This window comes from Polynucleobacter sp. MWH-S4W17, assembly GCF_018687535.1.
Lineage (GTDB): Bacteria > Pseudomonadota > Gammaproteobacteria > Burkholderiales > Burkholderiaceae > Polynucleobacter.
In genome coordinates, this window is record NZ_CP061295.1 from 1028114 (window position 1) to 1258799 (window position 230686).

At 45.4% G+C, this 230686-nt stretch carries 171 protein-coding genes and 8 tRNA genes (2 of these 179 cut by a window edge); 50 read left to right on the plus strand and 129 right to left on the minus strand.

Annotated features, from left to right (window positions below):
• Window positions 1-347, minus strand: partial view of an autotransporter outer membrane beta-barrel domain-containing protein gene (locus tag C2755_RS05355; RefSeq protein ID WP_215322228.1) — the 5' end (the start) only. It extends 2656 nt beyond the left edge of the window; 347 of the gene's 3003 nt are visible here — the first part of the coding sequence; its start codon is at window positions 345-347; its stop codon lies off the left edge, out of view.
• 140 nt (window positions 348-487) lie between these two features.
• Between C2755_RS05355 and C2755_RS05360 the strand changes: the two genes are divergently transcribed.
• On the plus strand, window positions 488-1489 hold the full coding sequence (locus C2755_RS05360; protein WP_215319806.1) for a helix-turn-helix transcriptional regulator: 1002 nt from the start codon (window positions 488-490) through the stop codon (window positions 1487-1489).
• Window positions 1490-1778: 289 nt separating this feature from the next.
• Here the strand turns inward: C2755_RS05360 and C2755_RS05365 are convergent.
• A tRNA-Arg gene (locus tag C2755_RS05365) sits at window positions 1779-1855 on the minus strand.
• A 36-nt stretch (window positions 1856-1891) separates the two neighbouring features.
• Window positions 1892-1968: transfer RNA gene (locus C2755_RS05370), tRNA-Pro, on the minus strand.
• Window positions 1969-2028: 60 nt separating this feature from the next.
• Here C2755_RS05370 and C2755_RS05375 point away from each other — a divergent pair.
• Window positions 2029-2397: a hypothetical protein gene (locus C2755_RS05375; RefSeq protein ID WP_215319808.1), complete on the plus strand. Its 369-nt coding sequence runs from the start codon at window positions 2029-2031 to the stop codon at window positions 2395-2397.
• Window positions 2398-2463: 66 nt separating this feature from the next.
• Window positions 2464-4554, plus strand: coding sequence for a TonB-dependent receptor (locus tag C2755_RS05380; RefSeq protein ID WP_251368438.1), 2091 nt, complete (start codon window positions 2464-2466; stop codon window positions 4552-4554).
• Window positions 4555-4565: 11 nt separating this feature from the next.
• Here C2755_RS05380 and C2755_RS05385 read toward each other — a convergent pair whose 3' ends face one another.
• From C2755_RS05385 to C2755_RS05415, 7 genes are all read right to left on the minus strand, one after another.
• On the minus strand, window positions 4566-5090 hold the full coding sequence (locus C2755_RS05385; RefSeq protein ID WP_215319810.1) for a chromate transporter: 525 nt from the start codon (window positions 5088-5090) through the stop codon (window positions 4566-4568).
• Entirely contained in the window at window positions 5087-5653 is a 567-nt protein-coding gene (locus C2755_RS05390; RefSeq protein ID WP_215319812.1) for a chromate transporter, read from the minus strand. Before C2755_RS05390 ends, C2755_RS05385 begins: the two co-directional genes overlap by 4 nt.
• Window positions 5650-6477, minus strand: a complete 828-nt coding sequence (locus tag C2755_RS05395; protein ID WP_215319814.1) for a hypothetical protein — start codon at window positions 6475-6477, stop codon at window positions 5650-5652. Before C2755_RS05395 ends, C2755_RS05390 begins: the two co-directional genes overlap by 4 nt.
• A gap of 100 nt (window positions 6478-6577) precedes the next feature.
• Window positions 6578-7921, minus strand: coding sequence for a phosphoglucosamine mutase (gene glmM, locus C2755_RS05400; RefSeq protein WP_215319816.1), 1344 nt, complete (start codon window positions 7919-7921; stop codon window positions 6578-6580).
• A 29-nt stretch (window positions 7922-7950) separates the two neighbouring features.
• On the minus strand, window positions 7951-8790 hold the full coding sequence (gene folP, locus C2755_RS05405; protein WP_215319818.1) for a dihydropteroate synthase: 840 nt from the start codon (window positions 8788-8790) through the stop codon (window positions 7951-7953).
• A 48-nt stretch (window positions 8791-8838) separates the two neighbouring features.
• On the minus strand, window positions 8839-10716 hold the full coding sequence (ftsH, locus tag C2755_RS05410; protein WP_215319820.1) for an ATP-dependent zinc metalloprotease FtsH: 1878 nt from the start codon (window positions 10714-10716) through the stop codon (window positions 8839-8841).
• 146 nt (window positions 10717-10862) lie between these two features.
• A complete protein-coding gene (locus tag C2755_RS05415; protein WP_215319822.1) occupies window positions 10863-11537 on the minus strand; it encodes an RlmE family RNA methyltransferase in 675 nt (224 codons plus the stop codon).
• Between the two features lie 126 nt (window positions 11538-11663).
• Here C2755_RS05415 and C2755_RS05420 point away from each other — a divergent pair, with 126 nt between their 5' ends.
• Window positions 11664-12290 (plus strand): YhbY family RNA-binding protein, encoded by a 627-nt coding sequence (locus C2755_RS05420; protein ID WP_072582461.1) that lies wholly within the window; start codon window positions 11664-11666, stop codon window positions 12288-12290.
• Between the two features lie 28 nt (window positions 12291-12318).
• Here C2755_RS05420 and C2755_RS05425 read toward each other — a convergent pair whose 3' ends face one another.
• The 7 genes from C2755_RS05425 to gloB form a co-directional block, all read right to left on the minus strand.
• Entirely contained in the window at window positions 12319-12792 is a 474-nt protein-coding gene (locus C2755_RS05425) for a DUF4149 domain-containing protein (protein ID WP_215319824.1), read from the minus strand.
• Window positions 12792-13268, minus strand: coding sequence for a transcription elongation factor GreA (gene greA, locus C2755_RS05430; RefSeq protein WP_072582463.1), 477 nt, complete (start codon window positions 13266-13268; stop codon window positions 12792-12794). Before greA ends, C2755_RS05425 begins: the two co-directional genes overlap by 1 nt.
• A gap of 58 nt (window positions 13269-13326) precedes the next feature.
• A complete protein-coding gene (gene carB / locus C2755_RS05435) occupies window positions 13327-16590 on the minus strand; it encodes a carbamoyl-phosphate synthase large subunit (RefSeq protein WP_215319826.1) in 3264 nt (1087 codons plus the stop codon).
• Entirely contained in the window at window positions 16590-17774 is a 1185-nt protein-coding gene (gene carA, locus C2755_RS05440; protein WP_215319828.1) for a glutamine-hydrolyzing carbamoyl-phosphate synthase small subunit, read from the minus strand. Before carA ends, carB begins: the two co-directional genes overlap by 1 nt.
• Window positions 17775-18018: 244 nt before the next feature.
• Window positions 18019-19902, minus strand: coding sequence for a propionate--CoA ligase (locus C2755_RS05445; RefSeq protein WP_215319830.1), 1884 nt, complete (start codon window positions 19900-19902; stop codon window positions 18019-18021).
• Between the two features lie 32 nt (window positions 19903-19934).
• The gene (locus C2755_RS05450) at window positions 19935-21368 is read right to left on the minus strand and encodes a transglycosylase SLT domain-containing protein (RefSeq protein WP_215319832.1); all 1434 of its coding nucleotides are present in this window, start codon (window positions 21366-21368) and stop codon (window positions 19935-19937) included.
• Complete coding sequence (gene gloB, locus C2755_RS05455) at window positions 21368-22177, minus strand: hydroxyacylglutathione hydrolase (RefSeq protein ID WP_215319834.1); 810 nt, start codon at window positions 22175-22177, stop codon at window positions 21368-21370. The genes C2755_RS05450 and gloB overlap by 1 nt, the downstream gene beginning before the upstream one ends.
• Window positions 22178-22183: 6 nt before the next feature.
• Here gloB and C2755_RS05460 point away from each other — a divergent pair, with 6 nt between their 5' ends.
• The 5 genes from C2755_RS05460 to dnaQ all read left to right on the plus strand — a co-directional run bounded on the left by C2755_RS05460 (window position 22184) and on the right by dnaQ (window position 28703).
• Window positions 22184-23002 (plus strand): class I SAM-dependent methyltransferase, encoded by an 819-nt coding sequence (locus tag C2755_RS05460; RefSeq protein WP_215319836.1) that lies wholly within the window; start codon window positions 22184-22186, stop codon window positions 23000-23002.
• 9 nt (window positions 23003-23011) lie between these two features.
• Complete coding sequence (gene rnhA / locus C2755_RS05465; protein WP_215319837.1) at window positions 23012-23476, plus strand: ribonuclease HI; 465 nt, start codon at window positions 23012-23014, stop codon at window positions 23474-23476.
• A 111-nt stretch (window positions 23477-23587) separates the two neighbouring features.
• Complete coding sequence (locus C2755_RS05470) at window positions 23588-24898, plus strand: efflux RND transporter periplasmic adaptor subunit (protein WP_215319839.1); 1311 nt, start codon at window positions 23588-23590, stop codon at window positions 24896-24898.
• On the plus strand, window positions 24895-27993 hold the full coding sequence (locus C2755_RS05475; RefSeq protein WP_215319841.1) for an efflux RND transporter permease subunit: 3099 nt from the start codon (window positions 24895-24897) through the stop codon (window positions 27991-27993). Before C2755_RS05470 ends, C2755_RS05475 begins: the two co-directional genes overlap by 4 nt.
• The gene (dnaQ, locus tag C2755_RS05480; protein ID WP_215319843.1) at window positions 27993-28703 is read left to right on the plus strand and encodes a DNA polymerase III subunit epsilon; all 711 of its coding nucleotides are present in this window, start codon (window positions 27993-27995) and stop codon (window positions 28701-28703) included. Before C2755_RS05475 ends, dnaQ begins: the two co-directional genes overlap by 1 nt.
• A 15-nt stretch (window positions 28704-28718) precedes the next feature.
• Here dnaQ and C2755_RS05485 read toward each other — a convergent pair whose 3' ends face one another.
• Window positions 28719-29810: a tartrate dehydrogenase gene (locus tag C2755_RS05485; RefSeq protein WP_216862533.1), complete on the minus strand. Its 1092-nt coding sequence runs from the start codon at window positions 29808-29810 to the stop codon at window positions 28719-28721.
• A 48-nt stretch (window positions 29811-29858) separates the two neighbouring features.
• Window positions 29859-30521 (minus strand): SprT family zinc-dependent metalloprotease, encoded by a 663-nt coding sequence (locus C2755_RS05490; protein ID WP_072582473.1) that lies wholly within the window; start codon window positions 30519-30521, stop codon window positions 29859-29861.
• Window positions 30522-30597: 76 nt separating this feature from the next.
• On the opposite strand from C2755_RS05490, the gene C2755_RS05495 reads away from it, so the two are divergent.
• The gene (locus tag C2755_RS05495) at window positions 30598-31908 is read left to right on the plus strand and encodes an amidase (RefSeq protein ID WP_215319845.1); all 1311 of its coding nucleotides are present in this window, start codon (window positions 30598-30600) and stop codon (window positions 31906-31908) included.
• 8 nt (window positions 31909-31916) lie between these two features.
• On the opposite strand, the gene C2755_RS05500 is transcribed toward C2755_RS05495, so the two are convergent.
• Entirely contained in the window at window positions 31917-32891 is a 975-nt protein-coding gene (locus tag C2755_RS05500) for a tripartite tricarboxylate transporter substrate binding protein (RefSeq protein ID WP_072582475.1), read from the minus strand.
• Window positions 32892-32923: 32 nt separating this feature from the next.
• The gene (locus tag C2755_RS05505; protein WP_215319847.1) at window positions 32924-34045 is read right to left on the minus strand and encodes an NADH:flavin oxidoreductase/NADH oxidase; all 1122 of its coding nucleotides are present in this window, start codon (window positions 34043-34045) and stop codon (window positions 32924-32926) included.
• A gap of 162 nt (window positions 34046-34207) precedes the next feature.
• Here C2755_RS05505 and C2755_RS05510 point away from each other — a divergent pair, with 162 nt between their 5' ends.
• The gene (locus tag C2755_RS05510) at window positions 34208-35728 is read left to right on the plus strand and encodes a CoA-acylating methylmalonate-semialdehyde dehydrogenase (RefSeq protein ID WP_215319849.1); all 1521 of its coding nucleotides are present in this window, start codon (window positions 34208-34210) and stop codon (window positions 35726-35728) included.
• Window positions 35729-35798: 70 nt separating this feature from the next.
• Here the strand turns inward: C2755_RS05510 and C2755_RS05515 are convergent, their stop codons facing one another.
• The 22 genes from C2755_RS05515 to rpsO form a co-directional block, all read right to left on the minus strand.
• The gene (locus C2755_RS05515; RefSeq protein WP_215319851.1) at window positions 35799-36284 is read right to left on the minus strand and encodes a DUF1178 family protein; all 486 of its coding nucleotides are present in this window, start codon (window positions 36282-36284) and stop codon (window positions 35799-35801) included.
• 64 nt (window positions 36285-36348) lie between these two features.
• Window positions 36349-36948 carry an NUDIX domain-containing protein gene (locus tag C2755_RS05520; protein ID WP_215319853.1) on the minus strand — a complete coding sequence of 200 codons (600 nt, stop codon included), beginning with the start codon at window positions 36946-36948 and terminating at the stop codon, window positions 36349-36351.
• A 123-nt stretch (window positions 36949-37071) separates the two neighbouring features.
• Entirely contained in the window at window positions 37072-38571 is a 1500-nt protein-coding gene (gene nuoN / locus C2755_RS05525) for an NADH-quinone oxidoreductase subunit NuoN (RefSeq protein WP_215319854.1), read from the minus strand.
• Window positions 38572-38581: 10 nt separating this feature from the next.
• Window positions 38582-40048: an NADH-quinone oxidoreductase subunit M gene (locus C2755_RS05530; RefSeq protein ID WP_215319856.1), complete on the minus strand. Its 1467-nt coding sequence runs from the start codon at window positions 40046-40048 to the stop codon at window positions 38582-38584.
• Between the two features lie 24 nt (window positions 40049-40072).
• Window positions 40073-42133 carry an NADH-quinone oxidoreductase subunit L gene (nuoL, locus tag C2755_RS05535; protein ID WP_215319858.1) on the minus strand — a complete coding sequence of 687 codons (2061 nt, stop codon included), beginning with the start codon at window positions 42131-42133 and terminating at the stop codon, window positions 40073-40075.
• Between the two features lie 2 nt (window positions 42134-42135).
• Window positions 42136-42444, minus strand: a complete 309-nt coding sequence (nuoK, locus tag C2755_RS05540; RefSeq protein ID WP_072582482.1) for an NADH-quinone oxidoreductase subunit NuoK — start codon at window positions 42442-42444, stop codon at window positions 42136-42138.
• Entirely contained in the window at window positions 42441-43088 is a 648-nt protein-coding gene (locus C2755_RS05545; protein WP_215319860.1) for an NADH-quinone oxidoreductase subunit J, read from the minus strand. Before C2755_RS05545 ends, nuoK begins: the two co-directional genes overlap by 4 nt.
• Window positions 43089-43108: 20 nt before the next feature.
• Window positions 43109-43600 (minus strand): NADH-quinone oxidoreductase subunit NuoI, encoded by a 492-nt coding sequence (gene nuoI, locus C2755_RS05550; protein WP_215319862.1) that lies wholly within the window; start codon window positions 43598-43600, stop codon window positions 43109-43111.
• A gap of 11 nt (window positions 43601-43611) precedes the next feature.
• Window positions 43612-44685 (minus strand): NADH-quinone oxidoreductase subunit NuoH, encoded by a 1074-nt coding sequence (nuoH, locus tag C2755_RS05555; protein ID WP_215319864.1) that lies wholly within the window; start codon window positions 44683-44685, stop codon window positions 43612-43614.
• A gap of 8 nt (window positions 44686-44693) precedes the next feature.
• Complete coding sequence (nuoG, locus tag C2755_RS05560) at window positions 44694-47009, minus strand: NADH-quinone oxidoreductase subunit NuoG (RefSeq protein WP_215322317.1); 2316 nt, start codon at window positions 47007-47009, stop codon at window positions 44694-44696.
• Between the two features lie 32 nt (window positions 47010-47041).
• Window positions 47042-48340, minus strand: a complete 1299-nt coding sequence (nuoF, locus tag C2755_RS05565; RefSeq protein WP_215319866.1) for an NADH-quinone oxidoreductase subunit NuoF — start codon at window positions 48338-48340, stop codon at window positions 47042-47044.
• On the minus strand, window positions 48337-48843 hold the full coding sequence (nuoE, locus tag C2755_RS05570) for an NADH-quinone oxidoreductase subunit NuoE (protein ID WP_215319868.1): 507 nt from the start codon (window positions 48841-48843) through the stop codon (window positions 48337-48339). Before nuoE ends, nuoF begins: the two co-directional genes overlap by 4 nt.
• Before the next feature lie 23 nt (window positions 48844-48866).
• Window positions 48867-50120: an NADH-quinone oxidoreductase subunit D gene (locus C2755_RS05575; protein WP_215319870.1), complete on the minus strand. Its 1254-nt coding sequence runs from the start codon at window positions 50118-50120 to the stop codon at window positions 48867-48869.
• Window positions 50121-50123: 3 nt separating this feature from the next.
• Window positions 50124-50723 (minus strand): NADH-quinone oxidoreductase subunit C, encoded by a 600-nt coding sequence (locus C2755_RS05580; RefSeq protein ID WP_215319872.1) that lies wholly within the window; start codon window positions 50721-50723, stop codon window positions 50124-50126.
• Between the two features lie 3 nt (window positions 50724-50726).
• On the minus strand, window positions 50727-51209 hold the full coding sequence (locus tag C2755_RS05585; RefSeq protein ID WP_011902891.1) for an NADH-quinone oxidoreductase subunit B family protein: 483 nt from the start codon (window positions 51207-51209) through the stop codon (window positions 50727-50729).
• 5 nt (window positions 51210-51214) lie between these two features.
• Window positions 51215-51574: an NADH-quinone oxidoreductase subunit A gene (locus tag C2755_RS05590; RefSeq protein ID WP_012357790.1), complete on the minus strand. Its 360-nt coding sequence runs from the start codon at window positions 51572-51574 to the stop codon at window positions 51215-51217.
• A 109-nt stretch (window positions 51575-51683) separates the two neighbouring features.
• Window positions 51684-51768, minus strand: a tRNA-Leu gene (locus C2755_RS05595).
• 86 nt (window positions 51769-51854) lie between these two features.
• A complete protein-coding gene (gene secG, locus C2755_RS05600) occupies window positions 51855-52199 on the minus strand; it encodes a preprotein translocase subunit SecG (protein ID WP_215319874.1) in 345 nt (114 codons plus the stop codon).
• Window positions 52200-52221: 22 nt separating this feature from the next.
• Window positions 52222-52980 carry a triose-phosphate isomerase gene (gene tpiA / locus C2755_RS05605; RefSeq protein WP_215319876.1) on the minus strand — a complete coding sequence of 253 codons (759 nt, stop codon included), beginning with the start codon at window positions 52978-52980 and terminating at the stop codon, window positions 52222-52224.
• Between the two features lie 17 nt (window positions 52981-52997).
• Window positions 52998-53996 (minus strand): NAD(P)H-quinone oxidoreductase, encoded by a 999-nt coding sequence (locus C2755_RS05610; RefSeq protein ID WP_215319878.1) that lies wholly within the window; start codon window positions 53994-53996, stop codon window positions 52998-53000.
• Window positions 53997-54018: 22 nt separating this feature from the next.
• Window positions 54019-56178 carry a polyribonucleotide nucleotidyltransferase gene (pnp, locus tag C2755_RS05615; protein ID WP_215319880.1) on the minus strand — a complete coding sequence of 720 codons (2160 nt, stop codon included), beginning with the start codon at window positions 56176-56178 and terminating at the stop codon, window positions 54019-54021.
• Window positions 56179-56447: 269 nt separating this feature from the next.
• Window positions 56448-56717, minus strand: a complete 270-nt coding sequence (gene rpsO / locus C2755_RS05620) for a 30S ribosomal protein S15 (RefSeq protein ID WP_011902897.1) — start codon at window positions 56715-56717, stop codon at window positions 56448-56450.
• A 216-nt stretch (window positions 56718-56933) separates the two neighbouring features.
• On the opposite strand from rpsO, the gene C2755_RS05625 reads away from it, so the two are divergent.
• Window positions 56934-57530 (plus strand): YSC84-related protein, encoded by a 597-nt coding sequence (locus C2755_RS05625; protein WP_215319882.1) that lies wholly within the window; start codon window positions 56934-56936, stop codon window positions 57528-57530.
• A gap of 24 nt (window positions 57531-57554) precedes the next feature.
• Here the strand turns inward: C2755_RS05625 and C2755_RS05630 are convergent, their stop codons facing one another.
• From C2755_RS05630 to C2755_RS05655, 6 genes are all read right to left on the minus strand, one after another.
• Entirely contained in the window at window positions 57555-59102 is a 1548-nt protein-coding gene (locus tag C2755_RS05630; RefSeq protein ID WP_215319884.1) for a 2-isopropylmalate synthase, read from the minus strand.
• Window positions 59103-59332: 230 nt separating this feature from the next.
• On the minus strand, window positions 59333-60196 hold the full coding sequence (gene pssA, locus C2755_RS05635; protein WP_215319886.1) for a CDP-diacylglycerol--serine O-phosphatidyltransferase: 864 nt from the start codon (window positions 60194-60196) through the stop codon (window positions 59333-59335).
• A gap of 28 nt (window positions 60197-60224) precedes the next feature.
• Window positions 60225-60872 (minus strand): phosphatidylserine decarboxylase, encoded by a 648-nt coding sequence (locus C2755_RS05640; protein ID WP_215319888.1) that lies wholly within the window; start codon window positions 60870-60872, stop codon window positions 60225-60227.
• Between the two features lie 53 nt (window positions 60873-60925).
• Entirely contained in the window at window positions 60926-61942 is a 1017-nt protein-coding gene (gene ilvC, locus C2755_RS05645) for a ketol-acid reductoisomerase (RefSeq protein ID WP_046329933.1), read from the minus strand.
• A 51-nt stretch (window positions 61943-61993) separates the two neighbouring features.
• On the minus strand, window positions 61994-62485 hold the full coding sequence (gene ilvN, locus C2755_RS05650; protein WP_011902903.1) for an acetolactate synthase small subunit: 492 nt from the start codon (window positions 62483-62485) through the stop codon (window positions 61994-61996).
• Window positions 62485-64272 (minus strand): acetolactate synthase 3 catalytic subunit, encoded by a 1788-nt coding sequence (locus C2755_RS05655; RefSeq protein WP_215319890.1) that lies wholly within the window; start codon window positions 64270-64272, stop codon window positions 62485-62487. Before C2755_RS05655 ends, ilvN begins: the two co-directional genes overlap by 1 nt.
• 193 nt (window positions 64273-64465) lie before the next feature.
• Here C2755_RS05655 and C2755_RS05660 point away from each other — a divergent pair, with 193 nt between their 5' ends.
• From C2755_RS05660 to C2755_RS05675, 4 genes are read left to right on the plus strand one after another with little or no spacing between them, the layout of a single operon-like run.
• Window positions 64466-65035 carry an RNA polymerase sigma factor gene (locus C2755_RS05660; protein ID WP_215319892.1) on the plus strand — a complete coding sequence of 190 codons (570 nt, stop codon included), beginning with the start codon at window positions 64466-64468 and terminating at the stop codon, window positions 65033-65035.
• The gene (locus C2755_RS05665; RefSeq protein ID WP_215319894.1) at window positions 65032-65490 is read left to right on the plus strand and encodes a DUF3619 family protein; all 459 of its coding nucleotides are present in this window, start codon (window positions 65032-65034) and stop codon (window positions 65488-65490) included. Before C2755_RS05660 ends, C2755_RS05665 begins: the two co-directional genes overlap by 4 nt.
• Before the next feature lie 14 nt (window positions 65491-65504).
• The gene (locus C2755_RS05670) at window positions 65505-66119 is read left to right on the plus strand and encodes a DUF3106 domain-containing protein (protein WP_215319896.1); all 615 of its coding nucleotides are present in this window, start codon (window positions 65505-65507) and stop codon (window positions 66117-66119) included.
• An 8-nt stretch (window positions 66120-66127) separates the two neighbouring features.
• Window positions 66128-66664: an RDD family protein gene (locus tag C2755_RS05675; protein WP_215319898.1), complete on the plus strand. Its 537-nt coding sequence runs from the start codon at window positions 66128-66130 to the stop codon at window positions 66662-66664.
• 23 nt (window positions 66665-66687) lie between these two features.
• On the opposite strand, the gene C2755_RS05680 is transcribed toward C2755_RS05675, so the two are convergent.
• From C2755_RS05680 to C2755_RS05715, 8 genes are all read right to left on the minus strand, one after another.
• On the minus strand, window positions 66688-69174 hold the full coding sequence (locus C2755_RS05680; RefSeq protein ID WP_215319899.1) for an ABC transporter permease: 2487 nt from the start codon (window positions 69172-69174) through the stop codon (window positions 66688-66690).
• Window positions 69171-69956 carry an SDR family oxidoreductase gene (locus C2755_RS05685; RefSeq protein ID WP_215319901.1) on the minus strand — a complete coding sequence of 262 codons (786 nt, stop codon included), beginning with the start codon at window positions 69954-69956 and terminating at the stop codon, window positions 69171-69173. Before C2755_RS05685 ends, C2755_RS05680 begins: the two co-directional genes overlap by 4 nt.
• Window positions 69957-69986: 30 nt before the next feature.
• Complete coding sequence (locus tag C2755_RS05690) at window positions 69987-70952, minus strand: tripartite tricarboxylate transporter substrate binding protein BugE (RefSeq protein WP_371816848.1); 966 nt, start codon at window positions 70950-70952, stop codon at window positions 69987-69989.
• Between the two features lie 25 nt (window positions 70953-70977).
• Window positions 70978-71604 (minus strand): membrane integrity-associated transporter subunit PqiC, encoded by a 627-nt coding sequence (locus C2755_RS05695; RefSeq protein ID WP_215319903.1) that lies wholly within the window; start codon window positions 71602-71604, stop codon window positions 70978-70980.
• Complete coding sequence (locus tag C2755_RS05700) at window positions 71601-72527, minus strand: MlaD family protein (RefSeq protein ID WP_215319905.1); 927 nt, start codon at window positions 72525-72527, stop codon at window positions 71601-71603. The genes C2755_RS05695 and C2755_RS05700 overlap by 4 nt, the downstream gene beginning before the upstream one ends.
• The gene (locus C2755_RS05705; protein ID WP_215319907.1) at window positions 72524-73300 is read right to left on the minus strand and encodes an ABC transporter ATP-binding protein; all 777 of its coding nucleotides are present in this window, start codon (window positions 73298-73300) and stop codon (window positions 72524-72526) included. Before C2755_RS05705 ends, C2755_RS05700 begins: the two co-directional genes overlap by 4 nt.
• Window positions 73300-74472, minus strand: a complete 1173-nt coding sequence (locus C2755_RS05710) for an ABC transporter permease (protein WP_215319909.1) — start codon at window positions 74470-74472, stop codon at window positions 73300-73302. Before C2755_RS05710 ends, C2755_RS05705 begins: the two co-directional genes overlap by 1 nt.
• Before the next feature lie 89 nt (window positions 74473-74561).
• Window positions 74562-74638, minus strand: a tRNA-Arg gene (locus C2755_RS05715).
• A gap of 18 nt (window positions 74639-74656) precedes the next feature.
• Here C2755_RS05715 and greB point away from each other — a divergent pair.
• Window positions 74657-75157, plus strand: coding sequence for a transcription elongation factor GreB (gene greB, locus C2755_RS05720; RefSeq protein WP_215319911.1), 501 nt, complete (start codon window positions 74657-74659; stop codon window positions 75155-75157).
• 3 nt (window positions 75158-75160) lie between these two features.
• Here greB and C2755_RS05725 read toward each other — a convergent pair whose 3' ends face one another.
• The 4 genes from C2755_RS05725 to C2755_RS05740 are packed head-to-tail and all read right to left on the minus strand — an operon-like array spanning window position 75161 to window position 79414.
• A complete protein-coding gene (locus tag C2755_RS05725) occupies window positions 75161-77566 on the minus strand; it encodes a bifunctional (p)ppGpp synthetase/guanosine-3',5'-bis(diphosphate) 3'-pyrophosphohydrolase (RefSeq protein WP_215319913.1) in 2406 nt (801 codons plus the stop codon).
• 15 nt (window positions 77567-77581) lie between these two features.
• Entirely contained in the window at window positions 77582-77785 is a 204-nt protein-coding gene (gene rpoZ, locus C2755_RS05730; RefSeq protein WP_011902918.1) for a DNA-directed RNA polymerase subunit omega, read from the minus strand.
• A gap of 44 nt (window positions 77786-77829) precedes the next feature.
• On the minus strand, window positions 77830-78468 hold the full coding sequence (gmk, locus tag C2755_RS05735; protein WP_215319915.1) for a guanylate kinase: 639 nt from the start codon (window positions 78466-78468) through the stop codon (window positions 77830-77832).
• A 16-nt stretch (window positions 78469-78484) separates the two neighbouring features.
• Window positions 78485-79414, minus strand: coding sequence for a YicC/YloC family endoribonuclease (locus C2755_RS05740; protein WP_215319917.1), 930 nt, complete (start codon window positions 79412-79414; stop codon window positions 78485-78487).
• Window positions 79415-79481: 67 nt separating this feature from the next.
• Between C2755_RS05740 and rph the strand changes: the two genes are divergently transcribed.
• The 3 genes from rph to hemW are packed head-to-tail and all read left to right on the plus strand — an operon-like array spanning window position 79482 to window position 82001.
• The gene (gene rph, locus C2755_RS05745; RefSeq protein ID WP_215319919.1) at window positions 79482-80222 is read left to right on the plus strand and encodes a ribonuclease PH; all 741 of its coding nucleotides are present in this window, start codon (window positions 79482-79484) and stop codon (window positions 80220-80222) included.
• Between the two features lie 8 nt (window positions 80223-80230).
• The gene (rdgB, locus tag C2755_RS05750; protein WP_215319921.1) at window positions 80231-80821 is read left to right on the plus strand and encodes an RdgB/HAM1 family non-canonical purine NTP pyrophosphatase; all 591 of its coding nucleotides are present in this window, start codon (window positions 80231-80233) and stop codon (window positions 80819-80821) included.
• Window positions 80814-82001 (plus strand): radical SAM family heme chaperone HemW, encoded by a 1188-nt coding sequence (gene hemW / locus C2755_RS05755; protein WP_215319923.1) that lies wholly within the window; start codon window positions 80814-80816, stop codon window positions 81999-82001. The genes rdgB and hemW overlap by 8 nt, the downstream gene beginning before the upstream one ends.
• A 13-nt stretch (window positions 82002-82014) precedes the next feature.
• Here the strand turns inward: hemW and C2755_RS05760 are convergent, their stop codons facing one another.
• Window positions 82015-82812, minus strand: a complete 798-nt coding sequence (locus C2755_RS05760; RefSeq protein ID WP_215319925.1) for an enoyl-CoA hydratase/isomerase family protein — start codon at window positions 82810-82812, stop codon at window positions 82015-82017.
• A gap of 7 nt (window positions 82813-82819) precedes the next feature.
• A complete protein-coding gene (locus C2755_RS05765; RefSeq protein ID WP_072582522.1) occupies window positions 82820-83809 on the minus strand; it encodes a tripartite tricarboxylate transporter substrate binding protein in 990 nt (329 codons plus the stop codon).
• 76 nt (window positions 83810-83885) lie between these two features.
• Here C2755_RS05765 and C2755_RS05770 point away from each other — a divergent pair, with 76 nt between their 5' ends.
• Window positions 83886-85133, plus strand: a complete 1248-nt coding sequence (locus C2755_RS05770; protein ID WP_215319927.1) for a CaiB/BaiF CoA-transferase family protein — start codon at window positions 83886-83888, stop codon at window positions 85131-85133.
• Between the two features lie 93 nt (window positions 85134-85226).
• Here C2755_RS05770 and C2755_RS05775 read toward each other — a convergent pair whose 3' ends face one another.
• Together C2755_RS05775 and C2755_RS05780 are read right to left on the minus strand one after the other, a co-directional pair.
• On the minus strand, window positions 85227-87332 hold the full coding sequence (locus C2755_RS05775; RefSeq protein WP_251368441.1) for an alkyl/aryl-sulfatase: 2106 nt from the start codon (window positions 87330-87332) through the stop codon (window positions 85227-85229).
• 84 nt (window positions 87333-87416) lie between these two features.
• Window positions 87417-88877, minus strand: a complete 1461-nt coding sequence (locus C2755_RS05780; protein WP_215319929.1) for a sensor histidine kinase — start codon at window positions 88875-88877, stop codon at window positions 87417-87419.
• Between the two features lie 46 nt (window positions 88878-88923).
• On the opposite strand from C2755_RS05780, the gene C2755_RS05785 reads away from it, so the two are divergent.
• Entirely contained in the window at window positions 88924-89877 is a 954-nt protein-coding gene (locus C2755_RS05785) for a hypothetical protein (RefSeq protein ID WP_216860706.1), read from the plus strand.
• A 106-nt stretch (window positions 89878-89983) separates the two neighbouring features.
• Window positions 89984-90565: a hypothetical protein gene (locus tag C2755_RS05790; RefSeq protein WP_215319931.1), complete on the plus strand. Its 582-nt coding sequence runs from the start codon at window positions 89984-89986 to the stop codon at window positions 90563-90565.
• A gap of 72 nt (window positions 90566-90637) precedes the next feature.
• Here C2755_RS05790 and C2755_RS05795 read toward each other — a convergent pair whose 3' ends face one another.
• The 3 genes from C2755_RS05795 to C2755_RS05805 all read right to left on the minus strand — a co-directional run bounded on the left by C2755_RS05795 (window position 90638) and on the right by C2755_RS05805 (window position 93152).
• Window positions 90638-91978 carry a type II toxin-antitoxin system HipA family toxin gene (locus C2755_RS05795; protein ID WP_215319933.1) on the minus strand — a complete coding sequence of 447 codons (1341 nt, stop codon included), beginning with the start codon at window positions 91976-91978 and terminating at the stop codon, window positions 90638-90640.
• 2 nt (window positions 91979-91980) lie between these two features.
• Window positions 91981-92253, minus strand: coding sequence for a helix-turn-helix domain-containing protein (locus tag C2755_RS05800; protein WP_215319935.1), 273 nt, complete (start codon window positions 92251-92253; stop codon window positions 91981-91983).
• Between the two features lie 131 nt (window positions 92254-92384).
• Entirely contained in the window at window positions 92385-93152 is a 768-nt protein-coding gene (locus C2755_RS05805; RefSeq protein ID WP_215319937.1) for a metallophosphoesterase, read from the minus strand.
• 171 nt (window positions 93153-93323) lie between these two features.
• Between C2755_RS05805 and C2755_RS05810 the strand changes: the two genes are divergently transcribed.
• Entirely contained in the window at window positions 93324-93938 is a 615-nt protein-coding gene (locus tag C2755_RS05810) for a 3'-5' exonuclease (RefSeq protein WP_215319939.1), read from the plus strand.
• A 74-nt stretch (window positions 93939-94012) separates the two neighbouring features.
• On the opposite strand, the gene C2755_RS05815 is transcribed toward C2755_RS05810, so the two are convergent.
• Window positions 94013-94102, minus strand: a tRNA-Ser gene (locus tag C2755_RS05815).
• A 168-nt stretch (window positions 94103-94270) separates the two neighbouring features.
• Here C2755_RS05815 and C2755_RS05820 point away from each other — a divergent pair.
• A complete protein-coding gene (locus C2755_RS05820) occupies window positions 94271-94528 on the plus strand; it encodes a type II toxin-antitoxin system Phd/YefM family antitoxin (protein ID WP_071465897.1) in 258 nt (85 codons plus the stop codon).
• A gap of 8 nt (window positions 94529-94536) precedes the next feature.
• Window positions 94537-94956, plus strand: coding sequence for a type II toxin-antitoxin system VapC family toxin (locus C2755_RS05825; protein ID WP_071465898.1), 420 nt, complete (start codon window positions 94537-94539; stop codon window positions 94954-94956).
• On the opposite strand, the gene C2755_RS05830 is transcribed toward C2755_RS05825, so the two are convergent.
• Window positions 94953-96086, minus strand: coding sequence for an NAD(P)/FAD-dependent oxidoreductase (locus C2755_RS05830; RefSeq protein ID WP_215319941.1), 1134 nt, complete (start codon window positions 96084-96086; stop codon window positions 94953-94955). The two genes, C2755_RS05825 and C2755_RS05830, sit on opposite strands and share 4 nt — an antisense overlap.
• Before the next feature lie 100 nt (window positions 96087-96186).
• On the opposite strand from C2755_RS05830, the gene pgi reads away from it, so the two are divergent.
• The 4 genes from pgi (at window position 96187) to C2755_RS05850 (ending at window position 99778) form a co-directional block, all read left to right on the plus strand.
• Window positions 96187-97677 (plus strand): glucose-6-phosphate isomerase, encoded by a 1491-nt coding sequence (gene pgi, locus C2755_RS05835; RefSeq protein ID WP_215319943.1) that lies wholly within the window; start codon window positions 96187-96189, stop codon window positions 97675-97677.
• Window positions 97678-97741: 64 nt separating this feature from the next.
• Window positions 97742-99127 (plus strand): phosphomannomutase/phosphoglucomutase, encoded by a 1386-nt coding sequence (locus C2755_RS05840; protein ID WP_215319945.1) that lies wholly within the window; start codon window positions 97742-97744, stop codon window positions 99125-99127.
• Window positions 99128-99197: 70 nt separating this feature from the next.
• Window positions 99198-99461 (plus strand): type II toxin-antitoxin system CcdA family antitoxin, encoded by a 264-nt coding sequence (locus tag C2755_RS05845; RefSeq protein ID WP_215319947.1) that lies wholly within the window; start codon window positions 99198-99200, stop codon window positions 99459-99461.
• Window positions 99461-99778, plus strand: a complete 318-nt coding sequence (locus tag C2755_RS05850; RefSeq protein ID WP_215319949.1) for a CcdB family protein — start codon at window positions 99461-99463, stop codon at window positions 99776-99778. Before C2755_RS05845 ends, C2755_RS05850 begins: the two co-directional genes overlap by 1 nt.
• Window positions 99779-99782: 4 nt before the next feature.
• On the opposite strand, the gene C2755_RS05855 is transcribed toward C2755_RS05850, so the two are convergent.
• The 9 genes from C2755_RS05855 to C2755_RS05895 form a co-directional block, all read right to left on the minus strand.
• Complete coding sequence (locus C2755_RS05855; protein ID WP_215319951.1) at window positions 99783-100328, minus strand: hypothetical protein; 546 nt, start codon at window positions 100326-100328, stop codon at window positions 99783-99785.
• A gap of 25 nt (window positions 100329-100353) precedes the next feature.
• Window positions 100354-124293: an S-layer family protein gene (locus C2755_RS05860; RefSeq protein WP_215319953.1), complete on the minus strand. Its 23940-nt coding sequence runs from the start codon at window positions 124291-124293 to the stop codon at window positions 100354-100356.
• Window positions 124294-124570: 277 nt separating this feature from the next.
• The gene (locus C2755_RS05865) at window positions 124571-125104 is read right to left on the minus strand and encodes a hypothetical protein (protein ID WP_215319955.1); all 534 of its coding nucleotides are present in this window, start codon (window positions 125102-125104) and stop codon (window positions 124571-124573) included.
• The gene (locus C2755_RS05870; protein WP_215319957.1) at window positions 125101-125976 is read right to left on the minus strand and encodes a peptidylprolyl isomerase; all 876 of its coding nucleotides are present in this window, start codon (window positions 125974-125976) and stop codon (window positions 125101-125103) included. Before C2755_RS05870 ends, C2755_RS05865 begins: the two co-directional genes overlap by 4 nt.
• 26 nt (window positions 125977-126002) lie before the next feature.
• Window positions 126003-127736 (minus strand): ShlB/FhaC/HecB family hemolysin secretion/activation protein, encoded by a 1734-nt coding sequence (locus C2755_RS05875; RefSeq protein ID WP_215319959.1) that lies wholly within the window; start codon window positions 127734-127736, stop codon window positions 126003-126005.
• A gap of 70 nt (window positions 127737-127806) precedes the next feature.
• Complete coding sequence (locus C2755_RS05880) at window positions 127807-128616, minus strand: peptidylprolyl isomerase (protein ID WP_215319961.1); 810 nt, start codon at window positions 128614-128616, stop codon at window positions 127807-127809.
• Window positions 128613-130457: a peptide transporter gene (locus C2755_RS05885; RefSeq protein ID WP_215319963.1), complete on the minus strand. Its 1845-nt coding sequence runs from the start codon at window positions 130455-130457 to the stop codon at window positions 128613-128615. The genes C2755_RS05880 and C2755_RS05885 overlap by 4 nt, the downstream gene beginning before the upstream one ends.
• A gap of 31 nt (window positions 130458-130488) precedes the next feature.
• Window positions 130489-154956, minus strand: coding sequence for a YDG domain-containing protein (locus tag C2755_RS05890; protein ID WP_215319965.1), 24468 nt, complete (start codon window positions 154954-154956; stop codon window positions 130489-130491).
• Between the two features lie 50 nt (window positions 154957-155006).
• The gene (locus C2755_RS05895; protein WP_215319967.1) at window positions 155007-155252 is read right to left on the minus strand and encodes a hypothetical protein; all 246 of its coding nucleotides are present in this window, start codon (window positions 155250-155252) and stop codon (window positions 155007-155009) included.
• Window positions 155253-155286: 34 nt separating this feature from the next.
• On the opposite strand from C2755_RS05895, the gene C2755_RS05900 reads away from it, so the two are divergent.
• Window positions 155287-155625: a hypothetical protein gene (locus C2755_RS05900; protein WP_215319969.1), complete on the plus strand. Its 339-nt coding sequence runs from the start codon at window positions 155287-155289 to the stop codon at window positions 155623-155625.
• Here the strand turns inward: C2755_RS05900 and C2755_RS05905 are convergent.
• Entirely contained in the window at window positions 155603-157321 is a 1719-nt protein-coding gene (locus tag C2755_RS05905) for a ShlB/FhaC/HecB family hemolysin secretion/activation protein (protein ID WP_215319971.1), read from the minus strand. The two genes, C2755_RS05900 and C2755_RS05905, sit on opposite strands and share 23 nt — an antisense overlap.
• Before the next feature lie 289 nt (window positions 157322-157610).
• Here C2755_RS05905 and nadA point away from each other — a divergent pair, with 289 nt between their 5' ends.
• Together nadA and nadC are read left to right on the plus strand one after the other, a co-directional pair.
• Window positions 157611-158726 (plus strand): quinolinate synthase NadA, encoded by a 1116-nt coding sequence (gene nadA / locus C2755_RS05910; protein ID WP_215319973.1) that lies wholly within the window; start codon window positions 157611-157613, stop codon window positions 158724-158726.
• A gap of 15 nt (window positions 158727-158741) precedes the next feature.
• Window positions 158742-159596, plus strand: coding sequence for a carboxylating nicotinate-nucleotide diphosphorylase (nadC, locus tag C2755_RS05915; RefSeq protein ID WP_215319975.1), 855 nt, complete (start codon window positions 158742-158744; stop codon window positions 159594-159596).
• A gap of 8 nt (window positions 159597-159604) precedes the next feature.
• Here nadC and C2755_RS05920 read toward each other — a convergent pair whose 3' ends face one another.
• The 9 genes from C2755_RS05920 to C2755_RS05960 form a co-directional block, all read right to left on the minus strand.
• Window positions 159605-159943, minus strand: coding sequence for a DNA-binding transcriptional regulator (locus tag C2755_RS05920; protein ID WP_076024163.1), 339 nt, complete (start codon window positions 159941-159943; stop codon window positions 159605-159607).
• A complete protein-coding gene (locus C2755_RS05925; RefSeq protein WP_215319977.1) occupies window positions 159936-160313 on the minus strand; it encodes a type II toxin-antitoxin system RelE/ParE family toxin in 378 nt (125 codons plus the stop codon). Before C2755_RS05925 ends, C2755_RS05920 begins: the two co-directional genes overlap by 8 nt.
• Before the next feature lie 400 nt (window positions 160314-160713).
• Complete coding sequence (locus C2755_RS05930; protein ID WP_215319979.1) at window positions 160714-162093, minus strand: TAXI family TRAP transporter solute-binding subunit; 1380 nt, start codon at window positions 162091-162093, stop codon at window positions 160714-160716.
• Window positions 162094-162156: 63 nt separating this feature from the next.
• The gene (gene nadB, locus C2755_RS05935) at window positions 162157-163815 is read right to left on the minus strand and encodes an L-aspartate oxidase (RefSeq protein ID WP_215319981.1); all 1659 of its coding nucleotides are present in this window, start codon (window positions 163813-163815) and stop codon (window positions 162157-162159) included.
• A gap of 119 nt (window positions 163816-163934) precedes the next feature.
• The gene (locus tag C2755_RS05940; RefSeq protein WP_215319983.1) at window positions 163935-164243 is read right to left on the minus strand and encodes a hypothetical protein; all 309 of its coding nucleotides are present in this window, start codon (window positions 164241-164243) and stop codon (window positions 163935-163937) included.
• Between the two features lie 111 nt (window positions 164244-164354).
• Window positions 164355-167249 carry a formate dehydrogenase subunit alpha gene (gene fdhF / locus C2755_RS05945; protein ID WP_215319984.1) on the minus strand — a complete coding sequence of 965 codons (2895 nt, stop codon included), beginning with the start codon at window positions 167247-167249 and terminating at the stop codon, window positions 164355-164357.
• Between the two features lie 41 nt (window positions 167250-167290).
• Window positions 167291-169093: an NAD(P)H-dependent oxidoreductase subunit E gene (locus tag C2755_RS05950; RefSeq protein ID WP_215319986.1), complete on the minus strand. Its 1803-nt coding sequence runs from the start codon at window positions 169091-169093 to the stop codon at window positions 167291-167293.
• Between the two features lie 204 nt (window positions 169094-169297).
• Window positions 169298-169522, minus strand: a complete 225-nt coding sequence (locus tag C2755_RS05955) for a hypothetical protein (RefSeq protein WP_215319989.1) — start codon at window positions 169520-169522, stop codon at window positions 169298-169300.
• Window positions 169523-169532: 10 nt separating this feature from the next.
• Window positions 169533-171953, minus strand: a complete 2421-nt coding sequence (locus C2755_RS05960; RefSeq protein WP_215319991.1) for a DUF748 domain-containing protein — start codon at window positions 171951-171953, stop codon at window positions 169533-169535.
• A gap of 77 nt (window positions 171954-172030) precedes the next feature.
• Between C2755_RS05960 and C2755_RS05965 the strand changes: the two genes are divergently transcribed.
• Window positions 172031-172624, plus strand: coding sequence for a DUF1080 domain-containing protein (locus C2755_RS05965; protein ID WP_215319993.1), 594 nt, complete (start codon window positions 172031-172033; stop codon window positions 172622-172624).
• Between the two features lies 1 nt (window position 172625).
• Here the strand turns inward: C2755_RS05965 and C2755_RS05970 are convergent, their stop codons facing one another.
• The 5 genes from C2755_RS05970 to acs form a co-directional block, all read right to left on the minus strand.
• Window positions 172626-172976: a helix-turn-helix domain-containing protein gene (locus tag C2755_RS05970; protein WP_072583575.1), complete on the minus strand. Its 351-nt coding sequence runs from the start codon at window positions 172974-172976 to the stop codon at window positions 172626-172628.
• On the minus strand, window positions 172973-173329 hold the full coding sequence (locus C2755_RS05975; RefSeq protein ID WP_215319995.1) for a DUF6516 family protein: 357 nt from the start codon (window positions 173327-173329) through the stop codon (window positions 172973-172975). Before C2755_RS05975 ends, C2755_RS05970 begins: the two co-directional genes overlap by 4 nt.
• 60 nt (window positions 173330-173389) lie before the next feature.
• Entirely contained in the window at window positions 173390-173695 is a 306-nt protein-coding gene (locus C2755_RS05980) for a YciI family protein (RefSeq protein WP_215319997.1), read from the minus strand.
• Between the two features lie 103 nt (window positions 173696-173798).
• A tRNA-Ser gene (locus C2755_RS05985) sits at window positions 173799-173889 on the minus strand.
• A 57-nt stretch (window positions 173890-173946) separates the two neighbouring features.
• Window positions 173947-175920, minus strand: a complete 1974-nt coding sequence (acs, locus tag C2755_RS05990) for an acetate--CoA ligase (RefSeq protein WP_215319999.1) — start codon at window positions 175918-175920, stop codon at window positions 173947-173949.
• 187 nt (window positions 175921-176107) lie between these two features.
• Between acs and C2755_RS05995 the strand changes: the two genes are divergently transcribed.
• Genes C2755_RS05995 through C2755_RS06015 form a run of 5 tightly spaced genes read left to right on the plus strand, consistent with a single transcriptional unit; the run spans window position 176108 to window position 180292 of the window.
• Window positions 176108-177631: a fumarate hydratase gene (locus C2755_RS05995; protein WP_215320001.1), complete on the plus strand. Its 1524-nt coding sequence runs from the start codon at window positions 176108-176110 to the stop codon at window positions 177629-177631.
• A gap of 39 nt (window positions 177632-177670) precedes the next feature.
• Complete coding sequence (gene murI / locus C2755_RS06000; protein ID WP_215320003.1) at window positions 177671-178477, plus strand: glutamate racemase; 807 nt, start codon at window positions 177671-177673, stop codon at window positions 178475-178477.
• On the plus strand, window positions 178474-179178 hold the full coding sequence (locus C2755_RS06005) for an energy transducer TonB (protein WP_215320005.1): 705 nt from the start codon (window positions 178474-178476) through the stop codon (window positions 179176-179178). The genes murI and C2755_RS06005 overlap by 4 nt, the downstream gene beginning before the upstream one ends.
• A 5-nt stretch (window positions 179179-179183) precedes the next feature.
• Window positions 179184-179876, plus strand: a complete 693-nt coding sequence (locus C2755_RS06010; protein WP_215320007.1) for a MotA/TolQ/ExbB proton channel family protein — start codon at window positions 179184-179186, stop codon at window positions 179874-179876.
• A gap of 2 nt (window positions 179877-179878) precedes the next feature.
• The gene (locus tag C2755_RS06015; protein ID WP_215320009.1) at window positions 179879-180292 is read left to right on the plus strand and encodes a biopolymer transporter ExbD; all 414 of its coding nucleotides are present in this window, start codon (window positions 179879-179881) and stop codon (window positions 180290-180292) included.
• Window positions 180293-180295: 3 nt separating this feature from the next.
• Here the strand turns inward: C2755_RS06015 and C2755_RS06020 are convergent, their stop codons facing one another.
• Genes C2755_RS06020 through C2755_RS06045 form a run of 6 tightly spaced genes read right to left on the minus strand, consistent with a single transcriptional unit; the run spans window position 180296 to window position 188056 of the window.
• Window positions 180296-180763 carry a hypothetical protein gene (locus C2755_RS06020; RefSeq protein ID WP_251368442.1) on the minus strand — a complete coding sequence of 156 codons (468 nt, stop codon included), beginning with the start codon at window positions 180761-180763 and terminating at the stop codon, window positions 180296-180298.
• 49 nt (window positions 180764-180812) lie between these two features.
• Window positions 180813-181997 carry a TAXI family TRAP transporter solute-binding subunit gene (locus C2755_RS06025; RefSeq protein WP_215320011.1) on the minus strand — a complete coding sequence of 395 codons (1185 nt, stop codon included), beginning with the start codon at window positions 181995-181997 and terminating at the stop codon, window positions 180813-180815.
• A gap of 12 nt (window positions 181998-182009) precedes the next feature.
• Window positions 182010-182846 carry a phosphate ABC transporter substrate-binding protein gene (locus C2755_RS06030; protein ID WP_215320012.1) on the minus strand — a complete coding sequence of 279 codons (837 nt, stop codon included), beginning with the start codon at window positions 182844-182846 and terminating at the stop codon, window positions 182010-182012.
• Window positions 182843-183634, minus strand: coding sequence for a phosphate ABC transporter substrate-binding protein (locus tag C2755_RS06035; protein ID WP_215320014.1), 792 nt, complete (start codon window positions 183632-183634; stop codon window positions 182843-182845). The genes C2755_RS06030 and C2755_RS06035 overlap by 4 nt, the downstream gene beginning before the upstream one ends.
• 2 nt (window positions 183635-183636) lie before the next feature.
• On the minus strand, window positions 183637-184410 hold the full coding sequence (locus C2755_RS06040) for a DUF4239 domain-containing protein (RefSeq protein ID WP_215320016.1): 774 nt from the start codon (window positions 184408-184410) through the stop codon (window positions 183637-183639).
• Between the two features lie 22 nt (window positions 184411-184432).
• Window positions 184433-188056 (minus strand): filamentous hemagglutinin N-terminal domain-containing protein, encoded by a 3624-nt coding sequence (locus C2755_RS06045; protein WP_251368569.1) that lies wholly within the window; start codon window positions 188054-188056, stop codon window positions 184433-184435.
• Here C2755_RS06045 and C2755_RS10390 point away from each other — a divergent pair.
• The gene (locus C2755_RS10390) at window positions 187989-188132 is read left to right on the plus strand and encodes a hypothetical protein (RefSeq protein ID WP_251368578.1); all 144 of its coding nucleotides are present in this window, start codon (window positions 187989-187991) and stop codon (window positions 188130-188132) included. The genes C2755_RS06045 and C2755_RS10390 overlap by 68 nt on opposite strands.
• Window positions 188133-188228: 96 nt before the next feature.
• Here the strand turns inward: C2755_RS10390 and C2755_RS06050 are convergent.
• Window positions 188229-188317: transfer RNA gene (locus C2755_RS06050), tRNA-Leu, on the minus strand.
• A gap of 125 nt (window positions 188318-188442) precedes the next feature.
• Here C2755_RS06050 and C2755_RS06055 point away from each other — a divergent pair.
• The 4 genes from C2755_RS06055 to purU all read left to right on the plus strand — a co-directional run bounded on the left by C2755_RS06055 (window position 188443) and on the right by purU (window position 192686).
• Window positions 188443-190902, plus strand: a complete 2460-nt coding sequence (locus C2755_RS06055; protein ID WP_215320020.1) for a penicillin acylase family protein — start codon at window positions 188443-188445, stop codon at window positions 190900-190902.
• Between the two features lie 89 nt (window positions 190903-190991).
• Window positions 190992-191396 carry a surface-adhesin E family protein gene (locus C2755_RS06060; RefSeq protein ID WP_215320022.1) on the plus strand — a complete coding sequence of 135 codons (405 nt, stop codon included), beginning with the start codon at window positions 190992-190994 and terminating at the stop codon, window positions 191394-191396.
• Window positions 191347-191757: a hypothetical protein gene (locus C2755_RS06065; RefSeq protein ID WP_215320024.1), complete on the plus strand. Its 411-nt coding sequence runs from the start codon at window positions 191347-191349 to the stop codon at window positions 191755-191757. The genes C2755_RS06060 and C2755_RS06065 overlap by 50 nt, the downstream gene beginning before the upstream one ends.
• Before the next feature lie 74 nt (window positions 191758-191831).
• Window positions 191832-192686, plus strand: coding sequence for a formyltetrahydrofolate deformylase (purU, locus tag C2755_RS06070; protein ID WP_215320026.1), 855 nt, complete (start codon window positions 191832-191834; stop codon window positions 192684-192686).
• A 17-nt stretch (window positions 192687-192703) separates the two neighbouring features.
• Here the strand turns inward: purU and soxA are convergent, their stop codons facing one another.
• The 6 genes from soxA to C2755_RS06100 are packed head-to-tail and all read right to left on the minus strand — an operon-like array spanning window position 192704 to window position 197441.
• Window positions 192704-193444, minus strand: coding sequence for a sulfur oxidation c-type cytochrome SoxA (soxA, locus tag C2755_RS06075; protein ID WP_215320027.1), 741 nt, complete (start codon window positions 193442-193444; stop codon window positions 192704-192706).
• 38 nt (window positions 193445-193482) lie between these two features.
• The gene (locus C2755_RS06080) at window positions 193483-193812 is read right to left on the minus strand and encodes a thiosulfate oxidation carrier complex protein SoxZ (RefSeq protein WP_215320029.1); all 330 of its coding nucleotides are present in this window, start codon (window positions 193810-193812) and stop codon (window positions 193483-193485) included.
• Window positions 193809-194285: a SoxY-related AACIE arm protein gene (locus tag C2755_RS06085; RefSeq protein WP_215320030.1), complete on the minus strand. Its 477-nt coding sequence runs from the start codon at window positions 194283-194285 to the stop codon at window positions 193809-193811. The genes C2755_RS06080 and C2755_RS06085 overlap by 4 nt, the downstream gene beginning before the upstream one ends.
• A gap of 11 nt (window positions 194286-194296) precedes the next feature.
• Window positions 194297-194737, minus strand: a complete 441-nt coding sequence (gene soxX / locus C2755_RS06090) for a sulfur oxidation c-type cytochrome SoxX (protein ID WP_215320032.1) — start codon at window positions 194735-194737, stop codon at window positions 194297-194299.
• A gap of 27 nt (window positions 194738-194764) precedes the next feature.
• On the minus strand, window positions 194765-196981 hold the full coding sequence (locus C2755_RS06095; RefSeq protein ID WP_215320034.1) for a xanthine dehydrogenase family protein molybdopterin-binding subunit: 2217 nt from the start codon (window positions 196979-196981) through the stop codon (window positions 194765-194767).
• A gap of 10 nt (window positions 196982-196991) precedes the next feature.
• On the minus strand, window positions 196992-197441 hold the full coding sequence (locus C2755_RS06100; RefSeq protein ID WP_215320036.1) for a (2Fe-2S)-binding protein: 450 nt from the start codon (window positions 197439-197441) through the stop codon (window positions 196992-196994).
• A 130-nt stretch (window positions 197442-197571) separates the two neighbouring features.
• Here C2755_RS06100 and C2755_RS06105 point away from each other — a divergent pair, with 130 nt between their 5' ends.
• Together C2755_RS06105 and C2755_RS06110 are read left to right on the plus strand one after the other, a co-directional pair.
• Entirely contained in the window at window positions 197572-197919 is a 348-nt protein-coding gene (locus C2755_RS06105) for a CidA/LrgA family protein (RefSeq protein WP_215320038.1), read from the plus strand.
• Entirely contained in the window at window positions 197912-198640 is a 729-nt protein-coding gene (locus tag C2755_RS06110) for an LrgB family protein (RefSeq protein WP_215320040.1), read from the plus strand. The genes C2755_RS06105 and C2755_RS06110 overlap by 8 nt, the downstream gene beginning before the upstream one ends.
• A gap of 24 nt (window positions 198641-198664) precedes the next feature.
• Here the strand turns inward: C2755_RS06110 and C2755_RS06115 are convergent, their stop codons facing one another.
• Window positions 198665-200005: an aspartate aminotransferase family protein gene (locus tag C2755_RS06115; RefSeq protein WP_215322321.1), complete on the minus strand. Its 1341-nt coding sequence runs from the start codon at window positions 200003-200005 to the stop codon at window positions 198665-198667.
• 89 nt (window positions 200006-200094) lie between these two features.
• Between C2755_RS06115 and C2755_RS06120 the strand changes: the two genes are divergently transcribed.
• Window positions 200095-201075: a tripartite tricarboxylate transporter substrate binding protein gene (locus C2755_RS06120; protein WP_215320042.1), complete on the plus strand. Its 981-nt coding sequence runs from the start codon at window positions 200095-200097 to the stop codon at window positions 201073-201075.
• Window positions 201076-201097: 22 nt separating this feature from the next.
• Window positions 201098-202684, plus strand: a complete 1587-nt coding sequence (locus C2755_RS06125; protein ID WP_215320043.1) for a gamma-glutamyltransferase family protein — start codon at window positions 201098-201100, stop codon at window positions 202682-202684.
• Window positions 202685-202692: 8 nt separating this feature from the next.
• Here the strand turns inward: C2755_RS06125 and C2755_RS06130 are convergent, their stop codons facing one another.
• The 5 genes from C2755_RS06130 to C2755_RS06150 are packed head-to-tail and all read right to left on the minus strand — an operon-like array spanning window position 202693 to window position 207606.
• Window positions 202693-203013, minus strand: coding sequence for a type II toxin-antitoxin system PemK/MazF family toxin (locus C2755_RS06130; protein ID WP_215322322.1), 321 nt, complete (start codon window positions 203011-203013; stop codon window positions 202693-202695).
• A gap of 5 nt (window positions 203014-203018) precedes the next feature.
• Window positions 203019-203309 carry an AbrB/MazE/SpoVT family DNA-binding domain-containing protein gene (locus tag C2755_RS06135; RefSeq protein WP_215320045.1) on the minus strand — a complete coding sequence of 97 codons (291 nt, stop codon included), beginning with the start codon at window positions 203307-203309 and terminating at the stop codon, window positions 203019-203021.
• Between the two features lie 55 nt (window positions 203310-203364).
• A complete protein-coding gene (locus C2755_RS10430) occupies window positions 203365-204693 on the minus strand; it encodes an ATP-dependent RecD-like DNA helicase (protein WP_215320047.1) in 1329 nt (442 codons plus the stop codon).
• A gap of 52 nt (window positions 204694-204745) precedes the next feature.
• On the minus strand, window positions 204746-206299 hold the full coding sequence (locus C2755_RS06145) for a sensor domain-containing diguanylate cyclase (RefSeq protein WP_215320049.1): 1554 nt from the start codon (window positions 206297-206299) through the stop codon (window positions 204746-204748).
• Window positions 206296-207606, minus strand: coding sequence for an HD-GYP domain-containing protein (locus C2755_RS06150; RefSeq protein ID WP_215320051.1), 1311 nt, complete (start codon window positions 207604-207606; stop codon window positions 206296-206298). The genes C2755_RS06145 and C2755_RS06150 overlap by 4 nt, the downstream gene beginning before the upstream one ends.
• Before the next feature lie 118 nt (window positions 207607-207724).
• Here C2755_RS06150 and C2755_RS06155 point away from each other — a divergent pair, with 118 nt between their 5' ends.
• The gene (locus tag C2755_RS06155) at window positions 207725-208738 is read left to right on the plus strand and encodes a glycosyl hydrolase family 8 (RefSeq protein ID WP_215320053.1); all 1014 of its coding nucleotides are present in this window, start codon (window positions 207725-207727) and stop codon (window positions 208736-208738) included.
• A 1-nt stretch (window position 208739) separates the two neighbouring features.
• Window positions 208740-210284: a cellulose biosynthesis protein BcsG gene (gene bcsG, locus C2755_RS06160; protein WP_215320055.1), complete on the plus strand. Its 1545-nt coding sequence runs from the start codon at window positions 208740-208742 to the stop codon at window positions 210282-210284.
• Here bcsG and C2755_RS06165 read toward each other — a convergent pair.
• From C2755_RS06165 to C2755_RS06240, 16 genes are all read right to left on the minus strand, one after another.
• The gene (locus C2755_RS06165; RefSeq protein ID WP_215320057.1) at window positions 210281-210622 is read right to left on the minus strand and encodes a tetratricopeptide repeat protein; all 342 of its coding nucleotides are present in this window, start codon (window positions 210620-210622) and stop codon (window positions 210281-210283) included. The genes bcsG and C2755_RS06165 overlap by 4 nt on opposite strands.
• A gap of 58 nt (window positions 210623-210680) precedes the next feature.
• On the minus strand, window positions 210681-214421 hold the full coding sequence (locus tag C2755_RS06170) for a cellulose synthase subunit BcsC-related outer membrane protein (RefSeq protein WP_215320059.1): 3741 nt from the start codon (window positions 214419-214421) through the stop codon (window positions 210681-210683).
• Between the two features lie 43 nt (window positions 214422-214464).
• Window positions 214465-217191 carry a UDP-forming cellulose synthase catalytic subunit gene (bcsA, locus tag C2755_RS06175; RefSeq protein WP_215320061.1) on the minus strand — a complete coding sequence of 909 codons (2727 nt, stop codon included), beginning with the start codon at window positions 217189-217191 and terminating at the stop codon, window positions 214465-214467.
• A 5-nt stretch (window positions 217192-217196) separates the two neighbouring features.
• The gene (locus tag C2755_RS06180) at window positions 217197-217889 is read right to left on the minus strand and encodes a hypothetical protein (RefSeq protein WP_215320063.1); all 693 of its coding nucleotides are present in this window, start codon (window positions 217887-217889) and stop codon (window positions 217197-217199) included.
• The gene (locus C2755_RS06185) at window positions 217889-218233 is read right to left on the minus strand and encodes a diacylglycerol kinase (protein WP_215320065.1); all 345 of its coding nucleotides are present in this window, start codon (window positions 218231-218233) and stop codon (window positions 217889-217891) included. Before C2755_RS06185 ends, C2755_RS06180 begins: the two co-directional genes overlap by 1 nt.
• Before the next feature lie 40 nt (window positions 218234-218273).
• On the minus strand, window positions 218274-219107 hold the full coding sequence (locus tag C2755_RS06190) for a GGDEF domain-containing protein (protein ID WP_215320066.1): 834 nt from the start codon (window positions 219105-219107) through the stop codon (window positions 218274-218276).
• Between the two features lie 2 nt (window positions 219108-219109).
• Entirely contained in the window at window positions 219110-220339 is a 1230-nt protein-coding gene (locus tag C2755_RS06195) for an HD domain-containing phosphohydrolase (RefSeq protein WP_215320068.1), read from the minus strand.
• A 197-nt stretch (window positions 220340-220536) separates the two neighbouring features.
• Window positions 220537-220612 (minus strand) — tRNA-His (locus C2755_RS06200).
• Window positions 220613-220679: 67 nt separating this feature from the next.
• Window positions 220680-221762 carry a tRNA dihydrouridine(20/20a) synthase DusA gene (gene dusA / locus C2755_RS06205; protein WP_251368443.1) on the minus strand — a complete coding sequence of 361 codons (1083 nt, stop codon included), beginning with the start codon at window positions 221760-221762 and terminating at the stop codon, window positions 220680-220682.
• Window positions 221763-222022: 260 nt separating this feature from the next.
• Complete coding sequence (locus C2755_RS06210; RefSeq protein WP_215320072.1) at window positions 222023-222715, minus strand: response regulator; 693 nt, start codon at window positions 222713-222715, stop codon at window positions 222023-222025.
• A gap of 19 nt (window positions 222716-222734) precedes the next feature.
• The gene (locus C2755_RS06215) at window positions 222735-225428 is read right to left on the minus strand and encodes a DUF4118 domain-containing protein (RefSeq protein WP_215320074.1); all 2694 of its coding nucleotides are present in this window, start codon (window positions 225426-225428) and stop codon (window positions 222735-222737) included.
• 5 nt (window positions 225429-225433) lie between these two features.
• Window positions 225434-226003, minus strand: coding sequence for a potassium-transporting ATPase subunit KdpC (kdpC, locus tag C2755_RS06220; protein WP_215320076.1), 570 nt, complete (start codon window positions 226001-226003; stop codon window positions 225434-225436).
• Between the two features lie 28 nt (window positions 226004-226031).
• Window positions 226032-228107, minus strand: coding sequence for a potassium-transporting ATPase subunit KdpB (kdpB, locus tag C2755_RS06225; RefSeq protein WP_215320078.1), 2076 nt, complete (start codon window positions 228105-228107; stop codon window positions 226032-226034).
• 18 nt (window positions 228108-228125) lie between these two features.
• Window positions 228126-229916: a potassium-transporting ATPase subunit KdpA gene (gene kdpA, locus C2755_RS06230; RefSeq protein WP_215320080.1), complete on the minus strand. Its 1791-nt coding sequence runs from the start codon at window positions 229914-229916 to the stop codon at window positions 228126-228128.
• A complete protein-coding gene (kdpF, locus tag C2755_RS06235; protein ID WP_215277305.1) occupies window positions 229913-230005 on the minus strand; it encodes a K(+)-transporting ATPase subunit F in 93 nt (30 codons plus the stop codon). The genes kdpA and kdpF overlap by 4 nt, the downstream gene beginning before the upstream one ends.
• 523 nt (window positions 230006-230528) lie before the next feature.
• Window positions 230529-230686 carry the 3' portion of a hypothetical protein gene (locus C2755_RS06240; RefSeq protein WP_215320082.1) on the minus strand. It continues 97 nt past the right edge of the window, so only the last 158 of its 255 coding nucleotides appear in the window; its start codon lies beyond the right edge, outside the window — the gene reads right to left on this strand; the stop codon is at window positions 230529-230531.

The window sequence follows — 230686 nt, forward strand, 5'->3', positions numbered from 1 at the left end:
GCTGTAGCTAGGGAACTTGATCCATTATTTAGGGTAGAAATTTTTGCGTTACTACCAGCATATAGCTCTACACCAATACCGGCACCAAAAATTATTCCTAAATTGGTGAATGACGTTAATTGAGTTGGGTTGCTGAACTTAAAGCCATCACTGGTAGTGACTACAGTACTATTTACATCAAAGGTAGTTGCATTTGTAACTGGAATGCAATCCGTAACCTCTGGAGTATTAATTGCATACTGCGTTCCCCCTGCGACTGTAGGTGTGAGGCAACTTGCGACTGCATGCCCTGATAGATGCAACGAAATAAGCACTAAAAACGAAGTAACAGATAACTTAAATTTCACTCTCTTAACCCTTATAAATATAGGGTTTAACTTTAGAGAAATTCACTCTTCTTCTGTTTTATTTTTTACATGAATTGTGCCCAAAATTACATGTAATCCTGCTATTTACCTTGGGTATTTGTTGTGTGTAATATCTACTCATGCCTACATCTACAGAATTCGTCAATTTCAATTGGTTACTAGAGGACTCCGAGCCAACATCGGAAACCTTGAACAATCAAGATATTCCTTGGACTGAGGCCCCAATACCAAAGCAAATTGGGGTAGGCGGATATGAAGGCTTGTTTCTAACCAATGATATTGTGATTTATCACTCCAACTTTCAATTTAATCCGAAAGTTAGCGGACAGTTGGTGCCTTTGGCTGCTGTAACAACTAAATTCAAAGAGTCAACACTAATGATCCAAACCCTTGCCAAGGGAAGAGTCATTCACAAAGATAAGTTATCTACTAATGATTTGATTTTTGGCGAAGGGGTTGACCTATTTCGCCTCTGCAAAGAGATCTCTGTTACCCCAGTAATGGACACCTCCACTGAAATCGATATGATCTTGGTGATGATTGGCAAGGCATCTCTCACAACACTCATCGGAGAAGATTTAGCAAGCCAGCTCCTTAAGAACCTGAAGTTGCTGCCTTCACCGAAGGTTGTGGTCAAGCAAATCCCCAGCTATGTCAACCACGCTCTTCAGACATGCTTAAAAAATGAATACTCCCCAACCCTCAGGAAGGTGTCTGCTCAGTCCAAAGTGTTAGAGTTTTTATCTGAACTAACAAAATACTTGTGCGAAAACCCCGATAAAAAAGACCTGACAAGTAGGCAAGCTAAAAAGCGTTTAAAAGATATCAAGCAATACCTTATGGAACTAGAGGGCAAGCTGCCCACCCTGAATTCTCTAGCAGCTCAGTTTGATAGATCTCCTCGCTTGCTAAATGATGAGTTTCAACAAGAGTACGGGGAATCCATCTTTAACTTTGTAGTCAATCACAGACTCAACACAGCACATAAAGCAATTGCCCAATCCAATGTTGCACTTAAGCATTTGGCTAAGAGGCTGGGCTATGCCCATGTCAATCATTTCAGTGCTGCATTTAAGAAGAAGTTTGGGTATGCACCTGGAGGCTTGAGAAAGTATAAGTGACGCCTATTGGCCGTTCTTTGCCAGCCAAATACGCCCAATTACCCAGTTTTTGAGTATCAGCAAGCCACCCTATAAGAGCTGCCTGACCGTCACGTAACCGGACACTTCCGAGTCGGGTCAAACCGACACTCGATCGTCAGGGTCAAAAATTGATCAGAGTCGCCCCATAGTCCACTAGGATCTGCCACGCCCTAATACAAGATAGGGTTCTCGATAGCAAAGCTAGATCATGATTAGCCACAATCAGGCCAATAGACCAGCCTAAATATGTATGAAGAAATGTGAAATTTGGCCTGCCCAGCACGATTCGAACGTGCGACCTACGCCTTAGAAGGGCGTTGCTCTATCCAGCTGAGCTATGGGCAGTTATATGCTGGGTATATTTAGAACAATAAGGGAAAGTGGTCGGAGTACAAGGATTCGAACCTTGGACCCCCTGCTCCCAAAGCAGGTGCGCTACCAGGCTGCGCTACACTCCGACGGAACCGATATTCTACACCGAGAGAGCCATTCGAGGCAAATCCTGTAAGATTCGTCCCATGATTGCCTATTTTTCAAGCAAATTTACAAAGCAAATTCATGCCGCGCTTACAGCGGCATTGCTGGTATTTTGCTTGCTAGGCACCCACTGGGTAGGCCTCTCACACGGTATTTCTCATGCAGGCTTCCAAAAGCAATCTATAGAAGCTAACGCATCGAGCAATATTGATAAGAGCTTCAATCACAGCTCTGATACATGTCATTTGTTTGATGCACTTTCACTTGCAGGATTTGTACCGAGCAGTCACACTGATGCTGAAGTCATTTTGATCAGCGCCTCAGATCAACAAAATTCAAGCAATCCTTCGTTACGAAGTTTGACTGGTAACTCTTACCACTCACGCGCTCCTCCTACTTTCATCCTTTAAAACAAAGCGCTCTATTGCGCACCTCCGTTTTAATTGCTCACCATGTATTGGTGAATCTGGATGAATATGAATTATCGTTTTAAACAATTTAGTTTTACCCACCTAATAGCGCTGGCCTGTATCTTGCTAATGAATCCTGCTTGGTCTCAAAACCAGGCAGAGGCTTTGCCTCAACTAGATGTCACGGGTATGCGAGATGGCAGTCAAGGATTCCTCTCGCCGAATAAAGTATTGGCTGGGGATGAACTTCAAAATAAGCTTTCCGGAACACTAGGAGCAACACTTGCCAATGAGCTGGGAATATCTGCGACGGGTTATGGTGCGGGATCATCAAGGCCGGTTATTCGAGGGTTAGATGGTTCCCGTGTTCAGATTCTTCAAAATGGCTTATCTGCCGGGGATGTATCTAGTATTTCCGCGGATCATGCAGTGGCAAGTCCTATGCAGAATACGCATCAGATCGAAATCTTGCGCGGTGCCTCTGCCCTACTTTATGGATCCGGCTCAAGCGGTGGCTTGGTAAACGTTGTGAATGATCGCATTGTTACTACGATGCCCGATATGGTCTCAGGCGCTCTTAATACAAGCTATGAAACAGTGAATCAAGGCAAGACTGCCAATATTGAATTAGATGCGCCTGCTGGACCTTTAGCGCTTCATTTTGATTCGGCGATTAGTAATTCTAATAACTATCGCATCCCAGGATTTGCAGAACAAGGCGGACCAAATGCCAATTGGTCTATCAACCCTGGTCAGCCCGTGAATATTCCTTATAGCGGCAAGCTTCCATTCTCTTTTAGCAATGAAAATAGCATGGGGCTAGGCGCAAGTTATGTTCGCTCCGATGGATATACCGGCGTCTCCTTAGAGCGCATGAATCATAACTACGGAATTCCTACTGCTGAAGGTGGCTTTATTCAGCAGTCTCAGAATCGTTACGATTTTGCTCACCAAAATAATGATCCGTTTGATGGCTTTAGCTCAGTCAAAATTAGTGCTGCCAATACCAATTACCAACATACTGAATTTACCAATAATGGGGTAGCCTCCACACAATGGAACAACACCGCCACTGAGGCGAGATTAGAGATGGCTCATAAAGAGCTATTGGGATCTAAGGGAATTCTGGGGGTGCAGTTAATTGGCTCCAATCTAAATGCAACTGATTTATCTACGAATAATTACGCCATTGTTCCACAGACAAAATCAAATTCAACTGCACTTTTCTTGGTGGAGGAAGGTAGATATGGCCCTATAAAAACAAATCTGGGGGCGCGTTATAACTATGCCACTCAAAACCCCAATTCAGGAACGCAGTTTCCAAGCACAAGTAGTCAAGCATTTGTGCCCACCTCCTATGGGCCCCCATCACTTCAAAGTCGGCAATTTAATTTAATGTCCTATTCTGCTGGAGGAATGTTGGATATTGCCAAAGGTTATGGCATAGGCCTTGCTTATACGGTTTCTCAAAGAGCGCCTTCTGCACAAGAGCTTTACTCCTATGGTCCACATGATTCAACGGCAACATTTGATATCGGAAATGCAAATTTAAGCACTGAAACATCACACAATCTAGAGCTAAGCTTTCAGAAAAGCTTGGGCATAATCCGTAGCAAAGCTAGCATCTATAGGAACCAATTTAGTAACTATATTTATGGCTATTACACGGGGGCTTACAGTCAAGCCAATGCAAACTTTTCCGTGGTTCAGGCCTCTCAAGCGAATGCCTCTATCCAGGGCGCAGAAGCTGAGCTTAGCTATAACTGGAATGAAACTGGTGTTGGGGGTAGATTATTTGGGGATGTTTCGCAAGGAACATTTACCTCTGGGGGCAATCTTCCATTACAGCCAGCTCCTCGACTAGGCACTGAATTGGCTTACCAACGTAACGGCTGGCTAACAAGTGCTACCTATATTTATAGTTATCAACAAAATAAATTAGCTAGTTGGGAAATTGGTCCTACGCCGAGTTACAACTTAGTAAATGCCAACCTCTCCTACACTGAGCGCATTGGAAAGGTAAATTGGACTGGTTATCTGATGTTGAAAAATATTTTGAATGAAGAGATTCGATATGCAACCACACCGATGTCGGTGAGACTATATGCTCCGCAACCTGGAAGAAGTTTGATGGCTGGCGTTAGGGCTGCCTTTTAATAAAGGCTGCACTAAAGATATCTGTGTAGAAAAAAACCAAGCAGCCCTGAACCCAGAATTACAAATACAGGATTGATTTTTGTTCTCAAAATGAAATACAGGGAAATTAAAGCCAATCCCAAAGTGATAGGACTAACGATAGAAGATTTGGCAACAGCATAGACGCCGGATATCATTAGTCCAATCGAAATGGGCTCCAAAGCATTTTGGATGGTTCTGCGCCAAGGGCTTTCACCAAAGCGATTCCAAATACGACCAGCATAAAAGCACAAAATACTCGATGGCAAGAAAAATGAGAGCAGAACAACTCCCGCTCCTACTAGGCCAGCAACCTGAAATCCGATCACCAAGACCATCAACATATTAGGGCCTGGTGCAATTTGTCCGATACTATAAATATGTACAAAACGCAGGTGATCAATGCCAAATTGATGAGCTAGTAAGGATTGCATCTCCGGTAATACAGCGGTCCCGCCACCTACCGCCAGGAGTGACAGTAAGCCAAAGCTGAGTGCTAATGAAACTAAATGGTTCATGAGCTAACTCTTGGGCGATAAATATAAATTGCTATCGGAGCCATTATTAATAGGACGATGGGTAGACTTAGCTTTACCAGACTCATCAAAATAAAGGTTGGCACAATAATGAAAAGTGACTTGAGATGCTTCCAGTGCTCGTCACCGATCCGATAAGTAATTGCCGCCAGTAAACCACATGCAGCTGCTGCAACTCCAGACAAAATGATATTTGCTAGTGGGTGATCTGTATTCGTGGTGTATGCAATACCAATAATTAGTACAAATAGAGATCCAGGAAGTATTAGGCCGATGGTTGACACGAAAGCGCCTAACATGCCGCGCAAATGATCTCCGGCTAACACCGCTAAGTTCACTGAGTTTAAGCCTGGCATAGTTTGGCTAATTGCAAGATAGCCCATGAATTCATCGGCAGTAAGCCAGCGTCTTTTTTCAATTAAAAGAATGCGTTCATAAGCAATGATTCCTCCACCAAAACTTACTGCGCCGATGAGTAAAAACTGGAAAAAGAGGTCATGTAAACTTACTGACAAATCTTCATCAGTTAATTTTGCGGAGCTCATTCAGGCTTTCCATAGATTAATGCCGTTTTTGTACTACCAATTTCTAACCAATCAGCCAATTCAGTTTGAAGCTTTTTAAAAAACTTATCCGCCCTCTTATGAGCCTTGGCTTGTGAGCGATTTTCATCGTTTACGCGATATGAAAAGGCAAGCTCGCCTACAATAGGGTCGCCAGCAGTCCTCATCCAAATGGCAATTTCACAATGCGCTTGCACACCATCTCCAAAAACCAGGTTTCCTAATGGCAAGCAGGCTTCAAGAATCTTATTGGTAGGACCACCAACTATATGTACGGGAGTTTTTTTATCTATCGAAAGATTTGCCATGCCTGGAAAATACTCACAAATCGCACTAATTGATCTGTCAAATAAACTATCAATTGGAACGGCATCCAAAATTGCATTGTTTGAGAAGATTTGACGTTTAGAACCCAAGGCATCGCCACGTAAGATTTCCTCTTTAAAGCGAGCCCTGGATTTTATTTTCTTTTGTGGGGCTGGATTAAATTTGGACGCATGCTCCATGTCATGGGTTCGACACTTGAGGGTGACTTCTGCATAGTCATCAACCCACACGTTTTGTCGTGACTCTCGAACTCGCAAAATAATATTATTTAAACGGAAATCTTCACCGGGAGTATCGTAAAAATAAATATTTCGTAGCCCGGTATTTGCATTATCAAGGTGAAAAAAATCCACCTTACTTTTCTTGCAAAACTTCACAATTTGTTCGCTAAGAAGCAAAATTCTGCCGTGACGATCAAGACCCTTTGGCTTGATGAGTAATTTAAATTCTCTATTGGTAATGGATGGATGCAGCTTCATAAAATAATCCTTTTTTCTTGAGCTTATCACCAACTCGTGAAATTAAATCAGTTCATGAGGTTGTAAGTGGGTAAACCAAGCTCTTAGCGAATTGAGTGGGTTAGGCAGTGCGAACCAAATCAGCAATACTTTTGGCTGCACTCATTGCAATATCAGCATCTTTAGTCTCCACCATAACGCGCAATAAAGGCTCCGTACCGGATGCACGAATCAGAACCCTACCAATGTTTTGGAGATCAGTCTCAACCTTGGTGATTTGGTTTTTTAGTCTTTCGTCGCTCTTCCAGTCGTAACCGGGTTTAAGCTTCACATTCAAAAGCACCTGCGGGAATATTTTGACAGCATCCAATAATTGCGCAAGGCTCTTTTTGTTTTGACTCATTGCCGCTAACACTTGAAGTGCCGCAATTGTGCCGTCACCTGTGGAGTGCTGGTCTAAGCAAAGCAGATGACCTGACCCTTCGCCACCAATGATCCAACCATTTTGTTTGAGTAATTCCAAAACATAGCGATCACCTACATTGGCGCGCTCAAAACCGATGCCTAGATCTTTAATAGCGTTTTCAACTGCAAGATTAGTCATTAAAGTGCCTACAGCACCACCAATCTGCTGTCCACGATCCAAGCGATCTTTTGCAAGTACATACAAAAGCTCATCACCATTAAATAAACGACCAGAAGCATCAACCATTTGGAGGCGATCAGCATCGCCATCTAGAGCGATACCGAGATCTGCATTCACTTCCTTAACTTTAGCAATTAAAGCTGCCGGTGCCGTTGCTCCGCAACCATCATTGATATTGCGACCATCAGGGCTAACGCCAATTGGGATCACTTCAGCACCTAGCTCATGAAAAACATGGGGAGCTGTGTGATATGCGGCTCCATTAGCGCAATCCACTACAAGTTTCAATCCCTTGAGATTTAACTCACCTGGAAATGTTGATTTACAAAACTCAATGTAGCGTCCTGCAGCATCATCTAAGCGAAAGGCTTTACCAAGTTCTTTTGAATTTACACAACCCATAGGTTTTTCTAATTCAGCTTCAATGGCAAGCTCAAACTCATCAGACAACTTATCGCCTTTTGCAGAGAAAAACTTGATGCCATTATCTTGATAGGGGTTATGAGAAGCTGAAATCACTAAGCCAGCAGACAAACGCAATGCCTTAGTGAGATATGCAACGCCAGGGGTTGGAATAGGACCGCAGAGCATCACATCTACACCTGCAGCAGCGAAACCAGCCTCCAATGCTGCCTCTAATAAGTATCCCGAAACGCGCGTATCTTTACCGATGAGAATTTTGCACCGTTCACCCGGTTTGGCATCACTTGTTAACACTTTGCCAGCAGCGTAGCCTAAGCGAGTCATAAATTCTGGAACGATTGGAAATAGCCCTACTTCTCCTCGAATGCCATCAGTACCAAAGTATTGTTTTTTCATGAATTTCATTATAAAACTTAGATGCGTCACTAAGTGTTTATAGCCTCCCAAAGCTTTAGAGCATCAACAGTCTCGGGTACATCATGGACCCGGATAATTTGAGCGCCACGATCTGCGGCCATGATTGCCGCCGCAATACTTGGGGCTACACGGTCATTAGCATCCTTACCAGTGATTTTGCCAATCATCGATTTACGTGAAATTCCCGCTAATACGGGTAGGCCTAAAGCGGAGAAGTCGGCAAAGTTTGCCAGCATATTGAGGTTATGTTCCAAGCTCTTACCGAAGCCAAATCCTGGATCAATAGCAATGCGGTTACCACTAATGCCTTTGGAGATTAAAAGCTTCGCTCTATCATTTAGAAACTGTCTTACCTCTGCAATGATGTCCTGATATTCAGGGTTAAATTGCATTGTTAAGGGGTCGCGTTGCATGTGCATTAATACAATCCCGCAGTCGCTACTTTCCAACACGACCTCTAAAGCCCCTGCTTGCCTGAGGGCCCAAATATCATTAACACAATCAACGCCAGCAAGCAAAGCTTGGCGCATTGTTTCTGCTTTATAAGTATCTATTGATAGGGGGACACCGCAATCCTTTAATGCCTCAATGACCGGAAGCACTCTATCCAACTCTTCTTGCAGCGCTACTGGTTCAGCACCAGGACGAGTTGATTCCCCGCCAATATCAATGAGATCAACCCCGTTTTCGATCATTAACTCCGCTTGTGCAATAGCATCATCAGCATTTCTGAATTTACCGCCATCAGAAAATGAATCCGGAGTTGCATTCAGAATGCCCATCACAATCGGGCGCTTGCGTTTGGAGAAGTCAAAAAGAAAACGCCCACAACGCCAAGTTGTGGGCATCTCTTGAAGGCTTTGATGGTGCATCAAAGACACAGCTAAACAGGGTAATTAAGCGGTGGCTGGAGCGCTGCCAGCAGCAGGGCCAGGGGTACCAGCGGAATTACCAAACTGAGTTGCGGGTGGGGGCTTAGGTACACGCGGCGGGCGACCCTCCATGATGTCGTTGATTTGCTCTGCATCAATGGTTTCCCATTCCAGTAAAGCTGCAACCATCGCCTCAACCTTATCTCGGTTTTGTTCCAAGATCGATCTAGCTAAGGCATATTGGCTATCAATCAACGTACGTATTTCAGCATCTACCTTTTGTTGGGTTAGTTCAGAAACTGTTTTGGTGCTGTTGCGACCAAAAATACTTTCTGATTCGGTATCAACATAGACCATGGTACCCAAGCTATCACTCATGCCATAACGAGTCACCATATCACGAGCCATTTTCGTGGCGCGCTCAAAATCATTGGAAGCGCCAGTACTTGAAGAATGCAAGAACACCTCTTCAGCAGCACGACCACCAAACAATATGGCCAACTCTTCCATCATGCGATCTTTATACAAGTTCACGCGATCAAACTCTGGTAACTGCCAAGTCACACCCAAAGCCATGCCTCGCGGCATGATGGTAACTTTATGAACAGGGTCAGCTTTAGGCAAAACCTTAGCTACAACAGCATGGCCAGACTCGTGATATGCGGTGTTGCGACGCTCTTCCTCGCGCATAACAGCAGACTTACGCTCAGGACCCATATAAATCTTGTCTTTAGCGTCTTCAAAGTCCTTCATATCTACTGCACGCTTATTACGACGTGCTGCAAACAATGCAGATTCATTCACCAGGTTCGCTAAATCTGCGCCTGAGAAGCCTGGAGTGCCCCTTGCCAAAACGGCGGCGTTGACATCAGGATCAATCGGTACTTTGCGCATATGCACTTGCAAAATTTGTTCACGACCGCGAATATCTGGCAAACCTACGTGCACTTGTCGATCGAAACGTCCTGGACGCAATAAAGCTTTATCAAGCACATCAGAGCGGTTAGTGGCGGCCACTACGATCACGCCACTATTACTTTCAAAACCATCCATCTCAACCAGCATTTGGTTTAGCGTTTGTTCGCGTTCATCATTGCCGCCGCCCATGCCGGCACCGCGATGACGACCAACAGCATCAATCTCATCAATAAAGATGATGCAAGGAGAATTTTTCTTGGCGTTTTCAAACATGTCACGAACACGTGATGCACCAACACCAACAAACATCTCCACGAAGTCCGAGCCGGAGATCGAGAAGAATGGCACCTTAGCTTCACCCGCGATGGCGCGAGCTAAAAGGGTCTTACCAGTACCCGGAGGGCCTACGAGCAATACACCATGCGGAATGCGGCCACCAAGCTTTTGAAACTTTTGTGGGTCTTTTAAGAAATCAACAATCTCAAAGACTTCTTCTTTGGCTTCATCGCAACCTGCAACATCGGCAAAGGTAACCGTATTGCTGTTCTCATCAATCAAGCGCGCTTTAGATTTACCAAAGGAGAATGCACCGCCCTTACCGCCACCTTGCATTTGGCGCATCATGAAAAACCAAAAGCCAATAATTAATAAAGTAGGGCCAAGATAGTACAAAGCAGAAACCAACATATTCGGTTCGTCATCAGCTTTGCCGGTAACTTGAACTCCATATTTCATGAGATCACCAACCATCCAGATATCACCTGGAGAGATGATGGAGTATTTAGTGCCGTCAGCAGGCGTTACTTGCAATGTGCGACCTTGCACATCTACACGCTTTACTTTGCCGGCTTTAGCGTCATCCATGAATTGGGAATACGTCACCTGAGTTTGGTCCTTAGGCTTATCAAACTGTTTAAAAACAGTGAAAAGCACCAAGCCCACAATGAGCCACACACCGATTTTTTGGAACATATTGCTGTTCAAAATGAGTCCTTTTCTGGATTGAACCAGGAGTTAAAGCGATTTGCTTCCTAAGTATTTGATTCTACTACCACCTTTTTTCAAGAGCTAATGGCATATATATTTGATAAAACCCTATAAAAACGGGGTTATTAGCCAGTATTTAGAGCCTATTTCCGAGGTTTTAGGTTTCTACCCAAAAGGAAGATCTCAGAAGACTTTGCTCTAGATGCTTTAGGTTTACGGGAGGCAACGGTTTTAAAGACCTTTTTAAAGGATTCCACTATCTGGCTATAGCCACTACCGTTAAAACATTTGATTAAAAGCGCACCCTCAGGTTTCAGATGAGCAGTAGCGAAGTCTAGGGCTATCTCTGCTAAAAAAGCCATTCTGGCAGCATCAGCAACACCAACCCCAGAAAGGTTTGGCGCCATGTCTGATAAAACCAAATCGACTTTGCCTTCAGCACTCATCGGTAAAAGCGCCTCTAAAGCAGCCAGCCCCTCTTCTTCCCTAAAATCACCCTGAATAAAGCTCACATCAGCTATATCCTCCATTGGCAAAATATCAATGGCAATAATCTGACCATCCGGTTTGCCGGAATCAATTTTGGGATTGCTTTTACCAAATTCAGTGAGGCGATTGCGGACGTACTGAGACCAACTCCCAGGAGCGCTCCCTAAGTCCACGATAGTCATGCCTGCCTTGATAAGATGATCTTGCTCGTCAATTTCACTGAGCTTATAAACCGCTCTAGCGCGATAGCCCTCCTTTTGAGCCATCTTCACATAGGGATCGGATAGATGATCCTGCAACCAACTTTTATTAAATTTATTCTTTGCCACAACTTACCCACTTTCGCCCTCCATTTTCCTAGTTTCTGAGCTCTAAAGCAAAAGGAATCGATCAAAATACAGGCAAATTCAAGCTAAAAGGGCAATTTAGACCCTCAATGCTCTATCATCAACCCCATGACTGCACTCACTATTACCCCTGCACAACGTAAATCCCTCAAAGCTGACGCTCACGATCTAAGTCCTGTTGTCATGATTGGTGGCGATGGCTTAACACCTGCTGTCATCAAAGAGGCTAAATTGGCCATTAATCACCACGGATTAATTAAGATTCGTGTTTTTGGTGATGAGCGCGAAGCACGCATTGCTATGTATGAAGAACTTTGCGACAAACTTGACGCTGCTCCAGTTCAACATATCGGCAAGTTACTCGTGTTATGGAAACCAAAAGATATGGTTGATGAAGCTTTTAGCAATCTTGGTAGATCAAGCAAGCAAACCAAGAAATCTTTGCAGGCTCCTCGCACGAAACGTCAGCCAAATCGTGCCCCAGCAAAAGCTGGCGTGCGTACTAGCACTTCCGAAAGATCGGATCGTCGCTCCGCTTCAAATGCAGCACCGTTTGCTCGTGCTGCGGCAGTGAAATCAGCAACACCTAAGAAGCGGGTTTTGCGCTCTGAAGCGGCGGAATCAAAAATTGGCTGGTCTTCTCCCGGCTATAGAAAAGCAGTTGCTGCACCAGCTCCGATTAAGAAGCGTAAAGTCAGAATGAGCAGCACTAAGAAAAAGTCACTTGGCTCTTAATTCTGGCAAGTGAAATAAAAAAACGCCGCTAGTCGGCGTTTTTTGTTGACCGCCAAACTAAGGCTAGGCCGAGTACCGATTGAATCATAAAGATTGCACTAGAAACTCCATGCAGGCGAGCAAATAATGCTGCATTTGTAGACTCGCGAACTGACAGGCCTAAATAGAGCGCTTGATCTCGTAATGAATCCATCCAAGGAATGAAGATGAATGCTGCCCCAACAGTGCATGAGAGTATTCCCAGTAGGATCCAGCGGGTGATACGGTAATAGTTGTAACCATGTCTTACTAGGTGATTTGCCATCAACATTAGAAATACGTTTAAGGCGACACCGATATACGCCGTGGTTTTAAAGAGATTTGCTGCAACCATGCCGGCAACCTGTCTATCTCCCAAACTAGAGAATAAGATAGGCACAACTAAAAATCCAATGGTAATAAAACTACCTACCCAAAGACCTGAAATTAGGCTGAATATTCTCTGGGTGCGGATATGGTGCATTAAACGTATCGGACGGCCAAGATTTCAACTTCGCGATTGCCGCCTGGGGCTTGCACGGCAACAACGTCACCCTCCTCTTTGCCAATTAATGCACGGGCAATAGGTGAGCTGATGGAGATTTTCTTAACGGCGATATCCGCCTCATCATCCCCAACGATTTGATAAGTGAGCTTAGTGCCATCTTCTAAGTCCTCAAGATCGACGGTAGCACCAAAGACTATGCGTCCAGCAACATCTAAAGTAGCGGGGTCAATAATTTGAGCTGCCGATAACTTGCCTTCTAACTCTTGAATGCGGCCTTCAATAAAGCCTTGCTTTTCTTTGGCAGCATCGTATTCAGCATTCTCAGAAAGGTCGCCTTGAGCGCGTGCCTCAGAGATCGCATTGATAACGGAAGGACGTTCAACGTGTTTAAGACGGTGCAGCTCCTCTTTGAGAAGTTCTGCACCGCGCTTGGTGATCGGAATTGTGCTCATGAAACTAACCTAACTTAAATTCTTGCGCAAAATAGCGCGTATAAAAGTCAATTTTAGATTAAATGAGCTCCCGATGTAAGTTTTGCAAGGAATAAACCTCGAGGGAGTCGAGTCGGCCATTTTCTGAGGCTAACAAACCATCCATCACTGCTCGTGCGGCACTAATGGTCGTGTAATACGTAACACCATTAGCCTGAGCGCTGGTTCGAATTGATCTAGAGTCAGCAATCGCTGTCCGGGTCTCATCCACAGTAGTAAAGACAAGTGAAATCTCACCATTCTTGATGAAATCCACGATATGGGGGCGCCCATCCTTTACTTTATTAACTACTTTTACCGGCAAACCAGCCGCTTCAATTGCTGCTGCTGTACCCTTTGTCGCAACCATCGGGAAGCCCAGTTGATGCAACAACTTAGCAACTTCAATTGCTTTTGGCTTGTCACTATCTTTGACGGTCAAAAGAACTGTTCCGCTCTTTGGCAATTTGATGCCGGCACCCAACTGTGACTTAAATAAAGCCTCGCCAAAGGTCTTGCCAACACCCATCACTTCGCCAGTTGAACGCATTTCTGGACCGAGAATTGGATCTATACCTGGAAATTTATTAAATGGAAATACAGCTTCCTTGACTGAGAAGTATGGTGGCTTAATTTCAGTCTTAATACCCTGCTGCTCTAAAGTCTGACCAACCATGCAACGTGCAGCAATCTTCGCCAACTGCAAACCAGTGGCTTTTGACACAAACGGTACGGTGCGTGAAGCGCGTGGATTTACTTCCAAGACATAGATGACATCTTTGCTATCTACATTTTGAATCGCAAATTGGACGTTCATCAGGCCAACAACATTCAGTCCTTTTGCCATCGCTGCAGTTTGGCGTTTAATCTCTTCCACCGTTGCATCGGATAAAGAATATGGAGGCAATGAGCAGGCTGAATCGCCAGAGTGAACACCGGCTTGCTCGATATGCTCCATGACGCCACCAATAAATACGGCTGTACCATCGCTGATGCAATCGACGTCACATTCGATAGCATCATTCAAGAAGCGATCTAGAAGCACAGGAGAGTCATGGGATACCTTAACGGCTTCACGCATGTAACGCTCAAGGTCGCGACCATCATGAACGATTTCCATTGCACGACCACCTAAGACATACGAAGGTCGGACTACTAATGGGTAGCCAATTTCCACAGCAAGCTTGAGAGCCTCTTCTTCAGTACGCGCTGTACGGTTAGGTGGCTGACGCAATCCGAGATCCTGTAGTAGCTTCTGGAAGCGTTCACGATCTTCTGCTGCATCAATCATGTCTGGTGAAGTGCCGATAATTGGCACACCATTGCGTTCAAGATCTAAAGCCAATTTCAAAGGAGTTTGACCGCCGTATTGAACGATAACGCCCTTTGGTTTTTCTTTAGCAACAATCTCCAATACATCCTCAAGAGTCAGCGGCTCAAAGTACAGACGATCCGATGTGTCGTAGTCAGTCGAAACGGTTTCAGGGTTACAGTTGACCATGATAGTTTCGTAACCATCATCGCGCATTGCTAAAGCAGCATGCACACAGCAATAGTCAAACTCAATACCTTGACCAATTCGGTTAGGCCCCCCGCCCAAAACCATAATCTTTTCTTTATTGGTTGGGTGTGATTCGCACTCGCCATGCTCTGCTTCATAGGTTGAATACAAATAAGCAGTGTTGGTAGAGAATTCGGCAGCACATGTATCAACACGCTTGTAGACTGGAACAACTTTCAATCGATGGCGCGCTGCACGAACGGACGCAGCGTCAACTTTGAGTAACTTTGCTAAGCGGCGATCGGAGAAACCTTTTTGCTTTACAAAGCGTAACTCAGGAGCTGTTAGGCTATCGATCTTGCGCTGCTTAAGCTCAGTCTCAATGGTGATCAGTTCTTCAATTTGCTCCAGGAACCAAGGATCAACTTTAGTTTCACTATAGATCTCATCAAGACCCATACCCATGCGGAATGCGTCTGCCAAATACCAAATGCGATCTGGACCCGGCTCATTAATTTCATTAATGATGTCATCAAGGTCTGTGGATACTTCATCCAAGCCGTCAACACCAACCTCAAGACCGCGGAGCGCTTTTTGGAAAGACTCCTGGAAAGTCCGGCCAATGGCCATGACTTCGCCAACTGACTTCATCTGCGTTGTTAGGCGGGAATCAGCCTGCGGGAACTTTTCAAATGCAAAACGTGGAATCTTGGTAACAACGTAATCGATTGAAGGCTCAAATGATGCCGGTGTTGCGCCGCCGGTAATGTCATTCTTGAGTTCATCAAGTGTATAACCTACGGCCAATTTAGCTGCAATCTTTGCAATTGGGAAACCTGTAGCCTTTGATGCTAAAGCCGAGGAACGGGATACCCTTGGATTCATCTCAATGACGATCATGCGACCATCTACTGGATTAATCGAGAACTGAACGTTAGACCCACCGGTATCAACACCAATTTCTCTCAGAACAGCAATCGATGCATTACGCATGATTTGATATTCTTTATCCGTCAACGTTTGCGCAGGCGCCACGGTAATTGAGTCACCGGTATGTACGCCCATTGGGTCTAAGTTTTCAATTGAACAAACGATGATGCAGTTGTCATTGCGATCGCGCACGACTTCCATCTCGAATTCTTTCCACCCCAAGAGAGACTCTTCGATCAAGAGCTCACGTGTTGGTGATAAATCGAGACCACGTTTACAAATTTCTTCAAATTCTTCACGGTTATAGGCAATGCCGCCACCTGATCCCCCCATGGTGAATGATGGACGAATGACTACCGGGAAACCTGAGCTGCCAGTTTGCTTCTGAATTTGCTGCTGAACCTCATGAGCCTCATCCATTGAGTGCGCAATGCCGGACTTTGCAGAGCCTAGGCCAATTTTGGTCATGGCTTCTTTAAACTTTTGACGATCTTCTGCTTTATCAATGGCTTCTGGTGAAGCGCCAATCAATTCGCAACCGTATTTCTCTAAAACGCCATGACGGTGTAGATCTAAAGCGCAATTCAGTGCAGTCTGGCCACCCATGGTTGGCAAAATGGCATCAGGCTTTTCGGTAGCAATAATGCGCTCAACTACTTCCCAAGTAATCGGCTCGATGTACGTTACATCAGCCATCTCTGGGTCAGTCATGATGGTTGCAGGATTACTGTTGACCAAAATAACTTTATAACCCTCATCACGCAATGCCTTACAAGCTTGCGCTCCAGAGTAGTCAAACTCACAGGCCTGTCCAATCACAATCGGACCAGCACCAATAATCAGGATGCTCTTAATGTCGCTACGCTTAGGCATTATTTGCCCTCCTTCTTGGTAGCATTCATTAGCTCCATAAAACGATCAAATAAATAGGCAATGTCATGAGGACCTGGTGAGGCCTCAGGATGCCCTTGGAAACACAGCGCTGGCTTGTCATTCCACGCCAAACCTTGCAAGGATCCATCAAATAAAGAAACATGGGTTACGCGAATATTGCTTGGCAAGGTATTAGCATCAACGGCAAAACCATGATTCTGTGAGGTGATGGCAACACGTCCTGTATCTAAATCTTTCACAGGATGATTAGCGCCATGGTGGCCAAATTTCATCTTTAGTGTTTTTGCGCCTGCTGCAAGACCCATGATTTGATGGCCTAAACAGATGCCAAAGGTTGGCACACCTTTTTCAATAATTTCTTTTGCGGCAGCAATAGCGTAATCGCATGGACCAGGATCGCCAGGGCCATTTGAGAAGAACACGCCATCCGGATTCATGGCTAGCACTTCTGCTGCGCTAGTTTGCGCAGGCACAACTGTTAATTCGCAGCCTCGCTCAGTCAGCATGCGCAAGATATTGCGTTTCACACCAAAGTCATAAGCAACTACCTTTTTAATTGGCTTGCTAGTATCTAATGTTCTGTAAGCAGGCTTGCCATTTGGCCCATGAAGATCCCATTCTGCCTCGCGCCACTGATAGGCTTTCTTGGTAGTCACTACCTTTGCAAGATCTAGGCCTGACATGCCAGGGAAAGCTTTAGCAAGCTCAAGAGCCTTCGCCCCTAAGGATTCATAGTTATCACCTAATTTACCAGCAACAATAGCGCCGGATTGTGCACCCTTATCACGCAGAATTCTGGTGAGCTTGCGTGTATCGATACCAGCAATCCCTAAAACATCTGCTTTGGTAAGGTAGTCATCTAAAGAGCCTTCCGAACGGAAATTGGATACGCGTTTTGGAAGATCCTTCACTACTAAGCCTGCTGCATGAATCTGATCTGATTCCGCATCTTGGGCATTGACACCGACATTACCGATATGTGGGTAGGTTAAGGTAACAATTTGGCGTGAGTAGCTGGGATCAGTAATGATCTCTTGATAGCCAGTCAATGCAGTGTTGAATACGACTTCGCCAGTAGTTTCGCCAGAGGCGCCAATGCTAAAACCGGGAAATAATGTGCCGTCGGCTAAGGCCAACACGGCTGGGGGAAAAGAAGGAAGCAAGGGTGACAAACCATCTCCAGTCCCTGCTCCATCCGACGCTCAAAACCCCAAAAAAGACTAGCCCGGGGATATTTTTGCGGGTGGTGAGTGTCTTTAAGCGCTAGGGTATATATTAAGTTTCGAACCCTGTAATCATAACATTTTTGCTCGTAAACCCTTGGATATCAAGTCAAATGGGGGCTGGAAGGTAAAAAGCTCCCCCGGCCTAATGGCTGGAGGAGCAATTTGTTCAAAGTTGGGCGTTTTAAGCCTTGGCGCTCTGCTCAATAATGGTCTTAATTTGAGCTAGTACAGACTGGTCATCCATCGTGCTGATATCACCAGGATCACGACCTTCGGCTACGGCCTGAAGTGCACGACGAACAATCTTGCCTGAACGTGTCTTTGGCAACGCAGTAACTATATAAACCCGGCCAGGTCGTGCAATCGCCCCTAAGGTGGTATCGACAGTCTTCATGCACTCAGCTTCCAAAGTAGCAGTATTGGATGCATCTTTAGGAATCACAAAGGCAATCGCGGCTTGCCCCTTTAATTTATCTTCAATGCCAACCACGGCAACTTCTGAAACATTCGGATGACTGGAAATACTTTCCTCGATTTCGCGAGTACCAAGGCGATGTCCAGCTACGTTGATCACGTCATCTGTTCGGCCCAAGATGAAGAAATAGCCATCTTTATCTTTAATGCCCCAGTCAAAGGTGGAGTAGACTAATTTGCCCGGAATTGTTTCCCAGTAGGTGCTGACAAAGCGCTTGTCATCGCCCCAAACAGTTTGCATGCAACCTGGAGGTAATGGACCTTCAATAGCAATGACGCCCTTCTGATCTGGGCCCAGCTCTTCGGAAGTAGCATCATCGAGTAACTTCATGTTGTAACCAAACGATGGCACACCTGGTGAGCCAAATTTATGTGGCATGACTTCAACCCCACGCTGAATTGCCAGCATTGGCCAACCCGTTTCTGTCTGCCAGTAGTTATCAACAATAGGCTTATTAATTGCACCATGAATCCAACTGGCAGTCGGTTCATCCAAGGGCTCACCTGCCAAAAAAAGAGCGCGCAATTTAGAAAGGTCATACTTGGTTAAGAAGGCAGGGTCTTGTTTCTTCAGAACGCGAACCGCTGTTGGTGCAGAGAACATGACTGACACTTTGTACTTATCTACCAGCTCCCACCAAATGCCTGCATCAGGACGCAAAGGGGTGCCCTCGTACATGATCGTAGCCATACCAGATAGCAATGGCGCATAAATGATGTAGCTGTGGCCAACAACCCAACCAATATCGGACGTACAGAACATGGTCTCACCAGCATTACCGGTAAAGATATGTTTCATTGAGGCGGCGAGAGCTACTGCATAGCCGCCTGTATCACGCTGAACACCTTTAGGCTTTCCAGTTGTACCGGAGGTGTACAAAATATAAGAAGGATGAGTTGCATCAACCCATTCAATAGGCACTACATCATTTAAATGCTTTTGGCGTTCGCTTGCGTAATCTAAATCACGTCCAGCGACGGTGGTGAATTCAGTTAAGCCGCGATTCACAATCAAAACCTTCTCAGGCTTGTATTCAGCCAGAGTAATTGCTTCATCTAGCAATGGCTTGTAAGGAACTGCTTTGCCGCCACGTGCACCTGCTTCTGCAGTAACAATCAGTTTTGGTTTTGCATCATCAATACGAGATGCCAAGCTGTGGGATGCAAAGCCACCAAACACAACGGAGTGAATAGCACCAATACGGGCGCACGCCAACATAGCAAAACAAGCTTCGGCGATCATCGGCATATAAATAAGTACGCGATCACCCTTTTTAACGCCCGCTGCCTTGTAAATTGCTGCCATACGATTCACTTCTTCGTATAACTCTTTAAAGGTATATGCCCTCTCTTGATTGGTTTCTGTAGAAACTGCAACTAAGGCAATTTGATCTGGACGATCTTTTAAGTGGCGATCTACTGAGTTGTAGCAAAGATTGGTTAAGCCACCCTCAAACCATTTAGCAAATGGTGGGTTGTCGTAATTAAGAACTTTGTTAAAAGGTTTTTCCCAATGTATTAACTGCGCTTGCTCACCCCAAAATCCATCCGGGTCTTTAATTGAGCGTTCGTGGTGTGCTTTGTAGGACATGGTCAACCTGATCTCTTAAAAAGTTACTCAAATTACTGGCTTTTGCTCACCCCTTTACTAGCCTTGCTGCTAGCTGAGGCAGGTGAACTACCATTTTTCGCAGATTTTGCAAGCCCTGTCGATTCGGATTTATGCTGAGATGCAGCATTTTTTTCAGAAGAATTACCCTTAGAGGCGCCCTTATCTCCTTTTTTGGAGTTGCTGGGTGCAGCACATTTACTTGATTTAGCCCCTTTTGTACCCTTTGCTGGTTTGGGGCACTTAGGAGCAGGCGGAGCTGGCTTTTCTAGGTTGAGACTGGCATTTTCTGCCATAGCAGTTGAAACATCACCCGGACGGCGACTGGTTTTGGGAATTAGCACGGTAGAGCCTGCTCGTATACGCATTCCCCTTGGAATGCCGTTGACCTCGCGCAGGGTATCTACATCCACCCCCAACGTTTTAGCTGCCTGATCAACACTTTCTGTTTTGGAAACTTGAACAGCAGTCCACGACGAAAGAGGTTTAGAGTATTGCTTGAGGTTATCTTGAAAGATCTCAGCATGCGCAAACGGCAAAAGAATTTGCTGGTTAGCATTGCTTAAAATTACCGGCTTATTAAATGATGGATTCAGAATTTGAAATTCATCTGCAGGTATCTCGGCCAACTTAATTACAAGAGCAACATCAATATCGTTTCCAACATCAACCGCGACAAAGTATGGGTGATTTTCTAAATCAGGCAGCACAATTCCATATGCCTGTGGATCCAGGACAATTTGTCGATATGCCATCAATTTAGGAACGTAATTTCGAGTTTCACGCGGTAAGGTCAAACTCTCATAATCTATAGGCAATCCTGCGGCGGCATTACGCTTTTGTGCTTTTGTAATATTGCCAGCACCCCAGTTGTAGGCTGCTAAGGCTAGTTCCCAGCTACCGAATTGATTATTCAAACGTTGTAGGTAATCCAAGGCCGCATCCGTTGACTGCACAACATCGCGTCGCTCATCTCTAAATACGTTTTGTGTGAGACGAAAGTCTTTGCCCGTGGCAGGCATAAATTGCCATAGACCCACTGCCTTTGCATTTGACTTTGCATTGGTTACAAACGCACTTTCAACAAATGGTAGTAATGCAATCTCGGTAGGCATATTGCGCGCATTTACCTCTTGAACGATGTAAAACAAATAACGTGAAGAACGCGTCATCGAGCGATTCACATAGTCCGGCCTTGCAGCTAACCAGCGAACCTGTTCGATCTCTAAAGGACTATTCATTGGCTCCATCTCGAAGCCATCACGGATACGTATCCACAGATTGTCAGAAGGTGCATAAACCTTGCTAACAGATTGATTTTTGAGATTTACTCGGGCAGCCTTAGATGTTTTTGGATTTGCCTTTGTTGGTGCGTCAGAAGACCAATCAGTACTTGCGCAACCACTCAGCAAAGCAGTAATTACTAATACTGCATACATCACCCGCATTAGAAGCGATCTTTCCAGCCACGAATGACTGCCAATACATGTGCAGGCGTTGGCAATGATGTCTGACCTGAAACCTCTTTAGCCATTGCAATGACTTCGGCTTGATCACAACGCATGAATGGATTAACTTGCAGCTCTTGTCCAATAGTGGTTGGAAGAGTTGGCAAACCCTGCTCTCGCAAAGATTTAGCCTGCTCTGCCCATGAGAGTAGATTAAGGTTGTTGGGCTCTACTGCTAAAGCAAAACGAATATTCGATAAAGTGTACTCATGGGTGCAATAAACCAAAGTATTTTTTGGCAGTGCGGCAAACTTACCAAGCGACTCCGTCATTTGGGTTGGTGTCCCCTCGAACAATCTTCCACAGCCAGAGGCAAATAAGGTGTCACCACAAAAAAGCATTGGCTCAACAACATTTGCCTGCATGTTTGCAAAATAAGCGATGTGACTTAAGGTATGCCCAGGAACTTCGAGAACCTTCAAGCTAATGCGCGGGGAAGCAATTTCAAATTTATCGTCTTGCATTACGACATTAGTGCGACCTGGAATATTGCCACCAACTGGGCCATAAACAGGCAGATCCGCACCCAAACTTTCCAATAAGTTGAGAATGCCACCCGTATGGTCCGCATGGTGGTGGGTAATAAGAATGCCTTTAAGGGTCAAATGATTTGTGCTCAGGTACTCCAAAACTGGTGCTGAATCACCTGGATCCACCACTAAAGCAGAGCTGCCATCGTGAATACACCAGATATAGTTATCATCAAAAGCCGGAATGGGCCAAACCTGCAATAAAGTATTCTTATCCATAGACCCATGATACCAACCCCACCCATACCCTCTCAGACACCTGCACCTCCCTGGAGCTCATGGGAAAAATGGCTCCAATCTCCTCCTGGACGCTACGTGCTAGCGTGGGAGCAACGGTGTTTTGACCAAATTGTTGCCGATGTCTTTGGCTTTCATGCAGTGCAAATAGGCCTACCTCAGATAAATACGCTTAGTGAAAATCGCATGCCTTTGCATGCCATCCTGATTCACTCTAACGATAGTCGCTCTCATACAACTAATTACAACTGGCATTTAATTGAAGGTGACTCGACAGACCTCCCCTTTGCCAGCGAAAGTATAGATTTAATTGTTCTGCCCCATGTTTTGGAATTTGCCACTGATCCCCATCAAATATTGCGCGAAGTCGATCGAGTACTTCGACCCGAAGGTCGTTTAATTATTTCCGGCTTTAACCCCGCAAGCCTATGGGGCGCCAGACAATACCTCAGCAGATTGGTTGGAACCCCTTACCTTCCTAGAGATGGGCAATTTATTAGTCTCATCCGCATAAAAGATTGGCTGGAGTTACTTAACTTCTCTTTGGACCGAGGTCACTTTGGTTGCTATAAATTTCCCCTGCAGGGTGAATCTGCGATGGGCAAGATGAATTTTCTTGAAAAAATGGGGAATCGTTGGTGGCCTATATTTGGGGCTGTTTTTTTAGTTTCAGCCATTAAGCGCCAACAAGGAATGCGCCTCATTGGCCCAGCATCACTTGTCCGTATACCGGCCATGCAACAACTAACTCCCGCCGCCGAGCGCAGCAATATCCAAAAACGCTTCAAAAGAGGCAATACCAAGTAAATTATCGCCATGCCGCATACCAAATCACACCCCCACCCCCCTCATATCGTGATTTATACCGATGGTGCCTGTAAAGGGAATCCCGGCCCTGGAGGCTGGGGGGCTGTATTGCGATCTGGTGGGCACGAAAAGCATATTCACGGGGGCGAAAAGCTCACCACCAACAACCGCATGGAGATTTCTGCAGTCATTTTCGCCCTAAAAGCCCTCAAACAACGCAGCACCGTTGAGTTGTGGACTGACTCCCAATATGTCCAAAAAGGGGTAACGGAATGGCTAGAGGGCTGGAAAAAAAGGGGGTGGAAGACCGCCAGCAAGGATCCAGTCAAAAACGCAGATCTCTGGCAGGAACTGGACTCCCTGCTCCCAGGGCATGAGATCTCCTGGCACTGGGTTAGAGGGCATAACGGACACCCTGGAAATGAGTTGGCCGACCAGTTAGCCAATAAGGGTGTTGAGGAGTTTTTGCCCTAGGGCGAATGCACGTCTACACCCTCCTTTTTAGCCATCTTATGAGAGAATGATCCTGCTCTAAATGGCTTAGAAACATCATAAAACCCACAAAAAACCAAGAAAAATGAGACTGTGTCAAAAATAGAATCTTCACTCGATAAGGCATTTGCCAAACTCGTTCAATTTAAAGAGATGGGCAAAGTTCGCTTGTGCGCTCTTTGGCAAAAATATTCACCCCAGCTAAGCCAAGCAAAGAGAGTGGATTTTGCTACGGTTAAATCCTTTTTAGTGAGGTTTAAATGGCGCTTGCTATTAATTCTGCTCTTACTCTATGCGGGCTCAAAAGCATATGATTATTTTTTCCCAGCCTCTGCTAAATCTGGCGGCCCTGTTACCGTAACATCATTCGTAGTCCAGAAAAAAGATGTGCCGCTAATCATTGAGGCAACTGGCACCATTGTTTCCAATAGCATTGTTGACATTCGCCCAATGGTCACCAATACCGTCGCCACAATTCAGGTAAAAGATGGTCAAGAAGTTAAAGCTGGCGATCTGCTTTTTACCTTGGATGACCGCAACGATAAAGCCAACTATGAAAAGCTCAAAGCCCTTGCTGATGATGCTCAAAAACAGTACTTACGCGCCAAAGAATTGGTTGCTAAAAACTTTATTTCTAAAGCCGCTCTAGAAACTACATTGGCAAATGCCAAGTCAGCACAAGCAGCAGCCCGCGCGGCAGAAGTGCAGCTTTCTTTTGATTACATTAAGTCCCCTATTGATGGTCGTGCTGGCATCGTCAATGTATTCCCGGGCTCCCTTGTCCAGGCTAGCAACATTGTTTCCACCGCGACCAGCTCAACTGCTACATCCAGCGTTGGATCCATGGTGACCATTACTCAATTAAACCCAATTGATGTTCAATTTGTCATTCCAGAAAAAGATATTCCGATCATCTTAGAGAACCAGTTAGATGGTGATGCGATGAATGTTACGGTGACTGTAGGCGATAGCGGCAAAAGAACTTACGAAGGAAAGGTGCTGGTCGTTGATAACCAAGTCGATCCTTCGATCGCGGCGGTACGCGTAAAAGCGCAAATCCCGAATGACGCCAAAACTCTCTTGCCAGGTGAATTTGCTCGCGTATCCCTAGTGGCCAATACTCTAAAGGATGCCTTAGCTATTCCATCGCAAGCAGTAGTGATCAATCCCCGCGGAAAATTGGTTTACGTGGTCGATAAAGATGCCAAAGTTGCAGCCAAACCCGTGAAAGTAGTTTATGACTACCAAGGATTGTCTGTTGTTACCGGTATAGATGATGGCGATAGAGTAGTGGTTGAAGGTAAGCAGAATTTGCGTCCAGGAAGCAAAGTCCGCGAGGATAAATCAGCTGCACCGCAAGCAACTACTACCTCAACAACTCCAACAGCCCCAGAGAAAAAATGACACTATCCGAATTATGTATTCGGCGCCCGGTAATGACGGTGTTGCTCTCGATAGCAACAGTCATCGCAGGGGCTGTTGCCTACATGAAAATTCCAGTAGCTGCGCTACCTAGTTTTAATACGCCAGTTATTTCTGTAAGCGCATCTTTACCGGGTGCATCACCAGAAAATATGGCTGCCTCGGTAGCCCTTCCCCTTGAAAAAGAATTTTCGACGATTGATGGCATCACCGTAATTAGCTCCACTAATTCTTTGGGCAGTACGAGCATTACTTTGGAATTCAATAACGATCGAGATATTGATAAAGCCGCAGTTGACGTTCAAGCAGCTTTGTTGAGAGCCCAAAAGCGCTTACCGATTGAAATGACGGTGCCACCGTCCTACCGGAAGATAAATCCAGCCGACACTCCTGTTCTAGTGGTGCGCATGAGCTCGCCATCAATCAGTCTCTCAGATCTCAATCAATACGCAGAAAATTTACTTTCACCTAACTTATCAACCATTAGTGGTGTAGCGCAAGTTCTTGTTTATGGTGCAAAGCGTTATGCGGTTCGCGTACGAGTGCATCCCGACGCTCTTGCTAACCGCAATCTCACTATTGACGATATCGCCGTTGCTATCAACAAAGCCAACTCCAATAGTCCTGTAGGGGTTTTAGACGGGCCCCGTCAGGCCATCACTATTTATGCCAACCCACAACTAGTAAGACCTGAAGAGTTTGCCAATTTAATTGTTAGTCAAAAAAATGGTCTTCCGATCTACCTCAAGGACGTTGCCGATGTGATCGAGAGTTACGAGGATGTAAAAACATTGGCGAGTGCTAATGGAGAGCGCTCTATTGCGATTGCAGTATTGCGCCAACCGAGCGCTAATACTGTGGATGTTGTTAACTCCGTTAAGGCATTACTACCTCAATTACAAAAGCAGATGCCGGAATCTGTTCGTATGCAATTGTTGAACGATCGTTCGCTCTCCATTCTAGAAGCGATACATGACGTTAATCTCACATTGGCTTTAACGATCTTGTTGGTTGTTATGGTAATTTTCTTGTTCCTGAAACATGTTTCGGCGACAGTTATTCCCTCTATCAGCCTTCCAATCTCACTGATCGGGGCATTCTTTCTGCTCTATTTTTTGGGATACAGCTTAGACAACATCTCGCTTCTGGGTATTACGCTTGCTGTAGGCTTGGTTGTTGATGATGCAATTGTGGTGCTTGAAAACATCATGCGTTATGTTGAACAAGGTATGGACCCACTCAAAGCATCCCTCAAAGGTAGCAAAGAAGTGGGCTTTACGATTATTTCCATTTCTATTTCTTTGGTGGCTGTATTTATTCCACTCTTCTTTATGGCTGGTCCTATTGGCCTTCTGTTTAGAGAATTTGCGGTAGTGGTTTCCCTTTCAATTTTGGTATCAGCAGTCGTGTCGCTGACGGTTGTGCCGATGCTTTGCAGTCGCTTCCTACCAAAACCAGGTCAGCATGCCAAGGAATATGCCATCAACAAGAAGTTTGATCGCGTCTTTGACTGGATGCTGAAAACCTATATTCACTACCTAGATCTGGCCCTTAATAATCGTAAGAAAGTCTTATGGGGCGCCCTTTCCACCTTTGCCATTACCGTGGTGATGTTTGTCTATAGCCCGAAGGGTTTCTTTCCAGAAGAAGATATTGGGCAAATTCAAGCAACTACTGAGGCATCTGAAGATATCTCCTTTAAAGCGATGTTGGCACTTCAGGATAGAGCTGCAGAACTAGTGAATACAGACCCGAATGTGGATAGCTCTATTTCAGTCATTGGCGGTGGTGCGAGCTCAGGCTACAACACCGGCAGGATTTTTATCATTCTTAAGCCCAAGGGCGATCGCGCTAAGATGGCTCAGGTGATGGAGGGATTAAGAAATAAATTTAAAGAGATCCCCGGCCTTCAGGTCTACATGCGTCCGGTCCAGAATTTACAGCTTGGCGGCAAAAATAGTAAAAGCCGCTACCAATTTACTTTGCAAAGTGTTGGCTTTGAAGGCGTGAATGAATGGGCTGATAAGTTGATGCAAAAGATGCGTACCGACCCACTTTTCCGTGACGTTACCAGTGACTCACAGCTAAAAGGTCTCAACGTCAAGATCAATATTGATCGTGAAAAAGCGGCTAGTGCCGGCGTTACGATTGCTGACATCCGTACAGCCCTCTATTCTGCCTACGGTGAGAGGCAGGTATCTACTATCTACACACCAGTGAATACTTATTACGTGATCCTAGAAGCTGCTGAAGAAGATCGTCAATATGAGACGGATCTGAATAAGATTTTTGTAAGAGGTCGCGCAACCGACAAGCTGATTCCACTATCTAGCGTAGCTAGCTTCACTCGTGAAATCGGCCCAACCGCCGTAAACCATCAAGGGCAAATTCCGGCTGTAACCCTGTCATTCAACCTTGCTCCTGATGTCTTCCTTGGTGACGCCACGAAAAAGATTGAGGAATACACCAAGGAAATTGGCTTACCCGCTTCCATCATTACGAGTTACGGTGGAGATGCGGCAGTATTTAAAAGCAACCAATCAGGTCAGCTGATACTAATTCTATCGGCTCTAGGCGTAATTTATATATTACTTGGCGTGCTTTACGAGAGTTACATTCATCCGCTGACTATTTTGGCTGGTTTGCCATCTGCTGCGATTGGCGCCATCCTTGCTTTGCGCATCTTTGGCTTCGAGCTAACCGTCGTTGCATCGATCGGTATTTTATTATTGATCGGCATTGTTAAGAAAAATGCGATCTTAATGATTGACTTTGCCTTAGATGCTCAACGTAACCAAGGCATGTCTCCTGAAAAAGCCATTCGTGAAGCATGTATCTTGCGTTTCCGGCCTATTATGATGACAACCGTTGCCGCTCTCATGGGTGCACTTCCGATCGCATTTGGGCTGGGTGCTGGAGCAGAGTTACGTCAACCTTTAGGCATCAGCGTTGCTGGTGGCCTGATTTTTTCTCAGTTCGTAACGTTGATCATTACACCCGTGATTTATCTCTATTTGGATAAATATGCAGGCAATGGACCGATGGATATTCCACCAGCTGTTCTAGAGGGAACCTGATGCGTCAAGTGATTCTCGATACCGAAACTACTGGCCTTAATCCAGCCACCGGCGACCGCATTATTGAAATTGGCTGTGTTGAGATGGTTGGTCGTCGACTTACCGATAGAACTTTCCATTACTACATCAATCCTGAGCGTGATATTGATGCTGGCGCATTTGCAGTCCACGGACTTTCTAGAGAGTTTTTATCTGATAAGCCAATCTTTGCAAACATCGTTGAGCAGTTAATTGAGTTTGTAGATGGCGCTGAAATTGTGATTCATAACGCAGCCTTCGATTTGGGGTTCTTAGATAACGAGTTTGCCCTTCTAAAGCGCCCCCCCTTCAGAAATTTAGCCTCCAAGATTACCGACACACTGCTCGACGCGCGTCAAATGTTCCCTGGAAAGCGCAATTCATTAGATGCGCTGTGTGAACGCTTTTCAATTAGTAATAAACACCGTACTTTGCACGGCGCGTTATTAGACGCCCAGTTACTAGCTGAAGTTTACGTATCGATGACAAGGGGTCAAGAAGACCTTTCGATTGATCTGATTGACTACACAGTGGGAGCAGACTCTACTGGTCATACCAAAGCTTTACCAACTAATCTCATGGTGCTGTCTGCATCAGATGATGACCTTGAAAGCCATGAAAAAATCTTGGCGGAAATTGCCAAGGCAAGTAAAAAGGACCCCGTTTGGAGTCCTTTAAATGCTGCTGCCTAATTAGTAGATTACTAGTTAGATTGCTGCGGCAATCGCCTTACCCAAATCATCCGTCTTCGCTGTGCCACCTAGATCTGGTGTCAAAGGCGCATGTCCTGGACCGGATGCCAATACCTTTTCAATGGCACTAAATATTGCTTTGCCAGCTTCTGGATAGCCGAGGTGATCAAGCATCATCGCCCCACTCCATATCTGGCCAATAGGGTTGGCGATCATTTTTCCAAAGATATCAGGTGCCGATCCATGTACTGGCTCAAACAAGGACGGGAATTTACCTTCAGGATTAATGCTGCCGGATGGTGCAACTGCAATTGTGCCGGTACATGCAGGACCCAAGTCCGAGAGAATATCGCCAAATAAATTGCTCGCTACTACAACGTCAAAGCGATCTGGATTCATAACGAAGTGAGCCGCCAAAATATCAATGTGGTATTTGTCGGCTCTTACATCGGCAAATTTCTTAGACATTGCCTCTACACGCTCATCCCAATAAGGCATAGTGATGGCAATACCATTTGATTTAGTTGCAGAAGTTAAATGCTTCTTAGGGCGACTTTGGGCTAAGTCAAAAGCGTATTGCAAAATTCGGTCAACACCCTGTCTAGTGAAGACAGATTCTTGAATCACGATTTCACGATCGGTATCCGGGAACATCTTGCCACCAACGCTGGAGTATTCACCTTCAGTGTTCTCACGTACTACAAAGAAATCGATGTCACCGGGCTTACGGTTGGCAAGTGGGCAAGGCACACCGGGCAATAAACGTACTGGACGCAAATTGACATACTGGTCAAAGCCACGGCGGAATTGAATTAAGCTGCCCCAGAGTGAAACATGGTCAGGCAGAATATCCGGCATACCTACAGCGCCAAAAAAGATCGCATCGTACTTCATGAGGATATCGAACCAATCATCCGGCATCATCTTCCCATGCTTGAGATAGTAATCACAGCTTGCAAAATCAAAATGATCAAACTGCATACCTAGATTAAATTTACGATTGGCTGCCTCTAGCGCACGTACGCCCTCCGGCATGACTTCTTTGCCAATACCATCCCCAGGAATAACGGCAATCTTTGGATTCTTAAATATTTTCTTTGCGTTCATAAATGATGTGTCTCGTTTTATTTTGTTGAAGATGAATTTTACAAATAACTAGCTAATAGCGCGACGGATTTCATCTGGCGCCTTCTTGCTACCCTTTTCAACTGATTCACTATCGTAATCAGTGGTATTTTCAATGGTCTCTGGAACAGCTTCTAGCATCCGAATATTGTCCTTGGGGCAGATTGGCGCTCCATAACTGGCCCACTTCTTGAGCAAAGTTACCTCGTAGCCACATTGCCCACATTTAGCCTTACTTCGACTAGCATTGCTAGGCCTTGGGGGCGGGAAAACAATCGCTTGATGCGGGTAAGGGCCAAGCTCCTGACTAATCATCATCAGTCTTACAGTGAGCTCCTCAGTGGCATGAGCCATTCTGGCAGGGCCTTCCAGACCCACCGTTTGAGCGATTCCCTTGAAATCTTCGCCATGGCCACTAAAACAGTCATCCACTGCATGGCAGAGTTCATGAACTAAGGTATCTAAAAGCTGAACAGGCTCATCCAACTTAGGGGAAATGAATATCTCATTTACGCCACCACCTGAGCGCTCACGTGGCCAGCATTGGCCTAGTGTTGTTCTAGGACTACTAGAGGCCGGGAATCCGCATGAGACCCTGACGGGAGGGATGGCATAACCTGCTTTTGAAAAGACCGGCTCAAGATGCCTTACGGCGTCTTCTAGCCAAGCCTCACGGACTGTATGTTGCTTCATTTAACTTCTCTTCTATCGAAATCTAGGACAAAAACCATCAATTGCGATCATACGCCACCATAAGTAGAATGAGTCCATGAAAGATCTAGAAAGCCTAAGCGCTACCCAAGCCATCAAAGCCCTCTCTAAGAGGGAAATTAAAGCCACTGATTTACTCCTATCCTGCCTAGACCGCATAGGACAAAAAGAGAGCGTTGTTAAGGCCTGGGCAAGCCTAGGAAAGGAAAATGCCTTATCTCGCGCCAAACAGCTTGATAAAGGTGCCTTTCAGGGCCTATTACATGGTCTCCCAATTGGGGTTAAAGATCTTTATGACACCTATGATTTACCGACCTCCTATGGCTCACCCATTTACGCCAACCACTATCCAGTCGCTGACGCTGTGGCGGTTGCCCTAATGCGACAGTCTGGCGCCATTATTTTAGGCAAAACCGTTACAACAGAATTTGCAACATTTAAGAGTGGATTAACAACAAATCCGCATAACCCAAAGCACACTCCCGGTGGTTCCTCTAGTGGCTCTGCTGCTGCAGTAGCCGATTTTATGATCCCACTGGCAACGGGTAGTCAAACTGCTGGGTCAATCATTCGCCCTGCGTCCTTTTGTGGTGTAGTGGGATTTAAACCCAGTCATGGCAAAGTCAGTATTGCGGGAATTAAAAGTCTTTCTGTAACACTCGACACCATGGGTTGCTTTGGTAGAACAGTAGAAGATGTAGGGCTTGGTGTAGCAGCTATGAGTGGCGATCATCGACTAGCAAAAATTGAAGTCTTGCATAACAAACCCCGCATCGCCATTTGCAAAACATCTAGCTGGCCGTTTGCACAAAAAGAAACTGCTACAGCGCTTGCTGTTGCCCGGCATGCTGCCGAGAAGATTGCTAAAGGAACCGTAATTGATCAGAAGTTACCAAAGACATGTGATGGACTCACCCAAGCCCAAACTCGCATCATGATCTCTGAAATGTCACGCAGCCTTACTTTTGAACGTGTGCATTACGCTAAAAAGCTCAGCCCACAACTTCTGAAGCAACTTAGTGAAGGCGCTGAAATTAGCTACGAGCAATATGCAAAAGATTTGAGCCTTGCCGATAAGTCAAGGGCGGCCATGGAAGACTTATTTAATAATGAAGTGGATATCTTGATAGCCCCAAGTGCAAATGGCGAAGCGCCCAACATTAAAGATGGTACTGGAGATCCTCTTTTTTCTAGAGCTTGGACTCTTCTAGGTTTGCCCTGCATCAATATCAATGTAAGCAGTGGCCCCAATGGATTGCCAGTAGGCGTGCAACTCATTGCAGGCCCAGGTAAAGATCATTTCTTGTTGAGCGCTGCCCGGGCATTTACATTAGCATTACCTGACCCCACCCTGCGAGATCAGGCTTAGCCAAGCCCTTAATCAAGAGTAATGTTTGCCGCTTTAATTGCTTTAGCCCAGAAAGGAAGTTCTTTCTTAACTAGCGCATCAGTTTGGTTTGGTCCCAAGTAACGAAGTTCAACACCAGCGGCATCGGCACGCTCTTTAATTTCAGGCAATGCCAAGCTCTGCTTTACAGAATTAGTGAGCTTGGTAACCACTGCTGCAGGTGTTCCTGCAGGCGCATAAAGGGCCACCCATGATTCCAACTGAAATGATGGTAGACCAGCTTCAGCGGTAGTTGGTACGTTTGGCATACCAGGGTGACGATTTTTGCCGGTCACAGCAAGCCCCTTGAGTTTTCCACTTTGGACGTGTTGCATGACTGAGGGTGGCGTACTAATAAATACCTGTACCTGCCCCGCCAAAACGTCCTGAATGGCTGGACCAGATCCCTTGTATGGAACATGCACCATATCCACACCAGTAGTTTGCTTGAAGATCTCAGTACCAATATGCGACACAGAACCATTGCCTTGTGAGGCGTAATTTAATTTACCTGGATTAGCTTTTGCGTACGCAATAAATTCCTTCAAATTATTTACCGGAACTGAAGGGTGCACTGCAATGACATTGGTTGAAACAGTCAGTAAGGCAATTGGAGAAAAATCTTTAATGGGATCCCACGGAAGCTTATCGAATAAAGCGGGATTACCAACGTGATAACCAGAATAGGAAATCAATAAGGTGTAGCCATCGGGTTTTGCTTTGGCAACATACTGATAGGCGGTATTGCCACTTGCTCCCGGCTTGTTGTCAACAATCACCGGTTGACCGATCACACGCGTCAACGGCTCACTTAATAGACGTGCCGAAGTATCAACCAGCCCACCAGGTGGATTGGGGACTACTAAAGTAATTGGACGATCCGGAAAGGATTGGGCCATAACTAGGCATGAAATCCCAAACCCCAAAATTACAAGCGCACTGCGTATCACCGAATATTTTTTCATTAGCGCTCCCCCAACATATGATTTTTTAATGTTTATCGCTGCCCTACTTTTACATCACCAAATACGGCCTGGGCTTCTCGAGGTAAACAACGCCAATAACGCTCATTTGCAGTAACTGTGCCACCTAGAGCTGCTGCAGCTTCCCAACCCCAGCGAGGCTTGTATAGGAATGCTCTAGCCAAAGCGATGAGATCCGCATCACCCGCCTGCAAAATGTCTTCGGCTTGCTGTGGCTCGGTAATGAGTCCAACAGTCATAGTTGGCAAACCAGATTGATCTTTAACTATCTTTGCAAAAGGCACTTGGTAATTTGGACCAATTGCAATCTTTTGTTTTGGCGAAATGCCACCAGAAGAAATGTGTACAAAATCGCAGCCCATTGGTTTAAGTTGCTTGGCAAAGTTTGCCGTCTCTTCAGGAGTCCAACCACCCTCTACCCAGTCACTAGCTGAAATGCGTATGCCAAGAACTCCTTGATATGCGGCTCTTACGGCAGCAAATAACTCTAATGGAAAGCGAATGCGGTTTTCAAATGAGCCGCCGTATTCATCCGTGCGTTGATTGGCGATAGGAGATAAAAATTGATGCAACAAGTATCCATGGGCACCATGGAGTTCAATCCCATCAATTCCAATACGACCTGCACGTTTTGCTGATGCTACAAAATCATCAATCAGCTTTTTTAATTCAGTCTTACTCAATTCATGAGGTAAACGCTCTCCATCTAACTGGGGGATCGCTGAGGGCGCTAGAGTTTCCCATCCACCCTGATCCGTTGGGAGCAATTGTCCGCCGTTCCAGGGGGTTGCACTGGATGCTTTGCGACCTGCATGCGCTAACTGAATAAAAACAGGTACGGCAGGAGCCAACCCGCGCGCTCGACTTAATTTGTCTTTCAAAGCTGCTTCAGTGCGATCATCCCAGAGCCCAAGACAAGCAGGCGTAATTCTGGCCTCCGGACTTACCCCTGTAGCCTCAATAATGAAGAGTGCTGCGCCACTATTCAGCAAATTACCCCAGTGCATGAGGTGCCAGTCAGTTGCCTCGCCGTTATTGGCCGAATACTGGCACATCGGGGCAACCACAATGCGATTTGCCAGCTCTAGAGGTCCCCGCGGGGAATTGAGGGTATAGCTCGAAAATAAAAGACTCATAAAATGCCTTGAAAAATCCAAAAATAGGTCAAAAATACGAAAATTGCTGTTAAGCGCTAGAATACTTAAAAAGCAGAATAAACGAGACAGCGAAGTCGTGCAGGCTAATTGGCCAAACGGCTTTTTTACCCAAAACCTGAAAAATACTCACCACAAGAGATTATGAACGCACCTCAAGCCTTTGAATCAAAAGAAGATATTGGCCACTTTGTTGGCGGCAATGTAGTTAACCCTAAAGATGGTCGCTTTGCCGATGTTTACAACCCAACCAAAGGAACAGTAGCACGCCGTGTTGCACTTGCTAGCCGTAAAGAAGTTGATGAAGTTGTAGCCAATGCCCAAACAGCCTTTGTGTCATGGAGTCAAACCTCCCCATTGCGCCGTGCACGCATCATGTTCAAGTATCTTGAATTGCTAAACGCTCATCGCGATGAGTTGGCTGCCATCATTACAGCAGAACATGGCAAGGTATTTACCGATGCCCAAGGGGAAGTAACACGCGGTATTGAGATTGTGGAATTTGCTACTGGCATTCCTGAGCTACTCAAAGGCGACTACACCGAGCAAGTATCGACTGGTATCGACAACTGGGTTATGCGTCAGCCTTTAGGTGTAGTTGCTGGTATCACCCCATTTAACTTCCCAGTCATGGTGCCAATGTGGATGTTCCCAGTTGCGATTGCTTGCGGCAACACTTTCATTCTCAAACCCAGCCCTACAGATCCTTCCGCTTCACTGTTCATGGCTAAGCTCCTCAAGGAAGCTGGCTTGCCTGACGGCGTATTCAACGTTGTTCAGGGCGACAAAGAAGCGGTTGATGCCCTACTTGAAAATCCAGATGTTAAAGCAGTGAGTTTTGTGGGCTCCACTCCAATTGCCAATTACATCTATGAGCGTTGCGCTCACTTTGGCAAGCGCTCCCAAGCTTTAGGCGGCGCGAAGAACCACATGGTGATCATGCCTGACGCTGATATTGATAAAGCAATTGATGCCCTGGTTGGTGCTGCTTACGGCTCGGCTGGCGAACGCTGTATGGCGATTTCTGTAGCGGTATTAGTTGGTGATGTGGCAGAGAAGATCATGCCAAAGCTGATCGAGCGCACTAAGACACTCAAAGTTAAAAACGGCATGGAGCTCGATGCTGAAATGGGTCCAATCGTTACTAAAGCAGCTCTTGAGCGCATTACTGGCTATATTGATGCTGGCGTAGCTTCTGGTGCAAAACTCCTCGTAGATGGCCGCGGACTTAAAGTTCCCGGCTATGAGGATGGCTTCTTTATTGGTGGCACACTTTTTGACAATGTCACCCCAGACATGAAGATTTACTTAGAAGAAATCTTCGGACCAGTTCTATCCTGCTTGCGTGTTGCTAACTTTACGGATGCTCTGAACTTGGTGAACTCTTGCGAATTTGGTAATGGTGTAGCCTGCTTCACAAGCGATGGCAATATTGCGCGTGAATTTGCTCGTCGCGTACAAGTGGGTATGGTTGGCATTAACGTACCTATTCCAGTGCCAATGGCCTGGCACGGCTTCGGCGGCTGGAAAAAATCCATCTTTGGCGATATGCATGCATATGGCAAAGAAGGTGTACGTTTCTATACCAAGCAAAAGAGCGTAATGCAACGCTGGCCTGAGAGTATTGCTAAGGGGGCGGAGTTTGTAATGCCTACCTCTAAGTAATATCAGGTAGCAGTTAGTAAAAAAAGCGATCTTCGGATCGCTTTTTTATTTGCCAGGATTAAATTAGAAATTACTGGAGTGTATTTTTAAGAGCGGGAATCATTGGCATTGAGAGGACATCAATACCCTCTTCTCTTAAAGCCTCAGCCTCATCTAAAGTAGTTTGACCCCGAATGCTTCTCTCGGGAGATTCTTTATAGTGAATTTTTCTAGCCTCATCGGCAAAAGAATTGCCAACATCCTCTGAGCGACCCATTAACTCACGCATACCTTTCAAAAAGGCTGCCTGTACTTGAGCCTCAAGTTGAGAATGATCGCTACCAGTCAAAGCAACAACGCCCCCACTAAGACTTTCAGATTCAGATTTGGATACAGTTAACTCGGTAGACGATGATTTACCAATATGCGGAGCTGAGGGCATGCGAGTAATCTCTGTGCTGTCGCATACTGGACACGCAAGCATCCCCTTGTCCTGCTGAGCAAGGCAATCCACTTCCGAAGCAAACCACCCTTCAAAGCGATGGTCTAGGGGGCAGGATAAGTTATAAACTTTCATAAAACGTATATAGGGGCAAAAACGATAAATTCAATACCCTATTTTAATCGGGTTTGAATGCACCCTATTCGATTGGATGCGGTTTTAGTAAGCCCCTACGAAAGCGATCAAGCCAGTAGGTGGCTATCGTGGTTTTGACGTCCGTAATCTCGCCATCCTCAACCCAGGATATCAATTGCTCTAATGGAGCAGCAAATACATCCAAAAACTCTTCATCATCTAGATGGCTTTTTCCCGGAACAAGATCTTCAGCTAGGTAGATATCAATGAACTCGGTGGAGTAAGAAATTACCGGATGAATGCGACGAATGAAACTCCATTTTTTTGCCGTATACCCAGTTTCTTCTTTAAGCTCTCGCTGCGCGCATACCAAATGATCTTCTTTAGAGTCTAGTTTTCCTGCAGGAATTTCAATGCAGGCTTTTGCAATTGGATAGCGATACTGTCGCTCGAGAAGCACCCTGCCATCATCTAAGATCGCAACAATTGCTACTGCGCCTGGATGAGTTAAATACTCGCGAATTGCTGTTTCTCCATCCGGCAGTGAGACTTTGTCCTGCTTCATCTTTAAGAAGATACCGTCGTAAATATCCTCGCCAGATAGACGCTCTTCACGTAAATGTTTATCACCTGCAGGTAGATCTTCAAATGATTTTTCCGTCATGGGTCTTAGTACATATTCCGTCTGTTATTGATTAAACCAGCTTAACTAAATTGAATGTCATTTTGATGGCACCTGAAATGATAAAGGCCCCTTACGGAGCCTTTAGATAGATGTTGATTCCTTTTAGGATCCCAGTAAGGTGCGGCGCATTGCATCCAAGCAAAGACTCATTAGTCCCGCAGGAACAATACCGATCACTAAAACCAGAATGCCATTAAGACTCAAGAGCCCTTTGGCAAAGCCAGAACCAGAAATTGCAATCTCATGCTCAGGCTCATCGAAATACATGACCTTAACCACTCTAAGATAGTAGAAAGCACCAATCAAAGAGGCGATCACAGCGATTACAGCTAAGAATGTATGCTCTGCATCCACCAAGGCTTCCAAAACACCTAATTTAGCAGCAAAACCGACCGTAGGCGGAATACCAGCCAAGGAGAACATCATCACCAGACCAATAAAAGCAAACCACGGATGTTTCTTATTGAGGCCTTTTAAGCCATTCAAGGTTTCGCAGTCATAGCCTTTGCGTGACAAGGCCATCAACAAGCCGAAGGTACCAAGCGTTGTTAATACATAAGTAATTGCGTAGAACATCGACGCACTAAATGCATGGTCATCAAAAACAGACAGCATGCCCAAGAGTACAAAGCCCATTTGTGCAATTGCAGAATAAGCCAGCATGCGCTTGATATTGGTTTGCGCAATGGCGGTGACGTTACCAACAACTAATGATAGAACTGCGAGCAAGACCAGCATTGGCTGCCAGTCACCTAGTAAAGGCAACAATGTGTTGACCAATAAACGGAATAACAAAGCAAATGCAGCTAATTTTGGAGCCGCAGCAATCATTAAAGTCACAGCAGTTGGCGCGCCTTGATAAACGTCAGGCACCCACATGTGAAATGGCACTACACCCAACTTAAAGGCCAAGCCAGCAACAATAAATACCAAACCAAAAGCCATCACCAAATGGTTTATACGCGGGTCGGCAACGGTTTTAAAGATTTCAATAAGGTCAAGTGATCCGGTGACGCCGTAGAGCATCGACATGCCATAGAGCAAGAAGCCGGATGCTAATGCTCCCAAGATAAAGTACTTAATACCAGCTTCCACACTCATTTCGTTGCTATGGCGCATTGCAACCAATGCGTAGGTAGGCAAAGCCATCAACTCCAAGCCTAGGTATAAAGTTAATAGGTTTGCACCAGAGATCAATACAAACTGGCCAAGCAAAGCAAGCAGGGCTAAGACAATGAAGTCAGGACGGAACAAGGCGCGATCCATCAGATATTGCTTGGAATAAATCAAGCTCACCAAAACAGCGATGCAAGAACATGCCTTGAGCAAGTTAGAAAATGGATCAGACTGAAAAAGTCCATTCATTGCTACAAGCGCTGGATCGCCCATGCGTCCAATAAAAGCAAAAATGAGATAAGCCAACAAAATGAGTGAGAAAAAATACACAAAACCAACACCTCGCGGAGTATGGAAGATGTCTTGCTCAACACCAGTGGTTGAGGACACTCTTTCGCGAACATAAACGCTAGCAACCAATAACAAACAGGTTGCTACGAGTAAAACAAGTTCCGGCAGGATGGCGTAAAGGTCGAATGCTTGCATTTGTACTTACTCAGAGTTTGCTGACAGCAACATGCTGCAACAGATTAATTACAGCTGGATGAATGATGTCCGTAAATGGTTTTGGATAGACGCCCATACCAATTACACAGATAGATAAAACTGCCATCAAGAAATACTCGCGACCGTTCAAATCCTTTAACGCTTCAACGTGGGAATTGTTAACGGTACCGAAAAATACGCGCTTCACCATCCACAAGGAATAAGCTGCGCCCAAAATTAATGCTGTAGCAGCTAGGATGCCGATAACAAAGTCGTAATCAACCGCAGCTAAGATCACCATGAACTCACCAACAAACCCAGAGGTAGCAGGTAAACCACAGTTGGCCATCGCCATTAATACGGCAAATGCAGTAAATGCAGGCATGCGATGCACTACGCCACCGTAATCAGCGATCTGACGGGTATGCATGCGGTCATAAAGCACGCCAATGGACAAGAACATCGCACCGGCAACAAAGCCATGTGAAATCATCTGCACAATACCGCCCTCAATACCCAGCGGACTAAAGAGGAAGAATCCTAATGTAACAAAGCCCATGTGAGCCACAGACGAATAGGCAACCAGTTTTTTCATGTCTTTTTGAACAAGAGCAACTGCACCTACATAGATGACTGCAACCAAAGATAAGAAGATTACAAATGGGCCTAAGTACTGGCTTGCATCTGGCGCGATTGGCAAAGAGAACCTCAGAAATCCATAGGCACCAAGCTTCAACATAATTGCAGCCAAGACTACTGAGCCACCTGTTGGGGCCTCGACGTGGACGTCTGGTAGCCAAGTATGTAATGGCCACATTGGAACCTTAACAGCAAACGCCATAAAGAATGCTGCAAACAAAAGGATCTGCTCAACAATATCTAGTCGGGCATTTTGCCAAGCCAGGATATCGAATGTATTAGTCACGTTGTACAAATACAGCATGGCAATCAAGGTAAGCAAAGAGCCAAGCAAGGTGTACAAGAAAAACTTAAATGCCGCATAAATACGGTTGTGACCGCCCCATACACCAATGATGATGTACATCGGAATTAATGTCGCCTCAAAGAACACATAGAAAAGCAAAGCGTCAAGAGCACAAAATACGCCGATCATTAATCCTGACAGGATCATGAATGAGGCCATGTATTGCGACACCTTAGTCTGGATCACTTCCCACGCTGCAATCACCACAATGATGTTGATGAACGCAGTTAAAACAATAAACCAAACAGAAATACCATCAATACCTAGGTGGTAATTAATGTCGTAACGCGGAATCCAGCTGATTTTTTCAACGAACTGCATCCCAGAATTAGCGATGTCGAAATTAATCAACAATGGAAGCGTTGCAATGAAGCTTAGCACCGCTCCGATAAGCGTCAACCAGCGCACTCCGGCAGTTGATCTTTCAGACCCATAAAATAGAATAATGAGTCCAAAGACAATCGGGGTCCAAATGGCGTAAGAAAGAATCATAGTGGCTACTTAAGTAACAAAGGCCTAGCGAACAAAAGGCAGGTAAGCATACAAAACCCAAGCTAACAATACTGCTAGGCCCGCAATCATTGCGAAGGCATAGTGGTAGAGATAACCGGATTGCAAATGACGAATTACTCCGGCAAAGCGCCCTACTGTATGCGCACTGCCATTAACAAAGAAACCATCGATGATCTTTTGATCGCCACGATGCCATAAGAAGCCGCCGATCCAAATTAGACCTTTAGCAAACACGGCTTGGTTGATTTCATCAAGGTAATACTTGTTATCAAATAATTTCTTAATTGGCGCAAATGTTTCAGCAACTTTTGCTGGTAGCTTAGGAGCCCAAAGATAACCAATTGCAGCAGTTAGCACGCCAAGCGCTACCAACAACAAGACGGGGGATGTGAATGCATGAATTGCCATAGCAACTGGACCATGGAACTCATCTTCCAATTCTTTCATTACCGGATGGCGCGCTAAGTCAATAAATATGGAGTCGCCAAAGTATGTCCCGAATAACAACGGCGAGATTGTGTAGAAGCCAATGATCACGGATGGAATTGCCAAAAGGATCAATGGCAAAGTCACAACGAATGGTGATTCATGTGGCTTTTGACCTGGAGCTAAACCATGATGCGCATGATCGTCACCCTGCTCCGCATGATCATGATGATGGTCGTGAGTATGTGAATCCTCATGACCCCAGCGTGCTTTGCCGTGGAATACATAGAAATACAAACGGAATGAATATAGTGCCGTTACGAATACGCTAGCCATGACTGCAAAGTAAGCAAAGCCTGAACCGGGGATATGACTTGCAGCTACCGCTTCAATAATGGAGTCTTTTGAATAGAAGCCTGAGAAGAATGGAGTTCCCACTAGTGCCAGATTGCCCAATAACATCATCAAGCAAGTAATTGGCATATATTTCCACAGGCCGCCCATCTTACGCATATCTTGCTCATGATGCATACCAAGAATTACGCTACCTGCAGCAAGGAATAACAATGCTTTAAAGAAAGCATGCGTCATCAAATGAAAGATAGCTACCGGATATGCAGAAACACCCAATGCGACAGTCATGTAACCCAGCTGAGACAAAGTTGAATATGCAACAACGCGCTTGATATCGTTTTGCACAATACCGAGGAAGCCCATAAAGAGCGCTGTAATCGAGCCAATCACCAAGATAAAGCTCAGCGCGACATCTGAAAGTTCAAACAGTGGTGACATGCGTGACACCATGAAAATACCAGCGGTTACCATGGTTGCAGCATGAATCAATGCGGAAATTGGCGTTGGGCCTTCCATTGAATCTGGTAGCCAAACGTGTAAAGGGAATTGGGCTGACTTACCCATTGCACCAATAAACAAGCAGATGCAAGCAACCGTCATCAAGTTCCAGCTAGTACCAGGCAATGTCTGGGCTGCTAAAGCAGAGTTCTGAGAGAAGATCACGTCATATTGCATCGAGCCAGTGCTAGCCAAAAGAATACCTATACCCAAGATGAAACCAAAGTCACCAACCCGGTTAACTAAGAAAGCCTTCATGTTGGCAAACACAGCAGACTGGCGTTCAAAGTAAAAGCCAATCAACAAATAAGAAACGACACCCACAGCTTCCCAGCCAAAGAAGAGTTGCAATAAGTTATTACTCATCACCAACATCAACATCGCAAAGGTGAATAAAGAAATATAGGAGAAGAAGCGGTTGTAACCTTCTTCGCCTTGCATATACCCAATGGTATAGATGTGAACCATCAATGACACAAAGGTCACTACACACATCATAGTTGCTGTTAATGGGTCAATCAGGAAGCCAATATCTAAATTGAGTTCGCCTAATTGCATCCAATGGTAAACAGTTCCATTGAAATAGAAGCCATCCATCACTTGAACTAATACATTGCAGGAAAGCACGAATGCAATGGTTACACCTAAAATAGTTACAAACTGACTGGCCCCATGACCAATGCGATTGCCGCCTAATTTGGTGCCAAAGAAACCGGCAATGACAGAGCCGACTAACGGCGCCAAAGGAATGGCGCAAAGTACAGGTATGTTTAAGGTCAATTGCATGACTAGCCTTTTAGGTGGTCAAGATCATCGGCATTAATTGTGTCAACCTTACGGAAGAGCACAACCAAAATTGCCAAGCCGATAGCCGCCTCAGCAGCTGCCACAGTCAAAATAAAGAATACGAATACTTGACCAGCCATATCACCCAAATAATGGGAGAAAGCCACAAAGTTCATGTTCACCGAGAGAAGCATCAGCTCAATTGCCATTAGCAAAACGATGACGTTCTTGCGGTTTAAGAAAATTCCGATAACGCTAGTTGCAAATAAGATTGCACCCAGCACTAAATAATGAGCGAGAGTGATATTCATTTTTTCTCCCCTCTTGTATCTTGCTTTGCAGCCATGTCTGAACCCATTTTCACAATGCGCATGCGATCTGCCGCAACGACATTGACTTGCTCGTGAATATTCTGCGATTTAGAGTCTTTGCGATTACGCAATGTCAATGCTACAGCAGCAATAATCGCCACCAGCAAGATCACACCAGCAACCTCAAAGGCGTATACATAATCTACAAAGATCAGCATACCCAAAGCTTGGGTATTGTTAGCCATCATTTCTTCTGGCATAGGCTGCACTGGAACATTGGTTCCAATAAAGCTACGAATGATCACAATCGATAATTCTAGAACAATAACGGCACCCATCAAGAAGGCAACTGGCAGAAACTTTTTGAAATCGCGACGTAAATGTTCAATATCTAAGTCCAGCATCATCACTACGAAGAGGAATAAGACCATCACTGCGCCAACATAAACCAGTATCAGAGCCAAGCTTAAGAATTCAGCCTTGAGCAACATCCAAAGGCCTGATGCGCAAAAGAACGCTAATACCAAAAATAGCGCTGCATGCACTGGGTTACGAGCAGTGATCACGCGAAGCGCAGAAATCACCAATAAGCCTGCAAAACCATAGAAGAACATGGCAAATAAAGTAGATGGATCGAATGTCATATTAGTTAAGCTCGATTCGATTAACGGTAAGGTGCATCGGCTGCACGGTTAGCGGCGATATCTTTTTCATATTTATCGCCTACAGCTAAAAGCATATCTTTGGTGAAATACAAGTCACCGCGCTTATCGCCGAAATACTCAAAAATATTTGTTTCAACAATGGCGTCTACTGGACAAGCCTCTTCACAGAAACCACAGAAAATACATTTCGTGAGATCGATGTCATAACGACTGGTGCGACGAGTGCCATCATCACGCTCGGCAGTTTCAATAGTGATGGCATAAGCTGGACAAACTGCTTCACATAGCTTGCAGCCGATACAACGCTCTTCACCATTTTCATAACGACGAAGAGCATGCAAACCGCGGAAGCGACTGGATAAAGGCGTCTTTTCTTCCGGATATTGAACAGTAATTTTAGGCTTGAAGAGATAGCGACCCGTAATAGACATACCGACCAAGATGTCTCTTAGCATCAAGCTATCGAGGAATTGGGAAATTTTCTTAAACATGATTTATCAACTTATTTCCAAATATTCCATGGGGAGACAACCCACGCGCCGATAACAACCACCCAGAAAACTGAGATGGGAATAAAGATTTTCCAACCCAAGCGCATGATTTGGTCATAGCGATAGCGCGGTAATGTGGCGCGTAACCAGATAACGCAGGATAAGAGGAAGAATGTTTTACCAAATAACCAGAAGAAGCCTGGAATATCACGCAAGATTGGCAAGTCAACAATCGGCAACCAACCGCCTAAAAACATGATAGATGCAACAGCTGCAATCAAAATCATGTTGGCATACTCTGCCAAGAAGAACATTGCAAAAGACATACCTGAGTACTCAACCATGTGTCCAGCTACGATCTCAGACTCACCCTCAACTACGTCAAATGGGTGGCGGTTTGTTTCAGCCACGCCAGAGATAAAGTAAATCAAGAACATTGGTAATAAAGGTAACCAATTCCACGAGAGGAAATTAAGGCCCATGCTGGCAAAGTAGCCCTGCTCTTGTGAAGTAACGATGGTACTTAAATTTAATGAACCCGAGGTAAGCAAGACGGTAACCAATGCAAATCCCATTGCAATCTCATAGGAGATCATTTGGGCTGATGCGCGCATTGCACCGAGGAACGGATATTTAGAGTTAGAAGACCAACCAGCCAAGATGACCCCATAAACACCAATAGAAGAAATAGCCATGATGTAAAGCAAGCCTGCGTTTACATCAGCTAAAACCATCTTTGCCTGAAATGGAATCACCGCCCAAGCAGCAAATGCAGGCATGATCACCATAATTGGTGCAATGAAGTACAAAACCTTGCTTGCTTGAGCAGGAGCAATAATCTCTTTCATCAAGAGCTTCAATGCATCAGCAATTGGCTGCAATAAACCCAGGGGACCGACGCGATTTGGACCAAGGCGAATATGCATCCAGCCAATTAACTTTCTTTCCCAGAGGGTTAAGTAAGCTACACAACCAAACATTGGCAATACGATGATCACAATGCGCACTAATACCCAAACTAAGGGCCACAGTGAGCCGAAAATAGCCTCACCTTGAGTGGTAATGAGGTTCAAGAAATTATCCATCTCGTCCCTTATGCCTTACTAACGGTTACTGGACCAAACATCGACCCTAATTTGGCACTAGCCATGGTGCCAGCAGAAATTCTGACAGCACCAGGCGCTAAATTAACTTCTAATGTTGCCGACATATCAACAGAATGAGAATCTTGGGTAACCCGAACTGCATCACCCTCTTTGAGACCCAATTCAGCGAAAGTGGTTTTATTTAAGCCTACCTGATTGCCACGCTTAGCATCGCGTGTTAACTGCAAAGCAGAAGAACGACGCACAATTTGATCGCCAGCATAAATATTGACATCAGCCAAACGCTCGAGACCATTGAAGGGTGCCAGATTTCCATTGGCAATCGATGAGCTCGTGGCTTTGTTATTTAAGCGATTGCAATAACCATCATCCAATGCTTCTCCTAGCACTTCCTCAGGAGCATTAAACAAGAAACCGTCTAAACCTAAGAGACCACCTAATACTCGCAAAACTTTCCATGCTGGACGTGAATCGCCTAAAGGCTTCACTGAAGGTTGAACTGTTTGAACTCTACCTTCTAAATTCACAAAGGTAGAGACTGTCTCTGAGAACACTGAAGTAGGCAGAATGACATCAGCTACCTCCATCAAGTCAGCACTCTTATAGGCGCTCAAAGCAATAACGGTATTAGCCTTTGCCAAAGCTGCACGAGCGGCTGCTGGGTTTGGCAAATCTGAATCTGGCTCGATATTCATCAAGATCACTGCGCGACGTTCGCCAGATAAGACTGACTCAACACCCACGCCGTTAGCATTCACTATAGATGCGCCAACGGCATTGCCGCCAACTGGTAAGAAGCCCAAAGTAGCACCAGTCTGATCAGCAATAAATTGCGCCATGACGTGTAAGTCAGAAGCATGGTGATGCGCAATAGCAGCAGAACCAAGCAATACAGCTTTTGACTCGCCGGAAAGCAAACTATCGGCAATCTTCTGCGCCGCAGGAGAAATGGTTAGATTAAATGTGCCAACTGGCGCTGTTAATGATTTTGCTTTTGCAACAGCAAGTGCAACTTCACTCAATGCATTCAACCATGCGCTTGGAGCAACGGAAATACCGCTACTTGGAATCAACCAGTCATCACCACCTGCATCAATACGTAATACTTGCAAAGCGCGTTTGCTGGCAGTACGAATACGAGCAGCCAATACAGGCTGGTCTTTACGTAAGAAACTACCGACAACCAATACACGATCCAGTTCATTGATCTTGGCGATTGGCATACCCAACCATGGCGCTGCTGCTGCAGCTTTTACATCAGTTTGGCGCAATCGAGTTTCCATTTGTTTGGAACCCAAGCTACGCACCAACTTTTGCAAGAGGTGCAATTCCTCGGTGGAAGATATTGGATGAGCTAAAGCCCCAATGGACTCAGGACCACTTTCCGCTGAAATTGTTTTCAGAGAATGGGCAACATAATCTAAAGCTGACTGCCAATCTGTTTCTAACCACTGGCCACCCTGCTTCACCATAGGTGTGGTTACACGATCAGCGCTATTTAAACCTTCATAAGAGAAGCGATCGCGATCGCTAATCCAGCATTCATTAATGGATTCGTTTTCTAGAGCAACTACACGCATGACTTTATTAGCTTTAGTCTGAACTGTAGTGTTAGCACCTAAGCTATCGTGCGGACTAACTGAACGTTTACGTCCGAGTTCCCATGTACGTGCTGCATAACGGAATGGCTTGCTGGTTAAAGCGCCAACTGGACACAAATCAATCATGTTTCCAGACAACTCTGAATCTACCGTCTGACCAACAAAGGTGGTGATCTCGGAATGCTCGCCACGGTTAACCATACCTAACTCCATAACGCCGGCAACTTCTTGTCCGAAGCGTACACAACGAGTGCAATGGATGCAACGTGTCATCTCTTGCATGGAGATCAATGGGCCAACATTTTTATGGAAGACTACTCGCTTCTCTTCATCGTAGCGTGAGTTTGATTTTCCGTAACCAACTGCTAAGTCTTGTAACTGACACTCGCCACCCTGATCGCAAATTGGGCAATCTAATGGATGGTTAATGAGCAAGAATTCCATGACAGAACGCTGAGCTTCTACCGCCCTGGCAGAATGCGTAAACACCTTCATGCCTTGAGTTACTGGTGTAGCACAAGCGGGTAGAGGTTTGGGAGCCTTCTCTACTTCAACCAAACACATGCGGCAGTTAGCGGCAATCGATAACTTCTTGTGATAACAGAAGTGAGGAACGTAGGTGCCGAGCTTGTTCGCGGCGTGCATCACCATCGAACCTTGCGGAACTTCTACAGTCTTACCATCTAATTCGATTTCTACCATGCTCACTTTTAGATATCCCGTACTCTAAATCTTTATAAAGGTTTTGCAGAATCTAAGCAGCGCTTATGTTCTACGTGATACGCAAATTCATCCATGTAATGTTTCAACATGCCACGTACCGGCATTGCTGCTGCATCACCTAAAGCGCAAATCGTACGACCTTGAATATTGGCAGCTACGTCATTGAGCAAATCCAAATCCTCTGGACGCCCCTCACCATGTTCAATGCGATGAACAATACGCCATAACCAACCAGTACCCTCACGACATGGGGTACATTGACCACAAGATTCTTCGTGATAGAAATAGGACAAACGCTCTAAGGCGCGGACCATACAACGGGTCTCGTTCATCACAATCACAGCGCCAGATCCCAACATAGATCCTGCTTTTGCAATACTGTCGTAATCCATAGTCAGATCCATCATCTGCACACCAGGAACAACTGGCGCAGAAGATCCTCCAGGAATTACAGCCTTCAAAGCTTTGCCATCACGCATACCGCCAGCAAGCTTTAAGAGCTCTGCAAATGGGGTTCCCAACGGAATTTCATAGTTGCCTGGATGAACTACGTCACCCGATACCGAGAATATTTTGGTTCCACCATTATTGGGTTTTCCAAGTTCCAAATAGGCCGGACCGCCGATGGCCAAAATGAATGGCACAGCGGCAAATGTTTCGGTGTTATTAATGGTTGTAGGTTTGCCATACAAGCCAAAACTTGCAGGGAATGGTGGCTTAAAGCGTGGCTGCCCTTTTTTACCTTCTAGAGATTCAAGCAAGGCTGTCTCTTCACCGCAAATATAAGCACCCCAACCTGGCGATGCATGCAACTGGAAGGAGAAATCGCTTCCTAGTATTTTGTCACCAAGGTATCCAGCAGAACGCGCCTCTTCAAGCGCCTCTTCGAAGCGAGAATACACATCCCAGATTTCACCGTGGATGTAGTTGTAACCAACCGTAATACCCATTGTATAGGCGCCGATGATCATGCCTTCGATCAAAGCGTGTGGGTTATAGCGCATGATGTCACGGTCTTTAAAAGTACCGGGCTCACCTTCATCGCTATTGCAAACTAAATATTTTTGTCCCGGGAATTGACGGGGCATAAAGCTCCACTTCAAACCTGTTGGGAAGCCTGCGCCTCCGCGACCACGTAATGAAGAAGCTTTTAATTCGGCAATGATGGCATCAGGAGATACTTTGTCGTTAATTAAACGACGTAATTGTTGATAGCCCCCACGGCTTTCGTAATCATTTAAACGCCAGTTATCTCCATTTAATCCAGCGAGGATTAAAGGCTTGATATGGCGATCGTGCAAGCTGGTCATGCTACTTTCCCTTCTGCACGCAAATCACTCAATAAAGCATCGATCTTTTCTTTACTCATAAAACTGCACATGCGCTTGTCATTCACCAACATCACTGGCGAATCACCACAGGCACCCATGCACTCACCCTCTTTCAAGGTAAACGTTCCACATGGGGTAGTTTCGTTGTAGCCAATACCTAAAGTCTCTTTAAGGTATGTTGCTGCAGTTTCACCATGGGTTAATTGGCATGGCAAATTAGTACAAATTACCAATTTGTATTTACCGATTTTCTTGGTGTTGTACATGTTGTAAAAAGTTGCGACTTCATCAACAGCAATACTTGGCATTTCTAAAATCTGGGCAACCGTTTCAATAACTTCAGGAGAAACCCAACCCACCTCAGCTTGAGCAGCAATCAAACAAGCCATCACAGCAGATTGCTTGTGCTCAGCAGGATACTTAGCGATATTGCGATGAATATCAGCCAGTGTTTTATCGGATAGTTGCAGAGTCGTAGTCATTAAATATTCCTTGGCACGCCTTATTAGCGGTCAATCTCCCCGAACACAATATCTTGGGTACCAATAATGGTTACTGCATCAGCCAACATGTGGCCACGTGACATCTCGTCCATTGCCGACAAATGCACAAATCCTGGGGCACGAATCTTCATGCGATAGGGTTTATTCGCGCCATCAGAAATTAAGTAAATGCCAAATTCACCCTTAGGATGCTCAACGGCTGAGTAAGCCTCGCCATCAGGAACGTGGATGCCTTCAGTAAATAATTTGAAATGGTGAATGAGCTCCTCCATATTGGTTTTCATATCCACACGCTTTGGTGGGGAAACCTTATGGTTGTCGCTCATGACAGCGCCTGGATTAGCCTTTAGCCAAGCCACACACTGCTTGATGATGCGATTAGATTGACGCATTTCTTCCATGCGAACCAAATAACGATCATAAGAATCGCCATTCACGCCAACTGGGATATCAAAATCTAAACGGTCATAGACTTCGTATGGTTGTTTCTTACGTAAATCCCACTCGATACCTGAACCGCGTAGCATCGGACCAGTGAAGCCGAGCTGCAATGCACGCTCTGGAGTCACGATACCGATATTCACCAATCGTTGCTTCCATATCCGGTTATCGGTTAAAAGGTTGCAATACTCGTCAACATTGGCATCAAAGCCATTAGTAAATTGCTCAATGAAGTCCAATAATGTGCCGCTACGGTTTTCATTCAAACGCTTAATGGCAGATGTACTGCGAATCTTGTTCTTGGTGTACTGAGCCATTTGATCAGGCAAGTCACGATATACGCCACCTGGACGATAGTAAGCAGCATGCATCCGTGCACCAGATACCGCCTCATACATATCAAAGATATCTTCGCGATCACGGAAAGCGTACAAGAAGACAGCCATCGCACCAACGTCCAGACCATGACAGCCAATCCATAGCAAATGATTGAGCAAACGAGTGAGTTCGTCATACATCACGCGAATGTATTGAGCGCGCAATGGAACATCAACCTGCAGTAATTTTTCAATGGCCATGACATAAGCATGCTCATTGGACATCATAGAAACGTAATCTAAACGATCCATATATGGAACGTTTTGGATCCAAGTACGTGTTTCAGCCAATTTCTCAGTAGCGCGATGCAATAAACCGATATGCGGATCGGCACGCTGAATTACCTCGCCATCGAGCTCAAGCACTAAGCGTAATACGCCGTGCGCTGCAGGATGCTGAGGACCGAAATTGAGGGTGTAGTTCTTAATTTGTGCCATGACTTAAACCGAACCTCCGTACTGCTCTTCACGAACAATGCGTGGAGTAATTTCTCGAGCCTCGATCGTAACCGGTTGATAGACAACACGTTTTAACTCTGGGTCATAACGCATTTCCACATTGCCGCTAATTGGGAAATCTTTTCTAAATGGATGACCGATGAAGCCGTAGTCAGTCAAAATACGACGCAAGTCTTCGTGACCGTCAAATAGGATGCCGTAGAGATCAAATGCCTCACGCTCAAACCAATTGGCCGCAGCCCAAACTGGTGTAATTGAGGCCACTAATGGGTAGCTATCATCAGGCGCAAAAACACGAACACGTAAACGCCAATTGTGCTGCAAAGAAAGCAGATGACTTACAACACCAAAGCGCAGACCACTCCACGCTCCATCACGGAAATCTTGATAGTCAACACCACACAGATCAATCATTTGCTCAAAAGCAAGCGAAGGATCGTCACGTAACAACATGGCAGATTCAAAATAAGTGTCCGCATTAACAACTACAGTCACCTCACCCAATGCAATCTCAATGGATTTAGCTCGCTTACCTAAAACTTTTTCTAAGTTGGCCGCTAATTGAATTAAACGATCTGACATGATTTAAGCCTTCCGCGCAATCGTACTTGTACGAGCGATCTTGGATTGCAACTGAATAATTCCGTAGATCAAAGCTTCCGCTGTTGGAGGGCAACCAGGCACATAAATATCCACTGGCACAATACGGTCGCAACCACGGACAACTGAATATGAGTTGTGATAGTAGCCGCCACCATTTGCGCAAGAACCCATGGAGATTACCCAGCGCGGTTCTGGCATCTGGTCATAAACTTTACGTAATGCAGGGGCCATCTTGTTGCACAAAGTACCTGCAACAATCATCAAATCGGATTGACGTGGAGATGGGCGGAATACAACGCCAAATCGATCCAAGTCATAACGGGAAGCGCCCGCATGCATCATCTCTACGGCACAACAAGCTAGACCAAAGGTCATAGGCCATAAGGAGCCGTTACGCGTCCAGTTAATTAACTGGTCCGCAGTGGTGGTTACAAAACCTTCTTTGAGTACGCCTTCTAATGCCATATCTATCACTCCCAGTCGAGAGCGCCCTTTTTCCAGATATATACAAATCCCACGATAAATTCCAAGAGGAAAATCACCATAGAGGCGTAGCCAAGCCATCCAATGTCACGAAGCGCTACACCCCATGGAAATAGGAATGCAGTTTCTAAGTCAAACAGGATGAAGAGAATGGCGATTAAGTAGTAACGCACGTCAAACTTCATACGCGCATCTTCGAAAGCCTCAAAACCGCACTCATAGGGAGAGAGTTTTTCAGCATCAGGCTTCGAAGGAGCCAAGATTTTTCCGAGGAACATGGGGACCAATCCCACCCCAATACCTACGAGGATAAAAAGCAGAACAGGAAAGTAATTAGCGAGATTCAAAATAGCCCTGATTCGTTTGTCTGGTAATTCCTAAAAACAACAAATTATTACTTATTCCACTACATAAGACATTGATTTAGAGCAAAAAACACTCATCAATACCCTTTTTTGGTGCCGACGGCGAGACTCGAACTCGCACAGCCTAAGCCACTACCCCCTCAAGATAGCGTGTCTACCAATTTCACCACGTCGGCATCTTGCAAAACTCATCAATTCTACTGCATTGCACAAGTGCACTACCCCAAATTCTGGGCTAGAAAATCTGTAAAAGCCTACTCTTTTACTTAGGAACCGCTGGTTTACTTGGGTCCTGTGTTGGGGCTACTGGAGCGGCAGGCGTTGCTGCCGGGGCTACAGTTCCAGAGAGAACACCAGGACTTACTTCTTTCTTGTTGCCAATCCAAGTAATTCCTAAAGTACAAAGGAAGAAAACTGCTGCAAAAACAGCCGTTGTATGGGACAAGAAATTAGCAGATCCGCTAGCGCCAAAGAGGCTACCAGAAGAGCCCGAGCCGAAAGCTGCACCCATATCGGCACCCTTGCCTTGCTGTAATAGCACCAATAGAATGACAGCCAAAGCTGAAATTACCTGCAATACGATCAATAAAGTCTTAAACCATTCCACAGCTTATCTCCAAATAAAAAATCTATGCCTGACAAATGGCCAGAAAGTCTTGGGGATTCAATGATGCTCCCCCAACCAATCCACCATCTATATCTGGCATGGCAAATAATTCAACAGCATTGTCAGGCTTGACACTGCCACCGTACAAAATTCCAACGTGAGATGCAACATCCTCATTAAATTCAGCCAATTGCAGACGAATAGCACGATGCATATCTTGTGCAACTTGGGCGCTGGCAACTTTGCCTGTACCGATTGCCCATACTGGCTCATAAGCTATTAAGCAGTCAGCAAGCCGGTCTTGTAAAACACCCGTCTGCTTTGCAACCTGAGCACAAACAATCTCTTCCGCCCTACCTGAATTTCTTTCATCAGCAGTCTCACCAACACAAATCACTGGAGTCATCCCACTGTCCAACACCTCGAGGGCTTTAGCAGCAACGACCTCATCGACCTCCTGATGCATATGACGGCGCTCAGAGTGCCCAACGATGACATAAGTACAACCGAGCTCTTGGAGCATAGAAGCGGCAACTTCACCGGTATAAGCACCTGAACTATGGGCTGATGCGTCTTGTGCGCCTAGATTCAAAAAAGCCAAAGAATGCTCTTTAATTAACTGTGCGCATTGAGATAAATACGGAAATGGCGGGCAGACCGCATATTTACGTCCTGATGGCATGCCACTCTCCATGCCACGAGCAACGGTTTTGATCCAGTCCCGATTACTTGCAAGACTGCCATTCATTTTCCAATTGCCGATAACGATGAGTGGTCGCATAGGGATAATGAATATTTCTAAACTGTTAAAACAATTTTGCCAACGTGCTCGGATGACTCCATCAATGCATGAGCATCAGCCGCCTGATCTAGCGAAAACGTTTTATAAATGACTGGCTTCAGTTTGCCAGCATTGAGCAAGGGCCAAACATTCTCAAAAAGCTGCTTGGTAATTTGCTTCTTAAATGAAACTGGGCGTGGACGTAATGTTGAGCCGGTAATCGTTAAGCGACGGCGCAGAATCTGATTGGTACTCACTTCCGCTTTTGAGCCGCCCTGGATGGCAATAATCACAATGCGACCATCATCAGCGAGACAGTCAATTTCTTTTTGCACGTAAGCGCCGGTGACCATATCTAAAATAACATTGACACCCTTACCGTCAGTTGCCTTCTTCACTTCTTCTACAAAATCTTGCGTCTTGTAGTTGATAGCGAGATCAGCACCTAATGCTACGCATGCGGCACATTTTTCATCCGTACCAGCAGTTACGAATACTTTATGGCCCAAAGCTTTAGCAATCAGGATTGCAGTCACGCCGATACCACTAGAGCCACCTTGAACCAATAATGTTTCGCCTTCGGCCAATTGACCCCGCATAAAGACGTTGCTCCATACGGTATAAAACGTTTCAGGCAATGCTGCAGCTTCTTGGTCAGTAAACCCGTTAGGGTAAGGCAAGCACTGGGCTACAGGCGCAGTACACAAATCAGCGTAACCACCACCTTGAACGAGAGCGCAAACCTTATCACCCAGCTTTAAGCTAAAAACATTATCAGCATGAGCCAAATCGCCACCAACGATTTCACCAGCAACTTCAAGACCGGGAATATCAGATGCGCCAGCTGGAACCGGGTAATGCCCCTTACGCTGCAAAACGTCAGGTCGATTAATTCCAGCCGCCAGAACTTTGATCAGAATTTCGCCAGTCCCTGCAGCAGGAGCCGCTGGATCAGGGCGAGTAGTTGGCACCAGCATTTCTGGGGCGCCAAATTCCTTGATTTCAATTACGCGCATAGATACTCCCGAGGCTTCTTGCTTAGGCAGTTTCGTCAGATGCAGGAGCTGCTTCAACAGCAACGCCAGCTAAAGGAGCAATCGTGCCGCCTTCATCAGCCATCGCAGCTTTCAATGACAAACGTAAACGGCCACGCTCATCAGCAGCAAGCAACTTCACGCGAACCACTTGGCCTTCTGCCAAATAGTCTTTAACTTCTTTTACGCGCTCATTTGAAATCTCAGAGATGTGCAGTAGGCCATCTTTACCAGGAAGAATATTGACCAAAGCGCCGAATTCGAGCAACTTCACAACTGGGCCTTCGTAGATCTTGCCTACCTCAGCTTCAGCGGTGATACCTTCGATACGCGCTTTAGCTTCAGCCATACCCTCAGCGGAAGTAGAGGCAATTGTTACGGTACCGTCATCTTTGATGTCGATGCTGCAACCAGTTTCTTTAGTCAAGGCTTGAATTGTTGCGCCGCCTTTGCCGATTACTTCACGAATCTTGTCTGGATGAATCTTAAAAGAAACCATACGTGGAGCATGAGCTGACAATTCTGTACGAACTGAACCCATTGCTTCTTGCATTTTGCTCAAGATGTGCAAACGGCCTTCTTTAGCTTGCGCCAAAGCCACTTGCATAATTTCTTTAGTAATACCTTGAACTTTAATGTCCATCTGGAGCGCAGTAATACCGTTAGCAGTACCCGCTACTTTGAAGTCCATATCGCCCAAGTGATCTTCGTCACCCAAGATGTCAGTCAATACAGCAAAACGATTGCCGTCAAGGATCAAGCCCATTGCTACGCCAGCAACGTGTGCTTTAACTGGAACACCAGCATCCATCATCGCCAAACAGCCGCCGCAAACAGAAGCCATTGAAGATGAGCCATTGGACTCAGTAATCTCTGAAACAACACGGATACTGTATGCAAAATCTTCAGCACTTGGCAATACCGGAATCAATGCGCGCTTAGCTAAACGGCCGTGACCAATTTCACGACGCTTTGGGCTACCTACACGGCCAGTTTCGCCAGTAGCGAATGGAGGCATGTTGTAGTGGAACATGAAACGATCACGGTACTCACCTTCAAGCGCATCAATGATTTGCTCGTCACGTGCAGTACCTAAAGTAGCAACAACGAGTGCCTGTGTTTCACCGCGGGTAAACAATGCAGAGCCGTGTGTACGAGGCAATACGCCATTGCGAATTTCAATCGGACGCACAGTACGTGTGTCACGTCCATCAATGCGTGGCTCGCCGTTCAAAATCTGGCTACGAACAATCTTCGCCTCGATTTCAAACAGAATGTCGTTAACAGCTACCGCGTCAACATCACCCTCTTCTTGTAACTTAGCAACTACTTCTTTAGTAATTTCTTTGAGCTTGTCTGAACGAGCTCCTTTTTGACGAATCTGATAAGCCTCGCGCAATGGCGCTTCAGCCAATGCAGTTACCTTAGCGATGAATGGCTCATCTTTAGGTGCTGCAGTCCAATCCCACTCTGGTTTACCAGCTTCACGTACCAAATCATTGATTGCGTTGATGGCTGTTTGCATTTGGTCATGACCATATACAACCGCACCCAACATCACTTCTTCAGATAATTGGTTTGCTTCAGACTCAACCATCAATACAGCAGCCTGTGTACCAGCAACGATCAAATCGAGTTCGCTAGTGGCTTGCTCTGTACGAGTTGGGTTCAAGAGATATTGACCGTTTGCGTATCCAACACGTGCCGCGCCAACTGGACCAGCAAATGGAATACCTGAAATAGCCAATGCTGCAGAAGCAGCGATCAAAGCAGGAATATCAGAAGGAACATCAGGGTTGATAGACAACACATGAACCACTACTTGAACTTCATTCAAGAAGCCTTCTGGGAATAAAGGACGTAATGGACGATCGATCAAACGGGAGATCAATGTCTCGCCTTCTGAAGGACGACCTTCGCGGCGGAAGAAGCCACCAGGGATCTTGCCTGCTGCGTATGTTTTTTCTAGGTAGTCAACAGTCAACGGGAAAAAAGACTGGCCTGGCTTTGCAGACTTAGAGGCTACAACTGTACCCATAACTACTGTGTCATCAACGTTAACGATAACGGCACCACCAGATTGACGAGCGATCTCGCCTGTTTCCATTGTTACTTGATGGTTGCCCCATTGAAAACTCTTTACTGCTTTTTTAAACATAGTCATTCTGATCTTCTCCAAATTGTTCACACAAAACTCACATGAGAGTTGCGCTTGTCGTGGGATAAAGCAGTGTCACGACAACACTGGAGCGATTTAAGATCACAAGGGATGCCATTCCAGGGAGGCTCTGAATCAACTTTCAGAAGCTCATTGGAATGACACAATCCCCTACACAAATAATCTTGAAGCGCCCAAAAAAACATGCCATCTGCTTAGGACTGAATCCGCGAAGAAACAACCCTAAGATAGATGGCATTGCATACCGATAAGAATTACTTACGGAGACCTAATTTCTCAATTAATGCGCGATAGCGATCCAAATCTTTGCCTTTGAGGTAATCCAAGAGGCGACGGCGACGTGAAACCATCTTCAACAAACCACGACGGCTGTGATGATCTTTAGCGTTAGCCTTGAAATGGGGGGTTAATTCATTAATGCGGGCTGTGAGCAATGAAACTTGAACTTCAGGGCTACCCGTATCGTTTGCGCTGCGCGCGTTATCTTTGACGATTTCCGCCGTTTTAATATCAGCAACTGCCATTTTTAATACTCCTTACTTGCGAACACTTGAGCTTTCACCCAATCTGTGTCGTGCGATTAACAAAATAAAACAAAAAAGCTTTAAAAATCAAAGCCATCGAATTGTAGCAGAGCCGGCATGTATTTACCGGATTGCCCCATGGAACTTGTTATCCTGTAGACTAAGATTTATCCAAATAAATACACTTTTCCTTTAATAAACAATAACTTATAAAATATGTCCCCACTATTTCGCCCGCTTGTCACATTTCTCTGCCTCGGATTTGGCCTTTTTCAACCTGCCTATGCCCAATTTGGATCCTTTTTTGGGCAAGACAAAACCGTTGCCGAGCAACGTCAGGATATTTTGATCAAAAACCAGGCAATTCTGAAGCAGCTTTATGAGGCGCAGCCAAAAGCAAAGGAGCTTATTGAAAAGTCAGTTGGCTATGCGACCTTTAGTAACTTCGGCATGAAAATTCTGATTGCAGGGGGCGGAACTGGTAGCGGCGTTGTGATCAACAAAGCAAATAAGAAGCCCGTCTACATGAATATGGCTGAAGTGCAGGCTGGCTTGGGTCTTGGCATTAAATCATTCCAAAATATTTTTATATTTGAAACCGAAGCTGCCATGAATGACTTTATTAACTCAGGCTGGACTTTCGGTGGCCAGGTAACTGCGGCTGCGAAATACGAAAAAGATGGCGGCGCATACCAGGACGCAACCGTAGTAGCTCCAGGAGTTTTAATGTACCAACTAACAGACTCTGGCCTTGCCGCTGAAATCACCGGCAAAGGCACCAAGTACTATAAGAACACTGACTTAAATAAGTAAATCTCTTTACAGATGACTCAATGATTAAGGGGTCATCTGTGCATTGAGCTTAGCTTGGGTAGGATCATGCAATTTATTCAAAGCTGATAAATAGGCTTTTGCAGAAGCGGCAATGATATCTGGGTCAGTTCCTACACCATTCACAATACGACCGCCTTTTGCCAAGCGCACAGTAACCTCACCTTGAGACTGCGTACCTGAAGTAATGGCATTGACAGAATAGAGCAACTGCTCAGCCCCACTCTTAGCAATCCCCTCAATTGCGTTCAAGCTGGCATCCACTGGACCATTACCCTCTGCTTCGGAGCTTATCTCTTTATCACCCATACGAAATGTCACACGTGATTTAGGTCGCTCACCAGTTTCAGAATGCTGACTCAATGAGATAAATTTATAGTGCTCACCCTCTTCTGCTGCCGCAGAATCAGACATGATGGCAATAATATCTTCATCAAATATCTCAGACTTTTGGTCAGCCAATGTTTTAAATCTGATAAAAGCTTCGTTCAAATCAGCCTCAGCTTCAACGGTGATTCCCAATTCTTGCAAGCGCTGTTTAAAGGCATTGCGGCCGGATAATTTGCCCAAAACAATTTTATTAGCTGACCAACCCACATCTTCAGCGCGCATGATTTCATAGGTGTCGCGGTTCTTCAAAATACCGTCTTGATGAATGCCTGAAGTATGCGCAAAGGCATTAGCACCAACGACCGCCTTGTTAGGCTGGACCACAAAGCCGGTGATCTGAGATACCAATTTAGATGCTGGAACAATCTGCGTTGCATCAATACCGCAGACCATATCAAAGTAGTCCTTGCGGGTCCGCAAGGCCATCACAATTTCTTCTAAGGCAGTATTACCTGCACGCTCGCCCAAGCCATTGATCGTGCACTCAATTTGACGGGCGCCGCCAATCTTTACACCCGCCAAGGAATTGGCAACAGCCATTCCCAAGTCGTTATGGCAATGTACTGACCAGACCGCTTTATCGGAGTTAGGCACGCGGGTTCGCAAGGTCTTAATAAACTCGCCATATAACTCGGGAGTTGCATAACCTACGGTATCTGGAATGTTGATGGTAGATGCACCCTCGTTAATAACCGCCTCAACTACTCTGCACAAGAAATCCATTTCCGAGCGATAACCGTCTTCAGCTGAAAATTCAATATCTTCAGCTAAGTTACGAGCAAAACGAATGGAACGCTTAGCCTGCTCTAAAACCTCTTCTGGAGACATGCGTAATTTCACGGCCATATGCAATGGACTTGTTGCCAAGAATGCATGGATACGTTTTGCGTTTGCTGCTTGCAATGCATCAGCAGCTCGTGTGATGTCCTTGTCGTTAGCTCTAGCCAATGAACAAACAATAGAGTCCTTAACGGCAGCTGCAACTGCAGATATTGCCTGGAAGTCACCCTCCGAGCTAGCAGCAAAGCCTGCCTCGATCACATCTACTTTAAGACGCTCTAACTGACGCGCAATGCGTACTTTTTCGTCTTTGGTCATAGATGCACCTGGTGATTGCTCACCATCGCGCAAGGTGGTATCAAATATGATTACTTTATCGCTCATCACTACTCTCCGGTTTTAAACAATTCTGAACTTCTTCAGATAACTCAAACTCATAAAACAAAAACCCCAGCAATTAGCTGGGGCTGGTATGTGGTGGTTAATGATTCTGCTTTATCTCATTAACTCAGGCCTTACCCGCCCCAAGCCTTAGGCTTAGTGCTAGCAGAAGGAGGCCAGTTAAAGGCGAGAAATTCATCAACATGGAATTAATATACCCCAAAAATAGGGAATTAGCTAAAACGTTTACCGCTGAGACGCTCCCAGGCCCAAATTACATATCCAGAGATGGAATAAATCACAAATAAACCAAACAGCGTTAATGGCGGGTTTGAGGATATCAAGACAAAGGTCAGGATCATTAAAACCATTACGCCAAATGGCACGCGGTAACGAACATCCAAGGCCTTGCCGCTATAAAAGCGGGCATTTGAGACCATAGTGAGTCCAGCATAGACAGCGATAAAGAAAGCAACCCAAGGAATGGCTGTATCGCGAACTGGAATTTTGTTGTCATCAGCCAACCAAATAAAACCAGCCATTAAAGCACCTGCAGCAGGACTTGGCAGGCCTTGAAAAAATTTCTTATCCACTACACCGGTATTCACATTAAAGCGCGCCAATCGCAAGGCAGCGCCAGCACAGTATGTAAATGCCGCCAACCACCCCCACTTACCCAAATCTTTTAATGCCCATTCATAAGCGACCAATGCAGGCGCAACACCAAATGAGACCATATCAGCAAGAGAATCGTACTGCTCACCGAAAGCGCTTTGAGTGTTGGTCATACGTGCCACACGCCCATCCATGCCGTCCAATACCATTGAAGCAAAAATGGCGATTGCCGCAATCTCAAACTGGTGATTCATTGCATTCACAATGGCATAAAAGCCACAAAACAAAGCTGCGGTTGTAAAAGCGTTTGGAAGGAGATAAATGCCCTTGCTGCGTAGGCGGGGCTTTTGAGGATGCAACTCCTCAACTTCGTAATCAATACCATCACCTAAGTCTTCAGCCCATTGATCTTGTGAAGAAGTCAGACGTTTCTGAGAGAGGCGGCTACGGTCAATACGACCACGACGGCGAAATGTAGTCAAAGAATATCCCAGTGAATAATATTTCGAATTAATCCAAACCAGGCAAACGAGCCAAGGCTGTATTTGTTGCAAATACTTTATCGCCAACGCTCACTAGCGGCTCTGCAGTGAGCGGCAAATAAATGTCTACTCGCGAACCAAAACGAATAAATCCATAGCGCTCACCTGCTTTGAGGCGATCGCCAACATGAATGTAGCAAAGAATACGGCGGGCAATTAAACCAGCAACCTGGACTAAAGTAACTACTTGACCATTAGCATCGATAACAACGGCATTTCGCTCGTTCTCTGTAGATGCCTTATCCAAATCTGCATTCACAAATTTACCAGGGAAGTATTGAATCTCTTTCACCAAGCCATTTACCGCGCTTCGATTAGAGTGCACATTAAAAACGTTCATGAATACGCTGATTTTGAGCGCTTCACGGCCAGCATACGGATCATTGGTTTTTTCAACGACAACAATCCGGCCATCTGCTGGAGATAAAACAAGATCGCGACCTAAAGCAGGAATACGCTGTGGGTCACGAAAGAACTGCAGAACAAAGAAAAAAATGATCCAAAGAGGCCATGACCAAGCTATGCCACCTAAATAGTGAACTAGCAAAGTCACTGCCCCCACTAACGCTAAATACGGCCAACCTTCTTTCGCAATAATGGGGTGCGGATACATCATCTTTGTTCTGAGCCTTTTATTGAAATGCTATTAGTAGATGCTTAGCTTGTAGCTTAGTTCTTAGTCTGATCAACTAACTTATTCTTAGCAATCCAAGGCATCATGGCGCGCAACTTAGCACCAACTACTTCGATGTCATGTTCAGCATTCAAACGACGACGTGAAATCAAAGTAGGCGCGCCTGCTTTGTTTTCCAGGATAAAGCTCTTGGCGTACTCACCAGTCTGAATATCTTTCAAGCACTGACGCATTGCATTTTTAGTGTCTTCAGTTACAACACGTGGGCCAGTAACGTATTCACCGTACTCAGCGTTGTTAGAGATGGAATAGTTCATATTGGCAATACCACCTTCGTAGATCAAGTCAACAATCAACTTGAGCTCATGCAAGCACTCGAAGTAAGCCATTTCAGGAGCGTAACCAGCTTCAACCAAAGTCTCAAAACCGGCTTTGATCAATTCAACTGCGCCGCCACAAAGAACAGCCTGCTCACCGAACAAATCAGTTTCAGTTTCTTCACGGAAGTTCGTTTCGATAATGCCAGCACGGCCACCGCCGTTTGCAGTTGCATAAGACAACGCAACATCACGAGCGGAGCCAGATTTATCTTGGTAAACAGCGATCAAATGAGGAACACCGCCACCTTGAGCGTATGTGCCACGAACTGTATGACCAGGAGCTTTTGGAGCAATCATGATTACGTCCAAGTCAGCACGTGGCTGAACTTGTCCGTAGTGAACGTTAAAGCCATGGGCAAACGCCAAAGCAGCACCTTGTTTGATATTGCCATGCACTTCTTTGCTGTAAACATCAGCAATTTGCTCATCTGGCAAGAGCATCATGACAACGTCTGCATCTTTAACCGCTTCGCCAACTTCTTTTACTGTCAAGCCAGCATTAGCAGCCTTACTCCAGGAGGCGCCATCTTTACGCAAACCAACAGTAACGTTACAGCCTGAATCTTTTAGATTCAATGCGTGTGCGTGACCTTGTGAACCATAACCAATGATGGTGACTTTCTTGCCCTTAATGAGGGACAAATCAGCGTCTTTATCGTAAAAAACTTTCATGCTCTTTCCTTGTATTGAAAATGTAATTAATGCAGTAATCAGTTAAAAAAATTAAACCTTGAGGATGCGTTCGCCGCGACCAATTCCAGAACCACCCGAACGGACAGTTTCGAGAATCGAAGCGCGATCAATCGAATCAATAAAGGCATCCAACTTGGCACCATCGCCAGTTAACTCAATGGTGTAACTCTTATCAGTCACATCAATGATGCGACCGCGGAAGATATCAGTGGTACGTTTGAGCTCTTCACGCTCTTTACCTACCGCACGCACCTTAATCATCATAAGCTCACGCTCGATATGAGGACCTTCGCTTAAATCAAATACCTTCACTACTTCAACCAAACGGTTTAAGTGCTTAGTAATTTGCTCAATAACATCATCAGAGCCAAATGTGACGATAGTCATGCGAGATAAGGATGGATCCTCAGTAGGCGCAACGCTCAAAGTGTCAATGTTGTAACCACGCGCAGAAAATAAACCTACTACACGCGATAAGGCGCCCGGCTCGTTCTCAATGAGTACAGAAATAATATGTCGCATTAGAGATCCTCGCTACCCAAAAGCATTTCAGTAATACCCTTACCCGCTTGAACCATAGGCCAAACGTTTTCTTCTGGGTCAGTCTGGAAATCCATAAACACCGTACGATCTTTTAGACGAATCGCCTCTTTGAGCGCGCCCTCAACATCAGATTTCTTCTCAATGCGCATACCAACGTGACCATAGGCCTCTGCCAACTTTACAAAGTCAGGCAAAGAATCCATGTATGAGCTGGAATAACGCTTGTTATAGGTAAGCTCTTGCCACTGACGAACCATGCCTAGGTAACGGTTGTTCAAGGACACGATCTTCACTGGCGTGTTGTATTGCTTGCAGGTAGAGAGCTCCTGAATACACATCTGAATAGAGCCTTCACCAGTAATGGCGAATACATCCTTATCAGGAAATGCTTTCTTGATACCCATGGCATAAGGCAAACCTACACCCATGGTACCCAGACCACCTGAATTAATCCAACGACGTGGCTGATCAAACTTATAGAACTGAGCTGCCCACATTTGATGCTGACCTACGTCGGACGTGATGAATGCATCACCACCAGTGAGCTCCCACAACTTTTGAACCACATATTGTGGCTTCACAATTTGTGAGGCTTCGTCGTACTTCAAGCAATCTTTTTTACGCCACTCATTAATCTGATCCCACCAAGCGGCAACTTTATCGCCATTCTTGCGTGGACCAGCAACTTTCAATTGAGCAGTCATCTCTACCAATACTTCTTTGAGATTACCAACAATAGGAACGTCTACTTTGACACGCTTCGAGATAACGGAAGGATCAATATCAATATGAATAATCTTGCGCGGATGACTTGCAAAGTGTTGTGTATTCCCAATCACGCGGTCATCAAAACGAGCGCCGATAGCAATTAACACATCACTGTGTTGCATCGCCATATTGGCTTCATAAGTACCATGCATGCCGAGCATACCCAAGAACTGAGGACTTGTGCCAGGGAAACCACCCAAGCCCATCAAGGTATTGGTTACTGGATAACCGAGTAAGTCAGCAAACTCTTTGAGCTCTGGAGCAGCATCAGAAAGGATCACGCCACCACCGGTATAAATGTATGGACGCTCTGCCTCTTGCAATAAAGCCACCGCTTTACGAATTTGACCGCTATGGCCCTTTACAACAGGGTTGTAAGAGCGCATTTCCAAAGTCTCTGGATAAACAAATGGTCCTTTGGCTGCAGATACGTCCTTAGGAATATCAATCAATACAGGACCAGGGCGACCTGTCTGCGCAATGTGGAATGCCTTCTTCAGAACCAACGGAAGATCTTTAACATCTTTCACGAGGAAGTTGTGCTTCACTACTGGGCGAGTAATACCAACGGTATCAGCCTCCTGGAAAGCATCTTCACCAATCGCGTATGTTGGCACGTTACCGCTGATGATCACCAATGGGATCGAATCCGTATAGGCGGTTGCAATTCCAGTCACCGCATTGGTAACACCTGGGCCAGAGGTAACTAATGCAACGCCAACCTTACCGGTTGCGCGCGCATAACCATCGGCAGCATGAACTGCTGCTTGCTCATGGCGAACCAAAATGTGTTCGAACTTATCTTGTTTAAAAATTTCATCGTAGATAAAGAGAACGGATCCGCCCGGGTAACCCCAGACAAATTCAACACCCTCTTTGTGCAGTGCATGCACGAGCATTTCAGCACCAATCATTTCTGGAGGCGCCTCTACGAGATTTGTGTTTGCTGTATCTTTGTTAGCTTTAGTAGCTAAAAATTCGGCGCTGCTTGTATTCATTTTCTTTCGTCCTTTGCAATTTTCGGCAAAAAATTGTTTGGTCTGTTCTATCTCTTGCTTTTGGCCTGAGTTCGAACGGCGCTGCTACCGGAAAAAACCACTTCTTGAATGAGATTCTAGGTAGTAAGCCCTATATTCTATAGCAATCCCCTAAAATGACTCAATTCTTACAGATTCAGGTCTAATCCATTGCATGGCATCAGCCCAAGAACTATCCGACTTTCTTAGTAGTGTTGAGCAGCGCGCTTTTAAGCAGGCTGTTTACGCCGTGCGTGACGATGATGCTGCGATGGATATCGTGCAAGACGCCATGATCAAATTAGCCGAAAAATACGGTGATCGACCAGCAGGAGAGCTTCCCTTAGTATTCACCAGAATTCTGCAAAACCGGATTCATGATTGGTTTAGAAGGCAAAAGGTTAGAAATACCTGGGTCACCTTGTTTTCCAATATGGGCAAAAAGACCGATGAAGGCGATGATTTTGACCCCTTGGAGTCCCTTTCAGCCCCTGATGACAGTGAAATTCACCAAGATGGGGCGCATAAGCTTGAAAAAAGTCAGCTTTTACAGGCCCTTGAGTCAGAAATATCTAAATTGCCTGTACGTCAACGAGAAGCCTTCCTGATGCGTTATTGGGATGAGCTAAGCATTACTGAGACGGCCAAAGCAATGAGTTGCAGTGAAGGAAGCGTTAAAACGCACTGCTCTAGAGCCACCCAGACATTAGCTAAAGCATTGAAATTAAAAGGAATTACGCTGTGAAACACTTTGATGACCAACTTACCCAGACTCAAGTCGACCAATTTGGCCAGGCTAGCGCTGCCCTGCTTCGTCAAGGTACTCAGAGCATTCCCAAGCACCTAAAAGATCGTCTATATGCAGCACGTATGAAGGCCCTTTCAGTTAGAAAACCAGAGAAAGTACGCATTCAAAAACAAGTTTTAGCTGGTTCATCGCGTAATTGGACCTCTGGATCTAATACTCTCTGGGATACCGTAGGCTGGATTGCTCCTTTGGTGGTCCTCGTATTTGGCCTGATTGGCATTGCCCAGTGGCAAGATGATTCTCGTATTAATGACATCGCCGAAGTTGATGCTGCTCTTTTGTCTGACGATGTGCCTCCTGATGCATATGCAGACAGTGGATTTATGGCCTTCCTCAAAAACGGCTCTCTCTCCGAACCTGATAGCCAATCCGACTTAGTACGCAGTAAATAATCTTGACTTGTTTGATGTTTATGAGAACCAGAACACGTCAAGTTTGTGGCGCAGCCCTAGTGGCGTTTTTCTGCGCCACTCAGGTGAGCCCAGCACTAGCACAAGGAGTGCCTAGCGCCCCGCACGGAAAGGCTACGGCCATTCCTGAAAAAAAACCTGATGGCACTTGGGATGGTTTAAAGCCGGTGCAACAGCAAATTCTTGCGCCGCTAGAAAGCGACTGGGATTACATGTTGCCCGATAGTCGCAAAAAATGGATTCAGGTTGCCAACATTTACCCCAAGATGAGCACTCAAGATCAAGAGCGCCTACAATCCCGCATGACAAGTTGGTCAAATCTTTCACAAAAAGATCGTCGCATTGCTCGCGAAAACTACCTCACCAGCCTAAAATTCCCTGCCGAGAAAAAAGCAGAAGCATGGTATGCCTACCAAAAATTAAGTGATGAGCAAAAGAAGAAGTTAGCTGAATCTGAACTCAAGAAAAAGCCTACTGCCGCTAATGCCCCGACACTTCAGCAGCATCCTATTTCACCTAAGGTTGCCCTCCCCGCCGCCGTCATTGCTCCAAGCACACCTGCGCCAGCAGAAGGTACTGGATCTAATGCAGAAGCCGGCTCTCCTTATTAAGCGGTCGCATGACACCTGCTGAATTAGACGCCTTACCCTCACCTCAATTTTGGCGACGAGTGTCTTGCTGCCTCTACGAACAGCTCGTATTACTCGGCGTCATTGCATTTACTTTTCTAGTCCCTAATCTTGGCTTAGGGATGCTATTTGGTATCTCATTACCCGGCTGGCTGACATTTTTATATCTCTACGCCGTGCTGGGGATTTATTTTGTTTGGTACTGGACTAAATCTGGTCAAACACTGGCAATGCAAACATGGCGGGTTCGCCTTGTTGGACGCGGCGGTTTCAATCTCACTAAACAACAAGCGTTTTGGCGTTATGTCTATGGCTCACTCTGGCTTATTCCTTGCGTACTATTGCAATGGGCATTTCATTTAGAGAAATGGCAAATCATTGAGATGCTATTTACCGTAGCTTTGTTAATTTGGCCGCTCAGTATTTATTTAGATCGTCAGAGTTTTCTATATCGACAAAGCCTTCCAGACCGTTTGGCTGCCACACGATTGGTTGAGCTACCAAAAAACCTCGTTACCTTGAATTAACAGCTGCATCTTGATTTTCTAAATCAGGCTTCTCGTAAACATTCCACTGCAGTCGCCTTCTGAATTTTTCTCTGAAAGCGATATCCAGATGCAAGGCAAGCGCAAATTCCAAATGCGACACCCATTAATATGGCTTCACCAAAGGCATTAAATGGAATCTCCATCACAAAATAGCCCAAAGCCCAAGCTGCAGCACCAGAGGCTAGGCCTGCTAGGAGCCCTGCTATCAAGCCAATCATGACTAATTCAATATTCGCAATCTTAGCTAAGGTATTTCGAGAGGCGCCCAAAGCTTTTAATAGAGCCGCATTTTTATAGCGCTCATCTTGCGTGGCTGCGATAGCTGACATTAAAACCAAGAACGCTGCTGCAATCGTAAATGCCAATAGCAAACCCAATACTGAGGAGAGCTTATTCAATACCTCCTGTATTTGTTGCAGCGAGGCTGAGACATCCACAATAGTTAAATTGGGATAGGCTTGGCTTAGATCGAAATCCAAAGATTCTTGTTTGGGCGATTGGTAATAAGAGGTAATCCAAGATTGCGGCAATGATTGCAACTGAGCAGGCGGCATGATGACAAAAAAGTTCACGCGCATGGAACCCCAGTCAAGCTTTCGCAAGGAGGTAATTGGGGCAACAATTTTTTCTCCGGCAACCTCAAAGGTTAACTGATCGCCCAAATTCAGCTTCAAGGTTTTAGCGATGCCGGTTTCCATCGAAATCTGCGGCGCATCGCCCACAATCCACTTGCCCGTTAGGATTTGATTACCTGATGGCAACTGGTCGGTATAGGATAAATTGAACTCTCGATCAATTAAACGCTTTGCATTTTCTTCTACATAGTCGTTAGGCGTGATGTCTTTGCCATTCACCTCAATCAAGCGGCCACGCACCATTGGATAAAACTGCGGAGCTGAAACGCCTGCATTCTGAAGAGACTCTGTAAGCCCCCGCCTCTGATCATCTTGAACATTAATCATGAAGCGATTAGGCGCATCACTCGGTATGTTGCCTTGCCAAGCGCTTAAGAAATCAGCTCGCAAGAGCAGCACCAATAAGAGCGCCATCAATGCAATACCGAGCGCTGTAATTTGCACCACCGCAAGACCTGCTCTTCGCCCTTGAGCAAGAGTAACAAATCCCAGAGAAAAACCTTGGGTGCGTATCCTGCAAAGCAGCTTTAAGATTCCCCAAGATACAGAGGCGAAAAGGATGATGGAAACTCCAAAACTCAAACTTGTCCATAAGGCAAGCTTCCAATCACGTGCTGCAAGCATAATCAATATCAATGCCGCGGCCAATCCACATACAGCAGTCCAAATAGTAGAAATGCCGATGCCATCAAACTCTTTTCTAATCAATCTGATTGGGGATACCTTTACCAAACTGAGTATTGCTGGGCCAGCAAAACCAAATAATATGAACCAAGCCACCAGCACATTCCAAAGGACAGGCCCAAAAGAGACGGGCGGTAATTCAGTGAATACTAGATTTCCCAAGACAAGAGTTAAAACCTGCTGCCCAAGGTAACCCAAAATAGAGCCCATCATTGCAGCGATAAAACCAAGTGCTAGAAGAGTCTGTCCTTGTCGCCTAATGATCATGGTGGAACTGGCTCCAAGACATTTCAAAACAGCGCAGGAATTCGCCTGTTTGCGTGTATAGCGATGAGCCGATAAAGCTATAGCAACAGCAGCTACCATCGCAGTCAATAAGGCAATCAAGGAAAGAAAACGATCTGCGCGCTCAAGTGTTTTGCGCATCAGGGGTTGCGCATTCTCCAGAGTTTCAATGCGAATACCCTTAAGACTCTCGGACTCAATATGTTGACTTGCCCATTCGCCATAAGAATGAATTTGCTCATCAGAACCAGCCAATAACAGTCTGTAGGTTACTCTGCTACCAAGGCCAATGAGTCCTGTATCAGCAAGATCAGACATGGGCATCATGATTCGAGGTGCAAAGTTCATAAACCCGGCCCCACGATCGAGTTCACGCTCTAAAATTCCGTCAATCACAAAGACTTTTAGACCAAGCTGAATAGAATCGCCTTCATTTGCATGTAGGCTTGCTAACATGGCGGGGTCAACCCACACTGCTCCTACCTTAGGTCCGACAGTCAATATCTTGTTTTGGGACTTGGATTGCACGCGCAAAGCGCCACGCAGAGGATATTGAGGGCTTACCGCCTTAATTGAAGCGAGTTTACTGTGTGAACCCACAGTTGCCATACTCGGAAACACAATCGTCTGAGCTTGCTGTAGACCTCCATTCTTAGCCTTGTCTAAAAAGAGATTAGGTAAAGACTGATCAGAAACAATCAGCAAGTCGGAAGCTAGGAGTTGGCGAGCATCGAATGCAAATGCCTTTTGCATTCGATCCGCTAAAAAACTGACGCTAGATAGGGCTGTTACCGAAAGAGTTAAAGCAACGAATAGCCAAGCTAACTCGCTTGAACGCAACTCACATCTCAAACCACCCAAGAAACGAAGAAATGATTTAATCAAATTGCCTGTATTTGTCCGCCATCAATACGCATGACGGTACCAGTAATAAATGAGGCATTTTGGCTAGCTAAAAATGCAGCGGCATCACCATACTCCTTGGGATCGCCATATCTACCCATTGGAATTTGTCTTAAGCTAGCTTTAACAACATCTTCATAGCTGGTGCCTTCCCGCTTTGCGCGCGCTTCATCTAACTGACGCAGACGATCGGTTGCAATTCTTCCAGGCATGATGACATTAACAGTAACGCCCTCGGCAGCCACTTCTGCAGCCAATGTTTTCGACCACCCAAGCAAGGCTGCGCGAAGAGTATTAGAAATGGCTAAATTTTTAATGGGGGCAATAGCACCTGAAGTGGTGCTAGTAATAACACGACCCCACTTACGCTCGCGCATGCCAGGCAATACACGATCCGTAATGGCAATGAGCGATAAAACCATATCGTTAAAACTCTTTTGCCAGAGCGCGGGATCTTGACCGGCTGCTGGTGTTGGCGGTGGTCCACCAGTGTTATTAATCAGAATATCGATGGGGCCAAGTTCTCTCTCCGCTTTTGAGACCAAGCTATCAATCACTGAAGAATCAGATAGATCCCAATTAAGTGCCAAAGCCTGTCCGCCTACAGCCTCAATCAATTTGACGGACTCACTCAAGCCCTCAGCATTTCTACCAGTAACAGCTACCTTTACACCCTCTTTGGCCAATGACACTGCCATTGCCTGACCCAAGCCACGGCTAGAAGCCATCACTAACGCAACCTTACCTTTTAACCCTAAGTCCATCTCGTCTCCAAAAACTAATTTTTTATATTTTTAATCTAACTGCAATTTCTGCTTGGCAACCACCTCTTTGTAAACGGTGTACTCGGCTTTAATTTCTTTTGCAAACGCTTCAGAACCATTCACATTAATGATTGAGCCGGTATCTTCAATACGCATCTTAACCGCAGGATCGGTCACTACTTTTTGTAAAGCAGCGGTATATTTGTCCACGATATCTTTTGGCATTCCTGCAGGGCCCAATAGACCGTAATAAGCCATGCGATTAACTGGTGCTAAACCCACTTCAGCAAAAGTGGGCACATTCGGCAATTGAGCTAAGCGCTTAGGTGCAGCCACCACAATCGGCACTAGCTTACCGTCTTTAATGAATGGCAAGGACGATGGCAAGTTGTCAAAGATCATCGAAACCTGACCGCCCACTGTGTCGGCTAACGCAGGACCAGCTCCACGATAAGGAATGTGCACAATAAATATCCCAGTCAAACTCTTGAAAAGTTCGGTTTGAAGATGCCCAATGCCACCAGTGCCAGAGCTTGAATAAGAATATTTTCCAGGATTAGCTTTCAAAACCTGCATAAAGGTTTTGAAATCCTTTGCCGGGAATGATGGATTTACTGCAATGATGTTTGGTGTCGCAGCAATATTGCTGATGGCCGTGAAGTCCGTAATGGGATCGTAGCCAATCTTTGGGTTAATCGCTGGATTAGCTGCTGTGGTAGAAACGGTAGCCATACCAATGGTGTAACCATCTTTCGGTGAGCGCATGACTTCCAATGCCCCAATAGAGCCACCACCACCTGCTTTATTTTCGACAATTACCGGTTGACCTAGCTGACGACCCAAAGCATCCCCAACGGCTCGTGCAATGATGTCTGTACTTCCACCGGGCGCAAATGGAACGATTAAGCGAATAGGTTTATTGGGGAAAGTATCTGCGTGTGCCGGGGCAAGTACGCTTGCGGCAATCAGTAATGTTGCGCCAACGATTTTGATCATACTTACTGGAGTGGATTTCATAAAGTTACTGACCTAAAGGTTTTGGTAAATTGCCGGCGTATTTATAAAGTTGCGCCTCGTACTCCTGGAAAATCTGAGCCAGTGCTTCTTGCAGGCCCAATACCAGTGCTTCAGGGGTATTGTCTTTGAGGGCTACGCGCTTGGTATAGCGGTTTGCACCAATCAAGGGATTTACTTTGCCGGCGCTAGTAGCGCTCAAGAAAAACTCAACACTCACTACCGCCTCTGGCTGCTTACGATAATCCCCATAGAATTCCTCTACAGTTGCTTGTAAATAATAGTAAGGAAAGAAGCTGTTACTTTGACCTACCGTTGAGGAGAAAATATTGGCCTTGTTCATCCATTGGCGTTCAGCATTCCCAATCATTTCAGCGGGAATGGTTGCGTAGACGTTATAAAAATCCTTTTCATAACGTTGATCACCAGTACGGTAGACCAAAGATCTGCCATCATAGGGTGGCGTAACTGATACAGAACCCATCTTCAACCAAATATCTGTGCGAGCTTGACGCGGTGCCGCAGTTCTATCTGGGGATACCATCCAGGTAGTGGGCCCAACTGGGGGTCTAGTGGGCAAGGAGCAAGAGACTAATCCCATGATGGCAAAGCTCAATAAGACACGCTTGATCATTTCTGGGCTCCAGACTGACCTACACTGCTATTAGGTGTAATTTTCTTTGGTGGTTCACTCCAAATGAGGCTTGATGGTGATTGGCTTGCAATACGGCTAAATTCGTTTAAGTTTTCGCTTGCCTGCTTAATATTTTCTATCGTCAACACAGTATCGCCTTGAACACTAGTAATAGTCTGACGCAAGGAAGTAGTAGCCGCCACCAACTCACGCATCAGAACCCCGATCTCTTCTTTATCGGTTGCTTTATTAATGCGAGCCATGATGACGTTCAACTGCTTAACAGACTCAATGACGCCTTCATTACCTTTGCCGTCGCCTGCCATCAGCACATTGAGATTGCCTAGCAAGGCATCCAATTTTTTCTGGGTGCCATCGATATTCATATCGTTGAGAGCGCCAATCAGCCTTTGAATACCCGAAATAATTTCATCCGCTTGATTCGGTAGAGATGGAATAACTGAGTATGCAGGCTTCCAAGAATAAGGAAGTGGCGGAGTAAGAGAGGCATTTGCGACAAAATCAAACTCGATATAGTTCACCCCAGTAATACCCATTGACTTTACGCGAGCACGTAGATTATTTTTTACAAACTCACTAATTTGATCTTCATTTACTTTGTCACCAAAAATTTGCATTCTGACAACAACATACTGGCGACGATCATGAAAAGGCAAATCTTTTTCGTAGATATCACCGGATAGGCCGATCGATGTCACCTGACCAATCTTGACTCCGCGAAACCGCACAGCCGCCCCAGCGTCTAAGCCAGTTACAGACTGCTTGATATAGGTTTCGACCATAAATGATTTTTGGAAGAATTTACCTCCGCCAAAAATGAGGATCACAGCAATCAGTACACCAATTGCGGCGAGCACAAAGGCGCCTAAGCGAAAATAATTGGGATTTGAGTTATTACTCATGCTGCGTCCTTGCTCATAATACGATTGAAGAATTGATGCACCCGTGGATCTTTACTGGTATCGCGCAATACTTTTGGATCTCCCTCAGCTATGATTCCCTTAGCACCTTTATCCAACATGATTACTTTGTCAGCAATGGCATAGATGCTAGCAAGCTCATGGGATACGATGACAAAGGTGATGCCTAGGTTTTTCGATAAATCCTGGATCGTGCTATCGAGATCGGCCGACGTAATAGGATCCAAGCCAGCAGATGGCTCATCTAAGAATAATATTTTGGGGTCCAGTGCCATGGCGCGAGCGATCGCCGCCCTCTTTTGCATGCCTCCACTAATTTCACTGGGCATATAAGACTCATAAGGCAACAGACCGACTAAATCCAACTTGCAGCGCGCCAGTAAATCCATTTGCGCTTGTGTTAGCTGGGTATATTCCTGCATAAACAAAGTCACGTTATCGAGCAGGTTCATGGAACCAAACAATGCGCCTTGTTGATACATCACACCAAAGCTTGTCATGATCTTCTGGCGCTCAGCTCCAGCAGCAGTGGTAATGTTTTGCCCTTCAATCAGAACATCGCCAGACAAAGGCTCATAAAGACCAAACAAGTTTTTTAACAAACTGGATTTGCCACAACCTGAACCACCCAAAATTACAAAAATTTCTCCATAATTCACCGTGAAATTCAGATTTTGCATCAGGACGTTAGAGCCATAACCTACAGTGAGGTTTTGAACATCAATTGCGCATTGTGATTTATTTGGCGTGTCCATCAGAAACCTGTCTTATAGGAAATGAAGGCAAAAATACCATCAACTAGCACAATCAAAACAATACTACTGACGACTGCTCTAGTAGCTGAAATACCAACTGCAGCCGCACCATTTCCCGTTTGCATGCCACGCAGGCAACCAACCGCTGAAACAACCACGCCAAAAAGCGTCGCTTTAATTAAACCTGAGCCAATATCTTCAATGTCTACAGCCGATAGCATGCCGTTGTAGAAGTTAATAAAAGGAATCCCATAGATCAACATCGTCAACATTGAGGAAAAAATACTGACGATGTCAGCAAACAAAGTCAAAATAGGCGCAACCAAAATACCGGCCAGAACACGTGGCACAACTAAAAAACGAATTGGACTTAAGCCGCCAGATACCAGCGCATCTACCTCGCTATTGACAGTCATCGTGCCAATCTCGGCAGCAAAGGCTGCTGAGGAACGCCCTGCTAACAAAATGGCGGTAATTAATGGGCCCATTTCTCGCACAATACCCAAGGCCGCCAGCGGACCAACAAAGGATACTGCGCCAAACTGCTGCATGCCAATAGCAGCCTGGAAAGAAAGAATGACGCCAATCAAAAACGCCACCAACCCAACGATGGGCAATGCTGCAATACCCGCCTGCACTGCAGCATTTACAAAATCACCCCAGCGCACTTGCTTGGGGTAACGAATAGACCAAGCTAAATCAGCCGCAAGATGTCCAGTAAATGAAATTAATCCAACAGCATCATCAATTAAATTTTGGGTTGCCATTCCAGTGCTAACCACAAAACTTCTTTTGGGCTTTACAACTGGAACTGGAAATAAATTGCCGATCGGATTGAATTCAGTTAGCAAAGGTTCATAGCGAGGATCTAAACCAACGACATTAAACTTTGCACCCGCTGTTGTTTGCGCCTCTTCAATCCCAATCAGAAATGCAATACCAGCCCCATCTAAAAAAGTGACTTTGCTTGCATCGAAAGTTAGGGACTTGCTTTTGCCATCACCCTGCTTGAGCCACACATCTTGAGAATCGCGGATTTGAGTCCAAACACCGCCCAAGGAATAGACGTTTACATTGCCACTCATTAGCACTTTGGCGTTATTGGCATCCACCTGAGACCAAATGGCCACTGAGGCATCAGAAACGGCAGAAATGGTGTCAGAAGTGCTCATAAGCAGACTATAAGGTATCTCTGTGAAAGATCTGAGAAAAGCCTAAAAAGAGAAAGGGCCCAGTCTTTCAACTAGGCCCTCATAAAGGTTGGTGCGGCTGGCAGGAATTGAACCCACGACCCCTTGGTTCGTAGCCAAGTACTCTATCCAGCTGAGCTACAGCCGCAACAGCCATAATTATGCCATGGAAGAGAAGAACTACATCACCCCCGCTGGTCACGAACGCATTAAGACCGAGCTCCTTCAGCTCTTAAACCTTGATAGACCGGAGGTTGTCAGGGTTGTGCACTGGGCCGCAAGCAACGGTGACCGGTCTGAAAATGGGGACTATATCTACGGGAAAAAGCGTCTTAGGGAAATTGATAGGCGGATCCGCTTCCTGAATAAACGCCTAGAATTTGCCGTGGTGGTTGATAATTCAGCTCGAAAATCAGGAGAAAATGACGCTGAGCAGGTGTTCTTTGGGGCTACTGTGACCTACTCAACCCTGGAGGGAGCTGACGCCAATAAGAAGACCTTAATCACAATTGTGGGCGTTGATGAGGTTGACCTGGATAAAGGGCATGTCAGCTGGGTCTCACCTATAGCAAAGGCCTTAATCAAGTCTCGGATCGGAGACTGTGTTTTTATACAAACACCCACCGGTCCCGCTGAAATTGAAATCTTAGACGTTCAATACTTATAGGGTTCAAACAGCGCGAGTACGGGTTACGCGCATGACATCTGGATTGGCGCGCAAACTGCGCATCACCTTAGAAAGATGCAATCGGTCATAAACCTGGATCGTAAAGCGGATGGTGACCGAATCTTCTTTGAAGCGATCTTCCATGGATACATTCATGATGTTGGAGTCTGCAGAAGTAACACTGCTCGCCACCCTAGCCAAAACACCCTTACCTTGGCGCGTATCGATTGCTAGGTCCAATTCAAACTCACGATTCAGATCTTTGCCCCATTCAACCTCGACCCACTTATCACTATCCTTTGAGAGCATGCGCAATGCCACTGTACAGTCGTTGGTATGAACTTGTAATCCCTCACCCTTACCTAGATAACCAATGATGTTATCGCCTGGAATGGGATGGCAGCAAGTTTGGAAATGAATCGAATTACCCTCACGCCCATCGACTAGGATGGCTTGACGTTGATGATGGTGACTTGTCTCTTGATTAGGCGCAACCCAATCAGCAACACCCAAGCGCATTTGCTCTGCACCACCCTCATCATCAATCAAAATCTTGAGACGAATTGCCAGCTCTTGTGGAGAGCGCCTACCTAAAGCAATATTGACGCACGCTTCTTCGCGGGTTTTGTCGCCCGTCCAATGCGTTAGCTTTTCCCAAATTTCTGGGCTTAATAAGGCAGCGTCAACGCCCTGCTGACGTAAAGCATTTGCTAAAAGACGCTCGCCTAGTTGAAGTGATTCAGAATAATGTTTTGTTTTAAGGGAATGCCGTATGGAGGCGCGCGCTTTGCCGGTGCGCACAAACGCAAGCCAACCAGGATTAGGTTGTGAGCTTGCTGAAGTAATAACTTCAACAATGTCACTATTCTTAAGCTCGCTACGCAAAGGTAATTGCAGGCCGTTGATTTTGACGGCTACGCAGGTATTACCCAGATCACTATGGATAGAGTATGCAAAATCTAGAGCAGTTGCACCCCTAGGTAAGGCCCTAATCTGCCCAGTTGGCGTAAATACATAAACTGCATCTGGGAACAAGTCGATTTTGACGTGTTCTAAAAATTCTTGAGAGTCGCCACTGCTATCCTGAATATCAATCAAGGATTGCAGCCATTGGTGGGCTCTGTTTTGCACCTCGCTCATATCAGGGGAGCCGTCTTTATAGGCCCAATGCGCAGCTACTCCAGCCTCAGCTACCGCATGCATTTCGGTTGTGCGAATCTGAAACTCTACTGGCACTCCTGAAGGACCCAATAAAGTGGTATGTAAAGACTGATAGCCATTTAATTTAGGAATGGCAATGTAATCCTTAAACTTCCCTGGCATGGGCTTGTATAGAGAATGCAAGATACCGAGTGCGCGATAGCATTCATCAATGGAATGTACGGTAACCCGGAATGCATATACATCCAACACCTGCGAAAAGCTTAAATGCTTTGAGCGCATCTTTGTATAGATACTAAAGAGCGTCTTCTCACGACCGCGCAGATCAACCTCTAAATTGGCCTTAGCAAAGGCCATGCGTGATGCCTGCAAAATCTTCTCAACCATTTCCTTACGGTTGCCACGCGCCCGCTTTACAGCTCCCTCAATAACTCGGAAACGCATGGGCATGGAGTAACGGAAACTGAGATCTTGTAGATCACGATAAATGATGTTCAACCCAAGACGATGGGCGATTGGTGCGTAGATTTCGATTGTTTCAGCGGCTACACGACGGCGCTTCTCCATGGGTACAGCATCCAGGGTACGCATATTGTGGGTACGGTCAGCAAGCTTGACCAAGATGACACGCACATCACGCGCCATGGCCATGAACATCTTGCGAAAGCTCTCTGCTTGCGCCTCAGCATGGCTTTGAAATTCTAATTTATCGAGTTTAGTTAAGCCCTCAACCAACTCTGCCACCTTATTGCCAAACTTTTCAACCAAATCTGCTTTAGTGCAGCCGGTATCTTCAATCACATCGTGCATCAATGCGGCCATGATGGATGGCGCATCCAAGCGCCACGTTGCGCATAGTTCGGCTACAGCAACTGGATGGGTAATATAAGGTTCGCCGCTATGACGGTATTGACCTAGATGAGCAGCATCAGAAAACTGAAATGCCTTTTTAACTTGTGCAATTTCTTCGGGTTTCAAATAGGAAAGCTTAGATAGCAATCCCTCAATAGAAACTACTTGGTGTTTGAGCGGAAGTATCGGCGCAGATGTCGGACCGAACAAATGACGACTCGATTGCGCCAACAAACTCGCAATGATGGATTTTTTACCACTTTGAATTGGTGTGTCGGAAATCGTATCCAACAACTGTGCTTGAGCTGAGTCTCGTGATGAGTCAAGCGAAGCATCCTTAGACGAGATGCTTCCTACTTTTTCCGATGTATTGGCTAGTCCTAAAGGGAGCTCCACACCGGAACCCCTTAATTAGAGGGGTACTTTGGTCAACATGTCACGGTCAGTCACACCAGCAGCCACTTCACGCAATGCAACTACGGTAGCTTTATCTCTGGACTCAACACGTGGGGAGTGACCTTGTACTAATTGGCGAGCACGATATGTCGCAGCCAAAACCAGTTCAAAACGGTTTGGAATAGTTTTAAGGCAATCTTCTACAGTAATACGTGCCATTCTGGACTCACTTAATTTAGCTTCAATACCTATAGGATAACTGATTAGACCCCGAGACGCTTCAAAAGTGCTGGATTTCTGGCCATACTGGGGCCAGAGCGCAGCCGGCTGGAAGCTAATATGTGCTTTAAATCGACCAAAGCCTGGTCAAAAGAATCGTTCACCACGATGTAATCTGCCTCATGAGCATGCAGAAGCTCTACATGGGCAGCCGCCAAGCGCCGTTGAATCGTTGCTTCATCGTCCTGACCACGCTTACGTAGACGCTCTTCTAAAGCCTCTATGGATGGCGGGAAGATAAAGATCCACTGCACAGAGGGTATTAACTTCCGAATTTGTTGGGCACCCTGCCAATCAATCTCCAGCATGACATCACTGCCAGACTGCATTTGAGATTCAATCCAAGGTTTTGAGGTGCCATAAAAATGACCATGGACTTCTGCCCACTCTAAAAAATGTCCCTGATCACGTTCTTGCAAAAAATCTTCTTTTGCCAGAAACCGGTAATCCTTGCCATCCACTTCACCAGGTCGTGGTGTGCGTGTGGTGGTTGATAAAGATAACTTCAGTCCCGCTTCGTCTTTAAGCAAGGCATTTACCAAAGAGGATTTTCCTGCGCCTGAGGGCGCAACAATCATCAACATGCTGCCTTGGTAGGATGGTGTTGGAGTGGAGTTAGTCATAAATCAATAGTAAGGATTACTCGAGGTTTTGAACTTGCTCACGCATTTGCTCAATCATAAGCTTGAGTTCTAAGGCTGCTTGTGTGCACTCCCCTGATACAGACTTTGAGCTTAAGGTATTGGCTTCGCGATTTAACTCTTGCATCAAAAAATCTAAACGCTTACCAACAGGGCCTTTGCCTGCAAGCGCGGTATCTACTGCCTGAAGATGGGTCTTTAAGCGTGCGAACTCTTCAGCCACATCGATGCGCACTGCATAGAGCACAACTTCTTGACGAATGCGCTCCATCAGTTCAGCGCCTGCCTTGGCTTGTTCTTGAGCAGCTAGCGCTTCAGCGAGACGCTCTGTGAGTTTTTCTTGGTACTGAGCCACATACTCTGGAACTTTAGGTTCAATCACTTTCACGATGTCACGCATCTTGCCAGTGATACTGGTAAGTACACCAACCAAGGCCTTACCCTCGGCGTGACGACTTTCCATCAGCGCTGCGAGAGCAGCTCGTCCAGCCTCGACTGCAGCAGTAATCCAACTATCTTCCTCGCCCCGCGGCTCAGAGACAACGCCTGGCCAGCGCAGCACTTCAGCAATGCTCAACTCTTGGGCTTTAGGAAATGCATCTTGGGCTTTTTCTTGCAGGGTATACAAAGCGTCTAAGCGGTCTTTATTAATGGCCCCAAGTGCATGAGGATTGCTTTTGGCGGCACCTGCTGCTGCGCTATTGACCCGCCATGCGGCCCTAAATTCGACTTTTCCGCGCGATAGGCTTTGGGTAGCCAGTTCTCGCAAGGCAGGCTCTGCCCCACGACACTCGTCCGGAAGACGAAATCCTAGATCTAGAAAGCGGCTATTAACAGCCCGACATTCCACCTGCAGATCAGCAACTACGCCCGCTCCTAGGGAGACTTGGCGAGAAGCGCTGCCATAACCAGTCATGCTCGATATCATATGGACATTGTAGATTCATTATTGAACTAGACCCGATTCAGACCCTAACCCCACAGGACCCCTATCCATGAGCACAGCAAACCCAGCCAATATTGCCCGCCCTAGCGGCCGTAATCCCACCGATTTGCGCCCAGTTACCATTTCTAGAGCCTTCACCAAACATGCTGAAGGATCAGTATTGATCGCCTTTGGGGATACCAAGGTACTGTGTACTGCCAGCATTCTCGAAAAGGTGCCTCCGCATAAGAAAGGCTCTGGCGAAGGTTGGGTTACTGCTGAATATGGCATGCTGCCCCGCTCCACCCATACCCGTAGTGATCGTGAGGCGGCCCGCGGCAAACAATCAGGCCGTACCCAAGAAATCCAACGCCTCATTGGTCGTGCCATGCGTAGCGTCTTTGATTTAAAAGTATTGGGCGAAAGAACTATTCACCTCGATTGCGACGTACTGCAGGCTGATGGCGGAACACGTACTGCATCTATTACCGGCGCCTATGTTGCGGCTCGTGATGCAGTAAACCAACTTCTTAAAAGTGGCGCCCTAAGCAAGGACCCCATTATCGATAGCGTTGCCGCAATTTCTGTTGGCATTTATCAAGGCGTTCCAGTGCTGGACTTGGATTACCCAGAAGACTCTTCATGCGATACCGATATGAATGTGGTCATGACGGGCAAAGGCGGAATGATTGAAGTTCAAGGCACAGCAGAAGGCGCTGCTTTCTCTCGAGCAGAACTCAATGCACTCCTGGATCTGGCCGAGCAAGGCATTCAAGAGCTCACCCAAATGCAAAGCGATGCATTGAAATAAAGATCGACATGCAAAAGCTCGTTCTCGCATCCAATAATACCGGCAAGGTCAAAGAGTTTGAGGCGCTATTGGCGCCCTTAAACTTTCAAGTGATTCCCCAGGGTGAATTAGGCATACCTTCTGCTGAAGAGCCTCACTTCACCTTTGTTGAAAATGCCCTTGCTAAGGCAAGGCATGCAAGCGCTGCGTCAGGCTTACCGGCATTAGCTGATGACTCCGGAATTTGTGCTCATGCTCTAAATGGCCAGCCTGGCGTTTTATCGGCTCGCTTTGCGGGTGAGCAAGGTGATGATGCTGCGAACAATCGAAAACTCATTCAAGATTTAAAAGATCAGGCAGATCGAGGCGCGCATTATGTGTGCGCATTGGTTTTCGTAAATAGCGCAAATGATCCTGAACCCATCATTGTTCAAGCACGTTGGTATGGGCAAATTATTGATCATGCATCTGGTAACAATGGTTTTGGGTATGACCCCCACTTCTTTTTGCCCGAGCAACAATGTACTGCTGCTGAGCTAGAGCCAGAAAAAAAGAATTTAATCAGTCATCGCGGTCAAGCACTACGTGAACTGATTGCACAACTCAAAAGCCGTGCTTAATTCAAGCCTCACCAAAGTAACGCTGACTGCATTGCCTCCTTTGGCTTTGTATATTCACTTTCCTTGGTGCGAAAAGAAATGTCCCTATTGCGATTTCAATTCACATCAAATTAAAGAGGGTATTAGTAAGGCTGGGTTTGACGAACAGCGTTATATCAATGCACTAATTGCTGACCTAGAAACCGAACTTCCTAATATTTGGGGGCGTCAAGTCCACAGCATCTTTATTGGTGGCGGAACGCCAAGCCTGCTATCTGCCGAAGGCATGGATCAACTGCTTTGTGCCGTTCGCGCTCGAGTGAACCTTGAGCCCGATGCTGAAATTACGATGGAGGCAAATCCAGGATCCATTGAGGCAGATAAATTTGCAGGATTTGCAAAGGCAGGCATTAATCGAGTATCGATCGGAGTTCAGAGCTTTCAGGATGAACAGCTCAAAGCCCTGGGACGTATACACAATGGCGAGGAAGCCAAGCGTGCAATCGCAATTGCCCTGAAACACTTCAAAGCGGTGAATCTGGACTTGATGTACGGACTCCCAATGCAGACTTTAGAGTTGGCTAAAGCGGATATTGAGATGGCCCTTTCTTTTAAAACCCCTCATCTCTCTTTTTACAATCTCACGCTGGAACCAAATACCTACTTTGCAAACTTTCCACCGCAATTACCTAGCGATGATGAAGTGGATGCCATCTTTGAGCAGAATTTAGATTTACTCACCAAGGCAGGCTATAACCGTTATGAAGTCTCTGCCTATGCTCAGAAAAACCAAGAGTGCAAACACAATCTGAACTACTGGCGCTTTGGTGATTACATTGGCATTGGCGCAGGTGCTCATGGAAAGATTTCTTTTCCAGACAAGATTACTCGCCAAGTAAGGGAGCGTCATCCAGAAAGTTATATGCAAGCAATGGAAACTAAAGGCAATGCATTAATTGAATCTAGGGTTCTTGAAGCTAAGGATCTGCCTTTCGAATTCATGCTCAATACTCTAAGGCTGACCGATGGCGTTGCCACCAATACTTTCAGCGAGAGAACTGGGCTACCCTTAAACGTGATAAGCAAAGCCTTGGCAGAGGCTAGCAATAAGCAGCTGCTAGATGAGAATCCTAGTCAGCTGAAAGCCACTCCACTAGGAATGCGCTACCTCAACAATCTTCAAGAGATGTTTTTGGATTGACTTGCCTTGAGAGCTAGTTACCAGTCCAAATCGGTGGCTCGCCCTTTAAAAAAGCAGCGACTCCGTTTTTGAAATCATGACTGCCATAGGTTTCACTGATGAGATCATTGCAATCAGGCAGATTATTTTTTATTAATCTTGCTAATACTAGCTTGCTTGATTTTTGGGTGATGGGAGCCAATTTACTCAATCGTTCTGCAAGAACATCGGCCTCATGCCCTAACTGATCTTGTTCGTATGTTGCTAATAGAAATCCCTGCTTTAGTAACTCTGGAGCTGAAATCATTTCCGCGAGAAGCAGCATACGTTTAACAATGTTGATTCCCAAGTGGGCAACTAACCAAGCGACATTTGCAGCAGACAAACAGTTGCCAAGCGTTTTCGCAATTGGAACGCCAAACTTAGCTTCGGGAGTTGAGATTCGGAAGTCACAGCAACTGGCTATTGCTAATCCGCCACCAACAGCCATGCCATCGACGATAGCAATTGTTGAAATAGGCAAGGTGGCAAGCGGGCCTAGGTAATCATCAATCCCCTCTTCATAACGAATACCATCTTGACCATCTTTAAAACTAGCAAATTGCGCTATATCGCTGCCGGATATAAAAGACTTGCCACCAGCACCGCGCAAGATGGCTACACGTATCTTGGGATTCTTGGCAATATCTTCACAGATTGACTTCAGGCTTTGATACATCCCTACTGTCATTGCATTGCGAGCTGCTACATGATCAAAATTTATGTAGGCAATGTTACCCTGCGTCTCTAAAACGACTTGAGCAACATTACCTCCTTTTCCGGAATCACTCATAGGGAGTTTATTCAGCCTTAATATTCAGACTCTTTACTAAACGCTGGTATTTAGCCAGTTCGCCAGCCAAGAACAAACTAAATGCAGCAGGCGTTGCAGGACCTTCAGGTTGCAAGCCCTGTGAATCAAGTGTCTTTTTAATTTGTGGATCGGCCATGGCGGCTTTAACAGCCTGGTCAATCTTGTTCACTACTGCTGGATCCATGCCCTTTGGACCCATGATGGAGTACCAGTTGGTGACGTCAAATCCTGTAATACCTACTTCGTTAAACGTGGGTACGTTTGGAAGTATGGATAAACGCTTTGGAGTAGAGATCGCCAAGGCCTTTAGGCTGCCGTCTTTAATTTGCTGCAAGTTCGGTGGCAAGGTATCAAAGTTCATCGTAATTTGACCACCCAGCAAATCAATGATGGCCTGACCGCTACCCTTATAAGGAACGTGATTGAGCTGGATACCAGCAATCTTGGCAAACAAAGCGCCTGCTAAGTGTTGAGTACTGCCAATACCAGACGAACCATAAGTCATCTGACCTGGATTTGCTTTAGCAAGAGAAATCAATTGTGAGACTGAGTTCACAGGCAATGAAGCCTTCACTACTAAAACGTTCGGTACATATCCCAAATAAGTAATGGGTGTGAAATCCGTTGCGGGATTGTATTGAACGTTAGTCAGCACAAATGGTGCAATCGCATTGGAATTGGAGTGCCCTACCAGCAAGGTGTAGCCATCCGGATTCGCCTTGGAAACTTGATCGGCTGCAATAGTGCCAGCTGCACCTGATTTATTTTCAACAATCACGCTTTGACCGAGAATCTCACCCATTTTTGGAGCCAGGGCTCGAGCAACAATATCGGTACCGCCACCTGGTGCAAAACCCACGATCAATCGGATTGGTTTTGTTGGGTAAGACTGCTGTCCTAAAGCAAAGAACGAACTCGTAGCCAGCGTAATGGCGAGCAAACTACGAACAGCCCACTGAGGCGATTTAAGCAACATAAAGTCTCCAAAATTGTTTTTATTGTGTTTGATACTATTAGAGGCTCATTCTAAACATATAAGAAGCCACGAGACAATGACGAAAACACCTATAAATGCTGCTTTAAATAGCGCTCGTGATGGATCAAGGCCGCTACCTCTCTCAGGAGTACGTGTGCTTGACGTCAGCCAAGTCATGGCCGGCCCTTACTGCTGCATGCTCTTGGCAGACCTTGGTGCTGATGTCATCAAAATCGAGCCTCCCGGTACCGGTGATCAGACACGTGGCGCAATGGGTTTCAAGATGAAGGGTTCAGACAGCATGGGCTTTCTGAACATGAACCGCAATAAACGCAGTCTCACCTTAAATCTCAAAACTGAGGCCGGTAAGAAGGTGTTTTTTGAGTTGGTCAAAACTGCAGATATTTTGGTAGAGAACTATCGCCCTGGTGTTATGAAAAAACTAGGGATTGATTACGCCTCTTTAAAAGACATCAATCCTGGTTTGGTCTATGCCAGTATTTCTGGGTTTGGCCAAACTGGTCCGTGGGCAGATCGCCCTGGTTTTGATCTCATGGCTCAGGCAATGTCTGGCGTCATGAGCGTCACAGGCTATCCAGATGGCCCTCCTGTTAAAGCCGGTGTTCCGGTAGCTGATATTGGCTGCGCCCTTTTTGCGGTATATGGAATATTGTCGGCATACATCGGCAAAACCAAAAGTGGTGAAGGTCAATTTATAGATGCCTCACTCTTTGATTCGGCCTTGGCATTCTCCATTTGGGATACCGCTCAATACTGGGGTACCGGAGTTGAGCCCTACAAACTTGGCACAGCTAATCATATGAGCGCCCCCTACCAGGCTATGAAAGCTGCTGATGGTTACTTTGTCATGGGCGCTACGAATCAAAAACTCTGGAAGTTACTTTGCGACAAGATTGAACGCCCTGAATTATTTGAAGATGCCCGTTTTAAAACCAATCCACTGCGCTTAGCCAATCGCTTAGAGCTGGCTTCTGAGCTTGAGAAAACATTTGTCTCTAAAACTGCGGATGAATGGGTAGACACCTTATTAACGGCAGGCATCCCTGCAGGCCCAATCAATACCTACCCAGAGGCATTCGATAGCGAGCATGGCCGTCATCGTAAGATGCGGATGGAGATTGATCATCCTATTGAAGGCAAGGTACCCAATATTGGTTTCGCCGTCAAAATGAATGGCACGCCACAACAGGTGTATCGCCACCCTCCTTTATTGGGTGAACATACCAGCGAGCTTCTTGCTGAGCTTGGTATCGCGGGTGATGAACTGAAGTCTCTTGATGCAGGTGGCGCATTTGCACCTTAGTTTGCGCCTTGATGAATCAAAAGAGTACTAAAAAGAATTAGCAAAAAAGACTCCAAAGAGTCTTTTGCAACTATTGGAAGGCCTACATACTAGTTACTCGCCACCAGTAATAGCCATCTCCTGGGCTGAGAATGGATCTTTAGCGGGAGTCGCTGGTTTTGGAGCAGCCTTACCCTTGGTACCTGGCATCAATTCAAAATCAGGAACGAAGACTGTCAAGGTGCTTCTGAGTTGATCAAATGATTTTCGATCACCATCGAACTTCACCTTACCTTCAGCCAGCAGATTTTCAAACGTCGTTTGTCCACCCATCACCCGCTCAAGATCACTACGATTGAGTGTGATGGTTAGATTTGGGTTCTTCGCTTGCTGACCTTTAATGTTGGTCAAAGCAGAATTACTCATCTCAATCACAAATTTTTCACCATTGTCTGGTGTAGAGAGATTAATTACAAAGTTCATGTCCGCCGCTTTCTTGCTGTCCATGCTGATAGCCAAAGCGTTGAGCCAGAGTTCGGTTGTCATCCCTTTAATCATGTCTGGGCCATTAGACTTTGGCGAAGCTCCTGATGGCATGCCGTGACGAAGTTCGTAGGCCGCACCCAAGAAGCTATTGCGCATACTGGGGCTTTCCTTTTGGTAGCCAATCTGCTCAAAAATATCAGCCAGTAAATCTTTGGCGCCCGTATTGTTTGGTTGTGCATAGACTAATTTATTGACGATTTCCATCGCTTCACGGTATTTGCCCTGCTTATAAAGCTCTTTACCCTTGGCCATGATCTTGGCTGAGCCACCCATCATCTCCACATACAGTGGTGCTGAATCTTTTGGAGATAGTGGCGCTAGTGTTGCTGGATTAGCATCCCAGTACCCAAGATAGCGATTGATTACAGCGCGACTATTGTGCTCTTCAGAGCCGTGATAACTATGGGCTGCCCACTGCCTCTTTAGACTCTCAGGCTGCCTGTATACATTCTGGATTTCATTAATAGTGACGCCATTATTTGCTAAATGGAGCACTTCGTTATGCAGGTGAGCATAACTATCTCGTTGGGTACGCATCACCTCTTGTATACGTTCATTACCCCAGCGTGGCCAGGTATGCGATGCAAACATGACCTCACTCTCGGTGCCATAACGATATAAAGCATTGTTAATGTTCTTGGACCATGCCAGTGAGTCGCGAACTAAGGCACCGCGTAAGGTGTATATGTTATGAATGGTACCGGTGATATTTTCTGCTGCCCAGAATGCTTTAAATTGCGGGAAATAGGTGTTCATCTCCGCAGGAGCTTCAGTGCCTGGTGTGTTTTGGAATTCCATTTCTACGCCATCCACCGTCATTTTTTCATAAGGTTGATTGATATAGACGTTAGGCTCGATCAACCCTAAATTACCAGCGGCAGTATTTTTACCAATGGATTGGTCGACGTGACCAAATGGGCTGCGAGGCAATAACACGCCATACTGGAAATACATTCTGCGGGTCATAGCATTACCTGCGTAGACGTTTTCAGCAATGGCATGATCCATAAAACCAGCTGGTGCAATGATTTTTACCTTGCCGCTCTTCACATCCGCTTCATCAACTACACCACGCACACCACCAAAGTGGTCTGCATGTGAGTGCGAATATACGACTGCTACAACAGGACGTTTTCCCAACTTCTCATTGACAAGCTCTAGGGCTGCGCGTGCAGTTTCTTTAGCGGTTAGTGGATCAAAAACTATCCAACCAGTATCTGTTTTGATAAAACTGATATTGGCTAAGTCAAAGCCACGAACCTGATAAATTTTTCCTGGTACAACTTCATATAAGCCGTAACCCATATTGAGAATGGCTTGACGTTGTAACGAAGGATGCACGCTATCAAAGTCTTTGCCTTGCAGAAGGAATTCATAGCTACCCATGTCCCATGCCACATTGCCGGCATCAGCCATGATGGTTTTATAAGCAGGCGCTGCTATGAAACCTTTTTTGGATTCCTCAAAATCACGCTGATCTTCGAAAGGCAGCGTCTTACGTAATCCATTTTGCAGTTCAACGGTATAGCTTGATGGCGCCTTACCTTTTGAATCGAAATGCTTCCCCTGCATAGCGCCTGGATCCGCCACTACACCACCACCCCCTGCCGCCATTGCCAACCCAGAGGTCATTAATATTGCCGCTACCGAAAACTGTGTGAATTTGATTTTCATAAGAGCCTAAAGTAAGAGTGTTTTATTACTTCAATGATATGTTTGAGCTAATCAATGGCAATTAGCTCTACAGCTAATGTCAGTCTACTCAGGAAATGAGATTGCGTAGGCCGCAATAACAGGTAAACCAACAAAAAACGTTGTTCCTTTGCCAGGGAATGACTCAAACCAGATAGATCCCCCGTGCCTCATTACAATATGCTTACATAACCAAAGGCCAATTCCCATACCGGAACCCTTAGTAGTTGAAAGCAGCTCAAACATGTGGGCCTGAACATTTTCATCAATACCTGAACCTGTGTCTGAGATCGAAATTTGAACACCAGCGCCGCTGTGCTGACCTCGAATCGTGATTAATTTATTTGAATTCTCTGTCAAGTTCAATGCATCAATTGCGTTGATCACTAAATTCAATAGCACTTGTTGAAGCTCTCCCTTATTAGCGGTGATAAACAAGTTTTCCTCTAACTTAAGAACCATCTGAATATTCTGCTTAACAATTTCTGGGCGAGCAATGGTAAGCACTAAATCAATTAATTCAGCAAGGTTAACTTTGGCAGATGCCATCTTTTCATCAGCGAATACTGATCTAAGGGAGCGAATAATGCTTGCTGCACGCTGATTGTCTGCCAACAATGAATCCAACACTTCATTCTGTAACGCAGGATTTAATTCCCCTTCAGATAGCTTCTTTTGTAAAAATTGAATATTTAGACTAGAGGCGCCCAAGGGCTGATTGAGCTCATGTGCAATGGAGGCTGACAAAGCCCCGGTACTGGCGGTCTTATTGGCCTTTAGCAGTGAAGCAATCAAGAGATCACGCTCCTGCAATAATTTTTTAGTGGTTTGATTTTCAGTCGTTGCATTGATATTAGCCACTACGACTTGTTCGGCCCAATAACTACCAATCGCAATATATGAAAGCGTGTTCATCACCAATTGCGAGATGGTAAAGAGAATCAGTATTTGCGGTATCTGCTCAACATGCTCAATACTTAATGCTGATGCAACTAATATAACAAAACGACCGATTGCAAAAAACATTTCAGCAAAGCTTGCGCATTGCATATAAAGCAATTGCTTTGAGGGTGATGATTTTCTTTTTATTGCTAACTCATAAATTTGCCAGCAATAAAAAATACTGGCAATACTAGCCATTACAAGAGTGCGAATTTCAAAAGTCCCATAAAGGCGCATGTATTCGAATGTGGGAATAAAAATGAGGACTGATGCTGAAGCAAATATCTTTACCTGCCTTGGAACTTCTCGATTGAGTGACTGGCAAAAAAGTGCTTGCAATAGCGCGGCGATATAAAAGAAGCTATTGGCTATCGTGAAATTAAATTCAGGGTTGGCAATATTTTGGATGGCAATGACACCCGCCCCAAAAATAAATAGACCCACCACACTCACTAATAGTGAGGACATCCAGTACAAGCTTGGCTTCAGTAAATTTTGTGAGCGGTAATAGTGATAGATTCCAAAAAATAGGCCCATCTGAATGACGGCCAGAATAAAGAAGTAGATAGAAATGAGCAGCTTCATAATTGCTATGGTACATCTACTGAATTGATTCGCTAAAATGCGTGTCATGCAGCTTTTTAGTAGATCCCAGCTTCTTTTCTTTGTCACCCTATTAGTCGCTGGGATTGGCTTTGCTCATGCCCAATCGGCTTTTTATAACGCCGCTAACAACTACCTCAAAAAGCGCGCTGATGCTTTTATGACGATTACGGGTTATTCACTCACACCGGATGTGACAACAGGATCGTTGTCGATCCGTAACAATGGTGGCGATAATTCTGACTTGCAAATGATTTCTCTAGGAGGTGGTGATCGAATTAGCGCAAACTTTCCTCTGTATTTAGAGGGGACCTTAGCAGTTAATCGATATAACCCAACGTTTACTGATGGAATCGCTAATACATCCGTTACGGTACCAGTTCATTGGAACAGCATCACAGGTACCGGCGGTATTGGTTGGGATTTTCCGATCACCAATGAATTGCGCTTCCGCCCAATTGCCAATGTCATGCTGGGGCATTTAGAAAGCGACCTTTCGATTGCATCTAGAGTCATTCAAAATCAGAAAGGCGTTGACTTACAGTTCCTCAATGGCGGCCGTATGAACTCGTATGGTCTGGGCGGGTCGGTCATGCTGGACTATGAGAACTACCAACCCGATCAAGAAATTGATGTAGAGCTGCGTTACACCAATATTCCGGTGCAAACATTTGACACCTCTACTGCAGTTCAAGGCTCAGCTGATTCGCAAAGTCTGGCGCTTTGGGCTCGCAGTCGTATCCCAACCCCAATTACATTGTTAGATAGACCATTACGAGCGGTATTTGAAGTGGCGCATACCGAATTCCTGGGCGACTTACGAGGGGCTCTGGGATTTAACTCCCTATCTTCTGTAGGTACTGGCATTGAACTAGATCGTAGCGCATCTGATCCTATTTTTACTCGCATCAGAGTGGTGTTTCGCTACCAATTTGGTCAAAATGTGCACGGAACCTCCATTGGCTTGGCTGCCAGCTTCTAATATGGGCAATACAATAGTTACAAATGCTAACTTACTGGTATTTACTCATTTCCGCATCGCCACTTAATGGTGATGCTCTTTCAACATCCTTAAGGATCAAATTATTATGAAAAAAATTATCATTGCTATCGTCATTGCTGCAATCGCAGTTGGCGGCTACTTTTACCTCACAAAACCAAAAGCTCCGATTGCTGGCGTAGCTGCTCAAGAATCCGCGCTTATCTATGATGGCGAAGTGACTAAAATTGATGCTGCAACACGCACAGTTACCCTCAAGAACAAAGATGGTGAAACCTCTATCGTTGCTGGTCCTGAAGTAAAGAACTTTGCAGAATTTAAAGTGGGCGACCATTTCGACGTTGTCTATGAACTTGCTGTAGCCATTGAATTGGTCAAGGTAAAAAATCCAGGCACAACTAGTGAGCAAGTTAGCACCAGCACTACAACTGCTCCACAGGGTGACAAGCCAGGCATGATCACTACAAAAACTGTTACTGCAACAGCTACTGTTGAATCTATTGATGCAGCTAAAAATATCGTTTCTTTAAAAGGTCCACAAGGAAACATCTTCAAGGTTAAGGTTCAGAACCCTGACTTGATGAAAGATATCGCCGTAAACGATCAAGTAAAAGTGGTTTACACAGAAGCGATTGCTGCAGTAGTAAGCGCACCAGCTGCTAAGAAGTAATGCAATAACGCTTTTCTAGTTACTAGAAAGACAAAACCCCAGCAAGTGTGAACTTGCTGGGGTTTGTATTTTCTAGGTTGAAAATTGGGAGGCTAACATTTGGACCTTCTCTTCCATACCCATAAAAATTGACTCCGCCACATCCATTGGAAATGGCCCTGTAATACTCGACCTTACTTGGTTGATGACAAACCCAGTCATCTCAATAACTTCGCCAATTAATTGCTGTGCTACATCAGCACCAAGACCTGCCTGCTGAGCCTGAGCCAGCCAGTGTCTATAGTGAATTTTATCTAGCAGGTAGTAGTTGGACGATCCCCGAACAGCCATTGCTAGCTTCGCTTTTTGGGGTGCCATTTGATTTGCCCCAAAACCTATTACTGGGTGCGCTGATAACACGTCATAAATTGGAGTTGCTTGGTATTGAGAGCCCGGCAGATGCGCAATGCTAAAGTTTTTACCATGTCCATCAGTTGCAGCTAAGATCCAAAAAATAATTTGTGTTTTAAAAAAATGTATTCGATCTTGCTCTGCGTTCACCGACCCCAGCAATAACTTCATTGCAGATGTGATACTCGGACCTCCATCCGCTTGATATTTGCTCATTGGCGATATGCCCATTGCCTGACAAAAATCCTCCTGAGGGAGACGCATAATCCATTGCCCATCAGCAGCTAATCTCCGGTCAAAGCGCTCAATGATCAATACTTTTTGATCCTCAAAAGAATTAATTTCACAGGAAGCAGTTGGAATACCATATGCAGCCATAATTTTAGAGCAGAGCCACTCATTCTCAACCGATGTGCGCATGTCAGCACGCATATGACCAACCAAACCCAAGGGCAATTTCAAAATATGTGTAGTTGGAGTGCTACCTTGAGGCAAGAGCCAACGTCCATCGCACTTAAGTAGCGCAGTTTTTTCTTGCGCACCGGCTATGGATAGTCTTAAATCATTGCTTTGCTCTGCTTGCCTGAAAACTGAATCCGACGAGACGCGACGAAGATGATCTGCAATCTCCTCATTACTCAATGCTCGACCTTGAATTTGATAAATTTCTGCTGGCAACTCACCATCGGGCAGGAGCTGTATAGCCCCAACACAATCGCGACCAAGCTGAGATAACAAGTCAAAGGCGCCCAAACTTTTTACCTGATAACGACTCGCTAACCTCCTACGAATCACGTCACTATCAGGCAATAAGTTATCAAAATAATAATTAACAGGATCGCCTTGATGCGCCGCATTACCCGGCAAGAAAGGAAGAGATAGCGATAAGGGTCTTGCTTCTGCCCGCATAATCCATTCATTAGAATAGGAGAAGCTTTCAAGTTGTCTTGTGATTTGCCAAGTGCCCACTTGAACACCATTCATCCAAATGGTTAGGCCTCTTGATTTTGTGCGAGCTGCCATGACTACCAAATCTCCTTGGACTCAGATTTCATGTTGGTTTTTGCTTCTTTTGAGTTTTTAATAATCTGTTCCAGTGATATTTTGACATCCAGGATCCGCAAGACCAGGAACAATCTTTCAAGAGTGGCTAATTGCGGATTGCCCTCAAAACGCGCATAAGCTTGCTGACTAATTCCGAGCTTTTGCGCCATATCGGCCTGAGTCACCCCCTTTTGCTTTCGGAAAGCCCTAATGAATAATTTCAAGGTCTCTAGGGTTTGAATTTGATAAATCATCTGCAGCCTCGCTAATAATACAACTTTTAAATTGTAATGCACAATAACAACATATGTTTTGTATATTAACATAACAACTTTTAAATTGTAAATAACAGTGTAAGCTTACCGACACCGACCCTTTTTGTCGTTCAGACCTCAACGATCAATGAAGGGTTGAACTCTGGATTTTCCGCATGGCTAGAGCGAACATAGCCGCGAGGATTGCACACCACTCTAGTGCCGTTCATTTCATAATCACAAGAGTCATGGGTATGACCATGAATCCAAAGCGACATCTTTCCAAATAAATACGATAACTCTGATGCAAAACACGCTGACAACAAATCAGGTTTATAACGCTCTGCAACAGAATGCATTGAGGGAAGATGATGGGAGATAACTACAGTCTCACCATCGAAAGGAACATCAAACTCTCCCCTAAGAAAAAAGAGTGACTGCTCATGCAATTGGATCGACTTTTGTGGCGAGAAGCCAATTCGTCCATCACCGATTCTCCTGAAATCATTTAAATACATTTCGCCATACATGATGCATTTTTCTCTCAACTCATCGTCAAACAATAAGAAATCTGTCCATAAGGTGGCACCTAAAAAACGGACGGGTTTTTTATCATTAGCACTTTGCAACTGAATTGCTCGATCATCTAAAAAATGAACTTCATAAAGCACGCATTGCTCTTGTAACTTCGAAATAAGTTCAAGTCGCTGAGATCCATAAAACTCATGATTTCCGGCAACATAGATAATTTCCTGATCTGGAAAGGTATCACGCGCCCATCCAACACCACTAGAGCGGACATCAATATCTCCTGCTAGAACCACAACATCCGCATCAGTTGGCTCGGGATTGAAAGCGGCAAACTCTAAGTGAAGGTCGCTCAAAATATGAATTTTCATATGCACTATTTGATAAATTTTTAAATTGGAATTAAGAAGATGAATCTCTTCTTAAGGCAAGGATTGTATTGAATCAATTAACCATGCCGTCCTACAAGGCATTGAGGATATAGTTGACTACTACACTGCTACAACCTAAATTACAAACTCGCCAACTCAATGTAGAAAAAAATGGATCAAAAACAGTGTTATTTTTCGTTAGATCTTGAACTGAATAATGCGCAAGATAATACAACCGTACATCCCAAGATCATTCAGGTGGGAGTTGCGATTGGAAGTTATTTAAATTACAAAAATAACAGTATTGCTAAGTACAAATGGTATTTAGATCCGCAAGAGCTTATCTTCGAATTCATTACCAGTTTGACCGGCATATCTAATGAAGACATCCTCAAAAATGCCGTGCCTCATGAACAGGTCGCCAAAGAAATCGGCGAGTTGATCGAAGTTCACCAGTGCTTCATCAACCCGATCAGCTGGGGTGGTGGCGATTCAACAGAGTTGAAGCTTGAGTTCAAAAATCGAGGCGTTCATTTTCCCTATTTTGGGCGTAGATGGATTGATGTAAAAACTTGGTACACCTTGCATATGCTGGCAATAGGAAAGAAACCAAGTGGCGGACTGTCATCTGCGCTTGCTAGCTTTAAGCTTCATTTTGACGGCATAACCCACCGAGCGGATGATGATGCCTTTAATACGCTACGACTTTTCTTCGCTATCCTGGAAAGACAAAACCAACACTATCAATTGGTAACAGATGCCAAGAAAATTCACTGGGGATCATAAAGCCAAGATTAAAGGGTGGGTAGAAGAGCTCCAACAACAAAGGGCCTCATCTATAGGGGCTCTGCTGTCGTATATGGCGGAAGAGGTGAGATTCGAACTCACGGAGGACTTTCATCCTCGCCAGTTTTCAAGACTGGTGCATTCAACCGCTCTGCCACTCTTCCTTTGCGAATTGAGTCCTAGATTATAAGGAATTCGGTGAGCCCCTACTTAAAAATGCAATAAGCCGCCTTCTAAAGATGGCTTCCATTGGCTTAAATACTCTATGTGCACCAACCGATATACCTTTTTCTCTGATAAACTAGTCAGATAACTAGTCAGGAGCATGGGTAATGAATAAGCACTGGGCAGTTCAAGATGCCAAAGCAAAATTTAGCGAGTTACTAAACGCATGCCTTGAAGAAGGTCCTCAAGTAGTTACTAAGCGGGGGCATGAGGCAGCCGTATTAATCACCATCCAGGAGTGGAATACATTGAAAAAGTTAGCCAAACCATCTCTTAAATCGCTTTTGCTTTCAGAGCAAGCCAAGGGTGACCTAGTACTGCCAAAGCGTGGCCAAGGTGTATTTCGAAAATCCATCAAACTGTAAGACTGCTCATGTACTTACTAGACACCAATATTATTTCAGAACTACGTAAACCAAAACCGCATGGAGCAGTATTAGAGTGGTATGAGAACATTTCAGATAATGATCTTTATATTTCCGCAGTCTCGATCGGTGAAATTCAAGCAGGCATTGAGTTGACTCGTGAGCAAGATAAAAATAAAGCAGAGTCTTTGGAGAGTTGGTTGCAACAAGTTTCAAATGCACATCATGTCTTACCGATGACGGGATCAACCTTTAGATTGTGGGCAAAGCTCATGCATAAAGAAAGTAATACCGTTTGGGAAGATGCCATGATCGCAGCGACAGCTATTGATCAGAAACTCATTGTGGTCAGTAGAAATATAAAAGACTTCAAACGGTTTAAAATTAATTTACTGAACCCATTCGAATATCGAGCTCAAGTAGATTAAGACCTCTTAATTAAACCTTCTAAATGCTTGGCAATAGCTAGGCTGGAGGTCAACCCTGGGGACTCAAAGCCATATAGATTAAAGAGTCCTTCCAGACCATGGTCCTTGGGCGTATTGAAGCAAAAGTCACCTGCAGGGCTATTAGGCGGGACTATCTTTGCCCTTACTCCAGAGTAATCAGGCTGCAGTGCGTTGTCCTTAAGGCCTGGCCAATAACGTCTCACGGCCTCATAAAAGCCTTCGCCCCGCTTTGGATTTACCGTGTAATCGATTTGGCTTTCTTCATCGATTTCAAGCCATTCGACGTCGGGTCCAAACTTGGCCTGCCCACCCATATCCAAAGTGAGATGTACGCCTAGACCACCAGGCTCTGGAATGGGATAAATCAAATGTTTGAACGGTGATTTTCCGGAAAGTGAAAAGTAATTGCCTTTAGCAAAATACGCTTTCGGAATTTGCGCTTCGCTTAAGGATTGAATTTTTCTCGCAATCGCTGGTGCACTCATACCAGCACAGTTAATCAGAAGCTTTGTCTGAATCTTCATCCCGTCAGCGCCGCCGATTTCTAATTCAAATCCATCTTTAGCATTTTCACCCAGAGGCTTTGCGCTAGTGAGCGGCGATTGATAGGCAATCATGCCGCCAGCATCCTCGAATCCACCGAGTAAGGACAACATGAACCCATGACTATCAACAATGCCTGTTGAAGCCGAAAGAACTGCCGCTGAACAATTAAGCTCAGGTTCCATTGCTTTTGCCTGATCGCCAGTAATCATTTTGATTTCTGGCACTTGGTTTTGCTGTGCTTTATACAGAATTGCCTGGAGATCATCTAATTGAGCGTCATCACTGGCTACGATCAGTTTTCCATAAGGTTGAGTGGCAACATGGTGAGTGCGGCAATACTCGTAGAGCATGCGATTGCCTTCAACGCAAAGTTTGGCTTTGAGTGAATCTTTTGGATAGTAGATACCAGCGTGGATTACTTCGCTATTACGCGCACTGCTAATCGTGCCAAAAGCACTTTCCCGCTCGAGCAAAATCGTTTCTCGGCCCTGTAGGGCCATTTCTCTGGCAACGGCCAGGCCAACGACCCCAGCACCGATGACGACACAGTCGACTTGATCCATTTATCTGCCCAAGCCCTGAATTATTGTTATTTGCATCCTGAAATCGTAACATTTTCAGTGTTTTAGTGGGTTTTGGGGTACTTCTTGATAAAATCTATACATGTCTTCAAAACCAGCTGCAGATAACCTGAAAACCCTATTTAGCGCCCAAGATATCGTTTTAGATAACGCGTATCAAGGCATTGATGCTACCAGCTGGAAATCCCTCTTAAAGCAGGCTAAAGCAGCTCATTTAGAGCAGTTTATAGCCGACCTGTTTGCTGGTAAGCCAGTAAATAACTCTGAGAATCGCCCCGCTCTTCATTCCGCTCTGCGTAACTTAGACAAAACTCCAGTGCTAATCAACGGTAAAGATGTCATGCCCGAGGTTGCTCAAGTTTGGCATCGCATTGAGGCGCTCTGCAATAAGTGGGTTGGCGTCACTGATGTCATTCACATTGGTATTGGTGGATCTGATTTTGGCCCACGCCTCGCCATCGAAGCCTTGGCTCATGTTCCCGATATTGAAAGTCGTGGCATGCGGATGCATTTCTTGGCGAATATCGATACCGCTGATTTGGCTCGCATATTGCAACGCGCTTTACCGCATAGCACTAAAGTCATTATTGTTTCGAAGTCATTTACGACGCTTGAGACCGGCATGAACGCCAAAGCGGTAGTGAAATGGCTTAAAAATAATGGCCTTACCGATAGTCAAGTAAGCAAATCACTCTTTGCGGTTACAGCAAACGTGCCTGCAGCTGAAGAATTTGGCATTAATCAAGACCATATCTATCCGTTTTGGGATTGGGTCGGCGGCCGTTACTCTGTATGGTCTGCCGTAGGTTTACCAATTGCCCTGCAGTATGGCTTTGATACCTTCAAGCAGTTCTTAGCTGGCGCTCAAGCAATGGATCAGCACTTTAAGTCTGCTCCTCTTGAAGAAAGCCTCCCGGTCATCATGGCGCTGAGCCTTCTTTATCAGCAAGAGAAACACAACATCAAGTCGTATGCTGTTATTCCATATGCAGACGCATTGGATTGGTTTCCGAAGTGGTTGCAACAGCTTGATATGGAAAGCAATGGCAAGAGCGTCGATCGTGATGGCAAGCCAGTGAAGTTTTCCTGCCCTGTAGTGTTTGGTAGCTCTGGTAGCAATGCACAGCATTCTTACTTCCAGCTGCTGCATCAAGGTACAGAAATCATTCCGATTGATTTCATTGCGATTCGTGAGCCAATGAGCCATTTGCCAGAGGCTAAAGAACATCACCGCATTTTGCTATCGAACTGCCTGGCGCAAGCCCAAGCACTAGCTAATGGCAAAAAGACGGATAACCCAAATAACACTTATCCGGGTAAGCGCCCTAGCAATCTACTCATTCTGCCTAAGCTCAATGCCTTCTATTTGGGCGCACTATTAGCTTTGTATGAGAATCGTACTGCAGCTTTAGGGGCGCTCTGGAATATCAATAGCTTTGATCAGCCTGGCGTTGAATTAGGCAAAATTTTGGCTAAGCCGATAGAGGCGGCACTAAAGAATGGTGTCACTATTCAGGCTGAAGCTGGTATTGATGAAGTTACTGCAGCCCGCATCAATTTATTTAATCAATAGCTGATCAATAGCTTATCAATAGCTATGTAGATCTAGCATTTGCCTAGACAACGAAAGAACGCCCATGCAACTCTCTCCATCCATTTTTAAAGCTTATGACATTCGCGGCATTATTGATGAGACTGTTGATCCATCGATTGCCAAACTCATTGGTCAGGCATTTGGTACGGAGATGTGTGAGCTCGGTGAAACTGAAATTGTGATCGGTCGTGACGGTCGTTTATCGGGTCCTAGCTTGATTGAGGCTTTGACTGAAGGGTTGCTGTCTACCGGTATTAATGTGATTGATCTAGGAATGGTTGCTACGCCAATGGTTTACTTTGGTGCCAACCAGGTACTCAATGGCAAGAAACCAAAGTCCGGCATCATGATTACCGGTAGCCATAACCCACCGAATTACAACGGCTTCAAGATGGTTCTGGGTGGCGCTGCAATCTATGGCGATCAAATTCAGGCATTGCGTAAGCGTATTGAAGATAAGAAATTCGCTACGGGCCAAGGAACTAGATCTACCTTTGACATATTTCCAATGTACTTAGAGCGTATTGTGAGCGACGTTAAGTTAGCTCGTCCGATGAAGATTGTTGTGGATTGCGGCAATGGTGTTGGTGGTGCTTTTGCTGGAAAACTTTTCAGGGCCTTAGGCTGCGAAGTGCAAGAACTCTTTTGCGAAGTCGATGGTCATTTCCCAAATCACCATCCAGATCCTGCTCATATTGAAAATCTACAAGATCTGATTAAGAACCTGCAGACTACCGATAATGAATTAGGCCTAGCCTTTGACGGTGACGCCGATCGTTTAGGCGTGGTCACTAAAGATGGTCAGGTGATTTTCCCAGACCGCCAAATGATGCTCTTTGCTAAAGATGTGCTCTCACGCAACCCGGGCGGCCAAATTATTTATGACGTCAAATGCACTCGTAATCTAGCGACTTTTGTAAAGAAACATGGTGGTGAGCCTTTGATGTGGAAAACAGGCCACTCCTTAGTGAAAGCCAAGCTCAAAGAAACTGGCGCACCACTCGCCGGTGAAATGTCTGGCCACATCTTCTTTAAAGACCGTTGGTTTGGTTTTGATGATGGCCTGTACACAGGTGCACGCTTGCTTGAGATCCTCTCTAAAGAAAAAGATCCAAATCAAACGCTTAATGACTTACCAAATGCCATTTGCACTCCTGAACTGCAATTAGCTTGTGCCGAAGGTGAGCCATTTGCTTTGCTAGAAACCATTAAAGCAAATGCCAAGTTCCCCACTTCTGAATCCATCAATACGATTGATGGTGTTCGCGTGGAATACGCCGATGGCTTTGGCTTGGCTAGACCGTCCAATACGACTCCAGTGGTCGTGATGCGCTTTGAGGCTGATAGTGAAGAGGCGATTGCCCGCATTCAGGCCGAGTTTAAGGCCGTACTATTGGCAGCCAAGCCGGGTGCAAAGCTGCCGTTTTAGCCTCTAATTGCAATACCCACATAATTTATGCGCATATTGACTGCGTATAAATTATCCCTATAATTGGATCATGATCATTCATGACAATATCCGCACATACAACAAAGATAAAGCCCCAAAAAAGGCAACCAATCTAACGCTCAATACCGAAGTCTTGGCAGAGGCGAAGAAATTGGGCATCAACATTTCTAAGGCATGTGATGCCTTTTTAGAGTCGCTTGTAAAGAAAGAAAAAGAGCGACTTTGGAAATTAGAGAATGCAAAATTTATCAGCGAATACAATCAAATCACCGAAGAAGAAGGTCTTCCACTGGATAAGTGGAGAACTTTTTAATGGCAAGATTTAGCATTTATAAAAATACGGACGATCACACCAAAACCACCCCCTACGTTCTTGATGTGCAAACCGATCTTTTGAGCGATCTCAATACGCGTGTCGTAATACCACTTCGCAATAGCGACCGATATCAACACTTAAACACAACGCAAGACCTAATGCCTCGTTTTAGCATTCAGGGAAAAGACTTTATTCTGGATACCCCAAAAATGGCGGCAATTCCCTCTAAGTATCTAACAAAAGAAATCGGAAACTTAAGGGATCAACAGCATGTTGTTATAGCCGCTATTGATCGTCTTTTCCATGGCTACTAGGGCTCTAGTGAACTAGCGGCTTGCCAGGAGCATGAGTATCCCCAGCTCCAACAGAAACATCTTGAACTTGGGGAACATCACCCCATGCAGCATGTTCGCGCAATTGATTGAGCAATAAACACATTGCTTGCAAGGTGGGTCCAGCCATCTTGAGATTGATGTTGGCTCCACCTGGAAGCACAAGGTCTAATGACAACATGTCTTCAGCATCTTGCTTTTCAAAAGCGCATTTAACATCCATCACTAGTACAGGGTCAGCACCTAAGGGATAGGCGCTTGCAGGCTGATAAGTCTCAGGCTTGACGACTTCTCGCTGTTCCCGTTCCTTTTTCGCGGCCTCTTCACCAAATTGGGCAATGGCTTTAGCTGCCTCTGGAGTGTGAGATTGCTCTAAATTCTTGACTAATAGATGAGAGGTTGCTGCCAGGATGAATAACGTAACGCGACGCGTAAACCAAAAACGAAACTCAGTGTCTTCGCTGGTATTGAAACGAAAGAGTAAGCGATCGTCGTTCGCTAAATAGGTAGCATTAAATTGTTTAATCGTCATGACTAAATAGTAGCTGAAATTATTCTCAACCCTTTACACACTCCTCAGTCAGCTCAACTTCACAAGGAACAATAGTACTTGGCTCGCCAACGGATACATTGGAATCCAACCCATAACGCGCTGGATTAAACCACTCATCCTCTGGATCCAATGGTGGAATATAGGATCCTAAAACCCGTGAAGAGGGCTGAGCTACTGCAACTTTAGGTACGGTATTTTGAACTGCGACGGGAGTTGAGCCATCCCCCGCCCTTACGTATGCCGCTAAATCATCGCGTAATCCGTTAACCCCATAAAGCAGGATCGCACCATCTTTGGTTGTTAAATAGATTGGGCCTGCGCCTGGTGCTGGATCAAGAATGATGCCATTGCCAGAATAAGTCTGCGGGCCAATAGTTGATATACCAGCGCCGATAGTGATATCACCTGCAGGCGTACCTGGTTTAGCTGGATCTGGATCTAGATGCATTTCGGTAACCACAACCAAACCACCAAGCGGAACGATTGAACCAATGGCGCCTCTAAAGGTAATTAGCGGAACTTGATTAGCATCAAATGAGACCGCTTTGACACTAAGGGTGTGGGTAATATTCAGGGAATCATCGATTGTTCCTAAGAAGGTAATGCTTGGATCCTCCGACAAGAATGTACGAGTAAGCCCATTCGACCCGTTATCTGAAATTACTACAGCACCGTTGTAAGTCTGCGTATTTAAGGTATAGACATCGCCCTTCAAAAGAATGTCTTTAGCATTGATCGCAAGATCATAGATAGATGGCCCCTTAGCTAATCTAGAAGGAGATAAGTAGCCGACAGTATCAGTCAGAGTCACTTTGCCAGACAAAGCGTTGATGGTTAACGAGCGATTCTCTGAGTCTGAATTAACGGTACTCAAGAAGGCAATATTTCCGTCCTGACTACTGATCACCATCGGCACATTAGCAGTACCAGAGCTCAGGGTAACCGCACCACCATACTGTTGACTATCAACAGTTTTGATGTCGGATATGAGTGTTACTGGACCATTTACGGTGAAAGAACGCAATGTAATGCTGGCGTCAAGACCTACTCTGCCGTTATCAGACAGAATAGAGCCATTACCCAAAGCATCTGCATTGGCCAGAATCAGGGTCTTACCATTTGCCACTGAAATTTGACCAGTCAATGGGCCTGGATTGACTTGATTATTGTTACCAGCAATCGTCAATATACCGCTACCAATTTGCGCATAGATACCGCTGCCGCCCAGTGAGTTACTAATCATAGTGTTGGTCGATTCATTAATGGTTAAGGTGCCGTTATTAATGATATTACTTATCATTGCTCCGCCTGCATTAACGGCAGCCACGTCATAAACAACAGAACTGCCAACCGGAATATAGACATTGGCAACGTTATTGAGAGTTGGGATCGCCCCGCCCGCCCAATTAGATTGGGTTGACCAATTTCCGCCAACACCGCCAACATAGCTTACGGAGTTCAACTGGGTAATCGTACCGATATTCGCACTATAGGCATTGGTTGCTAGGACATAATTGCCGCCATCATCACCCGATAGTGTGAGATTGATATCCACTGCCTTGCTGACTCCAACGTTGCGATTATCAAATGTACCTGAGCCAATAATAGTTACCTTATCCTTCGATACGCCGGATCCTAATACTGTCGAAAGTGTTGGATCCACATTTAAAACTAATCCACCAATATTAATATTACCGTCGTAAACCTTGCTTACACCTGAGATGCCAAGCTGGTTAGGTCTGAGTGTATAAGGAATGATAGTGTTGGAGCCCACTACTGTTAGAGAATTAAAGTTATTGCCAGTCACAGTAGAGTTTGTGGCCGCAAGGTTATAGCCACCAACATTAATATTGCCAGAAGTGCTAGTGGTTGCCCCTGCCAATGAAAGTGTAAAGTTCGCCCCGCCGCTAGCACCATCCACGATACTTACAGCAGAGCCATTAATACTTGGGGTTAAGTCGATAATGGTTCTATTGTCTGCATCCAAATATTGCGCTTTTACTGTGAAGGTTGGATTAGATCCATATACCTGTGAAGCTGGTGTTACGCGAACCAGCAAGGTTTTTGCTGGAGCAATAACGTAATCACCATTAATGTAACTAATGCTGTAGTTAGTTGCACTTAGACCACTAGCTTTCAATACGCCAGCATATACCCGAGCCTCTTCAGTACCTGCGTTTGTACGAATAACTGTAGGTGAGCCAATCAGTACATCTTTATTCTCGCCGTTTACAAAGCCGTTATAGGTCACACCCATATATCCACCCGCACAAGCAGTATTGAGGCCACAATTGTTGGCAGACCCTACTAAGTCTGTTTGAGTTACAAACTTGGCATCATTTGTTGCTGTAATAACCAAGTTAGCGGGTGTAATAGTCGCAGCATTGGTAGTGCTGGTATTAGGTGTGGGGTTATATGTCGTAGTAATGTAGTAATTGCTCATTACCGCAGTGCCTGATACGCCAGAAATTGAAGTTATATAGTTATTACCATAGGCAACGTTTGCATCTGCAAGATTGGCACTCACAATAGATCTAACAGTATCTCCAGACATTAAACCGGTTACAGCAAATGAGCTTGGAGTGATATTACGCGTGCCAGAATAAGTACCAGTTACTTCAATACCTAACGGGGCTGGCGAGATCACTAAATCTGCATTTATAGGAGCTTGTAAATTGTAGTTAGACAGGACCGCCCCGCTAGCTGATAAGTTAGAGGTATAGGTGCCTGCATTAATACCAGTGGCTTGACCAGTAACGGTAATTCCGCTGGCATCAGAGCCTAAGGCGGTAGTTGTATAAGTACCGGTGTAGGCAGTGCCGCGATAGGTATTGCCAGTTAGGCTAGCTACTGCAGCAATCGTTAAGTCAGCCTTAGCAACAGTATTGGTAGCACCGATATAAGAGAAGCTGTAGTTATCTGCAATACCACTAGAGAGCACTGCCCCACTTGGGGTGGAGGTAAAGGTGCCGGCCTGAGCAACGCCAGTGACGGTGCTGCCACCAATGCTAGCAGTTTGGGTAACTGAGCCAATCGCATCAGAACCTACCAATGCAGTATGACCATAACCTGCAGCAGTCATGGTGCCGGCATAGCTAGTCACGCCATCATAGGTGGTAGCGCTAGCGGTGTTGCTAATCACAATGGATTTAGGCGAGATCACTAAATCTGCATTAGTAATCGTTGGTGTGTTGTAGTTAGACAGGACCGCCCCGCTAGCTGATAAGTTAGAGGTATAGGTACCTGCATTAATACCGGTGGCTTGACCAGTAACGGTAATACCGCTGGCATCAGAGCCTAAGGCAGTGGTTGTATAAGTGCCGGTGTAGGCACTGCCACGATAGGTATTGCCAGTTAGGCTTGCTACTGCAGCAATGGTTAGATTGGCTTTAGCCACTGTATTGGTAGCACCAACATAAGAGAAGCTGTAGTTATCTGCAATACCACTAGAGAGCGTTGCCCCACTTGGGGTGGAGGTAAAGCTGCCGGCCTGAGCAACGCCAGTGACGGTGCTGCCACCAATGCTAGCAGTTTGGGTAACTGAGCCAATCGCATCAGATCCTACCAAGTCAGTATGACCATAACCTGCAGCAGTCATGGTGCCGGCATAGCTAGTCACGCCATCATAGGTGGTAGCGCTAGCGGTGTTGCTAATCACAATGGATTTAGGCGAGATCACTAAATCTGCATTTATAGGAGCTTGTAAATTGTAGTTAGACAGGACCGCCCCGCTAGCTGATAAGTTAGAGGTATAGGTGCCTGCATTAATACCAGTGGCTTGACCAGTAACGGTAATTCCGCTGGCATCAGAGCCTAAGGCGGTAGTTGTATAAGTACCGGTGTAGGCAGTGCCGCGATAGGTATTGCCAGTTAGGCTAGCTACTGCAGCAATCGTTAAGTCAGCCTTAGCAACAGTATTGGTAGCACCGATATAAGAGAAGCTGTAGTTATCTGCAATACCACTAGAGAGTACTGCCCCACTTGGGGTGGAGGTAAAGGTGCCGGCCTGAGCAACGCCAGTGACGGTGCTGCCACCAATGCTAGCAGTTTGGGTAACTGAGCCAATCGCATCAGCTCCTACCAAGGCGGTATGACCGTAACCTGCAGCAGTCATGGTGCCGGCATAGCTAGTAGCTCCATCATAGGTAGTGGAGCTAGCAGTATTCGTGATCACGATAGATTTAGGCGAGATAATGCCAATATTTGCCATGACAGTACTAGCAGCCAAGGTATATCCATAAACTGGCTTGGCATTAATACTTAACGCATCAACTGAAATGCCCTCAACAATAACAAGCTTGTCAATGCCTGCATACGAGGGATTTACTCCACCGATATAACTAGTCAAAATTGAAGACACCTGCGCAGAGTCACCCGGACTCATTCCAGATATTAAATAGTTTCCGCTACTCAAGCTGATACCCGAGTTACCATCATATTCCTTAGAAATATCACCTACCAAAGATATGGTCAGTTGAGGAACATAACTCAACAAATAGCCATTGCCAGCATGAGCACCCATTTGACTGTTGTAATTTGCTCCATACTGTTTGTAGTCATACACCAATCCACCCAACTGATCGCCTACATCTGCATCAAATGGGGAGGCGTTAGAACTCCAGATCTGCCAATACCCCATAGGAGTATTAATAGAATTTCCTGCGTTATTTAAATTATTAAAGCGCGCGGCGCTGATAACTATATTACCTTGAGAGCTATTTAATGAGGCTGAGTCTCCCATCAAGAAATAGTTAGTAACGTAATTTTGATCGCCAGTAGTATGTGCGCTTGCACTTACACCAATACTCTCAGATGTTGATACGTATAGGCTGGATAGAGGATAAATTCCACCTATTTCCCCAGCAAATGAGAAATTATTTGCCGCAACAGTAAGATCACTTAAGTTGCCGCCCCACTGATTATTTGCACCATGGCTATTAACAGTGGAGCCGAAGAATATATTGCCGCTTCCAGAGGTTAGTACTACAGAGCCACCACTCCATGGGCCAATTTGAACCGGGCCAAGATAGGTCTGATCAGATAATGTATCAACATTGTTGTAGAGGACAATTCGGCCAGCATGGATATACAGATAATATAGTTGTTGATTGTTGCCAACCTCTCCGTAGAACCTAACCACTCCATTGTCTGCGCCAATTCCCAGACTACTTAAGTTACCACTCCAATCCCCATTCGGTCCATGACTATCTAAGGTTGAATGGAATGAAATATTGCCATTAGTAGATACAGTATTAACAGTGCCGCCATTCCATGGGCCGATCTGGACTGGGCCGCCATATTCTTGATCGTAGCTCGTGATGACATCGCTATAGAGCACGATGCGATCACCGGCTTGAACATATAAGTTATTGAGCGCACGATTGCCGCCAACGGTGTCATAGAACTTCACTTGACCGTAATCAGCGTAGACATTGAGGTTGCTAAGGTTACCGTTCCACTGGCCATCAGGACCATGGCTATCGACGGTCGAGTCAAAGTAGATCGAACCGTTATTAGAAGTCAGGGTTACAGTGCCGCCATTCCATGGGCCGATCTGGACTGGTGCGTTGTAGGTTTGATCATTAGTGGTGGTGACATCATTTCTAATATCAACTCTGCCGGCATTGACGGTCAAATCATATAAAGAATGGATATTTCCAACTGCACCCAAAAGTGAAACCTTTCCAGATCCGGCATTTATCACCAAGGAAGCTCCACCTCCATTGTGTCCAGCAATAGCACTTAATAGAAAGCTACTTCCATCTGTATATTGGGGGACAAATAATATCGACTGGGAAGCGGAATTCGCAAATGACAGACTCCAACCACCTAGGCCGCCATGTTGAAATAATGTAAATGAGCTATTCGGGCCAACTAATATCGATTGAACTCTGTCATTAAAGTTATCCCCATTAACTCCAAGTGGAATTTCACAGAAATCGCAGTAATAGCCATTTATATATTGACCAGCCTGTTTTATACCTGTCCATGTGTAACTAATACCCGTACCGTCTGTTGTTAGATAAAAAGTAACGCTTGGTATGGTATAGCTACCGTAGGAATTAACGCTAGATGCAAATTTAATGAGTGAATTATTTGTATTTAGCGATACATCACCAAGTAAGTAGACGTCACCTTCGTATTTCTGGTATCCACTTGTGCTTATGGATGAACCAATATATGTAGTAGCAAATACTTCTAGTGAAGCTAATGGCTTAGTTAAGCCTACATCCCCATAAAAGTAAACGCCTCCATCAGCATAGGCTGTAACGCAACTTAGATTACCGCCCCCTTGATTATCAGGACCATGGCTATCGACGGTCGAGTCAAAATAGATCGAACCGTTATTAGAAGTCAGGGTTACAGTGCCGCCACTCCATGGGCCGATCTGGACTGGGCCGCCATATTCTTGATCGTAGCTCGTGATGACATCGCTATAGAGCACGATGCGATCACCGGCTTGAACATATAAGTTATTGAGCGCACGATTGCCGCCAACGGTGTCATAGAACTTCACTTGACCAGCAGCATTAATACTGAGGTCATAATTTCCGTCAATCGTAGATCTAAAGATAAAGCTATTACCACTTAAGATTGCATCGCTACCTAGAACAACAGAACCGCTATAAGTTTGATTGTTGGATGCATTGATACTACCTGCAATAGTGGCGCCATTGCCGACATTTAAATCACCATTCGAAACGTTGATGAACGAACTTGAACCACTCATAAATAAGGAGCCAATGGTTAAATTACCGTTATCAACATTCAGCGAACCGTTAGAAATGGTCAACAAACTTGAAGTGTTACCCAAGGAACCAGAACCGACCAACAAAAGGCCACCATTGTTGATTACCGTATTACCTGTATAGCTATTCTGACCAGAAAGTGTCTGCACCCCTTGATTGATGGCAATACCGCCACCAACGCCATTTAAGCCATCAATGATGTTGCCAGAGAATACTTTTGAAGAGGTATTGCTAATGGCCAAGGTATTAGCGCCAAGAGTTACGACACCTGATCCCGTGAAGTTTTTAATATTGGTAGTTAAAGACCCGCCCACTAAAGGTGCCCCTGAATACGTTCCGGAATTACTAGAAACGAAAAAATAGGGATCAACGTTTGTGTCTGAGTGATTAAAACTGCCAAAGCCAATCTGATAATTGCCATTTGTCGGCACAACGATTGACTGATTAATCCATGTAGTAGAACCAAAACTTGGAAGAATGACAACACCAGCCGGATAACCGTCGGTATTCGCAGAGCTTGGGCCGCCATTCCTTGATAAAAGGACTGCGCTGTTGGTACCAGAGCCAGAGATGGAGAAAAATACTCCATCCAGGTAGGGGAGGTAATCATTAGCAGCATAAGCCCAAGCAAATGAATATTTACCGGCTCGAAGATAAACTTGTTTTGTAATAAATCCATAATTTGTTGTGCCACCACTTACCTGAGAAAGCATAGAACCGGGGGTCAAGTGCAATGCGTCATCTATTCCAAAAATATCGGTTGTGCTTCCACTTGGTGTTATCACCATCATCGATCGGCCGGAAGCTGGAGTCAGAGAGAATGGCGCAGGAGCTGGGCAGCCATTTAAGCAAAGCCCACCACCGTCTAACATTAAATTGACAGTAGAATCTGTTGCGTAAACAGTGCCATCACCTGTCCAAGGTAATGTAGAGTTAAATAAGTCCAATATTGAATAAGAGCCTAAGCCACTAATATCTAAAACGCCATCAACATTGACGGATACTGAATTAGCTATTGAACCAGCGCCAACGAGAGCCAAAGTAGCGCCTTGAGTAATATTGGTAGTGCCGATGTAAGTATTAATGCCTGAGAGAGTTTGGGTATATCCATCCCCCGTAATTACTAGATTACCGCCAGTTTGACCATCATCCTGAATAACACCACTAAAGCTCCCTACTCCAGAAGCGGAGCCAATCGTCAGAGTATTGCTTCCCAGGGAGACCAGTCCGTAACCCGCCCATGATGTGAAATCATTTAATGCCTTAATAGATACCGGCGCAGTAGCTTGGGATATATCAAATACACCGTCTACATTAACCGCTGAAGAACTAGCAATAGAGCCAGATCCAACTAAAGCCAAAGTGACTCCAAGAGTGATGTTGGTATTGCCAGTATAGGTATTGACACCAGGCAACGTGAGGATGCCCGCTCCACCAAGTGTAAGGTCTCCATTACCAGAATATGCACCTGAAATAGTAGCTGTATTAGCAATTTGTAAATTTAAATGGGTTAGGTCGCTAACATTCGTAAATGAGGCATTGATAGCATTGACGGATAGGCCGTAAGCCCCATTTGAAAAGATATCGCCTGAGAAAAGAATGTCACCGCCACTTAAGATAGCATCTCCATCTAATGTCACTGAGCCGTTATAGGTCTGCGCTTGCGCAGTACTAATATCAGCTGAAATATAAGTATTCAAGGCATTGACGTTCAAGCTACCAAGAGGCCCGTTGTTACAACCAACGCAGTCACGGAAGTAGATATTATTGGCAGCAACAGCTAAGTTAACAGGGAGACCGGAATCTACATTGTCAACTGACCCACCAAAAGTAATGCTGGCTCTATACAAAGATATCAAATTAATAGAGCCCGACGATGGAGCTAAATACACTTGACCAAAGTACTCTTGGCTACCATTTGTTGTGATGTCATTTCTAAGAATGATCCCACCGCTACCTGCGGCAAGAGTCAAGTTATAAACGTTGTATAAGTTACTTCCAGCCCCATCTAAAGGGCCATTAACAATAAGAGGGGCGATGTTATCTGGATTGCCAATAATCAAATTGTTAGTGTGAATAGCGTTGAGCATTGCATCACTCAAGTACAAGTCCCAGCCTGCTTTGTTATCTAATCCAGCAACCGAGATCGAAAGCGTTGGGTCAGATGGATAGATGGTCACACTATTCATGGGCACATTGTTGCAACCAATACATCCATTAAAGCTTAAGTTATTGGCTATCAATTTCAGATCAACTTGTCCATAGCCACGCTCAGCATCTACATCTACCGTACCGCCAAATGTAATGGTGCCACCCGAAGAATGGAGAATATTGCTACCAAATGCGGAATAGCCATTACCGCCTAAGTTGATTGCACCGTTATAACTCTGGTCTCCGCTAGTAAATACATCGCTTGCAAGATAGATGTAGGGGGCATTAACCGTCAAATTATTGAGTTTGAATATTCCACAATCAACACAGTTGTAGAAATTAACGCTACTTCCAGCAGTGACTATCAAATCATTTTGTGATGGGTAGCTATAGACTACATCCCAGAAATTCACACGGCTCTCTGAACTATTGGCAAACAATGTTATGGAACTACCGGTAGTTGGCGATAAATATACGGGCCCATAGTAGTTTTGGTCGCCACTAGTACTGATGTTATCCGTCAAATAGATGCCGCCACTGCTGCCCGAGGCAAGCGTCAAGCCAATAACATTCTGTAAATTTGATTGATAGTCTAATGCGCCATTAACAATTAAGGGTGCTGTACTCAGAGGATTGCCGATATATAAGGTATACGCATGAATTTGTCCCAACATGGCATCACCAATATACAAATCAGACCCTGGATCAATGTCGTTCCCAGAAACGATGATCGAGCGACTTAGGTCACTAGGCTGGATATAGACAGCATTAAACGAACCATTATTACAGCCAACACAATCATTAAAGATGATGGTATTGGCGGCTAAGTACAAATCAGTTGGTCGATTGGGGGTATCAACCACGTAATTAAAAGTAATAGTGCCAAGGTCTGAAGTGAGTAAATTACCGCCCTCAATAGACCCCCATCCTCCCAAAATAACAGCGCTGTTATAGGTCTGGTCATTTACTGTATGGATGTCGCCGCCGATATAAGTTGTATAGGCTGCATTGACTGTCAAACTATTAAGCGGGCCATTATTGCAACCAACGCAATCATAGAAATTAATTGCGGACGCTGAAATAGTCAGATCAACGGGAGCAGCTGCATTTGAAACTGAGCCATAGAAACTAATTCCCCCACTGCTAGCGGAGAGATAGTTTGTTCCGGGACTGTTGAGGCCTTGACCCCCAAGAGTAACAGCGCTGAAGAAATCCTGTCCGCCGATAGTGTAGACATCTCCTGAAATGTATACATGAGAATCATATCCACCAGTTGTAAGGCTATTCAAGGCTTGTCCAAAGCCCACTAAGCCAGAGAAATTAATATATGAGGCAACTACATTTAGATTGGATGGGCCACTGCCCCAATAACTATCACTATCGACGCTATTGGCAAAGGTAATAGCACCCATATCGGAATACAGAGTATTGCTATTAGGGCCGGCATTATTTCCATAACCGCCCAAAGTCACCGAGGTGTTGTAATACTGATCATTGATGGTGTAAACATCGCTTGCAATATAAGTGCTATCAGCTGTAACAGTTAAGCTTTGAAGGTAATTAACATTACATCCGACGCAATCAAAGAAATTCACTAAAAATGCATTAACAGTTAAGTCAACTGGGGCAAAAGGATTGTCATTATCAACAGTACCGCCAAAATTAATATTTCCTTGGGCCGAAAAGAACGTATTGCTGCCGGGAGCATTCCACCCTCCCCCACCTAACGTTACTGGTCCAATATAGTTTTGATCATGAATGGTGTTTACATCGCTCGCAATATAGATATTGCCTGGGTACTGGTAATTCCATCCATAGTAAGAATAATCATTACCTACATAAGGAACCATCACAGTAAGACTATTTAAAGGTCCGGTGACTGGGTTACAGCCAACACATCCATAGAAACTGACGTTTTGAGCAATTGCCGCCATATCTACTGGATTATTTATATTCGCATTATCTACAGTGCCGTAGAAATTGATATTGCCATAAGCCGATTCAAATAAATTGCCGACTGATGTTGTAATGGGGCCAATATAAAAATCTGAGTAAGCGCCATTACCACCCAATCTCACTGCGCCATAGTAATTTTGGTCATTCCAGGTAAGTACTGTGCTGTCTATATAAATAGAGCCATCATCCGGCACTTCCACTCTTAGGCTATTAAGGCCTGCATTGAGATAGTTTCCATATGAACAACCTACACAGCCATTGAATGAAACGTTTCTAGCTAAAACAGTTAAATCTACTCGGTCATAAGCATTATCCCGGTCATTGTCGACTGTACCCATGAAGGTTATATTGCCATTGGATGATTGAAGCCAATTACTTCCTAAACCACTATAACCAGGGGTGTTATAGCCCAAACCCCCTAATGTGACACTACTAAAGTAGGTTTGATCACCGACAGTTAGAACATCACCAGAAATATAAGCGTTGTTGGCAACAGTGGTAAGACTACCAAGCGGGCCGTTATTGCAACCAACACAGTCTTCAAAGATGATGTATTGAGCTGTCACTGTAAGATTAACCGGCAAGCTTGGATCCGAATTATCTACGGCGCCATAAAAGTTAATGTTACCGACATCAGAATGCAAGGTATTGCTAGCAAGGCCATTATTACCATTTCCACCTAGCAATACAGAGCCATGGTAGGTTTGATCTAAAAAGGTATAAATGTCGCCCGAAATGTAAGTTACTAAGGTATTTGCATCAAGGCTAAACAGTGGGCCGTTGTTGCAACCCACACAACCGTAAAAGTTCACATTGTTTGCTGAAATAATGAGCTCAGAAGCGCCCGCCCCTTCGATATCATTATCGACTGCGCCGTATAAACTAATATTGCCATTGGTAGAGCTCAGTGTATTGGTAAGCGAATCTATCGCGCCACCATAGGCCCCCAAAGTAACCGCACCATGATAATTTTGATCACCGATTGTATAAACATCAGCAGAAATGTAGGTGTTATTTGCATTGCTAGTTAGCCCACCCAATGGACCAGACGCTGGATTGCAACCAACGCAGTTAAAGAAATTAACATTGTTAGCTGTAACAGTCAGATTGACGGGTTGAGCTGGGCTTGCGTTATCAACTGAGCCCCAAAATTCAACATTACCGCCCTCTAAGCTGCTAAGAGATATCGAATTACCTGATGCTGGAGACAAATAAAGGGGGCCGCCATAGCTTTGATCTCCAGCAGTAGTAATGTCATAGCGCACAAAAATTCCTGGATCACCAGCATTAAGCCAAAGATTGCGCACGTACTGAAGATTATTACCAGGGCGATAATCAAGCACTTCGTTCACAACAATAGGCGCCGTTCTACCCCAATTGCCCCAATTGCCCACAATCAGTGTATTAGCACGAAGATGACTCAGGGTATTGTTGTCAATCAATAAGTCATCACCCAAATGAAGGGCGCCGCCAAGGGTAATTGGTCGAGTTAGATCGCTAGTTTGTATAACGATAGTGTCAGCACCTAGATCATAGGAAGTAGTAAAGACATTAGATGTATAGGACTGAGTACCGGATATCGAAACAGGGCCGGCAATATTTAAGCCGCCAGATCCTGCATATACGTACAAATTGGAAATGTTTTCTAATGCATCCCCACCATTACGATAGTCCAGGCCATTTAGAGTGAGCAATCCAGTGCTATTGATGCTGCCAATAGCGAGAGTATCCGCGTGCAGTCTATTGAGCATCGCTCTACCGAAGAATAAGTCACCGAACGAGCCAGTTAAGCCCCCCAATGTAATTGGAATTGATATATCACTTGATTGAATGGAAATAGTGCCAAGGGGACTAATACAACCTACGCAACCGTTGAAAATGATGCTGTTTGCCACTAGGGCGAGATTAGCCTGCCATAAAGCATTGTCTATATTGCTTGAAAAACTAATTAAGCCGCTGACAGATTCAAGGAAGTTGTTATTTGAGCCATAGGAATTTCCATTTGCCCCAAGAGATATGCTGCCGTTATAAATTTGATTGCCATACGTATGAACGTCACTACTAATATAAGTATTGTTTGCGTTGATGGTTAGGCTATTCAAAGGGCTATTGCTACAACCAACGCAACCATTAAATCTAATTGAGGCAGCAGATACTAAAAGATCTACAGGCTGATCAGCATTTGTATTTTGTACATTTCCACGGAAAGTAATATTGCCGCTATCTGACTGCAGGTTGTACGCTCCTGGGCCCGGCATCCAACTATTCGGCCCCGAAAAAGAAACTGTTGAAGAGTAGTCTTGATTGCCGACTGTTCTGATATCACCTGCGATATAACTGGCAAACGCATTACTATTTAAACTTCTCAGTGGAGAGTTATTGCAACCTATGCAATCAGAATAGTTAATGAATGAGGCTAGCGCACTCAAAGAAATCGGGCTTGAGGGATCAAAGTTATTCACCGTGCTTCCGAATGTGATATTTCCATTACGCAATGTACTTAAGGCAATGAAAGTTCCATTGTTGGGCGCTAAATAGACTGGGCCAATATAGTCTTGATTGCCGTGAGTAGTAATGTTGTCAGCAAGAATGATTCCAGCAGACATGCCCGACATCAGCGCCAAATTATTGATGTACTGAAGGTTAGAATTACTTTGGCGATAGTCTAAAGCACTATTTACCGTCAAAATACCTGTGCTGTTGGTATCACCAATCAGTAATGTATCTGCATGAAGATGATTCAGAGTGGTATTGCTTAGATATAAATTGCCTATAACTTCTGGGCCGCCAACGCTAATTGACCGCGATGAATCACTAGGCTTTATGCTGATGCTTGAATAGGCAGTTAATGCATATGGAGCACTAAAAGTATTAGATTGAATGTTAATACTTCCAACTGGTTGGCCATTGTATCCATAGCCCTCCCAGCCAGCGGTTTCACCACTGAAACGCACTTCTCCTGCATTTCCAACGATGGCAGTTAGGGTACCAAAGCCCCATCCATCATACCCACCAATCGACCCATGAAAATCAATTGAACCAGATGTTGACTTGAATAATGCAATATTGGTTCCATTGTAATAAGGAGAGATATTTAAATATCCATAGTAATTTTGATCGTATTTTGTAAGAACAGATTCTGAAACAAGACTATTGCCATTGACGGTAAGGGAATTTAAATCAGCCCCACAACCAACACAGCCATACATACTAACTAGAGCTGCTGTAGCGGTAAGATCAATTGGAGTGGCAGGATCAATATTATCTATAGCACCTGAGAAAACAATATTGCCTCCACTAGCGGTGCTCAAGTTGATTGCGCTACCAGTAGCAGGTGCGAGATATACAGCCGCCCCATAATTCTGATCACCACGAGTGGTGATATCGTGAGTTAAAACGATACCGTTATAGCCTGAATATAAATATAAATTATTGATATATTGAAGGTTATTGCCTGAAACATAATCTAGCGTGTCATTTACCGTTAGAGTCGCAGCGCTATCGCTCCTACCAATAACCAAAGAATTAGTGTGCAAATTCTTAAGTGTTGCATTGCTGATGAATAAATCACCACCTTTACCATTATCTCCACCAAGAGTGACTGGAATATTTGTATCTATAGCTTGTATGTAAATGGCTGACGAAGCCAACAGATCGTAGTTGCTAACAAAGCTATTGGTGGAATATGACTGTGTTTGGGATATTGCAATTGGGCCGGCAATATTCAGTCCGCCCTCTCCTGAATAGAAACTTAAATTAGAAATGTATTGGAGAGCATCACCATTATTACGATAGTCCATTGAATTCAGAGTCAAACTACCAGAACCTTGACTGCTATCAATAATTAAGGTGTTTGTATGGAGTTTATTAAGCGTTGCAGTATCGAAATACATGCCGCCTGGAGAGCCTGAATCATTACCAAGAGTAACTGAAAGAGTTAAATCACTTGGTTGAATAGAGATAGTATTCAATGAACCGTTATTACAACCAACGCAATCAGCAAAGGTCACATTATTAGCCAGAATGTAAAGGCTAGCTGGAGTGCTAGAGTCTGAGTTATCCACCTGACTTCCAAATGCAATACTTCCATATACGGACTGAAGAAAATTAGCATTCGGACCCAGAACAACATTGCTGTTGTAAGCCTGGTCATAAATCGTGTGAACATCGGCACCTAAATAAGTAAAGGGGGCGAATGTTACAAGGCTATAAATAGGGAAATAACCATTGCAACCCACGCAACCATTAAAGTTCACGCTGTAATCTGCCGCAACAGTTAAAGCAGCTGGGAAATAATCGCTATCTACATTGCCATTAAAGGTAATACTGCCACGGAATGATTGAAGCCAATTACTACCTGGCCCCATATAACCGGGAGTGTTGTAACCCCAACCTCCTAAGGTAACGTTGCTGTTGTAGGTTTGATCATCCTCTGTATAGACATCGCCAGCTATATAGGTGTTATTTGCATATGTTGTTACCCTATGTAGAGATCCATTATTGCAACCTACACAGTCAATAAAATTTACGTTATTAGCAGTAATGATTAACTCAGAGTTGTCCAGAGCTCTAAAGTCATTATCGACAGTGCTATAGAAAGTAATATTGCCAGCAGTGGACGTGAGATTGTTTGTAAGTGAATTAGGCGGGCCACCATATGCACCCAATGTAACGGGCCCGTTATAGTTCTGATTTCCGTAAGTATGAACATCACCTGCAATATAAATATTACCCGGCATACCTATATCCAAATAAGAAAAATAATCGTAGTAGCTTGTATTAGAGTATGGAACGATGGCAGTGAGTGTATTCAACGGCTGATTGCAACCAACACAACCATAAAAGTTGATATATGGAGCTGCAATAGCTAAGTCAACTGGATATAGGTTATTTATATCCGCGTCTACGGCTCCATTGAAATTAATACTGCCATACCCTGATGACAGTACATGACTGTATAAATCAGAAAATTGTGAGAATGGCAAAGGACCCCAAATGCCATTACTAGTTAAAATAACTGGGCCGTTGTAATTTTGGTCACCCCAGGTTAATACAACATTTGAAATATAAATATTGCCGCTATTGCTAATGTTTACTGTGAGGCTATTGAGGCCGAACGATCCATAGTAGTTAGCACAACCAACACAATCACCAAATTTGACATTGTTATAGGCGGAGACTGTTAAATCAACCGGGAAATAGTCGCTATCCAAGGCTCCATAAAATGCAATGCTTCCACTCGATGATTGCAGCCAATTACTACCCGGACCATAATAATTGGGGTTGTTATAACCCCACCCTCCAAGCGAGACGTTACTGTTAAAGATCTGGTCACCATTGGTAAATATATCCCCCGAAATGTATGTGCCAAGAGCATTGATAGTAAGACTATTCAGGGGTGCGTAGCTATAGCAGCCTACACAATCTTCAAAGCCGATGTAAATAGCGCTAACAGTAAGATCAACTGGACCATAAGACCGATAGTCGTTATCTACAGTTCCCCTAAAGGTAATGTCGCCATATATAGACTGTAGCCAATTGCTGCCTGGGGTATTGTAATAAGGAGTGTTGTAGCCCCAACCTCCGAGCGTGACGTTGCTGTTATAGGTCTGACTGCCATAAGTGAAAACATCACCTGAGATATAAGTATTGGCCGCGTATGTAGTCAAACTGCCAAGGGGGCCATTGTTGCATCCTACGCAGCCATAAAAACTAACTTGCGCACCCCAATTATTTATATCCCCAGCTGCTAACGTCAAATCTACCGCAAGATTAGTGTCAGCATTATCAATCGTTCCATAAAAACTAATTGCCCCACCATTTGGAATGCTCAAGGTGATAGAGTTGACACCAGATGCGGGTCTTAAGAAAACAGGTCCATAGTATTCCTGATTCCAGCGAGTGGTGATATCACGAGTCAAGAAAATGCCGCTACCAGACAATAGCGCAAGCATATTAATGTTATATAAGTTATCACTGATGTTTCGGTAATCCAAAACATCATTTACGGTTAATGCCGCAGTACTTTCATCGTTACCAATCGACAAGTAATTAGTTCTTAGATACCTTAGGGTGGAATTGCTGATAAATAAATCACCGACTAAGCGACTATCTCCACCCACGGTAATAGGACGAGAGAGATCATTGGCTTTAATATAAATAGCTGAGTCAGCACTTAAAGAATAGGCGGTGCTGAAGTTATCGGCAACAATTGTTAGCGCACCTGAAATCGATATGGGTCCTGCTACAGAGATATCGCCACTACCAGCCAACACCACTAAATCACTTATGCGCTGAAATGCGCTTGCATCACCCTGGTGATCCATCGTATTCAGCGTTAACAAGCCGGTGTAATTTTCATTGCCTACCACCAGAGTATATGCATGCAACTTATTTAAGGTGGCATCAGAAAGAAATAACTCATTGCTCGGGACAGAAGAGCCACCAAGCGTCATATGCCTTGCAAGATCGCTAGGTTGAATTGCAATAATTTGCGCTGTTAGAACATAGTCAGTACTAAAGGTATTTGAAACATATGTCTGAACGCTGAGAGCTGTCACTGCACCAGCGATATTAATATTGCCGTTACCGGCATATATGGTCAGATTTTGAATGAACTGAAGCGCATCACCATCAGCTTGATAATCCATCGCATTCAATGTGATGGATGGGGATGCCAAACTACCATTAATGCTGAACGTATAAGCATGAATCAAATTCAAAGTAGATTGACTGAAAACTACATCGCCAGTTGGGAGGCTGCCACCAAGTTCAAGCGATTGAATCGAAGCGTTTGGAGTAATAGTAATGTTATTGAGCGAACCGTTAATACAGCCCACGCAATCATTAAAGAAAAAATTATTTGCGATGAGAGTGAGATCAACTGTGTCAGCAGCATTATCAACAGTGCTATAGAAACTAATTGCGCCATTGGTTGAAGTAAGCACATTGCTATATGGAGCAGTTTGTCCCTGTGCTCCAAGCGTTACAGGCCCGTAATAGTTCTGATCGCTAATTGTATGAACATCGCCAGCTAGGTAGATGTTACCCACGTAACTACCACTCCAGTTAAAGAGTTGATTGCCAGGATATGAAACCATGACTGCAAGGCTATTTAATGGATGATTGCAGCCAACGCAATCGTAGAAGTTCACATTACCCGCTATAACTGCAAGATCAATGGAGCTAGATCCATTTGAAATATCTGCATCAATCACCCCATGGAAGCTAATGTTGCCTCCAACAGAAGCAAATACACTGTTATAAGAACCTTGTAGAGGAAGGAATGGCATTACTCCAGAAGGCGCAATGCTCCCAAGCGTTACTGAACCAAAGTAATTTTGATCACCCCAAGTTAAAACGCTATTACCAATATAAATATTGCCGCCCATTGGCACGTTGACAGTCAAGCTATTCAAAGCAATCATCTGACTACTTCCGTAAGAGCAACCAACGCATTCGTTAAAGCCAACATTGTTGGCAGAGACTGTTAAATCAACCGGGCCTTGGGCGAAGAAATCATTGTCTACTGTGTTAGCAAAATAAATACTGCCATTAGATGCTTGAAGCAAATTAGTTCCAACTCCACTGGCACCATAACCACCCAAGGAAACCCTACTGTTATAGGTCTGATCTCCAATAGTAAAAACATCGCTAGAGATGTAAGTGTTGGAAGCATAGGTAGTCAGACTATTGAGTGCGCCGTTGTTGCAGCCAACGCAACCATTGAAATTGATGCTTGTATTAGAAGTAAGAGTAAGGTCAACTGGATCATTGCCAATATCAAGATCACCATTGAAGGTAATGTTTCCGCCAACAGACTGAAGCCAATTTCTGCCTGGGCCGTTATAACCTGGGCTACTATTACCCCTACCACCCAAGACTACATTGCTGTCGTAGTACTGGTCATGATAGGTAAAGACGTCGCCAGCAATATAGGTAACATATGCACCGGTTGTTAGGCTATTAAGATATCCGTTAGAACAACCAACGCAATCATAGAAATAGATTGCATTAGCGGCTAGTGTTAAATCGACCGGGTAACTAGAGTCGTCATTATTTACGGCATAACTAAATGTGATACTGCCAGCATTAGAAAACAGATAGTTAGACCCACTGCCGTTGTGGGGCCCTAGCCCGCCGAATGTAACAAAGCTGTTATAGATTTGATCGTAGTTGGTATATACGTCACTTGCAATATAGGCATTCATCGCAAATGTTTTCAGGCTGTTTAGGTTGCCGTTATTACAGCCCACACACCCATTGAAATTGATAAAAGGGGCCGATACCGTAAGATCAATTGCTACAGTTAAATCGTTGTTATCTATGCTGCCGTTAAAAAATATATTGCCGCTATCAGATTGAAGTCGATTGCTACCTGGCCCAATATAGCCAAAGGTGACACTTCCTAGACCCCCCAAAGTAATACTAGTGTTATAGATTTGGTTGTTTACTGTATGTACATCCCCTGCTATATAGGCATTATTTGCATTTACGGTCAGACTTGAGATTGGACTATTTTGGCAGCCAACACAGCCTCCAAAGAAAACAGCGCCGGCTGCAGAGACACGAAGACCTGCAGACGAGGAGGTATCATCCAAATTATCAACTGAGCTTTGAAAGAAAATATTTCCTAGATATGAGGAGAGCTCCACCTGTAATCCAGATCCAGAGTTGAGATACAAGGGACCCGCGTAATTTTGATCGCCACGAGTAGAAATACTATCTCCTAAAACAATGCTAGAACCACTCGATAAAGTCAGATTCGTAATATTTCTTAAGGCGCCATTGTCTGGCTGGTATTCGAGAGCTGCATTAACGATTAATGCACCTGTTAATTGAGCGCTACCCAGAAATAGACTTGTTGCTGAAATGTGATTCAGAGTTTCAGTACTTAAAAATAAATCATTGCCCAACCTCAGTGAACCACCAACAGTCATGCTACGAGATAAATCTAGAGGGCGTATGGTTACATCCTGTGCAATGACTGAACCGCTAATGGACAAGTTATTAGAGTTGTAGGATTGACCTCGAGTTGTTGTAACACTTCCTGCAATATCAACATCCCCGTTGACGGTGATGCCAGATCGACTACCCAAGGTATTAATAATTTGACCGCCGGCGGCTATAGTCAATGCCCCCATAGTTACCCGGCCTTGCAAATCAAGAATTCCTGTTGAGCCTATATAAAGAGTGCTAGTGGTACCAGCAAAAGTACTCATATCAGCAACAATAACTGTGCCCCGATCAATAATTGTAGGGCCTGTCTGCGTGTTTATGCCCGTTAACGATAGTGTGCCATTGCCACGCTTTATAAATGAATTGGGCCCACCATACACATCGAAGAAAATACCGGTAACGGAGAGTGTGGCTCCGGAATGAACATCAAAAACGGTTCCACCCACTTCTGTAAGAGCCAAAGTTTTTGCGCTAACCAAGGAATCAGCGGTGACTACAACTGTTTTATCAAAATTAAATACGCCACGCCAATCAACTGGTCTTGGCGAAGAGCTAGGGAAACCCGAATCAATTACCCCGCCATTGAGGGTGATATCTGGTAAGTGATAGGTGCTATATCCAGTTGCGTAAAGTAAGCCGCCTAAATTAATAGTTAGGTGAGTGCTTGATCCATAACCAACAAAGGAATTGTCGTCACCAACCAGATTAATGATGCCGTTGTTGTTTATTGAGATTGACTGGGAATTACCAAGACCAGAAATTGGTTCATTAGATCCACCTTCTATATTGAGAACACCATTTACAGTTAGATTTCCAGAGAAATCTTGGTTACCATAAATAGTTAAGGCGCTAGAGCTCCCTTGAACAATGAAATCTCCAGAGCCTGCAACAACATGAATGACTTGAGTTGCAGAGCTATCAAATACAAAACTAGCGCCGGGAGCAATGGTAAGCAAGCCATGGTAATCCCCCGAACCCGAAATATCACCCAAGGTACCGGCACCACCAATCGTCAATGTTCCCGTACTAACCAGTAAACCACCGGTAAATGAATTATTTCCAGTAAGAGTCAGAGCACCAGAACCGGACTTAACAACGCCAGCATTACTATCGATATTCCCTGAAAACACGCCATTGCCATTGCCGCCAACATTGAAGGTGACTAAGCCATTGACTGAAATAGTGCCGTTACCACTAATGCCACCATCGCCTTGGGAATCTAGAGCGAGATGTAGAAGGCCTGAGGAGTTGCTAATTGAACTATTTAGAATGATATTGCGATCGGCCGTTAGAGTAAGAGTTACCTCCCCAGAACCATTTGTTTTGGCTATGGCGCTGTTAACCGTAATGTCGCCGTATGATCCAGATGCACCACCCTGATTACATGAATTACCGCCACATACATTGCTAGCGCTTGAAGTTGTAATCGTTACGCTTGTTCCTGCATTTAAAGCTGCAGAGATATACCCTGCGTTTGTACTATCGATAATGATGTCATACGGGTCTATTAGCCAGATTCCGCCCCTACCAGCATTAATGGATGACAGTAGGTTTAGGGTATGACCAGAGGTTTCAATATAACCACCGGCTTTGTTGCTTGCATTTGGATCCAGTTGAGCTGCGGAGATGATGGTATTGCCATCAAGCCTCGTCAAAATAGAAAAAGGCAATGTGCCGTTCGTAGCATCATTGCCTATCTTGATGGTGCCACCTTGGGTATACCCGTTTGCGCCGATTACTGAGTTTGCAATTTGAGTATTGTTGGTAGCGGACAGACCAATGCTACCGCCACGGCCAGATGAGCCGTTAGTTTGGATTGTTGAGTTGGCAATATTCACATCACCCGCTTGCGTGGTGATGGTTAGAACGCCACCATCGGCGGCGCCGTTTGCTAAAAGCCTTGCTTGGTCAAAATAGATATCGTTTGCTGCGGTAATTAGGAGTGTTCCTCCCCTACCGTTTCCACCATTCACCTGGATAAGTGCGCTATTCCAGAGTGAGTCATTAGCGGCAACCGTAATACGACCACCTTCATCTCCATTAGCTTCTAGGCTAGCCCCTGGACTTAAGGTAATCGTGTTGGCTGTGAGTTTGATACTGCCGGCTGTTCCCGCTCCTGGTGCAATATTTGCTGACAATCTGCCCGACACATAAATCGCCTGAGCCAATAACTTGATGGCATTGCCTAGGGTATTGCCAGTGTTAGCTAGGTAGTTACTTGTTTGGATGCTGCCAGCACTATAGATGGTTTGGGCTTGAACGGTTACTTCACTAGCAGTGATCGAGCTACCCACATTCAGGTATGCAATCGAGGAACTGATGATGACCGACAGGTTCTGACCACTGATATTGGCGTTCAGGTTAAAGATGCCGGCACTACTCAGAGTTAAGGTAGTCAGATTGGTGCCCGCCTTGAGGATATCGGCACCACTTGCAATCGTTAAGCTGCCGGTACCATTTTGGGTACAGGACCCGATTGGGCAGGTGTTGGTATTGCTAGTTACGGTAATGGTGACGTTGTTGTTAAACAAGGCTGTAGATATGGCATTTGCTGTTGATATATCAATAATCAGATCTACTGGATCTAATAACCAAGTTCCCGCCTTACCAGTGGCGTTGTTAGCGCTAGTGTTAATACTAGCTGTAGGTGCAATGCTTACTTGTCCTTTAGAGCTAGTCTCAATAAATCCGCCGTTACCTGATAGTGCGCCCCCCATCGATTTGAGGATGCCAGCTACGGCGGTTTTTACTTCAGACCATATCGCAATAACGCCCCCGTTACCCGTTTGAGTAGCTGAAGTATCGATCAGCGCGCCCTCTTCGATAGTGACTGTTTTGGCCAGCTGGTTTTTGCTAGATGCCACATCAGCATCAGCCTTTACATTTTGCGCAGCTTGATTTGGATTGCTGGCTTGGGCATTGATTTGAGTACCGCCAGATACTGCTGTTGCAGCTAGACCGATGTTTACTTGTCCACCATTGGTAGCGCCTGTTGCTGTGGTTTTGGAGTTGGCGGCGATCGTGATGTCATTACCCACGATATTGATCTGACCGCCTTCGCCTATTTTGCTATTCGCCGTTACTTTACCGGCTTGGGTGACGGTATTAGCTACCAGTTCAATGACACCGCCGTTGTTGACCATACTGCTGGCGGAGATGCGGCCGGTGTTTTTAATCACTGAGGCCATCAGTTGGTTAGCTGATCCTGCGGCAATCACCACTAAACCGCCATTCACTTCCACTACACGTTTGTTTTCGATTAAGGCGTTGTAGGTTCCAACGTCCACCTTCACAGACATCAGGGAGTTGCCCTTAAAGTCCAGGGTAATTTGCTCACCCGCAGCCATCGCTACGGTGCCAGATCCTTTTTTAGCCAGAAGGTAACCATCATTACGCACCTCAGGAGCTAACAGAGCAATGTAACCACCATCTACGTTAGTTGTGATCTTGCCTTCATTGGTAACCGATCCCTTGCCGTTACCTTTGTAAGTCGATTTACCTTCCATGAAGTCTTTATTAGAGATATCCATAGTGGTGGCTACGACACCAGCAGCATTAATTTCTGCGCCTTTGCCAAAGGTTACTCCGTTTGGATTTACAAAGACGACTTGACCATTGGCTTTAACAGCACCTTCAATCATCGATGCTGTTGCACCAGTGACGCGATTCAAAGTGACAGCATTAGCATTGGGTTGATTAAACGTAACTGATGCATTTTTACCGACGTTAAAACTATCCCAATTCACCACCGCACGTTGTGAAGTTTGGTTCACCGTCATTGCTGCAGATGCGGGGGTTTGGGTTTGGGAAATGGAGGCCGTGCCGGCGACGACCTGCCCATTTGTTGGGAGTGCATTTGGAAGATTTGGGGCGGTGGGATTTGCTGCCGCAACACTACCGATGAATAAATTTCCAACCAAAAATGCTATGAAAGTTGAACCAAGACCGGCTAGAGAAATTTGCTTGGCTTTAGTGCTGATGGAATTTTTGCACCAAGAAAATGCCAAATGACCGAAAAAAGTGAGGAAATTTTGCTTAGAAAGCTGGCCTTGGGAAAAGCGGGTTGAGTTTGTTTTCTGATCGTTTTGATCAGAAAATTTGGTCCAGAGATATTTATCTAAACCGAACACTTTCAATATAAAAGTGTTGGTTGAAAAACAAACTACACATATGGTTTTTTCAACTTAATTCGTTATTAAATATTTAATTAATTAAGACTTCAATCATGCCTCTAATTAACCCCTCTATTTTAAGCAAAATAGTCCCATTTATCAAATAAGCCTAAGCCCCTCCCGCCAGACCAATATCCATATGGGCTTATTTTTTGGGTATAAATTTATTAATAGTAATTTTAATAAAATTCGGTAATTTCAGACCTTCTCCGCTTACAGAAAATAGCTAGAGAATTTAGATTTTGATATCCGGTTTACTAGATTTTTGTGGCGCTGGTGCTATTGGATTTACATTATTTTTTTTGCTTTGTGCTGCCTCTTGCATCACACGTTTGATAGCAACGTTTGCGCCAGACAAACTAAATCGATTAACGGCAAATGCGCCTGATTGAAGTGCGACTGCAAAGCCAATCGCCTCTCCATTTTGAATGCCCTTGAGCACTTCATCAAACGGCTTGAGAATCTGAAATAGATTTCCATTGATTTGTGTGCACTCCATGGTGAGTGCTGAAGATATCGGTGGTCCGTTCATGAGAACAGAATACTTTTCTCCTGGTGTGCAACGTAGGTTTTGATGCAGATAAAAAAGGCACTGCTCTCCTGAGCAAAAAATCCCAAAAGAAGATTGAGGTCCGTTAACGGTATATGCCTCATTCACTTGACCATTGAGTTCGGCTACCCAATTCTGGACAGCAATCTTTTCACCAGCCTGAACAAGCCCAGGAAGCGCGATCAATAAAATCAAAAAGGAGCTCAATAAACGCTTCATTGCACTACCCTCGCCGTCTCTCGTAAACGCTTAATAGTCTCTGCAAGATACTGCTGAATGATAGCTTGTCTTAGCTGATTTTTAGACGCATCAAAGCTAGGAATTTTGGATGATCGGGTGTCTTCTAATTGCACAATGACCCAGGCATTCGAAAGCTTGATTGGGGTCTTATTAAAACCCCCTTTACCCAGAGTTCCCACAACATCTGCAATTGGAGAAGCCAATTGCGCAGGACTAACCCAACCCAAAGACCCACCCTGAGCTTTAGTAGCGTTATCTAAGGATGCCTCTTTGGCAACTTTGGCAAAGGAATCGCCATTTTGCAGGCGTCCGATCGTTGCAATAGCCTCGGATTCTGACTTGAGCACAATTTGGCTAATTTTGTATTGGGTAGCCTGGTCTGTTCCACCCCCAAGATATTGCTTTTGCTTCTCATACTCTTCTTTTAGCTTTTCATTGGTAATGGGATTCTTCTTGAGATGGTCCTCTATTAAGGCCTGAAGGTAGAGGTTTTGACGAAGCTGTGTAATCTGATCTTGTAGGTCTATTTCTTTATCTAAGCCCTGCTTCACCACGTCTTGAGCAATGAGTTGGCGATTAATGAGCTCATTCTTAATGAATTCACGTAACTGGGGGGTATCTTTTTGACCCTGAGCTAGTGCTGCTTGAAGGTTGAGATTAAATAAGCCTTGAGTAATCGGCACACCATTAACGGTAGCAATGAACTCAAAATCGGCTATAGGCTCAGACTTAGTCGCTGATTGAGGTTCGGACTTAATCTCTGTCTTTGCGTTAGTTTTGGTTTGAGCGCTAACAGTACCTGCCGCTGTCATGCCTATGAAAACCACTAAAGCAAATTGTTTGAGCGCCATGGGTAGCTTATTTATCGATCAAATGATCAGAACTGATAACTACCAGTAAACCAGCCGCGTGGATTGGTTGTTGTGCCATCGGTAGCAACCTGTTGACCAGTAGAACTATACAAAGGATTCTTACCAATTTGCCAAGCAACCATTGCACCTAGATTCCAACCTTCCCAGTCCCATTTCAAACCAAGGCCTGCGCCTTGCAAAGAATAAGTATTGTTTGCATTGGTAAGGCCCTGCCAATTTTGGTACGTATTTTTATATTGCTGCACTAGGCCTACGTCATAAAACATACTAGCTGTAATGCGCTCTGGAAATTGATGACGCAATTCAACAGTGCCAATGCCACCTTGTGAGCCGCCGCTTTGCGCAACAGGATAGGCGCGGACTGCATAAGGTCCACCCATATAAATTTGTTCTGCAGAATTTAAATTTACTGAGGAAAATTGACCACTCACCGCAACGTATGCAGTCGTTGTTCCATCTTCGCTTAACTGCTGCGTACGATTGCCTGCAAAGGTAAACTTTGTAAAGCTAGAAGGCGTATATACACCATAGCCCGGCACACTAGTTGACAGAATATCTAAGTTACCAAACACGGCAGCGAGTGATCCCGAGCTAATGCCGCCACCAGCCAAGCTGTCGTAATGATTCCCTGAGATACCAACCGTTGCATTTCGGATGTTGTAGGCGCTGATAGTCGTTAGTGTCTGACTATTCTTATTGGTGTACTCTTTAATATCATAGTTAGCGGTAACGTTCACGTTAGTGCCTTGAGAACGTACCAATGGGTATGCGGCACTTACGCCTGTAGTCCACGCATCACCATAACCAGCATTAGCAGTATTGGCGTAATTGCTGACGTTCTTGTAGTTCAGAAAAGTTCCAGCAACGCCTAAGCGCAGCCCATCTTTAGATGCTGGTAAAGAGTAGGCGCCTTGAACATACTGTGAGCCTTCTGAATAAATACCATTAATCGATATTTGATCGCCAATACCTAATGGATTGATTCCACTTAAAGCAATCACCCCCTGATTGGCTCCAGTTGTTCTACTGCCGTAGTTATTCGCCTCTACCCTACCCTGGTACCACTGCGGCTCGGTAAGCTGCACTCGTAAGGCAGTATCGCCATCTTTTTCGCCGGGCTCCAATTGGCTAGTGACCATAACACCAGGCGTCTCATTGAGAATAATCAAGGCACGTTCTACTGCTTCGGTATTTAAAGGCTGCCCGAGTGGATTAGCGTAAGTAATATATTCAGCAGTAGTATCTTTACTAAAGCGTGTTGGACCATTGGGGGTGTCAACAATGACGCTACTTAACCTGGCTTCCGTTACTAGGATTTTCACAACGCCATTAGCAATTTTTTGAGGTGGCAAGATTGCCTGAACTGTGAAGCCACTCTTACGATAAAAATCCACCACAGCATCACAGGCTTTTTGCAAATCATCAAAACTAACAGCACGACCGACCCATGGCTTTAATACTTCTTGAATGCTAGCTTCTGGAAGAATGCTGATGCCTTCCAATACAAACTGCTTTACCTGAAAAGTAAGTTCATCTTTGCGTGGCTCACCCGGACGAGTACCCTCTTTTGAGCTGGGCTCTGGAAGCGCTAAGGGCGATGGTAGTGGTAACTGTTTTTCTAAGTTCTGTTGCAATGCACCGGCATCCACTTGCGCAAATACAGAGCCAGAGGAAATCAAGCTAATTGCCACCAAGGCATAGATTGATTTATGAAAGCGGGTAGATTGCGTTATGGACATCGAGATAGAACCGTTAAAGATAAATATTAGCTGTATGTGATTGATAATAAGTCAGAAAGGTAGCTATGCGCTAGTTACCTTTAGTAATCTTAGTGGTCTGCATCAAGGCATTGACGGCTTCCTGGCGCTTTTGCTGAATAAGGGACTGAGCAATAGTATTTTTTGCCTGATCAAAGGTAGGCATGACGAAAGGTCTGACATCATCCACTTTGATGATGTGCCAACCATTAGCTGTTTTTACAGGGGTTTGCGTGATCTTGCCCTTGGTCAGATTAGGAACCAAATCACTGATCGGAGGCGTTAATTGCGTTGGAAGTGCCCATCCAACAATACCCCCTTGTTGACCAGATTTTTGATCTAGAGATTTAACTTTCGCCAGATCTGCAAAAGAATCACCATTATTGATTTGCTTAATAAGCTCAGCCCCTTCGGACTCGTTAGCAACCACGATTTGAGAAACCAAATACTCTTTTGAGTTCTTCGGATCCTTGCTGAGCTCTACTTGTTTATCGTAGACAGCCCGAACATCATCATTGGTTACTGGGTGATCCGCAAAGTATTGAGAAAACCAGATATCCATCATGGCATTTTGTTCTGCCATCTTAATCTTAAAGGCATTGTTACCTTTAGTCAGAAGACCGGTCTTCTTGGCATCTTGCGCAACCGCCTCTCTTAATACCAAATCATTCAAAATCGATTGACGTAACTCAGGAGTATCTTTAGCCCCTTCAGATACAGATACCGAAACCCATTGATCTACTTGGGCGCTAGTAATTTTGGCGCCATTAACGGTCAGCAGGGTTTTTGAAGTCTGCGCCTGAGCGGGGTTCAGGAAAAAACCTGTTGCTACCAAGAAGATTGGGATTAATTTAGATTTCATGAATTACTCTTAGCCTTTTTAAGACGGTCCATCAACATTTGCCCCATGATCTCAGGGCGACCTTCAAAAATACGCTGCACCTTATCTGGTCCAGCATGTTTGCTTCTGAGTTCATTGCGCAACTCATGATTTTCAGCAAGCTTGACCACTGCTTTAATGTAATCCTCTGTGGTGGTAGCGACTAACCAGTTGGGCATACCGAAGCGCTCAAATAGGCCTTGGTCGATATGCTCATTCACTTCCCTGCCCGTCTTACAAACACCAATCAAACCAGCAGTGACTGTATCGATAATGCCGTTGGTATTACCAAATGGGAATGGATTGATATACATATCGCACTTACGCACTATTTCCATATACTCTTTGTAGCCACGGTGGGCATACACAATGGCATAGTCACCTAAGACATTACGCACTACGCGTTTAACTTGTTCGTAAACCATACCCTGTGCAAAAGCCACTGCAAAATGAAATCTCACTAGCACTTTGCTGCGCAGAGCAATCTCTTTACAAGCATTGAGAAACTCTGGATTAATCTTCATGGCAGATGCTGCCACCACAATATCCACCACTTCGGGTTTTTCGCGAATAATCGGCGGCTCAGGGTTTTGACTTGCCAATCCTGATGGGCGGTATGGCATACCATCATTCGGCAGAATTAATAATTCCTCGCTAAAGCACTCAGGATCGCCAACGTAATCCTCTTCTACCACCACATAATCCATTGAGGCGGAATGTGATGTCGCTGGATGACCTAGTGCCATCGCCATTACTGGCGCCAAACGAATATTAGCCAACATCATTGTCAGCGGGAACATGCCAACGCTGGGCATGTAAAAGACTTGGGCTTCACGTTCTTGTGCAACATTTCTAATTTGAGAAATCTGCTCTTGCAAAGATCCTTGCTTGATCTCAATCCATTCATCAAATACAGCATGACCAACAGCATCTGTGGCATTGGCAAGGCCCATACCGACGATATGGAATAACTCCTTTGCGGCTTCAAGGGTTCTTGAGTGTGTGCGATAAATAGAATGACCAGCATTAAACCACTCCATTACGACCAGCATAGTGGGCTTCTGCCCTTTTTTGGCTGGTAAAACTGGAGTTTCTAGGGGAAGCAGCTTATAAGTTTCTAACCAACGCTCAATCAGAGTATTGATGGCACCCTTGATTTCATGTTTATCTGCACGATCCGCATAGCTGCAATGCATATAGACGTCATGCATGATGCCAAATGGCAAGGCTTCTAGTGTTTCTATTTCTGGAAGCTTTTCTGTCAACCAAGGTAGAAGTACTTCGCGCTTGTTGTGTGCCTGCGGGGAACCCAAAAAGCGTGGCGATAAGAGCGCCATACCTAATGAGGCAGCCAGGTATTTATTGGCATCCCATAATTTATCTATCTCTAAAATAATCTCGGATTCTGGCAGATAGAGCAAAGCAAACTTGGGTAAATCTTGCGCAGTGACTTCTAGGTGTCCTAAATTCCCTTTCCCTGCCAAGTTCAGAGCACGCACCACATGATCCGCATTCAGAAATAAGGTAGAGCCAAAGATCGTTGCAAACCAACGCTGCAAAGTAAACAACGAGGTTAGGCTTTGTGGCGCAAAATGAAAATCTTTGTCAGAGAATAAGCAAGAGATTGCCGAAGCTAAGCGAACACCAACATGAGCCTCACGTTCTTCTTCTGAAATACCAGCTAATGGCTGCGCCTGAAACTGCATTCCTGGAACACCGTAACTACTATCCAAAATGGATAGTAGGTTGACAAGCATCCTGGCCGCCTCTTCATGCTGACGACTATAGGCCGCATGTTCAAAATCTTCGAGCTTAAAAACCATTTAATACTTTCATGAGCAGCTCAAGCGCATCTTATTTGCTTGAGCAGGAATTAGAATCTGACGGGGTGCAACTTATATCAGATGCATCACTAACCAAAGTGTTTGAGCCTTTCTTAGTGCCTTGACTAGATGATGCGCCACCCGATTTTGATGTGCCCTCATTCGCTGACGGTCCATCCACTTTTGCCGCTCCATCTCCCATTGCTGAAATACCTGCTTTGGTTAGCAATTCACTCATAGGCAAACCGCCTACAGGCGAGCTATCTACCTTTACCCCCAAGTCACTCATCGGCGAACTGCCTGGCCTTGTCACTGTATCGCCCATCGATACAGAAACCCCGCCAGTGCTCATGGCAACATCACTGGCCGTTGTCTTCATATACTGAATAGCCTGCTGTGCCTGGTTCATATTCAAGGCGTATTGAGCAATACCCGAATTATTCTGTGCAAGCAAAGTCACCTTAGTCTGGCTTGTCTCAACCAAGTTGCTTTGGGTGATTTGAGGGGTAATATTCTGAACTTGTGGTGGAGCAGGTGGCGGCGGATCAGGGATATGATAAATATTTGCTGGATGTAAATTTGCCAAATTGCTTCCTAAATTTGCCCCTGAGGCCAAAGCAAAAGTAGTATTCGATAGACCGCCTAAAGATCCATTGGATCCCGTAATCATTTCAATGGTGCCATTTTGGCTAGTCAATGTGTTGGCACCATTTAAGGAAATATTATTAGCCGTATAGGTTTGATTACCAATCGTATTTACCGAGCCATTTAAATTGAGCTGACCCGTAGGGAAGCTAATGTCAGCAACCAGTGGATTGCTGTTACCCGTGGTGTTGGTATTTTGCTGACCTTGAATAGTCTTCACATTAGCCAATGGAACGAGCAAGCCGATATTACCAGTGCTAATTACTGGAGCGACAGACTCGCCAGGCAAGTTTACGGCCGCCAATACCAAAGAATCTTGCCCGGCAGTAGCGCCGTTAATATCACCTTTAACGATGATCGAAGGATCCATCGATAGCAAGAGACGGATATTTCCGTTGCTGCCATTGCCGCCAATCACAACGGAGCCAGTATATTGCTGGGCTCCAAATGTACTCACATCAGCATTTAATTGAATATTTTGTGCTTTAACTTCCATTTCATATGGACTAAAGCTAGCACGACTATAGTTTGCATATGGAATGTACTGGGTTGAGCCATTTTGGACGCTCGCAATATTTTGTCCAACCTGATTATTAAATAGCACTGTACCGTTCGCAGCAGAAATGACTAAATCGCGTTGAGCAGCCGCTGAATCCAGACCAGCACTGATGGCGCCGTTAAAGCTAATATTGCCGGCACTACTATAGAAGTTCGAGATAGCGGAATTATTAGCTGTTGATGGTGTTCCAGAACTTAAGAATGTTAAGTCGCCGTTGTATGTTTGGTTGCCAGTTGTATTCACTAAGCCGCCAAATATGGAGGCTCCATTCACCGTCATGTCACCACCAGTTGTTACATTGCTTGCAAAGTTAGCAGCACCTGTTACAACCACATTACCACCAACACTAGCGCTACCTGTTACTGAGATGCCATTATTAGCAATTAAATTACCGCCAGCATTAATATTACCCAAGGCAGTTACATAACCATTAGCGGTAAATGTATTGGCAATATTGGCATTATTCGATAAGGTGACATTACCGCTAGTAGTCAAGCTTGATACTGCTACACCTGAAGCAAATGATAGATTGCCTCCAGCAGAAATCAAGGTTGCATTACCCATAGCATTAGTGCTTGCAAGGGTTAAGTTATAAGCGCCAATATCTACGGCTCCAGTAATGGAGTTATTGCCAGAAATTGTTAAGTTTCCAGCGCCACGTTGCGTAATAACGCCTCCACCTGACACGTTATTGGTCAAGTTAAATGGATTGGCAGATGCAAAAATAATGTTACCGCTATTGCTAATATTGCTTCCAGTGATACCAACCTGATCACTGTTATATACAACCGATGCATTCGTCGGAATAATGACGCGTGCGACGTTGTTGCCATCCGGAATGGCTCCACCAGCCCAGTTAGAGGCCGAAGACCAATTACCGCTAGTATTACCGCCAATATAGGTAACGCAAGAAAGCTGGGTAATAGTGCCGACATTATCCGTAAGGGTATTGGTGGTCAATGCATAGTTACTTGCATCAGCACCAATCAGACCCATACTCAAGGTCACTGATTTATTGGCACCGACATTTCGGTCTGCATAACTGCCAGAACCAATCAAGCCTACCGCATCATTGGTTAGTACGCCAGCAAGAGTCTGATTGAAGGATAGATTCGCGGCTGTAATGCTGGTGCTACCGTCATAGACCTTAGTGATCGACTGGACACCTAAATTATTGTTTAAAGACTTAGGCGTAATAGTGATCGCCCCAGCAACTGCTAGATTATTGAAGTTATTACCAATGATGGTCAAATTAGATGCATAAAGGTTATATCCACCAACCTGCAAATTGTTTGATGAGCTTAATGAACCATTGATAGCATTTAAAGTAAAGTAAGCGGCTCCCCCTGCCCCGTCAATGACAGATACCGTGCCGTTGTAGGATGATGCCAATCCAGTAACAATAGTGCCGTTATGAAGATACTGCGCTGTCAAATTGTAAGTAGGTGTAGTTCCATAGGTCGCAGTGACATTGGTTGCCTTAATAGCCAATACATCGGCAGGAACAATCGTGTAGTTACCGGCCTGGTAGTTAATGTTGTAGTTGCTTGCAGACCAGTTTGAGGCAACCAGCACTCCTGTGTAATTGCCGGCTAAATTAACTCCTGCATTAGTTCTGGTGATGGCGCCGGTAGTTAATACAGAGGCAGTCTCGCCAGCAACGAATCCGTTGTAAATAACACCACCATACCCAGCTTGATCACTTTGAGTCACAAATTTAAGGTCATTTACAACACCAACTGTTAAATTCGCTTTAGTAATCACACCACCTGTGGCATCAGCAACGCTCACACGGTAGTTTGCACCAGCATTGTCATCGCTAATAACCACTGAGTTTAGGGTGACCGTCTTATTGGCGCCTGCATTTTTATCGCTATAGGTGATTGCGGCAGAGCTTACTCGGTCGCCACCAACCAACTGTGCCGACAAGGCAGTCAAGTCAGAGGCTGTGGCTAGCTGAATCGTGGCGCCATCGTAGGCCTTGGTTGCATTAGGCGCAACAATAGTGATATTCAATGGCACCACAGTCACACTTGTATTGACTGTATTTAATATCTCATAATTTCCAAGACTGGAGCCATTTACCCCAGCAAGACTTAAACCGTTGAGGCTAGACAGTGTTTGATTTGCCTGTACGTTCTTTGTCGTCATCGTTGCAGCACCAGTAGCTGCAAATGTCTCACCATTGACGCCGCTAACGGTTAGATTTGAGCCAACAATAGCGCTTGAGCCATCGTAAACTTTATAACCCAGGGCAGAAAGTTGCGCTTTGGTAATCGTTAATGTGCCATTAGCCGCCAAAAAGTCATAATTGGCTGCCGCTAAGTTACCCGTATTACCTGCAATGCTGTAGTTACCTACGTTGGTTGTAGCATTTGCTGCATTTGACCCAAGCGCAGAACCAGCAATAGCCGCAGTTGTTGAATTTTCACCATTCACAAAACCAGTAATCGTTTGAGTAAATGTTGGGTTAGCAGAACCATACACACGAGATTGATCATCTGCGGTTACGGTAAGATGCGCTTTATTAATCGTCAATGTACCGTTGGCAGCAGTAAAGTTATAGTTAGCTGCACTTAAATTGCCAACGCTACTTGCAATCGTGTAATTACCTACCCCTGTCAGATTTGTTGCTGTAGTGCTTGCCGCACTAGAACCACCGACATGCGCGGTAAGTGCAGTCTCCCCGTTCACAAAACCGGTCATTGATTGCGTTAAGGTTGGATTAGTCTGACCATACAAGCGAGTTTGATTGTCCGCGGAAACAGTTACTAATGCCTTGGCGATATTGAGCGTGCCATTAGTACCAGTCAATACATAGTTAGTTTCTGTGCCAACGGTAACGGCATTGATATAGATGCCAGCATTGGTGCCATTAGCTCCGGTTGCACTGATACTGCTTAAATTAGCAACCGTATCAGTACCCTGCAAGCCAGAGACATTAAACCCTGAAATATTTTGTGTTACTCCGGTATAAGTAGTATTGGCACCATTACCAGTCACCGATAGAGCAGCTTTGGCAATGGTCAATGTGCCATTGACAAAATTGAGGTTGTAGTTAGTAGCAGTACCATTCGCCTGAGTCACATAGGTACCAGCATTTGTACCGGATCCACCAGCGCTCACATTGGTTAATACGGCTATCGTTTCGTTATTGACAAAACCGCTACCGGTAAAGCCTGTTACGCTCTGCTGACTACCGTTGTAAGTCAGGTTTGCGCTATTAGCAGTAACGGTCAGGTTGGCTGGATTGATTGTGAGGTTGCCGGCCGCATAAGTAATGTTGTAGTTACCAACCGAGCCGGTGCTCAAGGTTTGGTTACTTGCTGTCAAACTATAACTACCTACGTTGCTGCTAGCATTCGCTGCGCTAGTAACTGTGGCATTACCCAAGGTGTCGCCGTTATACAGAGTACTACCAGTATTTAAAGTGACAGTGCCCGTAGTTGGGTTTGCCCCACCATAGGTGCGGCTTTGATTGTCAGCGACCACAGCAATGTTAGCCGGTGTGACCTGTAAATTGCCATCTATATAGCTAATGTTGTAGTTTGAAGTGCTAAAGCTAGCATTATTAGTTACGTTGCTTGCAGTAATGCTGTAGCTACCTACGTTCGTAGTTACCGCACTTCCATTGCTACTTAAAGTGACACCGCCAATTGACTGGTTATTCACCAAGCCAGATGTTGCGTATCCTGTTGAAGTCAAGTTTGTGCCTAAACCGTACTGGGTTACCGCGCTGTTTGCTGTAATCGTTAGATTAGCTGGAGTAATCGATGCGGATGTTCCAGGCTGACCACCTACACCCCAATTGAGTTCGGTTGTTTGCAGTGCATAGTCACTCAAGGTGCTAGTGTGATTTCCACCAACAGTTGCAATAGTCAAATTCGTTGTAGAAACACTGTTTGCATTAACAACATTAGCATTGTTATAAGCGGCATTACTGAGATTGCTGAGAGAGAGTGTATCTCCGACTACTAGTCCAGTGATAGTGATATTTCCTAAACCAACCGTAGCATTTGCATTGCCGTCATAGACCTTACTGATGTTGCCAGCAGCAGCCAAGGTTAGGGTTGCCGCGGTGATATTGGCGTTAGTACCCACTTGACCACCACTACCCCATGTGAGGTTGGTAGTTTGCAGGTTGTAATCAGTCGTCGCGCTGGCGCTATTACCGGCGATGCTCGCTAACGATAAGTTGTTGATGCTCACATTACTTGCATTAGCAACGTGAGCACTGTTGTAAGCGGCGCTTAAGTTCGAGAGCGTTAAGGTATCGCCAGCGATCAGGCCACTCACACTGTAGTTGCCTGAAGTAATGCTGATATTGGCACTGCCGTCATAGACCCTGCTCACATTGCCAGTAGCAGCCAAGGTTAGGGTTGCTGCGGTGATATTGGCGTTAGTACCTGCTTGACCACCACTACCCCATGTGAGGTTGGTAGTTTGCAGGTTGTAATCAGTCGTCGCGCTGGCGCTATTACCGGCGATGCTCGCTAGCGATAAGTTGTTGATGCTGACATTACTTGCATTAGCAACGTGAGCACTGTTGTAAGCGGCGCTTAAGTTTGAGAGCGTTAAGGTATCGCCAGCGATCAGACCACTCACACTGTAGTTGCCTGACGTAATGCTGATGTTCGCACTGCCGTCATAGACCTTGCTGATATTACCGGTGGCGCTCAAGGTGACGTTGGCCGCGCTGATCGTGGAGCTATTCCAGGTCAGGTTCGTCGTTTGTAAGTTGTAGTCACTCAGAGCGCTGGTGTGGTTACCAGACACGGTAGCTAAAGCGAGATTGCCAACGCTTACATTAGCGGCGCTCGCTACGTGGGCGCTATTAAAGGCGGCGGTAGTCAGATTACTTAAGGTCAAGCTATCGCCGGCAACTAGTCCAGTGATCGATAAGTTCGCTAGGCTAACGGTAGCATTGGCGGTGCCATCGTAGGTCTTGGTGACATTACCAGTGGTGGCTAAGGTCAGGTTCGCCGCGCTGATCGTGGAGCTATTCCAGGTCAGGTTCGTCGTTTGTAAGTTGTAGTCACTCAGAGCGCTGGTGTGGTTACCCGATACCGTCGCTAAAGCGAGATTACCAACGCTTACATTAGCGGCGCTCGCTACGTGGGCGCTATTAAAGGCGGCGGTAGTCAGATTACTTAAGGTCAAGCTATCGCCGGCAACTAGTCCAGTGATCGATAAGTTCGCTAGGCTAACGGTAGCATTGGCGGTACCGTCGTAGGTCTTGGTGACATTACCAGTGGTGGCTAAGGTCAGGTTCGCCGTGCTGATCGTGGAGCTATTCCAGGTCAGGTTCGTCGTTTGTAAGTTGTAGTCACTCAGAGCGCTGGTGTGGTTACCCGATACCGTCGCTAAAGCGAGATTACCAACAGTCACATTCGAAGCATTGGCTACGTGCGCACTATTAAAGGCGGCAGTAGTCAGATTACTTAAGGTCAAGCTGTCACCAGCAACTAAACCGGTAATAGATAAATTGGCTAGGCTAACGGTGGCATTGGCGGTACCGTCGTAGGTCTTGGTGACATTACCAGTGGTGGCTAGAGTCAGGTTCGCCGTGCTGATCGTCGAGCTATTCCAGGTCAGGTTCGTCGTTTGTAAGTTGTAGTCACTGAGCGCACTGGTGTGGTTACCGGCAACGGTGGCTAAGGCTAAGTTAGCGACAGTCACATTAGCAGCGCTCGCTACGTGGGCGCTATTAAAGGCTGCAGCAGTCAGATTACTTAAGGTCAAGCTATCACCAGCAACTAGTCCAGTGATCGATAAGTTCGCTAGGCTAACGGTAGCATTGGCGGTGCCATCGTAGGTCTTGGTGACATTACCAGTCGTGGCTAAGGTCAGGTTCGCGGCGCTGATGTTGGCATTAGTGCCCGCTTGACCACCACTACCCCAAGTGAGGTTGGTGGTGCTGAGAACATAATCACCAGTCTGACTACTGTGATTGCCAGTTACGTTAGCAATCGCAATACCACTGGTATTCACAGTCGTCGCATCAGCCACGTGGGCACTGTTATAAGTAGCACCGGTGTTGGTCAAAGCAGCTGCCGTATCACCTGAGACTAGTCCGGTGATTTGGTAGTTGTTCTGTGCCAACGTCGCGTTAGCCGTACCATCGTATGCCTTGCTCACATTGCCAGTAGCAGCCAAGGTTAGGGTTGCTGCGGTGATATTGGCATTAGTACCTGCTTGACCACCACTACCCCATGTGAGGTTGGTAGTTTGCAGGTTGTAATCAGTCGTCGCGCTGGCGCTATTACCGGCGATGCTCGCTAGCGATAAGTTGTTGATGCTGACATTACTTGCATTAGCAACGTGAGCACTGTTGTAAGCGGCGCTTAAGTTTGAGAGCGTTAAGGTATCGCCAGCGATCAGACCACTCACACTGTAGTTGCCTGACGTAATGCTGATGTTCGCACTGCCGTCATAGACCTTGCTGATATTACCGGTGGCGCTCAAGGTGACGTTGGCCGCGCTGATCGTGGAGCTATTCCAGGTCAGGTTCGTCGTTTGTAAGTTGTAGTCACTCAGAGCGCTGGTGTGGTTACCAGACACGGTAGCTAAAGCGAGATTGCCAACGCTTACATTAGCGGCGCTCGCTACGTGGGCGCTATTAAAGGCGGCGGTAGTCAGATTACTTAAGGTCAAGCTATCGCCGGCAACTAGTCCAGTGATCGATAAGTTCGCTAGGCTAACGGTAGCATTGGCGGTGCCATCGTAGGTCTTGGTGACATTACCAGTGGTGGCTAAGGTCAGGTTCGCCGCGCTGATCGTGGAGCTATTCCAGGTCAGGTTCGTCGTTTGTAAGTTGTAGTCACTCAGAGCGCTGGTGTGGTTACCCGATACCGTCGCTAAAGCGAGATTACCAACGCTTACATTAGCGGCGCTCGCTACGTGGGCGCTATTAAAGGCGGCGGTAGTCAGATTACTTAAGGTCAAGCTATCGCCGGCAACTAGTCCAGTGATCGATAAGTTCGCTAGGCTAACGGTAGCATTGGCGGTACCGTCGTAGGTCTTGGTGACATTACCAGTGGTGGCTAAGGTCAGGTTCGCCGTGCTGATCGTGGAGCTATTCCAGGTCAGGTTCGTCGTTTGTAAGTTGTAGTCACTCAGAGCGCTGGTGTGGTTACCCGATACCGTCGCTAAAGCGAGATTACCAACAGTCACATTCGAAGCATTGGCTACGTGCGCACTATTAAAGGCGGCAGTAGTCAGATTACTTAAGGTCAAGCTGTCACCAGCAACTAAACCGGTAATAGATAAATTGGCTAGGCTAACGGTGGCATTGGCGGTACCGTCGTAGGTCTTGGTGACATTACCAGTGGTGGCTAGAGTCAGGTTCGCCGTGCTGATCGTCGAGCTATTCCAGGTCAGGTTCGTCGTTTGTAAGTTGTAGTCACTGAGCGCACTGGTGTGGTTACCGGCAACGGTGGCTAAGGCTAAGTTAGCGACAGTCACATTAGCAGCGCTCGCTACGTGGGCGCTATTAAAGGCTGCAGCAGTCAGATTACTTAAGGTCAAGCTATCACCAGCAACTAGTCCAGTGATCGATAAGTTCGCTAGGCTAACGGTAGCATTGGCGGTGCCATCGTAGGTCTTGGTGACATTACCAGTCGTGGCTAAGGTCAGGTTCGCGGCGCTGATGTTGACGGTATTACTTGCACTTCGTACTGTCAAGCTTGGCAATTGATAGTTACTTACTAACCCACCGGCCGATGCTGTCGCACCAGACTGATTACCCAAAGTAATTGCACTAATGTAATTGCTTGTATTGTCAGCTACGTGACCGCTATTAGCGGTGGCTGCGCTATAGGTAAGAGTCTCTCCAGCTACGCCCGTTGCAATAGTCACATTAGTCATAGCATTGCTGCCGCTATAAACCTGAACATCGCTAATCGTGATAGTTTTAGGCGTGATATTGCCTGTAACGCCAGTTTGTTGAACTAGGTTGTAATTAGCTGCATCTGTACCAGAAATACTGGAATTTAGGGTCACACTCAGGTTGCTGCCAACGTTCTTGCTGCTGAAATTACCACTTGCACTTAGTGATACAACATCACTTACTGAGGATGTTGCATTATTAAGTACACCAGCTAGAGTGCCATTATTGATAAATGAAGCTGAAGTGCTATTTCCATATACCGTATCAGCTACTTGAGTTCCAGAAACAGTCAGGTTTGCCTTGGTAACTTGAATGGTTCCATTGGAGTAAGTGATCGTTCCATAACCCAATGAATTGGTAGTGATGCCAGTAATGCCTGCTGTGTAATTACCCGCTTTTAGGTAACCAGCTGTAGAGTAACCAGCCCCTGCAATACTCAATACTGGTACGTTAGCCGCACCAAATATCTGTGTATATGTATCACCATTTTGAGTAATCGAACTCATCGCACTAGATGTACTATTTCCATAGACAATCGTTGCATTACTTGCGCTAATGGTTAAGGTCGGCGCTTCACGATAAATAGCATAAGTGCCTGTAGTTAATGCGGCTGATGTTGCGTTGTAACCAGTTACTGTTGCATTACTACCGTATCGGAATCTACCGCTGCCACTACCAATCAAGGTTGTTATACCTGTACTACCCGCAATACTTCCAGTGAACAAGGTAATACGCCCACCGGATCCAGATGAGACATTACCGCTTCCTGACAAAGTGATATTGCCACCTGTCGCTGTTCCGTTAGCAGTGCCTGATCCAGCATTCAGAATAATTGCGCTGGTTCCGTTGGTACTGGTGGTGTTAACCGTCTGGGTTAATGCAAGATCACCTGCAACAGTGCTGATATTCACCAAACCACTGGCGTTAACTCCATTAATACCGCTAACCGTTCCAATTGTTAATCCATTGGCATCAACATACGTTACGTTGGTCACATTACTTGCTGCAAATATTGTGACGTTATTGCTTGTATTGGAAAGATTGATGTTACCGTTCTGAACCAATAAATTACTTGCAATAAAACCAGCCGTCTGAGTGGCGTTACCACTTAACAGCACCCGATTTAATGCAACAGAACTTAAGGCAGAGTTAATCGCAATGTTGGCACCATATAAGGATAGATTGCCTGCAAATCCAGTGATTGAACTGTTATAGGCCAAGTTCGCGGTATTCGTTATGGCATATGCGCTACTGTTGGCATAAGTCATTCCGCTGTACTGCCCTATTACCAAATTGGCCAATGAACTAACGTTAGCAATCGATAAATTACCAAAAGTAGTGCCACTCGTTGTTGTGAAAGTACCGGTTGTAACGGTTCCATTCCAAGTGCCAGTCGTGCTCCAATCAGCAACTGCATTTGGAGCCCAGGTTAAAGTGCCTGAGGTATTAACGGTTAATACATTCGAACCGATTTTTGGTGTGATCAAGGTGATATTGCCAGTACCAGCATCAATCTTTGTTCCGCTGGCAACCGAAAGAATGGATCCACCGGTCACGGATGCATTACCAGACCAGACCATGACATCGCCACCACTGGTGGTGATGTTGCCATTGAAATCCATAGCATTATTATTGGCAGCCGATGAGCCAGCCGACCCGCCATCACCTACGGTTAAACCGTTCCAAACCAATGAACCATTTGCGGTTGAGCTACCACCAATCCAGACCATACCGCCATTGGTCGTGATATTGCCAGTTCCGCTATTGCCGCCATAGTTGGTATTGCCATAATCAGACCACTCAATCACATTGGCAGATGTGCCAGTCGCCGAAATATTGCCGTTAAGTTGAAGACGGCTATTAGACCTCAGCGTGATATTCGAGGTTGCCCCACCCGTTTTTTGGATTGAGCCAGCGCTAGATATATAAACGGCGTTGTTATCACTCGCGTTATTGCCCTGAATCCAGATGTCGCCAGTGCCGCTACTAATCATGGCCGCGGTAATGTTAACTTCACCACCATAGAGATAAATACCACCCTTAACAGTTACGTTGGAATTCCAGTAAGTGGTATAGGTGTTATACGTATTACCGATTGTCAGCTTATTGGGCGTATAGGTAGTGCCGTTGATTGTCGGACTGAAGTTAAACCACGATGTGTATACATCTTGTCCGGATGATGCAGTATCTGATAGCGGCAAAATTGCAATGCTACCGTTAGTGCCGATCGACAAGGCTCCGTTATAAGCCCATGAGTTAGCACGTAACGTCACATTGCCCGTGCCAGTATTGATGGTTGGTGAATTACTATTAAATAACTGAGAGCCACTAATCGTAATATTGGCATTGGTTGAAGTGACGTTACTACCAGCCAACTGACCTACCGTTCCAACTAAATAAATGTAATTATTGTTAGTAGTGGAAATGTTGATGTTGCTACCACCAGCTAATACATTGCCATACATCACAATGCCGCGATTGCCAGAGCTAGCTGTACCGGTAAGAGTTACATTACCTACATCAGAGATGATATTGTTATTGTTATTAAAATACAGTCCTGCTTGAAGACCCGTACCGGTAAGCGTTACATTACCGCCAGTAGATCGGATGGTGCCGCCCTGAGTAGTATTGTCGTAATAAGACCGAATTCCGGCGTAGTCAAAGTCATTGACACCTGACCCAGATGTAGAGCCAGTGATCGTTACATCGCCCTTGGCAATAATGCTATAGGCGCCTCCATCCCATGTATTCAGATAGATACCGGCAGCAGTTCCACAACCCGCAATGTTGATGGAGCCGTTACCCGCATTAATCGTCGCGTTACGGCCAAATAAAACCGCATTACCACTAGACGTATTACCTTGAATGCTGATATTTCCACCACCAGAATACATTGCTACGTTAGTGGTGCCGCCGCCAAACTCAATTGCCCAATCAGAGTTTTTATTGACTGCGCCAGTTGGGACAACAAAACCAGAAGCATCAGTTGTGGTAGCAGCACCACCGCCAACGATAATAGCGCCGCCTCCACCTGTCTGAGCGGTGCTGCCATTAGCAGAATTTAATGTGATGTTGCCATCTTGCATCACAATACCGCCAGCCACACCTCCATTAGAGTTAGACCAGAAAACCAATGAACCATTATTGGCTTGGTAAGTCCGTGAAACGTTCGCACTAAAAATGCTACCCGTAGCTTTAAGGATGAGAGCATTACCAGCACCCAAAGAAGTTATATTGGCACCAGAATAAATACTACCCTGCGCCGTCAGGGAAATAATGCCGCCAGAAGAGATATTGGCTAACGATAAATACTCAGCGTATGTATTTACACTTGTATTGGTAGCGCCTAAAAGCGTTACATTCCCACTAGTAGACAGAATTTGAGAGCTAGATGATTCAATGCTAATGCCATAGCTCGAATTTGATGTTCCGCTGATGTTAATCGCGCCAGTTGTGGAACTAATATTGCTCGCACCTGCAAGGTAAATGCCCTGATAACCAGCTCCAGAAGTTCCGGTTAAATTAATGCTGCCCGAAGAGGTCTTTGCATTAAAAGTACTTTGAGCATGAATACCGCGATATGGCGTTGAAGAGCCATTCATCGTGATATTGCCGGAGCCTGCAGAGGTATTGAAGTTCGCAGCAGCATCCAACTGAATGCCCTGACCTGAGGCCCCACCAACTCCATTCAGGAGAATATCACCGCCACTAGTTGTAGTGATATTAACCGCACCTGTGTAATACAAGCCTGGCCAGCCCGCCCTAGAAATACCTGTGATGTTAACAATGCCACTAGTCGTAGAAATATTGCTAGTAGTAGCCTGGAAACCAGATCCGCTAGAGGATGAGCCATTTCCAAATAGCGTAATGTTGCCTGTTGTTGTACTGTAGTTGACTGCACCGCTATAAAAGCCACCGTAGGTTGAAGAGTTGCCACTAACTGAAATATTGCCAGTCGTTGTTGAAATATTGGTAGCGCCAGCAAAATACGTTGCCCAACCGCTACTGGAAGTGGTGTTTACCTGGATATTTCCAGATGTTGAGCTAATGTTTCCAGCGGAAAGATAGAAGCCATAGGCTGTACCTGCAGCACCAGCAATCGAGATATTTCCAGAAGCAGAAGTGAAATTAACGGACGGTGCAGATAAATAGACCCCGTAACCACTGGTAGATGTGCCCGTAATATTTAAATTACCGGCACCCGTAGCATTGAAATTAGCAAAGTTATCGGCAATCAGAATTCCATAATCGCTACCGGTATTTGTTCCGGTAATGGTGATGCCTTGAGCAGTCACTGATGTTCCATTGGCGGTTGCACCGCCCCATGCATTAAATTGAACACCTCGTGAGCCACCAGTTGCGCTATTTCCAATAATTGTTAAAGCGCCTGTACCTGCATTGATGAGCGTAGCCCTATCAAACATAATGGTGTACGAACCATTGCTTGATGCATTCATGTTGATGTTTCCACCGCCTGAATACATCTTCATCACCGTATCACCGCCACTCGCACTTGGCTGGAATGAAAGCGCCATGTTTGCAGCAAATGCTGCACCCGTTGGATTCCCGTTAGCATCTACCGCTGCGCCACCGCCAAAAATGATATTGCCACCACCGGTAGTTTGAGTGATGCTGCCATTAGCAGTATTGAAAGTTGGGCTAGCACCTTCTAGGTTGATGCCGCCGCCAGAAGTGCTATTGGCATTACTCCAGAAAACCAGGCTTCCGTTATTGGTTTGGAATGTAAGGTTATCTGTAGTTGACTTAATCTTTCCCAGAGCCTTGAAAACAAGTGCATTGCCTGCACCTTGTGATGTCACGTTCGTACCTAGGTATATATCTGCGCCTGAGTTAACAGAAATAACACCAGCTGTCTGAATCTTATTGGCGATTAAATAGTCGCCATAGCTTCCGGTCGTATTGCCAGTAATATTGATATTGCCTGAAGTAGAGGTGATGTTGCCTACCCCACCAGTGCTTTCAAAATCAAAACCGTAGTAACTTACAGAGGTGCCGGATAAATTAATATTGCCGGTCGTTGAGCTAATATTGCCCGAATAATAGAAAACACCTTGCGAGCCACTAGAAGATGTACCGGTAACGCTAATGGCACCAGCGCCTGATGCTAAATTTACATTTGAATTTAGATAGGCGCCAATACCGACGCTACCAGTTTTACCAACAACAGTAATTCCCCCGGTGCCTTGTGTTGTATTGAGATTTACCGCAACACTAGAGGTAATGCCGTAACTAGAAACTGCCGTACCATTTAAGGTAATTGAGCCACCAGCAGTTGTAAAGTTTGTTGGGTTGGTGACAAAATTAATACCAGACTGGTTACCGGTCTGATTACCAACGAGCGAAATATTACCTGTCGTCGTTGTGAAATTACCCCCACCCAAATGAATGGCATCGTAACCAAGTGAGCCTGTTACGTTAAACGTAATATTGCCGGTCGTAGTTGAGTAATTCGCGGTATATGGCTGATAGAAACCTGCCCAAGCTGGCGAATTGGCTATGATCGAAATCGACCCCCCAGCGGTAGACTTCATATTACCCATGTAATATTCAATCGCGCTGGAATTACCCGTTCCATTTAAGGTGATATTCCCCGACGCAGAAGTGATATTGAAGTTGCTCGTTGAACCAGAGCCCAAACGAATTCCGTAGTTGGCTAGTGAAATACCCGTAATACTGATATCTCCAGAGCCTGTTGAGGTGATTTCTGCTCCATTGTTACCAATATAAAACGCATTTGACCCACTAGAACTTGCATTGATAGTAATGCCCTGCGCAGTAATAGTCGTTCCATTCGTTGCACTGCCATAGGCATTGAACTCAATACCATTACTGGTAGCATTTGTTTGAATATTTAATGATCCATTACCAGCATTAATGATTGATGCGCGATCAAACATCACACCATAACCACTGGTGCTCTTGGCATTAATGGAAATATTGCCGCCGCCGGTGTACATACTAGTTATCGTATTGCCGGCACTTGCTGGATTAAAGGCAACGGCATTACCAGCGCTTACTACAGCACCCGTCGGATTACCATTTGTATCAACGGTTGCGCCACCACCAAAAATCAAATCACCGCCACCAGTTGTTTGGTTAGTGGCGCCATTGGCAGTGTTAAAAGTTAGGTTGGCATTGGTCATAGTAATGCCGCCGCCGGAGGTGCTATTGGCATTACTCCAGAACACCATAGAGCCGTTATTGGTACGGAAAGTTAAATTATCAGCACCAGTGGATATGGTTCCGAGGGCCTTTACTAGCATCTTTGAGCCCGAATTCGTTTCAGTCAAATTGCTATTTAAAGTAATATTCCCTGCATATAAACTGATTGGGCCAGAGACATTAATGTTGCTCGCACTACCAATAGTTAAGTTCGCTGTATTTGTCGCGCTACCAATGGTTAAGCTAGTAAATCCATTGGCAACACTGTAATTAACCGCTTGAGCGGATCCAAAACTGGTACCGTTTGGCTGAATCAAGATCGTACCAGTACCAATAAAACCCTGAGTAGATGGTGCATTGGTGTTGGTGAAGGTTAAAGCACCGCCAGCTACACTGGTATTGCCGGTATATGATGCTGCACCAGTAATATTAACGTTGTTCGCCTGGCTAATGATGACATTTCCGGCACCAGAAATTGCGTTACCAATCGTTAGGTCGTCCGTGTGGTTATAGGTAAGATTGGCACCGCTACTAATACTAATATTGGAGCTCGAATTGATGCTGCCAACAGTAGTGCCATTACCAATTTGCAAAGTACCTGCTACAACTGAGGTATTGCCGGTATAGGTATCTGACACCGGAATGATCATGGTTCCGGTGCCATTCTGAATTAAATTAACCCCACCAGAAATCAAGCCAACCATGGTCAAATTACCAGAACCAATGCTGGAGACATTGAGGTTATAAGTAGAGCTTGCAACGCTAGCAAAGTTTCCTGAGAAAGTACTATTTGCTGAAGCATTAAATTTCAGTAAGCTTGTTTGATGGGTTGTATCAAGATTTGAGAAAGATCCAGAACCAATAACTTGAGCAGCCCTAAATTCAATAGAGCCAGACTGATCCCATGCGTTATAAATATTCGAGCCGCTGATATTTATCGTGCCAGCACCCGCTTTATATAAAACGTTTTCAATATTGAAAGGAGCTAAACCAGCACCACCGTTCACAATACCATTTAAGTTGATGGTGCCATTAGCAGCGCTAGTGTCAATTGTTAAGGTATAGCTATTCGTGCTTGCATTCGATCCACCCATAAAGCCTGAAAGATTGGCACTTCCAGCAGTCACAATCGATGTTGCATTTGTTAAGGATGCGAAGGTTCCATAACTAGAGCTTGGTTCAGTCGAGTTATAAACAAATGCACCTGAACCCAAATTCAGATTTCCAGTAAAGCCAATGGCACCAGCAGTAACGCTTAAGTTACCGTTGCCACTGTACTTAGTATTGGGCAACATAACGGCGGTGGCATTATTAAAGAGATAAGTCAGGCTGGCATTATTGGTAATATTTCCAGAACCAATTGCACCAGTTGAACCGTTATTACCTATCTGCAATGTGCCACCACTAATGGTGGTGTTGCCAGAATACGAATTCGCTCCTGACAAGATCAAAGTGCTTGAGCTATTTTGGGTTAAGTTACCCGCTCCACTCATATTGCCCGACAAAATCTGAACAGCAGAAGAGTTATATATCAGCGTGCCAGCATTACTTATGTTGCCTGCATAACTGCCGTTGCCTAATGTACCTGCACCGCCAAGAGTTAAATTACCCGCGGTAATGGTCGTGATACCAGAATAACTATTATTGGCGTTAGTCAGCGTGAGATTACCAGTAACCAATGTTAGGTTTCCGGTGCCAGTAATTGCCAGGCTTTGAGTTAAAGCATCGCTATGGTTATATGCCAAGGTGCCGTTATTAATGATGGCATTCGTATTGGCAATCGAACCTACAGTTGTTCCGTTACCAATCTGCAATGTGCCAGCACTAATGGTGGTATTGCCCGTGTAGGTATCAGTGCCAGTTAGAGTTAAGGTGGATGAGCCATTAACCACTAAATTACCTGCTCCAGCAATAACCCCGGCATAAGTTGTAGCGCTGGTAATTACATTGGCAGTCAGCGTATAACCCGTTCCGAGATTAATCGTACCGGCCCCAACAAACGAGCCAATCGTATCCGTTGAAGACACGTTATAAGTTGCACCACTAGTAATATTGACAATATTGCCATCAGCCAAGCTACCGTTTACAAGCAATGTACCCGCTGACACATTGGTTGTGCCGGTATAGGTATTAGCAGCGGTTAAGGCAGTAACCCCCGAGCTATTCTGAGTTAAATTACCTGATCCAGAAATAATTCCGCTCAAGGTCACATTACCAGCGCCGCCAGATAAGGTTAGCGTGTTGCCATTGGTATTAATAGGTGCGTTAATGGTGAGGTTGCCTGCACCTGTGGCAAAGCTTGCTCCGGCAGCTAAATAAATGTTCGAGCTACCCGAGCCATTAATAACAATATTACCTGTTGATGTGGCATTCATGGCAGCGGCGCCATTTAAATACAATGCACCCGATGTTGCGGTGACACCCGCAAAGTTAAACGTCAACGTTCCATTGGAGCTGGTGAATGATGGGCTAATAAGTGCGCTTGTATTTATAGCCGTCAAATCTCCGCTAAGCGCGCTGATATTAAAGGTGACGTTACCGCTAGTGGCGGTTGTTGGTACTGCTGCGGCACCATACTGAATGACACCCCAATCACCTGCTGTTTGGGTAACATTGATTTGTAATGCACTACCACTTGCAGTATTAATTGAAGTATTTGTATAAATACCCATTGCCCAGTGGGTACCGACACCCGAAGAAGCATTGGCAGTTAAGGTAACTGCGCCACTTGTATTTAGGGTTGAATTTGCTTGCAGAGCAATGGAATGAGCGTAAGTCCCAGTTGAAATGCCCAATAAGTTCAACGATGCGCCAGATGCTGCGGATAGATTATTAGCGCCCGTCAAATTGACGGCGGTATTCATAGTGGAGGCACCTGACGATGTACCACTGGTCGAGCTATATCCAGCTAAAGTCACATTGCCACTAGATACATTGACCGTAGCGTTATTTAATGTGATGTAAGCAGTGCTTGTTGCATTACCAACCGTATAACTGCCAGCGCTGTAATTAAATGTGAGGTTGGCGTTGTTAACTGCAATATTGCCACCACCCAAACTACCAGTCGTTCCGGCATTACCAACTTGGAGCGTGCCATTATTAACGGTTGTTCCGCCAGTATAGGTATCCGTGCCGCTCAAAGTAAGGATGCCTGTACCAACCTTAGTCAAGCCTCCTGCTCCAGCGATGGTGCCTGCAAATACTGCAGATGAGTTATCACCAAAGGCAGTGAGCGTATAGCCTGAGCCAAGATTAATTGTGCCAACGCCAGCAAATGATCCAACTGTGTCAGATGCGGAGACGTTATATGCCGCGCCACTGGATACGTTAACAGCAGTGCTATCACTCAAACTACCGCTAACAATTAAGGTGCCAGCAGTAACATTGGTTGCGCCACTATAAGTATTGGCACCAGACAAGGTTAAAGCGCCTGAGCCAGCTTTAATCAGCTGTGCTGTCGAACCACTAATACAACCGCTATAAGTTGAAGCACCCGATTGATTGACATTGAGCGCGAGTCCCGACGCCACTGCAATATTGCCAGCGCCGGAGACATTTCCGGTTAAATTAATGTTGCCAGTTGTGGCATTAGTAGTGGTTAGTCCAGCATTCAGCGTGATATTGCCACCAGTTACAGCAATCGGACCCGATACATTAACTAAGCTACCAACCGTAATATTGGCAGTATTAGTAGCCGATCCGAGCGTCACTGAACTCAGTGAAGAATTCGCGGTGGCACAGAAGGTAATCGATGACGTATCTAAAGCAGTTGTGAATGACGTTCCAAGCGGTGCAATTGTCACGCTGCCATTGCTAATGAGCTTATACGTATTTGGAGTAGTGCCCGTACCATCCAAGAAAATATCATTAGATATGAAGGATATATTTCCAGTCTGCCCGTACTGGCCAATCGTTATAACTTGAGTGGTATTCGGAGTACTCTGTATACCGTATGAAGTTGTGCCCACCCCTTTTGTACCGGTAAGGGTGATATTGCCTACAGTCGACTTGACAGTTGAGGTATTCAACCAAATGCCGGCATTTTGACTTCCAGAGCCCGTATTGGTTCCGCCGGCTCCCGTAATATTGATATCACCTAGCGTAGAGCTTAAGGTTGTATTTGCATCTAGCAATACGCCAATATTCTGGATGCCGGTACTATTTCCACCGGTACCATTAACACTAAGGGTTGAATTTTGAACTGTGATGCTTGCATTTGATATGTACACACCATAGTTAGAGACGCCAGTAGTTCCACCCGTTCCATTAACAGTAATGTACCCTGAACCAGTTGTACTAATATTGGTATTGCCTAGATAAGTACCGTAGTTTGTGCCGCAAGCGGCTGGACCACCGGCACCACCAATACCATTAATGGTGATGTTGCCGCCTGCAGCCTGCATACTGCCACTATCAAAATAAGCACCATAGCGTGGTTCATTTAATGTGCCAGAGGTAACAGCGTTGCCTGACATGTAAACATTGCCACCTGCCGTGCTAATGGTGCTATTGAAAATACCGACACCAAACCAACCAAATATGTCATCCTGCTTTGCGCTAGCAGAGCCAACCGTTACTGCTGCAGCCCCAGCGTAAGGGGTCCAGGTTGTTGCACTAGTGACATTACCGCCACCAATCCATACGCCACCACCACCGGTAGAAATGGAGTTGAATCCGGTATTGCGTAGTCCATTGTTTAACCATACAGAGCCAATTCCACTACCATCGGAGTCGGCCCAGAAAATAGTATTCAATTTTCCGCCAGCCGTACCATTGCTAATGGTGACATTCACATTGGTATTGACACCGTCCCAACCAAGAGAAATAGAATTTTTTGCCTGCAATAAAAGTGAGCCAATGCCACTGGTATTTTCAGTAATGTTTGCCATTACATAAATATTGTTGCCATAAACAGAGATGGGGCCAGAGGTGTTTACAACATTAGAAATGGTGACGTTTTGGCTATTAGTGGTGTTGCCAATCGTTAGACCAGATTTGGCCCCAATAATAGAGAAGCGAGAGTTCCAATTAAATGGGTTACTAAAACTAGAACCACAAGAATTAATAGCTATATTTCCGGTATTGCGGAAATTGTAAGTTCCACCACTATTAATCTGATCGGCTATTAAGGTAACGTTTCCAGTGGTATTGGTTGTGCCATCACCACCAATATTGAATGTTCCTGAATTGGCAATGCCATAGCCAGAAGAGTTGGCGATACCCACTAATACAACATCACCCACGGCCGATGTGATATTGATTGTGCCGCCATCGCCGTTGATGCCAGCAATAATACGTTGAGTACCCGAACCAGCAGTGCCATTAAGTGTGATGCCGCCATTCGTAGTGATAATTCTATGGATGGCCCCGTCAGAATAAATATTGATACCAGCAGCATGCGAAGTTGCATCATTATTAACACCGCCAACACCAACAATGCTAATGGTGCCATTGCCTGAAGTTTGAATAAGGTCACCAGTTCCAGAGTTGGCATTAAAAGATACGATATCAACCCCAATACCGTATATTCCCGTAGGAGTGACAGAGGAACCTTTTCCACGAATACTGATATTTCCGCCGCCAGCATTTAATGTCGAGCTATGAAGCCATACCCCCCTGTAGCCAGGAGTCATACCATTAGCAAGAGTCAGGCTGGAGCCCATCGCATATCCGCTACCATCTAGTGCCCCACCGCCCAGCGTAATGTTGCCCCCACTAGTGTTAACGGTTAGCCTATCTAGAGCAATCATGCCCGCACCAGAGTTATCTGTATCCCCTGAAAATAAAACTGCACTTCCGTTAGTTGTTACAGCCAATCCAGAAGCATTGGTTGCGATGCTGTCGCGAGCGTCCAATGTAATATTGCCGGCTTGATAAGCTGTAGTGGTCAAATTAGCATATAGGTTAATTTTTCCACCATAAATACTGATTGGTCCAGCAACAGATAATGCTGCTGTACTGATCGAGACATCCTGAGTATTTGTTGTGCTACCAATACGGAAAGAAGACAGTGTGGATGGGAATGTAAACCATCCGGCATCTACGCCCTGTCCAAATGAGCCGTTATTAGATTCAAAAACAAAAGCACCGGTTGTATTGGTAATTGTAGGAGTAATGCCTAATGCAGTATTCCAACTCATCGTAGCGCCGCGGAAAGTAATATTTCCAGTGCCCGCCGAATAAGTCATATAGTCGAGCTTTAACAGCCCAGAATTATTTGCGTCACTATCAGCATTCAACGTGATGCTTCCATTATTGGTTTTAATGGTATTCGCTGAACTTATAGTACTTATATTGTTGGCTGCGTTAATGGTAATCGCTGAACCATTAGCCGTCGTACTCAAGCTTGAATTGAGCGCAACGTTACCGCCATAAACAGTAATTGGCCCAGAAATATTGACTGCACTAGCTAACGTAATATTTTGAGTGTTTCCAGTATTGCCAATAGTCAACCCGCCAACAGATGCGTCAAGACTTAAATTAGTATTTGTGAAGCCCGATGAAAAATTAGTAGCGTTTGACAGTATTGAAACACTGCCACTGGTATTAACTGTTGTTATTGCCGGAAAAGATAAGGTATCACCGATTAGCGTGACGTTGCTAGAGGAGGTGGTGACGTTAGTGCCCGCCATTGAGCCCACAGATGAGTTACCTGTAAACCAAAGAGCAACAGCACTAGACACGAGGTTTTGACCTTTAATGCTGATGTTGCCAGATTTAGCGAGAACATTACCATTAATTTCAGTGGCAGCGCTATAAGTCGATGTATTCGCCACACCAGAAATATTAATGCCACCTGATCCTGTTGCCTCGATTGTTCCGCCAAATTCCACGCCAATAGATTTGGCAGGATTATTGATAGCACTTGCATCACCGATAATACTAATGGCATCCGTGACTGCGCCAGCAGAACGGAAGGTTGAGCCGCCAATGTTTACCCCAATTACCCACACACTACCAGTTCCATAAGCGTTACCCGTGAGAGCTATCTTGCCAACGCCTGCATCCATTACGCTATTACTTACAGTGATTCCAGCATCAGTGGTGGCCAAACTTATATTTGGGCTCTGGCCGCGTAATGTAATATTGCCGCCCCCAGAGTTCAACCTGCTTCCATCCACCCAAATTCCGTATGTAAAAGCTGAGGTGCCGGTTGCAAATCCTGTAGCTAAATTAGCGCCGCCACCAAGAGTAATATCGCCACCATTAGTGGTGATGTTTGTCCCAGAAGTTAGGTAGATATGCCCCGCACTAGTATTGTTTGAGGCCCATAAGCTCACACCCAATGCACCGGATGTTGAAGTAATAGTGGCATTTGTTAATGTGATATTGGCTGTAGCCTGCAAGGATAAAATTGCACTACCGCAAGCCGACTTGGTAAGGGTTACGCCATCATTCCAAACGATGTCACCCGTGACTTGATCGTAGACACTCGTACCTGAATTTAATACATTCTGGTATGTATTGGCAATTGCCTGAGTGATTGTTGCATCTGTTGGATCCAGTAACCATAAACCACCCTTTCCATTGGTCGCACCGGCATTGATAACTACGCCGTCAGTGATAAGCGTATGCCCAGATGTTTCGATCTGACCGCCATCTCCGCCATTGGCTCCACCTCTTGCAAAGATAGTGCCATACACATTCGTTGAGCTGTTCGCATTCCTTACATCAGACCAGATGACTACCTTGCCGCCATTACCGTTATCCGTTGCACTCGCATCAATGGTGACGTTTTGCCCCATGTATGTTGTGGTAGCTTGATAAGTGCCGTTGCTTCCTTGCCAATCACCACCCACCAAAACATTGCCGCCACCCGTTGCGCCGCTGACATTGACTGCAGTGTTGTCATCAAGCGTAATGGAGTCACCCAAGATCGTGACGTTACCGCCCTGACCTCTTCTGCTGCGTGAGTTGATGCTGGTGAAACCAGTCAATGCTGCTGTTAGCGGCAATGATGGTGGATTGAATGGATCGCTAAATGGATTGGTGCTTTGCGCATTTGTGGCAACTACTTGAACATCACCGCCTTGTGTATCACCATCCGCATTAATGCTTGCATCTGCGACTGCAACTTGTGCACCCGCAATCTGAACTTGTCCGCCACGTTGTGAGCTACTCACGTCAATGTTGGCATTCACGTTCAGTGTTTGTGTTGCTTGTACTTTTAATGTGCCGCCTTGTACTGGGCTAGTAGCAATGACTTTGCCGGATATGGCCACGGTTTTACCGTTGATCGTGATCGTGCCAGCCTGTTCTGTGTCGCTGCTGACATCCAGCGTGCCAGTGTTAGTGACATTGCTGCCTTCCAGAACAATGCGGCCGCCTTTTTGGCTAACGCCCTTCGCTTCAATCGTGCCGCTGTTAATCACTGTAGCAGCAAGTTGGTTCATTGCGCGCGCTGACAGAATCACTAAACCATTCGGGGCTTTAATTGCGTAACGGTTTTCTACTAGCACATCAATTTGGCTAGCAGTTACGGTAATACTTTCTAATTTGCTTGAGGATCCAAAGTTCAGAGTAATAGCTTCGCCACCTGCCATCGCAACCGTTCCAGATTGCGCTAGGAGCAAGCCTGTGTTGCGCACCTCAGGGGCGAGCATAGCGATGTAGCCATTCAGGCTCGTTTGAATGGTGCCTTCGTTAATAACTTTGCCAGTACTGCCATTGCGATCAAAGGTAGTGCTACCAGCCATGAAGGCGGCGTCACTCATGCTATGCGTTGTGGCAACTATGCCACCGACGTTTACTTGAGCACCCGGTGCAAAGTACACACCCGCAGAGTTCAGCAAATAAACTTGGCCGTTAGCATTGAGGTTACCGAAGATTTGACTTGGATTTGGTGAGTTAACGCGATTCAGAGCAACAGAGTTAGCACTTGGCTGCACAAAGTTGACAGTGGCTTGTGAGCCGATATCAAAGGTATTCCAATTAATGGCGGCACGATTCGATGTCTGTGTCACCGTCATCTTGTTGCCGTTGGTCATCATAGATGCCACACCAGCAGCAATTTGTCCACCTGTTGGCAATTGATTTGGTGCCGGTGGTGCAGCAATAGCAGCGCCACCAGACATCACAGCTGCAACTGCAACTGCAAAGTTGCGAGTAATACGAGTCAGCGACTGCTCTTTACCGTGCGCGCGGACGATTTCACTCACGGCCACCCAAGCGCCCTGGGCTTTACTCCAGATCACCTTGAACATGCGGTTGAGTGAACTATTCATTCGCTGAAATTAATTATTAGCTATGCAATATCTTGAAGTTAGCGTGATGACTAAACGCCACCTTGATCTAGCTCATCAAAATGACGATTGACTAGCGCACGCAATTCATCAATCTGCTCAATCGCATATTGTCGATTTGGGAATACTGCTGGCAAGCGCAATACATTGCCGTCTTCAGCCAAGAAAGCAGCTTCAACAGAAACAGCCTCTCCAAGGGTGCGTACAGCAAATACGCCGCGGCCTGTAATCGGCTGACTTGCACCTGCATCTTCTGCGGCTTGATTGGATTGCGTCATTTGCGCTCCTTCGTTAATTGCCTGTAAAGGCGCCGTGGAAACTGTAGGCTGCCCTAATACGGTTTTTGTTGTTGGCTTTGATGTTGTTTTTGGCATAGTTTTTGTTGTTGCTTTAGATGCTGTTTTTGTCATTGTTTTTTGTGGAGTTTTCAAAGTTGATTTCGGTGCTGATTTTGCAATTGGCTTAGTAGCAGGTTTGATGGAAGATTTCACGGCGTTCTTCACTGCAGTTTTTGTCGCAGACCTTGCTACCGGTTTGCTTGCTGCTTTGGCCGCAGGCTTCTTAATAACCTTAGCGGCAGGTTTTGCTGCACTGCGCGCTTTAGAGGTGACGGTCTTTGCTTTAGTTTTCATATGGGCAGAGTTGCTGTAATCCAGAATCGATGAGAGCTAATGCCCCCGTTTTGTGTCAGGTAGTTTGTTACGCTTTGGGTAAGGCCACCAGTTCGCATGGCAAATGCGCCCTTCACATTTAAGTTGTAAGGGCCTAGCCAAGCTAAGCTCACGCCGGCACCTTGGAGTACGTAGTTGTTGCTAACGGTATTGATCGCTGGATTGAATTTCCAGGTCTGCACATTTCCAATGTCATAGAAGCCCGCAACTTGAGTTTGGTAAGGCAAGTCATGGCGAAGCTCAACCGTAGTTAAGTTACCTTGACTGCCAGCGCCTTGACCTGAACCGTAGGCGCGCACATTCAACGGGCCGCCTAAGTAGAGTTGCTCAGAGCTATCCATATTCTTGCTTGCCCACTGACCCGAAACGGAAACATATGCAGACATCTCATCGGTTACCGTTTGCAAACGAGTAAGGGCGTAACGCGCTTTTGAAAAGCTACCTGCTACCCCATAAGTAGAGCTATAAGGCCCATTGATGTTTCGAGAGATATCGCCACCAGATACGTTTAATAAACCAGTGTTGATACCTCCGCCCCAAATATCATCCAAACGATTACCGTTAAGACCCAATTGCGCCACACTGGTTGTGTAGGTTTGGTCTTGATTAACACCAGCAATGGTCCAGTTCTTAAATTCACTGTAATTCCAATTAAACGTGGTGATTAAGTTCGCGGGACGGGAGCGAATCAGCGGCATGCTTGCTTCAACACCACCAGTATTGGCGATACCATTGGCATACAAGCTATTGAAGCTTTGGTTGAGCACACGATAGGCCATGGTGCTGCCATTCACACCCATGCGCAAACCACTAGTGCCGACCGGCGCGGTGTAACTTACACGACCATAACTATTGCCTTCTGAGTACATTGCATAGGCAGATAACTGATCACCAATACCCAATGGGCCATTAGCATTTGCTAAGACCGATGTACGAATCTTGCCGCTATTGGCATCGCCATAGTTATCAACACTGACTTGGCCATTGATCAAGGGCTTATCTTCTACCGTCAAAACTAAAATCGTATCGCCCGGTTGGGTGCCGCTTTGCAAACTGCTTGTGACCGATACATCCGGTAGATCATTCAATGTGAGCAAAGCAAAATCAAGTTGATCAAGCGATAACTCTGATGCTTTTGGAATGTGTGAGTAGACCCACTCTTCCACTCGCTCATTACTGACCCGCTTAGAGCGGTTATCAATGGAAATGCCACCGAGCTTTGCTTCAATCAATTGAATGCGCACTACACCAGCTGTGATGTCTTGCTTTGGTAGCACTGCGCGAACTAGCCATCCACGCTCGCGGTAATACTGCGTGATTGCATTCGTTAGCTGGGTAAGATCATCAAACGTGATCGGAGTATTAACCAAGTCTTTTGCCAAATGGTCTAAATCAGCAGTGGGAACTTTGGTATTTCCGGTAAATTCAAAACGCTTTACGACAAAAGTCATTTGCCCTGGAGGTGGAGCACTTGGCTTCACCTCTAACGGAGCAACATTGCGTGTTGCATCTGGAAGAAGTGGCGCTGTAGGCTCAAGCTCACGGTTTTGTTGCAATAACTGACCAGCGGAGGTTTGGGCGGTAGCAGTTGAACCCCCCAAAAGGGTGCAGAAAAGGATGAATCCAAAGGAAAGGGCAAAGAATATTTGCCCTTGAGTTCGCGCGCGTACATACATGCACGTGATTTTACTTTAAAAACGCCATTTTTGACGCTTTAAATGGCTATCCGGTCATCAAAAATAGCGCCCTGATAACGTTCTAACTCATTGATTTATATAGTTTTTGTATCTGCTTAATAATTAGGCAGGAAAAAGTCTCTAAAAAGAGGTTCTTTTTTAGAACTTTTTGGCCTCATTTTTATGCTGATGAACGCAGGAAGAATGGCCAACCCTTTGGTGCAAATTTCCGCAAAAACGCGGCATTTTGAATATATTTGCCAATTCTTTATGCACGCTAAAATTGCTTATGAGCTCACCTATTGCCTTTGATTACCCCCAGCAAAATGCTGCTGGCGCCACCTGTACCGCCCAAGCTTGGGCCAAAACCCCTCCCCAACTTCATGGTTCCGAGAAGGTCGCCGTCATTGCTCGCATTAAACAATTATTGGTTGAGAAAGATGCTGCTTTAGTCGCCCACTACTATGTTGACGGTGACATTCAGGATTTAGCGATGGAGACCGGTGGGTACGTTGCTGACTCTTTGGAGATGGCGCGTTTTGGTAAAAATCATTCAGCAAAAAATCTAATTGTTGCCGGCGTTCGCTTTATGGGCGAGTCTGCAAAAATACTTAGCCCTGAAAAACGCGTGTTCATGCCCGACCTGGATGCAACCTGTTCGCTTGACTTAGGTTGCGATGCTTCAGACTTTGCAGCATTTAGAGCTGCGCATCCTGATCGCGTTGTCGTGGTGTATGCAAACACTTCGGCAGCAGTTAAAGCTCAAGCCGATTGGATGGTGACCAGTTCTTGTGCATTAGCGATCGTGCATCAACTCAAAGTTGAAGGTAAAAAAATCTTGTGGGCACCCGATCGTCATTTGGGTCGTTACATTCAAGAGCAAACTGGCGCGGATATGTTGCTATGGAATGGCGCTTGCATTGTTCATGATGAATTTAAAGCTGTTGAGCTTGAACTTTTAAAGGCCGCCCACCCCAACGCAATGATCTTGGTTCATCCAGAGTCACCGCAAGCAGTCGTTGACCTTGCAGACGTTGTGGGCTCTACCTCTGCCATGATTAAGGCCGTGGTTGAAGGCGCTGCTACTGAGTACATTGTGGCTACTGATAACGGCATCTTGCATCGCATGCGCCAGCTAGCCCCCAATAAGAAACTGATTGAAGCGCCAACTGCTGGCAATAGTGCAACCTGTAAAAGTTGCGCTCACTGCCCATGGATGGCCATGAATGGCTTACAAGGAATATTGAATTGCCTAGAATACGAATCTGGTGAAATCTTCGTCGAAGAACCTATTCGTGTTCAAGCACTGGGTTGCATAGAGCGCATGCTCGACTTCACCAAAAAACATCCTGACCTTTTAGCTAAAGCGCAGCATGGCTTTGTAAAAAATATTGGCGCCGCTTAATTTTTATATTGATATATGTTTGAATACAACGAAACCTTAGAGCAAGCACGCCAACGCAATATTCATGATGCACTCATGGAAGATATCGGCACTGGTGATTGGACTGCAAAGCTCGTTCCCAGAAAACCAGTAAAGGCGCAGCTCATTGTCCGTCAAGAAGCTGTACTTTGTGGTGTGGATTGGTTTGAAGGCACACTCAAGAAGCTTGATCCCAACTCCAAAGTAACTTGGCATTACCTAGAGGGCGACATGATGAAACCCGATACCAAGGTTTGCGATATTGAAGCTGACTCACAAGCACTCCTATCTGCCGAACGTACCTGTATTAACTTCTTGCAAACGCTTTCTTGGACAGCCAGCATAACGCGTCAGCACGTTGATGCAATTGCGGGCGCTAGCCCGAATCCAAAGGGCTGCGCGGTATTGGATACACGTAAAACCGTTCCTGGATTACGTCAGGCTCAGAAGTACGCAGTACTCGTTGGCGGCGGCAAAAATCAACGTCTAGCCCTTTGGCACGGCATTCTGATTAAAGAGAATCATATTGCCGCAGCTGGAAGTGTTACTGCAGCTTTAAAGAATGCTCAAGCACTTACTGCTGGAGTGGATATTCAGATTGAAGTAGAAAACTTTGCTGAACTTGAAGAGGCTCTAGCTGCGGGTGCGAAAAGTATTTTGATTGATAACTTCAATGCCGATCAAATGAAGCAAGCTGTTGCCATTTCCGCTGGACGTGCTTTGCTAGAAGCCTCTGGTGGTATCAACCTAGATCAAATGCGCGCTATTGCATCTACTGGTGTTGATCGCATCTCCCTTGGAAAACTCACCAAGGATGTGAATGCGGTTGATTTCTCGATGCGCATTTTGTAGCAATTTGGTTATACCAATAGCACTTGAATGCCCTTAGTTTCAATTAGCTGAAGTAGCTTGGCAGCGGCACCACTAGGGTGCTTTCCAGAACCTGTCGACTCCCATTTTTGAACTGTAGAGACACTTACATTTAGTAGTGAGGCAAAAATGGATTGACTCATTCTTGCTTGATGAATGCGTATATCCGTCACTTTTTTAGGTGTAAATAATGGTGGCTTTTCTAAGCAAAGGGTCTTCATTTTTGCATAATCATGCTTTGTTAAAAGACCGTGCTCCTCCAATGCCTGCGCCATTTCCAATAGCTCGTCAAGCACCCTTCTATCTTCAGATTTTAATTTTTTACTCATTGCAATTTAGCTCCTTCAATATCCCAGCCCTAACTAGTACCCGCAATCTATTTCTATCTGCCTTTTCGAATGACTTAGCAATAATCGTTGCCGCCTCTTGCTCCACATTACTAAAGTCAGAGCCGGGATAACTCTTTTCCCTGCCAAAGATAAAAATAATTGCTTCCTTGTTTTTCTTGGCAACAATAGTGCGAATGCCCCCGCTTTTGCCCTGACCTGGAAGTGGGATTCTCTTTTTACATACCCCACCACCTAAGTCAGCCTCATAAACTCCTCGCTCAATCTCTCTAGCAGCATTACAAAGTTCTATAGCTCCAATAATTTTTCTTGCCCAACGATCGAATGTTTTTGTTTTTAAGACTATTTTCATAGTCGAGATTTTAATGTATAGCACTCAGTGCTATACCATTGTATCCGACAATGAATTAGGGTTGCAAGTAACCGGCATTTATAGAAGAATTCCGTGCAAATCTATAGAGTTAAATGACACAAGCTATGCGCGCCATGTGAGAAGCCTGGTATCTACAACGCGAGAGGGAAGATGAAAAACAAAACTACAAGCCCCTATGATGTGGCAGAACATTTGCGCACACCCCAGGAAATAGCCCTCTATCTTCAAGTATGCATTGAGGAATCAAATGGAGATGTTGAATTTATAGCAAGGGTATTGGACGATATAGCTAGAGCCCAAGACGCAACCCTGGAACCCAATGGGCCACGGCGTCCTGGGATTTAATACATTTATTACGCTTGCGAGCAATCGCACTAAATTACCCTTCCCTACCCTTGTAAATGATCTGCTTCTCCAGGGCGTTGCGAATAAATTCAATATTGCTTCGCAGGCTATAGCATTCAGCAGTGGCTAGCTTTGCTGCTTTTGATCTGAGTATTCTGCGCTCCATCTCATTAAGCACCTCAATATATTCACTGCGACGATTAGGGTCAAAGGTTTGAATCGTGTTCTGCTCAAATTTATCAAGCTCTTTATAAATGGAGTTGATCTGTTTCTTGGCCAAATTTGTTCTGTAAGTAGGAATTGATTTAATAACGGGATAAGCAAAAGCAGCAAAGGGAAGCAAGAGGAAGAACATGCGCTCTAAGAACTCCGCAAGCCAGAATGGCAAATACTTCATTAATGTCGGTGTGCCTTTTTCATAGAAGAACTTTGCCTCATCACTCAATGGCGCTTCGGTATTCATATAGGCCGGAAACTCTCCCGCTTTAGAAAAATAGGATTTGTTACCGTTAATTTCTCTGGCAGCCTCTAAAAATAGGACCTGAATTGCTGGGTGCAGGCGGTTATCAATTAAGAGATTGGTCGTAGTCGAAATCAGCTCAATTGGATGATCCGGGATATTTTTCCCGAGATCAAAGCCGCCCATGGGAACGGTCACTTCCTCGAAATACGGCAATAAACGGGTATAGGCGTCTGCACGCGTAAATGAAGCTAACTTAATGCCTGGATTTTTAATGAGTCTTTGTACGTTTGGTGAATCAAAACCATCTACCAAAATCACGGCATCAATTTCGCCACGCTCCAAAGCACTAACACCTTCAGCATTCCCAAGACTAAGTAAATTAGGGGCATCGCTTTTTAAGCCATTGAGTTTAAATATTCCAAGAGCCTGCGTACGTGTTCCACTCCCCACCGGGCCGATATTGATTTTTAGCTTAGCAATATCTCTATCAGATACGTGAATACTTTCGTTAAAGGCATTCTTGCGATAGAACATCCATACTGGCTCATAGTCAACACTACCTAGGGATTCCACACCAGAAAGATTGTCTACAGCAATCATTCCACCCTGAACAAGGGCTGCTTGGATTGGATCTTTTCGATCAATGAGATGTTGAAGATTTTCTTTAGAGCCGTGGGTCTCTACTAATTCAAGTTCAATACCTTTTTTCTCAAAATAGGTCTTATATTTTTCACCCAATACTTTGTAGGAGCCGCCGGTACCAGTTGCCATTAATACTTTATTAGGTGGCGCAGGCTTTGCAAACCAAATCAGAATAAATAGAGCAAGAATTAATAAGAAAACAAGTGGCCAGACCTCTCTTAAAGCACTAACCCAATTTTTGATCTCATCAGCTGCCGTTTGGTAAACGGCAGAGATATGTTCGCTGACTTCTTCTTTAAAACTGGCCATGTCATTCCTCGTGATATTGGGCTAGCTTATCACCAATAAACGGGGTTTTATAGCTTCGAAAGCCTACGAGGCTGCATCACTCTCTGCACCCTCTGCTTGAGGGGTGAGAATGGTTGGGTAAGACACCGCCCAAGTACCGGGGTAGTCCCGGCTGTAGTGCAATCCACGGCTCTCTCTGCGCATTAAGGCTGAGCGCACAATCAATTCCGCACATTCCAATAAGTTTCTGAGCTCAATGAGATCACGTGTGACCTTAAAGTTAGCGTAATACTCTTGCACCTCATAACGCAGCAACTTAATGCGATGAAGGGCTCGCTCAAGGCGGCGATTGGTTCTCACAATACCTACGTAATTCCACATCAAAGAACGTAGCTCATCCCAGTTGTGGGCAATGACCACTTGCTCATCCGCATCCTCAACTTGGCTCTCGTCCCACAATGGGAGAGCCGGCATCACTGGGGTCTTCAGATTGGAGATATCTTCTGCAGCAGCCTTGCCAATGACGACGCACTCCAACAATGAGTTGCTTGCCAAGCGATTCGCCCCGTGTAAGCCGGTGTAAGTTGCCTCACCTACTGCATAGAGTCCTGGCAAATCAGTACGCCCCTTGAGATCAGTCACTACACCACCACAGGTGTAGTGCGCAGCAGGGACAACTGGAATCGGTTCTTTGGTGATATCTAGACCAAGACTTAAGCAGCGCGCATAAATCATCGGAAAATGCTCTTTAATAAATGCTTCGCCTAAATGTGTGGCATCGAGATGGACATAGTCTAAGCCGTGCTTTTTCATTTCAAAGTCAATAGCACGGGCAACGATATCGCGCGGCGCTAATTCGTGGCGATCATCGTGGTCAGGCATGAAGCGTGTGCCATCAGGCAGTTTGAGCAGACCACCCTCACCGCGCATGGCTTCGGTAATCAGGAATGTACGGTCACTTGGGTGATACAGACATGTCGGATGAAATTGAATAAATTCCATATTGCCTACTCGGCAACCTGCGCGCCAAGCCATAGCAATGCCATCGCCTGTAGCGGTATCGGGGTTGCTGGTGTAGCGATAAACCTTGCCTACGCCGCCAGTAGCTAAAACCACTGACTTGGCTTCGATTGTTTCTACGCGATTATTTTTAATATCAAGTGCATATACACCGTAACAACGATTAGGCTTAGTGCGCTGGGTCTTGGCATCGAGCTGACGATTGGTGATGAGATCAAGTGCGATCCAATGCTCCAAGATCTGAATATTTTTATGGGATTTAGCTTTATCTAACAGCACTTCATGAATTGCCTTACCCGTGGCATCAGCAGCATGAGCAATACGACGATGACTATGACCACCTTCGCGGGTTAAATGCAAACCCATTGGGCCAGCTTCATCAGTTGTGAATGGGACACCTTGCTCTACCAACCAACGTATCGCATCAGCGCTTTCTTCGGCGATATAGCGTGCTGTGGATTCAACCACAAGCCCTGCACCGGCATCTAAGGTGTCAGCTACGTGCGAATCGATACTGTCATGCTCTTTGTCGACTACCCCAACAATACCGCCTTGGGCCCAAGCTGTAGCAGCCTCACCTAAACCTCGTTTGGCCATCAAAATCACCGGCTGGGATTCGGCCATGTGCAAGGCGACAGTCAGCCCCGCTAATCCAGCCCCAATAATCAGGACAGGAAGCTCGGCGTTTACGGTGGTGTTTTGGGAGGGTTTAGAACTTGCCATAGAGAGATCATTCTAAAGGGCAAAGGGGAAACTTGTTCTGATGTGCCCTTAAATCAACCTTTATCAATCCAATAGCCAGGGGGGATCTATGAAAATCAAGCAGGTAACTATGTAAGGCCCTACCAAATCTCCTTGCCAACAGGTTTTGCCTCCAGCCATTCATTATCTTCATTTGAGCGCTTCATTTCCGGATTCCAATTCGCAAGCAATTCATCTAGCCGAAATTGTGCTTGCTTTACTGGCTTAGGCTCTGACAGGGAGGCTAATGAGTCAGCAATGAAGGATGCAGGTAAATCGGGATTATCAATTGCTGCTCGACCTACTTTTACCCAAAATTCAATTTGAGCTTGAATAGTATGGCGCTCAAGCCTTGCCTCTCTCTTTGCTGCCTCATATAAATCATGATTAATTTTGATTAATCTACTCATCAGATACCCCCATAAAGACTTTTTACTACAAAATTAGGCATCCTGAAAACAAGGTCTTTAAACAAAAAAGCTCCCATTTGGGAGCCATTTTGTGAATTGCCAAATCCTAATTTAAACGTTGGACATTTCCTTAGATCCACCTGGGGCATTTGTACCGTACCCCATGATCTTGGATGCTTCACCGCCCTTAGCAAGCTTCACAGCGCAATACTTAAACTCTGGAATCTTGCCAAATGGATCTAGTGCTGAATTGGTAATCAAGTTAGCAGCAGCCTCATAGTAGGCAAACGGAATAAAGATCACCCCTCTTGGTGTTCCGTCGTCTCTTCTTACGTGGATACCGACTTCACCACGACGAGACTGAACGGTAATGACGTCACCAGCAGATACGCCTAGCTGGGTCATGTCCTCACCGTTCATCGATACAGTAGCCATAGGCTCAATGGCATCCAGCACAGTGGCGCGGCGCGTCATACTGCCGGTATGCCAATGCTCTAGCTGACGACCAGTGATCAATACAAATGGATATTCAGTATCAGGACGTTCATTCGCAGGAATGATATCGGCCGGCACTAACTTCACTCGTCCATCTTTGGTGTCAAACTTGTCATTAAAGACAATTGGGCGACCCGGATCTTCAGCAGATAAGCATGGATAGGTAACGCTAGATTCTTTTTCCAAGCGCTCCCAAGTAATGCCGTTAATCGCACCATGCATTGCTTGACGCATTTCATCATAAACCTCAGCAACACCAGCATCAGGACCTTGGTAATTCCAGTTCAGACCCATGCGCTTGGCAATCTCTTGAATAATCCACAAGTCAGGTTTTGCATCACCAGGAGGATTGATTGCTTTCTTGCCCATCTGAACCATGCGGTCAGTATTGCTAGCCGTACCAACCTTTTCAGGCCAAGCACTTGCAGGCAAGACTACGTCAGCAAGCAATGCTGTCTCAGTCATGAAGATATCTTGTACAACTAAGTGCTCAAGAGCCGCTAATGCATGACGCGCATGATTTAAATCCGGATCACTCATCGCCGGGTTTTCACCCTCGACAAACATGCCCCGAATCTTGTCCGGATCGGAATCGGGGGCAGTGATCTTATGCATGATCTCTACCACGGTATATCCAGGTTTTTTATCTAATGGCGTATCCCAGAACTTCTCAAACCAAGCATGCGCTTCTGGATTATCAACGCGCTGATAGTTCGGGAACATCATTGGAATCAAGCCAGCATCACTAGCACCTTGCACGTTGTTCTGACCACGCAATGGATGCAAACCAGACCCTGGCTTACCAATTTGACCAGTGATACTCACTAAAGCGATTAAGCAGCGTGCATTGTCTGTGCCGTGCACGTGTTGACTTACGCCCATGCCCCACAAGATCATTGCAGATTTGGTGGTAGCGAACTCTCTTGCCACTTCACGCAATGTTTCCGCCGAAATGCCGCAGATTGGTGCCATCGCCTCAGGGCTATAACCCTTGATGTTTTCTTTCAGAGCCTCGAAGTTATTAGAGCGGTCTTTAATAAATTCTTTGTCGACCAAACCTTCCTCAATAATTGTGAAGATCATGGCATTGAGCATGGCCACATCGGTATCCGGCTTGAACTGCATTGTGCGCCAAGCATGCTTACTAATCTCGGTCTTACGAGGATCACACAGAACGATTTTTGCACCACGTTTCGCGGCGTTCTTGAACCAGGTAGCAGCAACAGGATGATTAGCGGTTGGATTGGATCCAATCAAGAAAATCATACTCGAGTGCTCAACATCATTCACTTGGTTACTTACTGCACCAGAACCAACACCCTCAAGAAGGGCTGCTACCGATGAAGCATGACAAAGGCGTGTGCAATGATCTACGTTATTGCTGCCAAAACCAGTACGCACCAGTTTTTGGAATAAATAGGCCTCTTCGTTGCTGCCTTTTGCAGAGCCAAAGCCTGCCAATACTTTATTGCCATATTGATCTTTGAGTTTCTTCAGACCGCCGCCGGCAACTTCTAAGGCCTCTTCCCAAGTCGCTTCACGGAAGATGTTAGACCAGTCTTGCTTGCCTTCAAGCATAGACTCATCTTTAGCAACACCCGCTTTACGAATTAATGGCTTAGTGAGGCGTTGTGGGTTATGGATGTAATCCATACCAAAACGGCCTTTAACGCAGAGACGATTGTGATTGGCAGGGCCATCACGACCTTCAACGCTGACGATCTTTTCATCCTTAACGTTATAAGTGATTTGACAACCGACGCCACAGAACGGACAAACAGAATCGACTTTGCGATCCACTGTCTGTGAACCAATCAAACCTTTAGGCATCAATGCACCAGTTGGGCAAGCCTGTACACATTCGCCACAGGCAACGCAAGTACTGTCACCCATTGGATCATTTAAGTCGAATACGATCTCACTATGACCGCCACGCATGGCGTAACCGATCACATCATTAACTTGCTCTTCACGACAAGCACGTACACAGCGATTACATTGAATGCAGGCATCCAAGTTCACAGCCATCGCTGGATGTGAAATATCGCTACTAACTTTTTCGCGACGGAGTGCTTTGAGCTCTGGACGAACTGTCACGTCCATACGTGCAGCCCAAGTACTCAGCTCACCATGCTGGTTCTGTTGCTCTTCTTCTTTGCTATCGCCAACCCACTTAAAGCCTTCATCGGGCATATCGGAGAGCAACATTTCCAGAACCAATTTCTGACTCTTGATTGCTCGTTCGCTATTAGCCTTCACTTCCATTCCTGGAGTCGCGCTTCTGCAGCAACTTGGCGCTAATGTACGCTCGCCATTAATTTCGACTACGCATGCACGGCAGTTGCCGTCAGGACGGTAACCATCTTTAAAGCATAGATGTGGAATATCAATACCGTGTCGTTTGGCAGCCTTGAGAATCGTTTCGCCTTCATACGAAACTATCGTCTTGCCGTCTAGCTTGAACTCTACGGTTTGTAATTCGAGTTCTTTTGGATTTGTGGGTGCGTTCATGTTTGTCTCGTTATTCCCTGAATATTATTTAAGTGACTTCCTTATGCAACTTCTTCAGGGAAATATTTATGAATACAACGAATAGGGTTTGGTGCCGCTTGGCCAAGACCACAAATAGAAGCATCCACCATCACGGTGGCTAAGTCCTCTAAGGTTTCTTGATCCCATGACTTGGCTTGCATCAACTTGGCTGCTTTACCTGTGCCAACACGGCAAGGTGTACATTGACCGCAGCTCTCATGTTCAAAGAAATGCATCACGTTCAATGCCATATCGCGCGCTTTGTCTTTGTCGCTAAACACCATGACTGCAGCAGAACCAATAAAGCATCCATAAGGTTGCAAAGTATCAAAGTCGAGCGGGATGTCATTCATGGTCGCCGGCAAAATACCGCCCGATGCGCCACCAGGCAAATAGCCGTAGAACTGGTGGCCATCTTGCATGCCACCACAGTACTCATCAATCAATTCTTGAATCGTGATGCCTGCTGGGGCTAACTTCACACCAGGTTTGTTCACGCGCCCGCTCACGCTAAAGCTTCGCAAGCCCTTGCGATCATGACGACCGAATGAACTGAACCATTCTGGTCCGCGCTGAACAATGTCACGCACCCAGTATAGAGTTTCAAAGTTGTGCTCGAGCGTTGGGCGTCCAAACAAACCGACTTGTGCAATATATGGAGGGCGCATCCGTGGCTCACCACGTTTACCTTCGATACTTTCAATCATGGCGGATTCTTCTCCGCAGATGTAGGCACCAGCGCCACGACGTAATTCAATATTCGGTAATTTAAATGGCGGATTAGCTTTGAGCTTTACCAATTCAGCCTCAAGCAACTCACGGCAGCCGTGATACTCATCACGCAAATAGATATAGCAAGCATCAATACCAACCACGCTGGCTGCAATTAACAGGCCTTCTAAGAAGCGATGTGGATCGCGCTCTAAGTAAGTGCGATCTTTAAATGTTCCTGGTTCACCTTCGTCGATGTTCACTGCCATCAATTTAGGTGCTACTTGATCTTTCACAATGCGCCATTTGCGACCCGCCGGGAATCCTGCACCGCCTAAGCCACGTAAGCCAGAGCTTTCCATTGCCTTGATGATGCTTTCAGCGTCCTTCTTGCCTTCGAAAATTTCTTTAGCCAAAGCGTAACCGCCTTGAGCACGATAAGACTCGTAACCAACATAGTCAGGAGAAACAGCCTGCATCTCACCCTGAGGAGAAACGCCCTGCTCCGCCAAAGCAGCAGGATCAAAGACGGCATCGTCTTTAGCCATTGGCTGAGTGGTCAGCTTGTTATTAACAGCAGCCTGTACTTTGTCTGTCGTTGCAAACAGAACTGGATATTGATGAACTACTGCTACTGGGGCTTGCTCGCAACGTCCCACGCAAGGAGCTGCGGCGACTTTGATATTTGGATTACCTAAGATACTTGGCAACTTGGCCAATAGATTTTGTGCCCCCGCCAATTCACAGGCAATACCATCACAAACGCGAATAAGGATGTCTGCTACCGGATCGTTTCCACGCACTACTTCAAAGTGATGATAGAAAGTAGCTACTTCATATACTTCTGCCATCGGCAGATTCATTTCCTTAGCAAGCGCGACTAAATGACGATCATGCAAAGCGCGATACTCATCATTAAGCTTGTGAAGATTTTCAATTAATAGATCACGACGATGTGGCGCATTACCAATGAGCTGGCGAACTTCAGCAACGGAAACATCGTCTGCTTGACGTCCTTTCAATTTGCTCTTACGGCGAATGGTTTCCCTCAAATCATCTGCGGTTGCAACGGCAACTGCTTTGACTTCTCCAGAAGGCTTTGGATGATTCATAGTTCGTAGTCTCTAATTTTCTATTTATTGCTATTTTGTGCTCAGCACCAATGCAGAGCGTTGTCACACTTTGCCCATCAAAAAAACCTTGCCAATCCAAATACTTGGCTAGTTATGATTACGCAAAATAACGCATTATTTTGGGTTATTTATACCCCTAAGTCCTTGACGGCGCTCAAGGACTTATATAAAGGGTTTACCCTACTAAAGGAGGGATGGTGAAGGCTGGTCACCAGGAGGCAGGGAGTAGTCCAACTTACGCTCATAGAGCCTATCCTTGTAGCAATCTTGGTAACCCTTACTACCAATTTGCCAGCCAATCGAAGTACAGTCGTCCTGGGCTGCTGATTCAATGGAGCCGCAACCCACTAGGCCAAGGCTAGCAATCAATGAGGCGACAGAAATAATGCGCAATTTTGTTGAATTCATGACCTCAAGTCTACTTGATTCTGATCTCAACATCGAGAGGTATACCCTCTTTTCCTGCCTCTACAGTCTTCACATCTCCCAGCTGAACACGGTCCTTTAGGCTTGGATCAGCCTTAACCATGAAGCCGTAGGCCGTCTTCGCCCTACTTTTTGCCAATTCCTGAAGCTCGACATCAGTGATCTCTATCCCAGAAATCAACTCCTCATGCAGTTGCTCATTGCGCTTCTCGCCATCTGGAAGAGTCAAAAGACGTTGACCAAGCTTGATGCGCCCTATGTATTGGGCATATGCCGCCTTCAGGCCTGACTGCACTTTCGGGTCTGTAAATGATGGAGTGGGCACTGGTTCGCCAGGTGCCAACTTAAATCCGGCATCTTGCAAAATGGCGCTATCTGCCTTAGCTCTTGCAAGCTCTTTCTTATCCAGCACAGGATCATAAGTACCAATGATCTCTAAGCTCGAGTTCGGGCGCTTCACCAAATACTCGCCAAATTTTTCCAGGCGATCTTGATCAGCAACCAGGAAGACTGCTTCTCCAGGCACAGCATTTACACCTTCTTCACCACCCATTCCTAAAATAGATGCAAGAGCTCTAAATGGTGCTGTTGCTACGTTTGTTAGAACATTACTAATGGCCTGCCAAACCAAACCACTGGCACTAAATTCTGGGGAGTCGACATTGCCTGCGATGCGAACCGTTACGTCAATCGTGTCATCAGAGTCTTCTAATAAAGCAATTGCTAAGCCTAGCGGTAATTTTTTGCCAGTAAAGTCCGGCACCTCATCACCCAGCACCACCTTCTTAATAATGATCTGATTACTTCCATTGAGTTCGCCATCATTGGCTTTGTAATTGAGATTGAGGTTTAGTCGTCCACTGGTAATTTGATAGCCTGCGAATGTCATCACTGCTGGATTGAAGGCGGTCAGCGGAAGGTTTCTAAAACTCATCAAGATGTCATGATTGCGTCGTGGATCATCAAATGATGCTTGACCCTTTACTCGCATACCTCCCGAGCCAGCAACAATACCATCCATCGCCACAGTGGCAAATCGACCAGGAGTATTGCTAACCCCCAAAAGAGTGGCATTGAACCTCTTCACATCCACCTTGAAATTAGGACGCATCGCCATATCTGAAAAGTACACTTCGCCATTCTTCAGAAGAGTGGATCGAATATCTAAATTGAATGTGGAGAGAGTGCTTACCTTAGACCCAGCTACAGGCTCGGACTTTAATTCTATTGTTGGCCTGGCAAATAACCTTCTAAAGTTTGAGAAGCCCTCTTCATTAATTTCAAATTGCAGGGTTGGTGCATCAATGGCCAACTGATCTATCGCGAGACTATTGTTGGAACCCTGCTTTAACTTAACTGATTGATATTCAAATTGAAGAATATCTGCCATCTTCCAAACAATCAGAGGATTTTTTTGACCCTTCTCCAGTATTGCTAAGTCTGAAATATGAATATCGCCCGCAACTGAATCAGTCTCACCGCCTATTTTCAAAGTTAGATCGGCGTTCATCAAGCCACTGGTACCGATGAGCTCTTTATTAGCCGGCAATAGAGCGACGATTGGCGAGGTTGCAAGACTGTGAATTTCTAACTTGCCATTAACTGACTTCGAGCCGGTATTGAAATCCCAGCGTGATCGTATCTCACCCTCATCCAACCTCAAGTTGAGCTGCGCGCCTAAGTTACCTGGCTGAGGATTATCCAATCCACCTGTAATAGCAACATGGCGATACGCAATAGTTTTATTGATTCCAGGTATGAAGAACTGCAAGGCACCAAGATTAAAGTCGTATTGACCACGGACCCCGGTTACCAAACCATTCTTATCGTAATTGGCTACATCAAGCAACCTCATCGTAAACGGGTTGAGTGATTCTTTTAATTTGCTCGAATCATCCACCAAACTTAGAGAAGCTGAACTGACGATAATTTCATCGACCGATATTTTGAGAGGCTTCTTGAGCTCTTTGGGATCTGAAGGGGGTATCGCCTTTTCAACGGCGGCAATCAATTCCTGCCAATTCCAGGACCCTGCGTGTATGCCCTTAGGTAGATTCTTCTCGACCAACACCTTAGGTTCTTCCAGCAAAACCTCATCAAAGCCCAGCTCTCCTATAACCAACTTTGTCCACTTGAGGGTAATTGCCAGCTTTTTAAATTCCAGTAATTTAGAACCACCCTCTTTTGCCAAGTGAAGGCCATCAAGCTCCACCCTTAGCCGCAATGGAGAAAGACTGAGGTGTTGATAGGAGATCTCATAGCCAATCTTCTTGCCATATTCAGTTAGGGACTTTTTAATCAACCCAGGCAGCAACAAATGGCTTCCCAACCAAAATAAGGCCGCCATCAGAATAAAAAGTCCCGCCAAACGCAAAGACCATCGCTTTATTTGGGAGTTTGTGAGGGAAAGCATCTACTTGTCTTTATAGGTCAATATCAGTAACAATGAAAATGAACGCAGAATAATAAATATACCCCCTCAGGAGACCCATGAAAATATTCATCAAAAAACTGGCCTTATCTATTGCATGCCTTGCCGCCCTATCGATCGGTAGTGTTGCTAACGCCCAAAGTTCAGACGGGTTTACTGATCTGATTGACGGCGTGAGCTTGAGTGGATGGAACATTATTGGAAGCGCCAACTGGGTCATTGGTAACGGTATTGTCGAAGGCAATAAACCCAATGGTTTTTTAGTTAGCGCTAAGACTTACAAAAACTTTATCATCAAAGCAGAGTTTTATGCCGAGCCTAGTACGAATAGCGGTATTTTCATTCGCTGCCAAGACCCTAACAAGGTGAGTCAATCCACTTGTTATGAAATTAATATTTGGGATACCCGTCCTGAACAAGCGTATGCAACCGGCGCTATTGTGGATGTTGCCAAAGTTGACCCAGTACCTAAGGCTGGTGGACGCTGGAACACCATGGAGATTATTGCAAATGGCTCCAACTTTAAGGTCATGATGAATGGTGTGGTCACGGTAGCTAATGGCCAAGATAGCAAATATTCTGAAGGACCTATTGCCCTGCAATCTGCCGGTGGCGTCATTAAATTTAGAAAGCTACAGATAAAGCCGCTTTAAATTATTGAATACTGATTTCGTAGCGATCGCCACATGCCACGGGCCTCAGGGCCTTGGCCTCTTGGAGCATTTTGACTAAGCCGTAATGAGACATTGTTTTTAGCGTGCGGGATAAGTTCCCTTGCTTTCTTCCGGTAAGCTCTGCCAACTCAGAAATCGATACAGGCTTAGTTGCTCTAATGACATGTAAAAGAGCCCTGTTTTCGTCGCTCAATACCTGCGCCAGTGAACGCATCGAGGTAAACCATATCTTCGGATCAGATGCCTTTGGTTTTAGATCGCCTTTAGCAATGGCCAAGACGCGTGCCCGAATATCTTTTTGTGATGCAATCCCTATTTTGATGACTTTCATATATCTTTATCTACCTTTAAGACTTTATCAACATCGACAAAAAAATCACTTAGGAGTTGGTGCGCATCCCTAAACTCATAGACAACGCCTGGGTCACTTGAACTACGATGCCTGTGATCGAATGCCAATTTTCTACCTGAATAGCCTGCTCTAAGCCTTACCGCATGAGCATTGTCATAACCCAAAATTCGCAAGCCTTTGGGGTTGTGCAAGGTTAATGAATAGCGCACCCCGTGCGGTACTGCCTCGCTAACAGCTACCTCCCAAGCCTCAATCTTTACCCAGTAACCATCGCCTTGATCAATGACCTCTTGGTGCAGATCTAAAAGAGTGATAACTCCACGATTTCCCATCACTCATGATATATCACCAGATGATATACCAAAAGTAACAGCCCCGCTTAAATTATGGGTTTATTTTGCTGGCGGAAAGCCTGCTTTTTGCTCCCACATATTATTAAATACATGGATGATTGGTTTTTCATAAACACCCGCCTTGGTATAGGGCTCATCCTTTAACCAAGCTTCCACATCTGCCCTGCTAGGAAAGTCGATTGCGAGCAAGCTACCAACTGTAGTCTTACCGTCATCAGAAGTCATCGGTCCAGCAAAAGCCATGCGGTCAGAAAGTTGCGCCAAGTAAGCGCGATGCTCTGGTCGGATTTGTACTCGCAAGTCAGCAGTACCAGGCTTATCCATCAACAAAATTGCATAGATCATGTTTTCTCCATCTTTTAATTGGTTTTATTTTTGAATCTCAATTAGGAAGATATTACGGTAAGTTCCAAAGAAAAAACCACCCGAAGGTGGTTTTCTTGATACTTGGCGGAAGAGGCGGGATTCGAACCCGCGGTAGGCTATTAACCTACGCACGCTTTCCAGGCGTGTGACTTAAACCGCTCATCCACCCTTCCGGAACCGATGATTATACGATTCCCGAAGGGGTTTGGTCTAAATCTTGGTTTAGCTTATTACAGAGACTCTTTGAGCTGGTCCAAGATGTGTGGGTTTTCCAGGGTGGAGGTGTCTTGAGTCACTTCCTCGCCTTTAGCAATCACACGCAAGAGACGGCGCATGATCTTGCCAGAACGGGTCTTAGGCAAGTTATCACCGAAACGAACGTCCTTAGGCTTAGCAATCGGGCCAATCTCTTTACCTACCCAGTTACGTAGCTCAGTAGCAAGCTTCTTGGCTTCATCACCAGTTGGGCGACCACCTTTCAGAACAACGAATACACAAATAGCTTCACCAGTCAGCTCGTCAGGACGACCCACAACTGCTGCTTCAGCAACCAATGGGTTAGCCACTAAGCAAGATTCGATTTCCATGGTTCCCATGCGGTGACCAGAAACGTTCAAGACGTCATCGATACGACCAGTAATGGTGAAGTAGCCAGTATCTTTGTTACGGATTGCACCGTCACCAGCAAGATACAAAGTACCGCCCAACTCTTCTGGGAAATAAGATTTCACGAAACGATCTGCATCATTCCAAATCGTACGAATCATGGAAGGCCATGGACGCTTCACAACTAAGATACCGCCTTGACCATTAGGAACGTCTACACCAGCCTCATCCACAATCGCCGCCTGAATACCTGGCAACGGCAATGTGCATGAACCCGGAATCATTGGGGTTGCACCCGGCAATGGTGAAATCATGTGACCACCAGTTTCTGTTTGCCAGAACGTATCGGCAATCGGGCACTTTGAATTACCAACATGCTCGTAGTACCACATCCATGCTTCTGGATTGATTGGCTCCCCTACAGAACCTAGAAGGCGCAGTGATGACAAATCGTAGCTCTTTGGATGCACTGCTTCATCGTTGCTCGACGCTTTAATTAATGAACGAATCGCTGTTGGTGCTGTGTAAAAAATGGATGCTTTGTGTTTTTGGATCATGTCCCAGAAACGGCCAGCATTTGGATAGGTTGGCACACCTTCAAATACGATCTCAGTGGCACCTACAGCGAGTGGGCCATAAGTAATATAAGAGTGACCCGTCACCCAACCAATGTCGGCAGTACACCAGAACACATCGTTTGGCTTGATATCAAAGGTCCACTTCATTGTGAGAATGGCCCACAAGAGGTAGCCACCTGTTGAGTGCTGTACACCCTTTGGCTTACCGGTTGAACCAGATGTGTACAGAATGAATAATGGATGTTCAGCGCTTACCCACTCTGGCTCGCAAGTAGTAGCTTCGTTTGCTACGATTTCTTGCATCCACACGTCACGCCCTGCTTGCATGGTGACATCAGTACCAGTGCGTTTACTAACTATTACATGCTTAACCTTAGGGCACTCGCCAGTTGAAAGAGCTTCGTCACAGATTGCTTTGAGTGGCAATGCTTTGCCACCGCGGAACTGGCCATCAGCAGTAATCACTGCAACGGCACCCACGTCCATAATGCGGTCACGCAATGCTTGGGCAGAGAAACCACCAAACACTACAGAGTGAATTGCACCAATACGCGCACATGCCTGCATAGCAACAATGCCTTCGATGGTCATTGCCATGTAAATAATGACGCTGTCACCAGACTTGACGCCCATCTTGCGCAGTGCGTTTGCCATCTTGCAAACACGCTCAAGCATCTCTTTGTAAGTTACCTTAGTAACTGTGCCGTCATCCGCTTCAAAAATAATGGCTGTCTTATCACCTAAGCCAGCTTCAACTTGGCGATCCAAACAGTTGTATGAAGCATTAGTGGTGCCATCTTCAAACCATTTGTAGAAAGGCGCCTTGGATTCATCTAAAACCTTTGTAAATGGCTTTTTCCAATAGAGGTTCTCTTTAGCAAGGCGACCCCAGAAACCGTCGTAATCTGAATTGGCTTCAGCACAGAGCTTGTTATAAGCCTCCATACCTGGAATTGCCGCACTCTTTACAAAGTCTGCAGGTGGGTTAAAAACGCGGTTTTCTTGCTTTAATGGTTCCATGCTTCACAGCCCTCTATCTAATAATCAATAATCTAAAATCAACAACAAATGCGAGAAAATGTCGCAAAATGGCATATTTAGAGTCTCAAGACCTTAGAAGATAAGTGAAAACACTTGGGATTTGCTCTATGGCAAACCCTTAAAATAGGGCAAACCTTACTAATAATGTGGAAATAAGCAGATAACCATGACCAATATCAAACAAAACGACCTGATTCAAAGCGTTGCGGACGCATTTCAATTCATTTCCTACTACCATCCCAAGGACTTTATTACCGCCATGGGCAAGGCTTATGAATTGGAACAAGGTCATGGTGCCAAAGATGCGATTGCCCAAATTTTGACCAACAGCCGTATGTGCGCCGAAGGTCATCGACCCATGTGCCAAGACACTGGTATTGCCGTAGTCTTCCTCAAGATTGGCATGAATGTTCAATGGCCTGATGCAACGATGAGCGTCACCGATATGGTGAATGAGGGTGTGCGTCGCGCTTACCTTAATCCCGACAATATGTTGCGCGCTTCAGTGTTGGCAGATCCAGCAGGCAAACGCAAAAATACTGGCGATAACACCCCTGCTGTGATCCATTACGAAATCGTCCCGGGCGATGATGTTGAAGTCATTTGCGCGGCTAAGGGTGGTGGCTCAGAAAATAAAGCCAAGATGGTCATGCTAAATCCTTCAGATTCAATCGTGGATTGGGTTCTGAAGACCGTGCCTACCATGGGCGCAGGCTGGTGCCCTCCTGGCATCCTCGGCATTGGTATTGGCGGCACACCAGAAAAAGCCATGCTCATGGCCAAAGAAGCCTTGATGGGTCCTGTTGATATTCAAGAGCTCATTGAGCGTGGACCTCAAAATCGCGTTGATGAACTACGACTTGAGCTCTATGAAAAAGTAAACAAACTTGGCATCGGTGCTCAAGGCCTTGGTGGTTTAGCCACTGTGCTCGATATCAAGATCTTGGATTACCCAACGCATGCTGCTTCATTGCCAGTAGCCATGATTCCGAATTGCGCGGCGACTCGTCATATTCATTTCCATTTACATGGCGATGGCCCTGCAAAACTCGAAGCACCTTCACTCTCAGATTGGCCAGATGTCACCTGGACACCAGATGTTCAAAAATCCAAGCGCGTGAATTTAGACACCCTCACTGCTGAAGAAGTGGCTGGTTGGAAACTAGGCGAAACACTATTACTGAACGGCAAGATTTTGACTGGTCGTGACGCCGCTCATAAGCGCATTCAAGACATGCTCGCTAAAGGTGAAGAATTGCCAGTGAGCTTTAAAAACCGCGTAATCTATTACGTTGGCCCAGTGGATCCAGTACGTGAGGAGGCAGTTGGCCCAGCAGGCCCCACTACCGCAACTCGTATGGATAAATTTACTGAGATGATGCTTGCCAAAACTGGCTTGATCTCCATGATTGGTAAAGCTGAGCGTGGACCTGAAGCGATTGAGGCTATCAAGAAACATAAGTCAGCCTATTTAATGGCTGTTGGTGGCGCTGCCTACTTAGTGTCCAAGGCCATTCAAACTTCTAAAGTAGTTGGCTTTGCTGATTTGGGTATGGAAGCGATTTACGAGTTCGATGTCAAAGACATGCCAGTAACCGTTGCGGTGAATTCAGAGGGCATCTCTATGCACAACGAAGGTCCACGCGAATGGCAAGCGAAGATTGCTGGCATTCCAGTCAAGATTGCTTAACACCCTAACAACTTCATTACAGAGTAAGCACGGTCAACTTTGGCACTCATAGGGGTATTTGATTCTGGCGTTGGAGGCTTATCCGTATTGGATGAGGCTCTGCGTCAGCTGCCCCAGCATGACTATATTTATCTTGCTGACTCAGCCAACGCGCCTTACGGCGAAAAATCGAGCGACTGGATTGCCAAACGCAGCCTCACCCTTTGCGGCTATCTAGCCAGTAAAGGATGCGACGCTATCGTAGTTGCTTGCAATACTGCAACTGCTGAAGCGATAAAGCAAATTCGGGAAACGCTTTCTATTCCTATTATTGGTGTTGAGCCAGGCATTAAGCCAGCAGCCATGCAATCGCAAAACAATATTGTGGGTGTCCTCGCTACTGAGGCGACTCTTAGGAGCGATAAGTTCAATGCATTATTAAATACCCTTCCAAATGATTGTCAGTTCATTAGACAAGCTGGCGCAGGACTGGTTCCTTTAATCGAGTCTGGCAATGCGGATAGCGAAGAAACCTTAGAGTTGTTGGCTAAACATCTTGAGCCCATTCAAGATGCAGGTGCAGATACCTTGGTGCTAGGCTGCACGCACTACCCTTTTTTAAGAAAAGCGATTCGTAAGCTCCTTGGTGAATCCATTACGCTGATTGACACCAGTGATGCTGTAGTTAGACAACTCAAAAGGCAGCTTGAGAATCTGCAAGAGGTGATTCCTACCGTGCAGCATGGAGCGGTACTATTCCTGAGCAGTAAAAATGAAGAATCGCTATTGATGATGGCGCAAGATTTAATGTCTGCTGACTTAACTTCTCATGCAGTTGAAGCACGCATCTTGGGTGAAATGAGATGAGCACCTTTCTCAATAAATTAGATGCCTTTCTACCGTTCAATAAAACAGAACGCATCATTATTGGCATTGTAGTTTTATTACACGCCCTGCCTGCACTTGAGTTTTTGCACTTTAGTCAGCGCCCGCCGCAAATGGATGATGAGCGCGTCATGGCAAATTTGGTGAGCCCGGAGGCATCCACAGCCCAACAGCCACCAGCCGCTGCTCCGCCAAAGACTAAAGAGCAGAAAAAAGTAGTTAAAGAAAAACCAAAAGAGAAGTCTTCGGATAAACCCAGTCCGACTCAAGCACAGCAGACGCCACAGCAAAACCAAGCACAGAGCAAGTCTGAGTCTCAGTCGCCATCTCAATCGCAGACCCAAAACGCTGCTGTTGCCCCTGCGACCAGTGGGGGTGCTAGCGGCACGCCGATTCAGACCGACATTGGTAAACTAGTTGTGGTTTATCAGCCTGATGCTGACGCTTACTATCCTTCGTTCTCTAAACGCTCTGGCGAACAAGGTGCAGTTGTAGTGCGGTTGATCATCGATGAAACTGGTAACGTAGAAGATGTGGCATTCCTGCAATCAAGCACTTTTCCTAGGCTTGATCGCGCTGCAACTGATATTGGCAAACGTTATCGCTTTAAACCTTTTTTAGTAAACGGTTCACCCCAAAGAATTTCTACCAATCTTTTAATCAAATTTAATCTCAAGAATTAATCAATATGAATACACCATTTGGCATTGCAAATCTCTGGCTTGAAGGCGATGTGATTACACGATTTGTAGCAATTGCCCTGCTCATCTGCTCTATTGTGACTTGGGTCATTTTGCTCACTCGACTTTGGGATTTACGTAATCTACGCAAACTCAAGCCTGAACTTGAGCAATTCTGGCGTGCCACTTCATTTGATCAAGGCTTACAAGCATTTAGCAATCATGCTGCCAATCCTTACTATCAAATTGCCAAGTCTGCGACTAAAGCATCCGCGCATCATCAAAGTCAATCGACCAACCACCGTGAATTACTGCAAACACTGAACTATTCTGAGTGGATGGCAAGAAGCCTTAAGAACAGCGTTGACAGCATTGCAGCGGGATTGCAGAAGGGCTTAACCTTCTTAGGATCTACCGGCGCTATCGCTCCATTTATTGGTTTGTTTGGCACCGTGTGGGGTATCTATCATGCCCTGATTGCCATCAGCAGCTCAGGAAGCGCGCAACTGGATCAAGTGGCTGGCCCCATTGGCGAAGCGCTCATCATGACTGCACTTGGTCTTGCAGTTGCCATCCCTGCCGTATTGAGCTTTAACGCCATTAATCGCGCCAATAAATTATTTGTTGCTGACCTCAATCGCTTTGGCAATGATCTATTAGCCTACTTCGTTACTGGTGCCCGCGTTAACTCCGGAGAATAGTCATGTCTTTTCATATCCAAGACGACCAAAACAACGATAACATCATGTCGGAAATCAATATGACGCCGATGGTGGACATCATGTTGGTGTTGTTGATTATTTTCATCATCACACTACCGGTGATTCAGCAGGCAGTGAAGGTAGAACTTCCTAAGGCCAATAGCGTACGCAACGAAGTAAAACCTGAGTCAGTGCAGCTTTCAATCGATGCTAATGGTCAAATCTTTTGGAATAGTACTCCGATCGATTTAAAGACCTTTGATGGCTATGCTGAAAAAGCCGCCCAGAAAGATCCTCAACCAGAAATTAATCTGCGAGCTGACAAATCCGTGAAGTATGAATATGTTGCGCAGGTGTTGGCTGCATCGCGCCGCGCTGGCTTAACAAAACTCGGATTTGTGACAGAGCCGAACTAAGCGTTACTTAGCCCTGTATGGCGCTTTCGAGGGAAAACAAGTCTCTTCACTAGTGTGGGTGCCGTTTCCTATAGTTGCACCCAAGATACCACCCTGTATTTTCTCGACCTTCTTGAACTTGCCGGTTACTGGGTCAAGCGTAATATTAGTGATGACATTGCCTGCAGGATACGAAACTCCCATAATTTCTTCAGGCTGAAAATTTGCCTCTATCAATATCAAAATATTGGGTCGCGCCAAGGTAATGCTCCTGACGACTTGTGTTCCATACATATCTGACTGATCTAGGTCACGATCATCTAAAAAGATCTTGGCCTTTTGGGCGCCCGAAGCAAGAGTCATTTTCATCTCATACTCTTCGGTGTAGCCTTTTTCTGTGCGCTTGCAATTAAATTCCAGAACATCTACAGCCCAGCTAGATAGAGAGGCAATAGCTAAACAAAAGCAAAGGAGGATTTTAGATAAATTCATAATGATGGAAATGCCACAACGATAAAAGCGCAACCTAAAGTCAAAGTCGCTATTCTAATTGAGAGATATTTGTCGCAATTGTATTGATAGGGTTTGGCGTCTCGGAATCATTCTCGGATTCATCATCTTTCAAACTGGCTTCCCCTACATCTTCGGGAGCTTTAAACCACTTAAACACCACCAAAGCAATTGATAACAACGACATCACCAGGCCAAAGATTCCCTTAATCTGATCGAGCGTTTGAGCAGTAATAAATGGTTGTTTGCTAGCAATGTAGACCTCTGTTCCATCGGAAATCGGAAACCCCGATGGCGTAAGCATTTTGTCTTCTGAAATTGGAAAGTTAAAACGCGAGGTAATCTGTGGGCTGTATAAAACAGGCAGTAGAGCTGCAATGGCATATGAATCTACATCTTTATTTGCCAAAAGATTGAGATTGACGCCTACCACTTGAATATCTTTAGCCGGAACAGGTGGCGAAATTTGATACATATAAGCCAAAATCTTAGCGTCAGCTACCCAGCCCATGCGCATAGCTAATGATGGTGGGAATGACATCTCTAAGAGCTGGTACCCCCGTTTTTGCACCAGAAAGTCGACTGTAGCGGATGGTGCATAAGAAACCTGAACAATCACATCAGGAAGCTTATCAGCCTTCATAGACAGCAACTGCTCATCACTAAAGTTAGTCTCAGCGTAATCGACCTCAGGAACTAAACCTGAAAAACGGAGGATCTGATTGGAGACCACGCTGGGGCCACCATTTTTTTCACCTAAATTCACTGTCTTGCCACGGATGTCGTGAATGGTTTTAACTTCACCCCTCACCAGAAACTGAATCAACTGTGGGGCAATCGATGCAACCTGGCGTACATTCTCGTAACCCACTGCATCAATACCGCCCTGAACAAAGGCAAGATCTAGAGTCCCATCGTTTAAATCATTGAGGGCCTGAAATGAACCGGCTGTGGGGGCGATAGTCAGGGTGACATTTCTGCGAGAAGCCTCTTCTTGCAAAACTTTAGCTAGGTGGTGACTTTTGGTAAGCATACCCCCACCGCTAATGGTCAACTCATAATGACGAGGGTAAAGCTCATATGCAAATTTACCAGCCAACCCGAGCAGAAGAATGATAACAATAAGCGCCAGACCCTTGCGTATATGGTGCTTACTTCTGAGCCAATCCAAGCCTTTAAATAATAGCTCTTCAACTTCGTTTGATGTATCTGCCATGAACTTAAATACCTATCGTGATACCTGGGTTAGGCCATGCTTGACAAAAATATCCTGCCCTTGGGTGCTCAAACTAAATTTCACAAAATCTTTAGCAAGCGCACTACCCGAATTTTTAGTTACCAAAAACATATCCCTACTTAGCGGATATAGTTTCAGTAAAAGTGTTTTATCGCTAATCTCAACATCATTTATAGGAACTGCTTTTACTTTATCGCTGATATTTTTATTGGTTAGATATCCAATACCAAAAGAATCATCTGTAATGGCATCTGACATTCCAGCGGCACTATCAAAGACCTTAATATCGCGAGTGAATTTAGCGCCCCTTAAAACAACATCTTCAATAAATGCGCGGGTAGTTGAACCTTCATTGCGGCCATATACATGAATCTTTTCATTGGGCCCGCCTAATTGCTTCCAGTTGCTAATGATGCCCTCAAAGATATCGCTTAACTGCTCAATAGAAATACTTTTAATACTCAAGCCAGGATGGGTCACGATGGCTACGCCTTCGATTCCAATCAGATGGCTTTGCAGATCAAGGTTAAATTCTTCAAAACTTAGATCTCTAGACATCATCGCCAAATCAATGCCGCCGTTATCTAGTGCGGTCAAGCCCGCTAAAGAGCCGCCCCCTTCAATTGCTACCTTAACATGGGGATTTTTTTCGACAAATGGCGCGGACAATAAAGCAACAAAACGAGATACCGCAACAGATCCAGAAATCATGAGCTCTTTTTGAGCTCTTGCGATCACGTAAGGATATACAGCCAAACCAGCCAGTGCTGCACCACCGATGCCGGCAACAATGCCGATATTGCGAAGAAATTGGCGGCGTTCCATCATTGCTCGCTCGCCACCGGAACCAGGCCCATCTCTCTGATGATGGCTTGCCCCGCTTTTGCATCTAAACAATAAGCAACAAAGTCTTTAACTTCTTTTCCAGCTGACGGGTTGATCAGGAGCTGCAAGTTATTGCGAATTGGATACTGACGATCTTTGATGGTGAAATAGGTCGGTAAAACACCGTTTATAGATAACGGTTTTACTTTTTCCCTATTCAAAAAAGTCGTGCCCACATACCCAATCGAATAAGGGTCTGAGGTAATGGCCTGCATCAAACTACTTAAGCTTGTTACTACCTTTGCTCTCAAAGTAATATGCTCTTTACCAGCAACCTGCCTCTTCCATTGCTCGTATGTTCCCAACTGAGGGTCATGACTTACGACATTGATTGGTCCAGAGTATTTACCCAATGAATTCCAGGAAGTGATGCTTCCCGTAAATATGTCATGTAACTGCTCAAGCGTAAGGTTATTAATTGGGTTAGCCGGATTGACAATGGTCGCAATACCATCAGTAGCAATCGTCACCTCCTCAATCTGAAGTTTATGTTTGTGAGCCCAAACCTCAATATTTGCCGGCATCTGTCCAGAAGCCATCCCAATCTGAGAGGTACCATCTAATGCGGACTTATAACCTACCGCAGTATTGCCGCCAACTAGAGGCAAATGCACATTGGGGTTTGCATCCATATAGCGCATACCAATCCTCTGCATCAACTTCATGACTGTAGTTGACCCACGTAGTTGAATGAATTGCAAATCAGTTGAATCAACAGACTTAATGGACATAGTTAGGCGCCCAATGACGGCAGTATATGAGTGATAGCTTCAGGAGTGACTTGGCTTTCACCAACAAACAATCCTTCCAGGGCAATGACTAATGTAAACAGAACCGCGACTCCAATAGTCACCCCTCCGACATACGCAACCATTTTTGGCAACGGATTTTGCAGCCAACCAAATAGAATGAGCAAAATAACTGAAATAGCTAGGGCATCTCTTAAGTACGGGGGCAACTTTAAACGGGCGGATGATAAACGAGCCTCGCGAACATCAGATAGTTGATTTAAGGTCGTGACGATTTCCGCTCTAGCCATCTGCTGTACTGGGTTTCTAGGATCTAAGAGTCGAATGCCCTGCGTCAAATCAGTCAGATCGTTAGAAGCCTCCTCACTTCGTTCGTTTTTTGCCATTAATGGCCATTCATCATCTACAACGGCATTTGCATAACTTTTTAAATCGCCTTGGAGCTCTGCGGCATTCGCGCCGCCAAAAGCCGCTAAAGAGCGGTTTAATTTAAACATTAGCGCAGCTTCGCGTGAAACTAGATCTTCAACATTACGATGATCACCTTGTACACGCACCAATGAAAAAGCAATCAATAACAAAGTAATAGAGGTAAATAATTTAAAGCCCTCTTCGGCGCCCTTAGCAAGATGCTCCCCAGGATTCAGTTTGTATTTCCAGCGAATGTAGGAAGGAATTACTGTAGATAACAATAATCCAACACACATAAAACCAAGGCCAATGACTATATTGGGAAGCGTGTGTAAGTAACTAATCATGTATTGCCAATCTTCAACCCAATTAATGGAGGATAAATAAATTTAGAGTCGACATGAGATTAACCGACTCAAGACTTTCATGGAAATTTTCAGAGTTACGCGAACGACCTACAGTAGCGACCCCAGAATTTCTTATTGATGGTACATCATCGTAGGATTGCGCCAAGCTATCACCACCCCTAAGAATAATTGGTGTTGTGTCAACTTGCTGAACACCTGCCGGAAATGGCAAGATAGATCCCGCAAACGGGTTTTGTTTCATTGCAGCAAAAGCGGCCGGGTTGTTGCCCATGGCTTGTACGCGGTTTTCATACTTACCTACTCTATTGGGGCCAGGTCTATTAGCTGCGAGGTCTTTAGCAGCCCCCGCTTTAGAGCCTGGCTTATTGTTATTACGGAATCCATTCGCATACTTACTGACGTACTTAGATGGCCCATTATTGGACTTGCTCGAACGCTCTTTTGCATCCGTTTTATCTACGCCATCTTTAGCACTTCCATTCCTTCGTGCCTCGGAATTGTTAGCGGCACTTCTACCATCTCCACTCTCTCGATTGGAGCTGGCACGATTACTTGGCGGTGGAGGCGCCGCTGGCGGTGGAGGCGGTGGGGGTGCTGAAGCATTGGCCGTAGGAGGCGGCGCAGGTGGAGTGAGCTGAATACTACCGTCAGCCATCATCACTAAAGGTGGTGCCTTACCCGGTACTGACATGGAAGTCTCTCCCGCTGCAGCAGTAGGTGGCGGTGTATTTGCGACAGGCGGAGGAGCTGGAGCAGGCAACGGCGCACTAGAGAACACCGCTGGGGGCGGTGGCGGTGGCGGTGGTGGCGGTGGTTGTTGAGGGGCAACTGCTGCTACTGCTTGCACTGACGTTGTCGCTGGTTGTCTTGAGGGTGCCGCTGGTTGTGCGGCACTAACTGTTAGGCTAACAGGAGTAGCTACCAGCATAAAGTGACCAGAGTCCATTCCACTCAAGGTCACGCCTTTGACGATGAGGTTTGGATAGCTGCCAGCGCCTACTGAATTCGTAATGGCACTGGCATTACTTAAGTAACTTGGCGTCCCCGAAATAGAAAGATTTGCATAAGAACCAGCACCAAGAGTGATGGTAGTACCAGAGGCATTCGTTAGCTGATAACCAAGATTCAAGGATCCCGAGGTGGCTGTCGCTGTATTTTCAGTGATAAACAGAGTGTTGCTTAAGTCAAAGCTTGACCCCGCGAGAGCGACTCCAAAATGATTATCCGCAGTAAATGATGCAGCTGCTGTCACTAGAGCACTAATACTTCCACCGCTACCACTTCCACCATTGGCTTGAATGAGACCGCCATGGAGATTCAAGGTACCAGTGTTAGCAATCAGATTTATTGAGCCACCATTAACTGATCCTCCTGCAGATGCTTCCCCAGCTATAGTGATCGTATCCGCCTTTATACCAATCATGCCGCCATCGCCAGCCACTCCATTAGCCTGTAATTGACTTCGAGGCATAACGAGATTGGTAATGGGATCGGTATAGGCGCCCCCGGTATAAACATCCGTACCCGCTAGGTAAATAGCTCCGCCCGTGGTTCCGTTTGCCAGAACCTGAGAGCCAGACTCCAAACCCACTATCGCAGCGTTAGTTGGAATTATTTGAGTAGCCGTCAAATAAATGACATTACTTGCAGCTTGCGTTGTTGAGTTAACAACAAGCAAGGTAGGATCATTTGCTGCCGCGCTAGAGTAAATCGTATTACCACTACCGACAGCGTTAAGGGTAATCAGATTCACCGCCGTAAGGGGTGCTGCAGGCACTGTTGGCAGGCCAGCACTTAACCTTAGAGCGCCTGATATATAGATGGCTTGAGCTAACAACTCAATTGCATTGCCTAGAGTACCAGCGCCCCCACTAAATAAGTAGTTATTTGCCAAAACCCTTGCATTGCTAGCAATTGTGATCGTGGGCGCCTGAATTGTTATCTTGGATGCATTGATAGATGATCCTGCTGCACCGAGATAGGCAATTGAAGAACTAATAATCACATCTAAGTTTTGACCTTCAATACTGCCATTCAGGACAAAGTTGCCAGCCGCGCTCATAGTTAAGGTGGTGTAACTAGTTCCAGCCTTGAGGATATGTGCCCCGCTGTCAACGGTCATCGAACCGGTACCATTGACAATACAGCTACCCACACTACAAGCAGTGGTGTTGGCAGTTACAGCAATAGTGACGTTGCCAGTAGATAAAGCCGTAGAAATAGTATTTGCTGTTGAAGCATCAATCATCAGATCGACTGGATCCAATAACCAGGTTCCCGCTTTGCCATTTACTGCGCTGGTATTGATACTCGCTGTTGGCACTAAGGAGACAGATCCTTTAGAGGATGTTTCAACAAATCCACCGTTACCGGAGATTGCTCCACCCATCGATTTAAGGATGCCCGCAACCGTAGTTTGCACTTGTGACCAGATAGCAATCACACCGCCATTCCCAGCTTGAGTAGCAGATGCATCGATCAACGCATTCTCTTGGATGGCGACTGTTTGAGCGAGTTGATTATTTTTGGCTGCAGCATCTGCATTAGCCTTTACATTTTGGGCGGCTTGAGTTGGATTAACTACAGATGCATTTACCTGGCTACCGCCAGATACTGCTGTTGCGGCTAAGCCGATGTTGACCTGACCACCGTTGGTAGCGCCAGTAGCGGTCGTTTTAGAACCTTGAGCAATGGTGATGTCATTACCGACGATATTGATCTGACCGCCTTCGCCTGTTTTGCTGTTGGCTGTTACTTTGCCTGCTTGGGTGACGGTATTGGCTACTAGTTCAATGACTCCGCCGTTATTGACCATACTGCTGGCGGAGATGCGGCCGGTGTTATTAATGACGCTAGCCATCAGTTGGTTAGCTGATCCTGCCGCAATCACGACTAGGCCACCATTAACTTCAACTACCCGCTTGTTTTCAATGAGGGCGTTATACGTTCCAACGTCAACTTTGACGGACATCAGGGAGTTGCCCTTAAAGTCCAGGGTAATTTGCTCACCCGCAGCCATCGCTACCGTACCCGATCCTTTTTTGGCCAAGAGGAAGCCATCGTTGCGCACTTCGGGGGCTAACAGGGCAATGTAACCACCTTCAGCATTGGTTGTGATCTTGCCTTCATTGATCACTGATCCCTTACCGTTACCTTTGTAAGTCGATTTACCGTCCATGAAGTCTTTATTGGAGATATCCATGGTGGTGGCTACGACACCAGCAGCATTAATTTCTGCGCCTTTGCCAAAGGTCACGCCGTTTGGATTAACAAAGACGACCTGTCCATTTGCTTTAACAGCGCCTTCAATCATTGATGCTGTTGCACCAGTGACGCGATTTAAGGTGACTGCATTTGCGTTGGGTTGATTAAACGTTACCGAAGCATTTTTACCCACGTTAAAACTATCCCAATTCACAACAGCGCGTTGTGAAGTTTGGTTCACCGTCATTGCTGCAGATGTGGGGGTTTGGGTTTGGGAAATGGAGGCGGAACCAGCGACAACTTGGCCGTTGATTGGGAGCGCAGTTACTGGAGGAGCAGCTGAGGCGGCTTGAATGAAACCAGCAAACCCTCCAATAAAAAAAGAAAGTGTTAATGCCTTCTTAATCCCTAAGGAAGAAATTGAGATAAACCCAAACGAAGAGTTTGAGGATGAAATCCTTGGCGGATTAATCAAAAAATTTTATATGGCAGGTTAAAGCCCTGATTTTACTGGGATTTCTCATAAAAGTGGTGCGAGAAAAGGCCAAAAAATACATCCAAAAGGGGGAATAGGGGAAATTGTGGTTTGGAGGTGGTGCCCGAGGCCGGAATCGAACCGGCACGACTTTTTTGAGTCGGCAGATTTTAAATCTGCTGTGTCTACCGATTTCACCACTCGGGCCCGCACTTTTAGTGAAGCAGTGCTAAACAAACCAAGACAAGCGAAATTTTAGCACGCAAGGCCCCTAGAGCCCCTTTTGCCCCTCTGCCCAAGAGTGCACTAGATAAAACATCTAAAATACATCCATGAATTTACCGGAAAAATCATCGGGGCTCGGCAAGCTTTTGCGCTCTGGAATATGGCTTATAGGGCTATGTCTCATAGCCGGCCTAGCAGGCACTCTTGCCTATTTATACTCTGCCCAATCCAATATCTCCGGCAAACGTGCAATTAAAAGTCTGGGTGATTCTGTTGCCATTACCTTTGATGCGTCTGACATTCCGCATATCAATGCAAAAAGCCAAGCAGATGCCTATTTTGCTTTAGGCTACCTACATGCTAGTGAACGCTCCTGGCAAATGGAAATGAATCGACGCATTGCGAGCGGTCGACTTTCAGAAATATTGGGTAATGACACCGTAAAAATTGATCGCTTTGTGCGCACCCTCGGCATCAAGCGTGCAGCTGAACGCCAATTTGATCGTTACCCCGTTTCTGCCAAGCGTCTACTACAAGCCTATGCCGATGGTGTCAATGCTGGTAATGCGCAATTAGGCTGGGCTCTCCCAGTGGAGTATTTCTTAACAGGTTCAAAACCAGGCCATTGGTCACCAACAGATAGCGTAGCTTGGATGCTGATGATGGCTTATGACTTAGGTGGAAATTGGCAGAAAGAGTTACAAAGACTTGAGCTCTCACAATTCCTGAGCACCAAACAAGTATGGGAAGTGATTCAGCCATATGAAAATGATGAGCCCGTCAGCAATGTTGATTTTTCCAAGCTCTATAGAGAGTTGAAGGTCTTTCACCCCTCTCCTGGTCCAGTAGAAAGCAGGCCTCAGAATTTGCCTGCAACCGAATTGAGCCAGTTAGATCAAATGGGAGCAAGAGATGGTATCGGCTCCAATAACTGGGCCTTGAGCGGCAAGCTCAGTACTTCTGGCAAGCCCTTATTGGCCAATGATCCCCATCTGGGACTTTCCGCTCCGGCTGTCTGGTACTTCGCCCACCTTGAAGCCCCTGGTTTAAATGTCATCGGTGGCACCCTCCCTGGAATACCTGCAGTGGTTTTGGGTAGAACGGATAAGTTTGCATGGAGTTTTACTAATACCGGGCCTGACGTTCAAGATTTATACATTGAGCAAATTGATTCAAAGAATCCGGGTATGTATCGAGGTCCTGATGGGCCACTTCCATTCAAAGTGCATCAAGAGATTATTGATATCAAAGGATCTCCATCGCTGACTTTCTTGGTAAAAGAAACTCGACATGGTCCCGTTATCTCTGATTCCTATGCAAAGGCCAAACGTACGATTGATACGGATCGCTTTGCTCTTGCCTTGCGCTGGACAGCGCTCGATCTTGAAAACCAATCAGTTGCTGGCTTGATGGATATGAATCGTGCAGCTGATCTTGACCAATTTAAACAAGCTCTACGAAAAAATTATGCCCCGATGCAAAACGTGGTGATGGCAGATACAGAAGGTAATATTGCTTATCAGGCGGCGGGAGTGGCTCCCAAAAGAATTCTGCACCAGGGGCTTTATGGGGTAGCGCCAGCTCCTGGCTGGGAACGTCAGTATGACTGGAATGGCTATGTCCCATTTGAACAACTCCCCTCCAGCAACAACCCAGGGCAAGGTTGGATAGCGACCGCCAATCAAAAAATTATTGCGGCTAATGATCCCAACCCTTTAACGGGCGACTGGGACTTACCAACCCGTTATGACCGTATAGTTGATCTCATCAAATCTAAGGACACCCATTCGGCTGATGATATGAAAATCATGCAAGGCGATACCCTATCGCTTGGGGCAACACCCCTATTAGAACTATTTAAGGCCAGCCAAAGCTCTCATCCCTTAAGCGCGCAAGCAATGGAGATTGGTAAAAGTTTTGATGGCAATATGAAAGTAGATAGCGCAGGCGCACTTATTTTCAATGTCTGGGCGGACCAATTAACGCGCAATCTCTTCTCTAGATTGAGTTACCTATTTACTGAAAATTATGGGGCACGTAACTATCGCGCTCCACTAATACAGCAAGTGAAAAACCCTAACAGTCCCTGGTGTGACGATCCAAAAACTGAGAAGGTTGAATCCTGTCAGGAGTCCTCCAATCAGGCGCTTGATAAAGCCCTGGATTACTTAAGCAAGGAGTATGGCAGCGATCCTAAATCTTGGGCCTGGGGTAAAGCGCATATCGCCGTCTCTGAGCATCGTCCATTTAGCAAGGTGCCGCTACTGGGAGGTTTATTTAATATCAAAACCCCCTTCCCTGGGGATAGCTTTTCTGTCAATGTGGGACGACTTGAGCTGATGCAATCCAATAATCCCTATGAAACACTTCAGGCTCCAAGCTTACGGACAGTCTATGATTTATCCGATTTGGAGAAATCACTCTTTGTATATCAGACAGGCCAATCTGGATGGGTGCAAAGCAAGCTCTATCGCAATATGAACTCTTTGTGGGCCAATAATGAATATCTCCCGCTGCAGATGAAGCCAGAAAAGACTGGTCGACAGCTTGAATTGATGAATAAATAAGCATTTCAATAAATGCTAAAAATCCCACGGCTGCCATTCATGGCAGGTAAAATGTGATTATTGTGACCAGAAATTTTAAAGGGCCTTTCATGAAAAAATTATCTTCTCTGCTTGTTCTAGCCACCACCATAATTTGCTCTCCCAACGCATTTGCAGAATGGCAAGAGATCGGCAAACCTGATGCTTTCACTCTTTACGTAGACGCAGCTACGATTCAAAAGCAAGGCGATAAAGTACAAATTATGTCTTTATTAGATTTCAAAAAACCGGGACAAAATCCAAAAACTAAAGAGACTGCAAACTCCCTTATTGGCCTTAACGAATTTGATTGCAGCGCCACGAAGTATCGCCCTATCGAATTTAAAGTCTTTTCCGGGAATATGGGCAAAGGCAAAGTAGTAGAAGAACAAAAAACTCCAGATAGCTCTTTTGAGCCTATTGAGAATGGATCTTGGCCAGCCGGAGTCTTTAACGTTGCTTGCCGGACAAAGTAAAACAGGTTTATTAACGCTGAAAGCGATTGTCCTAGCCGTCTTAGGGATATCGGTTTTTTTTATTAGCGGATGCGCTGCGCCTTTAGCCGCTTTAAGTAGTTCCAGTACGGCAGCTGCCAGCGCTGTTGGAACTGCTGCTGTAGCCAATCCTGGAACAGCAGTTAGCCTTGCATCAACTGCAGCCACAGGCAAGTCTCCTTTGGAACACGCTGCATCTGCTGCTACCAAGAAGGAATGCAGCTTCTTTAATGTGATTGACTCAAAACCTATCTGCATTGAAGTTGTCCTGCCAACGATTACTGACAATAGCGAGCCTTTATTGGGTCCTGCGGATACGATTCAAAAATCCGCCCAGCAATAACTCTGCCACCCACCCCCAACCAGGGGATAACAGACTAAAATTACACCTTATAAGCAATCCACTAACAATTTCATATGATCACTGAAAACTATTACCTCACCCTCACCTGCCCCAATAAGCCTGGCATTGTTGCCGCGGTCTCTACTTACATATTTGAACTGGGGGGTGATATTGAAGAGGCTCAACAGTTTGATGACAAAGCGTCAAAGCGCTTTTTTATGCGCGTCAGCTTTAGCTGTCCTGCGAATGTAGAGTCGCTCAGAGCGGGCTTTGTGGAAATTGCAAAGCGTTTTGAGCTCACTTGGGAGCTACGTGCCGTAAAGGATCTTAAGCGCGTATTAATCATGGCTTCCAAGTTAGACCATTGCCTGGTTGACCTTCTCTATCGCTGGCGCATTGGTGAATTGCCAATGATCATCTGCGGTATCGTCTCTAATCATCCTCGTGACGTCTATGCCAGCATCGATTTTGCAGATATTCCCTTCTACCACTTACCAGTCACACCTGAAACCAAGCCGGCACAAGAAGCCAGGCTTCTAGAAATCGTTGCCGAGTCTAAGGTTGATATGGTGATTTTGGCGCGCTACATGCAAATCTTGTCCGATGATTTATCGACCAAGCTATCTGGCCGCTGTATTAACGTACATCATTCATTCCTACCTAGTTTTAAGGGTGCCAAGCCTTATCACCAAGCACATGCGCGCGGTATCAAACTGATTGGAGCTACCGCCCATTTTGTGACCAGCGATCTGGATGAAGGTCCGATCATCGAGCAAGACGTAACGCGCGTTACCCATGGCGATACACCAGATGATTTGGTACGAAAGGGTCGAGATTTAGAGCGCGCCGTCCTCTCAAGAGCTTTACGTTACTACCTACACGATCGCGTTCTTATTAATGGAGCGACTTCAGTAGTCTTTTCTGATTAACTGAGAAAGGATCTTTGCTACGGCCTCACTCCTGGAGATTCCAGGGGTAGACCTCTAGCTCGCCACATTAGAAACAACTCTAACTGCGCCATCTCTGGCGAACCATACTCAAATTGTTGTGCCCGTACACCGCTCATGCAGTTCCGTAGGCGCCTTTGTAATGACCCTAGGGTTTGCCACTCTAAGCGATATATCGGATAGGCATTGGGATGCCCTTGCGGTATCGGGCTGCCGCCAAGCTTTAGACCTGCTCTATCCTCATGACATTGCGCACAAGATAAATTGAGCTGCCCCATGCGCTCATTAAAAGTTTGCCTTCCCTTTTTTAAGAAAGATGCGTTAGCAGAGTTTTCATTAACTGCAATTGGCATGCCCTTGGACTGAAACGCAATAAAGGCAGTTAAGGCTAAGAGATCTTTGCTCTCGTAGACTAGGGCGGGAGCTGATTGAGCGCTGACGCGACACTGATTGATTTGACCTTCCAGTGTTTGAAGTTTGCCTTTGATGACTTTAGGATATTGCGTAGCTACACCACGCATGGATTTTTTTGCATCTCCATGACAGGTGCCACAAGAATTATTTTTTGGGCCAAGCTTTTGTTGCCACAGGCTTTCTCCATCACCAACCCAAAACATTGCTGGATTGAGTGAGGGGTCATCCTGCATCGCCTTGTTCTCGCCAGACATTAATTCATAACTAGATTGCTGTGATGGTGGCAGCGCTTTGGCTACCCCCATACATATGAAGTTAGCAAGCATGAGATAAATACTGCTAAGAAAAAGAGATGTCTGCTTATTCACGAAACAGTAATGTGAGACTGGTTTATCGCCTCGTACCCATCATCCCCAACCCATCTGAACTCCAGGGTTCCAGACTCAACAGCGATAGTAGTAAAGATGATCAAGGGATTAGCCCCAATCCCTGAATAGAAATCCGCTTTAAAGACTTCCACAGTGTTGTAGGTGCAGGTAAAGGTACGAATGATGTCGCGCGGAATGGGCTTACCGCCCTCGCTATATCGAAAACCAGATTCCATATCATGCTGCGCAATTGCGCGAATCTCAATAATGGAATCTTTTTTTGCCGTCGCCGGCATCGTAATGGATGTACGGGAAGTTTTACTCATACCATCTCCGTACATGCTGAAAGGGTTACCAAAGTTTCAGCAGAACCTTGCCAAAAACTACCATTACTCATTTGCGCAATAGCCCATACCTTCTGACTATCAGCTAAACGGACGCGAGTCGTAATATTGGCAGTTCCTGAGCGAGGGGTAAGGTACGCAGTAAAGATATTGGGCAAAGGATTGCCCTCGGCAATCACATATATGGTCTTAACGTAATCATTGGCAGTCATTGGACTATCTACGCTGACCTTCAAAACCACTAGATTGCCGTTCTCCACCAGCGGAGGAATAGTTAGAGTAACCTTACCCTCCCGAAGAGTGGCGCCACCAACAATTTTTTTAATGGCTTCATTTGCATCCTCTTTTTTAGCAAAGGCTGTTAAAGGACTCGCTAGCAAGCCAAGGGTCATCAGTCCAAGACCCTGAATCTGCTTAAGCCATTTTCGGCGATGCTGGTAAATAATATTTTTCATCTTGGTTACAGTTAGTTTTGATTATTCAAAGTCATTAAGAAAGCAATCACGTCTTCGATCTCTTGGCCACTCAATATGGTTTGATCAACAAATTTAGAGGCTACACGATTGAGATGGCTTGTTTGATAGTAGGCTGGCATGATCGTTTGTGGATTGAAATGCGCTGCATTTACGATACGGGCTCTTAATTGAGGTGCATTTAACCTCGCTACGCTTGACTTTAGTTCGGGAGCTAAGTTCCCTTGAAAGCGTTCTTCCGGAAAGGGGCCGCTATGACACAACAAACACAAGCCCTTTTGACGACTTGCCACGATTACCCTGCCACGGGCTGGATTGCCTACCTCAGAAGAAAGGGATTCGAAAATCGAATCCCCCGTAATTACTTGAGCATGCACAGCATTCAGATTGAGGATGACTAGCCATAAAAACGCTAGTGCAATCCTCTTTCTCATCGACACAACTTCACTGTGAGCTAGCTCTTAAACCAACTTGATGCCGCTATTTTTCAAAGGCACGGTGCGCAAGCGTTTACCTGTCGCACGATAAATGGCATTGAGAACAGCTGGTGCAGCCACCGCAATCGTTGGTTCGCCTACCCCACCCCAGTCTTTGCCACCGCCTTGAATGATGATGGTTTCGACTTTCGGCATCTGATAGAGGCGGATTGAGTTAAAGGTATCAAAGTTCTTCTGAACAACAGCACCATTTTCAATCGTGATCTCTTCTTCGAATAAAGCGGATAGGCCGAAGACAAAGGAGCCGGACACTTGACGGGCAATTTGCGCAGGGTTTACTGCGTAGCCCGGATCGGTAGCAGCAACAATGCGATGAATCTTCACTTCATTGCCGTTCTTAACCGATAGCTCACAGGCTGCAGCAACATAACTACCGAATGAGCGCATTTGCGCAACCCCACGATATACGCCTGGGGCAGCTGGCTTGGTCCAACCGATACCATCAGCTACCGCATTCAATACTGCAACTGCACGTGGATATTTTTCCATATGTTTGCGACGGAACTCTACTGCATCCATGCCGGTTGCTTCAGCCAACTCATCCATAAACGTTTCAATAAAGATTGCGTTTTGGTTGACGTTCACACCACGCCAGAATCCTGGTGGCACGTGAGTATTACGCATCGCATGATCAATAGTGATATTAGGGAAGCTGTAAGTAATACCATGCTCCCCGCTGTCCTCAAGACCCTGGAAGGTCAAAGGATCTTTACCTTTGTTTGCGGCAACTACCGCCGGACGCACCGCAGCCAAAATAGATTGACCTGATAGGCGCATATTAATACCAGTGACGTTTTGCTTGTCATCGATTGCTGCAGTCATCTTACACATCATGATGGGATGGTAGCGACCCTGGGTCATATCCTCTTCACGAGTCCAAATCAACTTAATAGGAGTGCCTGGCATTTGCTTGGCAATATTGACCGCTTGTGTTGTGTAATCCTGGAAAGCGCCACGACGACCAAAGCCACCACCAAGGTTTACCTTATAAACATTACATTTTTCCGCAGGAAGTCCAGATGCAGCAATAACAGCTGCCAATGAAGCTTCACCGTCTTGAGTTGGAACCCAAGCCTCACAAGAGTCGGCAGTCCACTTTGCAGTCGCTGTTTGCGGCTCTAAGGTGGCATGATTTAAGAATGGGTAGAAATAAGTAGCTTCTAATTTCTTAGATGCACCAGACATCGCTGCTTTGACATCACCATTAGTGTTATGTACAAAAGCATCATCAGCGTTCAAACCCTCTTCCAACATCTTCTTAATAGAAGCGCTGGAGACGTTGGCGTTGGACCTACTATCCCAAACGATATTCACTTGGTCTAAAGCGGTTTTAGCCTGCCAAAATGTTTCAGCGACAACTGCTACCGCTGAGTCACCGACCTGAACTACTTTCTTCACGCCTCTCATACTCTGCGCTTTAGCTGCATCGTAGCTTTTCACTTTGCCGCCAAATACTGGGGACTCTTTAATATTAGCTACCAGCATGCCTGGCATCTTCAAGTCAATTGCATAGACCTGTCGACCAGTCACCTTGTCAGAAACACCGTCGATACGATTGACAGGCTTACCAATCAAGGTCCATTCTTTGGGATCCTTCAATGGGACGTCTTTTGGCACTTCCAACTGTGATGCTGCTACAGATACTTTACCGAAAGTCGTTTTTTTGCCAGACGGTGTATGGGTAATCACGCTATCTTTTGCAACGCATTCAGAAGCAGGAACATTCCACTGGTTGGCTGCAGCCTGAATCAACATCATGCGCGCAGCAGCTCCACCCTTACGAACATATTGTTCAGAGGTGCGAATACCGCGACTGCCACCAGTTGAGTAGCTGCCCCATGCCAGCTTACGCTTTAAATTCTCGCCAGGTGATGGATAGTCATAAGACACTTTTTTCCAATCGCATTGCAATTCTTCTGCAACTAACTGCGCTAAACCTGTGATCGTGCCCTGCCCCATTTCGGAACGAACAATGCGCACGACAACATCATCATTTGGCTTTACTACCACCCAAATACCAATTTCTGGGGTAGCTAATGGCGTCATAGCAGTGGTGCCAGTGCCCATGGCTGCATTTGCAGCAGACATGAAAGAGAGATCGAGCCCAATGGCTAAGCCAGTGGCAATTGCACTAGAGCCAATAACAAAATGGCGACGGGAAGTATTTGTATTTGCAGTCATGTCTTTCCCCTTAAGCCTTGCTAGCAGCATGAATCGCTGCGCGCACTTGCTGGAATGTGCCACAGCGGCAGATATTAGTAATGGATTCATCGATCTGCGCATCGGTAGGCTTTGGATTATTTCTTAACAAGGCTGTGGTTGCCATCACCATGCCAGACTGACAGTAACCGCACTGAGGCACTTGATTATCTACCCACGCTTTTTGAACTTTAGAAAGCTGACCGCTCTTCTCCAAGCTTTCAATGGTCTCAATTTTTTTACCTTCAGCTGCACTTACAGGAATTGAGCAACTACGAATAGCCTGACCCTCGAATAACACTGTGCATGCGCCGCATTGACCCACTCCACATCCGTACTTAGTGCCGGTTAATCCAACCTGTTCGCGGATTACCCAAAGCAATGGGGTTTCTGGATCTACGTCCACCTTGTATTTTTTGCCATTGACATTCAATTCAGCCATGAGTGCTCTCCTATAAATTCTTTTTATGGTGTCAGGGGTGAGTTCATTACCCCTTCTTATCGTGTGCTTATCTTAACTAAGAATTAATATATTGCTATGCAACATAAATTAATGGGCAGTAAGATAAAGCATGATTTTTGGTCTCGTACAAATCCTTCTCTTTCAAAGCTTGGGCGAACTCGTTTCTAAGTTCCTTTTGCCAACGCTACCTGGTCCTGTCATTGGATTGGTTCTCCTAGTACTGTGGCTTGTTTTGCGCAAGGGGATTAATTCCGAGTTAGCCATAGTGGCTGATGGTTTTAGTCAATACCTTGGGCTTCTCTTTGTTCCAGCCGCTGTTGGCGTGGTGCTTTTCCTGCCGCAACTCAAGGCAAATGCATGGGCCATTATTAGCGCCCTCATTGGTAGCGTTATCCTCACCATTGCCTCTAGCGCGTTAGTCGCTCGTTTATTGAGCAAGAAAGAATCTCATGAGTGAAAAGCACTCCATCGTCGAGATTTGGGTTTACTTATCAGGTAGCCCGCTTTTTGCCTTGTTCATTACGCTGGCGGCTTATCAAATTGGCCTCAGTATTTATAAGGCCAGTCATCAGAATCCATTAGCCAATCCAGTAGCAATTGCCATTTTGATTGTGGCAAGCACGATTCAATTTATTGAAATGCCCTACTCGACTTATTTTGAGGGCGCTCAGTTTATTCACTTTCTATTGGGATCGGCGACGGTATCTTTAGCCATTCCCATCTACAGAGGATTGGGCAGTCTTAAGGGGAGATCACTCCCCTTGATTGCTTCGCTCTGCACAGGCGGTTTGGTGTCAATCATTAGTGCGGTAGGTATTGCTACTGCGCTTGGGGCAGACTCCAGCATCACTGGTGCCATGTATCCAAAATCTGTTACCGCACCAATTGCCATGGGTATCGCAGAGCGTATTGGCGTCTCACCTACCTTGACAGCCATCTTTGCAGTAAGTACCGGAATACTAGGCGCTATTTTGGCACCCTTTGTATTGAATGCATTGGGTATGAAAGCTTGGTGGCAAAGAGGTTTTGCCATTGGCATCGGTGCACATGGCATCGGCACATCACGTGCGTTTAGCATTCACCCTGAAGCGGGAACATATGCCAGTCTAGCGATGGGCATGAATGGCGTTGTCAGTGCAGTGGCGATTCCTGTGATCTATCACTTGTTTAACAAGTGATAGATCTCTGTTTCTTTAATCCGCTTATTTAATCTGCATCGCTACATCAATAGCATCGCCTAACACGCTACACATAAACTCGAGCTCTTCAGGCTTAGAGATAAATGGAGGCCCTACGGCAATAGCGTCACCCGCCACCCTTACTAAAGTGCCTCTTTCAATACAGGCCTCCAGCACCTTCATGGAACGAAGACCCGGCTTCCCAGGGACAGGGTCAAGTTCAACAGCCCCAGATAAACCAAAGTTACGAATATCCAAAATGCCAGACTTACCTTTAAGGGCATGAAGTCCATCCTCTAAAACAGGTTCAAGGGCTCTAGCCCGATTGACCAAATCATCAGACTCGAAGATATCGAGTACTGCATGGCCTGCAGCTGCTGGGATTGGATGCCCTGAATAGGTATAGCCATGGAAAAATTCAATTGCTTGCTCTTGACCACCATTCGAAATAATGTTGTCGTAAATATCTCCACGCACAATCACACCACCCATTGGAATCACGCCATTCGTAATCCCTTTAGCAAAAGTAATCATGTCGGGTGTCACACCAAAACGATCTGCACCGAAGTTTGCGCCTAAGCGCCCAAAGCCAGTAATCACCTCATCAAAGATCAGCAAAATACCGTGCTTAGTACAGATCTCACGAATCTTTTGTAAATAGTCATCCGGTGGGACTATGACTCCGGTTGACCCTTGCACAGGTTCCATGATGACAGCAGCAATCGTATTGGCATCATGAAGAGCAACAATCTTTTCTAACTCTTCTGCCAAATGGGCACCCCACTTTGGCTGTCCCCTTGAGAATGCCATCTGCGAGAGATTTAACGTATGTGGCAAATGATCTACACCGGGCATCATCATGCTGGCAAACATTTTGCGATTGGAGACCATGCCGCCTACGGATATACCGGCGATACCAACACCGTGATAAGCGCGATCTCGACCAATCAGTCGAATACGGGATGCATTACCCATTACTCGGTGATAACCAATGGCGATCTTCAATGCAGTATCAACCGCCTCAGAACCAGAGTTGGTGAAAAATACTTTATCCAGCCCCTCCGGCGCCATCTTCGCAATTCGACTAGCTAAGCTAAAAGTTGTTTCACTGGCCATCTGAAATGCAGGGCAATAGTCCATGGTTTCAAACTGCTTTTGAATCGCTGCACCAATACGTGGATCAGCATGCCCCAATGGGGAGCACCATAGCCCAGATAAACCATCAAACAGCTTACGACCCTGATCATCAAAGTAGTAAGCTCCCTTGGCAGACTGCATGATCTTCGGATGGTGCTGAAAGTAGCGGTTTGGTGTGAAAGGCAGCCAATAGGCTGACATATCAATTCCGCTGGTTGTTTTGTTCATTGATGTCATGCGTTTCTCTATTTGATCTTTTTAAAACTAGATTCTGAATTTCCAATACTATATTACTCATCTCACTATCGGATCATTAAATGCGCTATTTCAAATCCCTCATCCTTGGCTCCTTAGGACTTTTGACTTTAAGTAACTTGGCTCTTGCCGCCCCCGATACAGATTGGCCTAAAAAACCGATTGTTGCGATTGTGTCTTTTCCTGCAGGCGGATCTACCGATATCTTTGCGCGTAGTGTGACGGCACCATTAGCAGAAGCATTGGGACAATCCATCGTTGTGGAGAACAAGCCGGGCGCTGGCGGTATGATTGGCTTACAAGCTGGCGCTAAAGCTGCTCCTGATGGCTACACTATCAACATTAGCGCGCTGACAAATCAATCGATTTCTTCAGCCTTATTTAAAAATCCACCGGCTGACTTACAAAAAGATTTTGTTCCAGTGGCATTAATTGGAACAATTCCCCATTTAATTGTGGTGAACCCCAGCGTTCCAGCAAAAAACCTTCCCGAACTCATCGCCTTTATTAAATCTAAAAAGGGTGACTTTAATTACGCATCGCAAGGTAATGGCAGCCTCTCCCACTTAGAGTCCACTTTGTTTATGCAACGTATCGGCGCAACAGGAACCCATATTCCTTATAAGGGCAGCAGCTTTGCTTTGCCTGATTTGATTGCGGGCAACACCCTCATGATGTTTGACAGCGTAACAGCTTCATTGCCCCATATTCAGAGTGGCAAGCTACGCCCGATTGCTATCGCCGCAGCAGAACGCTCTCCTTTAATGCCCAATGTTCCCACTCTCGGACAAGATGGCCTGAAGCAGTTTGATGTGGAAAACTTTTATGCGGTTTATGTTCCCAAGGGAACATCTCCACTGATCATTGCAAAATTAGAAAAAGAAATCCGTAAGATTCTTACGAATCCAGATTTCAAAGCGCGTATGGCAGCCCAAGGTATTCATCCTCAGTTTGCAAACTCCGAAAAATTGTCTGAAATTACTGCAAGCGAAGCTAGTAAATGGGAGAAGGTAGTAAAGTCAGCGAATGTTAAAGTTGATTAAGTCGTTAAATAGATAAGTCCTTATGTTGATATCCCCTCCTTTTGGTAGTCGCGCCCCTGTTTTAGCTAAAAACACCGTTGCGAGCTCTCAACCACTGGCTACTCAAGCTGGCATTGAAGCTCTACAAAGTGGCGGCAACGCAGTGGATGCGGCACTTGCAACTGCAATCACGCTCACAGTTGTTGAACCTACGATGAATGGCATAGGCGGAGATGGCTTTGCAATCCTTTGGGATGGTAAGAAATTACATGGCTTAAATGCTTCTGGCCGAGCCCCTGCAGCGTGGAAGCCGTTGTATTTTTCCGGCAAAGAGGCTATGGATTTAATTGGTTGGAATACAGTTACTGTCCCAGGCATGGTTGCTGGCTGGATCGAACTCTCCAGAAAGTTTGGCAAGCTGCCCTTTGCGCAATTGTTTAAACGCGCGATCGATTATGCGGAAAATGGTTTTCCAGTTTCACCTGTCATCGCCCGTCAATGGCGTGAAGCTATTCCAATCCTTAAAAACCAACCTGGTTTTGTAGAATCATTTTTAATTGATGGTAAAGCACCTCAAGCGGGACAAATCTGGAAATACTCCGCACAAGCCAAAACTCTCAAAGAAATTGCCGCTACAGAAGGCGACTCTTTTTATAAAGGCCCCCTTGCACAGAGTATGGTGGATTTTGCGCAAGCTACTGGTGGTTGCTTCACTATGCAAGACTTCGCCGATAACCAGCCGGAGTGGGTCGAGCCTTTAGCTTTCGATTATGGTGATTACACTCTTCATGAAATTCCGCCAAATGGATCTGGTATCGCCGCTCAAATTGCCCTAGGTATTTTGCAGGCAGCTAATGTGAAGCAGTACCCCGCCAACTCAGCGCAACGGATTCATTTACAAATTGAAGCAATGCGGATGGCGTTTGCTGATGTTTATGCCTACGTTTCAGATGCACGCTCTATGCAAATGCCGGTGAGCTCTCTTTTAAATAGAGATTACTTAGCTAATCGTGCAGCCATGATTGATCACAACATGGCTGGGAGCTATGGACCTGGAGACCCACACTCAGGCGGTACTGTTTACTTATGTGCCGCCGATGAATCCGGCATGATGATTTCTTATATTCAATCCAACTTCAAAGGCTTTGGCTCTGGAGTAGTCGCCCCAGGTGGCATTGCTTTTCATAATCGTGGCATGAGCTTCCGATTAGAAGATGGGCACCCCAATCAAGTTGCTCCAGGTAAGCGCCCTTTCCACACCATTCTTCCCGCCTTCCTCACTAAGGATGGCAAACCTACTATGGCATTTGGTGTGATGGGCGGCAATATGCAGCCGCAGGGTCATATTCAATTCGTGATGCGCTTTGTAGATGAATACCTTAATCCACAAGCCTGTTCTGATGCGCCACGTTGGCGTATTGATGATGTAGGCAAGCTCACTGTGGAAGCGGCAATGCCCCAGAGCGTGGTTGATGGATTGAAAGCGCTAGGACATGAGGTTGCTGTACAACCAGCAAACAGCTTGGACTTTGGCAGTGCGCAAGCAATTGCCAAACTCTCAGAAGATGCCGACTCTGCTTTTATTGCTGGCAGTGATCACCGTAGAGATGGATTGGCGGCAGGCTTCTAATAAAGAAGCTAAATAGCAAAAGCCTCTTGTAGCACGCCAAGACTGGCAGATAGGGTTTTTGGATTGCTCTTGCCCACTTTCTTGACCAAGCGCGCTTTATCAACAGCTCTGATTTGATCTAAAAGAATCAGCCCCTTCTTGCCATCGTGCGTAATGGGTACCCGAAAGCCCGCAGGTCTACCCTTGCTAGTCATAGGCGCAACAATGATGGTACGCAAATGATCATTTAAATCTTGAGGTGATACCACAATACAAGGAAGTGTTTTTTTAATTTCACTTCCGATCGTAGGATCTAAATTGATAAGCCAAATTTCTCCACGAGAAACAATGCTCTTTACCAAGCCCAATCTCCATTATCTTCGTTTGCAAAATCTCCAAGCACCAAATTATCCTCGCCAACCTTAGCAAGGCTTTGGGCATCTTGAGCCCAATGCTCTCTCACAGTATTTTTGGGCTTACTTAGAATAATTTTTTCTCCGTCGACCGACATCTCAACAATCTCCTTTAATCCAGATTGATCAAGAATAATCTTTGGGATAACCACGCCTTTAGAGTTGCCAATAGCTCGAATAGCTACCTGTAGTGGTGCTCTAGTTTTAGCATTAGATTTATGGCTCTTATTCATAGTAATAACAATGTTTTTACATTACTCGGCAGACGTCAAATAAGGGAATATATCCCTACTTGGACGGCAAGCAATTTAGATAGAAGCGCTTGATCTCCTGATCGCAACTGACATCTCTGGGCTCAATCGGCCTCTGTAAAGAAATGCCTTCAATCGTTTTACAACGGCTTAGGGCAACATAGACTTGTCCTGAGGCAAATGCACCTGACGATAGGTCAACCTTAACTTTATCGAGGGTTTTGCCCTGGCTCTTATGAATCGTTACAGCCCAAGCCAGCATGAGCGGTATCTGAACATAAGTGCCGATGATGCTGGGAGATATCTTTCCTGACATCATGTCGTGATCGTAACGATAAGACTCCCACTGATGGCCTGTTACCTCTACCGTATTTGCGTAAGGCCCGTTTTGCACCATCACCTTCACCTTATCTGGCAGTAACTCACGCACTACACCGATCGTACCGTTGACCCAGCGCTTAGGAAATCCAGGATCCGTTGCAGTGAACATCACTTTGGCGCCAACCTTAAGTACTAAATTATTAGGTGACGGTAGGTTACGCTCATCAATATTAAATTTTCCAGTCGACGAACCTGAGTAGACTTTGCCCTCAACGGAAATTGCCCGCAAGCCTGCTCCATTTATTTGATCTGCTCGTGCATTCGTAGTGGTCAGAGTGATGGTCTGCTCATCTATCTCGACATCCTTCCGATAGCACTGGGCATTCAGAGTATCAAGAGCCTCATCAATGTCATGATTAATCCGAATGCGATTTAATAAGCCTGCGAAGTGCTCATCCTTTTGACGGAAGATCTTAGAGAGCTCAACCATAGTGACGTCTTTGCGATGCAAGGCCATAGCGCAAAAGAAATAAGGTCCTTCGTAACCACGCTCTGCTAGGACTTGCATATCAGAACTAGAGACTACTGGTGGCAGCTGGAATAAATCCCCCACAAACATTACCTGAATGCCGCCAAAGGGCTTGCCTTTTTGCGGACCGTTCTCGCGCAGAAACAAATCCATTGCGTCCACGACATCCGCACGCACCATCGAGATCTCATCAATGATGAGTAAGCGGATATCTTTATAAAGACGCTTGTCGCGCAGGGGCTTAATATCTTCTTCTGGAAAAATGAGTCGTGGAGGCAACCTAAAAAAGGAATGAATGGTCACTCCTTTAACCTGGAGCGCGGCAACCCCTGTTGGTGCAACTACTACAACGTTACCGGGAATGGTTTCTCGTAAGTAGCCGATGAGGGTCGTTTTTCCAGTGCCTGCTTTACCGCTAACGAAGATGTAAGGATCGTGACGCTCAATAGCCTCAATTACCGCTTGGTAATCGGGGGTAATTTCAATTTCGGAGGAATCTACAACAGGATTAGTCATTCCCTATTGTTTCATGCAATGAAATAGTGCCAGACAAAATACAGGTCTAGACTCAACTAATATCCTTAAAAACTGATTTAAGCACTTTCTCGCTAAATACCTGAATGGTATTTCGACCGCTAGATTTAGCCTCGTACATCGCCATATCGGCATTGTTCATCAAATCAGACTCATTAGATCCATGATCAGGATATAGGGCCACTCCAATACTTGCGCTTGTGCTTACAGGAACGCCGTCGGCCGTCATCGGCAACATCAGAGAGGATCGAATTTTTTCAGCAACCATCAAGGCATTCTTCTCATCACCAACACCCGGCAAGAGCACAATAAATTCATCCCCTCCGAGACGAGCTACGGTATCAGTATCTCGTAAACAGGTTCGTATTCTTTCGGCAACCTGCACCAGGACTGCATCTCCCACGAGATGGCCGTAGACATCATTAATCGTTTTAAGATTATCTAAATCAATAAAAAGAAGCGCTAATTCAGTTTGGTTGCGCTTGCAATTGGCCAGGGAATAAGAAAGGCGGTCAGAGAATAAGGTTCTATTGGGCAGCCTGGTAAGAACATCGTGATGCGCACGATATTGATTCTCAGCATTGCGCCGATAAGTCCTCAGCAGAAAAAAAGTTCCAATAAATAAAATGATGATGCTCAAAATGGTAGCGATTAATCCACCTGTCGCATTCTTATACCAGTTGGCCAAATACAAAGTCTCAGGGACTACGGCCCCAACAATGAATGGATATCCGGTAACTTTTCTGTAGGAAATCATACGCTCGACCGGGGACGTATTTTGCCGAGTAAAGCCGGTCTTGGATGTAAAGATCACACCATTACCTTCTGCTGCAGCGCCTAAAGATTGGTCAATCAAGGTGTTGGTATTTACCTTGCCAATGAATTTGTCGACAAAGGGCCATCGAGTCAACAAAGTTTTATCATCACGGTAGAGGGTAATGGCGGCACCGTCGCCCAAACTGGAGCCTAATCGCTCATAGAGAACAGAAAAGACCTCAACAGAGACGCCTACCAAGATGATGCCTAGAAACTCATCGTGCGCACCATTGACGCGCCTAGCTAAGTAAAAAACCCATTTACCGTTCCCCTTATTCTGGACGGGAGCGCTATAGAAGGTCTCAAGATCATTGTGGCTCTTTAAGTAGACAAAATAGTCTCGATCCGCCAGATTAATTTCAGGCGCAGGGTAAGAGCGAGAAAAATTAAGCACTTTACCGTCATTAGCCACAAAGGTAGTGACATCTAAAATGGAATTCGATTTTGTCTTTTCGTCTAGCAGCTCAAACTGATTTTTATTGGAAGTGAACTTGCGATAGCTTTTCTCATCTTTAATTTTTGCTGCATAAACCACATCATCAATACTATTTAAAACAGTATTAGCAGAAAAAATAATCTGCGAAGTGTGCTCGGCCAATATTAATGTCAAGGTGGCAAGTTGATCCGCGCGATCTTCGGTTGTATTGCGGCGTAGCAAATACCCTGAAATTACCGCATTGATAATGAAGATGATTGCCAAAATAATAGAGGCGCCCAAAATAAGGCGAGAGTTGCGGCGAACATTGGAGCTCGGCTCAAAACTAATCGTCATTTAAGGTCTCCGTATAACTCAGAGATTCTCAAAAAATTGTCTTTTTCCTGGATGAATGCTTCGACAATACTCGGGTCAAAGCGCCCTCCTTTTAATCTAATAATTTCCAAGCAAGCTTCTTCGTGAGACCACTTCTTTTTATACACCCGTTCATTAACCAAAGCATCATAGGTATCGGCCAAGGACATCAGTCTGGCTGGTAAAGGAATTTCCTCGCCCTTTAGCCCCAGTGGATAACCTGAACCATCCCAATTCTCATGGTGCCCCCCAGCAATCTTAATGGCAGCATCCAAGACATGGGTGTTCTTTGCATCTTTGAGTTTGGCAGCGCTGAGAACATCTTTGCCCAAATTGGCATGGGTTCTCATGGTTTGCCACTCATCGTCGGTCAGGGATCCCGCCTTTTTTAAGATTTCATCGGGGATTCCGACTTTCCCAATATCGTGTAGTGGTGCAGCCTTCACGATATTCTCTATTGCTTTTAGAGTTAGCTCATCTGCATAGGCCCCACTTGACCTCAATCTTTCAGCTAAAGCACGCACATAGTTTTTAGTGCGCAGAATATGATTACCGGTTTCGTTATCCCTCACCATGGATAGTGCATTTAGGCTATTGAGCATCCCATCCTCAATGGCATGCGAGCTCCTGCGATATTCATGCCAGAGCTTTTCGAGGTAATAATTGGTAATTAATATGCAAATCGTGACAATACAGAGTATTGCCGTTATCCGCATTACAAAGGCTAAGCCGCCTTCTTGATAAAGCGTGCCGGGGTGAGTCGCTTCATCTAGTGCTAAAAGCGATCGAATGATGCGGGCACCAAGCTGGAAAAACTCAACCCCAAGCAATAATTTAATTTGATAAGCGTTATCTTTTTTTAATAGCTGACTTAAAGATGTAATTTGCCAAACACAAAAGATACTGAGCGCAAAATTCATCAAATGAATACGGTCTTGTGTTTCTCCAAAAAAGTGCAAATAAACGTATATTAAGGAGGCGCTTACAAATATAGCGAGAGCAACCATTCTGCTCGACTTCATTAATGCGCCATTCCAAACGCTGAACAATAATGAAATGTTGGCGACGCCTGCAATGAGGAAGATATTGGCCAAGGCCAACACCATCTTGCCAGCCCATGGAGCGATTGCATAACCCAACATGGAGGCCGCTAAAAAGCTCAGACCTATTGGCCAATAGATAGCCCTAAATTGAGCACGATCGTCATCCCGGTTTGCCAAGAAACGGCCCATCAAGCCGACTAGGACGATAAATATGGCAAAGTAAAAAGTTTGATTTGCTAACTGCATGAAATATCTAAATAAATTAGGCCAATTAAATGCCGGTAATACATAATGTACCCTATTAGTCAGTATTACTAATCATAATCAATTGCCAGTCTATCGTTCACCTAAATTCAATCCCTCAATGACCTGGCGCACCCTTCTCCGGTTTTGGCTTTTGAGTATTGCTCTTGTATTGCACTCTCCAGCGCATGCTGTTGCTAGTGAAGACTGGGCTCAATTTAAATCTGCATTTATTGAAAATGGCCGAGTGATCGATGTCGGCCAGAATGGTATTAGCCATACCGAGGGTCAAGGGATGGCATTGCTGCTTGCAGTACAGAATAATGACCCAAGCTCCTTTGCTCAAATCTGGACTTGGACACAACACAATCTTCAAGTACGTGACGATAAATTGTTTGCTTGGAGCTGGTCTCCAATGGTGGGCATTAATGATCTCAACAATGCCAGCGATGGTGACTTGTTTATTGCCTGGGCTTTATCGCGAGCATATAAAAAATGGAATGAGCCCAGTTATCTGTTTGCAGCCATTCAAGTCAGTCAATCTATTAGAGCTAAGCTTTTACGTAAAACTAGCAAAGGAACAGTTTTACTTCCTGGAGCAATGGGCTTTGAAAAGCCTGAAGGCCTGAAACTTAACCTCTCCTACTGGGTCTTCCCCGCTATTGCCGATCTCGCTTTGCTTGACCCCGCGCCGGAATGGGAAGAATTAAGGGAAACAGGCTTACAACTCATTCAAGAAGCCCGCTTTGGTAAATGGCAACTACCACCCGACTGGTTGCAATTGGAGGGCGAGAATATCAGCCCTGTGGATGGCGATCAATTTGGATACAACGCTGTTCGTATACCTCTTTATCTGATCTGGGGACAGCAAGCCAATCCCGCCTCGATTAAGCCCTTCCAAAACTTCTGGGGTCCCTTTGCTGGAAAACCGCTCTTACCAGCTTGGGTAAACGTGAATACCGGTGAAATGGCAACGTACAATGCATCGGCAGGCTTTTATAGTATTGCAGCCATAACGCTTGCTTACCCCATTGTAGATTCAACCCCATTGCCCAGCTATAAACCGTCCCAAGGCTATTACTCTTCTATGCTTTCTTTATTTACCAACATGGCTTTAGAGGATCTCAAAAAGTAATATGGGAATTTGGAATTTCTATTTCATTATCAAAATAATCCTGTTCTATACAGGCTATATTCATTTCCATGTTTTTGTTAATGCTGCTTTTGCGTTATTTCTGATTTTTTCCCATGCTAATCCGACCTTGCTACGAATTCGCAAATGGGTAGCACTGCCTATTGCTATTGTTATTCTGTATTTTGATAGCCCGCTGCCACCCCTGCGAAATATCATTCCTAAAATAAGCCAGTTACTCGATTTTAGTTATCAGTACTACCTTGAACTCTTAACCCGAATTTTTGATTGGCGAGTAATTGCCATCTTGTTGGGTCTCTATATTGTTTACTTCCTTCTTTCGAAGAAGATCAGAATGACCACCATTGCGTCATTAGCAATCATGAGCACCCTGCTTCCATTGGGGGCTACTATGCCTTCCTTAGCATACGATGCTGATGGCCAAGTCATTGGCCTGCCCAGCGATACAGCACTCACTGAATCGCTTGATGGCTTCTTTATTGAAGAAGCATCTCGCACCGCCTTCAACCGCTCACAAAAAGCCAGCGGTGCTCCGTTTGATGTCTTGGTCATTAATGTCTGCTCCCTGGCTTGGGACGACCTTAAATACATCAAAGAAGAGAACAATCCGCTGTTCCAACGCTTCCACTATTTGTTTACTAGCTTTAATTCGGCCTCTTCTTATAGCGGGCCATCGATTATTCGCTTATTGCGCGGTAGTCGTGGACAACAGGACCAACGCGATTTATACAAGCCTGCCGTTGAAGATTCCCTGTTATTTAACAATCTCAATAAAACAGGCTTCCAAGTTCAATTGGCCTTAAATCATGATGGTAAGTACGGCGACCTCCTGAAAGAGATCCGAAATGAAGGCGGTATGTCTGCCCCGCTGTTCGATAACACGCAAGCTACCCCTTATTTAAGAGGTTTTGATGGCTCGCAAATTTATGATGACTACTCCGTGCTATCCAATTGGTGGGATGCCCGTATGAAGTCCCCTAATGAACGGGTCGCCCTTTTCTACAATACGATCTCATTGCATGATGGCAATCGTGCGCTGGATGGTGGCAAACAAGAAAACAGTGTCGAGACCTACTCTCGCAGAGCACGTAAATTATTGAGTGATATTGATCGCTTTTATGCCAAGGTCAATAGCTCTGGCCGACAAGTGGTGATTGTGTTCATCCCTGAGCATGGTGCAGCGATTCGTAGAAACAAAAATGAGATCGTGGGTATGCGTGAAATCCCAAGCCCTAACGTGACAAATATTCCTGTGGGAGTCATGTTTACTGGTAAAGCAGATGCGCCGGTCAAGACAAATATCATCGAACAGCCGGCTAGCTACCTGGCTGCTTCCGACTTAATCTCCAAGTTTGTAGGCAAAGCACCTTTTGGCGCCAATAGTCCAAGTGCAGAGATTTATCTAAAAAACCTGCCGAGCACACGTTTTGTGGCTGAGAATGAAGATTCAGTGATTATGAAGTTTGGAGCCTCGTACTATTTCCGCTCCAACGATATCAATTGGAATCTATTCGAAACCAATAACTAAGGCTTCGACTTGGCTGTAGACTCCGGCCATAGCGCAGGAATATCTACCACTTTATCAGTGCCGACTGAATTACCAAGTACATCCAAGTAAACAACCTCGCCATTGATTTCAATGGGAATCTTTTCTTGAGCAATCTTTCGAACTGCTTCTAAGTTAGCCTTAATGTCAGGGCTATGCGGATTTAAGCGATATGCTCTCTCCAGCAGGATGACTGCAGTAGAGATATCTTGCTCCTTCAACGCATAAAGTGCACGTTCATTGAGTTCTCCGGGAAGATAGGGATCAAACTCAGGGGCACCACTCAAGGGCTGAGCACTCAGCATTGAGGATGCGACCATACCTATCACCATAAGCAAAATAGAGGATGAGATAGATTTGTTCATTATCTAAAATTCATTAAAAGCGGGACGTCGGGATTACCGGCTGCGTCTGCAAAGGTACAGGGTTTGGCGCAGTACCATCCAGCGCAATCCGGACGTACAGCACAAAACTATTTGGAGCATAGTAAGGCGAACGCTCTAACTTTAAGCGATTGCCAACAAAGACTGATGGTGTGACTTGATATTCCCAAGCTGCTAAGAAAGAATAGGCGCTACCAGGTCCAGAGCTTCCTGAATACGTGGCGTTATTGGAGGCAGCTTGATATTCTGAATTGGTAGGAAAGTATGGTGCTGCATCGGTACGTGACCAGTTGGTTGAAACCGAACCACCAACAACATAGGAGAAACGCGCAAAACGCTGCGAGTAATTTAAAGGGAGTGTTACAGAGCGATAGCTTTGCGGGCTGTAATAGCCACCCTGACCATAGGTAAACTCTCCGGCATTTCTTTTAAAGCCCCAGAGCATGCCCGTGAGACCGCTAGAGAGCTGACGATCAGTTTCATTGACGATACGCCAGTTCAGACCGGCCATAAATTGATTGTCACTATTGCTCTGCACATTGGTACCCGTCAGGCTGCGCGCGCGATAGTAAGTCCATCCGCCCAAGGTGCCACCCTGATCCAGGCTCAAGCCAACCGTTCCACCAGTCGCAACCATACCGCCCCAGACGGAACCGGTCACAGGATCACGAGTACCGGCATATGAAAGCAAAGTACTGGTCATGGGGCGGCGCGCCAATTCCAAAGAGATGCCAACAGGACCCGCATCCAGCTTCTGCTTCACTCCACCAATCCAATTTTGGGTCAGGAAGCCTAATGGGGTTGTACCAATATCCGCCTTAAAGTTTTGCTTCTCATAGCCAATGTTGAGAGCAGTGCCTGATGCTGATTGATTTGAGTAACCAGTTGGGCATTTTCCGGGGCCAGTTCCACCACCACAAACGGTAGCCATAGTGCCAAAAGTACTTACTTGATATGCGTTACCAGCATCAATGGTGCCTGCATTAATATTGACCTGGTCTGCGCGGAATGTCATCCTTTCGTCTGCGCGCATTGGCATCTTCCACTCCAGTGGAATCTCCGTAGCACGGTAATAAGACTGTCCTGGGGTGCCATTGAGAGATAAATAGTCGACAGCTGAATCAAGCCAATTAGTGCGCATCTCTATCATGTCGGCCATCTGTTTATATTGATATGCACTTCCTGATGGAACGGCCGATGGCTCCAGAATGGGTGGTTCAATCTGGAATACAGAAACTCGGGACGAGCTTGTTACTGGCTTGAGTGTAGACAGACTGTGGTAACTAGAGAGTGGCACTGGAGATTGAACAAGGGCGCGTTGTTCAATATCGATCGCCTTATCCAAATACCCCTCTCTTCTTTGGATCTGACTATCCAAATACATCATCTTGTAGTTATTAGGCGCCACAGAAATCAGCGGTTGTAGCTTTTGTTTGGCAACTTGAATATCACCGGAGCGAATGTATTGACCAATCGCCCTAAGCTCTGCCGCCTCTTGAAGATCGGCATAATCTTGTTTTTGCCCTGGGCTTAACTTTTGATTTGAGACCAGCGCCATCTCCTGTTGGAATGCTTCTAGCTGGTCGTTATTAAGGAGAAAGTTGGCATAACGCAAATGCCATTCAACTGAAAGATTGGGGGTTCCCTGCTCTATCTTCTGAAAAAGAGCGTTGGCTTGCTCCACTTTTCCGATTTTGCCCCACATCAACGCAACCAAGGAAGAAAGATCGGGATCGTTGGATACTTCATCCTCAAGCACGCTTAGTTGGGCGATAGCCTTATCATGATTTTCCTGGGCATTGAGTCTATTTATCTGAGTTAGCTGTAAATCAACCCAAACGCCTCTTTGGAAGCGTGTAATTTTAGGGGTACGTTCAGACGCTGGAATACTTTCCAAGACTTTGAGGGCTGGTTGATTTTGATCTAGGCCAGATAAGTACAAAGCATAAGCATACAAACCTTCAATACTATTAGGATGCGTTTTTAGAAAGGCATCAAATATTGCAATACCTTCTTTAGGACGGTGCAGCTTTGCATATAAACGCGCTAAATCTAGGCGCAGCCAAATCTCATCCTTGTCAAGCGCTACTGCCTGCTTCAAAAGCACAATGGCTTTTTGGATCTCGCCCGCCGCTAGCGCTTGGCGAATATCAAAATCGAGTCTTATCTGAGTCAATTTCAACTTATCGCTTGGTGATAGCTGGGCTTTGGCAAGCTGCTGTAATACTGGATCTAGCTCATCATCACGCTGTAAGCGATTAAGAACATTGGCATACGTTAAGCGAAGAGATATTGCATCAGAAGAGGGTTTAGCCAGTGCGCTGCGCATCAGGCTTAAAGCTTCCTCAGTTTTATCCGCACCTAATAAGAATAGGACATTCGCATTGGTCATCTCGGGATCATTGGGAGCAAGTCGTAAGCCCTCTTTCATTACAGCCAAACCTTTGTCGACTGAGCCCAGGCCCTCATAAACTCCAGCCAGCTGAAATCGTAACCAAGGATTGAGTGGATCAAGCTTTAGCGCGCTCTGGAGATAGGGAATAGCTGCCTCACTCTGCCCCTTATTTACTAAATCATCTGCCTGTGAACTCAAAATCTTGACACGCAAATAATCGTATCCCTTACCAGCAGAGGTGCTTGCAGGTGCCTGCGCATTAATTAATGCCAGCGCCTCATCGCGTCTGCCGTTATTAATTAATAGCTGAACCAATCCCCTTAAAGCAATGCCGTTATCGGATTCGATCGCCAAAGCCTCACGAAATTCCTTCTCTGCTTCTTTGTTATTTCCTCGTTCAGCTTCAATAGTGCCAAATACAGCAAACCCCTCTGCACCCTGCGGCTCCAACTGAATGGCTGCACGGATTTTCTCCATCGCTAACGGGTAGTTCTTCTTATCCCGGGCATCTTCAGCCTGATGAATTTGACCCCAGTACTGACTGGTGGATATCAGGCTCTTCCACTTGCCACTGTTTTCAGGATTGAGGGCTAAGGCTTTCTGATAGTAAGCAACAGCTTCTTGATAATTGCCTTGCCTCATCCGAATTAAGCCCATGCCACCTAATGCCAAATAATCTTTTGGCCTAGCCTTCAGGGTATCCATGAGTGGCGCTTCTGCACCTACAATATCTCCCTTATCCAGTAGGTCTAAACCAACCTGACGACGTCTAAGTAAAGGATCGCTTGCAATGCGTTTACGCTCTTCAAGCGCATCCCTCTCCATAATCCAACGACCGGTTATTTCTTGGTTATGGGGGTCTAACTTTAGATACTGCTCATAAAGTGGAATGAGTTCGGGGCCAATCTCTTGAGCATTGAGAACCTCTCGCCATACTTGAAGCACTCGCTGCTTATCTACTTTGCGGACTTTGTATGTTGCAGCTAAATTCTGAAACGCAAGATCACGAGTCTCTCGCTTTGAACCTAATAAGACATCTAAAGCTAAGCTGTACTGCAAGTTTTTTGGGTCAGATTGAACCAAACCCTCTAACCCCGAACGTGCCTCATTCCATCCACCTGGCAAGCTAGCGATAATTTTGTAATAGCCAACCGCTAGATCACCCGCAGGTGGCCCATTCGGGAACCTCTCTTTTAGAAGGGTATTGGCCTCGGCTGGCTTGCCACTTTTTTGAAGAATGGTGGCCTGAGTTAGCGCCCTTCTGGCCTCTGCAATCTCTTTTCTGCTGAGGGTTGCTTCTGAAGCGTAGACAAGCTCCACCATCCCAGCTGAAGCGAGCATTGCAATACTGAAGCAGAGATGAAGGGCTTTTATTTTCAAAGAGTCATTTACCCAAAGGCTTAAAGGAAGTGACACTCTTGCGTTCATCAGATAGCTCGCCGGTGAAAAAGAGATAAGACAAAATTCTTCTTAAATTCTGAATCGCCAAAGAAAATACCATTTTGGATCCTTGGCCATAAACGAAGCTGACGATTTTGAAGAAATTGCTGTTATCGACAATAAATTCAGCGCCCAGGATAACTTCATCGCCTTGTTTAATCACTCGGCGAATCATGCAATCCATGCGTTGCTGGGCTTTTATTACGCCAGATACAGAAACCTCTATTAATTCGTTATCGTCAATTAAGAACGGTAGATTCACCTTGATACCGATACCGGTAAGGGATATATCAAAGGCCCATCCCTCTAACGTGGCATCCAACTTAGGAAAATACACTGTCATCTTTTCCCCGGCCTGTAAACGAGGGAAGGCTCTTGCTTGCTCATGATCGATCAAGCCAATGGTGTAGACCACAAATAAATAGAATAGATAAATAATCCAATTGGTTAAGCCAGTGACCGCGTAAAACCAAACATAGGGATTAAATAGCATGACGATAAAAGTACCTAGACTTTTTGTGATGTATGCAAAATAGCCCGCAGAGTTTTCGCGTACGGCCTTAAGCCCCAACTTCGTTAACAAATACAGCTGAAGTTTTGCATGCTTGAGTTCCGCACTAGCATCCCATATATGCTGCCAACGACCACTATCACCATATACAAAAGCAATAGCGCCAGGACTTCCAATTTGCTCTTCTACAAACTGTGTGCCACAAAAATAATGGTCGGCCTCTTTTTGCATACGAACTACTTTTGCCCTAAATGTATAGTGATTTCCATAACTATCATTCACGGCCAATTGAATAGATTCGCCAACTTTCAGGTCCGTATTGAATGGGAGAACGAACCCAATGCCGCTTACCGAAACATCCTCCAAATTTGCCTCAATGCAAGGTAGGCCATTGCCACGAAGTACTGTGACCGTTCCACCACCGCCAATTCGGTAATAGGCTCTGACTTGACGCTTTTCCCAAAATGCGCCCAGAGACATTAAGCCCAGCCAAATATTGATACAACACCATATTGCAGTAATGACGATGTTGTCATGCCAAATCGGCTCGTAATGCCAGCGAAGGGCCGCAATAAAAATAGAAACAGCATTAATGGTAACTAGGATAAATAACGGGAAAGCGTCCCAGCTCAGCTGCTCTTTTTCTAAAGTAAGGCCTTTTGGCGTTACCAGAAACTTTTGCTTCCAGGGATTTAAGAGGACCGGCATGAGTTCTCGAATCATCCTGAAACCTTTTACAGTTTCATAAATTTCCGAGAAGAAGAGTTGACGTGAACCAGCAAAGAAGTATGAGATGACTACCAAAATACTCAACGCATAAGGAACCGTGAAATCTACCATCTCATGCCAATTGGCCGAATAAACATTAAGACCCAAAATCAAGAAGGCTGATGGCGCCAAGAAAAAGATGTAGCGTGCAAATCCAAAAAGCCAAGAGTATGACGAAGAAAAATAAGCCAAACGTTGCGGCAGACTAAGTCCGCGCATAAACAAGGGGTTGTAATGCATCAAGATCTGGAGCATCCCCTTAGCCCAGCGAGAATGCTGGGTGAGATAGTCAGATGGAGTCTCCGGAGAAAGGCCGCAGACCATAGGCTTATTGATATAGCTACTGTTATAGCCATGCGCATGGAGAATAAGTGAAGTCTCACAATCTTCCGTAATCGTCTTAATAGCAATACCACCCACTTCCATCAGGTACTGACGGCGCAGAACTGCTGCGGAGCCACAGAAAAAGGCCGAATTCCAAAAATTCATCGCGGGTTGAATCTTGCGATAAAACATCTCACTCTCATCCGGGCGGTTAGAAATACCAGTAATCACGTTATTGACTGGAGTTTCATTAATGAAGAAATGCGGGGTTTGCACCAAGAACATTTTGGGATCACTTAAAAACTGCCCTACTGTATTGTGCAAAATATCTTTTGTCGGTATTTGATCGCAATCCAAAATTAAAATCAGGTCGCCATTGCTATGCTGCAAAGCGTGATTGATATTTCCTGCTTTAGCCTTCTGATTAGTGTCCCGTGTGATGTAATGCACACCTAACTCTTTAGCAAGCCTTCTTAAGTTGTAATGGCGCCTCCATGCCTGATGACCCGCCTCCTTACTGCGACGCTTGGCATGAGTCCCTCCGTCATCAAGGATGTAAATATTGAGCTTTTCTTTAGGGTATTGAATCTGAGTTGCTGCCGTCACCGTCATACGAACGATAGTTTCAGACTCATCATAAGTAGGAATAAAGATGTCGACGGAGGGATAAGAGGACTCGTCTTGAGATAAGGGAATAATTTCACTAGACATTGGCGAGAAGTTCACAAACATGTCTAGCAGAAATAAGGTGAAGCCATACAGCTCTGCCAGGAATAACAGGGCGGTGCCGATAAAGTCAAAGAAACCGTTATAAATTAAGGTGTCAAAAATACGCCATGCCATATAACGGCAACTAACAAAGAGCGCTAGAACAATGAATACAGAACGCCAAGGTTGATTACGGAAATACCTCACCTTCGACATTAGGAAGATGATGAAAAAAGAGCCCCAACCTAAATAGAGCTGGCCGCCAAGATTGAGTAATTCCTCGGCGAAGTAAATCATGAGACCAACACCAAAGGCAAACATGCATAAGCTTGCAGTGATTCTAAAATGACGATCGCGCATAAACATTAGCGATTTACCACTGCAATAAACCAGACCCAAAGTGCTTCCCAGCCTACAGTAAGTAAAAGAACTCCAAAGAACATTAGCAAAACTCCGGCAGCCAATTTCAAACCAAAGGAGCGAATTGGCTGAAGCTCCAAATCAATGCCATTAGGATCCTTATGGAGCCTTCCTGGATCAACTTCTGTTGGATTCCAAAAGACTTCATAGGCATTAAGGGCTCTATCCTCACCCGTTCTCAGTAACTGCCTTGTAAAGCGACATAGAAGTAAGTCTGGGTTTTTCAATGAATCATGCGCACCCTCAGATAGGTAAAGCTCTCCAGGGCCAGCAGCCTCAGCCATGAACGAGGCTAGTTGGATCGAGCGCTCCTCTTCCCTGAGCCCAGTAAATGGATTAATCAGAGTAACAACCCCAATCGAAGCTAAACATATAGGGTCTGAATGATTTTTTGCATTCAATGCATCCGCCTCTATTTGAATAGCCATAGCCGCTTGAGCTGCGAAACTGATTTGCTCAAATGAATAAATGATTTTTCCGCGAGACTCTTCAAATAGTGTGCCACGAAAATCTTTACAAATTCTTGAAATCAAAAGAAGTAGCTTCTCGCGAATGGCTTGAAGAGATGATTCATCCGTTGACTCAATATCACTCCTAGGAATGATTTGTATATGAAAGGCACTTAAAAAGTTACTCATCAGAAGAATGGAGATAAGTAGCGAATAAAGATGAGAACAATAGCCAGCACGATAATCATCACTGCTGCCGCTCCAAGATCTTTGATCTTTTTAATCTCAGGGTGCTCTTCCAAGGTAATGAGATCACAGATCTTTTCAATAGCTGTATTAAGAGCTTCAACCGCCAGCAAAACCAGGGATAGAACAGCTATTAATACGGTATATACATTTGGGCGATAACAAAAAAATCCGATAGCAATCACCGCAAGAATTAACTCTCTACGGGCCGCTTTTTGAAGGATGAGCTCTTTGGCACCATCAATTGCATTAATAGTTGCATGAATAATATTTCGCTTTTTTTGCATTACTATCAATTTTATTAGGAATATAAGCAATTCTATTAGCCTATTGAGTCCAAATCTCCGTTCGGTTACGGCCTTTAGACTTAGCCGCATACATGGCTTGGTCAGCCTTGGCATAAAAAGCCCTTAAAACCAGACTGGACTTGGTCTCTCCATCCATTTTGGGGCTGAAACTAGCGGCGCCGATACTGATTGATATAAAGACCTCTTTACCACCCACAAGGGCTGAAGGGGTAGAGAACACCCTTTTACGCAAGCGCTCAGCGACCTCAAAAGCACTCCCAATATCATCCCCTGGCAAAACAACGAAGAATTCCTCGCCCCCTACACGCCCGAAGATATCAACAACACGAAGCTCTTTTTGGCAGTGCTTCACAAGATTTGTCAGAACGATGTCACCTAGCGGATGGCCAAACTCATCATTAATATTTTTAAAGTGATCAATATCGAGCATAAGGAAAGCTACGGGCTCCCCATTACGTAAAGATCTCTCAATCTCCAATTCTGCTTGATGGAAAGTTTCTAATCGACTTAACGCTTGAGTTAATGAATCTGTCTTTGATATGTGATCGAGCAGGAAGTTATTTTCCTCTAACTCTAAAATAATTTTTTTGATTTGCATCAGCCCCAGAAAAAGCAGTACTGAAATAGAAAAGGCCAAGCCTGCATCCAGGAGATTGTAGTAGCCATCTAAATAAAAATGCAGAAGAGGAGTAATTCGCCTTCCTACCATCAAACCAAAACCGAGGGCTAAGGAGCCGCTAGCAAGACGATACGCCTTTGATTTCAAAAATATCTTGAGCGCAAAAATCGTTGCAAAAACTTGCGCAAGTAATGCCAAATAATATGCGCCGAGTGCAATCACTTTAATCATCATCGTTAATGCGTATCTAATATCTTTTGCAGTTCATTTCCGTTTTCAAGCAACTTGAATGCAGCCTCGACAACTTTCGTATCTAGCTTGATGCCTGCCTCAGCTTGAATTTCATCCATTGCCGAATTTAATCCCTTAGCAGGTCGATAGGGCCTATGGGTTGCCATTGCCTCGATCGTATCGGCTACGGCCAACACCCGTCCCTCCTGGCTGATCTGCTTGTCTTTCAAGCCCATTGGATAACCACTGCCATCTAAACGCTCATGATGTTGACGAACCATATCTGCGATTGGCCAGGGAAATGGAATATCTTTCAGAATTTGATAGCCAGCCTCTACGTGCCCTTGCACCATTTGCATTTCCAGGTCAGTCAATCGTGAGGGCTTGGTCAAAATTTCTGATGGTACTGCCATCTTGCCAATGTCATGCACCATTGCTGCCATATAGATAGCCTGAATACGCTCATTGTCCCAACCTAATTGACGGCCAATAGCCATCGCAATACTGGCTACCCTCTTTTGATGACCGGCAGTATAGGGATCGCGCCACTCCATGGTTTTGGACATAGCCTCAATAGTTGCGCGTAATGCAGTTGCCAGGCGTTCTTGCGTTAGTTCTTTTTCATGAATTTGGTCATCCAACTTATGTTGACGTTCAATGGAGCGCAGTCCAAATCCAATTTCTTTGGCAAGACTTTCAAATAACTGAACTTCAGAAGATCCAAATGTATTCGGAACTTTCGAATACACCATCAGAACACCAAAGGGCATCCCAGTAATACCATCAGGAATTGGACAGCCGATTGCCGAACGAATGCCAAACTCTTTGGCACGCTCGCGCCAAGCAACAAATCCAGGATCGATTTCATCATCGATAACTACGCTCGTTTTATTACTCCGAATGCAACTACCTGCAGGTCCGCGTCCAGTTACTTCAGCATTGGACCAGCTCACCACAATATCTTTAATATAGCCAGAGGCAACCCCAGCAACTCCAACTACTTTGACGGTCTTGAAGGCATCGCCCTGAGCTTGCCCTACCCAAGCCAGAATGTATGGACCTTGTGCAGCAATCGCCTGACAAACTTCTTGAATCAATAACTCAGTTGAATTAGCACGTGCTAGCGCAGCAGCTGCTTCCGAAAGTGCAGACAAAGCCCAGCCTCGCTTTTCTAACTCGTCACGAATGGCTAAATCAGAAGATAAGTTATGCTGATTTATAGGCTTTGTTTTCATGTTTTTATTATGGCTCTAAATCGCCCTAAAAATCTTTCAAATGCTAATAAATAGGCAGGGGGTTGAAAAACCTAAAAAGATCTAACCTTGCCTCTGAACCGGCTAGATCGGCCAGAAGTAAGAGATAAGAGCAAAAGAGATATGGGTGGCGAAAAGTAAAAAAGCTCCCATTGAGGAGCTTTTTTACTTTAATACTGTGGGGCGAACGACGGGGCTCGAACCCGCGACAACCAGAATCACAATCTGGGACTCTACCAACTGAGCTACGTCCGCCACTGAAGACCTAGATTATAGCTTTTTGCTCAAAATACTGTCAAAAACACCCTTTTAAGGCCCGCTATTAGGCGCTTTCGAACTCAAAGGCCGCCCAATCCCCAAGACATAAGCTCGCATCGATAAAGAAATCCAAGATGGCGGCCTTGCTCTGAACTTTGGCCAAGGCGTGATGATCTGAGAGACGTTGACGCCAATACCGTGATCCCGCCCGGCCATGAGCCAAGCCGAGGATATGTCTTGTAAAAGCCCCAATATAAAAAGGCTTGCCTTTGGCTTGGCATTCATCAAACCAAGCTTGCACTTGTTTAACCAAGGCAATCTGAATGCGGTGCCACTCGGTTTCACTAAAAAGATATCCAGCAGCATCGCCATCCGTGTTGATCATGTCATCCCAACCTAAGAGCAACGCAGGAAAATGATATGCAGCCCTTCCCACCATGAAACCATCAAAGTCATCCCAGTGGCCAGCAATTTGTTCATTAGTTTCCAAACCACCATTAAGCAATACTTTGAGATTCGGAAATTGCTTCTGCGCATCTACTCTGAGCTTTGCAGCTACTTCATAACGCAACGGTGGTTTGCTGCGATTCTCTTTTGGCGATAAACCTTTAAGCACTGCATTACGTGCATGAATGGTTACCTGACTGGCACCAGCATCGGCAACAGCAAGAATAAAGTTCAGCGCAAATTGGTAATCAGCTTCAGAATTTGCGGCATCCATCGAGTCCAAGCCCAGACGATGCTTTACGGAGATCGGAATATCAACCGCTCCCCTCATAGAGCGCACACAGTCTGCAACTAAATTAGGCTCAGCCATTAAGCAGGCGCCAAAGGCACCACGTTGCACGCGCTCTGAGGGGCAACCGCAATTGAGATCGATTTCATCGTAACCCCACTGTTGAGCTAGTTCGGCAGACCTTGCTAAGTCGCCGGGCTCTGAGCCGCCTAATTGCAAAACAACAGGATGTTGCTCTTGTGAATAATCTAAATGACGTGGCGCATCCCCATGCATGAGCGCACCAGAAGTGACCATCTCTGTATAAAGAACAGCCTCTTTAGTGAGCGTGCGATGAAACGAACGGCAATGGCGGTCCGTCCACTCCATCATGGGAGCTACGGCAAGCCTTTTCTTTGTTTGATTTTCCACAGACACTTTTTATCAATAATTTATTACTGATTATTTTAGTGTGTTTTGGCTGGAAGCCAAATAAAACCTGATCTCTGGAGTCTTCAAGAGAGATGATTGTAGAAATAAAAATGTATCAAGAAAAACTCAAGTCGCACTACTTATTTACATATTTCTAAAAACTATCAGAGCAATTTGTCCTAAATTTGCCCTAAATTCATCATACTTGTGATCATTAAAGCGGCTGCTAGACCCATGGCGGACTGTCATGGTAAGCCAGCCTAGAAGAGAAACCTATATCCAACACCAGTTTCAGTAACAACATGTTTTGGCTGTGCGGGATCATCTTCAATTTTTTTACGAACCGCCCCCATGTAAATCCTAACGTAGTGATGATTCTCAACATCGTTAGGCCCCCAGACTCCGAGCAATAGCTGTCTATGAGTTAATACGATGTTAGGGTGTGTAACCAAAAATGCTAGTAAACGATATTCGATGGGCGTTAAGTGAAGAACTTCCTCTTCCCGCTTTACGATTCTTGACGTCAAATCAACACTGATATTTCCAAATTTGAAAACCGTCTCACCCTTATCGGATGCCATCGAACGCCTACGTAGCTGCGCTCGGACCCTTGCCACTAGCTCCCCAGGACTAAAGGGTTTTGATAGGTAATCGTCGGCGCCAATATTTAGGGCCTCGATTTTGTCATCCTCATGGGTTCTTGCAGAAACCACAATAATTGGTACGTCCGACCAAGTTCTAATATCTCGAATGAAGTCAATGCCCGTGCCATCAGGCAGACCTAAGTCAACCAACACTATATCTGGTTGACGTGAGCCCGCCTCTATTAGCCCACGAGAAACTGTGGCTGCCTCAAATACCTGAAATTGCTCCGCCTCTAACGCCATCTTGATAAGCCTACGAATATTTGGCTCATCCTCAATAACGATTGCGACGGGAATTGGTTGTGACATCTAGCTACCTTATCAACTTCTACTGATCTTCAACATCAATTTTAGGGGGATTGCCCCGTGGCAAGCTAAAGGTAAACCGCGCACCGCCACCTTCCATTGTCTTTCCAGTGATCTTGCCGCCATGCGCTTCAATGATGGCCCTGCAAATAGTGAGCCCCAGGCCAACACCAGAAATTGCACCTTCTTTATTGCCTCGCTCAAATTTCCTAAAAATGTCTTCCTCTTTCCCCCTGGGAAGACCAGGTCCATTATCCTGCACCCAAATCTCGACAGAGTGTGGAGAAGCGACTGAAGCACCTATAGATACGCTGCTGTTTTTAGGGGTGTATTTATAAGCATTTTCTAGAAGATTAATAAAGACACGCTCTATCAGAACCGCATCAAAATTTAATAGGGGCAAATCAGGAGGTAACGTCACTGTGACATGCCTACCTTCACTCGCCGACTCAACAGCCTTGATGGCGGCACCAATTGCCTCTTCAATCAGAAACCATTGTTTATTTAATTGGACCGTACCAGACTGAAGTCGGGCCATATCTAATAGATTACTTACTTGTGAACTCATTTTTAAAGCTTTTTCACGCAAAAGCACTGCAATCTCTTTTTGCTCGGAAGTCAGTGGTGCATCTAACATCTCCAACGCATCAGTCAATCCAACCAATGCAGTGAGTGGAGTTCGTAAATCATGTGAAATAGCCGATAACAGAGAGTTTCTTAAGCGTTCTGATTCAATTTGCACTGTCGAGCTTTGGGCGACTGAAACATAATGAATTCGCTCTAACGAGATTGCCAGCAAACGAGCAAATGTATCGAGTAATCTACGCTGCTCAGGGGACTTTAAGCGGGTAGAACTTGGAGCATCAATCACCAAGATTCCACGAGTACGCATTGGTGCTCGCAAAGGAATGTACAGCAAAGGCGCACCTGGCAAAGAATCAGTGCCATTGCCAGCCTCTTTAGAATTATCAAAAGCCCATTGAGCAATGGATAAATCTGCCTGAATATTGGCTTTCTTATCGATAACAATCTCTAACAACTGATTATCATCGTCGGCCAATAACAAGGTAGATCTAGCTTTGAATTCAATTTCAACAAAATGCTGGCTAATCTCAGCCACTTGCTCTGGCATCAAGGCGCCTGATAAATCTCTAGACATCTCATAAAGAGATTTCACCCTTTGCTCGCGTCGATTGGCAACTTTAGCTTGATAAGTCAATCCAGTAGTCAGTTTTGCTGTAATCAAACCAACAACTAACATTACCGCAAAAGTAAATAAATACTGGACATCTGTGACTGCAAATGAAAAACGTGGCGGCACGAAGAAGAAGTCAAATACAAGTACATTAACAACTGAGGCCATTAAAGATGGTCCTAAGCCAAATTTAACGGATACCAAAACGACTGCCAGCAAAAACAGCATGGCAATATTTGGTAGTTCCACTATGGTATTCAGAGGTGTTGCGACAACTCCAGCAATACCGCAGATTAGCAAGCTCAATGCATAAGATTGCCAAGGAGCTTTTAATTGCCAAACTAAGGATTCAATATCAAAGCCATCACGCGTAATGCTTGTCGAGTTTGTACCCTGAGCAATTTTGAGCACATCTAAATCAGGGGCATTTCTAGAGATTGATTCTGAAAACGCCCTTCTCCAAATTTGCCATCTACTAAGAGCGCCAGTACCCACGATGACCCTTGAAAGGTTATGCTCTCTAGCGTAATTAATAATGGACTCAACTGCATCCGTTCCGCCAACTGTTACTGCTTTTGCCCCCATCTCCTCTGCCATAGAGATGGTTTTTAGAATTCGCTCCCTAGACTTTTGAGAGAGGTTTTGTAATTTAGGAGTTTCAACATAAATGGCATGCCATGGAATTTGAAGCTGTGCAGCAACTCTTGCAGCACTTCTAATAACGTTCACTGCCTCATCTCCAGGGCCGATACAAGCCAAAATAGACTCACGCGTTTTCCAAACATTGGATACCGAATTATCTTTACGGTATTTAATAATTTCGCCATCCAGACGATCTGCCGAGCGACGTAGCGCTAATTCTCGTAGCGCAATTAGATTTCCTTTGCGGAAAAAGTTTTGCGTAGCTCTTTCGGCTTGCTGGGGAAGGTACACTTTCCCATCTTTAAGCCTTTGCAGCAGCTCGTCGGGAGGTAGATCAACTAAAACAACTTCGTCTGCAGAGTCAAATATATGGTCTGGTACCGTTTCCCATACCCTAACACCCGTAATTCCGCCAACAATATCGTTCAGAGTTTCAATATGTTGCACATTGATTGTGGAGTAGACGTCGATACCTGCCGCCAAGAGCTCTTCAACATCTTGCCAGCGCTTCGGATGCCTTGAGCCTGCTGCATTTGAATGAGCAAGCTCATCCATGAGGATTAAATCAGGCTTTTCAATCAGGGCTTGGTCAAGATCAAATTCCTTGAGCTTCTTGCCCCTATAGTCAATTTCCTTTAAGGGTAGAACTTCTATGCCATCAAGCATTGCTATAGTGTCTTTTCGACCGTGTGTCTCTACGACCCCAGCAATAACCCGCTTATTTTTGCTTTGCTCATGAGCAGCAGAAAGCATTGCATAGGTTTTACCTACCCCAGCATTCGCCCCAAAGAAGATCTTTAATTTACCTCGACCAGACTGAACTTCTTGGCTCTGTATACGAGCAAGTAATTGATCGGGGTCTGGTCGTGACTCAGGCATTCAGTTTAATTTCCATCTAAAGCAAGATTAAGCTTTAATACATTAACACGAGGCTCTCCGAAAATTCCCCATTGGCGGTCTTGTGTATTTGCTGCTATGAGTTGATTGACATGATCAATACTCATTTTGCGCACCTTCGCTACACGTGATGCTTGGTATTGCGCAGCCTGGGGACTAATTTCAGGGTCCAAGCCACTTGCGGATGCGGTTACTAAGTCCATAGGTATTGGCAATGTATTGCCTGGATCAGCGCTCTGCAATGCTTCAATTCTTCCTTTAACAGCATCTGCTAAGGCCGGATTTAATGGGCCTTGATTCGATCCACTAGATGCGTTGCCATTGTATGGCTGCGGCCCAGTTGCTGATGGCCTACCCCAAAAGTACTTAGCATCAGTAAAATTTTGCCCGATGAGCTCTGAACCAATAGCTTGGTCGCCTTGATAAACAATGCTTCCTGCCGCCTTACTTGGAAAAAGCGTCTTCGCTAATCCCGTGACAAATACTGGATAGATAACACCAGTAATTACAGTTAACAAAACAAATAACCCTAAACAACTTCTCATGATGGATTTCATTTTCTATCCTTAATATATCGTCTAGCGATCAAATGACTGAAATAATCAAATCAATGATCTTGATGCCGATAAATGGAGCGATAAGACCGCCTAAGCCATAAATCGTCATATTTCTGCGCAAGAGTGCAGCTGCGCCCAAGGGCTTATACGTAACTCCTTTTAGCGCCAATGGAATCAAGAAAATAATGATTAAGGCGTTAAAAATCACCGCTGACAAAATAGCTGATGACGGACTAGAGAGATGCATCACATTTAATGCCTCAAGCTGTGGATATGTCGCCACAAAAGCTGCTGGAATAATGGCAAAGTATTTCGCTACGTCGTTAGCGATACTAAATGTCGTTAATGATCCACGAGTCATGAGCATCTGCTTACCCGTCTCCACAACCTCAATCAACTTGGTGGGGTTGGAATCTAAATCGACCATGTTGCCCGCTTCTTTAGCGGCTTGAGTACCAGAGTTCATGGCCACAGCGACGTCTGCTTGCGCCAGCGCTGGAGCATCATTTGTTCCATCTCCAGTCATCGCCACTAAACGGCCTTCTGATTGATGTTTGCGAATCAAAGCAAGCTTGTCTTCTGGTGTTGCCTCGGCTAGGAAATCATCCACCCCCGCTTCAGCAGCAATAGCAGCGGCAGTCAATTTATTGTCACCAGTAATCATGATGGTACGAATACCCATCTGACGCAGTTCGTTAAAGCGCTCCTTGATGCCGCCTTTAACAATGTCTTTGAGCTCAACTACGCCCATAACACGTGTACCTTGCGATACAACTAAAGGTGTGCTGCCACGTCGAGATACGTCTTCAACCGCTTTCAGAACTTCCTGAGGAAATTGGCCACCCAAGGATTCAATATGTTTTTGAATCGCACTAGCAGCGCCTTTACGGATTTGCTCTCCATTCATGTCTACGCCACTCATACGAGTTTGAGCAGTAAATGGTACAAACTGAGCGCCAATGGAGTTGATCTCCCGCTCCCTGATATTAAATTTTTGCTTAGCGAGGATAACGATGCTTCTGCCCTCGGGAGTTTCATCTGCCAATGATGCCAATTGAGCAATATCAGCAAGTTCTGCCTCGGTTACTCCAGCTGCAGCTACAAAATTTGATGCCTGACGATTTCCCAAGGTGATAGTGCCTGTTTTATCTAGCAAGAGCACATCGACGTCACCTGCAGCTTCCACAGCGCGGCCAGAGGTTGCAATGACATTGGCGGCCATCATACGGCTCATACCAGCAACTCCAATTGCAGATAACAAACCCGCGATAGTTGTAGGAATTAAGCAAACTAATAGCGCGATGAGTACTGTTATCTGAATTGGTGATCCGCTGCCACTTGCAGCAACACTAAACATAGAAAATGGCAGTAAAGTTGCAACCACCACCAAGAAAACAATTGTTAGCGCCACCAATAAAATTGTTAAAGCGATTTCATTGGGAGTCTTTTGACGTTTTGCATTCTCGACCATAGAGATCATTCGATCAATGAAGGTCTCACCTGGATTAACGGTTACACGAACCACAATCCAGTCAGATAAAACACGAGTGCCTCCAGTGACTGAAGAAAAATCTCCACCAGACTCTCGAATGACTGGGGCTGATTCTCCTGTAATAGCAGACTCATCAACAGAAGCAACACCTGCAATAACCTCACCATCCGCAGCAATCACATCATTTGCCTCAGCAATAAAAATATCGCCTTTACGCAACTGTGTTGCGGAGACAAGCTCTGATGCTGGACGGTTATCCCAATTCTCAGGAATATTGGCCGCTTTTACCTTCTTAGCCCATGTCTCTTTCTTTAAGCCCCTCAGCGATGCTGCTTGAGCTTTGCTGCGACCTTCTGCTAATGCTTCGGCAAAATTCGCAAAGAGCACTGTAAACCAAAGCCAAAGCATGACCCCTAGGATAAAACTCGAGGAAGCCTCACCTTCTCCATATAAAGACTGTATCCACAATAAGGTAGTCAGGATGCTGCCGATATAGACAACAAACATCACTGGGTTTCGCCATTGAATTGACGGGCTTAACTTTCTAAAGCTATCCACAATGGCTGGTTTAACTAACTCGGCATCAAACATGCCTAATTTTCTTTTAGTCATTTTTATCTCCGAGATTAATTAATGAATCACTGGGAGCATTAACTGCTCAACAATGGGGCCAAGAGCAAGGGCTGGCACATAGTTCAATGCTCCAACCAAGATCACGGTACCAGCCAAGAGGACAATAAAGAGTGGTCCGTGCGTAGGCATAGTCCCCTCATTCACCGCTATTTTCTTTTTGGCTGCAAATGCACCAGCTAACGCAAGCACTGGCACGATGACTCCGAAACGACCAAACCACATTGCAATCGCTAACAAGCTGTTGTAGAAAGGCGTATTTGCTGAGAGGCCCGCAAAGGCACTACCGTTGTTATTGGCGGCCGAGGTAAACGCATACAAAATCTCAGAAAAACCATGAGCGCCAGGATTAGCAATTCCCGCAACCCCATCGGCACTCATCACCGCAATTGCTGTGCCTACCAATACCAAGATAGGAGTAACTAAGATTGCAATTGCGACCATCTTCATTTCGTAGGACTCAATCTTTTTGCCAAGATATTCAGGGGTGCGACCAATCATTAACCCGGCAATAAATACTGCTAGGATCGCAAAGACCAGCATTCCGTACAGGCCTGTCCCTACGCCACCAAATACAACCTCACCAAGCATCATGTTCCAAAGAGGAACAAAGCCGCCCATTGGCATAAAAGAATCATGCATTGAATTGACTGCACCGCATGAAGCAAGCGTTGTTATGCTTGCAAAAATACTGGAATCATCGATTCCAAAGCGAGTTTCTTTGCCCTCCATATTTCCCATAGAGCCATCTACACCTAGGCTAGCGATAACTGGATTGGCCTGAGACTCGAAATGAACGGCGGTAAAAGTCACTGTTAAGAAAATGAGCAGCATTGTTACTAAAACTACCCATCCTTGTCGTTTATCTCCAACCATTCGACCAAAGGTAAAACACAATGCAGCTGGAATCAAAAAGATAGACAGAATCTGAATGAAATTAGATAAAGGTGTTGGGTTTTCGTATGGATGTGCAGAGTTTGCATTAAAGAAACCCCCGCCATTGGTGCCTAACATCTTGATTGCTTCTTGAGAGGCCACTGGGCCCATAGGCAAAGTTTGCTGATCTGTCGAAGCTGGCTCTGTTAAAACTACGCCCTTTTCATCTTTGAGTGGTTGACCATCGGCATCAAGCCTAGGCGCATCAAACTTAGTTACCTCAACTGTTTTGACATCCTTGTATGCATCAAAGTTCTGAATGGAACCTTGACCAACCAGAAAGATTGCATATACAACTGCCATGGGTACCAACACGTATAAGGTAATGCGGGTTAAATCCACCCAAAGATTGCCAATTGTCTTAATGCTATTTCTAGCAAAGCCACGAATAAGTGCAATCACGACAACAATGCCGCTTGCAGCAGATAGGAAGTTTTGTGTTGTGAGACCCAGCATTTGGGTGAGATAACTCATTGTTCCCTCCCCAACATAGGCTTGCCAGTTGGTATTCGTGGCAAAACTAATGGCGGTATTAAAGGATGAGTCAGGGGAAATGCTCGCTAAGCCCTGGGGATTCAGAGGAAGGACGCTCTGAAATAACTGCAATCCAAAGACAAATAGAACACCCAGGATATTGAAGACAATTAAACCAATTGCATAGCTTAACCAGCTCATTTCAACATCTGGATCAATGCCACATACCTTGTATATGAAACCTTCAATTGATCTAAAGGGTTTCTTAGAGGCAATTGCTTGTCCGCTCATCACATTATTAATGAAGCCTCCAAGGGGATACGCTAAAAGCAATAAGACCCCAACATAAAGAACAATTGTCAAAATAGCATGGGTGCTCATGAGAAGTCCTCTGGATTTAATAGTGCAGCAACTAAATAAATTAAAAGTAATACAGCGGCTAAGCCACTAATGATCTGAATAAAGTTCATTTTTCACCCCTCAATCGTGCACAACCCTTAGCCAGACCAATGGTCAGCGCAAGAAATATAAAAATGCAGCCGAGAAACAGTAAGCTCATATCCACCTCTATCCAATTAGATGGTTTGATCTTATAAAGAAGTGTGTAAAAAAGTTATAAAGATTTGAGTGGATTTGTATAAAAATCCTGCAAATAATGCTTTTAGGTGCCTTCTGGGATATGACTGCACAAGGCCAATAGCAGACCTTGGGTCATTTGATAAAAACTCCTAGGATGTCTAGATATAAGGAATTTTTACACCAAAATATGGCATTAAATTCTTGTCCTAAATTTGCCCTAAAGTGGTTTTTGAAAATCTAGAGCCTTAATCTATATAGCTTAGATGGCTATATCGCCCCCATCCACCATGGGGGCGACTGCTAAGCGTTTCTTTGGAGTGTTGATCATGAACTTCGATTAAATTGCGATTGATCGCCATTTTAAATGCAACAGGGCAACCGAAGTTGCCCTTTACTCTAGACGCTCTTGATAGTTTATTTAGAAAGCTTCGCCTCTAACTCAACCGCCAGATCCAAAGCGCCCATATAGCCGGACTTCAGATGATTCGGTAAATCCGGATCACCTACCATTGCACCTAAGGTTTCAACCAAACTGAATACCAAGCCTTTGGCAGCGCCAGCAGCAATCGTAT

Bases quoted from the DNA above. Each gene is read 5' to 3' on its own strand.
- C2755_RS05360 (WP_215319806.1), top strand. From the start codon at position 488: ATGCCTACATCTACAGAATTCGTCAATTTCAATTGGTTACTAGAGGAC.
- C2755_RS05375 (WP_215319808.1), top strand. From the start codon at position 2,029: ATGATTGCCTATTTTTCAAGCAAATTTACAAAGCAAATTCATGCCGCG.
- C2755_RS05380 (WP_251368438.1), top strand. From the start codon at position 2,464: ATGAATTATCGTTTTAAACAATTTAGTTTTACCCACCTAATAGCGCTG.
- C2755_RS05385 (WP_215319810.1), bottom strand. From the start codon at position 5,090: ATGAACCATTTAGTTTCATTAGCACTCAGCTTTGGCTTACTGTCACTC.
- C2755_RS05390 (WP_215319812.1), bottom strand. From the start codon at position 5,653: ATGAGCTCCGCAAAATTAACTGATGAAGATTTGTCAGTAAGTTTACAT.
- C2755_RS05395 (WP_215319814.1), bottom strand. From the start codon at position 6,477: ATGAAGCTGCATCCATCCATTACCAATAGAGAATTTAAATTACTCATC.
- glmM (WP_215319816.1), bottom strand. From the start codon at position 7,921: ATGAAAAAACAATACTTTGGTACTGATGGCATTCGAGGAGAAGTAGGG.
- folP (WP_215319818.1), bottom strand. From the start codon at position 8,790: ATGCCCACAACTTGGCGTTGTGGGCGTTTTCTTTTTGACTTCTCCAAA.
- C2755_RS05420 (WP_072582461.1), top strand. From the start codon at position 11,664: ATGACTGCACTCACTATTACCCCTGCACAACGTAAATCCCTCAAAGCT.
- C2755_RS05425 (WP_215319824.1), bottom strand. From the start codon at position 12,792: ATGCACCATATCCGCACCCAGAGAATATTCAGCCTAATTTCAGGTCTT.
- greA (WP_072582463.1), bottom strand. From the start codon at position 13,268: ATGAGCACAATTCCGATCACCAAGCGCGGTGCAGAACTTCTCAAAGAG.
- carB (WP_215319826.1), bottom strand. From the start codon at position 16,590: ATGCCTAAGCGTAGCGACATTAAGAGCATCCTGATTATTGGTGCTGGT.
- C2755_RS05445 (WP_215319830.1), bottom strand. From the start codon at position 19,902: ATGTCCTACAAAGCACACCACGAACGCTCAATTAAAGACCCGGATGGA.
- C2755_RS05450 (WP_215319832.1), bottom strand. From the start codon at position 21,368: ATGCGGGTGATGTATGCAGTATTAGTAATTACTGCTTTGCTGAGTGGT.
- gloB (WP_215319834.1), bottom strand. From the start codon at position 22,177: ATGGATAAGAATACTTTATTGCAGGTTTGGCCCATTCCGGCTTTTGAT.
- C2755_RS05460 (WP_215319836.1), top strand. From the start codon at position 22,184: ATGATACCAACCCCACCCATACCCTCTCAGACACCTGCACCTCCCTGG.
- rnhA (WP_215319837.1), top strand. From the start codon at position 23,012: ATGCCGCATACCAAATCACACCCCCACCCCCCTCATATCGTGATTTAT.
- C2755_RS05475 (WP_215319841.1), top strand. From the start codon at position 24,895: ATGACACTATCCGAATTATGTATTCGGCGCCCGGTAATGACGGTGTTG.
- dnaQ (WP_215319843.1), top strand. From the start codon at position 27,993: ATGCGTCAAGTGATTCTCGATACCGAAACTACTGGCCTTAATCCAGCC.
- C2755_RS05485 (WP_216862533.1), bottom strand. From the start codon at position 29,810: ATGAACGCAAAGAAAATATTTAAGAATCCAAAGATTGCCGTTATTCCT.
- C2755_RS05490 (WP_072582473.1), bottom strand. From the start codon at position 30,521: ATGAAGCAACATACAGTCCGTGAGGCTTGGCTAGAAGACGCCGTAAGG.
- C2755_RS05495 (WP_215319845.1), top strand. From the start codon at position 30,598: ATGAAAGATCTAGAAAGCCTAAGCGCTACCCAAGCCATCAAAGCCCTC.
- C2755_RS05500 (WP_072582475.1), bottom strand. From the start codon at position 32,891: ATGAAAAAATATTCGGTGATACGCAGTGCGCTTGTAATTTTGGGGTTT.
- C2755_RS05505 (WP_215319847.1), bottom strand. From the start codon at position 34,045: ATGAGTCTTTTATTTTCGAGCTATACCCTCAATTCCCCGCGGGGACCT.
- C2755_RS05510 (WP_215319849.1), top strand. From the start codon at position 34,208: ATGAACGCACCTCAAGCCTTTGAATCAAAAGAAGATATTGGCCACTTT.
- C2755_RS05515 (WP_215319851.1), bottom strand. From the start codon at position 36,284: ATGAAAGTTTATAACTTATCCTGCCCCCTAGACCATCGCTTTGAAGGG.
- C2755_RS05520 (WP_215319853.1), bottom strand. From the start codon at position 36,948: ATGACGGAAAAATCATTTGAAGATCTACCTGCAGGTGATAAACATTTA.
- nuoN (WP_215319854.1), bottom strand. From the start codon at position 38,571: ATGCAAGCATTCGACCTTTACGCCATCCTGCCGGAACTTGTTTTACTC.
- C2755_RS05530 (WP_215319856.1), bottom strand. From the start codon at position 40,048: ATGATTCTTTCTTACGCCATTTGGACCCCGATTGTCTTTGGACTCATT.
- nuoL (WP_215319858.1), bottom strand. From the start codon at position 42,133: ATGCAATTGACCTTAAACATACCTGTACTTTGCGCCATTCCTTTGGCG.
- nuoK (WP_072582482.1), bottom strand. From the start codon at position 42,444: ATGAATATCACTCTCGCTCATTATTTAGTGCTGGGTGCAATCTTATTT.
- C2755_RS05545 (WP_215319860.1), bottom strand. From the start codon at position 43,088: ATGACATTCGATCCATCTACTTTATTTGCCATGTTCTTCTATGGTTTT.
- nuoI (WP_215319862.1), bottom strand. From the start codon at position 43,600: ATGTTTAAGAAAATTTCCCAATTCCTCGATAGCTTGATGCTAAGAGAC.
- nuoH (WP_215319864.1), bottom strand. From the start codon at position 44,685: ATGGATAATTTCTTGAACCTCATTACCACTCAAGGTGAGGCTATTTTC.
- nuoG (WP_215322317.1), bottom strand. From the start codon at position 47,009: ATGGTAGAAATCGAATTAGATGGTAAGACTGTAGAAGTTCCGCAAGGT.
- nuoF (WP_215319866.1), bottom strand. From the start codon at position 48,340: ATGACCAGCTTGCACGATCGCCATATCAAGCCTTTAATCCTCGCTGGA.
- nuoE (WP_215319868.1), bottom strand. From the start codon at position 48,843: ATGACTACGACTCTGCAACTATCCGATAAAACACTGGCTGATATTCAT.
- C2755_RS05575 (WP_215319870.1), bottom strand. From the start codon at position 50,120: ATGGCACAAATTAAGAACTACACCCTCAATTTCGGTCCTCAGCATCCT.
- C2755_RS05580 (WP_215319872.1), bottom strand. From the start codon at position 50,723: ATGTCAGATCGTTTAATTCAATTAGCGGCCAACTTAGAAAAAGTTTTA.
- C2755_RS05585 (WP_011902891.1), bottom strand. From the start codon at position 51,209: ATGGCATTAGAAGGCGTACTCAAAGAAGGTTTTGTAACCACCACTGCG.
- tpiA (WP_215319876.1), bottom strand. From the start codon at position 52,980: ATGCGACCACTCATCGTTATCGGCAATTGGAAAATGAATGGCAGTCTT.
- C2755_RS05610 (WP_215319878.1), bottom strand. From the start codon at position 53,996: ATGCGCGTAATTGAAATCAAGGAATTTGGCGCCCCAGAAATGCTGGTG.
- pnp (WP_215319880.1), bottom strand. From the start codon at position 56,178: ATGACTATGTTTAAAAAAGCAGTAAAGAGTTTTCAATGGGGCAACCAT.
- rpsO (WP_011902897.1), bottom strand. From the start codon at position 56,717: ATGGCAGTTGCTGATATTAAAACGGCGGAAATCGTCAAAGATAACGCG.
- C2755_RS05625 (WP_215319882.1), top strand. From the start codon at position 56,934: ATGTCCCCACTATTTCGCCCGCTTGTCACATTTCTCTGCCTCGGATTT.
- C2755_RS05630 (WP_215319884.1), bottom strand. From the start codon at position 59,102: ATGAGCGATAAAGTAATCATATTTGATACCACCTTGCGCGATGGTGAG.
- C2755_RS05640 (WP_215319888.1), bottom strand. From the start codon at position 60,872: ATGATGTATCCGCACCCCATTATTGCGAAAGAAGGTTGGCCGTATTTA.
- ilvC (WP_046329933.1), bottom strand. From the start codon at position 61,942: ATGAAAGTTTTTTACGATAAAGACGCTGATTTGTCCCTCATTAAGGGC.
- ilvN (WP_011902903.1), bottom strand. From the start codon at position 62,485: ATGCGACATATTATTTCTGTACTCATTGAGAACGAGCCGGGCGCCTTA.
- C2755_RS05655 (WP_215319890.1), bottom strand. From the start codon at position 64,272: ATGAATACAAGCAGCGCCGAATTTTTAGCTACTAAAGCTAACAAAGAT.
- C2755_RS05660 (WP_215319892.1), top strand. From the start codon at position 64,466: ATGGCATCAGCCCAAGAACTATCCGACTTTCTTAGTAGTGTTGAGCAG.
- C2755_RS05670 (WP_215319896.1), top strand. From the start codon at position 65,505: ATGTTTATGAGAACCAGAACACGTCAAGTTTGTGGCGCAGCCCTAGTG.
- C2755_RS05675 (WP_215319898.1), top strand. From the start codon at position 66,128: ATGACACCTGCTGAATTAGACGCCTTACCCTCACCTCAATTTTGGCGA.
- C2755_RS05685 (WP_215319901.1), bottom strand. From the start codon at position 69,956: ATGGACTTAGGGTTAAAAGGTAAGGTTGCGTTAGTGATGGCTTCTAGC.
- C2755_RS05690 (WP_371816848.1), bottom strand. From the start codon at position 70,952: ATGATCAAAATCGTTGGCGCAACATTACTGATTGCCGCAAGCGTACTT.
- C2755_RS05695 (WP_215319903.1), bottom strand. From the start codon at position 71,604: ATGATCAAGCGTGTCTTATTGAGCTTTGCCATCATGGGATTAGTCTCT.
- C2755_RS05700 (WP_215319905.1), bottom strand. From the start codon at position 72,527: ATGAGTAATAACTCAAATCCCAATTATTTTCGCTTAGGCGCCTTTGTG.
- C2755_RS05705 (WP_215319907.1), bottom strand. From the start codon at position 73,300: ATGGACACGCCAAATAAATCACAATGCGCAATTGATGTTCAAAACCTC.
- C2755_RS05710 (WP_215319909.1), bottom strand. From the start codon at position 74,472: ATGAGCACTTCTGACACCATTTCTGCCGTTTCTGATGCCTCAGTGGCC.
- greB (WP_215319911.1), top strand. From the start codon at position 74,657: ATGGAAGAGAAGAACTACATCACCCCCGCTGGTCACGAACGCATTAAG.
- rpoZ (WP_011902918.1), bottom strand. From the start codon at position 77,785: ATGGCACGTATTACTGTAGAAGATTGCCTTAAAACTATTCCAAACCGT.
- gmk (WP_215319915.1), bottom strand. From the start codon at position 78,468: ATGACTAACTCCACTCCAACACCATCCTACCAAGGCAGCATGTTGATG.
- C2755_RS05740 (WP_215319917.1), bottom strand. From the start codon at position 79,414: ATGATATCGAGCATGACTGGTTATGGCAGCGCTTCTCGCCAAGTCTCC.
- rph (WP_215319919.1), top strand. From the start codon at position 79,482: ATGAGCACAGCAAACCCAGCCAATATTGCCCGCCCTAGCGGCCGTAAT.
- rdgB (WP_215319921.1), top strand. From the start codon at position 80,231: ATGCAAAAGCTCGTTCTCGCATCCAATAATACCGGCAAGGTCAAAGAG.
- C2755_RS05760 (WP_215319925.1), bottom strand. From the start codon at position 82,812: ATGAGTGATTCCGGAAAAGGAGGTAATGTTGCTCAAGTCGTTTTAGAG.
- C2755_RS05765 (WP_072582522.1), bottom strand. From the start codon at position 83,809: ATGTTGCTTAAATCGCCTCAGTGGGCTGTTCGTAGTTTGCTCGCCATT.
- C2755_RS05770 (WP_215319927.1), top strand. From the start codon at position 83,886: ATGACGAAAACACCTATAAATGCTGCTTTAAATAGCGCTCGTGATGGA.
- C2755_RS05775 (WP_251368441.1), bottom strand. From the start codon at position 87,332: ATGAAAATCAAATTCACACAGTTTTCGGTAGCGGCAATATTAATGACC.
- C2755_RS05780 (WP_215319929.1), bottom strand. From the start codon at position 88,877: ATGAAGCTGCTCATTTCTATCTACTTCTTTATTCTGGCCGTCATTCAG.
- C2755_RS05785 (WP_216860706.1), top strand. From the start codon at position 88,924: ATGCAGCTTTTTAGTAGATCCCAGCTTCTTTTCTTTGTCACCCTATTA.
- C2755_RS05790 (WP_215319931.1), top strand. From the start codon at position 89,984: ATGAAAAAAATTATCATTGCTATCGTCATTGCTGCAATCGCAGTTGGC.
- C2755_RS05795 (WP_215319933.1), bottom strand. From the start codon at position 91,978: ATGGCAGCTCGCACAAAATCAAGAGGCCTAACCATTTGGATGAATGGT.
- C2755_RS05800 (WP_215319935.1), bottom strand. From the start codon at position 92,253: ATGATTTATCAAATTCAAACCCTAGAGACCTTGAAATTATTCATTAGG.
- C2755_RS05805 (WP_215319937.1), bottom strand. From the start codon at position 93,152: ATGAAAATTCATATTTTGAGCGACCTTCACTTAGAGTTTGCCGCTTTC.
- C2755_RS05810 (WP_215319939.1), top strand. From the start codon at position 93,324: ATGGATCAAAAACAGTGTTATTTTTCGTTAGATCTTGAACTGAATAAT.
- C2755_RS05820 (WP_071465897.1), top strand. From the start codon at position 94,271: ATGAATAAGCACTGGGCAGTTCAAGATGCCAAAGCAAAATTTAGCGAG.
- C2755_RS05825 (WP_071465898.1), top strand. From the start codon at position 94,537: ATGTACTTACTAGACACCAATATTATTTCAGAACTACGTAAACCAAAA.
- C2755_RS05830 (WP_215319941.1), bottom strand. From the start codon at position 96,086: ATGGATCAAGTCGACTGTGTCGTCATCGGTGCTGGGGTCGTTGGCCTG.
- pgi (WP_215319943.1), top strand. From the start codon at position 96,187: ATGTCTTCAAAACCAGCTGCAGATAACCTGAAAACCCTATTTAGCGCC.
- C2755_RS05840 (WP_215319945.1), top strand. From the start codon at position 97,742: ATGCAACTCTCTCCATCCATTTTTAAAGCTTATGACATTCGCGGCATT.
- C2755_RS05845 (WP_215319947.1), top strand. From the start codon at position 99,198: ATGATCATTCATGACAATATCCGCACATACAACAAAGATAAAGCCCCA.
- C2755_RS05850 (WP_215319949.1), top strand. From the start codon at position 99,461: ATGGCAAGATTTAGCATTTATAAAAATACGGACGATCACACCAAAACC.
- C2755_RS05855 (WP_215319951.1), bottom strand. From the start codon at position 100,328: ATGACGATTAAACAATTTAATGCTACCTATTTAGCGAACGACGATCGC.
- C2755_RS05865 (WP_215319955.1), bottom strand. From the start codon at position 125,104: ATGAAGCGTTTATTGAGCTCCTTTTTGATTTTATTGATCGCGCTTCCT.
- C2755_RS05870 (WP_215319957.1), bottom strand. From the start codon at position 125,976: ATGGCGCTCAAACAATTTGCTTTAGTGGTTTTCATAGGCATGACAGCG.
- C2755_RS05875 (WP_215319959.1), bottom strand. From the start codon at position 127,736: ATGTCCATAACGCAATCTACCCGCTTTCATAAATCAATCTATGCCTTG.
- C2755_RS05880 (WP_215319961.1), bottom strand. From the start codon at position 128,616: ATGAAATCTAAATTAATCCCAATCTTCTTGGTAGCAACAGGTTTTTTC.
- C2755_RS05885 (WP_215319963.1), bottom strand. From the start codon at position 130,457: ATGGTTTTTAAGCTCGAAGATTTTGAACATGCGGCCTATAGTCGTCAG.
- C2755_RS05890 (WP_215319965.1), bottom strand. From the start codon at position 154,956: ATGAATAGTTCACTCAACCGCATGTTCAAGGTGATCTGGAGTAAAGCC.
- C2755_RS05895 (WP_215319967.1), bottom strand. From the start codon at position 155,252: ATGACGCAATCCAATCAAGCCGCAGAAGATGCAGGTGCAAGTCAGCCG.
- C2755_RS05905 (WP_215319971.1), bottom strand. From the start codon at position 157,321: ATGTATGTACGCGCGCGAACTCAAGGGCAAATATTCTTTGCCCTTTCC.
- nadA (WP_215319973.1), top strand. From the start codon at position 157,611: ATGAGCTCACCTATTGCCTTTGATTACCCCCAGCAAAATGCTGCTGGC.
- nadC (WP_215319975.1), top strand. From the start codon at position 158,742: ATGTTTGAATACAACGAAACCTTAGAGCAAGCACGCCAACGCAATATT.
- C2755_RS05920 (WP_076024163.1), bottom strand. From the start codon at position 159,943: ATGAGTAAAAAATTAAAATCTGAAGATAGAAGGGTGCTTGACGAGCTA.
- C2755_RS05925 (WP_215319977.1), bottom strand. From the start codon at position 160,313: ATGAAAATAGTCTTAAAAACAAAAACATTCGATCGTTGGGCAAGAAAA.
- C2755_RS05930 (WP_215319979.1), bottom strand. From the start codon at position 162,093: ATGGCCAGTTTTAAAGAAGAAGTCAGCGAACATATCTCTGCCGTTTAC.
- nadB (WP_215319981.1), bottom strand. From the start codon at position 163,815: ATGGCAAGTTCTAAACCCTCCCAAAACACCACCGTAAACGCCGAGCTT.
- C2755_RS05940 (WP_215319983.1), bottom strand. From the start codon at position 164,243: ATGAGTAGATTAATCAAAATTAATCATGATTTATATGAGGCAGCAAAG.
- fdhF (WP_215319984.1), bottom strand. From the start codon at position 167,249: ATGAACGCACCCACAAATCCAAAAGAACTCGAATTACAAACCGTAGAG.
- C2755_RS05950 (WP_215319986.1), bottom strand. From the start codon at position 169,093: ATGAATCATCCAAAGCCTTCTGGAGAAGTCAAAGCAGTTGCCGTTGCA.
- C2755_RS05955 (WP_215319989.1), bottom strand. From the start codon at position 169,522: ATGAATTCAACAAAATTGCGCATTATTTCTGTCGCCTCATTGATTGCT.
- C2755_RS05960 (WP_215319991.1), bottom strand. From the start codon at position 171,953: ATGCTTTCCCTCACAAACTCCCAAATAAAGCGATGGTCTTTGCGTTTG.
- C2755_RS05965 (WP_215319993.1), top strand. From the start codon at position 172,031: ATGAAAATATTCATCAAAAAACTGGCCTTATCTATTGCATGCCTTGCC.
- C2755_RS05970 (WP_072583575.1), bottom strand. From the start codon at position 172,976: ATGAAAGTCATCAAAATAGGGATTGCATCACAAAAAGATATTCGGGCA.
- C2755_RS05975 (WP_215319995.1), bottom strand. From the start codon at position 173,329: ATGGGAAATCGTGGAGTTATCACTCTTTTAGATCTGCACCAAGAGGTC.
- C2755_RS05980 (WP_215319997.1), bottom strand. From the start codon at position 173,695: ATGATCTATGCAATTTTGTTGATGGATAAGCCTGGTACTGCTGACTTG.
- acs (WP_215319999.1), bottom strand. From the start codon at position 175,920: ATGGAACCATTAAAGCAAGAAAACCGCGTTTTTAACCCACCTGCAGAC.
- C2755_RS05995 (WP_215320001.1), top strand. From the start codon at position 176,108: ATGACCAATATCAAACAAAACGACCTGATTCAAAGCGTTGCGGACGCA.
- C2755_RS06005 (WP_215320005.1), top strand. From the start codon at position 178,474: ATGAGCACCTTTCTCAATAAATTAGATGCCTTTCTACCGTTCAATAAA.
- C2755_RS06010 (WP_215320007.1), top strand. From the start codon at position 179,184: ATGAATACACCATTTGGCATTGCAAATCTCTGGCTTGAAGGCGATGTG.
- C2755_RS06015 (WP_215320009.1), top strand. From the start codon at position 179,879: ATGTCTTTTCATATCCAAGACGACCAAAACAACGATAACATCATGTCG.
- C2755_RS06020 (WP_251368442.1), bottom strand. From the start codon at position 180,763: ATGAATTTATCTAAAATCCTCCTTTGCTTTTGTTTAGCTATTGCCTCT.
- C2755_RS06025 (WP_215320011.1), bottom strand. From the start codon at position 181,997: ATGGCAGATACATCAAACGAAGTTGAAGAGCTATTATTTAAAGGCTTG.
- C2755_RS06030 (WP_215320012.1), bottom strand. From the start codon at position 182,846: ATGATGGAACGCCGCCAATTTCTTCGCAATATCGGCATTGTTGCCGGC.
- C2755_RS06035 (WP_215320014.1), bottom strand. From the start codon at position 183,634: ATGTCCATTAAGTCTGTTGATTCAACTGATTTGCAATTCATTCAACTA.
- C2755_RS06040 (WP_215320016.1), bottom strand. From the start codon at position 184,410: ATGATTAGTTACTTACACACGCTTCCCAATATAGTCATTGGCCTTGGT.
- C2755_RS10390 (WP_251368578.1), top strand. From the start codon at position 187,989: ATGAAACCAGCAAACCCTCCAATAAAAAAAGAAAGTGTTAATGCCTTC.
- C2755_RS06055 (WP_215320020.1), top strand. From the start codon at position 188,443: ATGAATTTACCGGAAAAATCATCGGGGCTCGGCAAGCTTTTGCGCTCT.
- C2755_RS06060 (WP_215320022.1), top strand. From the start codon at position 190,992: ATGAAAAAATTATCTTCTCTGCTTGTTCTAGCCACCACCATAATTTGC.
- C2755_RS06065 (WP_215320024.1), top strand. From the start codon at position 191,347: ATGGATCTTGGCCAGCCGGAGTCTTTAACGTTGCTTGCCGGACAAAGT.
- purU (WP_215320026.1), top strand. From the start codon at position 191,832: ATGATCACTGAAAACTATTACCTCACCCTCACCTGCCCCAATAAGCCT.
- soxA (WP_215320027.1), bottom strand. From the start codon at position 193,444: ATGCTTGCTAACTTCATATGTATGGGGGTAGCCAAAGCGCTGCCACCA.
- C2755_RS06080 (WP_215320029.1), bottom strand. From the start codon at position 193,812: ATGAGTAAAACTTCCCGTACATCCATTACGATGCCGGCGACGGCAAAA.
- C2755_RS06085 (WP_215320030.1), bottom strand. From the start codon at position 194,285: ATGAAAAATATTATTTACCAGCATCGCCGAAAATGGCTTAAGCAGATT.
- soxX (WP_215320032.1), bottom strand. From the start codon at position 194,737: ATGAGAAAGAGGATTGCACTAGCGTTTTTATGGCTAGTCATCCTCAAT.
- C2755_RS06095 (WP_215320034.1), bottom strand. From the start codon at position 196,981: ATGACTGCAAATACAAATACTTCCCGTCGCCATTTTGTTATTGGCTCT.
- C2755_RS06100 (WP_215320036.1), bottom strand. From the start codon at position 197,441: ATGGCTGAATTGAATGTCAATGGCAAAAAATACAAGGTGGACGTAGAT.
- C2755_RS06105 (WP_215320038.1), top strand. From the start codon at position 197,572: ATGATTTTTGGTCTCGTACAAATCCTTCTCTTTCAAAGCTTGGGCGAA.
- C2755_RS06110 (WP_215320040.1), top strand. From the start codon at position 197,912: ATGAGTGAAAAGCACTCCATCGTCGAGATTTGGGTTTACTTATCAGGT.
- C2755_RS06115 (WP_215322321.1), bottom strand. From the start codon at position 200,005: ATGAACAAAACAACCAGCGGAATTGATATGTCAGCCTATTGGCTGCCT.
- C2755_RS06120 (WP_215320042.1), top strand. From the start codon at position 200,095: ATGCGCTATTTCAAATCCCTCATCCTTGGCTCCTTAGGACTTTTGACT.
- C2755_RS06125 (WP_215320043.1), top strand. From the start codon at position 201,098: ATGTTGATATCCCCTCCTTTTGGTAGTCGCGCCCCTGTTTTAGCTAAA.
- C2755_RS06135 (WP_215320045.1), bottom strand. From the start codon at position 203,309: ATGAATAAGAGCCATAAATCTAATGCTAAAACTAGAGCACCACTACAG.
- C2755_RS10430 (WP_215320047.1), bottom strand. From the start codon at position 204,693: ATGACTAATCCTGTTGTAGATTCCTCCGAAATTGAAATTACCCCCGAT.
- C2755_RS06145 (WP_215320049.1), bottom strand. From the start codon at position 206,299: ATGACGATTAGTTTTGAGCCGAGCTCCAATGTTCGCCGCAACTCTCGC.
- C2755_RS06150 (WP_215320051.1), bottom strand. From the start codon at position 207,606: ATGCAGTTAGCAAATCAAACTTTTTACTTTGCCATATTTATCGTCCTA.
- C2755_RS06155 (WP_215320053.1), top strand. From the start codon at position 207,725: ATGACCTGGCGCACCCTTCTCCGGTTTTGGCTTTTGAGTATTGCTCTT.
- bcsG (WP_215320055.1), top strand. From the start codon at position 208,740: ATGGGAATTTGGAATTTCTATTTCATTATCAAAATAATCCTGTTCTAT.
- C2755_RS06165 (WP_215320057.1), bottom strand. From the start codon at position 210,622: ATGGTCGCATCCTCAATGCTGAGTGCTCAGCCCTTGAGTGGTGCCCCT.
- C2755_RS06170 (WP_215320059.1), bottom strand. From the start codon at position 214,421: ATGCTCGCTTCAGCTGGGATGGTGGAGCTTGTCTACGCTTCAGAAGCA.
- bcsA (WP_215320061.1), bottom strand. From the start codon at position 217,191: ATGCGCGATCGTCATTTTAGAATCACTGCAAGCTTATGCATGTTTGCC.
- C2755_RS06180 (WP_215320063.1), bottom strand. From the start codon at position 217,889: ATGAGTAACTTTTTAAGTGCCTTTCATATACAAATCATTCCTAGGAGT.
- C2755_RS06185 (WP_215320065.1), bottom strand. From the start codon at position 218,233: ATGCAAAAAAAGCGAAATATTATTCATGCAACTATTAATGCAATTGAT.
- C2755_RS06190 (WP_215320066.1), bottom strand. From the start codon at position 219,107: ATGATGATTAAAGTGATTGCACTCGGCGCATATTATTTGGCATTACTT.
- C2755_RS06195 (WP_215320068.1), bottom strand. From the start codon at position 220,339: ATGAAAACAAAGCCTATAAATCAGCATAACTTATCTTCTGATTTAGCC.
- C2755_RS06210 (WP_215320072.1), bottom strand. From the start codon at position 222,715: ATGTCACAACCAATTCCCGTCGCAATCGTTATTGAGGATGAGCCAAAT.
- C2755_RS06215 (WP_215320074.1), bottom strand. From the start codon at position 225,428: ATGCCTGAGTCACGACCAGACCCCGATCAATTACTTGCTCGTATACAG.
- kdpC (WP_215320076.1), bottom strand. From the start codon at position 226,003: ATGAAATCCATCATGAGAAGTTGTTTAGGGTTATTTGTTTTGTTAACT.
- kdpB (WP_215320078.1), bottom strand. From the start codon at position 228,107: ATGACTAAAAGAAAATTAGGCATGTTTGATGCCGAGTTAGTTAAACCA.
- kdpA (WP_215320080.1), bottom strand. From the start codon at position 229,916: ATGAGCACCCATGCTATTTTGACAATTGTTCTTTATGTTGGGGTCTTA.
- kdpF (WP_215277305.1), bottom strand. From the start codon at position 230,005: ATGAACTTTATTCAGATCATTAGTGGCTTAGCCGCTGTATTACTTTTA.